The organism is Guptibacillus sedimenti, assembly GCF_028610665.1.
Lineage (GTDB): Bacteria > Bacillota > Bacilli > Bacillales > Guptibacillaceae > Guptibacillus > Guptibacillus sedimenti.
Map to the genome: position 1 here is coordinate 227,659 of NZ_JAQQWV010000001.1, position 230,686 is coordinate 458,344.

The following is a 230,686-nucleotide window of genomic DNA, read 5'->3' on the forward strand; positions in this document are numbered from 1 at the left end:
TGTACTAGCGTGACCTTATTTGTAAATGAAATAAGAGCCTACCAAAAGGTGTCGGCTCTTGCATGACACTTTATTGATGAGGCCCCTGCTTTGCGCGCCATTTATTAAATTCAAGAAATTCCTTGAATTGATCTTTACTAACACCTGATTCCATCGCTTCTTTCACTAACTTCTTCCATTCAGCGTCTAATTCACTTTGATGAATGGGATCATCCCCTTGAAGAAGTACTTCGACTGAAACATCCAGTACATTTGAAATTTTATCTAGAAATTGAATAGAGGGATTTGATTGTATATTTCGTTCAATGGAACTTAAATACGATTTCGCGACGTTGGCGCGTTCTGCTAATTCTGAAAGTGATAATCCTTTGCGTAAACGATACTTTTTAACTTCTTCCCCGATCACGTTCATCCCTCCGATGCTTCGACAAAATTCTTTCTATTATTAATTATACCAGTATGTTTTTGTTCCGTAAATAGAACGAAAGCGGCATAATGCGATGCCGCTTTCGTTAGAGTTACTTTCCATTTTGATGAAGAAATGATTTAATTTCGTTAATATCCATGCCAAGTTCTTTCGCTTCAATGATTAGTGCAACCCATTCTTCATCAAGTTTTTCCTCCGTATGTACGCCCATGTAACTCCTCCTTCAACTCATTCCAGGTAGTTCAGCCATCATAGAAGCTCCAATAACAACTTCCTTAGATCTGTTTACTTTGCGTCTACTTTTTTTCAAAAATAGTTGCCCTTTTCTGGAGGATACGTTGTACGATTAACGAATGCTAACGAAAATAACTACTTTCATCATAGGACATTTAACCTACGAAAGGTGTAGAAAATTGTAAAAAATAACAATTATTTATGACTATTTTTGTAAAAAAGCAGCTTAATTTATCCTCATCTGCAGCCGGTGGTTTCATGGATACATATTTTTCAAAGAGATGGCAAAAATACCACTATTACGGCTACAAGGAGGAGTTATTTTGAAAAAGTGGGTGTTATCATTAGTTACTTGTTTACTTGCATTGAACATAGCAGCATGCTCCAATGCAAATGAAGAAGAAGGTCCTGTTGAAGATCCAGAAATGCAGGAGAATACGCCTGAGGATGAAGAGAATGTGAATGAAGACGATGGAACAATTGATGAAGAAGATGACGACACGATGAATCAGAATGGGAAACAAGAAGGCGATCAAGATGAAGATGGCAATATGGAGGAAGGCGATATGGACGACGCCGAGAAACAGCCGAATGATGAAACGGAAGATCAGCAATAAGAGGCCTATGCAGGTCTCTTTTTATTTTCAAAAAACGGTCTAAAAAAATGTAGCAGCGGGAATAGGCAGAAAAAAGGAGGTTATGAACATGAACAAGGTGGCAGTGATTACAGGTGGAGGTTCTGGCATTGGAGAAGCGACAGCTAAGCGAATGGCGAAAGAAGGGATTCGCGTTTGTTTATTTGATTTAAAAGAAAGTCGGGCAGAACAAGTGAAGGAAGAAATTATTAATGACGGAGGTGAAGCATTCGTACTTGATGTGGACGTTTCCGACGAAGAACGGGTTACATACGGATTAAAGCAAGTTGTGAGCGAATGGGGACGCGTTGATATTCTTTTTAATAATGCCGGGATTAACGGAACGCTCAATCCAATTGAAGAAATGAAGGTAGAGGAGTGGGATCAAACGATTGAAACAAACTTGCGAAGTACGTTTTTAATGGTCAAGCACACGATTCCTTATATGAAAGAAAACGGAGGTAGCATAATTATTACAAGCTCCATTAATGGCAATCGCACTTTTTCAAACTTTGGCATGTCGGCCTACAGTACGTCCAAAGCAGGACAAGTGGCTTTTATGAAAATGGCTGCGCTTGAACTGGCTCAGTATCGCATTCGCGTTAACGCGATTTGTCCTGGTGCGATTGAAACAAACATTGATCAGAATACCGATAAAAAAGAAAGTGTGGAAGACATCGAAATCCCGGTCGAATATCCTGAAGGAAGTCATCCTCTTGAGCAAAAGCCAGGCTCTCCAGAACAAGTAGCGGATGTGGTTTACTTTTTAGCTTCTGAAGCATCCAGTCATGTTACAGGCACAGCGATGTTTGTTGATGGAGCAGAATCGCTGTTATAAACTAAAAACCTGGCCGTGAGTCAGGTTTTCTTATTGACGTTAGAACATCTCGAGACTATCGTGGAAGAGAGGTGATCAAATTGTTTACAAAAGTCCATCATGTGGCCATTATTTGTTCGGATTACGAACGATCAAAGCATTTTTATACGAATACGCTGGGATTATCAATCATCGAAGAAACGTATCGAAAAGAACGAAATTCGTACAAACTCGATTTAGCTGTAGGGGAACATACTCAAATTGAATTGTTTTCTTTTCCGAACTCCCCTGAGAGACCGAGCTACCCTGAAGCGAGAGGTTTAAGACACGTGGCGTTTGAAGTAACGGATCTTGATGAGGCGGTGCAACACCTTAAGGAAAATGGCGTTTCATCACTTGAAAACATAAGAGTAGATGAGCTCACATACAAGCGCTTTACCTTTTTCGCAGATCCAGACGGTCTGCCAATTGAACTATATGAGAAATGAAACAATATTCTAAAAATAGTTGATTCCTTTTAAAACCTGTGACAAAATAAAGAGTGAAAGCGTTTGCTAAATGTTGGAATCGTTGGTTTATTTTTAAAGACAAGCGATTTCCTTGTTTTTATTGTTTTGTGCAAACGGTTTCACATTTTCTTTAAGGGGGAAAAGGATGAAAAGGGGTAATCGAAGAAAACTTTCACTGTCACTGGTCATTATTCTTGTTGTACAACTGCTTGCTGGGGCTATTCCAGGAACAGTGAAGGCAGCTAGTAGTCCTGTTATTGATGGAACGTCAGCAACGTTTATTTTCGAAGGAGATGGGAGCGAGGAATCCGTTCTTGTAGCAGGTGATTTCACCAATTGGCAGGAAGGAGCGCTACCACTCGAGAAGGTAGAGGGTGTCTGGAAGTTAACGGTAGATGATTTATCCGATGGACTTCATCAGTACAAATTTATCGTAGGGGATGAATGGATGAAAGATCCTTTAAATCCAAATGGTAGCGATAACAGTACGTTTACAATTGGTGAGACGACAGATGAACGGATTGTAACCCTTGTTGGGGATTTGCAAGACGAGCTTGGAGCAACGGGAGAATGGGATCCAGCGTCTGAGGAAACAAAGATGGAAGCAAAAGGAGACGGATTTTATGAATTCTCTGGTGAACTTCCAGCTGGAACTTATGAGTATAAAATAGCGATCAACCAATCGTGGGGAGAGAGCTATGGAGATGGTTCGAACAATCTGAAACTAACGCTAGATGAAAAAATGAAAGTGACGTTTTATTATCATGATGAAACGCACGCCATTGCGAACTCAACGACTTATACCCCTGTAAAGATAGATAAACAACCACGACTAGTTGGTTCGATCCAACCTGCGATTGATGCAGGGGCTGAATGGAGTCCTGAACAGTCCACTGCGCTGTTCTCTGATGACGATTATGATAACATTTATTCCTTCTCGACAAGTGTTCCTAAAGGAAACTATGAGTATAAAGTCGTGCTTGGAGATACGTGGGGAGAAGATTACCCTGCAGATAATGCAACGTTAAACGTGATTGAAAAGGCGGACGTTACGTTCTTTTTTAATACAGAAACAAAAGAAGTAAGCACAGATTATACTGCGGAAGGATCAGATGGCGCCATTTCGAAAGCAAGTCTTCTACATAACTCGTGGGAAGAAGCGTTTCGCTCTCCATTTGGTGCTGTGCAAGAAGGAAAGACAGTAACCCTACGTCTAGCAGCAAAGAAAGATGATTTAACAAAAGCCGATCTTTACATTAAGAATCAAAATACAGGTACAAGCAATCTAATTGCAATGGAAAAAGCCGCTACTTCTGACGGAAAAGATTATTGGGAAGCGACAGTAACCCCTGAAGAAAAAGGCCTTTACGGCTATAAATTTATCGTTCGTGATGGTTCGGCTAAAGCGGAATACGGAGAAGATACGAAGCAGGGTGAAGCAGGTAAAGCAGTGGATGCGAATGCAGAGCTCTATCAATTAACGGTCTTTGATCCAGGTTTTAAAACGCCAGACTGGATGAAGGAAGCTGTTGTGTATCAAATTTTCCCTGATCGATTCTACAATGGAAATGAAGGCAATGACGATGCAAAGGAAACGGCGCGTGGTCCTGAGCCAATTGAAGATCAGAATTGGGGAGAGCTACCGGATAATCCAAGGCTTTCAGATAGTGCCAACTACGATGGGGATGGGATTTGGAGCAATGATTTCTTTGGTGGCGACATTAAAGGGATTCAGCAAAAGCTCGATTACATCCAATCACTCGGTGTAAATACGATCTATTTAAATCCAATCGCTAAGGCAGCATCAAACCACAAATATGATGCAACGGATTGGAAAGCGGTTGATCCAATGTTTGGCACACCGGAAGAATTTAAAGCGTTTACAGATGAACTCGAAAAACGTGATATGCATCTTATTATGGACGGCGTGTTTAATCACGTTGGCGATGACTCCATCTATTTTGACCGCTACGGGAAATATGAGGTAGTTGGTGCCTATGAATACTGGTCTCGCATTTATGACCTGATGAATGAAGACGGTATGAGTGAAGAAGAGGCGAAAGTAGAAGCGCGTAAACAGCTCGAGGATGAGGGGCAAACGTTTAATGACGAATACGGTTTCCACAACTGGTTTAATCTTAAAAATGAAAAAGTAACGGATGAAAATGGGAATGAACGTTACGATTACCAGGCATGGTGGGGCTACGATTCCCTTCCTGAAATAAAAAGTGTTGAAGGTGATGCTGTTGAATACGACAGCGAGTTAAATAATGAAAAATTTGCGGACTACATTATGTACGACAAAGATTCTGCATCTAAATCATGGTTAACAAATGGCGCGTCCGGCTGGCGCCTTGATGTGGCGAATGAAGTGGATATGGAATTCTGGCGAGAGTTCCGTGATGAATTAAAGTCTGAAGAAATGGCCGGTGCTGGCGCAACGTTAAAAGAAGGGGAAGAGCCGCTTATTCTCGGTGAAATATGGGATGATGCTTCGAAATACTTCCTTGGCGATCAATATGATTCCGTGATGAATTATCGGTTTGAAGGCGCCATTCTCAATTTCTTGAAAAGCGGAGATGCCGCGAGTGCAGATGAGAAGCTGATGGCGGTACAGGAAGATTATCCTGATGAAGCGTTCCATGCGCTTATGAACTTAATGGGATCTCACGATACGCCGCGTGCCATTTACGTTCTTGGCGGCGGAACGGATACGTATGAGCGAGCAGAATTTGATCCGAATTACGATCATGAGCTTGGCGTGCAGCGTCTAAAGTTAGCTGCTGTCCTGCAAATGGGCTACCCTGGTGCTCCGACGATTTATTATGGCGATGAAGCTGGCGTAACGGGTTCTAAAGATCCTGATGACCGCCGCACGTATCCATGGGGTGATGAGAATACAGAACTGATCGATCACTATCAAGCTGCAGGAGCAATTCGTACTGAAAATACAGATCTACTGGCATATGGAAAGCTCACAACGCTACATGCAGAAGGCGATGTTTATGCATTTGCGCGTACGAATGAAGACAGTGCAGCAATCATTGCAGTGAACCGCGGCACGAAAGCACAAACGATTGATCTAGATGTAAAAGATGTTGTGAAAAATAAAATCTCCTTTACTGATGGACTTGCGAAGGATTACAGCGTATCGGTTAAAGACGGTAAAGTATCTGTCACAATCCCTGCGATGACTGGCCGCATGCTAATTGCGGATCAAGGACAGAATTTTGAACTTCCGAAAGCACCAAGTGATTTAAAAGTCGCTACCGGAGAAGGAAGCGCAACTCTTTCATGGACTGGTGATGCAGCGAAGTACAAGGTGTATCGCTCAACGCTTCAAGGGGCGATGTATGAAGCAGTGGATGTGACAGAAAGCAATGACCTGACCATCGACGGCTTAACAAATGGCCAGGCTTACTATTTTGCCGTAACGGCAGTAGATGAAGATGGAAATGAGTCCGTTAAGGTAGAAACAACAGAACCAACGATTCCACACATTGAGTGGAAAGAAGGAAAGTATGAGATCTCATCTGTTACTGCGACCCCAGACCAGGTGCTCGATCTAGCAAACGCCTTTGCGATTGAAGCGGGTGTGAAAATTGACGGCGCTACTGAAACTGACCTTGCACAAGGCTTAATTGGAAAGCTTCAAGTGAAGCAGGGTGACGGTGATTGGCAGGAGTCGAAGGCAACCTATACGGGACAGGATGGCGCATTTAACAAATTTAAAGCTAATTTCCGTCCGATCGAAAAAGGCACCTATGCTTATCGACTTGCTTTTTCAACCGATCGTGGTGCAACGTGGAAAACAACGAACATCGAAGAAGTGACGTTTACGCAAAATGAAGAGGATACGAAAGCACCGGCGGATGCGGTGAAATTAGAGGAGCCACTAAAAGAGTCCGGTCAAGTGACGTTGAACTGGAAGCTTGATGGCGCTGACGGTGCTTACCTTTTAGCAGTGGAGCGTGATGGCCAAACACTTGAGCTCATCGAAAATGCAGAGACGACGACTTACACCGATTTTGCTGTGCAGAACGGAAAAACGTACACGTATCGGATTGTGGCGTATGATCAAGCTGGAAATCAAACGGCTTCGAATGAAGTGAAGGTTACGCCAGATATTGTCATGGTTGACGTCACGTTTAAAGTGCATGCACCAGACGATACGCCGCTTAGCGCGAAAGTAACGATGCCAGGTGATCAAAATGGCTGGAGTACGAGCGCATGGGAAATGTCTCGTAACGGAGCGGTGTCCCCAGACTGGGAGATCCAAAAGTCTTTCCCAGAAGGGACGATTTTAACGTACAAATATGTAAAAGGAGAATCGTGGGATCAAGAGGGTCTTGCTGACCATACACGTAACGATAAGTCAGACGATGACGTGAGCTACTATGGTTACGGAGCGGAAGGCACAGACCTTAAAGTAACGGTAACGAACCAGGGTAGTAATAAAATGGTCGTACAGGATGAAATTCTCCGCTGGATCGACATGCCGGTTGTCGTGACTTCGCCTGAAAATGGTGCGGTTATGGAAAGTGACACGGTTACGTTTAAAGGAAATGCGATTAAAGAAGGTAACCTGACGATCAATGGTGAAAAAGTGGCAGTAAATGAGGATATGACATTTACGCATGAAGTAACGCTTGAAAATGGCGAGAATGAAATACCGATCACGATTGAACCATCAGAAGAAAATAAAACCGCAATCTTTAACAACGATGGTGGCGCAATTGGAAAGAATACGAAGAAATATACGTGGAAAGTGACTTCGAATGCTGGCGAAGCGGAGGCGAAAGAGCCTGTGCGGTTGTCAGGTTCAGACCGCTATGAAACGGCAGTTGAGATTTCTAAAGAAGGCTGGGAAAAAGCAGACACGATAATCCTGGCAAGGGGAGATGAGTTCGCAGATGCGCTTGCTGGTGTCCCTTATGCTTATCAATTAGATGCGCCTATTCTGCTTACAGGTAAGGACAAGTTGACTAGCAGCACTAAAAAAGAAATTCAGCGTCTTTCTCCAGGGAAAGTGATTATTTTAGGAGGAGAAGGCGTCGTGTCAGATTATGTTGTCTATCAACTTCGAGGAATGGGTATCAAAGTCGATCGAATTGGGGGGCATGACCGATTTGAAACGGCCGCAAATATCTCAGCTCGTATGGGTGATTCAAAAAAAGCGATCGTTGTAAATGGACTCGATTTTCCTGATGCTTTGTCAGCTGGTGCCTACGCTGCAGAAAAGGGCTATCCGATTCTTTTTACAATGAAAGAAAAGCTTCCGAATGAAACGGAAAAAGTACTAAAATCAAAAGAAAGCACGATTGTAGTAGGAGGCACGGGAGTTGTGAGCGAAAAAGTATCGCGTCTTCTTCCAAAACCAACAAGATATTCAGACAAAGATCGCTTTGGTACAGCCGCAAAAGTGGCAACAGAATTAAATCCTTCGAATCACGTTTTCGTAGCGACAGGTATGGATTTCGCTGATGCCTTAGCGGGATCAGTCCTTGCTGCAAAACAAGAAGCAACAGTGCTTCTAGTACAGCCAGACAAATTACCTGAAACTACGAAAGAAGCTGTTGGAACGTTAAAAGCAAACGAATTTACGATTTTAGGTGGTACAGGAGCGGTTAGTGAGAAAGTGGTCAAGGAAATGATGGAGAGGTAAAGAGTAGTAGATTAGGGGTCAGGCTCGAGCCTGACTCCTCCAAAAGACAACACCCCAAAAGTGTCCACCTCAGGTGGACACTTTTTCAATAGCAAAACACCTCAAAAAAGCTGAATAGCTATGGTGGGTATGGGTTTGTGGGTGAAAGAGGAGCGAAGGGGGTCTGGTTCGTACCTGACCCCCTTCGCCCGCTCTATTACCTCTCTCTTCAATTTCCTTCAAAACAATTAAAAATATTTCTGAATAATTTATTAATTAACTATTCCCAAATTCTTGAAAAGTGGTATACTACAAATATCAGCCCCGCTATAGTAGAAATTCCCCATTTTCCTTGCCAAAGGAGTCATTCGAATGCCTCGTAAGAAACGAACCTGGTTTCCTGGTGCAAAGTATCACATTATCTGCCGTGGAAATCGAAAAGCACCGTTGTTTGAAGAACGAATCGATCGTCAAAAGTATTTTCAAATTCTAGAACAAGCTCGTCTCGCCTTTCCATTTCGCTTACACGTATACTGTCTCATGACTAACCATGTGCATCTCTCCATCGAAACCTTCGACCATCCCCCTGGTGAAATCATGAAAGTGATCAACTCCAACTATGCTAGATATTTCAACGACAAATATGAGTACACAGGCCACGTTTTTCAAGGTCGCTACAATGCTGAACTGCTTGATTCAATTGACTATGAAATTGATGTTAGTAAATACATTCACCTTAATCCAGTTAAAGCCCGCATGGTTGCTAAGCCAGCGGACTATATGTGGAGCAGTTATCGTGCTTATGTTTCATATCGAAAGAATCCGCACGCTTACCCTGATTACATACTCTCACTGTTTCAAAAACCTTCACGGGAAGCTTATCAGCGCTACGTCGAAAATGAGGAACCATCGTTTCCACCAGATCTTGTGCAACAATTGCCAGAATGGAAAGGAAAAAAGATTTATCTGCTCTCCAATTTACCCAGTAAATAAAACGCCTTACTCTAAAATTTATCATGAAAGAGAAGTGAATGAATGGAGCGCTGGATCTGGCTAAGTTCGATTCCACATATTGGCCCTGTAACGCAAAAGAAATTACTGGGCGCATTCGGAAATCCAGAACGAGTCTATCATGCCTCTCCATCTGAACTAAAGGAAATTGGAATCTCTCCTCGTGCCCGCGAAGCTATTGCTGCTGCGCGTTCTCTTGAAAAATCGAAGCGGATTCTTGACCTTGTTCAGCAAAAGGAGATCTGGCTTTTACCCCGAGATGACCCGCTATATCCGAGTTATGCAAAAGATGTTGCTGAATCGCCCGTACTACTATATGTCAAAGGTCAGATCAAACCGTGCTTACCTTCTGTTGGTATTGTTGGTTCCCGTTCTTGTTCCAATCACGCTCGACGTGCTGCGGAAGAGTTATCCGCCAGACTCTCAAGCATGAGCATCCCTATTATTAGCGGTCTCGCGAAAGGCATCGATCATGCTGCTCACACTGCCTGCCTCGCAAATAGTGGGCATCCGATTGCTTTTATTGCAACTGGGGTTGATGAGTGTTATCCGAAAGAGCACCGCTCGCTCTACGAAGCAGTCATTAATGAAGGCGTTGTCATTTCGCAGTATCCACCTGGCACAGTACCTGCACCAAAGCAATTTATTCAGCGAAACGCATTAATCAGTGCATGGTCAAGTCATGTGGTGATTTTAGAAGCTAACGTAAAAAGTGGTGCGATGACGACCGCTCACTTTGCTCGAAAGCATGCAAAAAAAGTCTTTGTTTTTATAAGCAATGACGCTCGATTTAGGCAGGGGACAAACTGTCTAATCAATCAAGGTATACGCCCTTATCATAGCTTTGAATCAATTGAAAAAGAGATTCTTCCTATTCTCTGAAACCACCAAACAATGAAAAACCTTCGCAAGCTTACCGTGATTTGATCCCTCAAGGATCTTCAAGAACATCTTTCCCTAACTAGAGCATGATGGATCCAACCCATCAGGGAAGTGATGTAAGAGAGAAGAAGATAAACCTGCCTCTGAACCACCTGATCGAGCCATCGATTAGGTGGTTTTTTTAAATGATCAGAACTAGTACTTTCGACTTGTACGCTAGTTTTTAAGTTAAGAGTAGCTAAACTAGTAAACCTATTGGCATATATTAAATTCACACAGTCTTTACAATGAGTAGCATTCAATAAAGGTGGATTTTTACAATGAGGGGTGTCCCGTCAGCGTGGACAACTGCAGTGAAAATAGAGGTTTTGTCTTTAAGAGGGGTCAGGCTCGAACCTGACCCCTCTTATGTAATGTAAGCGCATTCTAAAGTTAGACAATTTACGCTATTTTTACACATTTAGGTCAAAAGTTATTGTATACTGACAATTGGTGGGACTATCACCAAAATTCGACTACATATCCGGGGGGATGAAATTTGAAACGAAGATCAACCAGTCGTTTTATTAGCTTTGCGCTAATATTTTCAATGGTTCTTAGTTTTTTCGCAACTCCTGTTTCTCAGTATGCGTCAGCAGCTGAAGAGACGTTTCAGGACTTAATTATTTCAGAGTACATTGAAGGCGGGAGCTACAACAAAGCGCTTGAACTTTTCAATGGAACAGGAAATGAACTGGATTTAGCAGATTACACTCTCGAACTTTACTCCAATGGGGAGACTGCTCCAAAGTATTCTTTACCTTTAGAAGGAAAACTTGCTGATGGAGAAGTCTTTGTCCTAGCCCACGATCAATCCATTCAGCCAATTTTAGATCAAGCTGATGTAACAAATCAATCCGTCGTGAATTTTAACGGAAATGATGTTGTTGTCCTCAAAAATACAGATGCAGTCATTGATTCGATAGGTCAAATTGGTTCAGCTGCCGATTTCGCGAAAGATATGACGCTTGTTCGTAATAACGACGTTAAATCTGGCGATACAGATGCGACTGATGCCTACGACGTTACAAGTGGATGGACGCAATACTCAAAAGACACGACAGACTACCTCGGTGCCCACCTTTCTGACGGCACAGCCCCTGACCCTGAGCCAGAACCAGAACCAGAACTCTCAACCATTTCAGATGCTAGAAAAGTAGCAAACGGTACACAAGTAAAAATTCAAGGAACGGCAACTGCGGCATTCGAAGCAGGTGGCCAAACAAACCTATTTATCCAGGATGATACAGCAGGAATTATCGTTCGTGCTGCAGGCATTTCTGCCAATCTAGGTGATGAAGTTACTGTAGAAGGAACAATGTCTGATTACTATGGAATGCAGCAAGTCATGACAAGTGCTTCTGATGTAATCATCACCACAGAAGACAAAGGCATCCCATCCCCTCAGTCCCTTAAATCGACAGACCTTTCCAAAGAAAATGGTGAACAGCACGAAGCTGAATTCACTCAATTTAAAGACGTTACGGTTCAATCAGTCGACAGCAATGGAAACTTCACAGCGAAAGACGCTTCAGGTGAATTCGTCATTAAGCCTAATGACAAATCACTTCTTGAAGTCGGCAAAACGTATGAACTCCTTAAAGGCGTTATCGACTACAACTATAACGAATACAAACTCGTACCTCGTAGCGCCGCTGATGTGATCGAAAAAACTTTCTCGGTAACAGCAAATCCTGCCTCAGGATCTGTTCTTGAAGGCACGATGGTCAAACTGGCGACAGCAGAAGAAGGCGCAACTGTTCATTACACAACAGATGGTAGCGAACCGACAGCGGAAAGCACAGCATATACAACTCCAATTGAACTAACAGAAGATACAACAATCAAAGCCGTTGCAGCAAAAGATGGTCAAACAAGTGAAGTCGCTACGTTCGACTACACAGTTCTAAAATCCGCTGACGGCATTAGCATTCACACTATTCAAGGTGCAGGCCACACTTCTCCTTATGAAGGAAAAGCGGTAACGAAAATTGCTGGGATTGTAACAGCAAAAGACGGCAATAACGCATTCTACATGCAAGAAGAAAACCCGGACAATAACGTCGCTACTTCAGAAGGCATCTACGTTTACAAAAGCGGTGGAGCTGGTGTAAGCGTTGGTGACAAAGTAGAAGTAGACGGTCAGGTAAAAGAGTATCGTGAAGATGGCTATAGCGATGCAAAAGATCTTCTAACGACTCAAATTACAGCTTCAAGCATAACGGTCGCTTCTTCAGGAAACACACTACCAGAAGCAATCGTGATCGGAGAAGACCGCACACCTCCAACTGAAATTGTAGAAGACGATGAAATGAAGACATTTGATCCAAAAACAGATGGACTAGACTTTTACGAAAGTCTTGAAGGGATGCTCATTGAGATTCCAGATGCAACGGTAACTGGTCCAGTGAAATACGATGAGCTACCAGTCTATGTGAACGCAAGTGAAGATCAACTGTTTACTCGTGCAAACGGACTTCTGTTAACAGCAGACGACCCAAATCCTGAGCGTCTTTTAATCGACGTTGATGGTATTGATATTGACGTAACGACTGGCGATCGTCTTGACGGATCGGTTACTGGAAACGTGAGCTATGATTACAGCAACTTCAAAATCCGTCCAACCGGTACATTCCCTTCTGTTATTGAAGGAGACACGGAGCGCGAAGTAACAAAAATGGAAACAGCCGATGGTGATCTAACAATTGCTTCTTACAACATTGAAAACTACTACCCGGGTGTTGGCGAAGAGAAAACAGGCAAAATCGCTGAATCAATCGTAAAGAACATGAAGACACCAGACATCGTTGGCTTAATCGAAGTACAAGATAACAACGGTCCAACAGATGATGGCACGACAAAAGCAAACGAGTCTTACGAAGCGATTATTCAAGCGATTGAAGAAGCAGGCGGACCAACGTACAAGTTTGCGGATATCGCACCAGCGGACAAAACAGATGGCGGACAGCCTGGCGGAAATATTCGCGTCGGCTTCATCTACAACCCTGATCGCGTTACATTCCCTGAGAAAAAATCAGGTGATGCAACTACATCGGTAGGCGTGGATGAAAACGGCCTAACATTGAACCCTGGTCGCATTGATCCAACAAATGAAGCCTTTGACGATTCTCGTAAAGCACTTGCAGCGGAGTTTGAATTTAACGGTGAAAAAGTGGTCGTCATTGCAAATCACTTCAACTCAAAAGGTGGAGACGGTGCCCTATTTGGCGCGGATCATCCTGTTGTTTTAGGAAGTGAAGTACAGCGCATCAAGCAGGCATCGGTCGTAAACAACTTTGTTAATGAAGTTGTCACGAACATGGATGGTGGAAACGTTGTTGTTCTAGGTGACTTGAATGACTTTGAATTTTCAAAGCCACTCGAAACGCTTGAAGGCGATGTTTTAACAAACATGATTAATAAGCTTCCAACAGAGCAACGTTACACGTACAACTATCAAGGTAACGCGCAAGTGCTCGATCATATCCTCGTATCTAACAACCTAGCAAAACGTACGATGATTGATAGCATTAACATTAACTCTGATTTCAGTGAAGCAGATGGACGTGCAAGTGACCACGATCCGGTGCTTGCGAAGATTCAATTCAAAAATAAAGTTGAACGAATCTCCGGTAAAGATCGCTACAAAACAGCTATTGAAGTATCGAAAGCTGGCTGGGAAAAGTCTGATACCGTTGTTCTCGCTCGTGGTGATGACTACCCAGATGCATTAGCAGGTGCTCCACTTGCTTATAAATACGATGCGCCTATTCTATTAAATGCGCAAAATAAGTTGAACGCAGAAGTGTTAGAAGAGTTACAGCGACTTGAGGCGAAAAAGGTGATTATCCTTGGAGGTTCAGGAGCGATCTCGACTTATGTTGAATATCAGCTTGAAGGCTACGGATTTGATGCTAGTCGTATTTCTGGTAAAGATCGTTTTGAAACAGCCGCAAACATTGCTGCTCGTTTAGACGGTAACCCGGCGAAAGCAGTCATTGCTGACGGATATAACTATCCAGATGCTCTATCTGTTGCTTCCTATGCAGCAGTCAAAGGATATCCGATTCTTCTATCTGGAAAAACAAAACTTCCTGCCGCAACGAAAACAGCACTGCGTGAAGTTGATGAGTCCATTGTTGTTGGTGGTACTGGCGTGATCGGAGCGGAAGTGTTCAATCAGCTTCCTGAACCGAAGCGCTATAGCGGTAAAGATCGTTATGAAACGGCCGCTACGATTGCAACTGAATTAGTTGGTGAAACAGATACAGCTTATATTGCAACAGGAAAAGGCTTTGCAGATGCTTTAACAGGTTCTGTTCTTGCAGCGAAAGATGAAGCAGCGATGCTCCTCGTAGAAACGAATAAAGTGCCTGAATCTACGAAACAAGCGATTGAAGAACTGGAAATCAACCAGTTTCGTATTCTTGGTGGGACAGGCCCGGTTAGCGATGACGTATTAAATCAATTCAAAAATTGAAGATGTCGCTCTCTGTTCGTAGCAGAGAGCGGCAAACCTGGTTTGAATAACTAGTAATCTAGTTTTTCGATAAAAAGAGGGATTGAAAGGGAAGGGATGACACAAATGAATTTGAAAAAACCACTTTTCGGCGTTCTATCAACAGCAGCACTAGCAATGGGGATTGCTGCCGCTGCACCGTCAACACCTGCTGAAGCTGCGACAGGCGATTTCGATTTAACAATTATGCATACGAATGATACGCATGCCCACTTGGATAATGCACCAAGACGTCTAACGGCTGTTGAAGAGATTCGCGCTGCACGTGCAAACACGATTCTACTTGATGCCGGTGATGTTTTCTCTGGAACGTTATTCTTTAATAAATACAAAGGTCTTGCAGATGTGCAGTTCATGAACATGATGGACTACGATGCCATGGTTCCAGGAAATCACGAATTTGATGAAGGGCCAAAGACATTCTCAGAATTCGTGAAGCAAACAAAATTCCCGATCGTCAGCTCAAATATCGACTACAGCAAAGACCCGGATCTAAGCCCTCTATACAAAAATGAAATGGCGATGACTGGTGACGACGGCACAATTTATCCTGCGGTAATTCTTGATGTGAATGGTGAAGAAGTGGGAGTATTTGGACTTACGATCGAATCGACAGACGAGCTATCAAGCCCTGGAGACACAATCTCTTTTCTAAACCATCAGGAGCAAGCAGAAAAAATGGTGAAAATGCTCCAAGATAAAGGCGTTAATAAAATCATTGCGCTGACTCATCTTGGAAAATCGGTTGAGGTAGAGCTTGCAAAAACAGTCGAAGGCATTGACGTGGTCGTTGGTGGACATAGCCATACGAAAATCGAAGAAGCGGTCGTTGTTGACACATTTGAAGATCCTACACTCGTTGTACAAGCCAATGAATATAGCAAATTCCTCGGTGATTTGGAAGTAACGTTTAACGCGGAGGGCGTTCTGACTGACTGGGATGATGAGCTTCTTGACTTAAGTGACGATGAAGAGCTTGAACGCATTTACGAATCTGATCCAGAAGCTGAGGCACTTTTAAATGAATTAAAAGCACCTCTTGATGAATTTGCACAGCAAGTTGTTGGCCATTCAGATGTGTATCTAGATGGAAAGCGTAGCTCAGTTAGAACAGGGGAAACGAATCTTGGTAACTTGATCACAGATGGTATGCTTGCGAAAGCACAAGAACTTACCGACGCAACTATCGCAATAACAAACGGTGGCGGAATCCGTGAATCGATTGACAAAGGCCCAATTACGTTAGGTGAAGTACTAACGACAATGCCGTTTGGTAACAACCTTGTAACACTGGAAATGAGTGGTCAAGAAATTATTGATTCATTAGAGCACGGAGTTAGTGGAGTTGAAACAGCTGAAGGTCGATTCCCTCACGTTTCTGGATTAAAGTTTTCATTTGATGAAAAGCTTCCAGTAGGGGAGCGAATTCTTGATGTGAATGTAAAAACAAAAAATGGCTATGAGGATATTAACCCTGAAGCAATGTATACTGTTGCAACCAATGCATTTATGGCAGGCGGTGGCGATGGCTATACAACAATGGGAGAAGTGTCTGATTCCGGTCGAATCAATCAGTTAAACCTCGTCGACTACGAAGTGTTCACTGAATACCTTGATGAAATCGGAACAGTTAAAGCAACAGATGAAGCTCGTATCGTTGAAGCTGACACAACGCGCTTATCAGGAGAAGATCGTTATGAAACAGCTATTCAGGTATCACAATCTGGCTGGGAGCAATCTGACTATGTAGTTTTAGCTCGCGGCGATCAGTTCCCTGACGCATTAGCGGGAGCACCTCTTGCTTATAAAATGGATGCCCCGATTCTTTTAACAGGGCAAAAGTCTCTTAATAAAGAAGTAAGAGCAGAAATTCAGCGTCTTGGTGCGAAGAAAGTCTTTATTCTTGGCGGAACGGGTGCTGTAAGCAACTATGTTGAGTATCAAATTGAAGGACTTGATATTGATACAGAGCGAATCAATGGGAAAGATCGTTTTGAGACAGCAGCAAACATTGCAGCGCGCCTGGGTGGCTCACCTGAGCAGGCCGTTGTTGCAAACGGTATGGACTTTCCAGATGCCCTATCTGTTGCTTCTTATGCAGCGCGTAATGGATTCCCGATTCTATTAACGGAAGATGACAAGTTACCGAAAGTAACAGATCGTGCAATTAGTGGCATTGATCACACAATTGTTGCAGGTGGATCAGGCGTCGTAAGTGAGAAAGTAAAAGACATGCTCCCAGATGCAACACGCTATGCTGGGAAAGATCGTTTTGCAACGGCAGCAACCATTGCAACTGATTTGAACCCTTCTGCAAAAGTATTTGTCGCAACTGGCATGGACTTTGCTGATGCATTAGCAGGATCCGTACTTGCAGCAAAAGAAAATGCTTCGATTCTACTTGTTCAGCCGAACAAGTTACCTGAAGCAACAGAAGGTGCGATTGATGAATTAGATGCAACGAACTTTACTGTAACTGGTGGAACTGGTGCGGTAAGTGACGATGTATTGAAAAAGCTTTCTGAATAAAATGGAATGAAGAGGAGAAGCTGATGATTCGGCTCTCCTCTTTTTACGTTAGGAGAAGGATTTTTAAATCGTAGGGCGTATATTTATGTAAAGTTCTGTTCTTTATTACGATCAGACGTTTAGGAGGGATAGCTTATGGATGGTAGGTTGGTTGCGAAGAAAAAAGCACAGCTTGTATTTCTCGTTTCCCTTGTTCTAATGATCATTTCTCCATCATTTAGTGATGCATCTAGCGTAGGCGCAGAAGCTCAGGTTCAAAAATGGGATTATCTCGCTCTTGGTGACTCCCTTGCTCATGGTCTTCAATACGATGGAAAAGATGGTTTGAGCTATGCAGACTACATAGCGGATCATTTAACAGATTTGGATCGATTAAAGCAATTTAACAAAAGCTATGCGCGTTCAGGATTAACTACTTCAGAGATGTTGGCGATGCTCCAAACAAATGTAGATTTGCAACTAGCTATTGCAAATACAGATTTGATTACGTTAAGTGTCGGTGCAAATGATCTGCTGGAGGTATTGAAAAAGGATCCTAATGGACTAAATGATCCTGCAGTAGCCGGTGCCATTCTTACGAAAGCTGGAAATAATTATGCCCAAATCATGGCAGGTATACGTAAACTTAATCCTGATGCATCTATTTTTCTAATGGGCTATTACAATTCATTCTATGCTTATCCTAAAGAGCAGCAGGATGCGGTAGCATATGTTATGAAAGAACTTAATAAAGGGATTGAAAGTATCGCAACGGCTTCAGGAAGTGGCTTTGTTCCGACGTATGAGGCGATTGCAGAAAACTATCAAGCTTACTTACCGAATCCGCTCGATGTTCATCCTTCTCAGGCGGGATATCAAGCGATTGCTTCAGAATTCTGGAAACAAATGAAACCTACACTTCCGATTGGAATTGAGCGCATTGCTGGGAAGGACCGTTATTTAACGGCTGTGGCTATATCAAAGGCGAGCTTTGAAGCAGCAGATACGGTGGTTTTAGCACGAGGAGATGATTTTCCGGATGCTTTGTCAGGCGCTCCGCTAGCTTATAAAAAGAATGCGCCAATCTTATTAACTGGTGAAACATTGCCCCTGGCTGTGAAAGATGAAATTAATCGACTTGGTGCGCATCATGCGATTGTTTTGGGTGGGACCGGTGCCGTTTCTGATTATGTGGTGAACGAATTGAAGGGGTTAGGATTAAAAACAAAGCGTTTAGGAGGAAAAGATCGTTTTGAAACAGCCGCACATATTGCAGCTTATCTGGATGGAAATCCTCCAAAAGCTGTAGTAGCAAACGGCATGGACTTTCCAGATGCGTTATCAATTGCTTCTTATGCGGCTAAGCAAGGGTACCCCATTTTATTAACTCAGCAAAATACACTTCCAACAATAACCGAGACAGCACTAGTGGAATTCGAATCTAGCATAATAGTTGGAGGAAAAGGTGTCGTATCAGAAAAAGTAGCTGGACAGCTTCCAGCACCGGTACGGTATGGTGGCGCCAATCGTTATGCTACTTCTGCGGAAATTGCTATGAAGCTCACCCCTGCTGATAAAGCAGTCGTAGCAACGGGTGCAAACTTTGCAGATGCCTTAACTGGATCGATTTTAGCTGCAAGATCAGAAAGTACATTTCTACTCGTCCCGCCTATGAAGATGGATGAGTCCATTCAAAAAGCGGCTATTGAGATTGGCATCAGGAATTTCACGATTTTAGGTGGAGAAGGAGCTGTGAATCAAGAAGTGATTACCTCTCTCCAAAAAATCAAATAAAAGACTACGAAAGGAGCTGCCAGAGGTAGCTCCTTTTGTCGTTTAAAGCAGCGGGGGTCAGGTACGTACCTGACCCCTTCTGTCATTCCCTCTAGCACTTTCTTTCCATTTACCCCCATTTCAATCTATGAATTTGTTACAATGCTAAAAGATGGAAAGGGGAGGAACGAATGAAGAAAAGAGTGATTCAAGTAGTTATCGCTTTACTAATTGTAAGTGGATTCGGAACTGGCGGTGCCGCGGCAGAAGAGCCAAGTACGAAAGCAGAGATTAGTAAACTGTTAACAGAAGAAGCGATTAAACAAGACATTCCGCCAGAAATCGCAAAGGCAGTCGCTTTTGAAGAAAGCGCGTGGAACCAGGATCTCATTTCAGAAGATGGTGGGATTGGGGTCATGCAGGTGACAAACGATTCTCGTTTCGACCAAGAGCGGTTGAAAAACGATGTAGCCTACAACATTAGCAGCGGTCTTCAAATTCTTAACGAAAAGTTTGAGGGGAAAAGTGGCAAGCTTCCAACTGTAAATGACAATGAACGAGATGTACTTGAAAGCTGGTATTTCGCTGTATTAGCCTACAATGGTCAGGTACAGGAAAATAGTCCAATTTATTTAAGTAAAGGTTCTACTGAACGAAACTTAGAGGCGTATCAAGAGCAAGTCTATCAAACGATTGAGAATTCAAACTTGTATAGCGAATTTCATCCAATTCCATTTAATTTTGAGCTAGATGATTTTGAATATGGTAGCGGAAATCAACTTTATTTCAAAAAGGACCATTACCAGCTTCCGGAAAAGGAGCTGCATCAAACGTCTCAACTATATCAAGAAAATGAGATTGTCTTATCATCAGCAAGATTACGCGAAGCACCAACGACGAGCTCTCCCGTCATCGAAGAATCGACTGCGAAGCCTCGTCCGCTGACATTACTCAGTTCGAACGTATATGATAACTCAACGAAAGCAGATCCGCTAAACAACCATTATGTTTGGTATAAGGCGGAGACAGACGATGGTGCGATTGGCTATATCTCTTCTATCGAAATGACGCAATTAGGAGAACGCCTTTCTGGAAAAGATCGTTATAAAACGGCCGTTGCCATTTCACAAAAAGGTTGGGATCATGCGGAGACTGTTGTTTTAGCAAGAGGCGGGGAATTCCCTGATGCCCTTGCAGGAACGCCACTTGCTTATCAGCATGACGCTCCAATGCTATTAACAGAGGATAATAAACTCACAGATTCAACGAAAAAAGAGTTAGAGAGATTAGAGCCGAACAAGGTGATCATTTTAGGAAGTTCTGGTGCAATCACAAACAAAGTAAGTGATGAAATCAAAGCTATGGCGATCGAAGTTGAGCGTTTCGGTGGAAAAAATCGCTTTGATACAGCAGCGATTATCGCTGATAATCTTCCAAAGAAGAATGAGACGGCAATTCTAGCATACGGCATGAATTATCCCGATGCCTTATCGATTGCCCCATACGCAGCGAAAAATGGTTATCCGATTTATCTGTCCTTAACGGATAAGCTTCCAAAAGAAACGGCTTCTGAAATCCAAAACTATGACAATGTAATTGTCGTAGGCAGTAACGGTGTGATTAGTGAAAAAGCTCTCACAGAAATAGCGGATTATGACCGATATGCAGGGAAAGATCGCTTTGAAACGAACCAGGAAATTATTAAGAACCTTCCTCTTGGAAACGAACAAGCGTATTTTGCGACTGGAAAAGGTTTTGCTGATGCATTAACAGGAGCCGTGCTTGCGGCAAAGAAGGACGCTCCTCTTTACCTTTCATGGCCAAACCGACTGCCGGAAGGAACAGAAGCTCTGTTAGCAAAAAATTCTTACGATCAGTTTAATTTGCTTGGTGGGAACAGCGTCATTGATATCGAGAAAGAATTAGCTGACTTGAAGTGAATCATCTAGTAAAAATGAGAGATGTCGTATTATACGATGATCTCTCATTTTTTGTAGGTCGAAAGTTCTATCAGGATTCATGTTTGCGTGCTACTATTAAGGGAATATTCACCATATCGAACACGGGGAGATGAATAAATGAAACGCACGCTATTTTACAAGATTGGACTACTAACGATTCTTGTGTTCTTTATGTTGAACGCCACAACGCTGGCTGCGCCGGCTTCTGATCAAGCAAGAACGGAGAAGCAACCAAATGGATTGGAATTTGAATTAAAAGCAGCTGGGGATGAAATCCGTCACTGGTTTGAAACGGAAGATGGCCAGGTGATTTTAAAAGAAGATAACAACTACTGGGTTTACGCAATGTTAAAAGACAATAAATTGATTAGCACTGGAGCAAAAGTAGGGATTGATGCTGTACCGGAAGCGGTCGCTAGTCACAGTGAGATGATGAAGCTCCCTGATACAGAAGATAGCAAAAGGTTTACTGAACGGCCTGAGATCAATCAGGTGACGATTCAATCTACGAATCAGGTAGACAAGCATCCCTTGCTTGTTCTACTCGTAAACTTTAAAGATAAGAAAATAAAGTATTCTGAAGCAAAATGGAGTGACACTTTTTTTAGTCTTACAGGAAAATCTGTGAAAAATTATTATGATGAGGTCTCAAACGGAAGACTCCAATTCGAGCCGGCAGCTGAATCCAGTGGCACATCGAACGGTATCGCTACTGTCTCATTACCGTATAATCATCCGGATCCTGTCGGAAAACAAACAGAGAACGCGTTATATAGTAAGCTCGTCTCGGACGCATTGAAAGCATCTGATGCCACGGTTAATTACAAAACATATGATACGAACAAAGATGGCTACCTTAGCACAAATGAGCTCCATATTGTGACAATCGCAGCTGGTGGCGAAGGAAGCTTTTCAGATCCTTCTCCAAGCGTTTGGGGTCACCGCAGTAGCCTCGTCCTGAATGATGTCCCTACGCTAGATGGCGTGAAGGTTGCCTCTTTAGAAGGTAAGGGAGGGTACATGCAGTTTGGTGAAACACAGGGTGGTCATATGGCGACGATTGGAATTATGGCTCACGAACTAGGACATGATCTTGGATTACCTGATTTATATGATCGAGACAATTCTTCTCTCGGCGTTGGCGTACATAGTTTAATGGGAGAAGGATCATGGGCATATTTGAATGGGGAATACCAGGGACAAACGCCTACTCATTTAGATGCATGGTCAAAAGAAAAACTAGGGTTTAGTATTCCTACCCTTGTTACCTCGTCAGGAACGTATTCGGTTCAGTCGAACAAGGATGGGGCTTACAAAGCCATTCGCGTGAACACGGATAAACCAAGCGAATATTTTTTAATTGAGAATCGGCAGTATATCGGGTATGACCGAGGATTGCTAAACCGTACTGTAACTGGTGGACTCGCAATCTGGCACATTGATGAATCTCAGAAATATAGAGGGAACGATAATGAAAAGCATAAGCTGGTTGATCTTGAAGAAGCCAACCAGGAGGAAAGAGGATTTAGTGAGCTAGATAATGGAGATTGGTATTCAAAATACGATCACTATTTCACAGCGAATCATTATCCGATTTTTAATGCTTCTTCTTTACCAAATAGCAATCTTTATGATGGATCAAGTTCAAATCTATCTGTAGAAGCCCTGGACCGTAGCATGGATAGCATGAAGATCCAAGTTAGTATCGGTACGGATACAACGCCACCAAGCTGGCCTTCTACCAAAAGCCTGCGTACAAGTGAAGTAGAAGCTTCGTCATTAAAGCTTGCATGGTCTTCTGCATCAGATAAAGCTGGAATCGACCATTATAAAATTTATCAGGATAATCAAGTCATCCAAACAATCAGCGATAAGAACAGCATGAAAATAGCAAATCTGGCACCAAATACAACGTATCGATTTTCCGTACAGGCGGTCGATTCAGCAGGCAATGAATCGAAGGATGGACCAACCGTTACTGTGAAAACGAAATTACAAGATATTTTAAGAGTGAAAGGCTCGGATCGATTTGGGACTGCAAGTGCTGTTAGCGAGCATACGTACGATACGGCAACGACCGTGCTCATTGCGCGAGGATTAGATTTCCCTGATGCACTAGCCGGGTCGCCACTTGCCTATCAATTAAAGGCGCCGATTCTTCTAGCGGGTAAATCAAGTCTTCCTGACCAAACAGTGGATGAAATCGAGCGTCTTAACGCATCTAAAGCGATCATTCTAGGTGGAAGTGGGGCTGTTTCGGAGTCCGTTCGTGACCAGCTAAAGAAACTGGGTCTTGATGTTGAACGTATTAGTGGAAAAGACCGATTTGAGACAGCTGCCGAAATTGCAAAACGGATGGATCCTGCTAAAAAAGCCGTTGTGGCATACGGAATGAATTTCCCTGATGCCCTTGCGATTGCACCATATGCGGCTGAACATGGTTATCCAATTCTACTCGCGAATACGACGAAACTACCAGAAGTGACGAAGAGTGCACTTAAGGGAATGGATGAAACGATCGTTGTCGGAGGAACTGGCGTCATTAGCAAAGGCGTTGTTGATCAGCTTCAGAACCCGACTCGATATTCAGGTAAGAATCGTTTTGGTACCGCAGCTGATATTGTGAATCGACTTTATATGGAAACGAATATGACGTATTTCGCGAATGGAATGGGGTTCGCAGATGCGCTCACAGGCTCAGTAGCGGCTGCAAAAAATCACGCGCCACTATACCTTGTTGAGAAAAACCGGATTCCTGATGAGACGAAGCAGCTCATCAAAAATCGCCATTCAGAATCTTACGTACTACTAGGGGGAACCGGAGCGATCAGTTTAGATGTTGAAAACCAACTAATAGAGTAAGGTCATGAAGATGAGGAAAGCCTTTCCCTAAAAAGAGAAAGGCTTTTTTCTTTTGTCATTTCGTTTTTCTAATTTAGTAACAATGTACTAGCATATGCCAAAAGTTGCTTTTTTACATGATTTTTCATTAATAATAAAATTTTAACAGGAAATCTATTCAAACTTAGCGAATTATAGCCGATATTGTTAAAAGATCTCTGTTCATGGGCTTTGATAAAACTAAGGGGGAAATTCATGCAACTTTCTACATGGAAGAAGACGCTTGTAGGTTCGGCATTTTTAACTGGGTTATTTTATGTGCAAACGGAGGATGTGGAAGCGTCTCTCGGTGACCAGGCTTTGCAAAAGGGTATGAACAGCCCCGATGTGAAAGAGTTACAAAATGTTCTTAAGGAAAAAGGTTATTTTACATATCATACGGCTACTGGCTACTTTGGCCCAATTACAGAGCAAGCGGTGAAAGATTTTCAAAAAGCAACTGGTTTAAAAATGACGGGAACGGTCTCAGGTGACACATTGAATGCGCTCAAAAGGAGTGCAACAAAATCAGCCCCGGCGAAATCTTCCTCAACGTTAACGGTAGGGGATCGTGGACAATCCGTTACTTCTATTCAATCGACGTTAAAGAGCAAAGGGTACTATAACTACAACGTTGATGGGATTTTTGGTCCAATTACAGAAAAAGCGGTGAAACAGTTTCAGAGTGCAAACGGATTAAGCGTCTCTGGAGTTGTCGATCAAGCGACTGAAAATGCCCTCAACGCTGCTGAAGCAAAACAAGAGGCGCCTTCCTCTACGGATGGTGTTTTAAAGACGGGTTCTCGTGGTTCAGAAGTAACGTCTGTGCAGCAACAGCTGAAAAACAAAGGTTTTTATAACTACAATGTTGATGGGATTTTTGGTCCGATTACAGAAAAAGCCGTAAAGAAATTTCAGAGTGCAAACGGATTATCACAAACAGGGGTTATAGACAGCCAAACGAAGACTAAGCTCTCAAGCTCATCTGTAGAAGAGAAAAAGGAGGAAGTTTCAGGGCTTAAGGTTGGCGCTCGTGGAAGTTCAGTTACCTCACTTCAGCAGAATTTAAAAGATCGCGGCTACTACAGTTACAACGTTGATGGAATTTTTGGGTCGATTACAGAAAAAGCCGTTAAAGAGTTTCAAAGTATCGTTGGTCTTCCTATCACAGGCGTAGCAAATGATGCGACTATTGATGCATTGAAAGCTCGTGGTGGCACGACACAAACGCCTGTCAGCGACCAGGTAACGAAAGGGGACATTCTGAAACTGGGCGTAAAAGGTGAGGGTGTAAAAGAGCTACAATCAAAGCTAACAGCGCTTGGATACTACAAAGGTTCAAAAGACGGTGATTTTGGACCAGCAACAGAGCAGGCTGTAAAGAACTTCCAATCACGCAACAAGCTTACAGTAGATGGTGTAGTTGGACCTGCAACATGGGAAAAGCTGAAGCAGGGAACGGCTTATTCCGGAAATGAGAGCAATAATAGCGGAAGCCAGTCTCAATCGTTTAATGTGATGAACTTAATTGCAGATGCTTCAGAATTTATTGGCGTGCCGTACACTTGGGGAGGAAATACGCCTCAATCTGGATTTGATTGCAGTGGGTTTCTTGTCTATGTCTTTAAGAATCAAGGCATCTCTTTACCTAGAACGATGGCGCAAATGTGGAATGTAACGGATTCGGTTAGTAGCCCTTCTGTTGGGGATATTGTCTATTTTACAACGTACAAGCCAGGCGCATCGCATGGCGGAATTTATATCGGAAATAACAAATTTATTCATGCAGGATCATCGACTGGCGTGACCATTAGCGATATGACGTCAAGCTACTGGGCACCGAGGTATTTAGGTGCGAAACGCGCGCATTAAGACACCATTTTTATGAGAAGATCACACAAAGAAGTGTCCGTCTTAGACGTGCACTTTTTTGTGCTGAAATGGATTCGTTTTGATAGGGAAAGGGAATAACAAAAGCAGATCTCTATAAAACAATCATTTCCATTTTTCTAAGTAGAAATAGTTACTTTATATTCATTGAAGCAAAATAGTTGACGGTGTATGATTAGCTTAGATGTAAACAATGTCTTTCTGTTAAAGAAAGTGAGCGGTCTTAAAGCAACGACATCAATAAATCTCTTCATTAAAAGAGTCACGAAAAAAAGAGCCCATCGCTTATGGTAGAAGCAAGTTAATGACGTGAAGAATAGGAAGGATTGGATTTGATGAGAAAAACGATTGGAGTGGCCACTTCGTTACTAGTAGCTACGAGTTTACTAGCGAGTCCATCAGCATTAGCCTTAAGCAGCAAGAAGGCTGACGCTGACGAAGTGAACATGATTCAAGAAAGAGAATTAAATGATACGTTTAATAGTGCCAACCAGACCTTAAAGTCAAACGATTTTGTCCAAGGAACGTTCGCAAAAAATGATAAGGACTTTTATAAAGTTGAATTAACTGGTGAAAAAGAAAATGATTTAACAATTTCAATCGGACAAGAAGATGGCAAAGCAACTGATATGGAACTGCATGCCAACGTCTATGATTCTGATGGAAATAAGGTGAAGCCTTATGAAATTGGAGAGGGGACTCACTTTCGATCTAGCTATCTATTAAAAGCTGGCACCTATTATATCGAAGCTTCCGACTTGAACAATGTGAACAATGGAAAGGTTTATGAATTAAATGCCGCAGTTGGTGAAATGGAGAAAGGGATTTACCGAATATCCGGCAGCGATCGTTATGAAACGGCAGCTAAAGTAGCCGTGCAAAATCGAGCGGGTGGTCCAGCGGAGAATGTGGTTCTTGTCTCGGGTGAAAATTTTCCTGATGCACTCTCAGGAGCACCGCTTGCTTATGAGCTAGATGCTGAAATGTTGTTAACTCAAAAGGATAAATTACCAGAAGTCACGAAAGATTCATTGAAATCCTTAAAGGCGAAGAAAGTTACGATCGTTGGAGGAGAAGGCGCGGTTTCAAATAAGGTAGTAAAATTCTTAGAAGACGAGCTTGGTCTGAAAGTGGATCGCATCTCCGGGAAAGACCGCTACGGGACGGCTGCCGCAGTTGCAGAAAAGCTATCTTCTGATCAAGTTGCCGTTGTGAATGGAAAAGGGTTCTCAGACGCGCTTTCAGTTGCCGCGTACGCTGCTCGCAGTCATATGCCGATTCTTTTAACGGAAACAAATGAGATTCCAGATGCTACAAAAAAAGCTCTAGAAAAGTATGACCGCAGTCTGGCTGTTGGTGGCAGTGGCGTGATTAGCGAGGATGTTTTTAATGAGCTTCCGGATTCAGAACGCCTTTCCGGCAAAGATCGTTATGGAACTTCTGCTGCTGTAGCTGAATATTTTGATTGGTCGCCTAGCATCATCCATCTTGCAAAAGGTTCGGGGTATGCGGATGCGTTAACAGGTTCCTTGCGGGCAGCTTACTTACAAACTCCTCTCCTGTTGACCCCGGAAACAGAGCTTTCTCCGGCTACCGTAAAGTTTCTTGATCAACAAGAGACCTATAAGTATATGATCCTTGGCGGAAAAGGCGCTGTCTCTGAGTCCGTAGAGCTTGAGCTTGTTACGAAATATTATTAAACAACCTGAGGCAATTCATAAGCCAAACTAACTGCGAGAAGTCCGTTATCGAGACGGGCTTTTTGTTTTGTTCCTAAACGATTCTATGAAAATGGTCGATAGACGTGGAACTGGTAAGTTAGCCCTAAGGTTTTCATTTCCTCAACTATTGTTAATCTAGTGTAAACTTTCTGTTACAATATGAAGAAACAGATGCAAAGAAGGAAGATATATGACGAAGTGGATGAAGATAGGTTTATGGGCGTTCGTTATGGTGATCGGCTGGACGTTTAAAAACGCCTATTTTGCTCACCAAATGATTGGCGAAGCCAATATTGGATTAATTTTATTAGGAGCGGCGGGGCTGACACTCTTTTTAACAAGTTTGCTTTTATTCTCAACAAAGAAAAGGGCAGCGCTTATTTCGCTTGGATTATATGGGGTACTTTCACTGCTACTCTACGGTGACGTTCTCTATGAACGGTATTATAGTAGTCTTCTATCACTAGAATTAGTAAATCAAGCTGGTCAAACAGCGGATGTTGGAGATTCGATTACCTCGTTAATGCGGTGGAACGATGTCTGGTTTGCTGTTGATGTCGTGCTGCTTGCTATAGTGGGACACTGGATGTACATGAAAAAAGCGCACTTCAAAAAGATCGCTGTGGGCTATTCATTTTTACTAGCTGGAATGGTGGTTCTAACGTGTGTTTCGATTTTTGCAATGGAAGAACAGTACAGTGATCAATACAAAGTTGCCGTGGCTGGAATCCTTCCAGCTCACCTCTATGACAGTACGATTTACTTTAATGAGGAAAAAATTGCACCGGCAATTGGGAAAGACAGCAGTGCGAAAGAATTAGAGAAAATCAATGCTTATTTTGCAGAGAAACAAAAAGCGAATCAAGCTTCGCCGTCATTTGGAATCGCCAAAAACAAAAACCTTGTAATCGTGCAAGGAGAATCGCTCAACGATTTTGTGATTGGGCTTGAAGTGAATGGCGAAGAGATTACGCCGAATTTAAATGAGCTCATTAAGAAAAGCCATTATTTTACTAACATTTACACCCAGATCGGAAAAGGCAATACGTCCGATGCGGAATTTATCGTCAATAATTCACTCTTCCCTGCAGAAAACGAGAGCGGCTATACGGCTTATGAAAACGGCGCTTTTCAATCGTTGCCCATTCTTCTAAAGGAAGAAGCGTATCAGACGAGCGTGGCTCATGGAAACGATCCTGAGTTTTGGAATCGGAAAGCCGCTTATCCAGCGCAGGGGTTTGAGGAATTCTATAGCGCTACTTCGCCTGATATCGATCCTACTGATCAATTAGGAATGGGAATTTCGGATGAAAGCATGTATGAGCAGCTAAGCAACATCTATGAAAAAGACGCTGAAAAGGGACCGTTCTACAACTTCTTTGTTACCCTTTCTCAGCACCGACCGTTTAAACTACCGGAGGAACAGCAGATGCTCCGCTTACCAGATAAATTTAACGGAACGCCTGTTGGTGATTATTTACAAAGCGCCTATTACGCGGATCAAGCGCTCGGAAATTTTATCGAGGATTTGAAACAAAAAGGGATTTGGGAAGAGACGTTGTTCGTTTACTACGGCGATCACTATGGGCTATTGGCTGATTCGGCAGATCAATTAGATGAGCTCGTTGATGTGACATTCGACCGCAAAGAGATGTTTAATGTCCCGCTCATTATTCATACACCTGGCCAGGAAGATGGGATTACGGAAGAGGTTATTGGTGGAATGGTTGATATCGCCCCAACCGTGACCTCACTACTTGGCATTGATCAGCCTCTTTATCAAGTAGGAGACAACCTGTTAACGAAAGAAAAAGGATTTGTTGGGTTTCGACACGGCTTCCCGACCGGTACGTTCTTTGGGGAGGACTTTTCCTTTAGCATGTCACCTACTGGAGAGTTTTCAAAAGGAACTTGTACAAATACCGAGACAGGTGAAAAAGTGGACATCGAGAAATGTCGCGAAGGTTACGAACAAATTAAGAAGCAGATTGACATGTCGGACCAACTTCTTGAAAATGATTTAATTGAAGTGTTGAGAGACGGCAAACAATAATGATGAAAAGCACCCAGCGGGTGCTTTTTTTGTCGAAAGAAACAAATAGCTCTTTTGGAAAAAATTATATATAATCCTCTTAGTGAAATAAGAGGGACGGTGAGGCCAGGATAGATTGGTGTGGATTTAAAGTGTGTTTAATAAAAAAAATGGGGGAACGAGACGATTGAAAAAAGCACTAGGAATTGCAACATCTTTCTTAATGGCTACGAGTTTACTAGCCAGTCCGGCTGTACAAGCAGCATCAAATGATCAGGTTGATTTATCGATTTTGCATAAGCGTTCGCAACACTTAGGGAATCAAAATGAAATCTCTATTCAAGGATACGATGAGTATGGCGGCTTCATGGAAGAGGAACCGAATAATACATTCGGCGAAGCAAATAAAATCAACGTCGATGACTATGTGGTCGGAACGTTTGATAAAGATGACAAAGACTATTATAAACTGGAGATCACTGGTGATGAGAAAGTTGATTTTTATGCCTCGATTTTCTCCGCAAGCGACGAAGAGACTGAGATGAAGCCGCGAGTAACTGTATATGATGCGGCGAAGCAAAAGCTCGTAGCGGATGAAGAGTGGGAGGATGAGTACGGCTCTGGTAACGGCTTTGTACTCGAACCCGGAACTTATTATATGGAAGCAACGGATCTTGCGAATCTCGATAACGGCGAGGAATATATCTTAAACGGCTTTGTTTACGAAGAAGAACCAATGATTGAGCGGATTTCTGGGAAAGACCGCTATTATACAGCAGCGGCGATCGCAGCTCGTCAGCAGTTTGGAGGTTCAGTTGAAAATGTCGTGCTCGCAACGGGTGAAGATTTTCCTGATGCCTTAGCAGCTGCACCATTAGCTTATTATTATAATGCGCCAATCCTCCTAACAGAGAAGAAAAAACTTTCAAAAGTGACAGAAGCTGCGCTTACCTTCCTACAAGTGGAGAATGTAACGATTGTTGGGGGTAAAGGTGCTGTCTCAACGAGTATCGAAAATTACTTAGAAGATGAATTGGATATCGAGGTAGATCGTGTGTCTGGAAAAGACCGCTATGAAACGGCTGCCGCGATCGCGAAAAAGCTACCGCCTTCTGATACAGCGGTTGTCGCTTACGGAAAGAACTTTCCAGACGCTTTATCCATTGCTCCTGTTGCGGCGCAATATATGATGCCAATCCTTCTAACTGATAAAGATCAGATGCCAGATGTGACGAAAAAAGCGCTAAAGAACGTTGATCATACTTTGGCGATCGGTGGGACTGGCGTGATTGGTTCAAAAGTCTATAACGCGCTGCCAGGGAAAGAGCGTATCTCAGGAAAAGATCGTTACGGAACAGGCATCGCCATAGCCGAACATTTTGACCTTGAAGCTCAGGCCGTAACTCTCGCAACGGGTACAGGGTTTGCGGATGCCCTAGCAGGATCCGTTCTTGCCGCTAATTACGGCGAGCCCCTGTTGCTTACACCTAAGAACAAACTTGATCCGAAAGTGAGAACGTATTTGCAGGACAACGAAACGTTCTACTTCACAATCTTTGGCGGAACCGGTGCCGTTGGAGAAGAAGTGGAGCAAGAGATTTGGGAAATGTTTGAGTGAGGTAGTGCGGTAGTGCGGTAGTGCGGTCAAATAGGGGTCAGGCTCGTGCCTGACCCCATTAAAAGACAAAATGACAAAAGTGTCCGTCTATGGCGGACACTTTTGTTTTAGTGTTTTGAATAACATTGTCCAATCGTTTGATCAATGGTCAAAGCACGATCATGTGGAGGTGCTTTATTCAATTGTATTGCTTAAATGTTACAGTAAGAGAGAACAACTGTCTTTTAGAGGGGTCAGACCCCTCTCTGACCCCTACCACAGTAAAGGAGTGAAGAACCCATCATGACTATAGCTGGAAAATCACTTGAACAGTGGAAGGCCGAGCATCCGCTGTTAGATGACATACTTCAATTAAAGGAAGTTTATTGGAGAAATCCACAAAAAGGAAAAATCACGCCAACAACGGATCTTTCGATGGCAGATATTCTGGACGCTGAAGCTCGGATGAAACGTTTTGCGCCATATTTTCACAAAGTGTTTCCAGAAACAAACGGCATCATTGAATCGCCTATTTTAGAAATCAGCAACATGAAAGCGAAGCTGGAGGAAGAAGAGCAGGTCAAAATTCAAGGAGATCTTCTTTTAAAGCGAGATGATATTCTCCCGATTGCCGGAAGCATTAAGGCGCGTGGCGGCATTTATGAAGTGATCAAACATGCTGAGAAACTAGCGCTCGGTCATGCGATTTTAACGAAGGACGACGATTATTCTATTCTAGCTGATAAAAAGTTCGCCGAGTTCTTCTCTGCTTTTTCAATTTCCGTAGGTTCAACAGGGAACCTAGGATTAAGTATTGGTATCATGTCGGCCAAACTCGGCTTTAACGTTACCGTTCATATGTCGAGTGACGCGAAGCAGTGGAAAAAAGACCTTTTACGTAAAAAGGGAGTTCAAGTTGTGGAGCATCAGGCAGACTATGGAGCGGCTGTAGAAGAAGGACGAAAGCAGTGTGAGAAGAAGCTAACGTGTTACTTCATTGATGACGAGAACTCGAAAGACCTTTTTCTCGGATATGCCGTAGCAGCGCTTCGCTTGAAAAAGCAGTTTAAGGAGCGAGGAATAAAAGTGAATGCTGAAAATCCGCTATACGTTTATTTACCATGCGGTGTAGGCGGAGGACCCGGTGGGATTGCGTTTGGCCTTCATCAAGTGTTCGGAGAGCACGTTCACTGTTACTTTGCGGAACCTACGCATTCACCGTCTATGCTGCTGGGCTTAATGACAGGATTGCATGATCAAGTTTCCGTGCAAGACTTTGGGATCGACAATAAGACAGCGGCAGATGGTCTCGCAGTCGGGAGACCATCTGGTTTTGTTGGGCGTGTCATTCAACCATTGCTTGAAGGTGTCTACACGGTGACAGATGAGCGAATGAAGGCAATGCTCAAATGGATCTATGAAACAGAAGCCATTAAGCTTGAGCCTTCTGCCCTTGCAGGAATGAGCGGGCCGCAAGCAGGAGAAGGAAAACGTGCTCGCGGTACGCATCTTGTGTGGGCGACGGGCGGGAGTCTCGTGCCGGATGAGGTGTGGGGTGAAGAGTGAGCAGCGATAGGGAAGGGGGTCAGGCTCGAGCCTGACCCCCTTCAAAGACAAATCGCCCAATAATAGCGATATCGTCCACGTATTGAGGACACTCCACCGATAGATTCACTTCTATTCATTTTGAAACAATTTCACCTCCTATTTCGTAACTATAGATAGATTGGTCATTATTGTAAATTCGGCTTTGCAGAGGGGGCGAGGAGTTGGAAGTGTTTTTGGAGTTTTTAGCGTTAGTGGGTGATTTGTTTTGGTGGGGCGATCCACCAGATGAGCAGCGAATTGAAGCAAATATTACGGCTCTGATGGCGTACAGTTGGTTTGTGGAGCTAGTCGAGAAACCTCAATACAACAAGTTAGTTCAGGAAAATACGTCTGTACGGTATGTGATTGGAAAAATGAAGATGAAAAAGATGAAACGATCACCGATGTATGAAGAGCGGAAAGAAAAAAAACTGAAAAAAGAAATTCAAAAACAGCTCATTGTAACCAAAGGAGGGTGACAAGTCGATTGAACTTTTACATTGCATCAAGTTTCCAAAACAAACAACACGTGCAAACACTAGCTACTGAACTGAAGCGTCATGGCTTCAAGCATACATACGATTGGACGAAAAATGAAAAAGCCGATACGTTTGATGAACTTGCTTCGATTGGAGAAGCAGAATTAGAGGCAGTTAAAAAAGCTGATATTCTTATTGTTCTGCTTCCAGGAGGAAAAGGGACCTATGTTGAACTTGGCATTGCGCTTGGTCGTGATCTCCCAGTTTACCTTTTCAATGAAGAAGGGTTTCACAACGCTAAAGAAGCAAGCTCCTTTTACTACACGAGTGGAGTAACGAGAGTAGAAGGCAACCAACAGAAACTTGTTCAAATCATTTTAGAAAAGCATTGCTTTTCTACTTAGTCTGTCCTTTTATTAGCAGGGCTGAATAAAAACAAGGAGGGGTTATCTTGATGAATAAGAAAATGACCGAAGAAGAAATGGAGCAGGAAATTCACCGGCTACACCATGTATTAGAAGAGCAAAGTGAAACTTTAAAAAAGTTTACGGGAAAAGGAATGTTCGAAAGAGTGAAAACGGATGGAAAAGGAACAGTTATTGTGGAATCGGATGATATACAGCAGAGAAAGATGTGGGGCATCGATGATGATGAGTAAGTAGGAAGCGATGAGGGGTCAGGCTCGAGCCTGACCCCTCATAAAGACAAAACCACCAAAAGTGTCCTTCACCAAAGGACACTTTTTCACATTAATTGTGAAGCATTCCTTCTGCAAAACCCTTACACAGTAAGGGATTGAGCACAGTGAGAGGGATAGGGGGGTCAGACCCGAGCCTGCCCCCCCCTATAAAGACAAGCACACCTTCAAACCGCTTCCGCTCTCATCCTCCGACCACGCAACTCCTGCACGACCTTCCAAATCACAAACGCCACAAGTCCAATCATCACAATACTAAGCGTGTACGTCAGCTGCAACGGTTTATCGTCTTTCACAAAGATGCCAAAGTAACCCCACAAAAACACGATCGGGTAGATTAAATCGTCGTTATAAAGACTAAAGTAGACGGCGAGTCCTGCGCCGATAATGAGCATAATAATGGTCCAAGTTAGCTCATTCATCCCAAAAATCAGCGATACGTTATTTACATCTGCCACAACGAATACATCCACGATCGTGGCGATCGATGTCCAGGCGAGGTAGAACGAGAATGGTACGCTGAAAAAGGAAGAGCGTTCAGCATTTTTAGTAATGATGGAGTAAAGGATGGACAGCGTAACCAAGGAACCGGCGATAAAGATGAGCGCCACTGAATCACTGACAAGTACGGCGGTTCCAGATAAAAGCATGCTGCTGGCAAAAAGGTAGGATATTTTTACGTACAGTGCTTGATCACACTCACTTGCCGTAAATTGGCGAACGAGTGAGATGAGTAGAAGCAAATAAATCAACAACCAGATTGAAAACGTGTAGCCGGAAGGGGCGATGAGCACATCGTTTCCGCCAGACATATCCCCTGAAAAAATAAGGGATGAGGCGATCAAATAGAAGTAAGCAACAATTGTAACGATTTTCATAGTCATAACCGGTTTCCTCCTTCATAGGTCTAGGTATTCGTATGCTACCCTGATTGAAGAAATCCTATGAAAAAAGGGACAGAGAATGGCGATATGCCTTCTCTGTCCCTGATTAACTTATTTTGAATCTGAAATTTTCCCAAGAAAAAATCCGTCTACTTCACTTAATTTCCCTCGCCACACGATCTTTCCCTGTGAAGGCGTTGGTTTGCTATCACCGAGGTAAACCTTTGTATTCTTTAAATGAATAAAATTGGTTTGCGAATCGCCGGTATTTTCTAGAGACTGTCCAGCATCCGCAAGTTTTTCACTTAACTTCTGAGCGACATCATTGCCGTTACCAATGGAATCGCTCAACGTATCAAAATACTCTTTTGCTGAAATCGTAGTTCCGGTGATGAGTGCACCATTTACATTTAACGTAATATCGAGCGCAAAATCATGTTTATTCGATGCGTGTGTAAAAAATTCAAGAATACTGTCTTTATTTGATTCAGAACCCATGTTCACTTCTCCTTTCAGTGCAAGTAATTAAGAAGATGTGTCGTCGTTACTAGAAAGTGTTGTTACTTTCTCTTTTTCACGGTTTTGCTCATCATTTTTATCATTCGCTTTTTTCGAACTGTTCGACTTTCGGGAAGTGCTTCGTTTCTTTTTGTTAGAGGACGATTTCGGTTCTTCCGATTCTTCCTCATCATCTTCTTCCTCGTCCTCGTCTTCACTATTTTCAGCATCTGCTTTCATCTGCTTATTTCCGGGAGATTGAGTTTCGTTTTCTTCCTCATCTTCACTTTCTTCCTCTTCCTCATCCTGGTCGTCTTTCTTATTTTCCGGTTTACGAGACGTTTTCTGTTTCTGCTTTTTTGAAGAAGGCTTGTTTTCTTCGTCGTCTTCCTCGTCTTCATCACTTTCTTGAGCTTTGTTTAACTTCTGATTCTCCGGCGTTTCATCTTCGTCCTCGTCCTCGCCTTCAACATCTTCTCCAAGCGCTCTCGTTAACCGATCAAGCTTTTCTTCGATCTGGCTAAGGCGGTTTTGAAGAGAATCATTTTCTTCTTTCAACGAGTTGTAGTCCTCGTTAGTAGAATCCTGCTGCTGATCAGGTTGAACCTGCTCTTCAGCTTCAATCGTTGGGGCTGCTTCATTGGAAGCGAGAGTCGTTTCATTCGTTTCATCGTTTTCTTCTGATTCTTCCTGCTTGTCCCGTTTAAAAAGGTTAGCGGTTGAAGTTCGAATCGAGCCTGCTGCTTGCTTTGACTTTTCTTTCGTCGCTCGTCCAAAATCTTTTCCTTTGTTTTTAAGCTTTTCTTGATCAATCTTGCCAACTAATTTTTTCCCGTTTTCTGGAGTGGCCAGGTAGCCAACTGTAGCACCAAGAATACTTCCTGTGACGGTTCTTGTAAGTGGTCCATTTAATCCGGACTTTTTCTTATCCGTTCCATTCTGCTGCTGATCTTGCGTTTGATTTTCAACTTTTGTGTTTTGTTCTGTCATGATAAATCCCTCCAATAGTTTATTTTTCATTTAGATTAAGCCTATTTTGGCTTAAGTTGTTTTCAAGTGCTTCCAATCGTTCTTGTAATTGCTTGTTTTCTTGTTCAAGTGCGGCTGTTTTGTTATCGGCGGCTTTCGAGCTAAGGTAGGGGTCATTTTCCCACCAGTCCATGCCAATTTCTTTTGCTTTATCAACGGATGCGACGATTAAGCGAATCTTAATCGTAAGAAGTTCGACATCAGCGATCCCGACCGTAATATCTCCGGCAATCACGACGCCTTTATCTAGCACTTTTTCTAACACATCGACAATCGTATTTGACTGCATCTGATGCTCAATAGCCATCTGAATGCCTCCTTTACCTGAAGCAAATTAAAGCAAGTTGCCAAGTGGGCCAAGATCGATGTTCAAATCTTCCGCATCAAGGCCAAATACATCCTTTAACTCTTCCATTTTTTCTTCTAAATTCATTAATGCAACGCCGAGGTTCTCAACCTGCTCATCGGTTAAGGTGCCGCCTTCAACACGTCTCATCGCATGTCTCTCGACAATCTGCCGTAGAAGTTCCACGACAGTAAGCACAAGCTGGGCGAGCCCTTGCTCGGCGTTATCAGGGTCAACGTTGATGCGACCACTCGTCGGGTTGTGCTGCATGATCCAAAGCCTCCCTATCTCGATCAAATTGTTCTGAATTTATGATTTTTCGTGTACCCTGCTTGTGTTGCACAAGCGTCTCTACAGATGAGATTAGTACGCGTAAGTCGAGGTAGACGAGGTCAACCCCAGCAATGGAAATGATTAAGTCTCCTTTAATCGCCACCCCTTTATCAAGAATGACGTCTAAAATATCGATAAGGGCAATGTCTTTATTTTCAATGGTTTCTCGTTCCGTCATGGCAATTCATCCTCACTGTCTTCACTAAGAAAAGCTAGAAAAATGGTAGGGTGGCCATGGTCCAGACACTTCAAATTTCCATCCGGCTTCTTTAAAATCTCCCTCGTATTGCTCGACGTTGTTTAAAAACGGCTCAACGTTAGGCGAAGGGAGGAGAAAAACGCTATTCCACGCCATTTTTTCCTTACGGCCAGTTACATCCTTACCCCAGGTTTTCTTAATACTTCCGTAGAGAGAAACGCTCTTAAGCTTTTCATGAATGTCTTCACAAAAACGGTTTTTCTCATCTTCGAGTTCTTGATTGATCAGCTCGTCCATTTTCTTTTTCTCGAAAAATTGCCTGCCACGAGGTAAAGCACTAATTTCTTCTCGTTTCGCTTTAATGACCGGATTGCTTTCACTTACTTGTTTCTTGATCTCCTCGTCATTACAATAAATTTTAAGATTCCATTCTTCGTTTCCATCAAGCAGCTCAAACGTTTCCTTCAGCTTCGTTTTGTTTTTATTAACCGTTTCTCGTAAGCTTTCTTCATTTTTATAAAGCGTACAGAATTTTAACGGGACGGTCGTATACTGCTTTGCGAGCTGTTGCACCGTTTCATGATGATGAAATGCTTTTTCTTGTAGCCATTCCATATCATTGTTGATTTTGTCGCTAATCGTTTCTTCTGAATAGGCTGCATGATCCAGGTGACAAACGATTGCTGTCACGTCTTCATTAGGAAGCATAAAGATCTCATGCTCACCATCAAACCCTTTTACAGAAGGGAGGGGATGAGTTGCTTCACTTGTTGGGATAAGACCGTATAAGTAGAGGAGGTCCCCCATATCGTCACCTTCCATCTTTTTTCGTTAATTCTTCCCATTGCTCCATTTCTCTCTGCTTCGCAATTTCATAGCGCAGCAGCAATTCTTCTTCTTTTTCCGTATAAGCATCTTCTGGCAGTTCGCCAAGCTCGTACATCATTTGAAGCTGAATTAACTTCTTTTGAATGGTAGGAAGATCGTATAATTCTTTATCTGCTTCTTCTTTAATTTTCTCACCGACTTTAATGACAAGATCAAAAGGCGCGGTAACCAGTTTGTGTATCATTACGCTTCTTCTACCTTTAAGTGAATGTTGACGAAATTATAGGCGGGCCATGGGCCGGTATAATTAAAATCAACTTTGTCTTTCCACTTCTCATGAGCTTCATTTACCTTCTGATCAAATTCCTGCTCACGATCGCGGTCTATAAGGAATGAGGCATTTAAAAGCATTTTTTCACCAAGCGGGTCATTTACTTTCGCCGACTCTGCCGTTTCTTCTAATGGAACGAAAATCTCCTGTTCAATTTCTTTTTGAAGGGAGACGAAGAACTTTTGTGCCATTCCTCCAAGCTGAATCCGTTCATAATAGCCAGCCGCTTCTGATTTCCCTTTGACAGCTGCTGCCATTTTCTCTACCTCAGGGTTGTCGTTCACAGCAGCTTCAAGCCATTCTTTTTTACCAATCACTTTTAATCCAACTTCGATTTTGCCTTTAATATTCGGAAAAAGGTTCACGAATTGCGGGTAGAGGTTTTCAAGGAGAACCTTTACATCGTCTTTCGATTTAAATACATTTCCGAAGCTAATTGGAATAACCGTATCCTTCTGACTCATCACTTGAGAGACGGCGTTCTGGTGAGATAAAAGGTTGTCTTTCTTAGGATGATAAATTTTCATCGGCACTTCTGCGGCCACCATCGCGGCATCTTTATAGCGAATCGTGAAAATGTCACGCGCTTCGTTTTCAAGCTCAATCGTTCCAAAATCATCATCCTGGTTCGTTTGAATGGCACAAAAAATATAAATGCCCGTTGTTTCTGCTTCACTCATCGTTGACACTCCTTTATTCCTTAACAACTTTCATGTTTTCACAAGCATCTCGTATCACTTTTTCTACGGATTCTTGGTCTTCTTCTAAGCATTCGCTCATCGTGTGAGCTGTTATATCCAGACATAGACGTTGAAAATCAGCGTTTTGTCCATCTATGGGAATATCAGATTCAATCGCGAGGGTGGCAATCATCATGGAAGCGCGCAAACTTGGTCCGTGATTCGAACAATGGCTCCTTAACTCTGAGATCATGGAAGTGACTGCGCGTGCTTCACTCATGACCAGGTTCGCTTTCTCAGATACGATTAGCGCCTCGCGTTCAGGATCTTTGTAATCGACATTGATCGTAATTAGGCGATCTAATAAGGCATCCTGCGTTCGGTAAACACCGGCATATTCGGCAGGATTGCTGGTGAAAATTACCGAGAATGCAGGGTGAACGCGGATAAAAGGTTCCGTTAACTTGGAACCGTATAATGGAAGAATGCCTTCTTCAAGAATCGATAGGAAAAGGTTATTTGTCGTTGGTTGTGAACGCGTAAATTCGTCGTAGACGAGCGTATAGCCATTTTTCACAGCTTCCAACAAGCGCCCATCTCGCCACGTTTCCGTCACGCTTTCATCTTTCTTATAAACCGATCGAACATATTGATCGACGACTTTTTTACTTGTATAACCAGTAAAATCACCAATTAAATCTTTGTTGTTTAACTCATGATTTCCATGGATAAGCATCACCGGACGATTTCGCTTTTTTGCTAAAGCTAGGGCAAGAGATGTTTTTCCAGCACCTGATGGGCCGATATAGTGGACAGGATAGCCGGATTTCAGGTACTGAAGTGAACGTGAGAGCAGTTCCTTTGTTTCGTCATCCTGTATAAGCGCGCGTCGATCCTTTTTCTTGTGATTCGTTAAAACGGTCACGTCACATACCTCCTGCTCGTCGCCTACATTTCTTGTCCGATCGCACTTCGATAGCGGACGTCACGTCTCGTAAACGAGACCACTTCTTTTTCATTATTTAAAAGCACTTCATACGTTCCGAGCATTTCATCTTTCGCGTACTTTTTCATATATTCTTTTTCTTCGATCACTTCAGCAATCACTTTCCAGCCTTCTTGGTCGTTCATTTCGACGGAAGTAATTTTATGGAGGGGAGCTACATGCTGGTTAAAAAAATCGGCTACTTGATTCATAATTTCCTTGATTTCCATAGTGTCCTCCTATCGTAATAGGGGAGGCGGCGAACCGCCTCACAATTGTTTTCAGTTAAATACTAAACTGTGCGTTACGCTCATTCTGTTGATTCGCGAGACCCTCTTCTTGAACGTCATCACGAAGCAGACCAACGGCTTCCGCATAACGGAGCCACGTATCGACACTGGCAATGACGACGCGAGCTTCAATCGTAAGAATCTCAATTCCTACAACCGAGACGCGAGCGAAAGCGTCAATGACAATCCCCTTATCAAGAATACGGTCGATTACCTCAGCTAGACTTGAACTATCGGCACTTTTTTGAATAGCCATCATCATTCTCCTTTCATTCTTAAGATGTGATCCGTTTAATGTCTTTCGACGATTTAATGTTTTCAGAGCTTTTAATTTCAGTGGAGCTTTTAATGTCGAGTGAACTTTTGATATCACTCACGCCTTTAAGACTTCCAACGCCTTTCACTTTTGTCTTCTTCTGATCAGAATCGGACATTTTTTCCTGGAACTCTTCGCCGGCTTCTTTTGCATTTCCAAGCTTTTCGCGAACAGATAAAAGCACATCTTGTACTTTCTCTTTCGCCTCTTCCGCTTTAGAATGAACGTTTTCCGCGTTTTCCTCTTTGGTTTTCTCCAATTTCTCAGAAGCTTCATTGACCTTTGATTGGACGCCGTCCTGCACGTGATCGCGCATATCATCAGCGAATTTTTCCTTTGCCTTGTCCATAACCTTTTCTTTCACCGGCTCAGGCGTATGTTCCGCGACCTTCTTTGCAATTTTCTTGCCGACACTCATCGAATTCCCCCTTAAGGGACGTCTGTTATTTTGAATCTACTAAGCTAGAAAGCATGTTTTCAATGCGATCTAATCGTTCGTTTAACTGCTTGTTTTCTTCTTTAATTTCATCTATTTCTTCATTAGAAGAGGAAGCTGCTACTTCATCGTTCGCTTGTTGCTGTTCTCCGCCACCCTTTTTCGTTGATGAGAGGAGACGCCCTTCATATTTACTCATATAACCAGTCGCCGTTTGCCTCAACGTAATCATGGCTTGTTCTGTTATGAATTCTTGTGCCGATCTTCTTAGTTCCTTACCGGCATTTCTTACTGCTTCGGATTTGCCGAGGCTTTCAACGACTTTTTTGCCTGTTCCAGGATTTGAAAGTAAGCCAACCCCGGCGCCAACAACGCCACCAATGATGGCGTAATTCATGGATGGGCGTTCACCCGTTTCTTGTTTCTGTTTCGCGCCGCTTTCGGGCTGCGATAAGATTTTTCCGCTTGTATGATTCACATCGTTTTCACTCATGTTTTTCCCTCATCTCTATTAGAATGGTTTTACTAAACACTAAACTGAGGTGCACGATCGTTACTTTGCTTCGCCAGACCTTCTTCTTGCACGTCATCTCGAAGTAATCCGACGGCTTCAGCATAACGAAGCCATGTATCCACACTTGCAATTACGACGCGAGCTTCAATTGTTAGAATTTCAATCCCAACAAGAGAGACTCTCGCAAATGCATCAATGACAATTCCTTTGTCGAGAATACGGTCAATTACTTCCGCCAGACTCGAACTATCGGCACTTTTTTGAATACTCATGCTTCCACTCCTTATTCATAAATAGTTGTTATGCGACTTTTGAACCGGATTGTTTTAGTAGAGTTGAACGTTGATTAATTCGGAATATACCTCGGTCTGACGCTCTTGAAACCATCACAATTCCTCAAAAATCTTAAAAGAGACATTTTTTAAACTTCTTTTTGAAATTTTCAACACTTTTGTAATAAAAGTTTCCTTATTTCATAAGGGATTAGACAATATTCAGGGATTTACTAAGACAAATATTACAAATATATAACAGTTAATGGACTTTTTTTGATGATTGAAACCGCTCTCGCAAAAGTAGTACAAAAGGCAGAGTGGTGGGGGTTGAAGGGTAAAATAAAAGAGGCAAATGGTGGTAAAAAGGGGAGGGGGGGTCAGGCGCGAGCCTGACCCCCTCCGCAAACAACAGTCCTCCTACAAAGAACACCCTCAATTCTTCTTGACCCCACCATCCATTTAAACTACACTGTGTAGTGTGAGGTGGACGCGATGAAAATTCAGCAGTTCAAGACAAATGAGACGGGGTTGAATCGTTTCTTTGGTTCGCTTGAAGCGAAGATAATGGACATCCTTTGGGATGGTCCGGAGATGACGATTAAAGATGTGAAGCAAAAGCTTGATCAGGAAAAGAGTACGAACTTTAACACGGTGATGACGGTCATGAATCGTCTTGTTGATAAAGGCGTACTTGCGAAGAGAACGGAGAAGCGAACGTCCATGTTCAAGCCGGTTTTCTCAAAAGAAGAGTTTTTACAAACGCAGTCGAAAGAGCTAACGCAGGATTTGATGGATGAATTCGGTCCGCTAGCGGTTAATCATATGCTTGACGCGCTTGATGAAGCAGATCCTATTCTGATTGAAAAGCTTGAGCAAAAAATCAAGCAGCTAAAGGAGAAGTAAGATGAAAATCAAACAGACAGGGCTTGTTTTCACGCTGTCTCTTTTTCTCGTCGCAGCTGTGATCGTGCAAATGGCGATGTACAGTCTGCATCTTTTCTCAAACTGGAATCTGATGTTTACCGTTCTTGAAGCTTGTCATAACTTGTTTCGCGCAATCGGCATATCATCGATGAATGTTTTTTTAGAAGTGCTGATTCTTTCAACGATCGCACTTGTCGTGATCGTCCTCGTGAAGCAGATCGAACGGTACTTCACTTTTTCAAAACGAGTGTCGCTTCTACAAGACGACTTAGCTACAAAAAAGGTAATTGTTCTCTATAATCTGCACCAAATCACCGTTATCACAAGCGAAGAACCGATCGCACTTACATATGGGCTAAAACCGAAGATCGTACTTTCGACTGCGCTTGTGAACATGTTTACTGAAGAAGAGCTTCGTGCCGTCATTTGTCATGAACAATTTCACCAACAGCATCGTGACCCGTTAAAAAAGTTTCTCATCACGCTTCTTGTTACCGCGCTCTGGTACGTTCCGATCCTCAAATGGGTATCGAAACACTATCAAACGCTGAGGGAGATCGAGGCGGATAAATTCGCGATGTTACAAACAAACAATATGCTCGACCTTAGTAGTGCACTTTTAAAATTGTTGAAAAACGAGCACAGGCAGCGACACGCGTTTGCCGTTTCGTTCGCAGATACGTCTGTGAATGACCGCATTCAGCACATTCTTTCTCCTGAAAAAGAAGTACATGCTACACTGCCTGTGGGAACCATACTTTATTCAGTCTTTATCGTCTTAGGGTTAACCGTCATGTTCACGGTGGCGACACCCTAATTCTTTTTCGAAAATGAACACTACACTACGTAGTGCAAAGCAAAGGAGAAATCATATATGAAATTATCACCAAACGTCGCCCTAGTCGTCCTTCGTCTCGCTCTTGGAGTTATTTTCACCGTCCATGGATTTGATAAGTTTGCAGGAGGAATTGAAAATACCGTTGGATTTTTTGAAAGCATTGGCATAAGTGGTGGATTAGCTTATGTCGTGGCCACAATCGAACTTCTAGGTGGTCTTCTTATGATTGCTGGTCTCGGAACACGCATCGTCGCTGCGCTTTTTATCATTGTGATGCTCGGAGCGATTTTTACGGTGAAAAGCGGAACGGGATTTATTGGAGGTTACGAGTTTGATCTCGCCCTTCTCGGTATGTCACTCGCGCTACTTATAAGCGGTGGTGGAACGATTTCTGTCGACAACAAACTTTTTTCAAAACAAGCCGAAGGGGTTCAAAGATAATGGCAAATTCTAAAAACAAAAAGAAGAACCAGGCGACGAAGTTAAAACAGAAGCCGAAAGCGTGGATGTATGGATTAGCGGCTGCGGCGGCTGTTGTTATCGTCGTTGTCATCATCATGACAACTGGATCAAACTCGGGCGGATCGAGTGAAGAAGCAATGAACCAGCCTTTTCTTGGAGATGAAAATGCCCAGGTGGAAGTGATCGAATTTGGTGATTACAAATGTCCTTACTGCAAAGCATTTGAACAATCGTTTTTCCCGCAAATCGATCAGGAGCTAATTCAAACAGGCGATGTTAAATTTACGTTCATGAACTATCCGTTTATTAATGTGGATTCCAATCGCTCGGCGGAATTTGCTGAAGTCGTGTATCAAGAGCTCGGCAACGACGTTTTCTGGGAGTTCCATAGCTTAATGTATGAAAAGCAAACCGAAGGAACGGAACAGCAGGATATTTATACGGAGGATTACCTCTTCGATACGTTAAAAGAAATCACCGATGAAGAGAAAGCTGAGCAAGTGCTCACTGCATTTCAGGACGGTGCTGGTGAAGAAGCGGTGGAGTACGATCTTAAGCGTGCGAAGGATCTAGACGTCAGCGGGACACCGGCGCTATTCGTAAACGGTGAACCGTTTGAAGGGCAGACGATCGAGGATTTGAAGAAAATGGTGGAGGAAGCGAAGTAAGGATAGGAGTAAGTTGAAGGAAATAGAAGCCGTCAGTGGTTCACTTGTTGTGAGCCACTGACGGCTTTTTTATGATGTGATAGGAAGGTTCATGTGATTGCGCAATTACAAATGGATATGTGTTGTAAATATTGTACAATTGAAAGTGGGGCAGGGGGTCAGGCTCGTGCCTGACCCCCTCAAAAGACAAAAGCGTGAAAAGTGTCCCTCACACAGGGACACTTTTCACATTGTATAAAAGCACTCAGTGCTTCGAAGCCTTATGAGTAGAGGGTTTTAAAGGATTGGTGGAGGTAAGGGGTCAGGCTCGAACCCGACCCCATCAAAGAACCCCATCAAAGAACCCCATCAAAGAACAAACCAAAGTGAGGTGCTTATAGTTGAAACTATTAATGGTTGAAGATGATAAGACGATTGCGACAGGGCTTGACTATTCCTTGCAAAACGAGGGGTATGAGACGATTGTCTGCTATAATGCTGCATCGGTAAGGGACGTGCTGTCGGAGCAACTACATAAAATCGATTTGTGTTTATTTGATTTATCCTTACCAGATGGTAGCGGGTATGATCTTTGTGAGTTTGTTAAGAAACGGAGCGATATACCGGTCATTTTTCTGACAGCATTTGATGATGAAGTGAATGTGGTGATGGGGCTTGATATGGGGGCGGATGATTACATCACAAAGCCGTTTCGCATTCGTGAGCTACTTTCACGAATTAAGTCAGTGTTGCGTCGTTACAATAAGCAGCCTCAGTCGCAGTCTACTAATTTGATTACGATCGAAGATATTAGAATCAATATGCTTGAAGGGAAAGTATATAAGAAAGGTGAGGAAGTGCTCCTCACGGCTCTTGAGTACAGGCTTTTCCTCATTTTCGCTAATCATGTTGGACAGGTTTTAACGAGAAATCAATTATTAGAACGGATATGGGATGTGGCTGGTGATTTCGTTAACGACAATACGCTGACAGTCTACATCAAGCGGCTTCGCGAAAAGCTAGAGGATAACCCACAGAGCCCGAAAATCATTAAAACTGTACGTGGATTAGGTTATAAGGTGGGTGATTAGGTTGCTGCGTAATCGCGAAATTCGGCTTTTTGCTCTCATTCTTTCCGGTATTATTGTGCTCGCCATCGGGCTCGCTGCGTTCACACTCTCTTTTTATGCGGCGCTTTTCACCTTCATCATATCGCTCCTGCTCGTCAGTTGCTTTGTGCTTTTTACAAGGTGGCGCTACCGTGAAATTGAGCAGCTTTCCGGCTATTTAAGGCGGATCAGTAATGGCGATTACACGCTTGATGTCAGAAACAATCATGAGGGCGAGCTCAGTATTTTAAAGAATGACATTTATAAGGTGACAATGATGCTTTCAGAGCAGCATGCCCTTTTACAAGAAGATAAAGTGAAGCTAACCAACGCCATTTCAGACATCTCGCACCAGCTCAAAACGCCGCTCACTTCCATGCTCGTCATGGTGGATTTAGTGAGTGATCCGAAGTTAGATGAGAGGAAGCGGGTTGAGTTCACGACAAACATCCGCGTTCAATTAGAAAGAATTGAATGGCTTGTTTCTTCCTTATTAAAATTATCAAAAATCGATGCTGGGACGATTACGTTTAAAAAAGAAAGCATTTCTCCTGGGGAAGTTATCCAAAAAGCCATTGAACCTATCCTCATTCCAGTCGATATTAAGCAGCAAAATCTCTCGATCACGGGAGATGATACGATTACATTCGTTGGTGATTTCAACTGGACGTCTGAGGCACTTCTTAACATCTTGAAAAATTGCGTTGAGCATACGGGAGAGGGTGGGGCCATTTCACTTTCCTATACCGATAACCCGCTCTATACCGAAATCACAATTGCTGACAACGGAATTGGTATTCCAAAAGAAGATCTACCGTACATCTTTAAGCGCTTTTATAGGGGAAAGAATGCTTGCGATGATAGCGTAGGCATCGGTCTTGCGATGGCGTACAGCATTGTGACGAGCCAGAATGGGGACATTGAAGTTATCAGTGAAAAGGGCGCGGGGACCGAGTTTAGAATCAAGTTTTACAAGCAAGTGGTTTAAAAATGGCAAGGTGACGAAACTGTCACTTTAGAGTCACTTTACCGTCATTTTAGGCAGATAAACTGAAGATACATTAAATTAATGGGGGAATCTGCAATGGAAATTTTAAAAATAGAAAATCTGTCTAAAGTGTACGGCAAAGGCGAAACGGCAGTGAAGGCGCTCGATGATGTTTCCTTTTCGGTGAACAAGGGAGAATTTGTGGTCATTATAGGACCATCTGGTTCTGGAAAATCAACGTTGCTTCATATGCTCGGCGGAGTGGATAGACCGACAAGCGGCAATGTTCTCGTCGATAATACCAATATTTATGAGCTAGATGAAACGCAGCTTGCTATTTTTAGAAGAAGGCAAATTGGACTCATTTATCAATTTTATAATTTAATTCCGATCTTATCTGTGGAAGAAAACATGACCCTTCCGATGCTATTAGATGAACACAAAGTCGACAAGAAACAGCTTGAGAATATTGTTAACACGCTAGGCTTACAAAATCGACTGGGGCATTTGCCAAACCAGTTATCTGGAGGGCAGCAGCAGCGGGTTTCCATTGGAAGAGCGCTTATTAGTAATCCTGCGATAATGCTCGCCGATGAGCCGACTGGAAATCTGGATAGTCAAAACAGTAGCGAAATCATGGAACTTCTGAAAATGTTTAATAAAACATACAACCAAACGCTTATTGTGATTACACATGACGAAAGGATCGCGCTCCAAGCGGATCGCGTCATTTCCATTGAAGATGGAAGGATTGCCAAAGACGAGGTGATTCGTCCATGAACATCGTGAACAAATTGACCGTCAGGCATTTAAAAGAAAACAAGAGGCGGACGCTCGTTACCATCATAGGCGTCATTATTTCTGTCGCGATGGTGACCGCTGTCGCCACGCTTGGCGTCTCGTTCATGGATCTCCTCCAGCGACAATCGATCGCGACAGATGGCGAATGGCATGTTCAATATGAGAACGTAAATACGGATCAAATTGAAGCCATTGAAAAAGACGAAGCGACCAGTACGCTCGTTCTCGCCAACAATGTGGGTTATGCCGAATTAGATGAGCCACAAAATGAAAGCAAGCCTTATCTGTTTATTAAAGAATACAATGAGCAAGGATTTAACAACTTTCCGATCGAAATCAGCGAAGGACGCTTGCCGAAGGATGATCATGAAATTGTGTTGTCTGAAGAAATTTTAGCGAATTCAGGCATGAACCTTGAGATTGGCGATCAAGTTACAGTAGATGTTGGCGAACGCCAGATGGAAGGGATTGCTCATCCCTTTTCTCAAAATGATCCGCTGCAAACGGATGTGGAAGGAGCAAGTGAATCATTAGAAAACACGGAGCCCAGAACGTACACGGTCGTTGGAACAATCACACGTCCGACCTGGGAACCAGCCTGGGCACCTGGTTATACAGCGATTAGTTATGTTGACCAAAGCCTCATGAACAGTACGGATAAAGTCGATGCCGTGGTGGTTTTAAATAAAGTGAAACGGTCCCTTTATAAACATGCAGAAACGCTGGTGAGCGAAAATAATATTGAAAACGTCTCGTTTAACGATGATCTGCTGCGTTACTATGGCGTGACGGACAACGATAATCTATTAAAAACGATGCTACTACTAGCTGGTATTATTATGAGCGTAATCATCATTGGTTCTGTCGCTTTAATTTATAATGCTTTTGCGATTAGTGTATCGGAGCGATCGAGACACTTAGGGATGCTGTCGAGCGTCGGGGCGACGAAACGCCAAAAGCAAACATCGGTCTTTTTTGAAGGAGCGATTATTGGTGTCATCAGTATTCCAATCGGAATTCTTGCTGGTCTCGGTGGCATTGCAGCGACGTTCCTGTTCATTAACTCCTTTATTGAAGGGGCGCTTGGAGGGACGGAAAAGCTCCGCGTGGTGGCGACACCGATGTCTATTCTTATAGCATGCGGGATTTCAGTGATTACGATTTTTATTTCATCCTATATGCCAGCGCGGAAAGCATCGAAGGTCTCTGCCATTGATGCAATTCGACAAACTCAGGATATTAAGCTAACTGGCAAAACGGTGAAAACGTCAAAGTTTATTCGAAAATTATTTGGGATTGAAGCGGAAATTGGCTTGAAGAATTTAAAGCGGAATAAAAGAAGGTACCAAGTGACGGTCTTCTCGCTTGTAATCAGCATTATCCTTTTCTTGTCGGTGTCCTATTTTACATCGAATTTAGAAAAATCTCTTGAGCTATCACAGCAAAACATCAATTTTGATATTCAAGTAAGTGGACAGAGAGTAGGGAAAGAAGATCTCGAGCCGTTTACGAAGCTCAAAAATGTAACAAAATCCACTTTTAAATTAAGGATCTACACCTAACGACATTTGTGGATCCTGATGCTGTCCCAATAGATTTACAAAAAACCTTAACTGAGGATTACGGCCTTTTGAAGGATGGCAAATACCAATATAATGCGGTTTTACATGGATTAGATGAACGTAGTTTTCATGCTTATGCAAAAAAGGTAGGCGTGGAGGAGGAGAAATTAACGGATCAGGCCGGAATCGTCATTGAAAACATCTCCTTTAGAGATCGCGAGTCAGGTCAATTTAAGGAGTCGAAAGCCCTTAACACCGAACCTGGTGAAAAGATTAAACTTTACACGATGAATTATGAAACAGAAGAAGCAACATTAATAAATGAAATTCAAATTGGAGCCTTAGCCGATGAGGTGCCAATGGGAGTGAGTGCGTCTGGCGCAGGTGGAATTGACGTTATCGTTTCAGAGGAAACCATGAATCAGTTGATTGATACCAGTGTTGAAGAAAATGTTCAAACGAATCTCTACATGAATAGTTCGGATCCAATGGCGACGCAGGAAGCGATTGAAGAAGGAGAACGAAACGATCTATACGTTTACAATGTGTTCCAAAATCGACAGCGTGATCAGCAGATGATCCTCTTTATGTCAGTCTTCACGTACGGATTTATTACCTTGATATCGCTTATCTCCATCGCGAATATCTTCAATACGATCTCGACAAGTATTTCGCTTCGAAAGCGAGAATTTGCGATGCTGAAATCGATTGGCATGACACCGAAAGGATTTAATAAAATGATGAACTACGAAAGCATCTTCTATGGCATGAAGGCGATCCTGTACGGATTTCCACTTAGCATTGCGATCATGTATGTGATGTATCTCTCATTTAGAAATACATTTGTCTATGGATTTACTCTTCCATGGATGAGCCTTCTCTTTGTGGTCGTCGCCATCTTCATCATCGTTGGTTCGGCGATGCTTTACTCGATTAAGAAATTAGAGAAGAACAATATTGTCGATACGTTGAAGCAGGAGAATGTGTAGGTGTGGTGGAGGAGGGGGTCAGGCTCGAGCCTGACCCCACTAAAAGACAAAAGCAGCAAAAGTGTCCTCAATGGAGAGACACTTTTGCTGCTTTTTGTGAGGACGAAAATCCCTTTAAAGTGTTGAGGGAGAAGAGTTATCGATAGATATAAATCTGAATGGGGTCAGGCTCGAACCAGACCCCCTCCCCATATACTGTGCCTATCACATGCAAAAAAGGAGTTCAATCATGTACCCATACTATCGCACCCTCGAAGAAGACATTGCGACTGCCATTAACGGAGAATATAGCGCCATTCAGTGTTACAAAAAGTTAGCTCAGCTCGCTCCGAATGAAACCGAGCGAGATCGCATTCTAGAAATTCGAAAAGATGAGAAAAGGCACTTTAAATTGTTCAAGTCCATTTATACCCAACTGACCGGTCAAGAGCCTTCTCCAAAGCTAACCGAAGTATGTCCGACAAACTATTGGGCAGGCCTTGATGCCTCTTTGAACGATGAACAAGACGCAGCAGATTTCTATAGAAGAGTGGCTGATCAAACGAATAATCCGTTCATCAAAGAGGCGTTCACTGGCGCAGCCTTAGATGAGCAAAACCACGCCGTCTGGTTTTTGTATTTCTTAACGAAGAGAAGGTAGTAAGAAAGTCGTGTGGTGCCAGGGAGGAGCCTGACCCCCAAAAAAGACAACAGTTCCCCCCACTCATACAATCATGTATAATAAACCTGTTACGAAATTTCATAGTGATCGATTCAGGTGTCTTTTCAATGAAGACTTAAAAGGGAAGCTGGTGCAATTCCAGCGCGGTCCCGCCACTGTAAATGGTCGCTTGCTGCAGAATCCACTGTTCGCACAACGAATGGGAAGGAGCAGCACGCGAGAACCATGAGCCAGGAGACCTGCCTGAATCAAGCGCGAACAGCCTACGAGGATAGGGATGTGCGAACGGATTCAGGTGTAGCTTTTGGCTGCCGTTACTTCCATTCGACCATCTTCATGCCCTCCGGCGTGGGGATTTTTTTATTTTAGAGACATCATCGTACAGGAGGAGAAACACACATGAAAAAGCTTTATTCACTACTCGTCTTACTTTTTCTCGTGACAGGAATTATCGCTGGTTGCGGCGCAAGCGAGGAAAACGGTGCAACGAATGAAGGAAATGCAACAACAGACCAGGCTGAACAGTCAGAAGATAGCGCTTTCCCAGTAACCATCACCGATGCGCTCGATGAGGAAGTGACGATCGAGAAAGATCCTGAGAAAATCGTCTCTCTCATTCCGAGTAACACGGAAATTCTATTCGACCTTGGCGCTGGTGAAGAAGTTGTCGGCGTTTCAGATTTCGCGAACTATCCGGAAGAAACGACTGACATTGAGAAAATCGGCGGCATGGAATTTAACGTCGAAAAAATCATTTCGCTCAAGCCTGATCTCGTACTTGCCCACGGATCAAGCGCACATAACTCAGAAGCCGGTCTTCAACAGCTTCGCGATGCGGGCATCGCTGTACTTGTGGTAAACGATGCAAAAAGCTTTGAAGAAGTGTACAAATCAATTGAAATGATCGGACAAGCAACAGGTGAAACCGAACAAGCCGAAACAACCATCAGTGACATGAAGCAGCAGCTTGAAGACATTCAAGCAAAAGCGGAAGACATCCCTGAAGATGATGAGAAAGAGGTCTTCGTCGAAGTTGCACCTGCACCTGAAATCTTCTCTCCAGGGAAAAATACGTTCATGGATGACATGCTTTCGATGATTCATGCGAAGAACGTGACGCACGACGAGGAAGGATGGAACCAAATCGATCAGGAAGCGATCATTCAAGCAGACCCTGACGTGATCATCACAACGTACGGTTATTATACAGAGGATCCCATCAAGCAAGTGTTAAGCCGTGACGGCTGGCAGAACGTAACGGCGGTAAAAGAAGAGCAAGTTGTCGACGTGCACTCGGACCTCGTCACGCGCTCAGGCCCTCGTCTCGTTGAAGGAGTAGAGGAACTTGCAAAAGCGGTTTACCCGGATGTTTTTGCTGAATAAACGGTTCATTGCCTATCCGATAGCGACAGGGCTTTTGATTGCCGCTATGCTGCTCGGCATTTCGATCGGCACCGTTTCCGTCCCGGTGCTCACGATTTTAAAATTAATCGGAACCGAAGTGCTGCACCTTCCTTCTTTAGGAAAAACGGATCCGATGTTTACAACGATTGTGATGGATATTCGCCTGCCACGCGTCATCCTGGCAGGTCTTGTGGGGGCGTCTCTTGCAATAGCAGGGGCCGCTTTTCAAGGTTTACTACGTAATCCATTAGCCGATCCGTACGTACTCGGCGTATCATCTGGCGCATCGGTCGGAGCTGTGCTCGTGCTCTTTTTCAACCTTACCATTCCGTTTGTCGGGGTGTTCACCCTTCCTGTTATGAGCATCGCCGCTTCGATCCTCACGATTTTCCTCGTGCTTTTCTTTGCACGACAAATCGAGCGATCGATGCGCGTCGAGACGATTATCTTAACAGGAATCGTCTTTAGCTCTTTTCTTGGCTCACTTCTATCTCTCATGATCGCGCTAACGGGTGAGGAACTAAGACAGATCATCGGCTGGCTCCTCGGAAGTGTGTCCATGCGCGGCTGGGAATATATCGGGATTATCCTGCCATTTTTCATCATTGGCGCAGGCATTCTCCTTTTCAGTACGAAAGAGCTGAACGCTATGTCGTTTGGGGAAGAGCGCGCTCAGCATATCGGCGTAAACGTCGCGAAACGGAAGCTCTGGATTCTGATAGGCGGCTCGATTTTAACAGGCGCGGCTGTCGCTGTGTCAGGAACGATTGGCTTTGTTGGTCTTGTGATTCCGCATTTAACGCGCCTCTTATGGGGACCGGATCACCGCCATTTACTGCCGCTCTCGATTTTACTCGGCGCCGCATTTCTGATCGTCGCGGACTTGATCTCGCGCACGATCATTTCACCAACAGAGCTTCCGATCGGCGTGATTACATCGCTCATCGGTGCGCCGGTGTTTGCCATTATTTTAATTCGAAGACGTAAAGAAAGTAGAGGATAAGCATGCTTAGCGTACAATCTGTTACAGGAGGATACCCCGGTCACGACGTGCTCGCCGACATCTCGTTTGATGTAGAGAGAGGCGAGCTGCTCGGAATCGTTGGTCCGAACGGAAGCGGCAAAACGACGATTTTTAAAATGGTTAGCGGCATTCTGAAAGCAAAGTCAGGCTCCGTTTTGCTAAAAGAAAAGCCGATCGCAAGCTACTCAGCGAAACAGCTGGCGCGCGTGCTCGCGGTCCTGCCACAGCACGCGGAGCAGGCTTTTCCCTATACGGTAAAAGAAACCGTTTCGCTCGGTCGCTACGCCCATCAATCCGGCTGGTTCCAATCGTGGAGCGAACATGACGAAGCGATCGTCCAGCGCACGATGGCGCAAACCGGCATCGCAAGTTTTGAAGATCACTACGTGAATGAGCTCTCTGGCGGTGAGCGCCAGCGCGTCTTTCTCGCTCAGGCGCTTGCGCAAGAACCTGAAATTCTTTTATTAGATGAGCCAACGAATCACTTGGATCTTTCCTATCAAAAAGAGCTACTTGATTTGTTAAAAAGGTGGACGCGGGAACAGGGTCTTACGGTGATTTCGATTTTTCACGATTTGAATTTAGCGGGACTTTACTGCGATCGCCTTCTTCTTCTTGAAAATGGGCAAATCAACCTGCACAACAAGCCAAATGACGTGTTAAACGAGGAGCGCATTCAGACCGTTTACAGAACGAAAATCGAGAAGCATCCGCATCCAACCGTGCCAAAGCCGCAAATGCTGCTGCTGCCGGAAAAGCAGGCGGAGGATTTAAATGATCTTCGCATTACGGAAGAATGGCTTGCCCATCAAAATGACATGATCACCCTGAACGCACCATTCCCGCTCCGAACGATGTCTTCCGGCGTTGTTGGCTCAGGAACAGGTTGGTACCGCACCTTTGTAAACCGTCACGTAGATAAAACGTATAACTGCACCGATCATAAAGGGGAGATGACGAGCTTTCTTGAAGCACACGGCATCGATCCAACGGAAACAGTTGGCATGATGACGGCCGTTCGGCTCGAGGACGTCGCTTATCGCCTCATTGAGGACGATGACGTTTCTGTTTTCGTCGTTGTGACTGCTGGCGTCGGCAATGCCGTTGATGCGTCGAAAAGCCGTGAGCACGTCTACGAACCGCTTCCGGGAACGATCAATACGTGGGTTTTCGTGAATGGCACGCTCACAGACGAAGCGTTCATTCAAAGCATTATGACGGCAACGGAAGCGAAAGTAAAAGTGATGCACGACCAGCAAGTAAAAGACGCGGTGACAGGCACCACGGCAACCGGAACTTCAACCGACAGCATTCTGATCGCCGCCACTCAGCGAGGCGAGCACCAGGCGTATGCCGGAACGATTACAACGCTTGGAAAACTGATCAGCGAAGGCGTTTATGCGTGTACGACTGAGGCGCTTGAGAACTATCGCTTGAGGCTCCCGAAATGATTTTGAACCACCTGCTTGCTATCACCGTAGCATTTTTCCTGGATCGTCTGATTGGCGATCCGCCCAATTGGCCACATCCGGTAAAGGGATTTGGCAAGCTCATAAGCTTCCTTGAAAAACGCTGGAACAACGGCCAGAACCGCAAGCAAAAAGGTGCGTTCATGATGCTAACCGTGCTCTTCGTCGTCATAAGTATCACCGGTCTTACCGTAACAATCGCCTACACGCTTCACCCGCTTGTCGGTATTTTCTATGAAGCGATCCTGATCGCCACAACAATCGCACAAAAAAGCCTGCGAAATGCGGCGTTTGATGTTTACGAACCGCTACAAGACGGTCATATGACAGAAGCGCGCGAAAAGCTCTCCTGGGTCGTCGGTCGTGACACAGCAAACCTCAACGAAAGCGAAGTCGTACGCGGTACAGTTGAAACGGTCGCTGAAAACACGAGCGATGGCATCACAGCGCCATTATTTTGGGCGCTAATTGGCGGAAGTGTCGGTGCGGTTGTCTACCGCGCCATCAATACGTGCGATTCCATGGTCGGCTACCGAAACGATAAGTACGGAGAATTCGGCTACGCTTCAGCAAAGCTTGATGACGTGGTGAACTGGATTCCAGCGCGGCTAACCGGTATTTGTATGATTCTCGTCAAACGGCCGGAGCACTCGACCATCAGCCGCGCCTGGCACGTTCTTTTTCGCGATGCCAAACAGCATCCAAGTCCGAACAGCGGCTGGGGCGAAGCGGCAACCGCTGCGATTCTTGGCGTACAGCTTGGTGGCGTGAACACATACAAAGGCATCGTTTCAAATCGCGCGCGTATGGGAGATCCCATTTTGAAGCTAAGCGCGCTACATATTCCAAAAGCGATCAAAATCATGAATCGCGCAAGCATTCTATTTTTACTTATTCTCTGGATCGGAGGGCTCCTCATTGACGCTACCATCTCATGGCGCTAACACGCATTACTTATACGAAGCACTCCAAATCGACTCGCCCGAGCGTACAATTGATTTCAGTGCGAACCTGAATCCGCTCGGACCGCCACCGTCTCTTAAAGAAACATGGGAAGACGCTTTCGATCTCATCACAACTTATCCTGATCCGCATGCCGCCAGCTTAATGACAAAACTCGCGAACGTCCATGACGTGGAAGAAAATCAGCTGCTTATCGGAAACGGAGGCGCTGAACTAATTACGCTTGTCGGTCGTTATTTAGCGGGGAAGCGCGTTTGCATCGTCCAACCGACTTTCTCTGAATATGAAACGGCTTGCCTTCGTGCGGGATGCGAAGTGACCTACCATACCCTCGAAGAAGGAGAATGGGCGCTAGGCTCACACTTGGTTGAAAAAATGCCGTACGTTGATGCGGTTTTTCTTTGTACCCCAAACAACCCAACCGGCGTCACATATGACCCCGCTTCCATTCTCGCTTTAGTCGAAGCGGCGAAAAGGTACGATTGCGCCATCATCATTGATGAAGCTTTCGCGGACTTTGTAGGGGATGACTCATCGTTCTCATCACTGCTCGCCCCCTTTTCCAACCTGATGATTCTTCGCTCCCTTACGAAAATGTACGCCATTCCAGGACTTCGTCTCGGCTACATGTTGGCTCATCCAGAAGTCATTGAAGCGATCAAAAAGCTTCAGCCGCACTGGAGCGTCAACGCTCTGGCGCTACACGCTGGCGAGCTGAGCCTCCAAGAAACTGATTTTGTAGCCGAAACCCATCAAGTGATCGAACTAGAACGAGAGAAGTGCTTTCATTTTTTCGAGGAAAACCATTTTACATACTCCAATTCGAGCGTTAACTTTTACCTTCTACGAGACCCTGAATTAGAAGATCAATCGGAACTTCTAAGCTTTCTTATGAAGAAAGGCATTGTTCCAAGACACACGGAGAACTTTCCCGGACTCGACGGCAGGTGGCTCCGATTTGCGATCCGCACGCCGAAGGAAAACGAGCGGTTAAGGGAGGTGCTCACCTCATGGCGCAGCTAATTTTTATAACCGGTGGTGTAAGAAGCGGGAAAAGTCGGTTTGCGGAAAAGCGAGCGGCTTCGCTCCGCCCAACAAGCGGCACCCTTCATTACCTTGCCTGTGGACAGCCGAGCGATGACGAAATGCAAAAACGCATCGCACGTCATCAGCATGATCGCGCATCTGCCAATGTTCCATGGGAAACAGTGGAATGCGCAACGGATATTGGAAGCGTCGCGTCATCTTTAAACGAAAATGCCGTGGTGCTCCTTGATTGCGTCACAACCCTTCTTTCCAATGAACTTTTTCAAAAAGAGAACTGGCAAGACGAGCTATTTCAACAACAAACGAAACAAAAAATTCAGCATGACATCGAAAAACTTAATGAACGCTCAGAAGCGCTAATCATCGTTAGCAATGAACTTGGTTATGAGCCGTTAAGCGGTCTCGTCGACGTTTATGCAAGGCAACTTGGCGAGCTTCATCAATGGATTGTCTCAAAAGCAGACGAGGCGTATGTAGTTGAAAACGGCATCCCGCAACGGATGAAAGGGGAAGGCGTATGAACGGGATCATGATTCAAGGAACGGCATCCGATGTTGGCAAAAGCTTGATCGTAACCGCGTTCTGTCGCCTTCTCGCCAATGAAGGATACGCCGTGGCGCCGTTTAAATCACAAAACATGTCCAACAATTCGTACGTCACGATTGAAGGCAAAGAAATCGGCCGAGCGCAGGGAGCTCAGGCGGAAGCCGCACGAACGGAAGCGAGCGTGTGGATGAACCCGATCTTGCTGAAGCCTCGCTCTGATCAGCAGGCCGAAGTGATTCAATTCGGGACGTCTTACCGGACGCTTTCCGGAAAAGACTACCGCCAGTCCTACTATGATATGGGACTTGAAAGCATTGCGTTCGCGCTTGATCAGCTTGCGAAAACATATGACGTTCTCGTCATGGAAGGCGCAGGCAGCCCGGTAGAAGTGAACTTAAAAGATCGCGAGCTTGTGAACATGAAAGTAGCGGAGATGGCGAATGTTCCCGTTCTACTTGTCGCAGACATTGATCGCGGCGGCGTGTTCGCCAGTATTGTTGGCACGCTTGCGCTCCTTGAGAAAGAAGAGCGCAAGCGGGTCAAGGGAATCATCATCAATAAATTTCGCGGAGATCCAGCCCTTTTTGAAGATGGCATCACGTGGCTTGAAGAACGCACGGGCATCCCGATCGTCGGGGTGCTCCCGTATGTGAACCACCGGGTTGAAGGAGAAGATTCGCTTTCGCTGACCGATCGCTTTTTACATAAAAAAGGCACGCTTGAGATCGCGGTCATCCAGCTTCCGTTTCTTTCAAACTACAGCGACATCGAGCCGTTTAACGAAGAAGACGTCACGATTCGCTGGGTGCAGGATCCGCGTGAACTGAGCGCGCCGGATGCGATCATTCTTCCCGGAACGAAAAGCACGATCAGCGATTTACAGTGGATGAAGAAGCACGGGTTTGAAGATGCGTTAAAAAGCTATGCCGCAAGTGGTGGAAATGTTGTAGGCATATGCGGAGGGTATCAAATGCTCACCGAGCAGCTGATTGACGAACATGGTTCAGATACTGGGAAAGCAGGAACGGAGCTAAACGGTCTCGGACTGATTCCCGCAAAAACGACGTTTCATGAAGTGAAAACGACGATTCGAGTGAGCGGGGTAAACACAGAAACCGGCTCGCCAATTGAGGGATACGAAATTCATCTTGGCGAAACGCTTTTCGATCATCCGGCAAAGCCGTTTCTCAAAATTGGGGATCGCCCTGAAGGGTATTTTGGAAAAGATGGTCGCGTGATCGGCACGTATTTGCATCACCTTTTTCATAATGATGAGTGGCGAACGGTGTGGCTGAACGGACTTCGAGCGAAAAAAGGGTTACCAGAGCAGAAACAAATCAATCGCAAGCAGTTAAAAGAAAAAACGTATGACGATCTCGCGAATGAGCTTAAGCCTCATCTGAAATGGGAGCTGATCAAATCGTTCATGTTTCAAGGTGAGCACCGATGAACTTATGGCAGGGAATGCTGATCAACCTTCAGTTTTTTACCGTCATTCCAGTTCGGCGTGAAATCCCGATGGGTCCGAAGCAGCTCACGCGTTCGGTTCAAACGTTTCCGTTACTTGGACTACTTCAGGGGATGCTGGCGTCAGGTCTTCTGTATGCCCTGCTTCAGTGGACGCCGTTTTCAACACTTGCGGCAACGTTTTTTGTCTGGTTGTTTATGATGGTGCTGACAGGTGGCCTTCACCTTGACGGCTGGATGGATGCGAGCGATGCGTTTTTTTCGTATCGCGATCTTGAGAAGCGGCTAGAGATTATGAACGATCCGCGTACAGGGGCGTTTGGCGTTTTATCGGTGGTCGTCCTGCTTGCGGCTAAGTATCTGTTTCTCTATGAAATCGCGCAACTGGCGCAGGACGTTTCGTATTTCCTTATTATCTTGATTCCCTTTTTTAGTAAAACTGTGATGGGTGCATTTCTCGTTTTAATACGGCCGGCAAAAGAGAAGGGGATCGCCGCCTTTTTTCAAAAAGGGATCGAACGGTCATGCTTATGGGTTTATCCGTTTTATTGGCTTTTGATCGCCGGGGCCTCCTTACTCATTTCAGTCGAAGCGTTTTGGATGACGCTACTCTTAAGTGCTGTCACTATCCTAGTGGCTCTCGGAATGAAACGAAATAGCCTAAGATGGTTTAACGGCATCACAGGCGATGTGCTTGGCGCAAGCGTTGAAGGAATGGAGGTGCTTTTATGGATGAGCGTGTGGTTATTACATTATTTCGTCATGGCATAACAGAAGACAATAAGCGCGGTGCTTATATTGGATGGACGAATCCGTCGATTAGTGAAGACGCTGAATTTGCGGACGTGACGGATGATTATGATTTGATTTTTACAAGTGACTTGGACCGATGCACTCAGACGACAAAACGACTTTTTCCGCATCGAAAAGCGATTTCGATGCCGCTATTTCGCGAAATCCTCTTTGGGGAATGGGAAGGGAAAACGTATGCCGACCTTGAACATGATAAGCAATATCGAAGCTGGGTGTCCGATCCGCTCGCGGACGCGCCGCCTGGTGGAGAAAGCTTCGCACAATTTACGGAGCGAATTGATCAGGGATTTAAGGCACTTGTTGAACAAATGAATTTGCAGCTGCATAAAAAGGTGATCCTTACAACGCATGGTGGGGTGATCCGCTACTTGTTAATGAAATATGCGCCTGACGAGCGGTCGTTCTGGGAATGGAAAGTTCCGCACGGTTCGGCAGTTGAGCTTGAATGGAAACGAGAAGATCTAAGGAGGGACGCGCGATGCACTTCGTTACGGGTGGTGCCTATAATGGCAAAACAAAATGGGTGAAGAACTTCTATGGACTAACCGAAGATCATTGCTGGAAATCGGCTTATGATCAAACGAAAATTCCGCTCAATGTGAGTCGGTTTTACGGAGATGTGGTCGTTCTTGAAGGTGTGGAACAGTGGCTCAAGGGGCTAACGGCCGAATCTGGACTGGAAGAATGCCGGGCAATCTGGCAGTCGCTACTCGGAATTTGGCGCACGTGGGAAAGCGAGCGTCATGAACGAACCGTTGTCATTATAGGCACGGATATTACAAAAGGCATTGTTCCGATGGAAAAAGAAGACCGCGACTGGCGCGATTTAACCGGATGGGCGTACCAGGATTTAGCGGCCGTAGCCGACCGCGTTGACGTGATCTGGTACGGACTGAACCAGCAGCTTAAATAATCAAAGGGGGAAAAGGGATGAGAATTTATACGCGGACAGGTGACGAAGGAAAAACGAGTATTATCGGAGGCAGAGTCGACAAAGACGACGTGCGCGTTGACGCTTACGGAACGGTCGATGAAGTGAACGGATTCGTCGGACAAGCGATCGTGGAATTAAGTGAACTTGGAAAAGGTTCGCTGAACGATTTAATCGACGACCTTGAAAAAATTCAGCATGAGCTTTTTGACTGCGGTGGCGACCTTGCGAATGTTTCGCCAAAGCGTGAATTAAAGTTAAAAGAAGAATCGATCACGTACCTGGAAGGGCGAATTGATGAATTCATCGAAGAAGCCCCGGCTCTTGAAAAATTCATCCTCCCAGGCGGCAGCAAACCGTCCGCGACGATTCACATCGCACGGACGATCACACGTCGCGCCGAGCGTCATGTTGTGACATTGATGAAGCAAGCCGAGAACGTGCCAACCGTTCCAATGAAATACTTAAACCGTCTATCCGACTACTTCTTCGCGCTCGCACGCGTGGTCAACTTCCGCTTAAACGTAAAAGACATCGAGTACGCAAGAAGCGCAAAGGTGTTCCGCGGCGGGAAGCGTAAAGGAGAGTAACTCATGTCTGGAAAACGCGCAAGTTTACTTGCGATGTTCATAGCACTCTCCGTCGTTGGCGCTATTCTTAAAATGCCGTCAGCGGTTGGAAGTATCGCGCTCGATGCTTTTCCAGCCCTAATTGCGGCGGTTCTTCTAGGAAAAAGAAGCGGGGCGTTAATCGCAAGCTTCGGGCATCTATTATCTGCGCTGATCGTCGGTTTTCCACTCGGTCCAATGCACGTCTTCATCGCAGCGGAAATGGCCGCACTCGTCTGGCTATTTGGAAAATTGTATGAAGCGAAAAAGTCGAAGTGGGCATCCGCTACGTTTGCGATCGGCAATGGACTTGTCGCGCCTCTTCCGTTCTTATTCCTCTTAGGCATAGGATTTTACGTTGCAATCGTTCCAAGTTTGTTGATTGCCTCTGTCCTGAATCTCGTTCTTGCGCTCATTCTCATTCCTCGCCTCGCACCAGTTTTTGAGAAAAGCGGACTGGCAAGCTTATGAGAGATGGAACAGTTATTGAACTTGGCGCCGAAACCCTCATCATCACAAGCGATAACAGCGGCGCAATTGGCATGAAAGAACAAGATCGTGTAGCGGTTCCATACGACGTTGTCGCATACTATGCCTTTCGCGTCGCGGTAATGGAAAACGTCGCTCTTGGCGGAGTACCGGTTTCCGTGGTGATGCATAACTTTTGTGGCGACCGTGAGTGGGAAGCGCTGGTGAGTGGCGTTGAGCGTGGGAAACGAGAGCTTGGTGTTAACTACGAGATTACGATTACAGGCAGTTCTGAAACGAACATGCCGCTCCTTCAATCGGCGCTTGGCGTTGTGGTGATTGGGAAGCAACATCGCACGTTATCGAAAGTTTGCATAGAATATGCAACGAAATTCGCGGTGATCGGTAAACCGCTTGTTGGAGAAGAAGTGGTGAACGAAGAGGCAGCCATCGCTCCACTAGAACTCTTTCGCTACATCAGTGAGCAGGAAGGCGTTCAGTCGGTGCTTCCAGTAGGGTCGAAAGGAATTCTTTACGAGTTGAATGAGCTTGTAGACGGCGTGAAAGTAGTGGAGAGTATGGTTCAGACTGATTTAGATCTCTATAAATCGTCTGGCCCGTCGACTTGTTTTATAGTGGCTTATGATGGAGCGGTGGAAGAGCGACTGTTGAAGCGAGCGGGGCAGTATTTTAATAGAGTGGAGATGATGTAGGGGTCAGGCTCGTGCCTGACCCCCTCAACATACAAAAACCGCGTATTGTCCGCCCGAGGCGGACAATACGCGGTTTAATTATCTATTGAACTTCATTATCAACTACAACACTTGTTTATTCCGACTATCATTCGCATACAGCTTCTCAAGCTCAGTTAACGTGAGCTCATGCAACTTACTAAGATCTTTCCGATTATCTGGTGAATTTAGTAGCTTACGAATTAGGTAGGTTCGACGATCAATCATGCCTTTACGGAGTTGGACTCCCATGAACACAACCTCCTTCCTTGACTATCCCATTTGACTCTAGCATAACGTGTTTGAGCGTTTTTGTGTGTTAAGAAATTGTGAAGAAATTAACAAAAAATGTGGGAAGAAATGAAAAGAGTTGTGAAGGGGGTCAGGCACGAGCCTGACCCCCTTCACAAACAAAAATGCCGTAAAGTCCGCCTCAGTCGGACTTTACGGCATTAACACTATTATTCTCTACCTCGCATACACATGCTGCCCAATCGTCTTAATCACGTCACGCGAAAAAATCCACTCATCCGAAACGCCGCTCGGATTATAGTAATATGTCGCCCCTTCAGATGGATCCCATCCAAAGTACGCATCCTTCGCTGCTCGGTAAGAAGAAGCATCAGGTGTGAGCCAATACTGACCATCATTTAGTGCAGTAAACGCATTCTGCTGATAAATCACCCCGTATGTACTTCCTGGAAACGCAGAAGACTGAACACGATTAAGAATAACAGACGCAACAGCAACCTTTCCTTCATAAATCTCACCACGTGATTCGCCGTGAACCACGTGTGCGATCATCTCAAGATTACTCAGCATGTTTAGCGTATTCGTTCCCGCTACGCCATCTGCACTAAGTCCGAAGTCTGCCTGGAAATCGCGAACCGCTTGTTCCGTCACTGAACCATAATATCCCGTTGGGGTCGTATGGAAATAATCGAGCTTCTCCAACACCCTTTGCATGTGCTCAACCTCTGATCCTCTCGACCCCGTATCCATCATGGCAGAAGCACTGTCTTCAAAAACGAATAAATAAAAACAGGAAGCAAGGACAAGGGATCCAAGTACGTGTAGAAATTTCATTAGCAAGCTCCTCTCATATAAGTTATCCCCCATTATAATATAGGTAATGGAGGGAAGATATGGAACGGAATACCTTTTCTAAAATAATTGAACTAGACCCGATTGTCTACCTTTATCCAAATATAGGGAGGGGAAGAGGGCTATGTTCTTATTTTTTAAGAGGGGTCAGGCTCGAGCCTGACCCCTCTTAAAGACAAAACCCACACAATATCCACCACACACGGACATCCCCCCATACTCTGAAGTGCTATCCCTACCAATTGACCCATATACTGGTTGAGGGAAATCTGAGTTGCTAAGGGGGCGAAAGAGGTGGAGCATTGCACCAATTGCGGGAGTAAGTTAGAACGAAATCAAGAATTCTGTACAGGTTGTGGTCAGCCGGTACAACAAATGGAGAGGATCACGCCAACAAGAGTGAAAAGAAAAGTTCCGTACACAAAACCGTTGATCGGCATCGCGTTATTCATCCTCATTGGTTTACTTGTAGGCGGCGCATTCTATATGGGTAAACTTGCTACAGAAAAGCCGAAGAGTAACGATTCGGCACTAAAACAAGACAAAAGTTCAGCGAAGGAAGAAAACGCCGAATCAAGCAAAACAAAGGAAGAACCACAAGAAACATCGGAACAAAACAAAGAAATCAATCAAGAAACCAAACCAGAGAAAAATCCCACTGAAACAGAAGTGAAAATCACAGACATCGACAGCGCCATTAAAGAGCTAAACAACCTTTCGATTCATGCAAACGGAAGAGAGATATCCTTGGGGCAATGGGACATCACTAAGAACAATGGAAAATATCTTATTCAAGCAAACGACATCCCATCTGCTAACCTAGAACACATATTTACGCTCTACGACCAACAGAATTTAGCTCCGATCAAAAAGTGGTCAATCGAAGTGCTGCAGGTGGTCTATGAATTAGAAAAACAAATGCAGGTAGAGTGGAACATCAGCGTCGGCAATGATTGCGTCGCTCAGTATCCACTGACGCTTCCACCAGATGTTATTAGCGGGTACTCTGGCTCCTGCGGCTATTCCATTCCTGTGTTAGACGCGTCCAACTGGGGAGAAATGACGTTATTTATTGATGAAAAAATGATGACCCAATACACCGCAGATCCAGTATTTGATTACATCGAGAGCACAACTTCCTATCTCTTACCACACAGTGATGTCATCAAACTCTCTGAAAGTGAACTCACTTCCTTCAATAAAGACGAACTCCGTTTAGCCAGAAATGAAATTTTTGCTCGCCACGGATATGTGTTCAAATCGGATGAACTAGAAAGTTACTTCGCGGAAAAAACCTGGTATTTTCCAGATCCTTACTATGATGGCTCATTAACTAACGTTGAAGCTTACAACGTGAAGCTCATTGAAGATTTGGAGGAACTTTATTAGTGAGAGGCAGAAGAAAAGTTGCGATAATATCTGGCTCGTTCCTTCTCGTTGGCCTCTTCCTATCCATATTTCTTTTCTCCTACAACGCGCAGGAGAGTGAAGTGGGTCAAACGCAATCACAGCCGGCCTTTGAAGGAGATCAAACCCAAAAGACAGCAGCTCCTAAAAAAGAAGCCGAACCCAAAAGAGCACTACCTTCTCCCAGTCTTAAGAAAAACTTCACCATCGTCATTGATCCCGGTCACCAGCAGCTAGCCAATGAGGATCAAGAGCCCATTGCTCCAGGAAGTAAACAAATGAAGGATAAAGTTTCCTCAGGTACGAAGGGAGTCAGCACAGGAAAACCTGAATTTGAACTAACGCTTGAAGCAGCTCTGATCTTAAAAGAATATTTGGAGGAGCACGGATTTAACGTTGTTCTAACAAGAATGGAGAACATGGTAGATATCAGCAACAAAGAAAGAGCAGAAATAGCAAACAAGCATCAAGCAGACTTATTTATCCGATTACACGCCGATGGATCAAATGATCGCAGCGTAAAAGGATTTCATATCCTCACTCCAGCTGAAGGTCATGCCAAGCATAAACAAAGTCTCCAAGCTTCCAAAGTTATCTTCAGCGCTGTTCAACGTAATCAGTCAATCGACACGAACGGCATTTCGTTCCGAAGTGATATCACTGGTTTTAATTGGTCGCAAGTTCCGACAGTGCTGATTGAAATGGGGTTTATGACAAATACGGAAGATGATCAAAATCTCTCAAATCCAGTATATCTTCGCAAACTTACGACTCATGTAGCGGAAGGGGTCGTAACTTATAGCAAATAAAGAGGAGGGGGGTCAGGCGCGAGCCTGACCCCCCTTAAAAACAAAAGCCCCCCTACTGTCCTCCTCACAAGGACAGTAGGGGGGCTTTTTCACTATCTTCGGTGGCCAGAACCGAATCTATCATTTATTAATAAAGCTAAGGAGCGGCCCCAATAATTCACCTAAGCCAAAAAACGCTATTAAATAATCATATTACGTAAAAGCGTACGATTTATGAAAAAACTCTAACCCTATTTACAGAAAATTAACAATCAATTAACAAAACTTCTTTCAAAATAATGGTATAATCGCGAAATAGTTTCATAGAATACGGAGGGTATCAAATGATTGAGCAAAATCATCTCAATGAAATGTGGAAAGAGCTACAAGATTTTGTTAAGCAAGTTGAGAAGGAAAGCAGTGCTCGACAGGAGAGCGCAAAGCCTTATATTGATCAAATCAAGTCCATACTTATGCGAAAATTCTGTCCAGAAGATAAGTAATTCATTTCTCTTTCTATGGATACAAGTAGAGATTCACAAGTTTATTGGAAAATTATTCTTCGAAATAATATTTTTTCTTAATAACGCTTTCAAAATAGCTCGCTGTATGTGTATAATGAAAAATGTGATAATTTTACTATTTTTTTACAGGGGGAATTGGATGAAGGGGACCTGGCTAACACCAGAAGAGATAGCTTGGAGAAAAAATAGAAACAAGACGATTGGATATGCTTTTATTCCTGTTTTTGCGATTATGGTAGGCGTCATCATCAGTCTTGTAGCAAATTAAAAGACCAATCTCATTTTGATTGGTCTTTTAATAATATATTTTATTAACAGTAATTAACTAACAATACTCATCGCAATCTTCGCCCACCCAAATACTGCAATCCAGAGAGGAATACTTAACGAAACAGCCCATACAAAACCTTTAGCAAAGTTGCCTTCTTCCTCGTAGTACATGTCCTCATCTCCCTCATAAGAGTTATCAATCAGTTCAATCAGGTTGACTTCCTTCTATTATAAATGAAAACGCTTACGTAATCTGTCGTTTCTTGAAAAATATTTTCATATTCACTGTTAGAATTTAGCTTAGTCTTACTAATTTACCCGATTAAAGAAATCTTATTCATATGTATAGGTATCGTAGTCTTCTAAAACTAGTTGACCGTCAAACTCACTGGTAAATTAACGAATTTATTACATAATTCAGCTTTAAATCGAAAGAAATGGGGTAAAGAATCAAAAGAACGTAACATGAAAGGAACGGTATAATGAAAAATCACAGTGAGTTATTTCCATGGGATGACCTTAAGCAATTTATTGAGCGAGTGGAAGAAGAGAAGCAGCCAGTAGGGGAAGCAAAGCCTTACATAGATCAAATTAAGGAGATACTAATAAGTCACAAAGCAAATCATTCAGCGGGGATCGAATAAAAAAGAGCCATGCTCTTCAACCGAGCATGGCTTAATCTATTAACTTAATTCAAGATGTTCTTTCAATTTCTGCGTAATACTTTGCTTCTCTTCGTCAGAAACAATGTAATACCAGAGACCATCGATCATTTCACCACTACCTTGAACTTCAAATGTCGTCATATTGTTACGAGCCCCTCGGTAGTTCTTAAAAATATCATTCATTTCTTCAAATGTCATATTCGTTTTCACGTTACTACCAACCGCTTTTAAGAGATCATCAATTTTGTTAAAGCTTCCAACACTTGCGCCCTCATCAATAATCGACTTAATGATTTCACGCTGGCGGTCATTTCGCCCAAGATCGCCTTTAGGGTCTTCATAGCGCATTCTTGAGAAAGCTAGCGCTTCCTCTGCATTTAGATCAATTTCACCTGCTGGAAATGAATATCCTTCATAATCAAACGCAAATGCATTATCAACTGTTACACCATTAAGAGCGGATACGACATCTTCGAAAGCTTCCATATTCACTTTAAAGTAATAGTCAATGGGAACGTCAAGGAAATTCTCAACCGTATCCATCGTCATTTCAATGCCGCCATAGGCATAAGCATGATTCATCTTCTCAATCGTTCCACGTCCAATAATTTCCGTGCGCGTGTCTCGTGGGATATTAAACATATACATCGAGTCATTATGAGGATTTAAGGTGATCATGATCATCGTGTCAGATCGGCCTTGATCCCCGTCCCGTTCGTCCACGCCCATTAATAGGATCGATACAGGGTCTTTTTCATCCATGTCCACTTTTTCTGTACGCTTGTCTGACGTTTCTCTGCTAATTGGTTCGTGCATGTCAGTCGCTGTGTCTTTCACAGAATCATAAAGATAATACGCATATCCTCCACCAGCTAGAAGAACTACACCAGCAATAATACCTAAAATAATTAAGAATTTTTTCATACGCTCATTCCATCTTTCCGTAGAATAATAGACTTGCTTTTCTTCAGTTGAAATCCTAACCCCTATTATATGTCGAACTATTTCGTAAAGTAAATACCTTCCAATGGATGGTTGGAAAAGTTCAATATATTTATGACCTTCTAAAGATCTCACATAAAGTAGACGATATAAACAGAAGAGAAGTTACAAATAAGAGAGTAGAGTATGCTAATCTAGAAGAATAGCAAAAAGCAGGTGAGAGAGAGGAGAAGGAAAGCATGATTGATATCCATTCACACATTCTACCAGGAATAGATGATGGTGCTAAAAACATAGAAGATAGTCTTGCTATGGCGAGACAGGCGTTCAATCAGGGAATAACAAAGGTTGTGGCGACGCCTCATAATAAAAATGGCACGTTCGACAATGGGAGAGAGCTCATTCTTCAAGAGGTAAAAAGATTAAACAAAGAACTTCAATTAGAAGGAATTGATCTTGAAATTCTTCCTGGACAGGAAAATCGCATTTATGGAGAACTAGTTGAGGAGCTGGGAGGTAGCGAATTATTAACCGTTAACGAAAATGGTGTCTATATGTTAATTGAGTTTCCTTCCAGTCACTTACCACGTTACGCGAATAAGCTCATGTTCGACCTTCAAGTAAAAGGGATTGTACCGATCATTGTGCATCCTGAGCGTAATCGAGAAATTATGGAGAATCCTGAACGACTTTATAACCTTGTAAAAGAAGGTGCATTAAGTCAGCTAACAGGAACAAGTGTGACCGGAAAAATGGGCAAGAAGATTCAAAAGTTCTCTTTAGATTTAATTCAACACAATTTATCGCATTTCATCGCATCAGATGCACATAATACAACTTCCAGACCGTTTGATTTGCTAGATGCATTTGAAACAGTAGAAAACGAGTTTGGAATTTCAACAAGGTACATGTTACAGGAAAACGCCGAGGACATGGTTAAAGGAAGAATGGTAGCAAAAGAAGTACCGCAGCAGGTGCGTAAAAAGAAAATATTAGGGTTGTTTTAAATTAATGAAAAAAGAGGTCCTAATTGTATAAAGGATCTCTTTACAATTCCTTAATAGAAAAGTTTTCGTCAAAATTTGTAGATGAAATGATACTGAAAGCCTTTTCTTCTACAAAATTCGACATGAAAACATAGTATATTCGTACCACGACAAATTTCATGTGGGTAATAGTGAAAAAAAAGGCTAAATTTAACTGAATTTCTGTGTTATAGTGAAATCTGTATTGAAATTAGTTACGTATTAAAAATAATTTATAATCGCGTTGGAGGCATTTATGGAAGAAACAATTAGTTTAAAGGAAATTTTCTCGGTTCTTAAAAAACGTCTCACTCTTATTCTATTAATTACACTTCTTGCAACAGCAACAAGCGGAGTTGTCTCATATTTCCTACTTACCCCAATTTACCAAACTTCAACCCAAATTCTTGTCAACCAAAAAGCTGATGCTGAAAATGCTTTCGACTATAACCAGGTGAGAACGAACGTAGAGCTCATTAATACATATAGCGTCATTATTAAGAGTCCGAAAATCCTTGATGAAGTTGGAAAAAATCTTAACCTTGATCTATCAACGAGTGAATTAAATGAAAAAATTGCTGTAAATAACGCGCAAAACTCTCAAGTCGTTTCCATTGATGTGAAAGATGCTGATCCAGCACTTGCTGTAAAGATTGCAAATACAACAGCTGAAGTATTTGAAAAAGAGATTAGTAGCATCATGAACGTCGATAACGTTAGCGTGCTTTCAGAAGCAAACTTTGAAGGAACGCCAATTCCCGTTAATCCAAAACCTATTTTAAACATGGCGATTGCGCTTGTTGTTGGGTTAATGCTTGGTGTCGGTCTTGCTTTCTTACTTGAATACCTTGATAACACGATTAAAGATGAAGATGACATTGAAAAGTTGCTTGGCTTGCCTGTGCTAGGAACTATTGCTGTGATTGAAGATAAAGAAGTAGGTTCAGCGAAGAGCCAAGGCAAAAAATCTGTAAGGGGTGAAACGGTTGAGTCGTAAAAACCGAAAGTCTGTACACGTTGATAAAGAAAGAAGTCTCTTAACACACCAAAATCCGAAATCACCCATTGCTGAGCAATACCGTACGATCCGAACGAATATTCAATTTGCTTCAGTAGAAGAAGAGATTCGCACGATTATGGTAACTTCTTCAGGACCGATGGAAGGCAAATCTACAACAATCGCTAATCTTGGAGTGGTTTTGGCTCAACAGGGAAAAAGTGTCTTAATTGTGGACGCTGACTTACGTAAGCCAACAGTTCATTACACATTTAGAACAATGAATACAAGAGGGATCACCAACATCCTTACCCGTCAGGCTGAGTTGGTAGAAGTTACGCAGGAAACAGAAGTACCGAATCTTAATGTATTGACTAGTGGACCGGTTCCACCGAATCCATCAGAACTTCTTGGTTCTAAAGGGATGGATAACCTTATCGAAGAAGCGCTTCGACATTATGACGTTATACTCTTCGATTGCCCTCCGATTCTTGCGGTGGCCGATTCTCAAATTGTTGCGAATAAAGTGCAGGGGACTGTGCTGGTTGTAAGTAGCGGGACTACTGATAAGGAAGCGGCGGTAAAAGCTAAAGAACGCCTGGAAAATGTGGGAAGTAAGTTACTTGGAGTTGTTTTGAATCGTAAGAAAATAAAAGATGCAGGGTTCTATTATTATTATGCACAATAGACAGACTTCATTTAAAGGAACAGTTGAAACGTAAAAGGAGGAGTACTAGTTGAATCTTTCAAAATATAAAGAAGAACTCTTAGAAAACAAATTCACTTCGTCTTCTTCAGATAACGTAGAAGTGAATGATACGAAAGTTTATTTAATCTTAAAGCGGCTTGTAGATATATTGGGGGCAGCATCTGGAATTCTCTTATTGGCGCCAATTTATATAATTGTGGCTATGCTGATAAAGGTCGAAGATTCACAAGGTCCAGTGCTTTTTAAACAAAAAAGAATTGGAAAAAATGGAAAAGAGTTTAATATGTATAAATTTCGCTCAATGGTATCCAATGCTGAAGAATTGCTTATTGATTTATTAGAGCAGAATGAATCTACAGGTGCGATGTTTAAAATGAAAAAGGATCCAAGAATCACCAAAGTAGGAAGGTTTATTAGAAAGACTAGTATTGATGAGCTTCCACAGCTCTGGAATGTTTTAAAAGGTGAAATGAGTTTAGTGGGTCCTCGACCTCCTTTACCAAGAGAAGTTGCACAATATACGGAGTACGATAGGAATAGATTATTGGTAGTACCAGGTTGTACAGGATTATGGCAAGTAAGTGGTAGAAGTGATATTGGTTTTCAAGAAATGGTTGAATTAGATTTACTATATATAAAAAATAGAAGTTTATATTTTGATATAAAAATCATGTTTAAAACTATTGGTGTCCTTGCAGGATCAAAAGGTGCATTTTAAAATTATTAAGAGATGTTTTATGATCCTAAAATATAATAATTAATATTTATTTGCAATTTACAAAGGAGTTACAATGGGAAATATTCTATTTATACACCCTCACGAGAAGGATAAGGTTACTTTTTTTAGTAGTATTTCAAAATTTTTAAACAAAAAAAATATTAGTACGAACCATTTAGCGTTTAGTAGATTGGAAAAAGAAATTTATAATAAATATGGGATAAAAAATGTCTGTTTTATGCCTGAATTACTAAAACAATACTCTTGCCAATTGAGTAGTAGTGTGAAAAATTTATATGATATTGATAAAGCTTTGAAATACACTATACAATTTAATGAAATTAATGGCTATACATATAAAAAAGATCAGTTATATAGCATAGCTGCTAAATATATGAATTTTTTAATTGATCTAAATAAAACAGAGAATATAGATATGATTATCACATGGAATGAAACATTTATGTTTGATAGTTTAGCTAAACAATTTGCTCAAATTAATGGAATAGAAGTTAGAATGTTTGAAGCAGGTATATTTAGACCATATACAGTTACAATAGATCCACAAGGTATCAACTACGGTAATTCTTTACCTATGGAAAAAGAGTTTTACTCCAAAAAAAAGCGAAATTATGAATTGAGGCCTTTTGATAGTAATGTTGATTTTGAAATAAGTGGAAAGGGATATCATTCAATAGAAATACCAAAACTCAAAAGCTATTATTTAAAAGAAAGATTGAAAGACAAATTACACAATCAGCTTCTTAAAGATGAGCTGGAACTAGAAATTATTAAAGAGGGCTTCTTTGAAAAAGTGAACAAAATCATTAAAAAGAAAGCTGGATTTAATAAAAAAGAGAGAAATGTTCAAGTAGATGGAAGGTACATTTTTGTGCCATTCCAAGTTCATGATGATTCCCAAATTATTCTTAATTCCCCCAATATAAAAGATATGGAAGAGTTAGTCGAAGTAATAAGTGATGCAATAATGAAATTAAATAAATCAAATGATAATGGATATAAAGTTGTGTTTAAAGAGCACCCTGGTGATCAAGGAAGGGTAGACTATTCGAAATTATATAAAAAACATAATCAAAATGACGATATTATTTTTTTGAAGTATGGTGACACTAATAATCTAATAAAAAATTCAGATCTCGTAATTACAGTGAATTCAACAGTTGGTATTGAAGCATTGAAGCATCACAAACCTGTAATTACACTAGGTAACGCTTATTACAACATAGAGGGTATTGCTCATTACTGTAGAAACTTAAGCACTCTTCATCTTGAAATAGAGAAATCAATAAAAGAAGAAGTAGATGTAGATTTGGTAAATAATTTCTTGAATTATTTGAGATACGAATATCAAATAGAAGGAGATTTTAGAAAAGGAATATTTAATAAAAAGCAATTAGAAGATAAATTATTAAGTTCCTCACTAAATTAACGTCTATTAAGGTAGCATTTTAATTATTTAATGATAATAAAAGGATTAAAACCTGTCAAATTAGGTTTTTAAGAATGAGGATTTAACATATGAATGTCACAAGATTTTCGAATATTATTTGGATTGTAATTAGTAATTTAGTTCTCTTATTAGCGAACTTTGGAGTTAGTATTTTACTTGCTAACTATTTGGGAGTAAGAGATTTTGGTATATTCATGCTTGCATATACAGTTTTTAATTATCTAATTGTATTTAATAATTTTGGATTGAAGAAATATGTAGTTGCTAAGTTAAGTTCAAACCAACTAAATTTTAATGAGGTTTATTCAAGCTCAGTTATAATAAGAGTTTGCTTATCATTTGTTGCTGGTATTATATTGTATATTATTTTAGATCTTTTTAATGTGGATACCTCAAAAAAAACATCCATAATGATATTTTTCATAGCTTCGTTTTTTATTGCTTTTGATTTGCAAGCTTTTTACGATTCTTACGAGAAATCAAAAAATGATTCAATGTTCTTAATAATAAGAAATATGTTGTATTTTACTTCTACTTTATTATTAGTGTATATAGATAAAGCTAATATAATAAAGGTTAGTCTTGCATTCTCAATTTCTACTTTTTTATATGTCTTCATGCAATATTTTTACGCCAAGAAATTTATTCCAAAATTAAAAATCATGTTTAATTATAAACATTTAAAATTAATTTTTATTGGCGCTTTCCCTCTTTTTTGGGCGGAGCTTATGATTAATATCTATGATAAGGCGGATATTATAATGCTCTCTATACTAAAGGGGGATCAAGAAGTTGGAATTTATAGTGTTGCCGCAAGATTAGTAGCGGCTATTATTCTATTAGTGGGAGCAGCTTACCGAATAATATTACCTACTTTATCCAGAGAAGAGAATTTAACGCAAAGAAATGAATATATTGAAAATGCTGTAAAATATTTAGGGATTATAACAATTCCTCTTACTGTAGGTGGTATAGTAACTGCCGATCAAATTATAAGTATATTCTTTAGCGATGAATACCATAATTCTATTCTCCCTTTTCAGATACTAATACTTAACGTGTTAATAGTAGGAATAGGTTCAGTATTTGGGACGCTTTTATTGGCTATTGGAGAAATAAAATATTATACACTTGCCATAACTTTTGGAGCGATTATTAATACAATAGGAAATCTAATTTTGATACCAAAATTCAGTTACATTGGAGCAAGTTTTTCTACTGTGATAGCACAGTTAGTAGTAAGTGGAGTAGGATTCTGGGTTTATAAAAGAGTTTGTAATCCTAAGTTTAAATTAAACTTAGGCAAAGTTTTGTTTATTTCGTTGTTAATGGGCGGAGTTGCTATTAGTACAAGCTTAATATCAAACTTATTGGTAGTAGTGTTTGTAAGTATGGTTTTTTATTTACTATTTCTACAAATTTTTAAAGTGATAAATATAAAGGGAATACTAAATACCGCGTTCGGTGGTTCTAAAAATTGAATTCACCTTATGCCTTATGGGTCTAAAATTGTTTCCTCTAATAGAATTAAAGAGCAGCTAATAGCATGCAAGATATTGCGTTTTTTAACAGGCAGTTAGAATAAACTCACATTTATTTATTATTAATTTAATGTTGATTGTTTGTTTTCACATTTTTTAACTAGTAGAAAAGGATTGAAGGTTAATTTTGGTATTTAAATATTTTTATAGGATATACTACCTTTCATTATAATATATCCATTTGCAAGTGTTGATAATAATTTTAATACTATAGTCATTTATATTTATATAATAAATGATTCTATAGATAAAACATATTTAGTTGCGATTTTCAACTTAATATTGGGTTTTGTTATCATGATTTATTATATAAAAGATCCATAATATATAAATTCACCTCATCCATTAATACTAAGATATCAGAATTAATGTGCTTTAGTATAAAAAATGTAATTTCATATAGGCTGCTTATAATATAATATCTAAAATATTGGCACTTAAAATAGAAGGAATGAGGATAAATTATGAAAGTTTATATTAATGGACGGTTTTTAACTCAGTCCGTAACAGGGGTGCAAAGGTATGCCCGTGAAGTTGTTAAGGCTTTTGACAAGTTAATAGGTACTGGTTACATAGATAGTACTAAGTATAGTTTTTATATACTAACCCCTAATAAATCAATTAGTGAATTTCAGCTAAATAACATTAAAATAAAGCAAGTAGGTAGATTTGAAGGGCATCTCTGGGAACAGATAGAACTACCTTTTTATGTGAAAGGTGAAATGCTTCTGAATTTGTGTAATGCCGGTCCTGGATTAAAAAAACAACAAATTACTGTAATTCATGATACTGCTGTTTTTGCCAATAGTAGAAACTTCTCGTTTATATTTAGAAATTGGTATAAAGCTATGTTGAGTGCACAAGCGAAATTTTCAAAAAAAATTGTCACAGTGTCAGAATTTTCCAGGGGTGAAATAAGTAAGTATTTAAAACATGGAAAAGAAAAAATAAAAGTTATTTATGAAGGTAACGAACATATAACTTTTGGAGAAGAAGCAACTAATTACATTGAAAATAAGGGTTTAGATAAGAAACCTTATATTTTAGCAGTTAGTAGCTTGAATCCTAATAAGAATTTTAGTGCAATTGTAAAAGCGATGACATATTTAGAGTCGAATGATTTTAACATAGTAATTGCTGGTGGGACAGACCCTAAAGTATTTAGTCAAGATGGCATTGATCTACCTGATAATGTTATACACTTAGGTTATGTAAGTGATTCTGAATTAAAAGCTTTATATAGAGGTGCATTTTGTTTTGTATATCCTTCATTTTACGAAGGATTTGGTTTACCTCCGTTGGAAGCTATGACCGTAGGTTGTCCAATAATTCTTTCTAACCGTGCTTCGTTACCAGAAGTGGGTGGTAAAGCAGTTTTATATTGCGATCCTGATAAGCCTAAAGATATTGCTGATGAAATTCAAAAATTGTTATCCGATAGAAATTTAAGAAATGACCTTGTAGAAAAAGGGTTGGAACAAGCTTCGAAATTTTCGTGGGAAAATTGTGCTAAAGAATTATTTAATTCAATTAATGATTAATCGATTATGCAAATAAAGGAGTGTTCTCATTGAAAGTATTGCATGTAGGAGAATACGTTAAAGGTGGAGTTGCAACTTATATAAATGAGGTTACCTCCTATCAAAATAAGCATAATGATATTAGCGAAGTCTATTTAATGGTTAGTAAAAACTATTCAGATAAGCAGTATTCATTAAATAGAGAGAATATAATATTTTATGATTACTTGAGAAAACCCGGATATATACTTAAAGCCATTTTTGATGTTCATAAAGCGATTAATCGAATTAAGCCAGACATAGTGCATGTCCACAGTACATTTGCTGGAATATTTGTGAGGATTCCTTTTTTTATGAAGAAAAGCAAACCGAAAATAATATATTGCTCTCATGGTTGGTCTTTTCTAATGGATGTATCAAAAAAAAGTAAAATTGCTTACTCAATTGTTGAACGGGCGTTAGCTAGAAAAACAGATTTGATAGTGAATATATCAAAAAATGAGCAGAATAAGTCACTTCAATACAAGCTTCCCATAAATAAGTCAATTGTTATCTACAACGGTATCTCTGAAAAAGTTAGTAAGAACGCTGTTAGTTTAGAAATATCAATTGATCCTCATAAAATAAATGTTTTGTTTGTTGGTAGGTTTGATAAGCAAAAGGGATTAGATATCTTGATCGATTTCTTTAATAAGTATCCAAATAAAAAAATAAGTCTATACTTAATTGGCGACGGAGTTCTTGATAATCAGCATTTAGATATTCCTGAAAATGTAATCAATATAGGCTGGGTAGATAACTATAAATTAGACTCTTATTATCAAATGTTTGATGCGATTATTATGCCCTCAAGATGGGAAGGCTTCGGTCTAGTTGCCGTGGAAGCAATGAAAAACAAGAAACCGGTAATTGTTAGCAACATTGGGGCATTACCAGAACTTGTGAAAGAAGAAGTTAATGGATATGTATTTGATCTTGATAATTATGAAAGGTTAAACGAAATTTTTAATAGTATGAATAAGGAAGCTCTAACACGTCTTGGTGAAAATGGATATCGGATTTATAAGGATAATTTCACAAGTGAAATAATGAATAATAAAATTGTGAATGAGTATAAAAACCTTCTAGGAATAAGTGTTAAGCAAATCGAAAAGGAAAGAATTATTTAAAGAAATTGGAGTGATGTTTGTGAAGCTTGTTATGCTCTCTGGTGGTTCCGGTAAACGACTTTGGCCGTTGTCTAATGACTCCCGTTCTAAACAGTTTCTAAAAGTGCTTGAAAATAAAGAACTCGAACTAGAATCAATGGTACAAAGAGTATGGGGTCAACTTAAAAAAGTGAATTTAGTTGATTCTACAGTAATCGCAACAAGTAAATCTCAAGTAGAAATGATGAAGAATCATTTAGGAAATGAAGTACCATTAATTATAGAACCAGAACGACGTGATACATTTCCTGCAATAGCTTTAGCAGCTACTTATCTCTACTCAGTAAAGGGAGTAAGTCTTAACGAGGTTGTAAGTGTTTTACCAGTTGATCCTTATGTAGAAGAGGATTTTTTTAATCGGGTAAAGGATTTGGGAGTAGCATTGGAAAATTCATCTGCTGACCTAGCTTTAATGGGTGTAGACCCTACATATCCTTCTTCAAAGTACGGGTACATTGTACCTGGTAGTGTAAAGGAGAATTATATTGAAGTAAGTCATTTTAAAGAGAAACCATCCGAAGATGAGGCTAAGGAGCTTATTTCGGACAAGGCATTGTGGAACTGTGGTGTCTTTGCATTTAAGCTAGAATATATTATTTCTATTTTACAAGATAAGAATCTACCAATTCAATACGATGAACTATTAAAGCAATACGATAGACTCCCCAAGAAAAGTTTTGATTATGAAGTTGTAGAAAACACAAAAAAAATAGCAGCTATTTCTTACAATGGATATTGGAAAGACTTAGGTACATGGAACACGCTAACAGAAGAAATGGGTGCCAACCTTATAGGAAAGGGAACTATTAGTAGTGATTCCGTTAATACTCACCTAGTAAATGAACTAGATATCCCAGTAACAATTTTAGGTGTTTCAAATTTAGTGGTAGCTACAAGTCCAGATGGTATATTGGTCTCTGATAAAGAAGCAAGTCCACGTATTAAATCAGTACTCCAGGGATTCGAACAACGACCAATGTATGAAGAACGGCGTTGGGGATGGTATAAAGTATTGGATTATACGAAATTTGATAATGGCAATGAAGTGCTTACTAAGAAAATTTGCATTAAACCAGGTAAGAATCTCAGTTATCAAAAACACTTTAAAAGAAATGAAATATGGACAATTGTAAAAGGTGAAGGAGAATTTGCTTTAAATGGGAAGGTCAGCAAAATTCAATCTGGCGATATAATTGAGGTCCCCGTTGAAGCTGAACATGGAATTAAAGCAGATACAGAACTAGAATTTATTGAAGTTCAAACTGGATCAGAACTCATTGAGGAAGATATTATTCGTATTTTTATGACGTGGCAAGAAGTTGAGAAAGAATTTTCTGTTATAAATTGATCTGCTTATAAAATTAATGAAAGGTGGGAGACAATGAAAGTAGTTGCAGTTATACCTGCTCGCCATGGGTCAACACGCTTTCCCGGAAAACCAATGGCTTTAATCTCTGAAAAACCTATGATTCAACATGTATATCAAAGAGTTAAAGCCTCTAATAATATTGATAGTGTAATAGTGGCAACTGATCATGACGATATTTATCAAGCTGTCGTTGATTTTGGTGGAGAAGCTATTATAACAAGAAAAGATCATGAATCAGGTTCGGATCGTATGGCTGAAGTGGCCAGTAAAGTAGATGGTGATCTTTTTCTAAATGTCCAGGGAGATGAACCTCTAATAAGAACGGAGCTTATTGATCAAATTGTTAAATTAGCTCTTGATAATGAAGAAAGTGTAGTTACGGCTAAAGTGAAAATAAAGGACATAGAGGATTTAAATAGCCCAAATGTAGTTAAAGTAGTTGCTGACAATCAAGCAAATGCAATGTATTTTTCTAGATCCCCTATTCCATACAATCGTTCTATTGAACCCATTCACTATTTCAAACACCTAGGGATTTATTGTTTTCCCAAAAAGACACTTGAGCAATTTGTAACTCTTCCTAAATCTATATTAGAGAAAACTGAAATGCTCGAACAATTAAGATTACTAGATAATGGTATAAATATTAAAGTGCTTGAAACAAACTACGACGCTGTTGGCGTAGATACACCAGAAGACATTTTAAAGGTAGAAAGAATATTGGAGGCTCAACATGGTTAAAGAGATTAGATTAAATGATCGAATTGCATTTGGCGGTAATAATCCGTTTGTATTAGTTGCAGGTCCTTGCATGATTGAAAGTGAAGATCTTGTTTTTGAAATTGCAGGTAAAATGAAAGAAGTTACTAGCAAACTTGGTATTCCATATGTATTTAAAGCCTCTTTTGATAAAGCAAATCGCTCGTCTATTCATTCTGAACGTGGTCCTGGATTGGAAAAAGGTCTTGAGATCTTATCTAAAGTGAAAAAAGAATTCGATGTACCTGTCACTTCTGATATTCATGATTATACCCAGGCAGAAGCAGCAGGGAAAGTTCTGGACATTATCCAAATTCCCGCTTTTTTATGTAGACAGACTGACTTATTGGTAGCTGCTGCCCGAACTGGGAAAATCATTAACGTAAAAAAAGGCCAATTCCTTGCTCCTTGGGATATGAAGAATGTAGTGGTGAAGCTTAAAGAATCTGGTAATGAAAACATTTTACTAACGGAACGTGGTTCGACATTTGGGTATAATAATCTGGTTGTTGATATGAGATCGCTTATTACTATGCGTGAGCTTGATGTTCCGGTAGTATTTGATGCTACACACAGCGTGCAGATCCCTGGGGGCCAAGGGACAAGCACTGGCGGTAAAAGAGAATTTGTTCCTTATCTCTCACGCGCTGCGGCTGGTGTTGGAATGGATGCCCTATTCACAGAGGTTCATCCTAATCCAGATCAGGCGCTTTCCGATGGTCCTAACACGCTTAAGTTAGATGAAATTGAAGAGATTCTAAAGCCAATTGTTGAAATAGATCGTCTAGTAAAAAGTTTATAAGTGATGGAGGCTAATATGACTACATCTATTGAGAATAAACAGGATTACCTTGGAAGTGTAAAGGAAGTACTTGAGATCGAGGCAAATGCTATTTTATCTTTAAGTGAAAGATTGAATGGCGAAATTAATCAAACGATAGAGATGATTCTCAAATGTAAAAACCGTGTAGTGGTTACTGGAATGGGGAAATCTGGACTTATTGCTCAAAAGATAGTGGCAACATTAGCTAGTACAGGAACTCCTTCATTATTTCTTCACCCAGCAGAAGGACTCCACGGAGACCTGGGTATGGTAACAAAAGACGATGTAGTTATAGCTATATCGAATAGTGGTGAGACTGATGAAATACTAAATATCTTACCATCATTGAAACGCATTGGGCCTAAAATGGTTGCCCTCGTAGGTAAGGAAAAATCGACTCTTGCTGAAAAGTCTGATGTTATTCTCAGTATTGGAAAAGTTGAAGAAGCTTGTCCACTAGGATTAGCCCCTACTACTAGTACAACTGTGACATTAGCCATAGGTGATGCAATTGCAATTGCGTTATTAAAAGCTCGGGATTTTCAACCTGAGCACTTTGCTCTTTTTCATCCTGGTGGGTCATTAGGACGAAAGTTATTACTTACGATTCAGGACGTTATTGATTCAAACACTAATAATCCGGTTGTTTACGGGGATATAGAAGTCAAAGATGTTCTGTTTGAAATGACTAAATCAGGACTAGGAGCAATATCGATTATTGGAACTGACGGTACGCTTGAAGGTATCTTAACTGATGGAGATATTAGAAGAGCACTTATTGAAGGAAATCATATTTTAGAGACCCCAGTGAGTCAATTATATTCTAAAGATCCGGTCACAATAACCAATACAATCCTTGCAGCGGAAGCTTTGAAGATCATGGAAGACAAAAGAGTTAATGTCTTACCAGTTCTAAATGATAAGAATGAACCAATTTCTATGGTTCATATACATGATCTTACTAAGATGGGGTTATAAATGAAGTCTCAAATTAAATTAATCGTATTAGATGTTGATGGGGTTTTAACTGATGGGACCTTGCTAATAGGTTCAGATGGAATTGAATATAAAGGATTTAATACTCAGGATGGAATGGGAATTAGTCTTGCGAGATACACTGGAATTAAAGTAGCTATTATTACAGGTAGGAGTTCTAAAGCTGTGGAAAAACGTGCTTCTGAGTTATCAATTGATTTCCTATATCAGGGCATACACCACAAAGTAGAGTGTTTAGAAGAAATGATATCAGAGTTGAGAATTCAGTTAGAAAATGTGTGTTATGTAGGCGATGACCTTAATGATATTCCAATTTTAAATATTGTTGGTTTACCTTGTGCTCCTTCAAATGCAGTGGGATCTGTTAAAAGGCGTTCTAAGTACATATCTTCTGCTCAGGGTGGTTATGGGGCTGTGAGAGAAATAGTAGATTATATTCTAGAAGAACAATATGACTATGATCAACTAATAGAAGAGTTTGTAGGGAGAAAAAATGAATTAAAACAATAGGCTAGCATGTGCTAGCCTATTGTTTTAAAGTGGGGTGGCAATTTGGAGAAATGTGTTATTTGTGAAAAGCATAATCAGAATTTGAATTCTAATATGAAAATATATGAAGATGATTATTCTAATATTTTTCATGGTCCATTAACTTCTGGTATATTAGGATACCTTTATTTAGAGCCCAAAAGACATGTGGAAAATTATTATGAGTTCAGCGATCAAGAAGTAGTTGAAATAAACTCCCTTGTGAAAAAAGTAACAAAGATATTAACTGAATTACTTGAAGTAGATAGAATTTATACAGTAATCATTAGTGAGGCAGTAAGACATCAACATATTCATCTGATACCTAGAACACATGAAATGGAATTAAAAGGGTTGGATTTAATAGAACAAGCTACTCAACAAAAATCCATCAAACCATTAGATAAATTAAGTGTAGATAAATTAATTGAAGGTCTAGTAAACAAACTTAATACATAAACTAAAGTGAAGTCGGGGGAAAAAATGGACTGGAAAATAGAATATAACAGATGGATAGATAGTAAAACCCTAGATAAATCTTATAGACAATCACTTGAATTCCAAGACAATGAAATAGTTATAGAAGATTCTTTCTACAAAAATTTAGAATTCGGCACAGGCGGCATGCGCGGGGAAATAGGCCCAGGCACAAACCGAATGAACATTTATACCGTGCGTAAAGCCTCTGAAGGGCTAGCAAGATACATAGAAGAAAAAGGGGAAGAAGCAAAGTTACGTGGTGTTGTTATTGCATACGATTCAAGACACCAATCTCCTGAATTTGCTTTAGAAACCGCAAAAACACTTGGATACCATGGGATCCAAACATATTTATTTGATGCACTTCGTCCAACACCACAACTTTCATTTACGGTTAGATATCTACATGCGTATGCTGGAATAGTTATTACAGCGAGCCATAATCCACCAGAATACAATGGCTATAAGATCTATGGTCCTGATGGTGGGCAAATCACCCCTAGTGTTGCAGATGAGATTATTCATCATGTGAATTCAGTGGAAGACGAACTAGCAGTTGAGGTAGCGGATCCTGAGGAGTTGAAAAATACCGGAATCCTAACTATGTTGAGTGAAAAAATGGATAACGCGTACATCAACCAGTTACAATCGATCTCACTCAATCAGGATAAGGATGATCGGAACAACAGTGACCTCAAAATAGTATTCACTCCACTTCATGGGACGAGTAACCTTCCAGTGCGTGCTGGTTTAGAAGCGTTAGGATTTGAAAACGTTTCGGTTGTTAAACAGCAGGAACTGCCTGACCCTGAATTTTCAACGGTTGCTAGTCCTAATCCTGAAGAGCATGCGGCTTTTGAACTTGCTATTCAGTATGGTGAGGAATTGGATGCCGATATTCTTATGGGAACCGATCCAGATGCTGATCGTGTAGGTGTAGCGGTTCGAAATCTTGAGGGGAATTATGAAGTGTTAAGTGGAAACCAGCTTGGTGCTTTAATGGTAGACTATCTCCTCTCTACTAGAAGTAAGAATGGAACTCTTCCGGAAAATGGCGCTATTCTTAAAACAATCGTTACTTCGGAGATCGGGAGAGATATTGCAGAAAGTTACGGATTAACGAGTATGGATACATTAACTGGCTTTAAGTTCATTGGGGAGAAAATCAAAGAGTTTGAAGAAACCGGCGAGCACACGTTTCTTTTTGGATATGAAGAAAGCTATGGCTATCTAATTGGAGACTTTGTGCGAGATAAAGATGCTGTTCAATCATGTCTTTTCGCTGCAGAGATGGCAGCTTATTATAAATCAAAAGGAAAAACGCTTTATGAAGGACTTCTAGATGTCTTTTCGAAATATGGCTATTACCAGGAGGCACTTGAATCCCTTACGCTAAAAGGGAAATCGAGGGCAGAGCAAATTACTACCATTATGGATGAGTTTAGACAGAATTCTCCTGAACGTATTGCTGATCATAAAGTTGTAAGGATTGAAGACTATCAATTGAGCGAAGCGACAAATGTACTTGGAAATACAAAAGAAGAAATAGTGCTACCTAAGTCGAATGTGATTAAATATAAGCTTGAAAATGGCGCATGGTTTTGCCTGCGCCCATCAGGGACTGAACCAAAGATGAAATTTTACTTTGGAGTGAAAGAAGATTCATTAGAAGCAAGTCAACAGTTGCTTAAGCAAGTAAAGAATGAAGTGATGGGCCTAGTTGATCAGATTCTTACTGTTAGAGTTTAAAGAATGTAGCCCTCTTTCAAATGAGGGCTAATAGCAACGATAAGTGTCTGGGGTTAACAGTTATGTATGAAATCAAACAGTCAGTTATTAATGGATACACAATCTATCATCTGATCAACTGTGATACTAACTCAGAGGTGCGAATCGCTCCTGAACGTGGCGGTATGGTGATTGGATACAAATCAGACGGCGAAGAACTTTTATACCTGAATGAAGAAACATTTAGTGATGCGGAAGCCAATGTTCGATGGGGGATTCCAATTCTCTTTCCGATCTGTGGCCAATTAGAAGAAAAGCAGTACCGCTTGAACGGTGTAATATACAAAATGAAGAACCATGGATTTGCACGGAACTTGCCATGGGATGTCATTGAGACAAGTTCAGAAGATGGAGCACAAATAACGTTACAACTTAAAAGTAATCGTGAAACAAAAGAATCCTTTCCATTTGATTTTGAACTGCGTTTTACGTACACATAAAAAAACAATGAATTGACCATCAAGCAAAGCCACAGCAATCATTCTAGTGAAACCATGCCATTTTATTCAGGATTTCATCCGTACTTTAATTCAAAGGATAAGAGTTTAATTTATAAAGCGGATGCAAGGGACTATTATGACTACAATGATGGGGAAGTAAAGGCATTTCATGGTGAGGTAGATCTAACAAATAAGAGTGAAGCAGTAGCTCTGAAACATGTTATTCATCAACATATTGAGTTTGATTTAGCGCAAGTGAATCGCCATATAAGCATGTCGTATGGCAGTGAATTTAAGTATGCGGTGTTCTGGACTGAGAAAAATAAAGAGTTCATGTGCATCGAGACATGGATGGCCAAAATGAATGATATTAATAAAAAAGAAGATCTTCAATTCGTCAATCCTGGTGAAGCAATGACTACATTTGTCACGATTGCATCAAAGACAATTCGTGAAAGTAGATAAGCTGGAGGAATATATGTACGAACGTCAACCAATCTTTTTAAAACCGAACTTTAAAGATCGTATCTGGGGTGGAATGAACCTGCGTGAAAAATTTGACTATGACATACCAACAGAAACGACTGGCGAATGCTGGGGGATATCAGCTCATTCAAATGGACCTTCTGAAATCCTGAATGGTCCGCTTAAAGGAAAAACTTTAGATATCATATGGAAAGAAAATCGAGACCTTTTTCGGAATGAAGGTGGAGAACACTTCCCACTATTAATTAAAATTCTTGATGCAAACAATGACCTTTCCGTACAAGTTCACCCCGATGATTCTTATGCAAAAGAAGTAGAGAATGAAGCATATGGAAAAACAGAATGCTGGTATATCCTTGATTGTGAAGATGATTCTGAGATCATTTTTGGTCATCATGCTCAATCACGAGTGGAGTTCCAGAAATTGATTGAAGAAGGTAAATGGGATAGCTTGTTAAGAAGCATTAAGATTCAGCCTGGTGAATTTTACTATGTTCCAAGTGGCACGATACATGCAATCGGAAAAGGCACGATGATTCTTGAAACGCAACAAAGTTCAGATACAACCTATCGGGTATACGATTATGATCGAACCGATGCTAGTGGAAACAAACGTGACCTTCATATTGCGCAGTCAATCGAAGTATCAACTGTTCCTCACGAAGATCCAGAATTTCATCCGAAACGTGAAGTGAAGGAAGGGCTAGTCCAAACAGAACTAGTGACAGAAAAGTACTTTACCGTTTGGAAATGGGAAGTAAATGGACATGTTCAAAATTCAACGAACGATGAATATCTACTCGTTAGCGTACTAAGTGGTGAGGGTAGCATTGGTGTGAAAGATGATGATGCTCTTTCCATTATGAAAGGCGATCATTTCATCATTCCATCCTCGATGAAAGAGTTTGTCGTGGAAGGTAAATTAGAAATGATGGTTTCAAAGAGTAACGGATAAAGAGAATAAAATATGATATCACCCTAATTTTATAGATATAGGTCTGCAGAACTACGTACATAATAAAAACTTAAATGAAGAAAGGAAGATGATTTATGAAAGTAAGAAAGGCAATTATTCCAGCGGCGGGTCTAGGAACAAGGTTCCTTCCTGCTACAAAAGCACAACCAAAAGAAATGCTTCCCATAGTAGATAAGCCAACGATTCAATACATAGTAGAAGAAGCAGTGCGAGCAGGTATTGAAGATATCATTATCGTCAGCGGTCGTGGAAAGCGTGCGATTGAAGATCATTTTGATAAATCTTATGAGCTAGAAGAAACGCTTACGAAGAAACAAAAGCACAAAATGTATGAAGAAGTGCAAAAGATCTCAAATCTAGCAAACATTCATTACATCCGTCAAAAGGAACCAAAAGGTCTTGGTCATGCCATTGGGTGTGCGAAGAGCTTTATTGGTGATGAACCCTTTGCTGTATTGCTTGGGGATGACATCGTTCGTTCAGAGAAGCCATGTATCGGTCAGTTAATGGAGGTATATAACCGCTACAATAGTTCTGTGGTTGGTGTACAGCAAGTTGAGAGGGAAAACGTTTCGAAATATGGAATCATTGCACCGAAAGAAGGCATGCTGGAGGAAGGCGTTATTCCTGTAGAAACGTTTGTTGAAAAGCCTTCGATTGAAGAAGCGCCATCGAACCATGCAATTCTTGGTCGTTACGTACTAACTCCGGAGATCTTTGAGATTCTTGAAACGTTACCTACAGGTGCAGGTGGCGAAGTGCAACTAACTGATGCGATTAAATTGTTGAATGAATCGCAGGCCGTTATTGCACATGAATTCGAAGGAGATCGTTATGATGTAGGCGATAAGTTCGGCTTTATTAAAGCGACGGTTGATTTTGCTTTGGGGAGAGAGGATCTTCAGAGTGAAGTGATGGAGTATTTGAAGAGTGTTGTAGAAAAGGAATTTTCTCATTCATAATATTGTGTGAAAGCGATAATCTTCATAGACAGGTCCTAAACTCATTCTTCATTAACAGTGATGATGTTTTTTATTGTCTATAGGGTTAACATACTATTGATGATAAAGAATCTCAAACTAAAAGGATTTCCAAATAAAGTATTGCTCTAGTTAGGTGAGTATATTAGAGTGTTATAGTGTAGTTAATAGCCCAATAAGGAGCCAATAATGAGAGATATTACTTTTAATAAAAGACTTCCAAGTTCAATAATAACTAATACTCCCAAGATGTTTAACGTTTATTTATATTTAATATTTTTCTTCATAATTTTTTCAAGTGGAGCAATACTTGATCAAAAATATTTTAACTTTTCACAAATGATCGTATTAGGTCTTTGTATGCCGATATTTTTCTTGAGTAAAAATTTTAATTATAAGCAATTATTTTTCTTGACTTTAGTTATTCCATTTTACCTTGTAATTAATTTTATTAATTACGATGATACTATAATAAATTATCTTCTTTTTATTATTAAATTTATATTTATTTTCTTTTTGGTTAGGTACTGTATAATAAAAAAAATCGATATATTAAAAATATTCAACAACCTAATAATAGGAATATGTATTTATTCCATATTTTCATATGTTTTATTAGATATTATGAAAATTTTACCTTATTTTATGGAAGTGATAAATGAAAAACCATATAAAGTTTTCTTGGGATTTCACTTTCATTGGCAAGAAGTTAATTGGTTTTCATGGAGAGTAGTAAGAAACAACTCAATATTTTGGGAACCTGGTGTTTTTCAAATATATATTAGTTTTTCTTTGTTCTATCAGCTTTTTATAAAAGAAAAGTTTAGAAAATCAGTGTTAATTTTATTAGTTCTTAATATGTTTACAACCTTTTCAACCACAGGTTTTTTAATTGTTTTGACGCTACTCACATTTAAATACTTAAAGCAAAAACCTAAGACAAATATAGGCATGATTTTTAAAATATATATCGTTCCAATTATAATAATTACCGCTATTATTATTGGGTTACAAATTTTCAACCAAAAAGTTAACAATGGTACTGTTTCGTACGATTTAAGAACTAATGATTTAAACATTGGTATGGACTTGTTTTTTCAAAAACCGTTTTTTGGTTGGGGATATTTAAATAATAATGAATTTAAAGCTCTAACGGGTACTAGTAATAATAGTAACGGATTAGTATCCATGATGTTTCACCAGGGAATAATGGGATTGTTATTCTATACCTTACCAATTTTCGTGTTGATATTAAGTTTATATAAGAATAAAGGACTTATGGTAGCATTATCTTTTGGTGTTTTTTATTTTGTATCTGCTGCAACTGAACCGTTAATGTATGCAAATTTCTTTAATGTTTTTATTTCCATGGGATTTATTGCGCTTTTTGAACGAAAACTATTTTATTCCTGGACAAAAAAAGAATATGCTCTAATGGACTACTAAATGATTCTTTTTAGAACACTCAATACCCCAAAAAAATTAATTATTAGTATCGTAGTGATTAATCTGATTGTTATACTAATACTTTTTTTGAAATTGGAAAGGGAAATACCAAAAGAACCTCTAAGAACATTCCCTTCTTTTTCAAAAAGTATAGGGGTTAGTATACATCCTGGTATAACAGAACAAGATATTCAACAAATCAATGATGCGGGAATTAATATCGTGAGAATTGATATTTTTTGGTCAAATGTTGAGAAAACAAAAGGCACATATGATTTTAAAAATAGTGGCTATGATGAATTAAATAATTTATTGAAAAAGTATGGTATAAGACCTTACTACATTTTGGCTTATGAAAATCCATTATATGAAAAACAAAGATCTATAATAACAGATGAAGGTAGAACTGGATTTATCAATTTTGTGGCAGCTACTGTTAATAGGTATAAAGGACAAAATATAATTTGGGAAATTTGGAATGAACCTAATTTAGAAACTTTCTGGAAACCACAACCTAGTATTGCGGAGTATAGTACTCTAGTGAAAGAAGTAAGTCCTATTATTCAACAAAAAGATCCTTCGGGAGTAATAGTTGCCCCTGCTTTGGCAGGAATACACGCAAAATCCCTAGAATGGTTAAAGCAGTTGTTTGAAGAAAATATACTAGAATATATTGATGCAATTTCTGTTCATCCGTATAGAAATAATCTCCCAGAATCTGCATTATATGATTATCAATTATTAAGAAAACTCCTCAATGATTATTCCGGTAAGGATATCCCTATCATTTCTGGTGAATGGGGTTATTCCATGCATGAGAAAGATAATATCTCAATTAATGAAATGGAACAAGCATCATATCTTGCAAGAATTTTTCTTATTAATTCTATGGCTGAAATCCCCATTAGCATCTGGTATGACTGGAAAAATGATGGTGTAGATAAGAATAATAAAGAGCATAATTTTGGATTGGTATGGTATGATTCTACTCCGAAATTATCTTTCTTATCAATTCAAACAATATCTAAAAACTTAAATGGTTTTAAATACATCGAAAGAATACATACATCTAATTCAGAAAATTATATATTAAAATTCAAAAATAGTAATGAGGAAAATATTATTGTTTACTGGACCACTAATAAAAGTAAACAAAATATAAAAATTCCTCTGAAATCGGGAACTGGGGAAGTAATTTCAATGCTAGGGGCCACACGTAAACTGAAATGGGGAAAAGAGGTGGATTTGACTCTCAAGACTAGACCTAATTATTTAATAATAGATTGAAGACTTATATGGAACAATTATGAAAGTTTGCGAAAGTGAAAATGTCTGAAGTACTGAGAAACAGACACTTTAGATGTGGACAGTGATAGAAACGCTGGTTGGATTTATTGGGTTTGGTGTTGTGTTTGTGATTAGTTTTTTGTGTAAGTTCGTGATGAATGAAAAGAGTTATTTCTTTACTAGTAGATTAACAGTTAAACCAGGAGGCTAATCAGAATATGATTAGCCTCCTGGTTTTAATAGATAAGAAACAAATGTAAGCAGTTTATAAGGTATAACTAAAGAAAAAGCATGGGCGACTCCCGTGCTTTTCTTTAGTTAACGTATCATTTTTAAATTATAGCTTTATATTTGCTTTTATCATACCGAAATAAATGGAGGTAGAAATACTTTAATAAAGGAGTTTTCTATGAAAAAAATATTGTTTTTAGCATTATTAGGGACGAAATTAGTTGGATGTGATGAAAATCATTGGAATACAAATGGTATGTCAATAACGGTTTAAAATTCCTTTCAACGGAAACAAATTCTCTAATATTAGCGCATCTTAGCTGGCTGTATGACAGCTTTTACTTTTTCTCTTAATCTGTAAGATCTACCTTTTATATTAAATGTAGTAGAGTGGTGAACGATTTGGTCTAACATGGCCGTAGCCAGCACATAGTCGATATTCCTGAACAAATTGCTGGAACGGAGTTAGTTATTACCGCTGTAGATAAAGCTGGCAATCAGAGTGAAGCCGCAATCGTAATAGTAGAAGATCAAATGGCTCCTGCAAAACCAATTGTCTCTCTTACAATCGAGACGAAAGTAACTGGGAAAGCAGAAGTAGGTTCAACCGTTTATGTAAGTGTAGATGATAAAGAACTAGGTAATGGAAAAGTAACCAACTCTGGAGAATTTTCAATTTCTTATTCCAAACAAAAGCCAGGAGTTGAGCTAAGAGTATATGCTGTTGATGAAGCAGGTAATCAAAGTGAATCAACAACGGTAACAGTAGAAGATCATACTGTTCCATCACCTCCTGTTATCTCGATTGCGACTGAAACAAGCGCCAAAGGTAAGGCTGAATCTGGAGCTCAAATCCAGGTGAAAGCTGGAACGAACGTTATTGGTACAACGAAGACGTCGACTAATGGCGATTTCGAAGTTACCTATGAAAAGCAAAAACCAGGGACAGAAATTAGTGTAACGGTGACAGATAGCTCTGGTAACAAGAGTAAGGCGACAACAGCTGTTGTTGTTCAAAAAACAAACCGAATTTCCGGTAAAGATCGCTACAAAACAGCTGTTGAAATTTCAAAAGCAGCTTTCGAAAATGGGTCGGAAAGAGCTCTTCTCGTTCGAGGAGATGACTTTCCAGATGCTTTAGCTGCCGCTCCATACGCTTATCAATTAGATGCACCTATTCTCTCGACACAGAAAGAAAAATTAACGACTGTCACGAAAGAAGAGCTGAAGCGTCTAGGTGTTAAAAAAGTGGTGATTATCGGTGGTAGTGGTGCCGTTTCAGGAGAGGTTGAAGAAGAGCTTAAAGCAATGAACTTAATCGTTGATCGCATTAGTGGAAAAAACCGGTATGAAACGGCTGCGAAAATTGCAGATAAGATCGATAGTGACCAGGTTATCATTGCTTATGGGGGCAATTTTGCAGATGCTCTTGCTATTGCACCATTTGCTGCACGAAATGGTATTCCAATTGTCTTAACAGGAACAAACAAACTTCCATCAGAAACGAAAGCAACTATAAAGAAACAAACAATTGTTGTAGGTGGAACGGGCGTTGTTTCTAATCAGGTAATGGATCAATTACCCGATCCCATACGTTTATCTGGAAAGAGTCGTTATGATACAAACAAAGCCATAGTAGAGCATTTTGATAATGATGCATCCATTTGTAGAATTGGATTAGAGATACTTTGTTATTAAATTGAAAGCTACAAAGTGGGACAGCCCTTTCTAAATCGGAAAGGGCTGTTTTTAGTTCGATATAGTTTTTAAGATTATAAGAAAATGAAGCATTACGCAAGGTCCTATATCTTTTGAATTTGAATGGAAGAGAAATCCCCAGTGTGAAGAATGCACTGTGAATTGTGATATTGAAGCTTCCCATGACTATATCCCTCAGTATTCGGCTTGTGTGGGTCTCGGTCCGAGGGTGGGAGCATAAGAAATATGAGAAACCTGAACTTAGTGAATTAGGGGAGAAATTGCTTGGGGTTAAATCTTGGGAATTAGAGATTTAGCGTGAAATAGTCAAATCATATAAAAGAAGTGGATTACCGTTCTTTCTATGCGGTGATCTTTTTGCATGTGGTTAGGTGGTAAAGCTTCCAGTCCGTATCTCATAGAAAGCTTATCAAAACAGGAAAAGGATGGGGACTAAATGTATAGATAATAAATTAGAAATGGAAATCAGGTACAAAAGAATCACTAAAAAGGTATATTATGTTTTTATTATCCATATTAAAGATATTTTAGTATATAATAGTAATTGATTTTATATATAATCGTGACTTAAGGGGGATTATTAGTGGGGTTAAGCTGCTATATTCATGAAGATCAGTCATCCATTGGGACTTGTGTAGGCTGTGGTAAATTTATTTGTCAGGAATGTAATACAGAAGTAAAGCGTAAGAATTACTGTAAAGCATGTATTGGTGAAATGATGGTAGAAAACCAAAGTAAGATTGAAAGACTAGAAGAAAGTAAAAATAATTCAAATCCAATGGTCTTTATGAATGCAGGAGGTGGAGGAGGAGCTTCGAGTTCTGCAGTTAGTTCAAGTGGGTCAATTGAACGAGATCAACCAATCTTCTCTAAGAGTCGAATTACAGCGGGCGTTTTAGCTATTCTACTTGGTTCCTTTGGCGCACATAAATTTTATCTTGGTAGATGGGGATGGGGAATTATTTATCTATTGTTCTCATGGACCTACATTCCGACAATTGTTGGCCTTATTGAAGGAGTTATCTATCTCTTCTCGAGTAATGAGTCTTTTGCATCAAAGCATGATCGCAACTTTTTTAGGCGAGCGGCTTGAGGTTGAGAAGCATCATATGCCCCCGATTCTTATACCTTTAATGGTGTACTAAATTTACCTAGTAATAGAGACGGTCATAGTTATCAGCACTAGTACCATTATGTAAGTCCAGATTGACCGATCAAATAGTATATCCCAATCATCAAAGAAGAAATAAATGGGGATGAATGGAGCTGTTCTATAATGGCATTATTTATTTTTGCTATTAGTATGTTAGGAATACTTATTGTAGGTGTTATCACTATTATTGGATTAGTGAAGCGAAATGGAAAAGGAAAAAGAAATGGGCTTATTTTATTGGCGTTAGTTATCGTCTTTATCTTTAGTGTAACGGTGCCCGATGGTGGACAAACAGAAACAACTTCATCAGAGCCAGCAAAAGAAGTAGATGCCGAAGAGGCGAAAGGTAAAGAAGAAGAGGAAGCAAAAAAGGTAGAAGAAGCAGCGAAGAAAGCAGAAGAAAAGCTAGCTTCTGATGAAAAGAAGAAAAACGAAGAAGAAGCTAAAGCTGCTGAAGAGAAAGCTAAACAAGAAGAGGAAGAAAAAGCTAAGAAGGAAGCAGAAGAAGCAGCAAAGAAAGATGCCGAAGAAAAGGCTAAAAAAGAGGCAGAAGAAGAAGCAAAAAAGGAAGCTGAACAAGAGGCTAAGAAAAAAGCTGAGAAGAGACGAGAAAAACCAAGTCCTACATTGGCACAACAGAATGCCATTGGGTCAGCAGAATCATACTTATCCGTTATGGCATTTTCGAAAATCGGCTTGATTAAGCAATTAGAATTCGACGGGTACAGCAATGCCGAAGCTGTTTTTGCGGTGGAACACATTACTGTAGATTGGAACGCCCAAGCAGTAGAAGCAGGGCAAACGTATCTTGATGTCATGTCATTTTCAAGAAGCGCCCTGATAGATCAACTTGTGTTCGACGGATTTACCCAAGAGCAGGCAACTCAAGCGGTGGATAAAATCGGGTTTTAAATCTTAGAATCGCGGCGATCTAAGACTACTGAAAAACTAAAGTGAGATTACCATTTGAGAACTTTCCCTATGAAGAAAGATTTTTTGCCAATCAAAATTGGACTCAATAGTCAGGTTAACACCAAGAGGATCGCAGTAATTGCGACCTCTTTTTTCGTACAAATCAGAGGAATCGAGTCAGTATCACCCATTGATATTGAAACGTGGAGACGGATATCATGATTCATTTTCATGTAAAATAAATCTCTTCAACCTCATCAAAAAATCAGATGAATTACCTAAAAGGTACTTTAGAAAGAAACATGGACTAACCTCACAGTTTTTATATTATTATACAAGATTGGAAGTATGTAACTGTTTCTAGTGGAGTCTTTGAAGGAAGATGGAACAAGGTTGAGGTTTCGATTTAAGTAAAACTCTCCCTTTAAATATAAAAACCTTTTAATGAAACCTAATCTTTTCAATTTTTACACTGTACGTTTATAGGTAAGTCAATGTTCTTTTATTACATCATTGAATAAGGTTTTGTAAGAATAAGTATTACTACTCAAAATAAAAGGTCAAATTTTTAAAATAAAACCAATTTATCTATATTTACCCTAAAAGTCCCATACCTTTCTACCGATATACTATAACGAGGGAATTATTGGTAGATATCTAGTTCGAAAGATTCCTTATGAGCTTCTAATTCTTCACGAGGGAAGGAGGGTGTGATCATTACATTTTGCCATTCATTACAGTATGAGAGGAGAACAGTCTATTGAAGTTTTGTACAGAGTGTGGGAAATCACTTTCAGAAGACAGTCCGTTTTGCACTGAATGTGGCTCGCTTCAAGCTCAAGGACAAAAGCACCAAGCTGAACAAGGCGTTAAGCCGGTTGAAGCACAAAAAGTACCCAAAAAACCACTTTCACGTAAGAAGAAAATAGGTTTTATCGCAACTGGTATTATTGTCGCGTGTTTCATCTGTGCTCATTTCATCATCACCTCAATGATTGATCCTATGAACAAAGTTCAAGCGATGGATCGGGCAATGAGCGAAGGAAATACAGATGCATTTCTTAAAGAGATTCATATCGATCAAACAGCACTTATTAATAAAGAAGGTTATTTCCAATATGTTAAAGAAAATGGGTGGGAAGATCTCCGCTACCAACTAGTTGGAATTGCAGACTCTGAGGATAAATTTGATACCACAGTCAGGGATGCAAATGGAAACCAGGTATTTGTAGTTAAAAAGAAGGCTTTCATACCAGGTCTGTATTATACATACGTAATTGATGCCATTCCGAGTGATTTAATTGTAAGCAGCAATCTTCCAAACACAACGCTAACCATTGATAAGCAATCTGCTGAGGTCAAAGAAGCGGAAGAGGAAATCAGTTTTGGTAGAGCGTATCCAGGAGAGTTCGAAATAACTGGAACGGCTAGTAATGCATTTGGAGAATTCATACATGAGGAAAATATTAAGGTGATGAGTCAGGGTGATGACGTGATTTATCTTCCAATTGAGTTGGAGGGCTCTTACCATACGTTCTATACGAATATTCCTGAATCTACCCTTTTCATCAACGGGAAGAGCACAAAGAAAACACTCTCTGAATTCGATACGCTTGGACCTTTTCCAATTGATCAAGACGTAAAGCTTCATGCGGAGTGGAAAGATGAGAAGGGGAAAACTTACAAAACTGAGTCTGTCAACCAAGATGGAGATACATGGGACGCGCTCGATTTCGACTTCGATGTTGATGATTCGGTCGTGGCTTCAACAACAACCAAGTCTAATGATGAAGACTCAATCGATGAAAGTGAAGCAGTTCAAAGTCACGTCCTCGACTTTCGTGTTGCTTATGAAGAGGCGTTGAACTCTCGGGATTATAGCATCGTTGCCCCTTTTTTACTTAAGCAGAGTGCAGCCGATAAAGAGCTGAAGAAATATATCGGTGATTTACAAGATAAAGGCTACTCCTATGAATTTACTGATAATACAGTAACGAACATAGAGGACTTGGGAGATAACACGTTTACTGTATCGACAAATGAAGTATTTATTTTCACCAATCATTTAAATGAACAAACTCATTACGATCGAGAGAAGACGTACACGATTATTAAACATGTAGATGGATTTAAAATTAAGAAGATTAGTATTAAAGACACCGATCGAAATGATATTTAGAAACAATAAAAACAAAATAAAGGGTTGATAGAATGTATTGCTCAAATTGTGGTGCTAGTAACGAAGAAAACTCGAAGTTTTGTGGGGAATGTGGAGGTCAATTAAGTGGAGGTAATTCGACTGAAGCTGCTCCCCAGCAAGTGACACAACAAATGACAGCAGCAACTGTTGCTGCGGAACCTACGAATAATGAATACCTTGAGAAAGGTAAGTTAATCAGCAAGAACTTCTTTTCATTTGCCATTCAAGCATTTAAAGGACCGATGGCTGCCAGTCATAACGTGACGGATTCAGATAAAGTAAACGGAATGATAACCCATCTTCTGTTCGCGTTTTTACTGCCATTCTTTTCATATGTAACTGCAAAAAACGTAGCTCCGGATGGATTATATGAATTTCCAATTACGATTCCATTTGGATCTTTTGTCATTCAACCATTTCTTTATATCCTTATTTTTATGGCTGTTTTTATTGCGGTAAATACTGGAGTAGCAAAATTAATGCGGGTTAATCTTTCCTTTATGAATGTGATGACTCGATTAGGTGTATTAATGGTCATTCCTACAGCAGCTTTCGTGGTAGCTGTGTTGTTTGCTGCCCTTTCGGCAAATTTCATTAGCTTACTATTCTTTGTTATTGGCACGAGTTTGTTTACTGTCTCAAGTACTTCTCTTGTCTTTTCATTGAAACAGAAGTCAACTGGAGGACTAGATGTTTATTACGGTTTAATTATCACAACTGTTCTTATGGGGATTTTCTATGCAATTGTCATAGCAGTTGTTGTGGAGAAATTTGCTGATCAAATGAGCAATTTGATGTTATGGGGGCTTTAGAATTAAGTGGGGAATGCCTCTCTAATCTTTAAAATACAATAACGTGCTTGTGATGAGTGGCCTACTTAATAAATTTGCTATTAAGTAGGCCACTCTCATGTGAGTGGAAATATGAATTGTAGAAGGGGAAGAAGAATCAATGAAATTTTGTACATCTTGCGGTAAAGAAGCAAAAGACAAGGAGTTCTGTCAGCATTGTGGAGCTAAGTTAGGAAGCAATAACTTAGTTAACAAGCCAGAAGTAAAACAATCTCCTGCAAGCTCTAAAAAAAGAAAAATCTTACTGGGTAGTATTCTGGCATTAATCGTTATCGTTTTTGCTGTATTTAAAGTGGGTGAGTCATATACAGATAAGTTCAATCAACTGTCCAGGTTTGAGGAAAATCTCAATCAAGGAAATGTAAAAGAACTCGTATCTTTGCTTGAATCCTCAGATTCTACACTCGATGTATCGGATAGTAATGTAAAAAGCCTTTTAACCTATTTAAAAGAAAATCCTGATGAGAAAGAAACATTGATGAATCATTTACGTGAAACTGCTTCATCGATCGATATGACGCAACAAGTGAGTGCAGAAGTAGATGATGGAAACAATCAGCTTATTAAAATGGAGAAACAGGGGAAGAAATTCTTTGTGTATGATAATTATGACTTTATCTTACAACCATTCCCACTTTTCATAGATACAAATGAAGAGGAAGTGAGTTACCTTGTTGATGGAAAGAAAGTATCTCACGTTGAAACGAAAGATGGACTCATAAATCTCGGATCCTTCTTGCCAGGTGAGTACAAAGTAGAAGGGAAGCTTTCTTCTGAACTTATTGATCTATCAAAAGAAATCAATGTAAAACATTTTGAAAAGAATAACTACTCTGTTCTTGAATTTGATGTTGAAACAATCTCCATTCGATCAAATGTAGAAAAATTTGATGTATTGATTAATGGAAAAAACACTGACGTTTCTTTTACGGATGGTAAACAGGTTGAAGTTGGTCCAGTAATGGTTGATGAATCTATGACTGCCCAGGTGCAACGAGATGCCCCATTTGGCAAACTAAAAAGTTCAGAAATGGCGATAGACGATACATATCTTGAAGTAGAAGCGGTACTTTCGGATAAACAAAAAGAAAAAGTAGCGCAGAGTTTGAAGCAACATTTAACGAATTATTCAAACGCATTAATCAACCGTGAAATTGATTTTTTAGATGACAAATCAACAGTTGCCTCAGACTATACCTATGCAAGTTTCGAAAACGTAATAGCCTATAATACGAACTATGCTGGATATGTAACAGATGCAAAAGTCGATTGGGATACGTTTTACGTTGATGAAACTGATGGTAAGTGGACACTTGAAGTGGGATTAATCGAAAAGTGGAAAGAAAATGATGCTTATGAAGGGAAGCCTTCTTCGTTAACTGAATCACGATACTCTAATCTATATACGCTCACCTACGATGCAAAAGAGAAATGGAACGTAGTCAATTGGACTTCGTATGAAAATGCTAGTAGTAATGTGAAAGATTTAGGTATAGATCCAAAAAAACAGAAAAAAGCCTTTGAAGCTTCTACTGCTTTTAAAACGAACGCTGAAATTGAAGGTGACCAGTCCAGTCAAAGTACTGACGAATCAGATGTCGAATCCTTTGTTCAAGGTTATGTCTCTGCTTATGTAGATGCAATCAACTACGGAGACTTCTCAATCATATCCGGACAAATTGACCCTTCATCTACCGGATATATGGAGGAAGTATCGAGCTATATTGATCGCCTTAATGAAAAAGGAATGACAGAAGAAATTATAAGTGTGGATGTTCAATCGGTGAATGGAAGTGGAGATGGATATACGGTATCGACTGTAGAGGAATACACCATTTATTACAGTGATGGATCAGAGAAAAATAAAGCCTATCGTTCGACTTATCAAGTAAATGAGACGAGTGATGGGATGAAGATGGGTAAGTTGATTGAGACGAAGGAGATTTAGTGAATCGCTGGGAATCGCTGGGACGGTTCTCATGATTCGCAGCATATCGCATCGCCGGGACGGTTATTAGATAGTGAATATAATAAATAAGCGTCAATGAACAAAAGGTGAGTCCTTCGTGTTAATCATGTCACGGGAAGCAAGAAAAAAAAGAAAAACGTTGATTTATCATGTCATTTTTAGAGGAGCCGATCGTCAAGAAAATTTTCAAGATGATCATGGGTGTTCCGCAGATTCCCAAAGATTCAAAAAACCAGGTAAGCTAAAATTAGCTTACCTGGTTTTTTTGTGTTTCAATGGTTAATTAGTCCAATCCATTTTCTATTAAACAAGTGTTCTAACAGAAATTATTATGCTCCAGCTTTAACTACTTGTTGCCACTCACCGTTTTCATCCTGCCATTTAATGATCATGGTGCCGCCCTGGCCTGTCATATAGAATGTTTGGCTAGGATTTGCAACGATTTCTCCTGAAGTTCCTCCACCTGCAAACTGCCACTCAACATATACTTTGAAATCATTATCATTTTTAACTCTCCAAACTCTATCCCCTTCGTTAATGACAAGGTCTGGATGCTCAGCTTGGAATTCTTCAGACTGACCATTTTGGATGTAAGTAAGATTGAGTTTTTGAACAACTAATTCAGCATCAAATACATCTGGTGTTACTTCTGTGCCAATCTCATTAAGTTCTTCCTCAGTCATTGGCTCTTTATCAGATGTCGCTTCTTCAACCTCTGCAGAAGTTTCTCCTAATTCCTCAACCTTGTTATTTGCTTGCTTCACTTCAGCTTCAAGTCTAGAAATTTCTTCTTTATTGCTATTATTCTCTGCTACAAGATTATCGTAATCTACTTGTAATTGAGCAAGTTCCGACTTAGTAGCTTCAAGCTCAGTGCTAATGCTATCAAGTTCAGCTTGCTTAGCTTCAAGTTCAGCTTGCTTTTCTTCTATTGTTTGGTTTGCTGAATCTAAATCCTCTTTTAATTCGGAGTTATCGGACTCTAACTGCTGAATTTCTGTTTTAAGGTTATCCGTTTGCTTAATCAAATACTGCTTCTCTGCTTCTAAATCTTTAATTTTAGTTTTAGCATCAACTATCTTGCCGTTGGCATCCTTTATTTTCTCGGATGCATCAGCTTTAATAATTCCAATCTTACTAAGTAGACTGTTCTCACCTGCTTCATATTGTACGACTTTATTCTTTAATTCCTCTAATTGTAGTTTCACGTCGTCGATTGTGTTCCCACCCGTAAACATCACTCCGCCAGCTACTACTGATGTTGCTAACATTCCTGCTACAACCTTTGTACTTAAGAACCCCATTCTTTCTCCTCCGCTTTCAAATAAATTTTTGTGGTATTTCCCCCAGGACATATGTAACGATTAGCACATCCACAAGTGTATTCTTTATTAAGAACACCTTGCTAGAACATCATATATTCTTTATTAAGAACGATCAAGAGGGTTAAACTCGCAAAAACGTTCGTTTTAAAGGTATTAAGATATGATATCTCTGTTTTTTACATATTCTCTCATTAATTCTATCTTTTTGAATTTTTTGAGGAAGCGCTGGATAAAACAAAAAATCAAATAAGAACATAGGCATTTTGTAAATAAGAATATGAACAAAACAATCAGCGTATTGTATATCGTTTCTTGTTTTATTTTTATGATCAGGAAAGAAGCTATTTGTATTGAGGATTCAATAAAAGAACGCAAATGAGCTAAGAGAAAATAAATAAACGGGGTGGTCATTTGACAGCCGAAAAGAAGAATAAACACTATGCTACTATTGCATTTGTATTAGCCATTTGTTCTTTTGTATTTGGATTAATTCCAATCATAGGTTGGCTTCTTGTGATTACGGCAACAGTTTTCCTGGTATTAAGCTATTCAAATCATGAGAAAGGACCTAAGAATGTAGTTTCTCTCATACTCGTTAGTCTTACATGGGTAGGTAAAATCCTTTTTGCCAGTATCTTCTTCTTTACCGTATTTACACCTTCTAGTGAAGAAGAAAGTGGAATTGAGGTGGAAACCGTTGGGACAATGGAGTCGTCTGATAGCAATAAGGAGGATGAGAAAGATAAGGTTTACAAAGTAGGCGATGTTGTTCAAATGAATGATAAGGAGCTAACGGTTATAAAGGTTGAGAAATCAAACGGGAATGAATACTCGAATCTTAAATCTGGTGATGAATATGTCATTGTTTCTGTCAAAATTACGAATAACTCGAAAGAAGAAATCTCCTATAATCCTTATGATTTTGAGATGAGTAACTCGAAAGGCCAGATTCTCCAACAATCATTTTCCAGTTTACATGAAGATACTGCATTGCATTCTGGTGATCTTGTGCCAGGCGGAAACGTAGAAGGGACCGTCGTATTCGAACAGCCGAAAGATGATGAGAAACTGCAATTGCGATATACCGTTAACTTTTGGAGAGATCGATTGATTCGTGTTGATTTGCAGTAGGGGAATCGCTGGGGCATCGCTGGGACGGTTCTCATGATGAAAATTATTTAAGTGGTGGAATCAACAGAACCGTCCCAGCGATGCCTAATAATAAAAAGTACCTCTTCCTAAAATAAGGAAAAGGTACTTTTATAACGTTATTCCGCTTTCTCAATAACCATATTCAACGTTTCTTTGATTTCCTTCAGCTCTTCCATTGCCTTTTCTTTTTCATCTGCTTTAACCGCTTCAAGATAAGACTGTGCATGGGCAGAAAGGGTGTTGTAGGCTTCTTCCCCTTCCATGCGCTTGATGTCGCTTGAAATCATATCGATGAAGAGGGCGCCTTCTAGTGCGGTAATCGTGGATTTATCTTCTCCCCATTCTTCTTCGCTTTCTTCATATTCATGAAGAGCTACTTTCGAGAATCCGCGAATAAACGCATGGTTAACAGCTTCTGGATCGATTTCAGCTACATCGTTTTCAAGACTAAAATTCTTCTCGATTAGTGCTGCATCTTCTTCAGCGTGGTTTGTAATGTAATTTGAGATTGATTGATAGAATGCCCAACCTTCAGCTTGTTCCACACGAGCATGCTCAGCATCTTCTTTTGCTTCTTTCGCTGCTTTTGTTGCATATCCTTCAGGTAGAGCGCCAGTGGCAAGGTAGAATGTCTTCATCAATGTCTTATCGACCATTTGGGTAGCGAGTACAAATTGAAGGTTATCATCGTTTTCAACTGCAGCTTCCATGTCACTGAAACCACCGTCGATCTGAGAAACCATGGAAGTATCGTATGCCGCATCGCGTTTTTCGACCGTTCCTTTTAACACTTCATAGTATTCCTTCGCTTCTTCAATCTCTTTGTTCACTTCTTCTGTATTGCCCCAGTTTTCTTTCACTTCGTCAAACTCATGCTTAACCGTTAAATAGAAAACCTTTTGCATTAGCTTATCATAAATTTGTTTCACAACTTCGCCATCTAGGTCACCAGATTTTCCAGCTTCAAGAGCAGATGAGATCTGTTGATCCATTTCACCTTCTCTTTGCTCAACAAGAGGTTTTAAATCGCTATTGTAAAGATCAATGACAGCTTGATAGTCAACGTCTTCACCTTCGGAAGCTTTCTCAAGTTCGGCTTTTCCTTCTTCAAAAGAAGAAACGAAATCAGCATCTTCTTCCTTTTCTTCACCATTACCTTCATCCGCTTTTTCCGTGCTATTCTGTTCTGAATTTTCATCAGAAGCACTTCCGTTAGTAGAGTTATCATTCGATTGGCCACAAGCAGCTAGAACAAGTCCTAGTGCAAGAAATAAATATAAGAGTTTATGCTTTAACACGTTTGGTTTCCCCCTATTTTCTATGTAGTAATCGTTATCATTTCATAATTAGCATATAGAGAATGATTCTCATTGTCAACCGGAAAATGAGAATCGGTGGGGAATTGGCGGCATCGGCGGGACGGTTCTTATCGCATCGCTGGGACGGTTCTTATGATTCAATATAAGACGAAAACTAGAAATAAGAATAATAGAACAATTGAGTCCTGCGTATTTAGGCAGCGACTCGACTTTTTTGGGGGGAAGAGAAGCGAAAAAGTTCTTAATAACTTAAAAAGATAGCCAATGCCCAGTTAAACAAACGTTTGATTAACTGGGCATAAACAGATTTATCATAATATCTCCATAAAGATGAAGGGAATTTTACAAGATGAAAGAATAACAAGATGAAAGAATAAGTTAAGGAAATAGAAATAATCAGGAGGTGAGCACCCTCATTGAACTGAATTTTAAGCACATAATAAATCTTATTTAAGTACTATTACTTCGTTTCCTCCAATCTTTACCTCCGTTTTGCAAAAGCTGAACCTACCACTCATTAACTTATTTTCACTCCAAATTTTGATCTCATTTTCATCTACTAGATTGATATCCATGCCGTATCTTCTGACAATCATCTCATCCTCGCGTTACCTAACTCTATCTCAATCGTTCTCGTTAATTTGAGAAGTATACAAATTCAATATGCTCTGACAATCAATTCAGAGATTCCGCCTCGACAAATCGAATAGGGAGAGTAATCATGCCACGAGAAGCAAGAAAAAGAAGCAAAACCTCGATTTATCATGTCATTTTTAGAGGAGCCAATCGTCAGGAAATTTTTCATGATGATCATGATCGGATTCGATTTCTTAACGCGCTTGAAAAGTACGCCCTGTTGTACGAAATGAAATGCTATGCCTGGTGCCTTATGAACAATCATATTCATCTTCTATTAAAGGAAGGAAACGAAGAAATCTCACTTACGTTAAAACGCCTCGCCATAAGTTTTGTCCAAACTTATCATTTTAAATATCGTACATCTGGACATCTTTTCGAAGATCGGTTTAAAAGTGAAAATGTGGAGACAGTCAAATACCTTCTTACCGTGGTGCGCTACATCCACCAAAATCCACTGAAAGCGCGGATGGTTAGGAGTGTAGATGATTGGCCATGGAGCAGTTGTGCGGAATATTATCGGGGTTATTCCAAAACGAAATGGCTAGATTGTGATTATATCCTGAAATTCTATGGTCATGATCGACGTTTAGCTATTGGCCATTTTAGGAAGTTTAATGAACGAGTCACCGATGATTGTTGTTTAGAAGGTGTAAACGATGAGAAAAGAAGATTGACCGATGATGAAGCGAGAAATCTTATAAAAAGCAGTCTTGGTGTAATGGAAATCGCTCAGATAAAGAGTCTTCCTAAAGAGAGAAGAGATCCCTTGATAAGAGAGTTGAAACGGATCAAAGGCGTATCGCAACGGCAGATGGCAAGAATATTGGGTGTTTCACAGTCGTTGATTTTTAGGGCGTGAATCGGGAGAACCGTCCCGAGGATTCTGCCGACGATTCTTAGTGCTTTAGTTGGTGAAGAGACAACCAGAACCTTCTAAGAAATAGGCCTTTCCTCCACTTTTCGCATAAAACTGCAGGGGATAACTGTCATCTCTAGAATCGGATACTTTATGAACGTTATACCAAATCATAAAGGAGCTGAGAAAGCTTGAAGAAGAAAATTTTCACCTTAACACTTTCTGCCGTTATGGCGAGCACAACACTTGCAGCTGTACCTTCATTCGCACAAGGAAATGGTCCAGATGTGAACGGAAAAGAAACGGTTCAAACAGCGATGTTAACGACTTATGAAGAGATGTCTAACTTTCTAGTGAAAGAGAATCAAAAACAAGAGAGCATGGATTTGGAGGTTATCGGAAAGACGACGAAGAATCGCGATATCTATCTCGTCAAATACATAACGAATCCAGAAAATCCTACGATTCTATTTCTCACACAGCAGCATGGGAATGAAGCCCTCACGACAGAAGGGGCGCTAGATTATATTCGTGACCTTGGTTCAAATAGTCAGGGTAATGAGGAACTGCTTGAGAACGTGAATATTTTGATACTCCCGATGTTCAATGCGGATGGTGCAATGGGAGATGTGAATTTTGAGCTTGAAAATTATTTAGCTAGTGGGCGCAGTTTAACGAGGTATAATGCTGATAGACTTGATCTTAATCGCGATCATGTGAATAAAGTAGCGCCTGAAACAAAAGCTTTACACGAGAACGTCATTTCGAAATACGATATTGATTATATGATTGATTTCCATCACCAGGGTACACAAGAAGAGTATAATGGAAAGCCAACTTCAGGATCACTTTTAACGCCGCAAAGTTCTGAGGTCACTCAAGAAGTAAAAGAACAATCAAAACAATTAGCGACTGTTCTCTACCAGGGACTAGAGTCGAAAGGATGGTCTCATGTATTCAAGTATGATGAGCCAACCCAAAATCCGAACGTGGCTTCGAATGCCATGGCCCTCCAATATGACATTCCAGTCATTTTATTTGAAATGAGAGGGATGGCAGACGGAAACTATGAGCCATACGTTCTTGGTCAGAAATCAAATGGGTACCTCACAAAGCAGGCTTTTCTTGCGATGAGCACAACGGCTCAAGCGATTGCAGATCGTTCCATTGAACAGGCAGATCCAGGGGTTTATGATAATTTGCCGGAGCAGATCTATAATTACTAGTTTTTTGGTATCATAAACGTGATACGGATCATTCGAAAGATAAAAATGATGTTAACAATTTAGATTCAAAGAAAAAACCAGGACGCTTCCTTCTATGGATTAGCGTTCTGGTTCTTTTTGTTATGTACAGTAAGTGGGCCAGCAGAACCTTCCTCATTTGTACCAAAGGGTCATAGACTCTCGTATTCACGCTCTTGAAGCCCAGCAAAGTCTTGGGAGTGCCGATGTGATCAAAGGCTTTTTCAGGCTCAACTTGACGTCTTAAGTCTATGGCTTCAGCTCGTTGATCGAAATATTGCTTTTTATAGTGAAATTCCAGAAGGGGCCGCCTCAAAAAATCTTGAAAGCGAAACCGATGAGCTTCTTTTTTTAGAAGGTGAGCTATCGAATAGCGAAAGTAGAGCGAGAGAAATGATTGCTGATCAGCAGGAGGATCTGCAGCGTTTTTTCAATCGCATCAGCGACATTCAACCATTACAAGTTTTTCCGCGTCATGAAGTTGATCAACAACTTGATGAAGCAAAGGTGAAAAGAGAAAAGACGATCGAGAGCGTTGAGCAATTTGATGAAGAACTAACGAGTGGTTACAAGATGTTGGAAAGCCATGAGCAGATACTAACCGCTTTGTTCGGTGAACTAATGAATGCCTCAACTCAGGGGAATCAGGTTTCATCGATCTACTACGATGCGGCATCTTTTCATTCGAGTGATATTTATTCGGCGTTTGCTGCGAGCAAAGCGGAAGCGACTATCGTAAAGAAAGAGCAAACTTCACAGGAAGTTGAATCCACTGTGGAGGAAAATGAAAATCCATTTATTGAATCGGTTAATAGTTTCAAAGAGATTGGTTCTGACTTTTGGTCTGGTTTTCAAGAACGTAACAATAAGAAAATGGATTCTCTTTATGACTTTGGGAATTACCTCACATCTGGATTGGTCGATGGCGTAAGAGGTGCTGTTAGTGCAATGGACGAGCGATCTGATAAAGCTATGGAATCACCTTATGACTTTGTAAACTACTTGACGAGTGGTGGAGCGGACCTGGTGAATGGTGCGTTGAATCCTAAAGATGATTTTTCGAAAGAGCATTGGCTGAGTAGTTTTGGGCTGGCTGCTATGGTAGCTGGTGCGAAGGTCAGTGCTCCTAAAAGTGGCAAAGCAATGAACAGTATCAAGCATACCGTTCATCCAGACGGTACAAGGAAAGTTATGAAAGAGACATACCAAAAAGTGGTGCAGGGTCCACTGATGAATACGCGAATGGATATGAAAGAGGTTGTACGGAAGGTATTAGAATATAAGCTTCCGTTGCGAACGAAGTATTCTTTTGCGGGATTTGGTGATGTTTCTGATTTTGCAGTGAGGGATATGTTGAATAATGCTAATGAAACGTTGCATTTTAGTAATGGGAAAAGGATTGGAAGTACTATGTTGTGGATACTGAACATGTTGGAACATTAAAAGGAAAAGAAGTTTTACTAAAGAATATAATTGAAAAGGAAATAACTTATACTAAACGTAATCGGGAAGAGTTCAAGCAATTAAGAAATAAATTTAATAGTTCTGTCAGAAAAAAATTTTTACAAGATTTAGTACGAGAAGAAAAGAAAATGAAACAACTATCTGAAGCGGGATTAACAAATTTAGATATTAATAAATTGCAAAATGGACTTGTGCCTGATGGGTACCAAGTTCATCATAAACTACCTTTAGACGATGGAGGAAATAATGATTATAGCAATTTAATACTAATTGAAAACGACCCACATCATAAAGTTCTTACAAATTCACAAAAAAATTTAACAAAAGGTTTGAAAGTAGGAGATTCAATTATTATTAAATGGCCATTGCCAGAAGGTATTGTATACCCAAAAACAAAAAAATAGAGGTGAAGATAAGTTGTTAGACTTGCTGGCTGAAATTGAAAAGATTAAAAATCAAGATGGAAAGTCAATAATGTCATCGGCTAACGATGAAAATATCAAAGAAATAAAAAAATGGATTTCAAGCAATTCAAGTAAAAATCCAATGATAAATGATTATGAGGCTTTTTTGAAAAAAATAAACGGTTTAGAGTTTAATGGTTTGGTTATCTATAATGCCAATCAGTACGACAAAAATAATGGTTTTATTGAAGCGAATGAAATTTGGCAAGAAAATGAATGGGAAGGTAATTATTTGTTCTTTGGTGATTCAAATATTTCGTGGTATTGTTTGGATATAGACAATCATACATTTCTGGAACTCGATAAACCAAGTGGAGATATAGTAGAAGAATATAGTAGTTTTGAAGAAATGATAACCGAAGCATTGAAAAGCGTTTTATAAGGAAGTGCTAGTATGTGGAGATACAAAAGGACAGGTTCGACGTCCCACTGGGAATTTTGGTACTAGTAAATGCTTCCGTAATTGTAGAAAGCTGATGATCAGATTATGTCTGTAGTGTTGTTTTATTAAATATTTGCTGGGACAAGATACCTGTCCCTTTGTCCCCCATAAGGAATAACCCCCGATAAACGAAAAGCTTATTCGTTTATCGGGGGTTATTTCGTGTGATTGAACTGTAATAATGATTCTTAAACAAACGTGTGATTTAGTTGAATTGTTGGTTTATTGGTAGTGTTTTTAATTCCACTTTGCCAATCTAGAATCAAGAGAACCGTCCCCCCGAATCCCCTGACTACCTTTAAAAGATAGTCAGAGAGATAATGTGACATGATTGTTGAAGACAATTTTTGTTCATGCAAAAATACTTATAATAATAAATGTCAGATAAATTAACATTTTCAAAAAGTTAATGAATTTCTGGGTTCTGGAAAAAGAAAGGGGAAGTTGGAATGGATTCGGTGTTTCTGATGAATAGTCTCTGGGTGATGGTTTCAGCGGTACTTGTTATTTTGATGTTAGGTGGCTTCATTTTACTTGAAGCAGGATCAACGCGAATGAAAAATGCTGGCCATATTGCTGGTAAGACGATCTTCACGTTTGGGATTGCCTCATTGGTGTTTTGGGCAGTTGGATATGGGTTAATTTTCGGTGAAGGAAATGCGTTCTTTGGGTTAACGGACTTTTTCTATTCCGGTTATGAAATTGAGGGATTAGGGCTTTCAGCACCTGTTTTCTTCTTATTCCAATTAGCATTCGCGGGAATTTCCTTAACGATTGCGTTTGGCGGCTTTGCTGAACGTGCGAAGTTAACAGCGTATATTCTGTTTGCGGTATTATTTTCAGTTCTCGTCTATCCAGTAATTGCTCACTGGATTTGGGGCGGTGGCTGGTTAGCTGAACACGGGAAGCAGGACTTTGCTGGTTCAACGGTTGTTCACTTAACAGGTGCAATGGGCGCTTTCGCCGCAACGATTCTTTTAAAACCACGAATTGGTAAATATAATAAAGATGGTTCTCCAAACAACATTGCCGGACATAACCAGGTATTCACGGCGCTTGGTGTGCTCGTTTTATGGGTCGGTTGGTTCGGATTTAATGCAGGTAGTACGTTATCCGCTGACGCTGCATTCTTTGGTTTTGTTGCCATGAATACGAACTTAGCAGCAGGTGCTGGAGCCGTTGCCGCTTTAATTGTGGCGTGGGCCGTAACTGGGAAAGCGGATGTGCCAACGATGTTAAACGGTGCATTAGCAGGATTAGTTGCGATTACAGCTTCTTGTGCTTTTGTCGACACGTGGGGAGCAGTAGTCATTGGTTTAGTGGCTGGATTCATCGTATTCTACAGTATGAGATTCTTTGAAAAACGGAAAGTGGACGATCCGATCTTTGCTTTATCTGTTCACGGTGTAGCAGGCGTTTGGGGAACGTTATCAACTGGCTTATTCGCGACACCAGATCTTGCGACAGTTGGGCAACCCGGCCTTTTCTACGGTGGCGGTTTCGGTCAGCTAGGCGTTCAGGCGCTTGGTGTTGGTGCAAGTGGTGCTTATGCGTTTGTGGTTTCGTTTATCCTTCTCGTCATTATTAAGAAAGTGCTTAACGGTTTACGTGTTACCGAAGAAGAAGAAATTATCGGTCTTGATCTTAGTGAGCACGGTAGCTATGGCTATCCAGAATTCTTGGAAACACGTCACGATTCTGGCCAGCAAAGCAGCTCTAAATCAGGGTGAACGATTAATTGAGATAAAGGGGCTGTCCGTATGGAAGATGGTTTCGACAAGTATGAAGAACTACGAAACATGAGAGAGCAACAAATCAAGCACGTTGCGACAGACCATATTGAACTGAATCAATTCCATGATCAGCTGATGACTCAAGTCGTTCATCTTGCAATCGAGAAAGTGAAAAAAGAGTGGGGGCCATCTCCCTCTCCTTTTTCATTTTTTTTAATGGGAAGCGGTGGGCGGTTTGAACAAGCGCTATGGAGCGATCAGGATCACGGGATTGTTTATGAGACGACGAGCGATGAGGCGCAGAACTATTTTCTTACCCTTGGAAAAGAAATTTCAGATGGCCTCCATGCGGTTAAATATGAATATTGTGATGGAAATGTGATGGCTTCCAATCCACTGTGGTGTAAATCAGTTGAAGAGTGGAAAGGCCAGCTTGAAAACTGGATGGAAGATGAAAGTTTTGAAGCGATCCGCCATTTATTAATTTTTATTGATGCGCGAGTGTTAGTAGGGCGTGACTCGTTTATTGAAGAGTTAAAAGAAGTGATTCACCAGAAAATCGAAGAGTCGCCATATTTATTAAAAAGAATGTTAAAAAATACGATGCGCCTGCAAAAAGGAATCGGTGTATTTGGCCAAATTCTTGCAGAAACGCACGGTTCGCATACGGGAGAAATCAACTTGAAACAGACGGCTTTATTTCCTTATGTCAATGCAGTAAGGCTTCTTGCGTTGAAGGAGAAAGTAATGAACACGTCTACGTTATCAAGGCTTGGTGCTTTATCAGACCATACGATTGGTCGCTCAAATCGGAAGCATTATGAAGAAGAATTTAGGCAACTTTTGCAGTTCCGGCTTACGTATGGGGGAAAAGAAAATTATGAAGCCGTTCATTATGTGAAGATAGATGCCTTGCCTAAAGAACAGAAGAAAGAGCTAAAGGATATGATGAAACAAGGCATTGATCTTTACAACGACACCACAAAGTACTTCGAAAAGGGTGTTCCTAAATGAAGATGAATCAAATGGTTCAATATTTAAAGCAGCTTTCCGGCAAGGTGAATACGAGCATGTACGCCTCGATTCAAGACCAATCGAACCCTCACCATATTTCCATGCTAAGGCAGATGCAGAAAGAAATTAAAATGAAAAACACGTTGGAAGTGCCTTTAAATGAATTACGCGTGGTCGTGTTTGATCTTGAAACAACCGGCTTTTATCCGAACAAAGGAGATGCGATTCTATCGATTGGAGCAGTAAAAGTGACTGGTGAAACGATTGAACAGGAAACCTTCTACTCCCTGGTTCAATCTAATACAGCCCCTTCCGAAGAGGTGACAGAACTGACCGGAATTAAAGTGGAAGATTTGGAGGATGCCCCACCCCTTTCAGAAGTGCTGGCTCAATTTTATAAATTTATAAAAGGACACACGTTAGTCGCCCATCACGCCAAGCATGAACAGGCCTTTATGCAACATGCCACCTGGAGTTTGATGCGAGCCAATTTCGACCATCGTATTGTGGATACTTCTTTTCTGATCAGAATTGCTGATCCAGAATTAAAAGGGTTTCAATTAGAGGAGTGCTGTACGAATTGTGGTGTTGAGGTAAAAGATCGCCATCATGCATTGGGAGATGCAAAGATGACAGCTGAGCTTTGGTGTCACTACTTGAAGAAAATCCAGGAGATGGGATTTTCGAATTTGCGTGAGGTTTATGAGCGGTTGGCAAGGATGGGGTAGTGGACCATGGTGAAGTTTTCTTTAATAGTATTGAATAAAATTATTTAAAAAGAAAATAAGATGATCAGTTCTACAAATTAAACAAACGTTTGATTAATGAGTTTATTAGGACCCATCACGAAGCTATTGCTTGAAATAGTAGATAGACTACAAAATTTAAAAAGCCAGATAAGCTTTCGTTAGCTTATCTGGCTTTCGGTTTATATGATATTAATTAATTCAGGGAATCGCCTAGCTAGTTACTTCGCATAAGTCTCCCTAATAATCGGCACAGACAACGCCCCAACCACAAGGAACACACCTGAAAGCAGGATCATAAACGGCATAGAAGAGCCGATCAAAGGGAATAGGACGAAACTTAAGCATGATGCGATAATTTGTGGCAAACAAATACTACCGTTAAACAGCCCAAGGTATGTACCCATGTTTTTGCCTTTCAGCGCGTTCGTTAGGATTGTGAATGGGAAGGTCATCATCGCTGCCCATGCAATTCCGATTAATGTAAAGGAAATAACGAGTGCCCATTGATTGTGAACGAAGAAGACCGATCCAAATCCGATTCCCCCTAGCAATAAGCTAATCGAGTAGTAGAATTTGCGTGAGTTATTTGGAATTCGGGATAAGGCGAGAGACCAGAGTACTGCGCCAATCGACTGAACCGCTGTTAAAATCCCAAACCAGTTTCCCGCATCTTGATAAGCGGCACTAGAAGGATCGCTCGTATTCCAAACGTTTAACGCAATGGCGCCTGTTCCGTACGTCCACAAATATTGAAAGCCCATCCAACAAAAGAGTTGAACGAGGGTAACGGTCCAAAATACTTTTGGCGCGCTTCCAAGTAATTTAAAAATGTTTACTTTTTCTTTCGTTGATTCTTTCGTAATGCCGTGATAAACGGCAAATTCATCTGGTGTATACTCTCTTACTTTCAATACGGTAACGAGACTACAAATGATTAAAACACCTGCACCGGCATAAAAAGAAATGACGACGGATTGTGGGATAACCCCTTTTGGCGCACTATTTGATACACCCAGAAGTGTTAACGCAAAAGGAAAAATACTCGCCAATACAGCACCGCTATTTGATAGAAAGCTTTGGATCGAATACGCAAAACCTTTTTGTTCTTTGTTTACCATATCCCCAACCATCATTTTAAATGGCTGCATCGCCATGTTTGATGAGACATCCATAAACAGAATGGCGATCGCGCCAAACGTCATGGCTGTCACGGCCGTAAATCCGAAACTACCTGAGTTCGGCAAGAGACACATCACAATAACAGCAACAACAGCGCCAACGAGTAGATAAGGAATTCGACGACCAAGCCTCGGCATCCAGGTCCGGTCTGAGAAATAACCAACTAAAGGTTGGACGATTAGTCCAGCGAGTGGTGGTAAGATAAAGAACAATCCGAGATTATGAGGATCGGCTCCAAGCGTTTGGAAAATTCGTCCCATGTTTGCACTTTGCAATGAGAAGGCCATCTGAACACCTAAAAAACCGAAACTAATTAACCAAATTGTTGTGAGAGGCAGAGCGGGTAGTTCTTTTTGATATCGTTTTTCACTGGATGTGACGACTTGTTCTTGTAACATCATTTCCTCCTATGTATGGATAGATTTTGTAGTAAATATGCTATGAAAATGTGAAAATAATGCAATCGCTTGCACATTAATAGAAAAATAAATGCTGCACTCGCAGGTAGTTGCGAACAGCTTTTGATCGACTTGTTTCATAATAGGAATGCTTTACTGGCAATGATTTCGCTCTAAAACTGTGAATTTTCAAGTGAAGTACTAAAGGGATACTTCATTAAACTGATAAAGCGTTTTCCTTGAATAGTATATACCAGGTGACAACGTTTACGCAACCGTTTGCATTAAAATGATTGTGACGGTTACGTTAAGACAGATTTTCTGTCTGTTAGTCATTCACTTGTAACTTTTACCTTTTTTAACCGTATATAAAGTTGTCAATGTACTTGAAAGAAGGTGGATCCTATGAAAAAGGTGCTAAGTGTATGTGTCTTACTTCTAATTTTGTTCATTCCAACGCATGTATGGGCTGTTGAGTTTTCGATTGAATCGACCGATATCGAAGCTCAACTACGCAAGGACGGTCAGGTAGATGTAACAGAAAGCCACACTTATGAATTTGAAGGAGATTTTAACGGCATTACAAGGACACTTATACCGAAAGAGAATACGACTATTCACAACTTCGAAGCTTTTGAAGATGGTGAAAAGCTTAAAGTGAAGAAGGAGGGAAATCTGTACAAAGTTTATCGTGGAGGATCAGATGAAACCGTGACGGTAGACATTACTTACACCGTCAGTCAAGGTGTAGAACGGTTTGAAGATGTTGCCCAGTTCTATTATCCTTTTTTCGATGATAGCAATGAAACAATCTATGAAAATATGCGCATCACGGTTGTTCCGCCTAAACCTACTGATGTGAAGGCAGCATATGGATATGATGAAGCCTATGAGACTGTCGAAACAATTGAAGAGGGGACGGTCGTTTTCAATTTAGGAGAAGTAGAGAGTGAGGAGAACGGAGATATTCGTGTTGCATACGACGCCTCTCTTTTTTCAGAGTCCCCTCTGACAGCCGAAAAGCCGATGCTCGATAACATTATTGCGGAGAAAGAAAAAATGGATGCAGAAGTCGCAGCAAAAATGGAAGCGAGAGAGCAATGGGGTAAAGTAGCCCCTGTGATTGTTGGTGGCTTGCTTCTAATTGCAGTTGGATTGATCGTTCAAGCCATCAGAAAAAAGAGGATGATCGGCATTGAAATTGAACGGCAGCTTAGTGGAAATGGACGCTTTCCAGATACGGAAATGAGCCTGCCTGCGACTCTTTTATTTACAGGCGGAAATCTTAAAGCATCAGCGATTATCGCTTCATTGCTTGAACTCGTTCGAAAAGGTAACATCAAGAAGGTTTCAGATGAAGAATTTGAACTTGTAAGTAGGGAGACAGATTTTAGACATGAAACGAGATTAATGGAATGGTTGTTTGATGATATAGCCGATGACACGACTTTTCATGTTGATGATTTGGACAGCTATGTGAAAGAGAAGCAGAACCACGAAAAATTCCAAGGAAGCTTCTCCGCATGGAAGGAAGCGGTAAGGAGAGAAGTGAAACAAAATAATTTAACAGAAAAAGCAGTGAAGACCCGCTGGATTTCAGGGTTATCGGCACTCCTGTCTTTCACCAGTATCTTTTTATTTGCCTATCATCGTCTTTTTCTCTGGATGTTTGCGGTTGTTCTGCTATTTCTCTTCTTCCTCATCTTTGCCGTAGCGTATCGACCGTTAAATGAAAAGGGAAGAAGAATCATGGAAACTCTGACACCACTTAAGTTGAGCGATGAATGGAAATCGTGGGATGAAGATGAGCAAGTTCCAGCATTTCTCTATCAAATCGGAGCAGGAAAGCGAAAAATGTCCGCTAGCTTTGCTACTTCCTCACAAAGTAATGAATGGATGATTTACCTTCTTCTAGCTGAAACCTTTCAATCAGGTTTCGAGAAAGCCGATCAGACCACTGCCGTATCCGCCGCTGGTACCGGAGGAGGCGGTGGATCAGGTGCAGGTGGTGGTGGAGGAGGATCAGGAGCTTTTTAAAAAGAACGTAAAAAAACCAGGTGCTAATCGGCTCATTGATTAGGTTACCTGGTTTTTCCCATTTAAGTTAAATTGTAAAATGACAATAGCATTCATTAATAAACATCGGTATAAAAATCACCTGCATCCCAATATGCGCCATCATATGAGAAAGCACGCTAAACCAAAATCCATACTTCCAATAAAGGTAGCCGAAAAACATGCCTCCGATTCCGTTTAAGAGAATGGCTCTGGTCGTAACTAGGAAGCTTAACTCTCCAAAGATCAATGCATTTGCTGGTAGGTGACCGACCGCAAAGAGGAGGCTTGTGAGAATGATAGCAAACCAGTAGGATTTGTCGGATGGGTTTTTCCCTTTTCGAAGTTTGCTAATGAGAAAAATGATGAGCGTCATGCCGAACAAACGCATCATCACTTCTTCCACAATCCCACCATAAAAAACGCCTCCGAGTAAGCCTGATAGTGAGAAAGAGGGTGGGTTCGTTTCTAACTCCGGAAGAAATTTTGAGAAAAGGGCGGCATCACCCGCGATAATAATAAACCCTGTCAAAAGTCCAAATAACACTGAAAGACCTGCGCCTCTTTGTGCCCTTGTTTTATCGATGAGCTGAAAGGGTGTCTTTTTTAGAAGGAGTAAGCCGACTAGACTGAGGACGAAAGTGATTACTCCTGCTTGAATTGTGAGGGCTAAGCTAAGCACGTTTTCATCTGGCAGCTCGATCGTACCGCTTAAATCCAATCCCTGTGCCACAAAGTATCCGCCGATAGCACCGAGTAAGGCTAATAAAGCACTTACTAATAGCGTTTTCTTCATGTTACACTCACTCTCCTTCGTTCCACTTTTCGCTAGGTTCAGGCAGAAAGATTTGAACCATATAGATGGTGCGCTGGTCCTTGTTCGTTTTTCTAGCATTGTATTTCTTGTAGACGTCGATGAGATCTTTTCGCATGTGATGGAATTCGTCTTCCGTCAAATAAAGTTCGACCTGGTTGAAACCAAAAGGATCTTTTTCAATCGTGTGATCACTTTTAATGTATGCTTCCGTTTTGTTTAGTAAGTCAAAATAGAGTGTGGTTAGTAGCTGTATTTGCTCGTCTTCAGTCATGGTCTTGAAATCACCTGCGTTGATTCTCGGTCCATCCTTATGAAGCGAATACGTCTTTTCGACTGTACCTCGAATTTGCTTTTCATCAATGACAGCTATGATGTTTTCTTTCTTTAAGATATTCAGAAGGCGATAAAGCGTTGCCTGTGGAATTTGAGGTAGACCGGTTACCATTTCATAGCCGGTTGCTTCGCCTTTTGCGAGATATTAAATAATCTTCATTCGGACTGGGTGCAAAATGATGCGCTTCGTTTAGATGAAGATGATAAATGCAAAAGTAAGGTGGTGAGCCTTTAATAGGATCAGTCACCAGACCTCAAGTGAATTCTTTTCATCCCAAACAAAAATCGTAAAGCAGGTACTTGTCTAATCACAAAATGATAGCAGAGCATAATAACAACAAAGGACACGGTAATTAGAAAAATGAGCTTCGTTGGAATTCCCCACTCAAAATTACGGATAAAGTAGCCAATTGTTAAGATGATTGGTTGATGCAGAATATAAAATGGCAGAGAAGCTTCCCTTCCATAAGTAAGAAAACGGTTTGAATCGGTCAAATACTTGTCTGCTAAATAAAAAATGCACAGAAGTAAGCTCCAGCAATTCAGTGTTTTAACGGCAAAAAATAAGATTGCTAACGCAGAGTGATGTGGATAGTCGATCATAAACCAGGTGATATACACGATCGAAGTGATGAGTGCGATTCCTATATGAAGTTTAATGGTGGCTTGTAGTCCTTGTTTGAATGCTGAATTTGATAGAAAAAAATAACCGTAAAGAAAGAGAACAAAATAAAAGATGAGATCCCAGCCACCTAATTGCTGTGTATGGATAAAACCAGTCGCAAACAGGATAAGAGGGAGCAGAACGAAATGGATCCTTTGAACGTTTCTCTTTCCGATCTTGAACAAGGGGAAGGCGAGAAGGCTAAAAATAAGAAGAACGAGTAAATACCATAAATGCAGACCGAAAAAAGCAAAGTTACCAGTTCCTCCAAAATCCAAATATACACCCTCAAAGAAGTGAGGATAGAAGGAGAAATAGGAATCGTGAAATTGGTTATTTGCCAGACGCTCAAGATAAATTTGAGGAGGCGTTAAGATGAAAACACCAAACAAGAGAGGGATGCCTAGTCGTTTTAAGCGTTCTTTTACGTACTGAGTGAACGTTCGTTTTTTTAATGTATACGTGATGTTAATGCCTGAAACGGCAAAAAAGACGGGCATAATCCAGGCTCCGACAAAAAGGGAAAACACTAGCACTGCTCCTGCTTCCGTCACGTTATTTTTCACGTGCCAAGGAAATGGGTTAACAAACATCGAACAATGATAAAGAAAAACGCCAATTGTTGCGATTACGCGAATCCAATCTAAGTCATATTGTCTATGAAATGTTTTTTGCACCGTTATTTCCCCCTGCTTATCCCCTCTATTACTTGTATAAATCTCTTTTTAAATTCGGCGTCATTAGGTCCATTCCTTTTGGCTTAGAGCATGGGAATGAAATTTAGTTTGGTGTGAGAGAAAAATAGATCATGTCCGTCAAATGTCCTCTCTTTTTTATGGGGAGCTAAAAATACCCCGTGTAAATCGACCTATTTTTCCCATTTTCATTAGTCCAAACGTTTCGTTTTCGCGATACGGTAGAGGGAAGGTGACGAAAAGCGAGAATTGGTGAATGGTAGAGTCTATTAAAACCGAGGAGGAATGAAATGAGTCGAAAGAAGAAGTTAACCGTCTTATGTAGCACGCTTTTACTTTCATCCGTCTTTGCTAGCCCTTCGATGGCAGCACCGAACGACAAACCTGTTCAAGCGCAAAGTCAGGAATACGCAATCTCTGGTTTTATTAGTCATGCGGAGCTCAGCAAAAAGCTTCAGCAAATTGATCGGAGCAGCCAGGGACAGGTGAATGTGGAAGTGGCTGGTTATTCGAATCTAGGCCGTGAAATTTATACAGCAACGGTTGGGTCAGGAGACAAAGTGATCCTCGTCCAAAGTGAGATTCATGGAAACGAAAAGACGGGAACGGCAGCACTATTGAATTTGCTGCAGCAGCTTGGCTCGAATTCGCCAGAAGCTAAGAAAATACGTGAGGAAGTGACCATTGTTGCGATGCCAATGGTGAATCCAGATGCGACAGAATTAAATCGTCGTGGGAACGACATGTCGTGGAGTGAGGTCGTAACTGATTTTCCTCAGCTCGCTAGTGCGTCTCCATCATGGAACTACTACACGTATACGAATCAATATTGGGACTACGCATCAAATCCCGGCTTTGATGTGAATCGTGACTTCAATCCGGATCTTGATTATGTGCCGCAACCTGAAGATTTTCCGAGTAACTCTTCGAATCCTGGCTGGTACATTACACCTGAAGCGCAAACCGTTCGCGATGTGTATAAAGGATTGATGAACGAGTTTGGTAAAGTCGATGTGTTTGTTGACTTGCATCATCAAGGAGAATATTTCGTTGAAGGAACGGATGATAAAGTGACGCTTTCAATATCAGGAGATTTTGTTCCAGATCCAGACAGTGAAGATGGTGCGAAATACCGTGAGTATGCTGATACATACGATGGTGATTTCTCAAAGCAGCTTAATGTTTCCGTATATAATGCCCTGCAGGATCGAGGCGATTCGCCATTTGACAATATTACGCTGTATCCACAAGGTTTGGATTTACCAGGAACTGCACTTGGTTCATTCGCCCTTAATGGAAGCGGCGCTGTGCTGTTTGAAGTGACGGGACAAACGCAAAGCTACGGTCAGAAGGAAAAAGGAAGACTTATTAAGGCTGTTGAAATTGGGCTTTATGGAATTATTGATGGTGTGACGAGCGGGAATGTTTATGACATTAATCCTAATGAATATGATGAGATCCCATTAACAGAACGGTAAGAGTTTTTGACGAAATATAAGCAAAAACAAAAATAGCGAATGTGATTTTTAGGAGGATAATGGTGAAAAAACAAATTCTAACGTTAACAGTAGCAGGAACGATGCTGGTGTCTGGATCCTTTTTAACAGGGAATACCGCGCTAGCCGGAGAGAATGGACCGAATGGGCCAAACTATGGCGGCAATGAAACGATCAAGAATGAGCGCCTGCATTCTTATGAAGAAATGGTGAGCTTTTTAGAAAAAATTGAGCAGCGTTCAGATGCCCTGGAGCTCGAGGTGTACGGTCAGTCCGTTAAAGGAAGAGACCTTTACCTTGCGAAGTTTGGTAACATGGATCCAGATAACCCAACAATTCTATTCCTAACGCAGCAGCATGGGAATGAAACGTTAACAACGGAAGGTGCCCTTGAGGTAATTAAGTATTTATCATCGAACGGAAAAGACGTGCAGAACATCCTGGATAACGTGAATGTGCTGATTGCACCACGACTAAATGTCGACGGGGCAGAAGGTGATGTGAATTTTTCATTAGAAGACTATGTTTCTGGCACGCATACGCGCTATAACGCCAACGAAGTGGATCTGAATCGTGACCATGTTGATCGAGAGCAGCCTGAAACGAAGGCGCTTCATGAAAATGTGTTACAAAAATATTCTCCGGATTACATGATTGACCTGCATCATCAAGGAACTCAAACAACATTAGGTGACACGGGTGAATTGGTATCTGGATCAATTTTGTATCCAACAAATGAGACTGTCGATCCGGAAGTCGTGGAACAGTCGAAGGAACTTGGTGCTGTCGTATATAACGCGGTAGAAGCCAAAGGCTATGGACTGCTGTCCAAGTATCCAGGCGGCAGTGCACCGACGATTAGCCGAAACGGGCTAGCGATGGAATATGGCATTGCAACGCTTCTTTTTGAAATGCGCGGCATGGCCGATCATTATCGTGATGATTATGTGCTCGGACAGAAAAGCAATGGTTACTTGATTCAACAGGCCGTAACGGCGATGAAGGCAAGTCTTGATGCGCTTGCAGACGATTCCATTGATTCAGCAGACACGTCTTTCTGGGATACGCTTCCTGATAGTAATTATGATGGGGAGTAAGGGAGAATCGATACTCCATTAAGGATATTAACTGAAAGCAGCTACTCTATTTAATAGAGTAGCTGCTTTTTTAATTATAAAAAGGGAGTTTTAGAAAAGAAGCTAAATTCGCATTTGCAAATGATCATAAAGGAAAATTTTCTTTTAAGTAAATTATTTATTGTATTTTTAGAGAAATTTCTCTAAAAATCCTTGCCTTTTATTTTCTGAAAGATTAGAATAAACGTAGTTAAACCATTCCGAAAGGTGGCAAGGTTGAGGATGAACCCCGAAATAAATGACATTACGGATTTTAATATGAACTTTTTTAGCTTGAAGGGAAAAGTAGCCATTATTACTGGTGGTAATTCAGGAATTGGTCAGGGGTTGGCGCTTGCGCTTGCGAAGGCTGGGGCAAATATTTTTGCCGTTAGTATGACAGAAGACGATGATCGAACAAGGAAGCTCATTGAAGCGGAAGGCGTTCACTATTATTTAATGGTTGGCAATCTGACAGAAGACGGTTTTTGTAAAGCCATTGTCGATCAATGCCTAAGCGTTTTCGGTCAAATCGATATTCTCGTCAATAATGCTGGGATTAACATAAACGAACCAGACGTTACGAAATTCACAAGATTACATTGGGATAAAATGGTGTCAGTTAACTTGAATGCGCCGTTTGAACTGTCTCATGAAGTAGCTAAGTATATGATCCCACAGCGAAGTGGGAAAATTATCAATACGTGCTCCTTATTTTCATATCTCGGAGGACAGTGGTCGCCAGCTTATGCAGCCACAAAGCATGGACTAGCTGGTTTCACGAAAGCCTATTGTGATGAACTTGCGCAATACAACATTCAGGTTAATGGTATTGCACCAGGGTATTTTGCAACGGACGTAACGAGAAGTACGAGAGAAAATCTTGCAAACAATCAGCGCGTTCTCGATCATATTCCCGCAAATCGCTGGGGGAACATTCAGGATTTGATGGGAGCAGTTGTTTTCTTAGCATCTGACGCGTCTAACTATGTGAACGGGACATTATTGAATGTCGACGGCGGCTATCTCGTACGGTAATTTCTATTAAACTATCATAATAAAAAAGGAGAATCATTTATGAAAAACCTATTAGAAGAGTTGAATTCTTTACTTTCTGAGGATCAAATTGTGACAAATGAAGAGGCGCTTTACGATGCATCGGCGGATCGTTACAAGAAGTACGCGAAAACGAAAAATGTACTCGACGTTCCAGCACCACTTGCCATTGTTTTTCCTTATTCAACGGAAGAAGTGAAAACACTTCTTATGTTCTGTAATGAAAATAACATTAACGTGATTCCGAGAAGTGGAAAGACTGGAACTGAGGGTGGTCTTGAGAATTGGAAAGAAACGACCATCGTCATCGACGGATCTAAGATGAATGAAATTATTAAAATGGATACGTATAATATGCAGGCGACGGTTCAATCTGGCGTTAAGCTTCAAACGCTTGAAGATGAGCTTCGTAAGCTAGGTTATACGACTGGACACTCTCCACAGTCGAAGCCAGTAGCGCAATATGGTGGTCTGGTTTCAACAAGAAGTATCGGGCAGCTTTCCACTTTATATGGTGCAATTGAAGATATGGTCGTTGGTCTTGAGTGTGTTTTCCCAGAAGGACAAGTTTCAAAGATTAAGAACGTTCCGAGACGTTCTGGCGGCCCGGATATTCGCCACATTGCGATTGGGAATGAAGGCGCACTTTGTTATATCACAGAAGTAACGGTGAAAATTTTCAAACACAATCCAGAGAATAATGCGTTCCACGGCTACTTGATTAAAGATGTCGAAACAGGAATTAAAGTGCTACGCGAAGTAATGGTGAACGGTTATCGTCCATCTGTTGCACGCGTTTATTCTGAAGAAGATGCAAGACAGCATTTTGGTCATTTCTACAAAGATAAGTGCGTATTGATTTTCATGGCAGAAGGCCCTAAAGGAATCGTAGAAGCAACAAACGCTGGTATTGAAGAAGCGGTTGAAAAGTTTCAGTCCGGTATTGTTGAAAAGGTTGATTCTTCGTTAATTGAATCGTGGTTTAACAACTTGAACTGGGATGAAAGCCGCATCCAGCGTGAAATTCAGGATATGATTGACGACAATACGCATGATGGCTTTACAACAGAAGTGTCGGCTGATTGGGAAACCGTTCCGAAGCTTTATAACAACGTCATCGAACGGATTAAAAATGAGTTTGATCGTGCAGACGAGCTCACAATGCTTGGTGGCCATTCCTCTCACAGCTACTTAAACGGAACAAATATGTATTTCGTTTACAACTATACGATTAACTGTGCACCAGAAGATGAAATGCGCATTTATCACCACCCGATTCATGAGATTATTATTGAAGAAACGTTGAAGCTTGGCGGCTCTATGTGTCACCACCATGGTATTGGGAAGTACCGTTCTGAATGGACGAAGGAAGAGCACGGCTCTGCTTACTATATGTTAGAAAAACTTAAAGAAGCGTTTGATCCAAAAGGAATCATGAACCACGGAACGATTTTCCCTCAACCTAGCGAAGTGAAAAAATACATTAGAAGCTAAGAGGAGGGAAACCATGCCGAATCGATACATCATGGGGATTGATAATGGATCACAAAGTACAAAAGTGGTGATCTTTGATCTGGAAGGGAATGAAGTCGCCTACGGTTCACAGGCGTTAAGGGAAACCTTAACACCTGAACCAGGCGTCGTGATTCATCCAGACGATGACTTATGGGACAGTGTTTATCACGGTGTGAAAAACTGTTTAGCGAATTTCGACGGTGATCCGAAAGAAATCGAAGCGATTGGGTTATGTACGATCCGTTGCTGCCGCGTTTTACTAAATGAAGATGGTAATCTAGCCCATCCGGCCATTAGTTGGATGGATGCTCGCTTATCAAAACCGTATGAGCACGAAGATGATCGCGTGCAGTATGTGACGACCACGTCAGGTTACTTAGGACTTCGGTTAACGGGAGAATACAACGATACAGCTGGGAACTGTGAAGTATTTTGGCCGGTTGATCGAGAGACGTTGGATTGGTCAAACGATGATGACGTGATTCATGAAAATGGTCTACGTAGAGAGATGTTATTTAACCTTGTAAAGCCTGGTGAAAAGCTTGGTTCGATTCGTAGCGAACTTGCGAAGGAGTTTGGATTAACTGAAGGCATTCCAGTTGTCGCAACGTCAAATGATAAAGCAGTGGAAGTGCTCGGCTCTGGGATTCAAAGCGAGAAATCCATTATGATTTCACTTGGAACTTTTATTTCTTCGATGTTATTGAGAGATAAATATTACGAGGATGCGAAAAGCTTTTTCCCCACGTTTGCATCAATTCCATTCAACTATGTTTATGAATCAAATGGAATTCGACGGGGATTGTGGACGGTTAGTTGGTTTAAGAAATTAATTGGCGAAGAACTTGTAACAGAAGCATCTAAATTAGGTATTTCAGAGGAAGAGTTTTTGAATCGTAAGGCGGAAGAAGTGCCCGTTGGTAGTGATGGCTTGATTACGATTTTGGATTGGTTAGCATCACCAGATAAACCATATCGAAAAGGAATGATGATTGGCTTTGATCAGCGCCATTCACGATACCATATTTATCGCTCGATACTAGAAGCGATTGCCTTCAATATTAAAAACAACATTGATGAAATGTTAGAAGAAATCGATGTGGATCTAAATGAAGTTGTCGTTATTGGCGGCGGTTCGAAGAGCGATGTGATCATGCAAATTATGGCCGATTTGTTTGGTTTGCCGGTGCATCGACGGAAGGGGAGCAGTAGTGCCTGTTTAGGTGCTGCGATTAGTGCTGCTCAGTACTTAGGTGTTTACGATGATTTTTCTGAAGCGATTGAACAAATGGTGAAAACAGAAACAACGTTCACACCGGTCTCTGATCATCATGATTTTTATAACAAAGTGAATGAAACTGTTGTGAAAAATGTTAGAAAGCATACGGATGAAATATTGAAGCTTTCTTATCCGATTTTTAAGTAAGCATTCTTTGGGAATCATGTTATGGTAGACCTATTGATCATGGTGACATGATTAGTGTAAGAGAAAAGCAATCGTTATTTTCGAATAGGAAATGGCGGTTGCTTGTTTTCGCTGCGCGAGTCAAGGAGCAAGGTGAAAGGAATGGAAGAGTGATGATTAAATTAGATACGAACCATCTGACAAAATTAGAAGAACAAGTGCACAGCAAGCTAGCGGATGTTGTCGCCACAAATGATAAGTTGAAAATTATCGATGCCGCCGAGCTCTGTGACGTCTCTCCGTCAAAAGTATCGAAGCTCGTTCGGAAATTAGGCTTTGATAACTTTAAGCAGTATAAGCTCTATTTTAGCGGCCAGCAGATTCATATGGAAAAGAAAACGAAATCAAGTGAAATCGAGCGCTTAATGCAGTTTCTAGAAAACTTTGATCCTGCCCTTGTTGATGATTTTGTTTCGGTTTTCCGAAAGTATAAGAAGATTATTATCTACGGTTTGGGCCCGTCTTTTATTAGTGCGGAGTATTTTGGGTATAAGCTAACCATTTCTTCCGATAAAAATGTAACGGTGGCACAAAGCGAGGACTTTGCGAGTCGCCTGGCGGATGAAGATACGCTCCTAATCGTTCTATCTGTGACAGGGAAATTTTCTTCTTTTGAAAAATTGTTTACTGAAGCGAAGAAGAATGGTGCCACGATCATGCTGGTATTAGAGGAGTATGTGAACACGTTAAATTCGATGGCCGATTATATTTTTTATTTATCGAAGTTTAATCAGGATAGCAGCTTACTTCCGTTTGAAAAAACGAGAACGGTGTTTTTTATTTTTATTGAAGAAGTGATTGCGAGGATTAGTGGGGGAGGATCGCGGTGACCTGTTAATGAATCTTTTTATAATCTCAAAAAATACAATCATTAAGAGGAAGCAGGTCACTTAATCAAACGTTTGTTTAAGTGACCTGCTTCTTTTTCTTATGTAATCGATATGCGCTCTGTTTTAAATCCTATACTTTTTAGTTAGATCAATAATCGCCTGACCAAACTCCTCGGCCTTCTTTAAGGCAATGAATATCATCAAAACCATTCCATTGTGATTAGCTAGTACATAGTACATAATAACCATTTACATAAAAATCGGAAATGAAATGAAAAAAATGAAAATATTGTGTTATGGTAAAAGAAGAAAGCGCTTTAACTAAGCCGTCTCTTTTTTAGTCTTTTGTGCAAACGGTTTCACTACTTACCTAGTAGACGATTTTTTAATCCAGAGGAGGAGATTTTTGTTGAATGCAAGTCGATTAATGAAATTGCTCACTGTCATCTTAATGGTATTAGGAGTATTTGCTACGCCGCAGTACTCGAAAGCAGAGACATCTATATCAGATGAGACAGTCATACCAGAAGACCATATTCGTGTGCATTACCAGCGAGCCGATGATAACTATGAGGGATGGGGACTGCATTTATGGAATGCAGATGACGAAAATCCTGCTATTGACTATAAAGTTGATTGGGGAAATCCTGTCCCATTTGAACAGGAAACGAGCTATGGGATGTACGTTGATGTTCCCGTCAATGAAATTACAAATGGCTTGAATTTTATCGTACATAAAGGTGATCAAAAAGATACGTCTGATGATCGTACTTTTCCCACTTCTGGTGAGAGAGAATTTTGGTTAGTTCAAGGACAGGAAGAAGTTTATCTAGAAGAGCCGGAATTGAGCACTCAAATTTCGAGCGCGACGATTACAGCGAAAAACGAGATTACTGGATTGCTAAATCGAAAGCCTGAGAGCCTAACCGCTGACGATGTGAAAGTGATTGACGGAGATGGAGAGCAGGTTGAAGTTGAAAAACTTGAGAGTGAGGGGCAGAAGTTTGTTCTTACTTTGGGCTCTGAACTCGATTTAACGCAAGCTTATAAAGTCGTTTACAACGAAAAAGAACAGCAGGCTCTAGTTGATTGGCGGCTAGTGGATAATGAGTTTGTTTATGATGGAAATGATCTTGGTGTCACGCTTAATGATAACGGGGAGGCGACTCTTAAATTCTGGTCACCACCTGCAAGTTCTGTTTCTGTGCTTCTTTATGACAAAGACGATCAGTCAAAATTAGTCAAGAAAGATCTCGCGATGACGAAGGGCGAGAAAGGTGTTTGGGAGATTACGCTTAATCAATCAAATACTAATATCAACGATTTAACAGGCTACTATTATCAGTTTGAGATCGATGTTTATGGTGAGACAACGATTGGGCTTGATCCTTATGCGAAATCAATGGCTGCATCAACAGACGATGATGAAGATACCGTTGGAAAAGCGGCCATTGTGAATCCTGCAACAATTGGTCCGAAGCTTGATTTTGCTTCGATTCCAGGATTTGAGAAGCGGGAAGATGCGATTATTTGGGAAGCGCACGTGAGAGATTTTACATCAGATCCTGATCTTGAATCTGAACTTGATGCCCAGTTTGGGACATTTAGCTCTTTTGCTGAAAAGCTAGATTACTTGAAAGAGCTTGGTGTTACGCACGTTCAGCTACTTCCAGTGATGAAGTATTACTTTGGAGATGAGCTCGAAAACGACGAGAGAGAGCTTGACTACTCTTCTGAAGGAAACAACTATAACTGGGGTTATGACCCGCATAGTTATTTTTCTCCATCTGGCATGTATTCCGAGCGTCCAAAGGATCCGGAAGCGCGCATTGCTGAGTTAAAAGCGCTTATTGATGAAATTCATAAGCGTGATATGGGTGTTGTGCTTGATGTTGTTTATAACCACACGGCGCTCGTTAGCATTTTTGAAGATTTGATGCCCGGCTATTATCATTTCATGGATGAAGAAGGCAATCCGAAAACCGGCTATGGCGGCGGGAAGCTTGGCACAACACATGAAATGACGAGAAAAATGATGATCGATTCGATCACGTACTGGGTAGATGAATTTAAAGTGGATGGGTTTCGCTTTGATTTAATGGGCGATCTTGATGCGGAAAGTGTTCAAATCGCTTATGATGAAGCGAAAAAATTGAATCCGAATTTAATTATGCTTGGCGAAGGATGGAGAACGTTCGTTGGGGATGGAAACGATGAAAATGAAGTGATGCCAGCTGATCAGGATTGGATGGACCATACAGATAGCGCAAGCGTCTTTTCAGATGAAATTCGTAACGAATTAAAATCAGGTTTCGGAAGTGAAGGCGAACCCCGTTTCTTAACCGGTGGTGCCCGCGATATCGAAACAATTTTTAATAATATTAAAGGACAGCCGGGGAATTTTGTAGCTGATGATCCTGGTGACGTGGTCCAATATATTGCAGCGCACGACAACTTAACGCTTCATGATGTCATTGCGCAGTCGATTAAGAAAGACCCTGCTGATCATGAGGAAGAAATTCAGGAGCGGATCCGTCTTGGGAATGCGATGATCATGACGAGCCAGGGTGTATCTTTCCTACATGCTGGGCAGGAATACGGCCGAACGAAGCAGTGGAAAGGCGAAGGAAAGCCAGAAGCAAAAGAAACGTATATGGTAGATGAGAACGGTGAGCCGTTCGAGCATCCCTATTTTATTCACGATTCTTATGATTCCACTGACGCGATTAACATGTTTGACTGGAGTGCGGTAACGGAAGAAGGTATTCAGAAGGAAACAATGACTTATACGAGTGGGTTAATCGACCTCAGAAAATCAACAGACGCTTTCCGACTTGGAACAAAAGAGTTAGTTGATGCAAATGTTCAACTAGTCGATGCGCCTGAAATGAAAGATACTGACCTTGCGATTGGTTACAAAAACATTTCAACAGATAAAACCGGCACGTACTACGTGTTTGTGAATGCTGATGATGAGAAAAGAACGTTAACGCTTGAAGAAGATTTAACGAAAGGTCAAGTGCTAGTTGACGATGATGAAGCCGGTGTGAAGAAGGTTTCAGAGCCTACTGGATATGAGTTAACAAAGAATAGCATTCAGCTTGATCCATTAACGACTGTGATTGTAAAAGTCGATAGTGAAAAGGTAGTTGATAAGCGCCTTTCCGGTAAGGATCGTTATGAAACTGCCATTGAGATTTCAAAAGAAGGCTGGGAGCAAGCAGATACAGTGGTCATCACACGCGGTGATGGTTTTGCTGATGCGCTTGCAGGTGCACCGCTCGCCTACAAATATGACGCTCCGATTCTACTGACAGAAACTCATTCTATGGACCGAGATATTCAAAAAGAGATTAAGAGACTTGGCGCCTCAAAAGCGATTGTTCTAGGTGGTAATGGAGCTGTCTCCAATTATGTGACCTATCAGTTGAAAGGGTTAGGACTGAAGGTAGAGCGTATCAGTGGGGATGATCGATTTGAAACGGCTGCAAATATCGCGGCTCGTCTCGATGGAGATCCCAAGAAAGCCATTGTGGCCAATGGACTTAGTTTTCCTGACGCACTTGCCATTGCGCCTTATGCAGCGAAAAATGGCTATCCTATTCTTTTAACAGAAAAAGAAGAGTTACCGAAAGATACAAAGCGCGTGGTAGAAGATTTTGATGAAAGCATCGTCGTTGGCGGTAGTGGAGTCGTGGCTGACGAAGTGATGAACCAACTTCCAGATGCTGAACGAATTGGCGGTGCCGATCGTTTTGAAACATCTGCAAATATAGCTTTATTGAATCAATCAGCGAACGCTGCTTTCATTTCAACTGGAATGGACTTTGCAGACGCCCTATCAGGATCCGTTCTTGCTGCGAAACATGATGGCGTATCGTTGCTAGTAGAGACTGACAAACTTCCCGCTTCTGTTGAGGAAGCTTATGATGAACTTGGTATTGAGCAGCTTTATGTTCTTGGTGGAGAGTCAGTGGTGAGTGAGAAAGTAAAGGATCAGTTATTAGAGGAATAGGTTGATGGACAAGCCCGGGGTGCGCGCCCCGGGCTTTTTGATTGCTTGATTGGTTCGGTTGGTGCCTGTCACCACCCGAAGTGTGTAACTATTTGTCGAAGAGTCATTTGGAATCTAGGCGGATTCATGAACGCCTCCTTCACGAAATAGACTAACAGTATAGCTTGCTGCATATTTGGGAGGAGATTCGATGGCGGTTCATACGGTGGTAAGTGGGGATAATCTTTGGCGTATTTCATTGGCCTATGGTGTGCCGATTTCAATAATACAGAAGGTGAACGGACTTGTGTCTGATCGACTTGTTCTAGGATTAAACCTGTATATCCCGGATCAGGATCTACCTGAACGATTTTATCAGCTTCAACAGGGCGACACGTTTTGGAATCTCTCTCAACAGTATAAGACTTCCGTTCAAGCGATTGTGGCTGCTAACCCGACGTTGAATCCGACGGCTCTTCTGGTCGGCGCGAGAATTAGGATTCCAACTATGCAGAAGTATCAAATGGAAACGCTCGTCTTTTTCGATGCGATCGAAGGTTCTCCTTACGTTGAAACGTTGAACAATCTGAGCGGTTCGATTACTTATTTAGCCGTATTTACGTATTCTTTTACGCCAAAAGGAGAGCTAGTTCCAATCAATGATGACGCCATTTTAAAACAAGCAAAAGCGCTGGACATCAAGCCTCTACTAGTTATCAGTAATTATGACGTTCAAATGTTTAGCGCTGAGCTAGCTGATACAGTGCTTCAAAATAAGGAAAGAAGAACAAGGCTCGTTCAAAATCTCGTGACAACAGTAAAGGAAAAAGGATATGCAGGGGTTAGCGTTGATTTTGAATTTGTGCCACCTGAAAGGCGTAAGGAATTTACGTTATTTTTACAGGAACTAAAGAAGGGGCTTGGCAATCTGACGCTCCAACTTAATGCGCACGCGAAAAGCAGCGATATGCCGACAAATCGTCTGGTTGGCTTTCTTGATTATCGAGCCGTCGGTGAGGTCGCGGACATCGTTTCAGTGATGACGATTGACTACGGCTATGCGATTGGTCCACCGGCGCCGATTGCCCCGGTCTGGTGGGTGGAAGAGATGTTAATGTATGCGACGAGTCAGATAAATCATCGCAAAGTGATGATGGCGTTGAGTCTTTACGGCTATGATTGGTCATTGCCTGCACAGGAGAAGCCAGCTGAAATGATTCCGGTGGAAAATGCGCAAAATCGTGCGATTGACGGGTGGCTTACTATTCAATACAACGAAATAGCCCAAGCGCCAACATACAGCTATAACTTGATGGATCAGGAGCACGTGGTTTGGTTCGAGGACATTCAAAGCATCAAAGAGAAATATAAACAAATGCAAGCCTATGATTTGCTTGGGGCTACTTATTGGCGATTGCGGTTTCCGTTTCCGCAGAACTGGGCGTATGTGGAGAAGAACATGCAGGTTTTGAAAGCTTAAACAAACGTTTGATTAATAACCTATAAGTATGATCATACGCGAAGAATCACAAAAAGCGCTCGTGCTTTCTGTGATTCTTTTTTGTGTTATAGTTTTGAAGCTAAACCAGTTTACGGTTAATTTAGTTTTTTATTACTGAATAGTGAACATTTTGAACCGAATGTGGGGAGTCGGTCGTCTATCATACAGGGAAATCCAGGGGGGAGCTCGTTGGGGGAGAAAATTAGAGAGAATGAGTTTGAAAGAAATGAATTAATCAGGGAGTTGATCGATGATTTTGCAGAGCCGATCAAGCGCCTTGCTTTTACATATGTGAAAAATTGGGCGGTAGCCGATGACATTACGCAGGAAGTATTTATTTCTTGTTTTAAAAACATCGAGCATTTCAGGGGAGACAGCAGTTATAAAACGTGGTTATTTAAAATTGCCGTCAATCGCTGCAAAGATTATTTGAAGAGTAAGTGGTTCAGATCGATGATTCCTTTTCGCGGGGACGAAAAGGTGGGGGTGGGCACTGGACTTGATGAGATTCTCGTTCAAAAAAGCGAAGGAGAAGAGATTTCCGAGAAAGTGCTTTCACTATCAGTGAAATATCGTGAAGTGATCATTTTATTTTATTATGAAGATTTAAGTCTTCACGAAATAGAAGAGCTAACAGGGATTAAAACAGAGACGATCAAAACGAGATTAAGGCGTGCTAAATTGCAACTTCGTGAGCTTTATAAGGAGGTTGAGTAGATGGAGGACAAGCTGAAAAATCTTCGTAAGGATATGAATGAGACGGTTTTGAAAAAGGGTGAGGTGAGTGAAGAGGAGAAGGAGCGGATTTATTATAAAGCGATTCACAGTCGTCCTTCCAAGCGGAAAACAAGACGCTTTGTTCCTGCCCTATCTATACTTACCTGTTTCTTTCTGATTCTTATTCTTGGGTCTACTAGTTTTTCTGATTTCTTTGGCACAGAAAAAAGTATGGACATGGAAAATTCGCATCAATCCAATGAAACTGAAGATGACGATGAAAATGAATCAGAGAAAAAATTAGAGAACGAACAAGCTGAATTTGTTAAAAGAAAATTTCCGGATGGGAATTATCAAAAAATTTATGATTATTTAGTGGAGTGGGAGTTGCCTGAAGAAAATCGCATAGCAGTGGAGGAATCAGAAGTAGGTTCTATTGTCACATTTGAAAATGGATATCGTTTTTCAATGAAAACAGGATATTTTATGGGCATAGATATGGACCAGATAGACCCCGACTCCTACTATCGACCAGTTCCTTCGGAAAATCAATATATGGGCGTCGTTATGGGATATATAGATAGGCAGGTTTATTCAATGGAAAGTGATTCTGTATTGCCGATTACGACTGATGACAAAGTGGTGGAGTTTTCAAGTTTGGACATTGATGAGATCTCCATGCTTAACTTTCAAAGCCAAATGATAATGGAACAAATGGAACGAGCAATGAAATATTCTGATGAACTTCCGGCATTACAAAACGAGATAAACGAGATTTACACGAAAGCAAAGACTCTAGTAATCGAATCGGCTCACCTTGAAGACCCTAGTGTTGAAAAAGCGAACGAACTAGAACAACAATATGTCATCATTAAGCGAAGGATCGTTAACCTTGCTGGAATCATAGATCTAGCACGAGAAGATAAATTGAACAAACAATCATATTAAGGAGTTGTCCCAAACATGCCATCCACTAATACAATACTTATTTCAATCATATCCATTGTCCTTTTAACTCTTGGGCTTGGCTATTGGTTTATCTCAGATATGAATACGAGTTTACTAGAAGAAAAAGACGTAAATGAAGCGGCCGGTGAGGGCTCAGCTGAGGCGGCAGAGGGAATTGATCAGGAACGTTATATTGATGAAGGATCAAATTCAACTGCTAATGAGGATATTCCGAGTGAGCAGCATTTTATGAACACGCTTCACGGGATGACGCATCAAAAAGTTTATGCCGAAGAGAAATGGACGCTCGTTGAAATGACCGATGCGCGTATTGCCGACATGCTTGCCATTCTGGATCAAGTCGAAGGTACGGGAGAGTATGAACATTACGATTTATATGAGCAAGCGTTAATGAAATGGAAAAACGGAAATTTTGAAAACGCGGTTTACGTTCATAACGAGCTCTGGAGCTTGAAAAACGGATCAATTGGAAAAGCGAGTCGGTTATTGTCTGCTGATGAAGAGCAGGCATTTGTTCAGGAGCACTACTAAAGAAAGGGATTGAGCGATCATGATGAAATTAGAAGTTTCCGAAACAGAGAAATCCGTGTTTTTAGATGGGTTGCGGTATAACAAACAAAGCGGTGCCATTCACTTGAAAGTACCAGGAGTGAAGGAACTTCATTATGTGAAAAAAGGTTCGGATCTCTATGAGCCATTGCTTCAAGAAGTTAAGCGAGTTTCTGATACAGACCTTTAAGTTGACGTTAAACAAACGTTTGATTAATCGCTTCGTATGTAGGCAGAGTGCCCGCTATCTCTAAGTTAATAGAGGGAAAGAGTAAACCGCTGTAGTCAGCGGTTTATTTCTTTTGTGAAGCCTTACATCAATTATAAAATATGAGATAATAAAAGGAATGAAAGCCAAATTTTGGAGGGTGTGGGCGCTGTGAGTTATGAAAAATATTATGGTAGAATTCCGCTCCCGTTATTCGTAGTAGATTTAGAGGGCGCTGTGATTTACTGTAACGAAGAAGGGAAAAAGATTGTTCCGAAAGATGATGATAAAGAAAGTTATCGTATTGATCAGATATGGATGATTGATCATTCTGCTCAATATTTTATGGAGGAACTCAACTGTTCTTTAACAGAATATCCGATTGAAATTGTCTTCACTTCGGTTTTGGACAAGGAAGCTCATCTTATTGAAATTTCCTTTTTGGAAGAAAATCTTATGCTTTTCGTTTGTATGAAAACGTTAACCTCGAATCATGAAGAAAATATGAAGCAAGAGTTGAGTGAACTACATTTAAAACATGATTTTTTAATTGCTGAGAACCCGGACGGAATTATTTTTGTTGACCAGGATGGACATATTACCGATATTAATCAATCTCTTCAAATTATGATTGGTTATGAAAGATGCGAAATTATAAATACATATGAAAAGAATGTTTCATTTCAAGAATTAAAAAGAATTAAATATTATACGAGTAAGGCATTACGAGGAAAAGCACAAGTCTATGAAACAAGCATTACTCATAAAAATGGGGATTTAATCTATATCGAAGTTAAAACAATTCCAATTAGAATTCATGAGTCGTACATCGGTGCCTATAACATTTTAAAAGATATTACTGCTTACAAATTGGCACAGCAAGAAGCATTTAAACAAGAAGAGCTTCTTCGTTGTCTCATCAACTCTATGCCGGAATTTGTGGTTTTTCAAAACCATAATGGCCAGGTACTAGAGATGAATCACTATGCGAAGAAACTCTTTAACTTAGAAGGACAGGATGTTGTAGGCAAAACGTTTGCTGAAATTGGGAGTTTGAAGTGGGATTCTATCCCTCTTTTAAAAGAGGCGTTTCCTTCTGAGTTGACAAAGGACAATGCATCTAATATTCAATTCGAACATCAGCTTTTACATATTGGAGAAGAACGAACGTTTGATATTGTCAAAGCAACCGGTCCTTTAGGCGAAAGAGAAAGAGGTTATCTAATTTCGATTGGTCGAGATAGCACACATCGGAAGAAGATAGAAGAAGATTTAATTGAAACGAAAGAGCTTTTGGAGTCGATTTTTTCTAATAGTGCTGACGGAATTTCTGTTATTACCTTAGAAGGAGAAGTGTTAAAAACGAACTTGGCATTTCAACGACTTTATGGGTATTCTGAAGAAGAAATGCCCCGTCATATGTTTGAGCTCTATCCTGATGGAAAACGTGATGAAGCAAGGTCCATATGTGATACAGTGACAAGTGGAAAAGAGATCATTGGTTATGAAGCCGTTCGAAAGCATAAAGATGGCAGGTTATTGGAGGTTAGCGTAACGTACTCTCCGCTTAGAGATCAGGAGGGAAATGTGCTCGCGATCTCAGCGTTTACGCGGTATATCGGTGATCGAAAACGAACGGAAGAGTTGTTGATTCGTTCCGAAAAGCTTTCGGTTATTGGACAACTAGCAGCCGCAGTGGCCCATGAGGTTCGGAATCCATTAACGGCAGTAAAAGGATTTATTCAACTATACAAAGGGAAAATTGATGGGAAGATTCACGAGTTGATGCTGTCTGAGATGAATCGAATCGAAAACATCATTTCAGAGTTCTTATCCCTTGCAAAGCCTCAAGCTGTGACCTATCAGCAGGCAAATGTCACAACGCTTATTTGTGATACGTTATCGATTATGAACTCGCAGGCGCGTATAAACAATGTCTGTATTAAGAAAGACCTTCAAGAAGTACAAGATCTTGTGGAATGTGAAGTGAATCAAATCAAACAGGTCTTAATCAATCTGATTAAAAATGGGATTGAGTCGATGCCAGATGGAGGGGAGTTAACGATTCAAACGAGCCAAGAAGGCGAGACATTTCGGATAGCTATCTCCGATAAGGGTGTAGGCATTTCGAAAGAACGGCTAAAGCACCTGGGTGATCCCTTCTTCTCGAATAAGGAAGCGGGCACTGGATTAGGATTAGTGGTTTGCTATAAAATTGTTCACGAGCACGGCGGACGGATTGAATTCGATAGTGAACTAGGAGTGGGAACAACTGTTAGTGTGTTGTTGCCTTTAAAGCCTTCGCAGGTGCCTGTCACCACCAGGGATTTGTGAGAATTTGTCGATAAAAGAGTTTTCATCAGTGAATAACATCTGATGAAAACTCTCAATTCTAAGTCCAGCGATTAAAGTTAAATAAACGCTGGCTTAACAAGTAAATGAAAATCATTCTTTATAATCCTCCACACTAAGTAAATCCTTCATGTCACTGTTATTAATCTTTTGTAAAGATTCCCCATACACCCTCCACAGCGAGCCACTCATCTTTATAATGGAGGTAGAAATCAAGCCAAACCATAACAGGATGTGAGCTCATGCAGAAAACGAGAAATGGTCTAAATGAAATCTATTTTCTTAGTGCGATTACCTGTTTGATATTAGTAGGTGTGCAGGTGTTTGAGATGTTTGCTTTAAAAGAAGCTTTTTCAGAAATAGCGTCTTTTTCTCATACAAGTGGTCGATTTAGCATCGCAGCTTTTGCGGTGATCGTTGGTGCATTTGTATTTCATAAAGTCGGCAATCAACAGTTTGAAAAGAAATCTTTCAGTCGATCCGTTATTTCGAAAATGATTTTGCTTGTTGCATTGTGGGGTTCATTCTACTCCGTCTTGAAGATGATAGAGGGCGAAAGTCTAGTTACTGGATGGGGAGCACTTCCTTTTAATGTAGTAGTGGATGAAGCTTTCTATACATTGTCTTTTGTCATAGCTGTTCTACAATTTCTGCTTCTTTATCCGTTATTGAAACTCGTTGAATCAAAAACAGGGTGGGCGTTGATGCTAGCCGCTTCTGGCTTAATCACTTATTTCGCACTTAATGGCTATTTTTCAGGAACAACGACGGTTCAAGCCGTTCTAGAACATCCAGCCTTTCTTACAAATTGGATCTTTTTCTTTGTATTTGGTAGCTTTCTAGCTCATTACGGAGTGAAGGTTCAAATGCTAGCGAAGAAGTTGGACTGGGTTGGATTTGCTATCATGCTCGTCTTGGTTGGACTCACAGTTGTTTATCTGAACGGTGGCATGACTGAAGGTGGATGGATGATGGTCGCTATCCCTCTTGTGACGATTTCTTTACTAGTGATCTATCCATTTGTGGAGAGGGTTGTTTTGTTAGATATTTTCCTTGCAGCAATCGGTAAAAGTGCTTTTGGTATCTATCTCGCACTTCCTGTAGTCGTTTTCGCATTTTCTACTGTTATGCCAGAATTCATGTTTGGTAGTGAATATAGTGTTCTTGTATACTCAGTTGTTCTAGGAACAACGCTCTTTATTAGTAGAGTAATCGAAATGTTTCCAATGAAAATGGAATTCAAAAGATACCGATTGAGCAAGTCGTATGGTGCGAATAGTTCAAATGGTGCCTGTCACCACCCGGTATATGTCAATAAATGTCGAGAGAAGGCTCTTTCCTAAGTTTGGGAAAGAGCTTTTTACGTTGCTAGTGAATCTTTACAGCGACGTTAATTTTGTGTAAATAATCTTCAGGAACCTCCATTTACTAGTGGAACGGTTATATAATTTGGTGGAATTCAATTTTCAAATGGATGTGAGTAAATGCAGAAAGCAAATCAATATATTAATGAGATTCATTTCCTGAGAGCCATAGCCTGTATATTTGTATTATTTGTCCATGTTTCAGCTAATTACTATGGCAAGCATGGGAATGAATTTAATGAGATAACGCAGTTCTTTAATCAGATTGGCCGATTTGGAACACCGATTTTTGCTGTAATTAGTGGTTTTCTTTTGTTTTTGCAGGTTCGAAATAAGGGGTTTGATGTGAAGCGATTCTATCATTCTCGCATGGTTAAGATTGGTATGCCATTTCTGATCTGGAGTGTTTTTTACCTTGTTTTTATGAAGGTCGTTTTGGGTGCGGAAATCTACACGGATTGGAAGAGCTTTCTTGTTGATTTTGCGATGGGAGAATCTTATTACCATCTTTATTTCATGTCGATTGTTTTTCAATTCTATCTCATTTTCCCTATTCTCCAACTTGTGAAATCAAAAATCGGCTGGTGGATTCTACTTGTTTCAGCTCTATGTCTTAATATTTACTTTGTAAGTTTCTACTCGCCTGAAACAACAAATCTTTTAACGGAGCTTTTAACGCAGAGAGCTATTTTTACGAAGTGGGTGTTCTTCTTTATTTTTGGTGGATTCCTTGCTTATCATTGGGAGTCTATTCAGCGAATAGGTAAGAAAATAGACTGGTTTGGCTATGTTATTTTTGGTGGATTAGTCGTTATAGCCGTCTATGAGTACAAGTTGAAAGGTTCAATTCCGAATAACAGATGGGCCAACATGGTGAATATCCCGGTGATGACCGTGGCCGTTATTGGCATGTATCAATCCCTTCGAAAAGTAGAGTGGCTTGAAAAGTTCTTTGAAATGCTCGGGAATTTATCCATGGGCATCTATCTGGTTCATCCTTTGGTTATCTTCTTTTATTCGCGAACACTTCCAGATGGAGCGTGGACCACGGCAACTTTTCCAATGATCTTTGGCCTAGTCCTGGTGACCAGTATTTTAGTTATTCGCGGAATTCAACTTCTTCCACTGAATCAATACATTGTGACAGTACCAGCTAGGAAAAGGAAGGCTGCAAACAGGGTACCAGAAGTGGTTTTAGAAGGAAAGTGATTGCTTGAATGAAATGATGTCCTTAAAACCTCAATGTTAAGATGCATTGAGGTTTTTTTTACAGCTTTAATCTCCTAACTTTTCGTTATAGTGAACGTTTGCATATGCTATAAAAGGGAATGGTTCATCGAGGTGATGATATGATCGGAACGTATTCTAAAAAAGGTTTGATAATAGGAGTTAGTTTTCTATTTCTAGCTCTGTTATTTCCAAAAGTAGCGAGTGCGATTGAAATGGAGCGTATTTCAGGAAAGGATCGTATTCAAACGGCAGTCGAAGTGGCTAAAAAAGGGTGGCCTAATGGAAGCGATGTTGTGCTTCTAGCCAGAGCGAATGATTTTCCTGATGCATTGGCTGGCACTCCGCTAGCGTATCAAGAAAATGCGCCAATCCTTTTAACTTCTTCTACATACATATCGAGTAAGACAGCGCAGGAGATTGCTAGATTAGGTGCGCGTAAAGTGATTATTCTTGGTGGGAGAGGGGCGATATCAGATTCAGTGGAACGGCATCTAAACGAAGAGATGGATTTAGCGGTTCAGCGGATATCTGGGCAAGATCGCTACGAAACGGCGGCTAAAATTGCTAAGGAATTAGATGCATATGATACCGCTGTTGTCGCGAGCGGTGAAGATTTTCCAGATGCACTCTCCATTTCGGCTTATGCCGCTCGAGAAGGGTACCCGATTTTATTAACAACAAAAGGAAAACTACCTGCTGCTTCACAGAAATTAATAAACGAAACCAGCAGAAATTATCTTATTGGCGGGGAAGGTGTGATGAGTGGGTCCGTAGAAAAAGCAATCTCTTCTTCTAAGCGAGTTTCAGGAAGTGATCGATTTGAAACGTCACGAGCGGTAGCAGATGAATTTGGACGAGAAGACGCTGATCAGCTTTATGTTGCTACAGGGTTTGACTTTGCAGACGCTCTAGCAGGCTCCGTATTAGCAGCGAAAACAAATGATCCGCTAATGCTGATTGAAAAAAACTATGTTCCTAACGCTACGAAACTATTTATTGATGAAAATGGAGTGAAATCGTTTCGTATCCTTGGCGGCACTGGAGCGATCGATCAGTACGTCGGAACAGAACTTTCATTGCCAATTCAGCTTTTACTAGTTAATAAGCAGAGAGGTATTCCGGCAGATTATGTTCCGAACATAAGAGAGCCTGACGTTCCATTTCCTTTTCGAGAAGACCATGAGAAGCGCAACATGAACGCCATTGCAGTTCCTCACTTAGAAGAGCTTTTCCAGGCGGCAGAAAAAGCGGGCCTTGATTTGTATGCACAGTCCGGCTATCGCTCCTACGCACGTCAAAAAGCAATTCACGACCGCCTCGTTGATCAATATGGTGAAGCTTATGCCAATCGAGTCAGCGCAAAGCCCGGACATAGTGAGCATCAAACGGGTTTAGCGATGGATGTTACAAGTCCTGATGTGAATTATGGATTAGTTGAAGCATTTGCAAACACGGATGAAGGACGCTGGGTTGCTCAACATGCCCATGAGTACGGTTTTATTATTCGCTATCCGGAAGAGAAAGAAAGGGTAACTGGATATAAATATGAACCATGGCACTTACGGTATGTTGGGGAGAATATTGCGCGTTATATGAAGGATAATGAACGTGTGCTGGAGGAGTACTTGAGGTAGAATGGTCGCGAATGGTGCCTGTTGCTGCGTGGTGCCTGTCACCACCCGGAATATGTCAATAAATGTCGAACAGGCTGGCGATGTTCATCGTCAGCCTGTTCTATTTGGGTTTTTCTAGCTCGTGAAGTTAGAAGGATATAGAAGCTCGAGATCGGTCGTCAACGATGCGCTTTGCTTTTCCTTCAGAACGAGGTATGGATTTTGGCGACTTTAAATTCACGTCTACTGATATAAGCGCTTTCATTTTTATGGTTTTTCTAATTCGATTAGTAAGGTCGGTGGCGAGGGGGTGCGTAAAGTCCTCTTTATACGATAATTTTCCATAGAATTCTTCACATACCTCGACGTGCAACGTCACATGATCCAGGTGTCCTTTTTTCTGCAGGTGAATTTGATAATGAGGTACAAGTTCTTCTAGGTCACAAATATATCGTTCAATCTCAGAAGGGAACACGTTGACACCACGAATAATGAGCATGTCATCAATTCGTCCTTTTACTCGACTCATTCTTGTTGTTGTCCTCCCGCAGAGACACCTTTCTCTTGTAATGGACGCGATGTCACCTGTGCGATAGCGAATGGTTGGCAGGGCTTCTTTCGTAAGACTAGTAAAAACAAGCTCTCCATATTGCCCGTCGTCAACTGGTTCGAGCGTATCCGGGTTGATCACTTCAACGAGAAAGTGATCATCTGCAATGTGGAGACCGTCCTGACATTCCACGCATTCCATCGCAATGCCTGGTCCCATTACCTCACTTAGCCCGTAGATATCAGATGCTTTAAGTTGGAATAATTTTTCGATTTGGAACCTCATTTCTTCTGACCAGGGTTCTGCACCGAGTATGGCATATTTTAAAGAAGTAGTGGCAGGGTCAATCCCCTGCATCATCATCGCTTCTCCAATGTTTAGGAGGTAAGAAGGGGTAGAGCATATGATCTTAGGTTTGAAATCTTGGATGAGGGTGATTTGATTGGCGGTGTTTCCACCTGAAATAGGAACCGTCGCACAGCCGAGCTTTTCAGATCCGGCATGAAGTCCTAGCCCACCTGTAAAGAGGCCATAACCATAGGCGTTATGAAGAATATCTCCTTTTTGGCCACCTGCGAGTGCAATAGACCTTGCGACGATATCTGCCCAATTTTCAATGTCATTCTTTGTGTAAGCGACAACGGTGGGTTTTCCACTCGTTCCAGACGAAGCATGGATTCGAATGATGTCTTTCATTGGACAAGCGAGCATGTTGAAAGGATAGTTCTCTCTTAAGTCTTGTTTTTTGGTGAAAGGAAGGCGGCGCAGGTCGTTTAGAGACTTGATATCGTCCGGGGTCATATGTACTTCTTTAAAAGCTTCCTGATAGAAAGGGACGTTGTGATAGGCGTTATTAACGGTGTGTTTTAAGCTCTCTAATTGGTGGGCATGCATTTGCTTCGTATTCCACGTTTCTCGTTCTGAATAAATTGCCATACGGTTACCTCCTTGTATGATACAAATTAAACGACTGAGAGTAATAGTGTCATATTAAAGGTACCTTTTTATGGAAGGGCGGTCAATGGGATTTAGGGGAATTGTGTCTTTGGTCGGGAGTTTGCGAGTTCGCTAGTGCCTGTCACCACCCGATATAAGGAACTATTTGTCGAATGGTTTGTTTATATCCGAACATTTCGATCAGGGTTCATTTCAAAAGAGGGATTTGCAAATTGGTAGCGAACCTTGTAGAGGATACACCATAACAAAATTCATATTAAAGGAGAGGGTTACCGATGTCGTTTATCGAAGTGAACGAAACACCGCTCTATTATGAAGATTATGGTCCAAAGGATGCACCGGTTTTGGTTTTTAGTCATTCGTTGTTTTTTAATTCGGATATGTTTCAACACCAGGTGGAACACTTTTCAAAAGATTACCGAGTGATTTGTTATGATCACCGCGGACAGGGAAATAGCGGTCGGTCTTCTTTAGAAAACCTTGATATGGATACGCTTACAAATGATGCTATTGCATTAATTGAGGGTCTAGGGATTGAGAAATGTCACTTTATCGGAAATTCGATGGGAGGCTTTATTGCGCTTAGAGTTGCGGCTAGAAGGCCGGATCTTCTCCATTCGTGCGTGGTACTTGGAAGCTCTGGGGAAGCAGAGTATAAGAAAGAAGAGTTCCAACCGCTTGTTACACAGCTTCAGAAGAATGGGGCGGAAGAAGTTGTGGATACGCTGATGTACATCATGTTTGGTGATGCTTCACTTGGGTCAATGGAATTCGAAAGAGAGCGTAATTACTGGAGAGACTACATGAAAAAACTTGAGCCGTCGATCGGAGACGCTGCTCATCATGTTATCCACCGAAATAGCGTACTGGAGGAACTTGAAGGCGTAACCGTACCTGTCCTTGCTGTTGCAGGTGAGCAGGATCATGCGTACACAATTAAACTTTCAGAGAACATTGCGAAGGCGGTCGAGAATGGTCGTTGTGAAGTTGTGGGTAGAGCAGGCCATTCGGTAGCGCTAGAGAAGGCTACAGAAGTAAATAAAGTGTTGGAGAAGCACTTTATAAGGTTGAAGGTGCGGCAGAGTAGTTTATAATAACGAAATCGATTTAAAGTATACTTAATGAGACGTTTTTGACCCAATGTACGGTTTCATAGAAGACATGATAGAGCCTCAGACTCATCGAGGCTCTTTTTCGTGTAGCTATAACCTTTTACTGAGTATCAAAACGTTGTAGGAATAATACATGGAATTTTGTAGAAACTAAGTAAGGAGTAAAACCATTTGTTAGGAGGTTATTAGTGATGTGGAAAAAAAGGAACGGCGTGTGGAGTCTACTAACTGCAGCGATTTTATTGCTCACGTTTTCGACTCGCGCAAGAAAAGGTGCTAGAAAAGCTCTGTTAAAAGGGTCAGATGTGGCGATTGGTTTAAAGGATCAATGGAATGGAATGTCTTCTAAGACCAATAAGAACGGTCGTCGTAAGGAGGAGATCGAAGTGCCGGCGTATCCGTCTTATGTAGGGTACGAAGCAAAGCGAGAAGTTAGCAATCGAAAAGGTGGGGAGAAAGTTCGAAAAGTAAACCCTACCCGTTACAATAATGCTAAGAATGTTATGAACGATGAAAGAATGCCGCATCAAATGGCGGAAATTGCAGAGGAGTTTGATCTGAATTAAGCGCTGTTGCGTGGTGAGTGGTGCCTGTCACAGCCCGAACTGTGTAACTAGTTGTCGAATGGAAAACAGAAAAGGAGCCTGCACACCTCGTGTGCAGGCTCCTTTTCAAGTTGAGATTTCTGGTTTCTTATCTTACTAAGCGAGAGAAGTATTCGACCTCCACCGCAACCGCCCGTACCGGTGATCCATCCAGTCCTTCAAGCTTTAACGGCAGCGCAATAATCAGCGGATTCTCGAAATCAATCTTTTCGAAATTACAGAAGTTCTCACCGATGATGCCGTTTACGGACGTGATGGCTTCATGAACTGGAAAGGCTGATCCATCTGGTGGATCGACGTTTAATGCATCGATGAAAAATGTAGTTACGCCTTTTTCAAGCAAGTCGTTGATGATATCAACAGATAGGTAGGGATGCCTGAAGTATAGCTCTGATTCTGCATACTTTGACCAACCGGTGTGAAATAACACGATGGTGCCTGGAATAACTTGTTCGATTTGGTCCTGCACGTCTGACATTGTAATTTCTTCTCCTGGTTCTTTTCCGGTCACATCAATAACGAGTCCTGGAGCCATAAATTTTGTTAAGCTAGATTGATCAATTCGCTCTCCTTCTTTTTGAAAGTGAAAGGGAGCATCCACATGTGTGCCTGTATGTGAACCGATGTTAAGCTGCGTAACCTGGTAGCCGTCTTTATCTAGTTCCGCAGCAGGATGGATATCTGGCTTTGGATCACCAGGATAAATCGGTGTCGCCGATGTAATTGGAATGGATAAATCGATAATTTGTTTGAAATTCAAAAGATAGCCTCCTTAGCTGTAAATATCGGTTCTTCGTTCTTCTAACATCGAGAAGAATGATTGTTTTATTTCGTTTCGCCAGTCGTAATCAATGGTTGCCGTAATCATATCATACTGTTTCTCTGCTGTTGCGACGACCTGTCCATTCGGCGCAAAGATGGAAGACTTGCCGAAAAAGGTGAGATCTTCTGACTTGCCAGTATGGTTAGAAGCTATCAGATATACTGAGTTGTCGAGCGCGCGGGCTCCGCTAAACTGAAGGAAAGGAGCATCATAGGGTTCTTCCCACGCAGATGGGACAAGTAAGATATCGGCCCCATTTAACGTCAGCATTCGAGCTAGCTCTGGGAAAGCGAGGTCCCAGCAGATCATCAATCCGATCGTCCCGAAATCTGTTTTCACAGTAACTGGCTCTGAACCTGCTGTGAAAACACCTCTCTCCAGCGGAGTGAGGTGTATCTTTCTATAATTTGCGGTGTTTTTTCCGTTTGCATCAATGTATTGGATGGAATTATAGACGTTTCCCTCATTGTCAATCTCAACGTAGCCGTATACGATCGAAACAAGGTTTGATACAGCCATCGTTTTAATAGCTTGAAAAATCGGCCCGTCTACTTTTTCTGCAAGGTCTTTGATGCCTTCAGACAAAAAGTATCCTGTCGTACACAATTCCGGAAAAGTAATAACTTTTGTATCAGGCTTCTTCTCGAGGACGCTTTTAACAATAGTTTCCATTTTTGAGAGATTGGTATCGACTGCCCCACTTTGAAAACTTCCCTGGGCAGCGGAAATGGTATATTTCACTTTTTATGCCTCCAATTTCACATCGATTTCTTCGTTTGAAGCCGTTTTTATCCCGAGTTGTTTTGTTGCTGCCATTAAACCAAAGTAACAGCCACCAGACAAAACAAAGGTAAGGATTGTTGCTCCGATAGACAACGGATGAACGTAAGTGAAGTAATAAGCGAAAAGAGCTCCAGCCACATAAGTTACGACAGCCACAATGTTTACACCACGCTGGTATCGATAGAGTCCTTTATGGTCGAATGCTACATCTTCTGCATCATAGTACGCTTTTTTAACAAGAAAATAGTCGACAAGTACGATCGCAAAAACGGGTATAAATAGCGTTGCGATCAAGAGGATAAAGTTAAAAAAGTTCACCATTAACGCTTCTTTTAACAAGGCTCCTAGAGTACAGACAATTCCTAGAGCTAGTACCGGTTTCCAAAATCCTGACTTTGGGAAAACGTTCATAAATGACATCGTTGCGCTGTATAGTGCCATCACATTCGTGGATAGAACAGAAAAAAAGACGACGATTGAAGCGATGAATCCAAATCCGTAAGCGGAAAGAAGAACCGTTGGGTCGTAAGTTTGTTCCATGTTATTTAGAATACTAAACCCGCTGACAACGGCACCGAGTCCCATTGCGATAAGAGAAGCAACGATATAGCCGAGATAGGTGCCAAGCATTCCACTTTTTTCTGATTTGCTATGGCGATTAAAGTCACAGACACTCGACATCCAGGAGAAGGCCGTCGCAACAACGATATCAAAAGCAATAATACCCGATATCGCAGGATTTTCACTGGCCTTCAATTCAATAAGCGAAGAAACGCTGTAAGTCGTAAATAGTTTATAGAACACAAGGGCAGATAGGATGAGCATGGCAACAGAGACCCATTTCTCAATGCTTTCCACACCGCGGTGACCGTAGATTGTAATCGCCACAACAAGAATTTCGGTAAGAATGACAAATAAATTGATGTTGCTGTAGCCGGTTGTGTAACTGATAGCGTAGTTAAGAGAAAGACCAGCCATATAGGCCTGAATCCAACTCCAACCAATCAGTACAATCGTGTTTACGAGTGCGGGAAGAATGGCGCCTTTTTGACCAAAAGCCGCTCTTGTCATGACCATCGTCGGAAGTCCAGTTCGTGTTCCGATGTTACCTGTTAGAGCGAGTGGAATTGCCCCAATTGCTGAGCCAATTAGAATAGCGAGCATGGCTTTTTCAATTGAAATATCCGGCACGAACATCATTCCTGTCATTACGGACGTAATGACGACATTTGCTGCAAGCCAGAGAGCAAAAGTTGAGAAAAAATTCATACTTCGCTTGTCCTTTGGGGTCGGGCTAATCGTGTCATGACCTAAGCGTTCAGTAAGTTGACTCATGTTATATCCCCCTATTTTGGTTTTCAATATTCAGAAAATTACCAGTGCATTGAGACCCTACCAGGGGGAGATCAATGCGTATACCAGCCTGCTTTTTGGAGTTGTTGAGAGGTGTTCACGTGCTTCACTTCAGTAAAACTGGCAAGACCATGTGGTCCAAGTTCACGACCAATACCGCTTTCTTTATATCCTCCCCATGGTGCCTCTACATAAGGAGTGTGATAGGAGTTGATCCAGATTGTGCCTGCTTTCAGCTGCGACGCCACTTGTACTGCTTGAGATACATTTTTTGAAAGAACACCTGCTGCAAGACCGTATTTTGTACCATTCGCAAGTCGAACGGCTTCGTTTTGATCTCGAAATGATTGAACGGTAATAACGGGTCCAAAGATTTCTTCTTGGACAATACGCATCGACTGATGAACGTTTGTGAAAATGACAGGAGATTGATAAAAGCCTTTATCAGGTTGCTTGCCGCCATAGTGAACGGACGCTCCTTCCTCCTTACCAAGATTGATGTAGCTCTTTACTTTCTGGAGATGATTTCTGCTAACAAGAGGACCCATTCCCGTTTCCATCTGTGTGGGGTCACCGATTTTTATTCGAGATGACTCATGAACGAGTTTGTCTATAAAAGCTTCATAGAGAGACTCATGGACAAGAATACGAGACGAAGCCACACACACTTCCCCCTGGTTAAAGAAACCACCGAAGATCGTCCATTCAACTGCAGACTCAAGGTCCGCATCTTCTAAAATAATGAGTGGTGATTTGCCACCAAGTTCAAGAGAGACGCGCTTCAGATCCTTGGCACACTGCTGGTTAATATGCTTTCCGGTTTCTGAACCGCCTGTGAACGAAACTTTATCTACTTCAGGATGCGCGACAAGTGTTTCGCCAACTGGATCGCCTCCACCTGGGACGAGATTGAAAACACCTGGAGGGAATCCACACTGATGAATTAAGTCTGCTAGCTTGATAGCAGTAACTGGTGTCAGTTCAGAGGGTTTGAACACAACGGTGTTACCAGCAGCGAGTGCCGGAGCGATCTTCCACATGCCGAGAAGAAGAGGGAAGTTCCATGGGACGATAAGGGCACACACGCCGATCGGTTCATCAATGATTCTACTAGTCGTTCCATCTTCCATCTCGATCGTGGCCGTTTCTCGCTCAGCAATCAGATTCGCGTAGTAACGTAGACAGGCGACAGAGTCACCAATGTCGAGCGTTGCTTCTCGAATGGGTTTTCCGGTATTCTCTGTTTCAGCAACTGCGAAAGATTTTTCATCACGTTCTAATAGATCTGCAAGCTTTCGAAGAGAGGTAACCCGTTTCTCTGGATGAGTCGCCCAGTCGCTTTGTTCAAATGCTGATCGTGCAGCATCTACTGCGGTAGCCACTTGCTCCTGAGAAGCTTCTTTTATCTTCATAATCGTTTCTGCTGTTGCTGGGTTAATGAGATCACGCTCATATCCTTCACCTTGCTGCCAGGAACCATTAATGTAGAGGTGCTGATTCGTCATGAAATATGACTCCTTTCTTGAACCGTGTCTGTCATTTCAGCAGCATCATTTTCTGTTATAAGTGATACGCCGATCATTACAACGAAGCTGGTCAATATGCCATACATAATCGGATTCGTTGAGTGAAGGCCTTCGATTGCAAGACCGCCGGTAATGACGAGAATGCTACTGATGATTGAGTAAAACGCCGCTTTTGACGTTGCTTTTTTCCAAAAGAAACCGAGTAGAATCGGTACAAAGATCGCTCCAGATAAAATGGCGTATGCGACATCAAGTGCAACAAGAACGTCTTGAATCCATATAGCGAAAATAATCGTGATTGCACCAATAATTGTTGTAGTCAGACGAGAGATGATGAGACTTTGCTTTTCACTTGCTTCTTTAATGAAATAACGCTTCACAATGTCGTTTGAGAGCAATGTTGATGAAGCCAGCAGTGTCCCTGAAGCCGTTGACATGAGGGCAGCGATGACGCCTGCAAGAACAAGACCAAGTACACCGGTTGGTACCGTTTCGATCGCCATACTGGCGAAGGCATTCTGAGAATCTCCTAAATTCGGGAGCACGATAAATGCGCACATACCGATAATGCTAACAGCCAGTCCATATAGGAGGCTATAGACGCCTGCAATAATTGTGCCGAGACGAGCAGTTTTGTTCGATCTGGCTGTAAAGATCCGCTGCCAAATATCCTGTGCAACGATCATACCGAGGCAGAAAAGAAGAAAATATTGAAATACCTGACTACCGCCAATTCCTGTGAATGAAAAGTAACTGTCTGGGAGCTGTTGCGTTAAGGCACTCCATCCCCCTGCTTTCGATAGGCTTAAAGGAAGCATGATGAAAAACACCCCAATTGTCATGATGACAAACTGGACGATATCCGTCATCGTAACCGACCACATCCCGCCAAGTATCGTATAGAATAGGACAATCCCGCCACCAAGTAGCATGGAGCTTGTGAGATTCCAACCTAGCAGGACGTTCATGACGGTTCCAATCCCGATAACTTGCGTAACGGCAACCATTAAGGCATAGACCGAAGCTACTAAAGCGCTCAGAAGGCGTGCTTCATTTCCAAAACGTTTCCCGAGAAACTCACTAATGGTGAGCACTTTAAAACCAGCGATCTTCTTGAGAAAAAAGATCCCGAGTCCCATAATTCCAAGTCCAAGCATAAAGACGAGCCACATGCCGGATACGCCAAATTCATATCCGAGCTTCGTTGTCCCGATCGTAGATGCGCCCCCAAGAATGACGGCTGATAAGCAGCCAAAATACATAAAGAAACCAAGATTACGACCAGCAAGCGCATAGTCTTCGATCGTTTTCGCTTTACGAGAGCCAATGACGCCTATTCCGATGACGATAACGAAATAGGCGATGATGATGATAATATCTAGAAATAACACGAAACTCCTCCTTACAAGTAGTGACTAGGGCTCTATCGATTAAAAATTCAGATAAATTATCGGGTGCCTCTTTTAATCTAAGACTGACTTGCTGTTTCTTCGCTGGTTGTAAGAAGGGCATGTCTTTTCTTTAGCGCAATCAGCGTAATCATTTCATACATAATCGATGATGCTAAAGCGGCTGTAATTTCATTGTGGTCGTATGTTGGAAGTACTTCGACTAAGTCAAACCCGACAAGATTTAGTCCATCAAGTCCCCGCACGTACTCAAGCGCTTCGTAGCTGTTTGGACCAGCGACTTCCGGAGTTCCCGTTCCTGGTGCGAAGGCTGGATCAACAAAGTCAATGTCATAGGAAACAAATACTGGTCGATCTCCAGTTCGCTGATGGATGCGTGAAATGACTTCATTAAATCCAAGTTTACGAACATCTTTCATTGGAATGACTTCAAATCCAAGATCGCGTGCGTCCTCAATGTCACCTGGACCGTACAACGGACCTCTCATGCCGACCTGGACGGAGTGGTCAGTATCAATTAATCCTTCTTCTACTGCGCGTCGAAACGGTGTGCCGTGCATATATTTCTCGCCGTAATAGTTGTCCCACGTATCGCCGTGTGAATCGAAGTGAACGAGGGCTACTGGACCGTATTTTTTGTGGAAAGCTCGCAGGTTTCCTAATGAAATGGAATGGTCACCGCCCATGATGACAGGTGTAACATCCGCATCGAGAAGCGGAGTCAATCCTTCTACCAAGTTGTCGTATGTACGGTGGATGTTTCCTGGAATGACATCAATGTCTCCATAGTCAACGCCAGAGCAATAATCGAAAATGTTAATCTCCATATCTGGATTGTATGGACGAAGTAGCGTCGAGAAGTTACGAATATGCTGTGGTCCTAGGCGTTGACCAGTCCGATTTGATGCAGCCGTATCGAAAGGAACACCAAGGACGGCAAAGTTAACATTTTCTGTGGTTTGAATTTGTTCTAATCTCATAAACGTTCTCACACCGCAAAATCGTGGGGATTTGGAAGAGTCTTTAGGTTGATACATATTGGAACCTCCTGTGAATGTTAGTCTCACAGATAAATATTGCAAGTTCCATGCCAACTTTAAGGGCTGAGGTGCAACACTTTTGACACTTTTCTCATGCGTTAATGCATCGATGCGTTTTCTTTTGATGCAAAAATGCATAATTAATGCGATTTCGCATTGATTTTGTACTTTTTAAGCTTACGTACGACTGTAGATTGATTCATTCCGAGGTAATCCGCCATTTCATAAGTTGTTTTGTATTGCTTGAAAGCACGCTTCAACCATCTGATTTCCACTGCTTCTAAAGCTTCCTTCAGCGTTGTCCCCGTTTCCTCTTCAGCACCGGGTAAAAAGCTTGTCAGTTTCTGGGCCGCATCTTGTTGAATGTAGGAGGGAAGAGCATCTGGATAAATCGTTCTTGCATCAGCTGTAATCACAAGGCGTTCGACGATATTCTGAAGCTCACGCACATTTCCTGGCCACGTATATTCTGACAAACTTTCAATTGTTGCTGCGTGGAAGAACTTATTCGTTCGGTATTTGTCATTTAATTCTTTGAGAAAATGTGCTGCGAGTGTTGCGATATCTTCCTTTCGTTCGCGAAGGGGTGGGATGGTAATTGGGATGACGTTTAATCGATAGAAAAGGTCTTCTCGAAATGTCCCCTTTTTCACCATGTCCTCAAGGTTCTGATTCGTTGATGCAATCAATCTGAAGTCAATCGTTTTTGGCTTCGTTCCTCCAACTCTCGTAATTGTTTTTTCTTGGATCGCTTTTAGAAGCTTGGCTTGAACAGCGAGTGGTAGCTCCCCAACTTCATCAAGAAAAAGCGTGCCCTGATTAGCGAGTTCAATCATGCCTGCTTTTCCTTTCTTACCTGCGCCTGTAAACGATCCTGGCTCGTAGCCAAACATTTCTGATTCAAAAAGAGTTTCTGGTATAGCCCCGCAATTTACTTCAATAAAACTACCATTTCGACGTTCACTACCTTTATGTAACGCACGTGCGAACACGTTTTTTCCAACACCAGATTCACCAAGAAAAACAACGGATGCATCAGAATTCGCCACGCGCTCAACAAGTTGCCAGATTAGCTGGATCGCTCTGCTTTTAATGACAAACTCCTCTGGAACTTTCTCCTTGTCGCGAAGTTCTTGAATCTCAGTTTCATAGACTTCCATCTGAGTACGCAATTCTTCATAGTCTTCTTTTAAATGCTGAAGCTCTGTTAAGTCATGGGAGAAGCTAATAACACGAATAATCGTGCCATTCTCATCATAAACCGGTAGCCCAGTTGCCATGACGACGCGGCCTGTATGCGTTTTTTGCATAATTTGAAGGTCTTTCTTTTCAGCTAGAACACGCCTTGTAATAGACGGTGAAAAGATCCCATCTGCTTCAAGATCTTTTACTGACTTTCCGACCAGAAAAGAAGCCTTTCTTCCATAGACGGCTTCACAGTTTTGGCTAACCCGTAAAACAATACCGGCACCATCGGCGATAACAATGTTATCTTTCGATGCATGTAAGATAGCATTTAATTCATACTCTAAATAATCGAATGAAGACATACTGAATCCCCCTTTAATATTCGCGCAAATCTGACTATTTTCTAAGGTTATCATATCGCAAAATTAACCTCCAAAACCATTTTTCTGAAAAAGTTGGTATGAAGCTTGCATGTATAGAAAGTGAAAATGACAGAGGGAGGCAGTTACATGAAAACAAAACAGTGTAAAAAAAGTATTGAGTTAAAAACGGCGATACCTGGGCCAAAAGCGTCAGAGTTATTGGAGCTAAAAGAAAAGCACGTGCCGAGAGGTCCTTTTAATACAATGATGACTTTTGCAGAAAAAGGAGAAGGCGCTCTACTGACGGATGTCGATGGTAATACATTTATTGACCTTGCCGGAGCGATTGGTAGTATGAACGCCGGGCACTGTCCTCCGAAAGTTGTTGAAGCGCTTAAAGCACAGGTCGATCAATACCTGCATACGTGTTTTCACGTGATGATGTATGAGCCATATATTCAATTAGCGAAGAAACTAAATGAAATCACACCAGGCAATAGTGAAAAGAAAACTTTTTTCTTAAATAGTGGTGCTGAAGCAGTGGAAAACGCTGTAAAGATCGCACGAAAGTATACAGGAAGGAAATCGATTATTTCGTTTGAGCGTGGCTATCATGGGAGAACCTTGCTAGCGATGTCGTTAACAAGCAAGGTGAAACCGTATAAATATGGTTTCGGGCCTTTTGCCCCTGATACGTATAAAATGGCCTATCCGTATTATTACCGGAAGCATGCGAGTATGACGGAGGAAGAGTTGGATCAGGAAGTGCTTAAGCGTTTGGAGGATTTCTTCCTTGGTGAAGTACCGTCAGATGAAGTAGCGGCGATCATTATGGAACCGGTGCAAGGAGAAGGTGGGTTTGTTGTACCATCAAAAGGATTCGTACAAGGCGTGAAAGCGATCTGTGAAAAGTATGGCATTCTTTTTATAGCAGATGAAGTGCAAACCGGTTTTGGACGAACAGGAAAAATGTTTGCGATTGAGCACTTTGACATTGAACCAGATTTAATGGTGATGTCAAAATCGATCGCAGCAGGGTTGCCAATCAGTGCTGTAACAGGACGCGCTGAGGTTATGGAAGCGCCGAATCCTGGAGAAATTGGCGGAACATACGGTGGGAGTCCACTTGGGTGTGTTGCGGCGCTTGAAGTCATTGAGATGATGGAGGAAGAAGGGCTTGTGGAGCGAGCGAATCACATTGGAGATATCTCCGTGTCAAGGTTTAAGGATATGCAGAAAGTGCACCCTGCTATTGGAGAAGTTCGTGGACTTGGTGCTATGTTAGCGATTGAAATTGTGAAAGATCCCGTTACGAAGGAGCCGGATAAAGAATTAACGGGACAAATTTTAAAAGAATGCCATAACCGCGGTGTGATCGTAATGGGAGCGGGTTTATATGGGAACGTCATTCGTCTTTTATCGCCGCTCGTGATTACGGACGATCAGTTAAATGAAGCGCTTGATGTGATTCAAGACGTAATGTCAGAGTTAGCTCCAGTTCATCAATAAAAGGAAATGAGGTATGGATATGCAGACGACGATTCAGAAGAAGAAATTTTATATTGATGGTGAATGGCTAGAAGGGGTGTCTTATAAGGAGTTAATTTCCCCATATTCAGGTGACGTTCTGGCTGAAATTCCGATAGCGAATGAAGCTGATGTCGATAGCGCAATCGAAGCGGCTTACCGTGCGAAGCGGGTGATGAGGAAACTACCTGCACACGAACGAGCTTCGATACTAGAGCGGTTTGTCCAAAAGTTAAGCGAACGAGCGGATGAGACGGCGGAAATCATTGCGCTAGAAGCAGCCAAACCGATAGCGACGGCAAAAGGCGAAGTGACACGGACGATAGCAACGTATAAATTCGCCGCGGAGGAAGCAAAGCGAATACAAGGGGAGACGATTCCGTTTGACGCAGCCGTTGGTGGTGAAGGAAGGGTAGGCTATACGGTGCGTGAGCCGCTTGGGGTGATAGGAGCGATTACGCCGTTTAATTTTCCAATGAATCTTGTTGCACATAAAGTTGGTCCTGCTATTGCAGCGGGCAATACGATTGTGCTAAAACCGGCAAGTCAGACGCCGCTCTCTGCTTATTTTATCGCAGAGCTATTTGAGGAAGCTGGGCTTCCAAAAGGTGCACTGAATGTGATTACGGGAAGTGGAAAGACGGTTGGCGATCGAATCGTAACGGATGAGCGAGTGAACATGGTTACCTTTACTGGAAGTCCAGCAGTTGGCATTGGTATTCGAAATAAGGCGGGTTTGAAAAAAGTAACGCTAGAACTAGGGTCGAATTCGGCTTTAATTGTGGATGAAGGTGTAGACGTAAGTGGAATTGTTGATCGAGCCGTGATGGGCGCGTTCGCTTACCAGGGGCAGGTGTGTATTTCACTTCAAAGGGTGTATGTTCATGAATCGAACTATGACGCTTTTGTGAAGTCATTTGTAGAGAAGACGAAGACGCTAAGGTGTGGAAATCCTTTGGATGATGAGACGGATGTATCGGCGTTGATTTCTGGATCTGATGTTGAGCGCGCGGTTTCGTGGATTGAGGAAGCGAAGAACGGCGGAGCTACGGTAGCTACAGGTGGGGGTTCTGATGGAAATGTGTTAGAGCCAACTGTCATATTAAATGCCGCTTCTGAAATGAAAGTTTCTTGTCAGGAAGTGTTTGCGCCAATTGTCTTGATTAATAAGTTTCATTCAATTGAAGAAGCGTATGATCTAGTGAATGACTCGGCTTATGGGCTACAGGCAGGTATTTATACGGAGAATGTTCATACTGCTCTTGAAGCCGCAGAACGTCTTCATGTCGGGGGTGTACTGATTAATGATATTCCTACTTTCCGGGTAGATAACATGCCGTATGGTGGAGTGAAGGAAAGTGGGACTGGAAGAGAAGGCATCAAGTACGCTGTAGAGGAAATGACGGAGATGAAGCTGGTGGTGTTTAAGAGGTAGGAAGTGGTTGGGCGGGTGGTGCCTGTCACCACCCGGTTTAACGCGAATCATGTCGCTTAAATTCACCGATATTTTTAGCCAATTGATCCTTACAAGGGGATGAATTGGCTTTTGTTCTGCATTATTCGAATTTGATGTTGTTAAGTTTACTAGTAATCATGAAAATTATGGTTGATTTGTATAACCAATATGTTCCTTTTGACAAAAAAACCACGAATTTTCCTCCTCTTTTACATGAATCTACAAAAATAGAAAAAGATAAACCATAAATTTCGAGAAATTTCTGAAAATTAATTGATAAAATAAATAATAGGTGCAACCTGTCATTTACATAAAGTTTATGCAGATAGGTTGCAAATAAAAGAGAAAGGAGTAGGAATAAGGGACTATATCAAGACTTAAAAACTGAAAGGGGAGACGTGTGTGAAAAACTTGAACAAGAAAATATTATCGGTTATTTCAGCAACAGCTTTGTCGGTGTCATTGTTGGTTCCAACAGTTTGGGGGGGAAAAGTAGAAGCAACTTCAACCAAGTGGAATACTGAAAGATATGGAGATGTCGTAGATATTGGAGCGCAATTGAGAGCTCAATCAGAAGATGAAGATTTTATGAACAGAGCGGAAGATACGATCAAAGCACAGGCCTCTGAGATTAGCGAGGATGGAGAAGAAGCAGATGGTGGAGGCGAGTCTGATAGTAACTTTACTTACGATGGGGGAACAAAGGTATTTCTGAATCGTAATTTGGCTTTAAAAGAATTTACATTGCGTAGTGTCGGTGAGAATGTAGAAGTTTGGGTTGCTAAAGATCTTTCTTTTCCTGAAGGAGATTCAAGACCTGCTCATGTTGTAACACAGGAACAGGTAGATACGTTAAGAGATGAGTTTGATGACAATATTTATCCGATTGATACAGAATTTTTCGGCCAAGAGGATAAACTCACTGGGGAAAACTCTCCTCTTCCCGATTGGTTAGGTTTTGATGAAGACTATTATGTGTCTGAAGAAGGAAAGAGCATTATGTTAGTTGATAACATTATAGATGAAAATTATGAGGATCCTTCTTATCCATTTTTCGTAGCTGGATTCTATTGGTCTACATTTGAAACCTATATCGATCGAAACATCATAACCATTGATACAAACAACTGGGAGGAGCGCCTTCAGAGTACGTTTTTAGGGACAGTTGCTCACGAATACCAGCATCTCATTCATGATGATAATGATAGCGATGAAGAAACATGGATTAATGAAGGAATGTCTGATTTTGCAGAGTATCTTTGTGGATACGGACATCCTATGGGGCACGTCAACTATTTCTTAGACCATCCAGAGAACTCACTTGTGAGCTGGGATGAATATTATAGTTCTGAAACAGGTCCGGAAACCCTAGCGGATTATGGACAGGCATATCTTCTTCAGCTCTATCTCAGTGAGCAATTTGGGAAAGAGTTTATTCAGGAACTAGCAAAAGATGAAACGAATGGTATTGAAAGCGTGAATGGTATGTTGGATAAGTATAAGACTGGATTAGATTTCTCTGAGCTATTTAGAAACTTCAGTACGGCTCTTGCCATAGACAGTCCTAAACCAGGTGGAGGCATCTATAATTTTGAAAGCATCGATTTGAAAGTGAACTTTGAGGCTGCTTTAGAAAATGCAAAAGATGGCGTCCCTGCATGGGGTGGAGATTACAAAGTGATTGATCTAGAGGATAAAATCCGATCGATTGAATTTGACGGAATCGACTTCATGCCTACACCTTGGAAAGTTGTTCAGGATCCACTTGGTTCAGATAATCAAGTGTTATGGGGAAACCAAGGGGATGAAGCTGATAACGCTGTAGTCATTGAAGCTGATTTATCAGGTGTTGATCAAGCAACGCTTCAGTTTGATAACTTCATTGATATTGAAGAAAGTTGGGACTTTGGGGTTGTACAAGTGTCAACAGATGGAGGAGAAAGCTGGACGAGTTTAGCGAATGAACATACCCGTTCTGATGTAGTAGAGGAAGGATATCCAACTATTAAAGAAAATCTACCAGGATTTACAGGATACTATGAAGATTGGAAGAAAGAGTCTTTTGATCTATCAGAATACGCTGGTCAAGATGTATTAGTTTCATTCCGTTATCTAACAGATTGGGGATACAATGATAAGGGCTGGTTTATTGATAACATATCCATTCCTGAAATTAGCTTCTCCAATGATGGAAGCTCCCTTAACGGATTGTATTCTGTTCAGGAAGTGACTGAGCAGTATGTAGATTACGCAGTTACATTCATTAATGAAAAAACTGTTGGGAAAAACGGCAAAAACACAAAATATAAAGTCGTGGATGTGGATCCATTTAATGTTACCGAGGAAGACGCATTAGATTTACGTCAATTATTTAAAGACGGTACAAATTATATGGTGATCTGGTATGCTCCTCCAATAGGAGATAAAGGTGTAGCTGACTTCACCTATGAAATCCAAACTAAAGGTGAGACTAAGAAGAAATAGTAGTGATAGTAGTGCCTGTCACCACCCGATTGTTGAAGGAATTTGTCGATTGATAATAATGCATTAGAGTATAAAGAAGGCGACTGCTCAGAAATGAGCGGTTACCTTCTTTATTTCTTATTTTATTTACTGGAAATTTATTCAACCTCCACCGCAATTGCCCTCACTGGTGAGGCATCCAGTCCCTCAAGCTTTAGCGGCAGTGCAATGATTAGTGGATTCTCGAAATCGATCTGATCGAAGTTAGAGAAGCACTCTCCAATAATGCCGTTCTTTGATGTGATCGCTTCGTGTGCTGGAAAAGATGTGGCACCAGGAGCATCAATGCTAAAAGTATCAATGAAGAAGGTTGTGATTCCTTTTTCTAGAAGGTAATTTACAATCTCGACAGACAAATAAGGGAAGTTGAAGTAGGTCTCGGTTCCAATATACTTGGACCACCCCGTATGAAAAAGTGCAATTGTTCCTGGAGCGATGCTTTTGATTGCCTGCGATATTTCTTCTAAAGTGATCACCTCACCTGGATTTTTTCTCGTTACATGGATTACGTGTCCTGGTGCCATCACTTTGGTTAATTTCGACTCATCGACGCACTCGCCTTCCTTTTGAAAGTGGAAGGGAGCGTCAAGGTGCGTGCCAGTATGGGTCCCCATATTAACTTGTGTAACTTGATAGCCATCTTTTTCGTGCATGGCAATTGGATAGATGTTTGGTTTCGGATCACCCGGGTAAACAGGCGTTTGGTTGTTAACCGGAATAGAGAGGTCAATCACTTTTTTAAAATTCATAAGGTGGTTCTCCTTTTTAAACAAACGTTTGATTAAACTCGCTAATGGTGGGATACATCCTCAGTCTATCCAAATTTCAATTAGTCATGAACTTTGTTTGCTCATAACCTAACCTACAATTGAGTCTCCCCTCACATTCCTGTAAAATACCTAATCAGACAAACGACGAAAAGGTGTAAGATATGAAATCAATGATTGTAATCGGATCAGGTATTTTAGGAGCGTCGACAGCTTACCATCTCGCGAAGCAAGGAGCGGATGTGTTGCTTGTCGATCGGAACGACGCGGGTCAGGCGACAGAAGCGGCGGCTGGGATTGTGTGTCCGTGGCTAACGAATCGACGGGGAGGGGCTTTTTATCGACTCGTGGAAGCTGGAGCACGGTATTATCCGCAGTTAATTGAAGAGCTGAAAAAGGACGGAGAGACGGAGACGGGCTATGCGCGCGTTGGTGCGATTAACATTTACTCTAGTGAAACGAAGCTTGAGCGAAAGCTTGCGCTTGCGATGGAGCGGCGGAAGGATACACCAGAGATGGGGGAGGTTTCGCAACTTTCTGCTGCAGAAACGAATGCGCTGTTTCCTCCGCTGTCCGATCATTATGCAGCGGTTCATGTGAGCGGCGCGGCGCGTGTGAATGGAGACGCGTTACGAAATGCGCTCATTCGAGGAGCGGAAAAGCATGGTGCGAAGGTGATTCGTGGCGATGCCTCTTTATTATGGAGTGGTTCAAACGTGAGTGGCGTCGCCGTGAATCATGAAAGTTTTTATGCGAATGAAGTGATTGTGACCGGAGGCGCCTGGGCGCGAGAATTACTTCAGCCATTAGGGATGAAGTTCCTCGTTTCACCTCAAAAAGCGCAAATTGTTCATCTCGATCTACCTGACTCTGATACCGGAAAATGGCCAATTGTGATGCCGCCTTTCGTTCAATATTTCCTTCCATTTGAAAACGGTCGAATTGTCGTTGGTGCAACGCAGGAAGATCAGGCTGGCTTTGATCTGCGCGTGACGATGGGGGGCGTTCACCATATTATTGACCGAGCTCTAAAAGTTGCGCCAGGATTTTCGGATAGTACGTATGTCCAGACGAAGGTTGGGTTTAGGCCATTTACGCCAGGGAATGTCCCGGTTGCTGGAGCAGTTCCTCGCGTGAAAGGACTTTTTGTGGCAAATGGGCTTGGGGCTTCAGGCTTAACGAGTGGGCCGTTTCTTGGAGCTGAACTTGCTCGGTTGGTGCTTGGAGAGCGGAATGAGCTTGATCTTTGGGAGTATGATCCTGGGAGTGCGTTTGGGTAAGTCGATCGAGATAAGATTTTAACTAATGATCGAAAAATGAAAATATTCTAAAGAAAACCTTTTCATTCAAGAAGGCTTCCTATATAATGGGAAAATCTCTGAGGTGTAAAAGGTTTCTTTTTATGGCGTTTTAGGTTCAGAATACGGCGCTTTATTTATTCGACACTACATAAATTGAAAGGAGTTTTATGTCCATGACGACGGATTACTTACATTATCCCTATGCTTCTCAACGGATGACAACGGTAGCGAACAAAGGAATGGTTGCAACATCCCAGCCGTTAGCGGCACAGGCAGGACTAGATCTTTTGAAAAATGGAGGGAATGCGATCGACGCGGCGATCGCCACGGCGGCAGTGCTCACTGTTGTCGAGCCGACTTCAAACGGGATTGGAGGAGATGCGTTTGCTCTTGTTTGGACGAAAGGTGAATTGCACGGCTTGAATGGAAGTGGGCCATCACCGAAGTCGATCTCCATTGATTCAGTCAACGAACGTGGGTATAATGAAATTCCGAAATACGGTTGGATTCCTGTTACAGTGCCTGGTATTCCTGCATCTTGGGCGGCATTGTCGAAACGATTTGGAAAGCTTTCGTTAAAAGAAGCGCTGGCGCCTGCGATTCATTATGCGGAGGAAGGGTTCCCGGTGTCGCCGACTTTAAGTAAGTTTTGGAAAGATGCTTACGCTAAATTTGAAGAAGAGTTAAGGGACGAGGAGTTTCAGCACTGGTTTGAAACGTTTGCGCCGGACGGTCGTGCGCCTGAAGTGGGTGAGGTTTGGAAGTCGAAAGGACACGCGGAAACGTTACGAAAAATAGCTGAAACCGACGCTGCAGCTTTTTATCAAGGAGAAATCGCCGATCAAATTGATGCTTTTTCAAAAAGGTATAATGGGTATTTGACGAAGGAAGATCTTTCGGCATTTAAGCCAGAGTGGGTTGATCCGATTTCGGTTCAGTATCGCGGGTATGACGTATGGGAGATTCCGCCGAATGGACAGGGGCTCATTGCGTTGTCTGCGCTGAATATTTTAAATGGATTTAACTTTGATCATAAGGATTCTGTTGATACCTATCATAAGCAAATTGAAGCGATGAAGCTCGCTTTTGTAGATGGACAGAAGTACATTACCGATGAGCAAGAAATGTCAGTTGCTGTTCGGGATCTCCTCTCGCCTACCTATGGGGAAAGTCGCCGGCAGTTAATTGGTGATGAAGCGCTAGTGCCGTCACCAGGACAACCTCCTAAAGGGGGCACCGTTTATTTAGCGACGGCGGATGACGAAGGAAATATGGTTTCGTTTATTCAGAGTAATTATATGGGCTTTGGTTCAGGACTTGTGGTGCCAGGCACCGGGATTGCGCTACAAAATCGAGGTCATAACTTTTCGATGGATCCTGAGCATGATAATGCGTTAAAAGGTGGTAAGCGAACGTATCATACGATCATTCCTGGTTTTCTTAGTAAAGACGGTAACGCGGTTGGACCATTTGGTGTGATGGGAGGCTTTATGCAGCCGCAGGGACATTTGCAGGTAATTACGAATATGATTGATTTTCATTTAAATCCGCAATCGGCACTTGATGCGCCGAGGTGGCAGTGGGTTGATGGGAAGCGAGTGTGGGTTGAATCGAAGTTCCCTCCTTATCTTGCTGAGGCGCTTAGTCGAAAGGGACATGAGATTGAAGTTCAACTGGAAAAAGGGGCGTTCGGCCGTGGACAAATTATTTGGCGCGATCAGCAGTCAGGCACTTTTTTCGGAGGGACAGAATCAAGAACAGACGGAACGATCGCCGCTTATTAAGAAGTGGCGTAGGGTTTCAAAAGGTGGTGGGTCATGCAACAGTGGCATCTTTTTCTCGCTTTTTTTAGAGTGGGAATGCTTGGATACGGAGGAGGGCCTTCTTCTATCCCGTTAGTACATAAAGAAGTTGTCGAGAAATACAAATGGATGAACGATGATGAATTTGCAGATGTTTTGGCATTGGGGAATTCACTTCCAGGACCAATTGCGACGAAAATGGCTGGGTATATTGGCCATCGGGTGGCAGGAATTACGGGGATGCTGAATGCTGTGCTGGCAACGATTGTGCCGACGATCGCAATTATGATTTTCTTACTAACGTTTCTTTCCACGTTTCGAGAAAAAGCATGGGTACAGGGGATGACGCAGGCGGTCGTTCCTGTGGTTGGGGTTATGCTAGCCGTGTTGACGTATGATTTTTTTAGAAAAGCACAGGGGAATTTAGGTTGGGTTTTGACGATCGTATTGACGGTTGCTTCTTTTGTATTTATTGAAATGGCTGGTGTTCATCCGGGGATTGTTATTGGATGTTTGCTGCTTTACGCTCTGCTTAAACCGACTGGTAAAGATGGAAAGCATAAAGAGGCAGAGGCGAGAAAGGAGCCGTCCTCATGATTTATTGGGATATTTTTGTCGCTTTTTTCATACCTGGTATTGTCGGTTACGGCGGTGGACCTGCTTCCATTCCACTTGTCGAAAATGAAGTGGTCGGTCGGTTCGGCTGGATGAGTGTGAACGAATTTAGTGAAATGTTAGCAATGGCAAATGCGCTACCCGGGCCTATCGCGACGAAAATGGCCGGATACATCGGATTTCAGCAAGGTGGCGTTCTTGGGGCGTTTGTTGGTGTGTTTGCGACAGTGGCGCCTTCGCTCGTGCTGATGATCGTGTTGCTGAGTCTTTTAAATCGATTTAAAAACTCACCGAAAGTGAAGAAAATGACGGCCCTTATTCGCCCGACGATTGCGATCTTGCTTGGCGTGATGGCGTTTCAGTTCTTTGCCAGTTCGTATGAAGGAGCAGGGCTCGTTCAAACAATCTTTCTGATTGTGGTCAGTTTTGTGTTGATGGAGAAGATGAAGGTGCATCCTGCGTTTGTGATTGTTGGGGCGCTGGCGTATGGTGCAGTGTTTTTGGGGTAATGGATGGGCGAGTTGTTGGCGAGTGGTTGTATCGCGGGTGCCTGGCACCGCCCGGAATAGCTCAAATATTGTCGATTAAACAGCTCTTAACTCCTAGGAGGAAAGGGCTGTTTTTATTTTGTTTCTAAAGGATAAGAGCACTCTGTCGCCTCTTTGAAAGGATGTCATACCTAGATCAAAAGGTTTATTTTGTCAGAATATATTGAAAAAATAACCAACTTAATCTAAAATGTCAGATAAATCAATAAATTGTATACAATCTTTGGACACAATAGGTGGTTTAAGATGACAGATAAAAAACGGAATGAAGAGTTAGCTTATGAAAAGGTGAAGCGTGCGATTATGCTGAGAAGGATTTTACCAGGACAACGAGTGACGGAGGAATGGGTGAGTGAAGAGATAAAGATGAGCCGCACTCCTATCCGCGCAGCTTTTAAAAGATTGGGGAATGAAGGGTTATTAGAAATTGTGCCTCATCGAGGTGCGTTTGTTTATAACCCCTCGGATAAGGAGATCGCTGACGTGTTTCACTTGCGCGTTGTGCTTGAGAATTATGCTGCTCGACTAGCGGTTCCAATTGTTACCCAAGAGAACATTCTTGAAATGGAAGAGCTGTTAGCGGAAGAGAAGCAGGCATATAAAGCAAAGGATTTTGAAGAATTTATGAGAGTGAATGCTCTTATTCACTCTTATCCCGCACGATTGTCGGAAAATAAATTCTTACTTCAACAAGTTGAAACGCTTAATCAATGGTCGGATTGCTATCTGATTTTGAAGGATGAATTTTATACCGTTCCGATTGAAGAGGTGAAGTCGATTCCCGAGCATCAACGTATGATGAATGCTTTTCGTAATGGTGATTTAGAAAAAGTGGCGGAGGCCATTGAAGCTCATCTTCTTTCTACATTGAGCGATTTATCTGGGAAACGATCAGTTTTCAACTAATAGTAAGGAGTGATAGATCATGACAAAGAATGTTTCGATTCAAACAAGTTTACCGGGACCTGTTGCTAGTCAATTGTTAGAACGACGAGAGAATATTGTACCTAACGCTGTAAGCTGTGGCATCCCGACTTTTGCTGAGAAAGCTTCTGGGGCAAGAGTGACAGATGTTGACGGGAATACATTCATTGATTTTGCTGGTGCGATCGGGACGATTAACGTTGGACATTGCCATCCACGAGTGAAGGAAGCTTTGCATGATCAAGTCGATAAATACATTCACACTGGGTTTAATGTGATGATGTATGAGCCTTATATAGAATTAGCTGAAAAGTTAGCAGCCTTAGCTCCCGGAAATCATCCGAAGAAAGTGCTACTACAGAATAGCGGTGCTGAAGCAGTTGAAAATGCGGTGAAAATAGCAAGAAAATACACAGGGCGTCAGGCAATTGTGACATTCCAGAATGCATTTCATGGACGAACGTTAATGACGATGTCGATGACAAGTAAAGTGAAGCCGTATAAATATGGATTTGGTCCGTTTGCACCTGAAGTGTACAAGGCACCTTTTCCGTATGCTTATCGGAAGCCTGAGCAAATGAGTGACGGGGAGTATACGGACTTCATGATCCAACAGTTTAACGATTTTCTGCTTAAAGAAGTAGCTCCCGAAACAATTGCAGCCGTTGTAATGGAACCTGTTCAAGGCGAAGGCGGTTTTATTGTGCCGGATAAATCGTTTGTTCAGGCTGTGAAATCAATTTGCGAACAGCATGGCATTCTGTTCGTCGCAGATGAAATTCAAACAGGATTTGCACGAACGGGGCGTTATTTTGCATCCGAGCACTTTGGTGTTGTGCCAGATCTTATAACAGTTTCAAAGTCGTTAGGTGCTGGAACACCGATTAGTGGTGTAATTGGTAGGAGAGAAGTCATGGATGCGGCTGATCAAGGAGAACTTGGTGGAACGTATAGTGGAAGTCCACTTGGTTGCCGTGCGGCACTTGCTGTTCTTGACGTGATTGAAGAGGAAGGGCTTAATCAGCGAGCGCTTCAAATCGGTGAGAAAATAAGAGAGCGATTTACTTATATTGCGAAAGAGTTTTCTTTTATTGGAGACGTTCGTGGATTAGGTGCTATGAATGCGATTGAGATTGTAGGTGAAAGAAAAGTACCAGACAAGGAATTAACGAAAAAGATTTTAGCAGAAGCCCAGCAGAAAGGACTCCTTTTACTTGGTGCCGGCGTCTATGGAAACGTCATTCGATTCTTAATGCCTCTTATTATTACAGATGATGAATTAGAAGAAGGATTGTTTATCATTGAAGAAGCCATGCGGAAAGTTTCAGCGAATTCGTTGCATAAAGGAGTTTTGTAATGGAGGGGGAAAAGAAGAAGCTCAAGAAGGTTCTGTCGAAATTTGATCTTCTGTTCCTTGCACTTGGCGCCATGCTTGGCTGGGGCTGGGTAGTTCTATCTGGAACGTGGTTAACTTCTGCTGGATCTTACGGAGCGGTTCTTGCTTTTGCGATCGGTGGGTTTCTCGTTATCTGTGTTGGACTAAACTATGCTGAACTAGCCTCCGCGATGCCGCGAGTAGGAGGGGAGCATGAGTACGTCCATCGCGCTCTCGGTGAGAATGCGTCATTTATCGCATCTTGGGCTATTACATTAGGGTATGTATCCGTTGCAACATTTGAAGCCGTGGCATTGCCTACGGTTATTGACTATTTATTACCAGACTACCAAGCTGGTTATCTTTGGACAATTGCCGGCTGGGATGTTCATCTAAACTGGGTATTGATCGGTTCTGCCGGAGCTGTCATTATCACGCTCCTTAATTATATCGGGCTTAAACAAGCGGCCGTGTTACAGACCGTTTTCACTCTTGTGATTGTGGCAGCTGGATTGCTATTAATTTTTGGAGCGGGTGTAAATGGAGAACCAGCTCATTTAACACCACATTTCATAGGTGGAATGGGCGGCATCATGACAGTGCTTGTGATGGTTCCATTTTTGTTTGTAGGCTTTGACGTCATTCCACAGGTTGCTGAAGAGGCAAATCTTCCACATGCTCAAATCGGAAAATTTCTTGTTGTTTCTGTTATTGGGGCGATTATCTTCTACATAGCGATCGCTATTGGGGTGTCACTAGGGTTGAGTCAGGAACAATTGGGTTCAACGGAGCTGGCGACAGCTGATGCTATGGGCAATTTATTTGGATCTGCTTTATTCGCTAAGCTATTAATTCTTGGGGGAGTTGCAGGAATTATTACAAGCTGGAATTCATTTGTAATAGGTGGCAGTCGTGTACTTTACGCTATGGCCGAATCTGGTATGCTACCCGCCTGGTTTGGACGACTGCATCCTAAATTTCACACACCTTCGAACGCGATCCTGTTTATTGGGATTCTATCGATGTTAGCTCCACTTCTTGGAAGATCAGCTCTTGTGTGGATCGTTGATGCCGGGGGACTTGGAATTGTGGTAGCTTACTTTTTGGTAGCCTGGTCATTTATTAAGCTTAGAAAAACAGAGCCAGAGATGAAGCGACCGTTCCGAGCGGCTAAATCGCCTGTTTATGGTTATCTTGCACTTATTATGAGCTTTGGATTTATCGCACTCTACTTACCGGGAATGCCTGCCGCATTGATCTGGCCTTATGAATGGATCATGATTGGAGCCTGGTCCTTTATCGGATTGTACTTCTTTATGAGAATGAGAAAAGGTGTCTATAAAGATAGTGGTGTAGGGATGTAGTGCGCGGTCTATGGTTCAGTCTGCGAGTTTCCGCGGGTGCCTGTCACCGCCCGAACTAGCGCACATATTGTCGAAAGTGAAAGGCCCGCGCTCATATGAGCGCGGGCCTTTCACTTGTTTTGTTTATTCGACTGGCATTAACTTCACCGGCCCCAGTGATTCAATCATATCCCCATCAGAGGTAAAGAAAACGAAATCTCCTGTACCAACAATACTGTCGCCTAGTATCGTATTTACTGTTGGTAGTCCGCTTGGATCATAGACGAAGAAGTTTGTGCCTTCACCAATGTTTGTTACCTGGTACCGTCCTTCAGGGATATCACTACCGACGATGTATTGACCTGCGGTAAGTTTAATCGGTTCTTCGTTCTTCTTTACGATCGTATCTTCAAGCTGATCAATTTCCTTTTTCTTCGCTTTGATCGTATCATCGAGTTTGCTCACTTCATCTTTTTTCGCCTTTACGTCGTCTTTCAGTTTGCTCATTTCTTTTTTCGTGCTTTCACGTTCTTTTTTAATCTTATCAATGTCAGCTGAAACACTATCTTTCTCATCAATCAATTTCTTTACTTCCTCAGCTTTCGCTTCCGCTTCTTCCAACTTTTCAGCTTCAGTCTCAAGTTGTTCTTTTACCATACTGATTTCTTCTTGAATGGATAAAAGCTTCTCTCCTTCGTTTTTTGCTTCCTTCTCAGCAGAAGTGATTTCTGCTTTAATTTTCTTCAAATCTTCGGTGTAGTTTTCTTCAAGGTCTGCATTACCTATCAACACGCCGATTAAGACGCTAACAAGAATTGTTGCGATTGCCCCTACAATCCAAAGGGTGAGGACTAGGCCTTTTTTCATCATACATTCCTCCGAACCTGTGTTAGTACGTTACCATCTTATGTATATTGTGAGAATAGGTCGTTTATGTAAAATTCGAGCGGTGACAGGCAATGCCCGATGTTTGTCCTTATTTGTCGAATGGCTCTCAGTTGTAGAGAGTAACTAGGTGCTGCATCAAAAGAATTCCCTGGCTATTAAGAATGTTACTATCCTTTTAAAGCTTGCTTCTTTTTCGCTATAATAAGAGTATGAACTGAGCCAAACGCCAAACAGTTGGCGGCTCAAGAGGAGAGGCTTATATGTCATCAGATAAACTGAACCATAATAAAGGGGAAGCGCTGTACCTTCAAATAAAAGATGTTTTAATTAAACGAATTCAAACGGGTGCCTGGAAACCGAATACGCTTATTCCTACTGAACAGGACTTGATTAAAGAGTTTGATGTGAGTCGAACGACGATCAGGCAGGCGATCTCGATTCTCGTGCAGAATGGCTTATTAGAGAAAAAGCAGGGACGGGGAACGGTCGTCAAACCTCAGAATTTGATCGGGAACCTCGGTAAGCTCAAAGGTTTCGCAGAAGAAGTGCTCGAGCGTGGGCAAAAGCCGCATTCGAAGGTGTTACGAGCGGAATTTCGTGATGACCTTTATCATGAGAACGATATGCTGAAGGTTACGGAAGGGGAACCAATCTTACTTGTCGAGCGGATTCGCTTTGCAGATGAGGTGCCGATTGCCCTTGAGCGCACGTGCTGGCCAAAAGAAATTGGTGAGATTTTGATTAAGTATGATCTCAATCAGGCGATGTATTATGAAGTACTTGAGCAGCATCAATTTTATCTTAAAAAAGCGAATGAACGGATTACGGCGATTAACGCGACGATCAATGAAGCGGATGCGCTTGGCATACGCCCGGGTGAAGCCCTCCTTGAGATGACGCGCCTTAGTCTTGGCATTAATGATCATCCGATCGAGTATACGAAAACGAAGTATCGTAGCGATCAGTATCATTATAATATTGAGCTTGAGCGGTAGAGTGAGGGAGTGCGGGATTAATAAAAAAAGGTTTGCGCTTCAATTGAAGCGCAAACCTTTTTTGTGTGTATATTTTTTTGATTAGTTCATCTGCTTCGCAACATGGTCCTCATCAAACTCTTCAAGATGCATAAGTTTTTGTAGCTTCTTAGAAAGGAGAAGTAAGATGATACCTAGACTTAGAGCAGCTATACCTAAATAGATGAAGATTTCAAGATATCCTGCTGATGTTGTGAGTGAAGCAATATAACCTGCAAGGTAGTTTGCGGCAGCGTTACTTAGGAACCAAACACCCATCAATAAAGAAGCGATTTTCACTGGTGACATTTTACTCACGAGAGAAAGTCCAATTGGAGATAAGGATAGCTCGCCAAGTGTATGGAAGAAGTACGTAACAACCATAAATAGCATGCTTGCTTTCACCGCAATATTTCCTTCATCACTTCCTGTCATCATGACGGCAGGAACCATAACCATAAATCCGACACCAAGTAAGATTAAACCAAATGCCATTTTTGTAGGGATGGCAAAGTCACCGCGTTTTGATTTCGCTAATTTCAACCAGATAGCTGAAACAATCGGTGCTAGCAATAGTACAAACATTGGGTTTAATGACTGGAAGAAGGAAACGGGTACTTCATAACCAAAGACCGTTCTATCTAAGAAATCTCTCGTGTAGAGCGTAAAGGAAGCACCTGCTTGTTCGAATCCAGCCCAGAATGTCACTGTGAACACGGCTAGAATTAAAATGACTGCAGTACGCTGCTTTTCGATTTTAGTAAGCGGCTTTGCTTTCCCTTCTGCTGTTGGAATCACACGGTTTGAAGATGGTGTTCTTCCGATATCACCAAGATATTTTTTAGAAAGAAGATTAAAGGTAACCTGTCCAATAATCATTCCGATTGATGAAGCTAGGAACGCATATTTGAAGCCAAACGTCTCGACGCCACCTGTATTTGAATAGAAAATATTGGCGTATAAAAGACCTGCGATCAATGGTGAAATTAAGCCACCAAGGTTAATTCCCATATAGAAAATCGTAAACGCTGAATCTTTACGCTTATCGTTCTTACTGTATAGCTCTCCAACAAGAGTGGAGATGTTCGGTTTGAAAAATCCGTTACCGACAATTAATAACAATAACCCGAGATAAAGGCCCCATTGTTCTTGGACAGCAAACAGCGTAAAATCACCGATGGCCATTGTAATACCGCCGATTGTGATGGCTGTGCGTAAACCGATGAATTTATCGGTTAAATAACCACCAATTAATGGCGTGAAATAAACAAGACCAGTGTACATACCGTAAAGCAGTAATGCTTTATCTTGCTCCATACCCAGTCCACCGCTAATTAACTCAGCAGTTAAATAAAGAATGAGTATTGAACGCATACCATAAAAGCTATAGCGTTCCCACATTTCTGTGATAAACAAAAGATACAAGCCGGGCGGGTGTTTTAACTTCCCTTTTTTCGTCGGCTTTTCGTCTATGGTGGTATCCATAATCAAACCTCCAATTTTTAATAACTTCCCCATTTTAGCAAATTATTTGTCAATTTAAAGCGTAATAGAAAAAGTACGGCTTTTTAAAATGTTTGTAAATTTGTAAAAATTACAGAGAGGTATCAAACAGATTGTGTCGATTTTTGTTGGTTTTACTCATCATAATCCCTTGCAAAGCAATAGTTTGAGGACAGTTTAGAAGCCGAGAAGGCGTGTAGAAAAATAGACGAAGCATTCTAACGATTAAGATTGGATTAATAAAAATAAGGAGAACGGCCTAGTCGTTTAGTTTCGCTTAGTTTCGCTTAGTTTCGCTTAGTGCCTGTCACCACCCGAAATCACCCGAATAAATGCAGGTTTTGTCGATTGGGCTGTAATGTCTTTAGCTCCTTGTGGACAATTATTTTCATACAGTGATAAAATTAATAAGATGTGGATAAGTATGGTGGGGAAAGGGGAGAATGCGATGAGATTTTTACTGTTAGTGGTTTTGTTCGGCTTTCTTGTGTTTATTTATCCAGCACAGGAGTTAAATCAATATGATTATCATTCGGCTGATAAACCGACAATCTCGGAATTCGCTTATCTTCCAGATGCAAAAATGATTTCCTATCCTTCCTCAGTATCTCTTCAGAAGCAGAAGATGTTTGGCACTTTTGTTCCATTGACGAGTGAGCATGATGTACAGTCGCATCTTATTTATCCTCAGAAAAATTTAATGAAAATCGAGATTTTTCCGGATGCCAGAGGCTTTCTGAATGTCTTTGCTGTCCACTCTAATTACCTCATCACATTCCTAGAAAAACTAAAATAATTAGCAACAGCTATGTCGTTTTCTTGATTACGTTCGTACGATTTTGATTCGTGCTTGGATCAAATTTTACTCATAGTTGAGGTGAAAATAGTGATAGAAAAAACATCATGGTGGAAAAATGCGCTCGAAAGTTTTGGATGGGGTGTTCTTTTACTGCTCCCATTTTGGGGAATGATCCTACTCTCATCGGAACTCTCAGGCAACCATGTGGTGGATCTCATTTTGTCTTATTTTAAATAAGAACAAATTGATGGAAAATAGAGGAGGCACTATTTTGAGTGAAAGTAAGCCGTTAGAAGATTTAATAAATGAAACAAAAATTCATAAAAAAACACCGCTTCAAGAAAAAGCGAAACGAACATTTATGATTACATTAGGTGCCATTATTATGGCTGTTGGGCTTGAAGTTTTTCTTGTACCGAACCAAGTTATTGATGGAGGAATTGTTGGTATTTCCATTATGCTCTCCCATTTAAGCGGCATTGGTCTAGGAATTTTCTTATTCGTTCTAAACCTTCCATTCATTTATATAGGCTACAAACAAATTGGAAAAACCTTTGCTTTTTCAACGCTTTACGGCATTGTAATTTTATCGATTTCGACTGCTTTGTTGCATCCCGTTCCTGCTTTTACAGATGACATCCTTTTAGCCACTTTATTTGGCGGGGTTGTTCTCGGAATTGGGGTCGGGATTGTGATTCGCTTTGGTGGTTCTCTTGATGGAACGGAAATACTTGCGATACTTGCGAGTAAAAAGCTTCCGTTTTCTGTAGGGGAAATCATCATGTTTGCGAACCTCTTTATTCTTGGCAGCGCAGGGTTTGTATTTAGCTTTGATCGTGCGATGTATTCCCTTCTCGCATACTATGTTGCTTATAAAATGATTGATATTACAATCAAAGGCCTCGACGAATCGAAGTCGGTATGGATTATTAGTGACAACCATAAAGAACTTGGGGATGCGATTTTGAGTCGTCTAGGCAGAGGCGTAACGTATTTGCACGGGGAAGGTGCTTTTTCGGGTGATGACAAGAAAGTAATTTTCTGCGTGATCACTCGACTAGAAGAAGCGAAATTGAAAGATATTGTAGCTGACCACGACGATTCCGCGTTTCTTGCGATGGCAGATATCGCAGAAGTTCGAGGCGGGCGTTTCAAGAAAAAAGATATTCATTAATGGAAGAAAAATAGATTAAGAGTCGCGGAATTCCCTCTAGCGGCTCTTTTTTGCGTATTTTGATCGAAATACACAATAGTAGCAATTCTTTTTGATTCATAGATCCTATTACTGGTAAAATAATAGAAATACCTGTTGGAGGGCGGTTGTCGTATGGTGGTTGTCGTTGTAAAACTATGTATATCAGCTTGTCTGGGATTGATGATCGGGATTGAAAGAGAATTAAAACATAAACCCCTCGGTTTAAAGACGTGTATGGTCATCGCGGTTAGCAGCTGTTTATTAACGATTGTTTCGATTGAATCTGCGGAAACTTTTTCTGAAATATCTCCAAACATCCGAACCGATCCAATGCGGCTAGCAGCCCAGGTTGTTTCAGGCATTGGTTTTATTGGAGCTGGCGTTATTTTAAGACGAAATAACGATGCCATTTCTGGACTAACAACAGCGGCCATTATATGGGGCGCGTCTGGGCTTGGGATTGCAGCGGGTGCTGGCTTTTACTTTGAAGCGTTCGTTGGGGCGAGCTTAATCCTATTTAGCGTGAATATCCTGCCGTGGGTCATAAAAAAAATCGGTCCAAGTCAATTAAGGCAACGTGAGATGAGGGCCAAAATTACGCTTCAAAAAGGGACAGACATTACCGCGTTTATGCAAACAATCCAGGCGAAAGATTTTGAAATCAAGCATGTTCGGGTGCGCGATACGAAGGAAAAAGACCATCAAGTGGATCTTCGATTGCTTACCTTCGAAGCGAACCATACAACAAGTATTTATCAGCAGTTAAGAGACCTCGATGGAGCTATGGTTGTTGAGGTAGAGGGGTAGGACATAGTGGTGCCTGTCACCGCCCGGTTTTGCTCATAATTTGTCGAATACCACACATGGTCTTTCGCCTCATTCTAATATTTCCTTCAAGTGAATAGGGTAATAGAGAGATGAGGTCCTTCTCTATTCCAACGGTGGAGATGACGAACGATGGTGATTGTTCTAATTAAATTATGTGTTTCTGCTTTACTTGGATTATTGATTGGGATTGAGCGAGAATTAAAGCATAAGCCCCTTGGATTAAAGACGTGCATTGTGATTGCAGTCAGCAGCTGTTTGTTAACGATTGTCTCAATTGAGTCAGCGGAAACATTCGCTGAGCTTTCTCCGAATATCCGAACTGATCCGATGCGGTTAGCGGCTCAAATTGTTTCTGGGATTGGTTTTATCGGTGCTGGGGTCATCTTAAGACGAAACAATGACGCTATTTCAGGGTTAACGACAGCTGCTATTATTTGGGGAGCCTCTGGATTAGGCATCGCGGCCGGTGCCGGTTTTTACTACGAAGCGTTCGTTGGGGCTGGCCTTATTCTGTTCAGCGTCAACATCCTCCCCTGGATCATTAAGCGCATCGGTCCAAAAGCCCTAAGGCAGCGTGAAATGCGGGCAAAGTTAACGCTGAAAAAAAGCGTAAACGTGAGTCATTTTATGAAAGCCATTGTTGCGAAAGACTTTGAAATTCGTCACGTACGTGTTCGTGATACGAAAGAAAAAAATCCACAGATTGAGCTTAAACTAATGACGTTTGAGAAGAATCATACGACAGACATTTATGAACAGCTTCGAAAAGTGGACGGTGTGAATGAAGTTGAGGTGGAGGGGTAAATAGGACGTTTTGAATACTAGGGAAAAGAGGAGGTGGCTATAAAAATTAGCCACCTCCTCTTTTTCTACGAAAGTATGGTAAATCCATAGCCCTCTGAACGTATTCGTTCAATAAGCTCGGGCAATATTTGAACCGTTTGCTTCAGTTCGTGCAGAAGAATAATCGCTCCATCTTCAAGGTTTAGAATGACATTACTCAATATTTCTTCCGGATGACAAGCGAGTTCCCAATCCATTGAGCTGATGCGCCACATGACCGTCTTTAATCCAAGATCTCTAGCCGCTTTTGTCGTGGCAAGGTCGTAGCGCCCGAATGGCGGTCTGAAATAAGTCAAAGGGGTACCGGTGATTGCCTCGATTTTTCGTTTGCTTCTTTCGAGATCCTCAAATTGTTCGGCATAACTGAGATTGCTTAAATTAAGGTGTTTACACGAATGAGTGCCAATGACATGGCCTTCATCTAGCACTCTTTTCCAGGGCCTAGCTTGATAAAGTAGCCGTGACTGCCAGAAGAACATAGCTGGTACCTTCTCTGTTTTTAGAATATCAAGTAGCTCTGGGAGAACGCGGCTTGGACCGTCATCAAACGTTAAAATCACTTTCTTCTCAGCTGAGTTTTTATGGGTTATCACATCATGATTAGGAGAGTCGTACACGACCCTTGTGTGATCCACTACTCAAGGACTTTTAATCATTCGAGTTATCCCCTTTCTTTAAAAGGTTTAAGCTGAACGCGTACATGTTAAGTATGGCGGTTATTTCTTGTGTAGCAGAGTGATGTTTTTCTACGTACTCCGCAGCTTTTTGGCCGAGTGCGTGGCGTAGAGATTCCTGCTCAACGAGGCGAAGTGCACAAGTAATAAATTGCTCAATGCCTTCATAAACAAGTCCTGTTTTGCTATGCGTAACAAGGCTCAAATTCCCTTTGTTTTTTGACACAAGAACCGGTAGTCCGTAGCTCATCGCTTCAAGTATAGCGGAGGATTGACCTTCACTATGGGAGGTGTTCAGCACGACATCGGCATGACTGTACAACCCTTCCATTTCACTATGAGGAATAGCGCCTTCATAATTCACCCACTCGCTATCGAGTACTAATTTCTTAACGAGTTCTCCCTCCTTCTTTTCAATAACCGGTCCGACAATTGTTAACCTAACCTCGGGGTGAGTTTGGCGCAATTTCTGCAAACTCTTGATCGCGAAAGGAATGTTTTTAACTTCTCGAATGCCTGCTGGAAGGAGAAAATGGAATAAATCAGAAGTCTTTTTAGGTGAGCGTTTACTACTTGAGGAACTCGTTCCTTGTGCAATTACAAACAACTTTCTTTCTAGATCTGGTAAAACCTCTAGGATACGACGCTTCGCTTTTTCGTCAAAAACGTGTACCGCAAGCGCATCTTTCAAGCAAGCGATCACATCATGCTGTCTGTGTGGATTCGTTAGATCATGATTAAGATCCGTTCCTGTGAGCGTAATCGTGTATTTGGTGATCGGAATGCTTAAGGTTTTCATAAACTGATAAAAACGATAAGCGTTAAAGCCATGAATTAAATCAGCTTCTTTGAGAGCGGTGGTCGAATTTGTTTGTTCTGTTATAGAAATGACTTCCGTCTCAACATCAGCCTTGTTTAAACCCCTGGCAATACGCTGGACGGTAATGGTATTACCACGAAGCTGATGATAGAAAGGCGTAGCAAGAATCACTTTCATGTATAGGCTCATCCTTTTGGTAGACGGGCGGGACGTGTGGCGTGGTACAGTAAGTAGTGCCTGTCACCACCCGGTATTTGTCGTATGTTGTCTTATTAGTTTAACAGGATTTATGGTGATGCGCGGGTATTGTGTTTCATCTTGCTTTCATTTAGTTTATTAAAGGTAAGGAGGGTGACAGAAATGAAGGGTTTTTTCGGAAGATTGATGGGGTTAGAGAAGTGCATGATTTGTAAGAAGAAGCCTGTACGTCCACAGTATTATTTAGATGATGAGGGCAATCGGAAGCCGGTTTGTTATAAATGTGTTTCTTATGCTGAGAGAAGGGCTTATCGGAAGGCGTAGCTGTGCTTAAATAAACGTTTGTTTAAACAGGAAATAAACCAAAGCGCCGGTTCATGATCGGCGTTTTTTTAATGTTTTACCAACTGATCAATCACGATAAAATCTTATCACTATGGTTGAAGCTTTCTTCTGGTTATAATAGAACGAGGTTTGTCTTAAAGGAGGAAAAGCATGGAGCAACACGATAAGATGCCAAAAGATGATCCACGCTATCGAATCGCCAATCGTGAAGCGCTCATCGGCGTCGTTCTTGTTATCATTAATTTTATTTTATGGTATGGGTTTGCTTACGGTTTTGGATCAAAACCAGTAGATGACTATCAATATATATGGGGGCTACCAGCGTGGTTTTTCTACAGCTGTGTGCTCGGAACGGGGATTGTGATCGTCCTCGTGATTTTAGCGGTTGTCTTCTTGTTTAAAGAAGTTCCTTTTGATAAGGAGGAGGGCGAATGAACTGGGACGTTGTGATTCCACTTCTTATCTTTCTTGTTATCATTTTTTTGATCGGGTTCTATGCTTCTACCCATTTGAAATCAACATCGAACTTTTTACAGGAGTATTTTCTTGGAAGTCGTGAACTTGGTGGATTTATTCTTGCGATGACGATGGTTTCTACATATGGAAGTGCAAGTAGCTTCATTGGTGGCCCTGGTGTTGCTTATACAATGGGACTTGGCTGGGTCCTCTTATCGATGACTCAGCTCGCCACTGGTTATTTTGTATTATCCGTGCTCGGGAAAAAGTTTGCCATTATGGCTCGGAAAATTCGAGCGGTTACGTTAATTGATTTCCTAAAGGAGCGTTATCAGAGTAAAGGCGTGGTTATTTTATCTGCGCTTAGTATTATCATTTTCTTGTTTTCTGCGATGGCCGCTCAGTGGATTGGTGGTGCGCGGCTCATTGAATCGTTAACTGGCCTACCTTATACGGGAGCGCTGTTTCTTTTTGCCGCCTCGGTTCTTGTCTACGTTATTATCGGTGGATTTAGGGCGGTAGCGATTACGGATACAGTTCAGGGCGTTGTGATGTTCGGTGGAACACTAGTCATTCTTATCGGAACAGTCGTTGCTGGTGGGGGTGTTGAAAACATTATCACGACGCTAGGGGCTGAAAATCCTGATTTGATCTCTCCATTTGGCGCTGATCAATCTTTGACGCCGCTCTACGTCTCATCTTTCTGGATTTTGGTAGGTGTAGGTGTTGTTGGGTTACCACAAGTGGCTGTCCGAGCCATGTCTTATAAAAGTTCAAAAGGGATGCACCGCGCTCTCATTATCGGAACAATCGTCGTAGGTGTGATTATGCTTGGAATGCACCTGACCGGCGTATTTGCACGTGCCGTTTTACCTGGAATTGAAGTTGGCGATACGGTAATGCCGAGAATTGCACTAGAGGTGCTACCATCCTGGCTTGCTGGGATTGTACTAGCAGCTCCGATGGCTGCGATCATGTCGACAGTCGACTCACTGTTACTTCTTGTTAGTTCTGCGATCGTGAAAGACATTTACTTGAATTATGTGAAGCCTGAAGCCAGCGATCAAACGATCAAGCGATTTAGCGTAGGAGTAACCGCAGTATTAGGCGTATTGGTATTTGCGATGGCCGTAAATCCGCCTGAACTTCTTATCTGGTTAAATCTGTTTGCGTTTGGTGGACTTGAGGCGGCCTTTATTTGGCCAGTCGTTATGGGACTCTACTGGAAACGAGGGAATGCGAGTGGAGCAATGGCCTCCATTCTTGTTGGTGTTGGCAGTTATATTGGCTTTCATACGTTTATGCCAAATGCGTTCGGCATGCATTCGGTTGTGTTGCCGGTGTTGCTTTCGCTTCTTGGTTACGTGAGCGTGAGTTTGCTAACGACGAAGAAGCATGCGACGGTGCAGGAGGAAGTGCTCATAAGATTGTGGAGAGCGTGATAACGGTGCCTGTCACCGCCCGCTTTTTGAGAGGATTTGTCGAATGAAAGCTAAGGAATTATCATTCAAGAGCTCTTCATATTTGAAGGGCTCTTTATTGATTTGTTTAAATGATGATTTCTTAAGTAGTCAAAACGATCAAAAAATAAATACGACTGAAAAATGACCGAGAATGCTCATTTTCTCTACACATATATCTTAATTTCGACTGAACTAGAGTAAATTAGTGCAATTTCTTATAGGTTAAAAGTCCAGTTTTTACTACCCTACCTCTTTTTAGACTAGATTCCTTAATTTACTAAACATTGAATTAATGGAATAATTATGCTGAAACCTTAACCTTAAGGAGGAATTTTGTTTGAAGAAGAAAGCGGTTACAGTAGCTCTTGCCACGGGTTTAGTCCTAAGTCCTATGTCTTTCACTGTTGATGCGGCAAAACCGGTACCAAATGAACAAGCTGACCATGCGTTTGACAACAAAGTAATAAAGAAAATCAGTAGTGAAAACATGTATAGCAACATTGCCCTCTTATCAAAGCAACCTCGTGAAGCTGGTACGGAAGGGGAGTACCAAGCCGTTCAGTACATAAAAAGCGAGTTTGAGCGCTATGGGTATGAGACTGAATTGCAGCCGTTTACTATTCAAGAGTGGGATGGTGGATCTTCATCCCTTGCCATTAATGATCAAGTCTTTGCTGGCGATGTTCATACGTTTGAAGGCTCTATCAACGATCGCGTCACAGGATCGCTCGTCTATGTTGGCCTTGGGTCTAAGGATGAAGTGGGTGATGACGTTGCGGGGAAGATTGCATTAATTGAGCGCGGTTCTTATAGTTTTTATGAAAAAATCCAGAACGTCTACGATAAAGGAGCGATTGGCGTTATTATGTTTAATGGCGAAGGACGCTCTGGAAATTCATTTGGCTATGCTTATGAAGGACAAGATATTCCAGCTGTAGGAATTACAAGAGAAGCGGGTCTTCAACTTGTGGAACAGCTAAATAAGGAAGACGTTAAAGCCACTGTAAGTGTAGAAAACGCTGGGACTGTCGATAAAACTTCTTACAACGTCATTGCGAAAAAAGAGCCTCATCCGAATAAAGACACCGGGCAAATTGTGACCGTTGGCGCGCATCACGATTCTGTTCCAAATGGACCAGGGGCTAACGATGATGCTTCAGGAGTAGCTGCTACGCTTGAGCTAGCGAGAATTATGGCCAAAACCCCTACGGATACGGAACTTCGATTTGTCACTTTTGGTGCGGAAGAAAAAGGATTGGTCGGCTCTTATTACTATGCGGACTCTTTAACTGATGAGGAGATCGAAAACTCAGTCGCTCATTTCCAATTGGATATGGTTGGGAGTCGCGATGCAGGAGAACTAATCATGTTCACTCCTGATGGAGAGAAAAATCTCGTCACTGATCTTGGTGCCTCAGCTGGAGCGAGGATTTCAGGCGCAGTTGATTATGGTGAACTCGGTCGAAGCGATCACGTGCCTTTCTTTCTAAAAGGAATTCCAGCGGCTCTCTTTATTCACGCTCCGCTTGAGCCGTGGTACCATTCTCCTGAAGATACAATTGATAAAATTAGCAAAGAGAAGCTTCAAAATGTAGCGGAGATTGTTGGAGCCGCTGTCTATCAAGTGGCACGACCAGATACGCCAGCTCTTGAAAAAGCGCGCGTGGCACCAAATCCAGCAGACTATGATTTTGATGACAGGCCATTGTAAGAGAAAAGAGGCGGGGATTCCCCACCTCTTTTTGCTTTATTTAGGATGTTAGCAGATGAAGTTTTGCGACCAACATAGGTAAATGGTCTATCCAATTAAGGTAGCGGTCTATGATAAGATAATAAGTATCAGTTGCAAAGCAGGGTGGGCGGCGGTACCCCGTTGAAGAAAGGGGGTGCTGCCTATAATGATGAGCACATTTGAGGCGCTTGTTTTAATGATTAGTTTTGCTTCTCTCGTGGTCACAATTATTACGGTTTCTAGTAATAAAAAGAAGTAACCCACCCTGCCCCGGCCAAGGATTAAGGTGAGTTACTTTTTGCCTTTTGAGCCGCCGCTCGTCATGCGGAGCAGCTGTATGGACGCTGGTGCGAAAGCACCAGCGTTCTTTTTTATACCTTATGTTCTCTAGCTTTATTATATGCAATTAGGGTGAGTGTGACAAGAGGGATCGTTCGGGAAGTGGTTTTTCGAGCAGTTCGAGCGGTGCCTGTCACCACCCGGTTTTTGGGTGAATTTGTCGAACGAATGGCAGGTCATTTGCGTCATGCTGCAGATTAAATAGACGAAATATATATAATATTCAATCATTAAATGACATTGTGTACAATGATCAATCAAAACGGCTTTGCTATAGTGAATAAAACGGTGAAAAGGATGAGTGTGAATGGGAATTAACCGCGATCGTTTACAGAGTCATCTTGAAGAATTAGCTAAGATCGGAAAGATTGGGGATACAGGTGTATGTCGTCTAGCGCATTCGAAGGAAGATCGAAAAGCAGTTGAGGTTGTGAAGGGTTGGATGGAAGCGGCTGGTTTGGAAGCTCGTATCGATGGTTTTGGGAATTTAATAGGAAGGATAGATGGTTCCGAGAAGGACAAGCCAATTCTTATGCTCGGATCTCACATTGACTCTCAGCCGTATGGCGGGCGCTTTGACGGAACAGCCGGCGCACTTGGCGCAATTGAGGTTGTACATACGATGAAAGATAACAACATCATACCGAAGCGAACGATTGAGGTGATTTGTTTTTCAGATGAAGAAGGTTCCCGTTTTAACAAAGGTGTCTTCGGTGTGAGAGCACTTGCTGGCCTGCTAGAGGAAGGTGAGCTTGAGCGGAAAGATAAGAATGGGATGACGCGAAAAGAAGCACTAAAAGAATTCGGTGTCGAACCTGATCTCACAGAAAGTCCCGTCTACAAAAATGGAGACATTGAGGCATTCTTAGAGCTTCATATTGAGCAAGGACCAGTCTTAGAATCTAAAAATAAACCTGTTGGAATTGTTTCAGGAATTTCAGGACCAATCTGGCTAACCGTCACGCTTGAAGGATTCGCTGGCCATGCTGGCTCCGTTCCGATGCCATTACGGCAAGATGCCATGGTTGGAGCGAGTGAGATTATTATGAAATTTGATCATCTGATTAAAGAAGAAGGACAAGAAACAACGGTAGGTACCGTTGGAAGTGTGCAGGTATTTCCGAACTCTCGTAACATTATTCCGGAGAAAGTTGAATTTACGATGGATTTACGTGATATCGATCTTGAGCATCGCACCATGCTCGAAAAAAAGCTCTACACGATTATTGAAGAAGCTGCATCCACTTACAAGCTTACGTACACGATTACGGAAGACACCAGGAGTGAACCCCGCTATTGTGCAGATTGGATTAAAGCAATCATGAGCGAAGAAGATAAAAAACTCGGTTATGAATCGCCCGTTTTAATGAGCGGTCCATTTCACGATGCTCTTTTTATGTCGTATATCAGTGACTACGGAATGATTTTCGTTCGATGTGAAAAAGGCATCAGTCATAATCCGCTTGAATTTGCGGAAATGGATGATATTGAGAAGGGGGTTCAGTTGCTTTATCAGACAGCAGTGCGGATTGCGATGGATGAGGAGGGGTGATTCACGAATGTAAACCTTTGATGAGTAGCATTTTTCTCATGATTTCAAGCATCACTCAACCAAAAAGTATGCGATGGCAGGTGAATATCGAAAAATTGAATAACAAAAAGGTGGCATGCTGGTAGTAGATGCCGCCTTTTTGTTATTCGTAACCCTAAAATGAAGAGAGATCGAACTTTTCAAAGTGACTCAGTGCATCTTTAATTTGCTGAGGAATCACCTGCGCTTTACCACTTTTCATATCATAATTCACTTGTATGACTTCAGCTTTCACAAGAAGCTCATCATTTCGCATAATTTCATGACTTAGTTCAAAACTAGATTTCCCAAGCTTCGTAACGCGACAAAACACGTCAAGAACGTCATCTAACTTCGCCGGTTTAATGAACTCAAGGGTGATCTTTCTTAATACTGGATCAAATGAGTGATCGTCAGCAAGCTGTTGTAACCGGTCACCGAGTACATGTCGGAAATACTCGGTCGTAGCAATGTCGATGTAAGTGGAATAATGGGCATTAAAAACTATTTTTTGACCGTCAATCTCAGAATAGCGAACGCGGATGGGATAAGAAAAATGCTCTTTTTGAGACATGATTCACCTCAAGTTCCTTTTTTCTTCATATTAACACAAGATTCAGTATATAAAGGGGGCATTATTACGAAATTTCCCGGGTAATGTCTCTATGTGGAAAAGGGATTTGGACTTTATTCGTGAAAAGTGTAGCATGGGGTAAAATAACAGCTGGGAGTGGAGAAAAGTGTTGAAACCTAAAGTCTATCTGACGCGAAAATTACCAAATGAAATTGTTAATAGTCTACGTAAAAATTGTGAGTTGAGGATGTGGGAGTCAGAGGAAGAACCTGTACCTCATGATGTTCTTGAACAAGAAATCCAAGAGGTGGACGGACTTTTCTGTATGTTAACCGAAGAAATTGATCGCTCGCTTTTAGAAAAGGCATCTAAATTAAAAGTAGTAGCGAACATGGCAGTAGGTTATAACAATATCGACATTAAAGCAGCTAAAGAAAAGGGAGTTGTTGTGACGAATACACCGGGTGTGCTGACGGAAACGACAGCTGACTTAACCTTTGCTTTGCTAATGGCAACAGCTCGAAGAATTCCTGAAGCTTCCACCTATTTGCGCGAAGGAAAATGGGAAGCCTGGACGCCGATGCAGCTAACAGGTCAAGACATACACGGAGCAACGCTCGGAATTATTGGTATGGGAAGAATCGGAGAATCCGTGGCAAAGAGAGCGAAAGGATTCAATATGAACGTTCTCTATCATAACCGTCGTAGAAATCAAGAAGCTGAAAATAAGATGGATCTTCAATTTGCAGAACTCGAGCATCTCTTAAAGGAATCTGATTTTGTCTGTGTCTTAACACCGTTAACCGCTGAGACGGAGAACTTAATTGGAGTGAAAGAACTTAGGATGATGAAAGAAACCGCTATTTTAATCAACACAGCAAGAGGGGGAATTGTTAACGAGGAAGCTCTTTATCATGCGCTTAAGGACGGCGATATTTGGGCTGCTGGTTTAGATGTTTTCGTAGAAGAGCCAGTATCACTCAATCATCCTCTTTTAAGTTTATCAAACGTAGTTACCCTGCCACATATCGGAAGTGCGAGTAGGAAAACAAGGCTTAAGATGGCAGAAGTGGCTATGATGAATCTATTGAAAGTGTTGAACGGAGAAAAGCCCCCTCATCAGGTTGAATGAGGGGCTGAGTGCTGGGCGGCGGGGTGAGTAGATGGTGCCTGTCACCGCCCGGTATTTGTCGAAGAGATTCCATTGACGGGTAAGCAAAGGAAGATTATTCTTGGAGAAAGAGTAGAAAAAAAGCAGAGGAGGAAGAACTTTGACGAAGCTTCTATGGGGCAAGTGGCCAGTCCATGCTCACCCAGCAACATACATGAGATGGTGAGAAAACCGAGGGTCTGGCTCCCGAACCATTTTTATCACATCGTAAGTCGAGGAAACCGAAAAGATCTTCTTTTTAAAGATGAGAGAGATTACCGCACGTTTTTGTATATCCTTCAGCAAGTCTTCGAAACACATCCATTTGAGTTAGCTTCTTATTGTTTAATGAATAATCACTATCATCTTCAACTTCGATCAAAAGAACAGCCGATTTCAAAAATTATGTCTCTTGTGAACAAGCGTTACGCAACCTATTTTAATGGAAGGTATGAGTTGACTGGTCACGTTTTTGAGAAACGTTATTTTGATGAGCCGCTTAACACCCCGGCTAATATGTTAGAAGTTAGTCGCTATATTCACCTCAATCCATTGAAAGCAAACCTCGTATTACAACCAGCAGATTATCCATGGTCCAGTTATCGCTATTATGGTCTGAAAGTTCCTATGAAAAAACCTTATCTTAACGTACATCCACTAATAGAGAGTTACCCAGGTACACTTCAACAAAAGAAAAAACAATACTGTGATTATGTGTCCTGTCCGCACGAGAGGAACTCATCATGGCATCTCCCTTATCCAAATAAAGCAAAATCAAAAAAAGATGCTTCGTCCAGCACCTTTTTCTTAAACAAACGTTTATTTAGTTAAATTCCTCGTTATTTATAGTCCCACAAAACTTTAAACTCTCCTTCTTCTTTAACGACGAACACTTCCTGAACGAGATCAAAATTTCCGAACTGATTTTGAAAATGCTGGGTTACTTTTATCGTATATACTTTTTTCATAATGACGCCGTTTACTCCGGATCGCCAGTTCTTTTTTGTCTTCACTTTGCCAACATCAAAAGTAAATGACGTGGCCCCAATATCCTGCGTGATCAGTTGGGAGCGTAATTGGCTGTATTGTTCATCTGAAAAACGGTTCTTGATTTCAGAGTGAAACAGGGACCAAGATTTCTTGAAATCACCACTTTGTTCATATAAATAAAACTCTTTTACAGTTGCTACAGCTTGTGATTTTGGTTGTTGCCAGATCCAAACACCGATGCTGCCACCGAGAAGCAGCAAGACGATTAAGCTAAAAATAATTTTCCCTGAACCTCCGCTCTTCCTCCTCGTTTTAAAATATGACAACGTCTCGTCCTCCCTGAAGCTTGACTATTAAAGTGTATGACAGGCGTAAGTTGTCCCATTCGAAGACATATTTCACTAAATTTTAATCTTTCCTCACAATGTTTCACGATATAATGGTTTAGGAATTGACTTTTTAGACAGTTGGAGGGAAATAATGAAGCGAAAGTTACTTTGGATGCTCATGCTGATCGTGGTAGCGGCATGTTCTGAATTAAATCGAGATAAAACGACGTCTGAATCACATAAAGAAGCTAGTGCAGAAAACCAAGGAACAGACACCGACGTTCTTACGGAAGAAGACCAATTGTGGCAACTTCTCTATCAGAATCGTTCAGATGAAACGACATTAAAGGAGATGGAGGATCTTTTTCATGAGGGCGTTTCACCGGATACAGTAAATAATGATGGCGTATCACCAATCACTTACGCGGTCATGGAAGGAGACAGCAAGCTCGTCGAGTTCCTGCTTCTGAACGGGGTGAAAGTACATGATCATGAAGAATCGGACCACGATGGGGATGCTGAAGTAAATCATGAGAAAAATGAGAACCTTCTAGAAGTAGCAGTCGAACAAGAAAATAACGAAATTATTGACTTGCTATTAAAAATGGGTGCTCATTTTGAAATCGGAAATGAGGAAATGTTAGTCAAAGCTGTAAAGGAAGAAAACATCGAGCTCATCAAAATTTTATTACACAATGGTTATAATCCTAACCTAGAAATAGAAGTGGAAGGCGAGCATTATACTTTATTAACTTATTCCATCATTCAAGGAAATGAAGAAATAATTACGCTACTTCTTGATTCTGGAGCAAATCCAAACTTTACGGTTGAAAAAAATGAGGAAAGTGCGCTAGCTATTGCAGTTACTGAAGAAAAGTCTACTGAACTAGTTTCCTTGCTATTAGGTAGAGGCGGCGATGCGAATACTCGTTATGAAGGGAAACCATTGCTGTTTGAAGCAATCAAACAAGACAACACTTCTCTTGTTGAAGCATTCCTCGTAGCTGGAGCGCTTCCTTCTTCCATTGAGGAAAGTGAAGAGGCATTTGCGATAGCGGAAGAGAGCGATCACACTGCGGTGGCAGAGCTCCTTCAGCAATATGGATGGTGAATTTAAAAAGGGTCCTTGTTGCCAATGAGCAACGAGGACCCTCTTTTATTGAAAACCTTATTTACCATGTAGTACATCATTCAAAACATCCGGATAGTTCGTAAACATTCCTGTAACGCCCCAGTCCAATAAACGCGTCATTTCTTCTTTGTCATTCACCGTATAAGGGTGGATGAGAAATCCTGCATTTCTCACTTTTTGGACGTAGGTTTCGTCAATTTTTGAAGCAGACATTCCGACACCGACAGCGTATTTAGAGAGCTCTTGTAATTCATTCTCTGAAATCGTAGCAGGCTCTTTATATGAAATGAGCTGAATGAGGGGCAAGTTCGGATTCAGGTTATGCATTTTCATTAAACTCTCTTGACTGAATGATTGGATAAGCACTTTGCTAGATCGTTCATTAACACCTGTTAAATTATATTTGTTTAGAACGCGAAGTAATTCTTCTTCCATGCCAGGATAAACTTCGGGTGATTTTGTTTCAATATAATAGCGAGCGCCTGTCCCAAAAGTTTGAATCACTTCTTCAAGAGTAGGTACTTGAATGCCTTCGTAAGTTGGATCAGCTTTCTCAGGATATTTTTCATTAAACCAGCTACCAGCATCTAACTCTTTTATCTGCTCCAGTGTATAGTCTTTCACAAGGCCTGTCCCGTTTGTGGTTCGATCAACTGACTCATCATGCATCGCGATAAGCGTTCCATCCTTTGTCATTTGAAGGTCTACTTCAATGTAGTCACCTTTCATTTCTTCACCAAGTTCATAAGATGGAATTGTGTGTTCAGGTGCATGTCCTGAAGCCCCTCTATGGGCAACGTTTAGTAGTTTGCTAGTGTTCATACTTGGTGTTTTTTCATTTCCACTCGCTGAGGCAGCCCCTGTCGAAAGTAAACTTCCAACTAAGGCGATACTCATCGTTAAGGCTGCTATTTTCTTTCTCCGCTTCATTATCATCATCCTTTCAAAATTCACTACAACTGAAAGTATATTCGCTTCATGTAAACGCTGATTTACATAAAGCGGATGTAGACGAGAAACGCGCTGTCAAAAATAGGGACTAATGAGGAGGAAAGAACTTAGAAATAAGAGAGAGGCCTCTTGAAAGCTTCGAATAACGCAGTCGTTTAGTAAATTATACCGATAGAGTACGGCAATACGAATCAGGACCTTTCTCATAAGAAAGTTCATCATTTCTAAATATAGAGTGCCTGGCACCACCCGCTATTTGTCAGTTGATGTCGAGAGGAAAATAGTCTTATAGAGTAGAAGAACTATGATAGGATTATGATATAAATACTTACTATTATTTGGAAGGAGCAAAAGGATGAAATTTGATTACCATACGCATCATGAACGGTGCGGGCATGCGGAGGCTACGATTGAAGAGTACATAAAAGCAGCGATTCAAAATGATCTACAGATGATTGGCATATCGGATCATTCGCCGTTTTTTGCGAGTGAAAAAGATCGAGCGTTGCCACGCATTGCAATGGCCAAAAGCGAGTTTGCTTCTTATGTCGAGGAGGTACTCACCTTAAAAGAAAAGTATCGAGGTAAGATTGACGTCTTACTCGGGGTAGAATCCGATTTCTTTCAAGAGCATTATCCGCTATATAAAAGCATTTATGACCAGTATCCATTCGATTACATTATCGGCTCCGTTCATTTTAGTAATGGAAACAACATCTTTGATAAAAGCCGCTGGGAGAATTTAACCGAAGAAGACATTCGTTACGAGAAAGAACATTATTATAAGTTAATTGTGGAATCAGCTGAAAGTGGTGTTTTTGACATTTTGGCTCATATTGATGCGATGAAAGGCTTTTATCCTGATTTCACAAATGTGGAAACGCCTGAGGTAGAGAAAGCGATCAAGCGACTCGGTGAGCTCGAATCAACGATTGAAATTAACACATCTGGTAAGCATAAAGACTGCGGTGGCTGGTATCCTGCGAATGATATGCTTGAAATGGCGTGTCATTACGGTGTAGGTGTAACGTTTGGTTCAGACGCTCATTGGCCAGCGCGAGTGGGAGAAGAGTTTGAAGAAGTTCGCGCAAAGCTCAAGGAGATTGGATTTAAGAACTGGACGGTGTTTCGTGAGCGTAAGAAAGAGTTTGTTGGGTTGTAGGGGGAGGAAGAGTATCTCCCTCTTTTGTCAGAATATTCATTGAAAATTTATCAATTCTAAGTTATTCTATATAGTGAGAATACGAAAAATTGTATATTGAGGTGAGGATATGGAAAGCAAATGGGAGAAATTATACAGCAAGAATGGGCTCGCAGCTAGGAGAATTGCAGCTAAACTACTAGCGATCGAGCCGGGAAGCCGTATTCCTCGCGTAAGTGATTTTGTTACAGAAACATCTCTTGGAAGGGGGACAATTCAGGGAGCGTTACGTCTACTTGAAGAAATAGGAGCCATTGTTCTTGAAGCGAGGGGACACCTTGGTACGTTTCTTGTTAGAACTGATCGACAGTTACTTTGGGATATTGCAGGACTTGGATCTGTTATGGGTGCCATGCCTTTGCCGTATTCGAGAAAATATGAAGGCCTTGCTACTGGTTTAGTTCAAGTGCTTGATAGATTGAAAATTCCTTTTAATCTTGCATTTATGAGAGGATCATCAAATCGAATTGAAGCGTTAAAAGCTGGAAGGTATGATTTTGTGATTGTTTCAAGGCTTGCAGCTGAACTTGCTATTGAGAATGATGGTAGTATCGAGATGGTGAAAAATTTTGGAAATAACTCCTACGTTTCAGGACATGAAATTGTTTTTTCAAACCCCAAAACCAAATCTATTCAAAGCGGTATGCGTGTCGGAATTGACTATTCTTCAGCTGACCAGCATCTTCTTACGGAGTATGAAACAGAAGGTATTGAAGTGCAATTAATTGAAGTGAACTACATGCAGTTGATGGAGATGCTCAAGAACAATGAAATTGATGCGGCAGTTTGGAATAAAGATGAGATCATTCATTCAGAAGAAATGGGAAAAGGATCTTTCCGCTCGATTAAAGCTCAGGAACTAAGTAAGAAAGTAAATGAGGCTACTATGCTCTTACATAAGGAGAGAGTAGAACTCAGAGAGGCCTTACTTGAGCTATCTGTCATTGACGTTCAAGAGTTGCAAATTCAAGTTGAAAAAGGAGAAATTTATCCACATTATTAAATAGGATTTCCTATGAAATTAATATACTAAATACTGTATATTGGAGGATTGATTTTATGACGACGATTAAAGAACGATTAGATATTCTGAAAGCAGGTGATGTGATTAGTTCAGAAGCTTCAACTATCGCCGAGCAAGCCGTTCAAAGATTAAGCAGTCAGACGCAAAAGCCGCTTCCTCAAAATAAAGTAGAAATGCTTGTCACTCATCTTGCATCCGCCTTAACGCGTATCTCTCGTGGAGATTCAATCGATGCGCCCCCGGATGAGCTCATTTTGGAAATAGAGAAATCCGATCTCATAGGAGTAGCAAAAAGGGAGATTAGCTGGATTCAATCCAATTGGGCTGAGGAAATTCCACAATCTGAAATGGCCTTTTTGAAAATACACTATGTATCTATTTTTCAAGAAATCAAATAGGAGGAGATTTAAATGAAAATTGTTGTAGGTGGTCAGGTAGATAAGAAGGAAGTTGAAGCCCTTGTGAAGGAACATGGACCAGATGGCGTGGAAACCTCAGTTAAATCAGATGTAGAAGCCGCAATGGCAGTGAAAACTGGTCAGGCAGATTACTATGTTGGCGCGTGTCACACTGGGGGTGGCGGTGCGCTAGCAATGGCGATTGCTATAATTGGAAAGCCCAGCTGTGAAACGGTTTCCATGCCAGGAAGGAAACCGAATGAAGAGAAAATTATACAGGCTGTTAAGGACGGAAAAAAAGCATTTGGTTTTACTGCAGATCATATGGAAACTGCCGTGCCGATGATCATGAGGGCAATTAAAGCACAATAATTTGGAAGGGGGTTCATTACATGGAAATGGTTCTCGTAATTTTAATAGGGGCTATGGCAGCTGTTCTTGCGAATTTGAATTTGGCTGTCTTTAACGATGGCTTACGACCAATTGTACCTGAAAATACGGAAGGGCGAATGGGGCGTAAAGAACTTGGTTTAACTGCTTTTGCTATGAGTTTTGGACTAGTTGTTGGTTTCGGGATTCCGTTTACCATTACAGCAAGCATTATCCTTATCCATAGCATTTTGCTAGGAACAGATATTATTGGATTGATCACCCCACGAAATAAATGGGGTACGCCTGTTGCAGCAATTGTAGGTGGAGCATATGGAGCAGGTTTATTAGTTGGACTAGAAGGATTTGTCACTTTATTTGAAAAACTGCCATTAAATTTTTTAGATGCAATGGGCCAAGTCGGGTCGCCTGTCGTGGTAACCTTCATGGCATTTCCAGCTCTAGCTGTGGCATTGCAATTCAGTGTTAAAAAAGGTGTTCTGACGTTTATCACTTCAGCCATTATCCGGCAGTTAGCTGTATGGTTAAATGAAAGCGGTGCCATGACTTTTGGTGATACGACGGTTACGTTAAATCAAGAAGGAATGGCTCTCATTACTGGAATGATTTTCTTAATTACATATGCTGTACGTCAAAAACCTGAAGGGGACGGAAGCGGCATTGATCTTGCTTCGGTTTTCAGTGAGAGAGTCGATCGCATTAAAAAGCATGTCGTTTATTTCATGATTATGGGTGGGCTTATTGCTGCGGCTACTAACCTTTTGATTATGGCTGGAGATCCAATATCTTTAAATTTAATTGCAGACGGAAAAATAACAGATGCTGCTATTGCTGCTGGAGCTCGTGCACTTGGATTTATCCCTCTAGTTGCTAGTACGGCGATTGCAACAGGTGTTTATAGTCCAGTTGGATTTACGATCATTTTCGTCGTTGGATTACTTGTTCCAAATGTATGGGTTGCAGCTATTATTGGAACTATTACTGTTTTTCTAGAGGTAATGCTACTAAGCCAGATTGCTCGTTTTCTTGATAAATATCCTGGTGTACGTCAATCAGGAGAAAATATTCGTACCGCAATGAGTCGAATTTTAGAAGTTGCTCTTTTGATTGGTGGTGCAAACGCAGCTAATGCTATTGCTCCTGGCCTCGGGTTCTTTATCATTGCAGGATTTTATTTGTTAAATGAGATTGCGGGCCGACCAATTGTGAGAATGGCTGTAGGACCGATTGGCGCGATCGCAGTTGGGATTTTGGCGAACATTCTTGTCGTTCTTGGACTTATGCAACTACCACAGTAGAAGGAGGAGCTAAGATGATTCAAACGGTTAGAGGGCAAATTGATCCTACAGAGCTCGGGGTGTGTTCAGCTCATGAACACCTTTGTATTGACCTATCACGAATTAAAAAAGATCCCGACACTATTCTTGATGATATAGGTGGAATGGAAGAAGAACTTCGCTACTTTAAAGCTTCAGGTGGGCAGGCGATGGTTGAAGTTACGAACGACGGAATGGGACGTAATGCCACTCTCCTTAGGAAGTTAAGCGAAGCAACCGGTGTGCATCTTATCGCAAGTACAGGGTTTTATAAAGACCCATTCCTCCCAGATCAAGCAACAAAATGGAATCGTGATCAGTTTGCACAACACATGATCGATGAAATAAAGAATGGGATTGATGGAACAGACGTATACCCTGGTGTTATTGGAGAAATTGGGAGCAGTCATTATGAGATCAAGCCTATTGAACAAGAACTCTTAACTGGGGCAGGAATCGCAGCAATGGAAACGGGGCTTCCGCTCACCACACATACAACGCTCGGAACGATGGGAGTCGAGCAAGTTGAACTTTATTCTGCTCTTGGATTGCCAATGAACCAATTGATTGTGGGGCATCAAGACCTTAATCAAGATGATGAACGAGTACTTGCTGTTGTGGAAGCGGGGGCGTTTGTAGGATTTGATACCATTGGCAAAATTAATTATAGACCTGATGAAGAGCGAATTAAAACGATTTGTCTTCTAATTGAAAGAGGATATGGTGAGCAGATTTTATTATCTGCTGATTTAACAAGAAAGTCACATTGGCATAAGCACGGTGGTATTGGATATGACTATGTTCTCAATGAATTTGTTCCTCGCTTAAAAGAAGTTGGTTTGTCTGAAGAGGATATCCGGATGATGTTAATTGACAACCCAGCGCATGCTTTCAGTCGAAAGGGGAGCGCATAACATTGAGATATCAGGAATCTGTCATACCTCAGATGTCGGTTGAAGAAGCAACAAAAAAGCAGTTTGAAATTGTCGATTTTATTACGAAAGAATTTAAGGATAATGAAATGTTCCAGGATGGTGATCGCGGTGTGCATCCGATCTATAAGCGTCCTAGAACAACTGCGAAAGTTGAAAAAGTGATGGCGAATGTATTTGGAGCTAATCAAGCGGTACTTGTGCGAGGATCGGGTACTGGTGCCATTCGCTCTCTCTTAAGTGCTCTCTTAGAACCGGGAGAATCGATGATCATTCACTCGGCACCTATTTATATGACAACGAAAGAAACGATTCGAATGCTTGGATTACGAACTGAAGAAGTTGATTTTAATGATTTCGATGCTCTTAAACAGAATGTTACATTTTCAGAAGCAAAGGTTTTCTATATCCAACACGCAAGACAGCAACCGAGTGACACTTATCATCTTAGAGAAGTGATTAAGTTAGTTAAAACGATCAAACCTGAAATGGTTGTAGTGGTTGATGACAATTATTGTGCCTTGAAAATGCCTTACATTGGGGTCCAAGTCGGTGCGGATTACTCTACTTTTTCCGGATTTAAGCTACTAGGTCCTGAAGGGATTGGAGTGGTGGTAGGAGAGAGTGCAATCGATACCATTCAGCAGCGTAATTATTCTGGAGGTAGCCAGGTTCAAGGGCCAGAAGCGATGGAGTTGCTTAGGGCATTACCTTTTGCCCCGGTCTCGTTAGCGATTCAGAGTCAGCAAGTTGAAATTTTGTGTGAGTTGTTAAACAAAGGTGAAGTGTATGGAGTGAAAGAGGCTTATATTACAAATTCTCAATCAAAGAATGTCATTGTTGAATTAAAGGAGCCGGTTGCTCAAGAAGTAATTGAGCGCAGTAAGACATTTGGAGCAGCAACCTATCCAGTTGGTGCCGAATCACGGTTTGAACTCGTTCCAATGATTTATCGAGTATCTGGTAGTTTCCTTGAGAGTACACCAGAATTATTTGAATACGGTTTACGTATTAACCCAATGAAAGCTGGAGCAGAGACTGTTATCCGTATTCTTCAAGAAGCTTTGCGAGAAGAGTAATGAAACAGTTAACAAAAGATTTATACGCTGTCGTTTAGGAGGCTACTACATTGTTTCTTTCACTAACAAAGAAGAGAAATCCAGAGCTCATAAAAGCGGGAGTACGCCTTCACCAATCTGGGCTTATTCCCCCTAATACGTATGTTCTCGATCTTGACACAATAGCCAAAAATGTTAGGAGCATGGCAAAGGCTGCTAAGGAAAACGATTTTGTTTTGTATTTTATGAGTAAGCAGCTTGGCCGTATTGGTGAACTTGGAAATTGGATTGCAGAACATGGAATCGAAAAAGCTGTTGCCGTTGAATTTGAAGAAGCTTTCCGCTTACATCAGTCAGGTGTCAAAATTGGTAATGTGGGTCACCTCGTTCAACCTGGCAAACATCAGTGGGATGAAATTCTTAGCTTCGAACCAGAGGTTGTTACAGTCTTTTCGATTGAGCGAGCAAGACAGGTGTCAGAGGCAGCTATGAAACTAGGAAAAAAACAGGATGTTATTCTAAGAGTTATTCATTCATCCGATACTATTTACCCTGGGCAATGGGGAGGCTTTCAGTTAGAAGAACTTCAATCAGCTATTCCAGAGCTTAAGAAACTAGATGGCATTGAAGTGATGGGCGTTACTTCTTTTCCTTTGTTGCTAATGGATAAAGAGGAGGAAGAGTTACGATTTACAGAAAATCTGAAAACCATTCTCTCTGCAAAAGAAACACTTGAAGCATCAGGATTCCATATTCGACAGGTCAATGGGCCGAGTGCAACAAGTACAGCAACCATTCCAATGCTTCAAAAAGCCGGTATTACGCATGGGGAACCGGGTCATGCTCTGACAGGTACTACACCACTTCACGCGGTTCGAAAGCTTCCTGAGGATCCTGCTATTATTTATGTCTCTGAAATCTCTCATGTGGACAAGGAATACGTCTATGTGATTGGAGGAGGGTTTTATGAACGAGGAAATATGACCGGTGCCTATGTCGGAAGCTCCCCTGAACATATTTTTGATACTTTTTTGAAAGGAAAGTCTCTTAATTCTCAGTACATTGATTACTATGGAAGACTCGAACAAGGATCGCCCGTATCAATCGGTGATACAGCAATCTATGCTTTTCGGACACAAGTGTTTGTGACTAGGGCGAACGTCGCTCTTGTGCGTGGGTTACATGATGGTGTTCCAGAAATCGTTCATTTCGAAAGGAGAGGATAGGATGGGACGTATGGTAGTGCTCATTCTTGATAGTTTTGGGATTGGCGCAATGGATGATTGTGATGACTATGAACCAGGGGACTGTGTAGCAAATACGTACGAGCATATTCGAAATAAAGTTGCGATTTCCATTCCAACCATGTACTCATTAGGTCTTAATCAGCTAGTCGATGGAACAGGGATACCAAAAGGAGCTTATGGAAAATCAAGACTAGCTCATCACGGTGCAGATACTTACATGGGACATCAGGAGATCGTAGGAAGTCTTCCAAAACGTCCCGCCAAACGTTTGATGAAAGATGTTCATGAGTCTATAGTTACGAGTCTTCTAAGGAAAAATTTCAAAGTAACTTATCCTTTTGAAGATTTGCCAATATTGTTAGTTGACGATGCAATCATTGTTGCAGATAACATTGAATCCACACCTGGGAATATTATTAATGTTACGGCAGACCTTACAAAAGTTTCTTTTGAGTATGCGCTTAAAGTAGGAAGTGTTGTAAGAGAAGTCGTTGATACAAGCCGAGTGATTACATTAGGTAGTCCTCATACTTCGATCGCGCAACTTCTATCAGTAGTGAAAAATGGGGTAGCTGGACAGTGGGGAATTGATAGCCCTAAAGCAGGCGTGTATGGGGAAGACTATCACGTTCGTCACATGGGATATGGTGTGAATGTACAAAAACAATTCCAAACCCTAGCTGAATCTAAAATTCCAGTTTATCGAATTGGAAAAACAGCAGATGTGCTCGAAGGAAAGCACCTAGCCTATTCTATTGTGAATACAACGGAGGTGCTTCAACAACTAAAAGAAGCATTTAGTAAAGAAAAGCATGGGGCTTTTTTAGTGAATGTACAAGAAACGGACCTTGCTGGTCATGCAGAAGATACGAATTGGTACGCATCACTTCTTGAAGAAGTAGATAATTGGCTGGAAGAGTTTATTCCTTTGCTTAACGAGGATGATATTTTAATCGTAACGGCTGATCATGGAAATGACCCTACGATCGGACACTCCAAACATACAAGAGAGTATACTCCTCTTATGATTACTGGCCCTAAAGTGAAAGCGGTATCAATTGGGACAAGAAATACTATGGCAGATATAGGCGCAACCTTGAGTGATTATTTTCATATTGAATCCACTGAAGCAGGTACGAGCTTTCTTAATCAAATTCTTAATAACTAAGGAGGAGCATGTATGAAAAAACGAATTGTTATTATGCTGATCATGGTTCTTCTGTTGAATCTCTCTCTTTTTTCCACAGCGTCAGCTACTTCTAAAGGAGAGAAGCTGAGTCATGGTAATCCGAAGAGTGTAGGGATGGATGCTACTACACTTGAGGAAATTGATGATGTAGTGCAAGAAGCTATCATTGCTGATATAACTCCTGGAGCCGTGGTCCTTGTGGCGAAGAGTGGTAAGGTTGTAAAAGAGTCTGCCTATGGAGATGCCCAAAAATATGACATGGGTATGCTCTTAGAAAATCCAAGGAAAATGAAAAGGAAAACAATGTTTGACCTTGCCTCTTTAACTAAGGTTATGGGGACAACGCAAGGGATTATGAAGCTTGTCAGTGATGGAGAATTATCGGTAAATGATCGTGTAGCCAACTATATTCCCAATTTCGCCTCTAATGGAAAAGATGATATTACAATCGCAGACCTACTAACACACACGTCTGGTTTAACTCCATGGCAGCCGACTTATTTTCATGCTAAGAATTCAAAAGAAGTTCTAAACTATATCAATGCCCTCCCACTCGAATACGAAACCGGAACCGATCGTCGCTATAGTGATTTTAGCTTTATGATGCTCGGTTTTATCATTGAGGAAATAAGCGGAGAGCGACTTAATGATTACCTGCAAGAAAATGTTTATGAGCCATTGAAAATGAAAGATACGATGTTTACTCCTTCAGATCACCTTGATCGTAAAATAGCAGCTACCTCATGGGGAAACCCTTTTGAATATAAAATGGTCGATGATCCAAATTTCGGCTACAACGTTCCAGAGCGGGCTGAGGATTTCGAAAGGTGGAGAAATCATACACTTATTGGAGAAGTTAATGACGGAAATAGTTTTTATGCAAACGGAGGTATTGCTGGACACGCTGGCTTATTCTCCACGGCACGAGATCTTGCCGTGCTTGGACAGGTAATGTTGAATGGTGGGAGTTACGGAAAAGTAAATCTTTATGATAACCAAGTAATTGACTCTTTTACACAGCCACAACGTTATGGACAGGGGTATGGTTGGGAGCTCGATAAAAGCTGGTACATGGGCGATATGCATTCAGAAAAGGCTTTCGGGCATACAGGTTTTACAGGAACACAAGTGATTTTTGATCCTGTTTATGATCTTCAAATTATTGTTTTAACAAATAAGCAAAACAATGGCCCTCTTGAGACTGGTTCTTATCCAAGTACTGGAGGACTTTCAAAGCAAATCGCGAATATCGTATATGATTCAATCCAATAACAAACGAACCCTGACTCCCCTCCAAAATTGGAGCCAATCAGGGTTCTTCCATTTTACCTAAAAGGAGCAATGCTGCATGAGCGAAAAAAGAAAAGTGATTTTAGACTGTGATCCTGGTCACGATGACGCAATATCGATTATCCTCGCAGCTTCAAGTGACCGAATCCAGATTGAAGGCATTACAACGGTAGCTGGAAATGTGGAAGTTGAGAAAACGACGCTGAATGCGCTGAAAGTGTGTGATTTGTTAGGACTGGATGTACCTGTTGCACGAGGGGCCGAGCAACCGCTTGTAAAAGTGCGTGAATTTGCGCCCGATATTCACGGTGACTCGGGACTAGATGGACCACAGTTACCTAAAGTCCCGCAAAAAAAGGCGATTGATCAGCATGCGGTCGATTTTATCATCGAGCGTTTGTTGGCTTCGGATGGTGAGATTACGCTTGTTCCGACAGGTCCGCTCACAAATATCGCATTAGCTCTTCAAAAAGAACCGGCGATCGTTGAAAAAATTCAAGAAATCGTTCTGATGGGCGGAGGCACGTTTGGTAATTGGACGCCTACGGCTGAGTTTAATATTTACGTTGATGCAGAGGCGGCGGAACTGGTCTTTAACAGCGGCGTTCCCGTTACCATGTTTGGTCTTGATGTGACGCACCAGGCAATCACAACTCCAGCTATACTTGAGCAAATCGCTTCAATTGGCAGTCCCATTTCTGAATTTGTTGGAGAACTTCTTGCTTATTTCACCAAAACCTATAAAGATGTTTTTGGTTTTGAAGGAGCCCCGATTCATGATGCGTGCACGATTGCGTATTTAGTCGATGAATCGATTTTTGAATTCGAGACGGTTCGTGTGGATATTGAGACGAAGGGAGAATTTACATACGGCACCACCTGTGTGGATCGTCTTCATGTAACGGGAAGAGAGCCAAACGTGAAGTTTGCGCGTGGTATTGATCAGGAGAAGTTCTGGGGGTTGTTGCTTAGTGCGTTGAGGGAGTGACAGGCACCACCCGGAATTGCTCAAATATTGTCGAATGAAAGGAGGAAGGGGATGCGATTCCCTTCCTTTTGTATTAGCTAGTACAATCTCTTACTCTTGTGCTCTTCAATGGTCATCGTTAGAATAATAGTAAGACAATTCAGTCAGGAAGTGTAAGCGAATACATGAGCGGGATGAAATCAATTTCTCTTCAGACGAAACTATCGTTAATGATATTGGCATTATTACTTACAGTATTGTTTATTCTTGGTTTGATTTTTACGCATTTATATTCGACAAGTGTTGAGGAACAAATGGGGGAGCGGGCTCTAAATGTCGCTCAATCTGTAGCAGTGATGCCGGCAGTAGTCAATGCGATGAAGTCGGAAAATCCTTCTGAAACCATTCAGCCAATTGTCGAGGATCTTCGTTCCAAGACTGGAGCTGAATTTATTGTGGTTGGCGATAAGAAAGGGATCCGTGTAGCTCATCCGATACTTGATCGCATTGGAAAGCATATGGTAGGTGGGGATAGCCAACAGGCACTGCTAAGAGGGGAATCGTATGTTTCAAAAGCAGAAGGATCTCTCGGGTCCTCCCTTAGAGGAAAAACACCTATCTTCGAAAATGGAAATATTATCGGTATCGTTTCGGTTGGTTTTCTCACGGAAGATATTGAACAAAAAGTTGATCAATTTGAGTTAAAGGTTATGAGTTTAATAGGTACGATTTTATTGCTGGGCATAGCAGGTGGTTTTTTTATTGCGAAGAATGTGAAAAGGTCTATTTTTGGTCTCGAACCATCAGAAATTGGAGCTATGTTTCTAGAGCGAAATACGATTCTTCAAACGATCAGAGAAGGCATTATTGCGGTTGATGAGAACGGCGGTATTACCCTTGCTAACCAAGAAGCTCATCGTATGTTAAATCGAAGTGAAGATGAAAGTTTGGAAGGAGAAGATATCGTCACCGTTCTTCCAAATACAAGAATGCCAGAAGTATTACGTTCTGGAAAGGCAGAGTATGATCAAGAAATCACTATTGGTCATAATCATGTGATTGTGAATCGGATTCCAATCATTCAGAACGGTGAAATTACAGGCGCTGTTTCTAGCTTTAGAAGGAAAACAGAAATTGAGGCGTTATCACGAGAACTTTCACAAGTTCAAAGCTATGCGAATGTTCTTCGCTCTCAAACGCATGAATACGCCAATAAGCTGTATACCATTTTAGGGTTAATCCAGTTAGGTGCTTATGATGAAGCAATTGACTTAATACATAAAGAAGCGATTGGGTATCAAGAGGTTGTCCAGCTTTTGGTGAAGGCTGTGCCTAATCCGATTCTATCAGCCTTGCTTTTAGGTAAATATAACCGGGCTCATGAGTTACATATTCAATTTTTAATTGATGAGGAAAGTAGTATGAGTAATTTCCCTGAGTGGCTAGAACAAGAAAAACTCGTTACGATTGTCGGTAATTTACTTGATAATGCGATGGATGCTGCCCTTGAGAAGCGGGGTGGAGAGAAGGTTGTCCATTTGTTTATGACGGATCTAGGAAAAGATTTGATTTTTGAAATAGAAGATTCAGGAAATGGTGTTAAGGAAGAGGAGATAGAACGAATTTTTGAAAGAGGGATCAGTAGTAAAAGGGGAGAAGATCGTGGAATTGGACTTTCACTTGTAAAAAATGCTCTGAATTATTTAGGTGGATATCTCACCATCTCAACAGGTCGTTACGGAGGAGCAGCGTTTACTGTTGTGATTCCTAAGGAGGAAGAAAGAAATGTCTGATATCGAAGTATTGATTGTAGAGGATGATCATCGCATCGCTAGAATCAATCAAAAGTTTACTGAAAATGTACCAGGTTATGTTGTTATAGGCGTTGCTTCAAGCATTTCAGAAGGGAAGGAACTTCTTGAAATAATAGAACCAGACCTTGTCTTACTCGACATCTTTTTTCCTGAAGAAAGCGGACTTAGCTTGCTCTGGCACATTCGTGAAAATTACAAGGAAACGGACGTCATGATGATTACTGCTGCAAAAGAAATTGAGGCGGTTCAGGAAGCACTTCGCGGCGGGGCTATTGATTACATTATTAAACCGGTAATCTTTGATCGTTTCAAACAAACTCTTGAAAAATTTAAAAAGACAAGTGGACAAGTAAATCATCAAAAAGTAGTCAGTCAAGAAGATGTGGATCACTTATTTACAAGGCAGGGGACACGTGCTGAAGTTTCGACTCAAGTTGTTCCAAAAGGAATTGATCCTTTAACCTTATCAAAGCTAACGGAAGTGCTTGTGAAGCATAGGCCTCAAGGCATGACAGCTGAAGAAGTGGGAAGTGAAATGGGCTGCAGTAGAACGACAGCGAGAAGGTATTTGGAATACATGGTTTCGCTTGGAAGGGTGGACGCTGATTTGTCTTATGGAACAGTAGGGCGTCCTGAACGACGCTATCATTCCATCGAAGAATAGAAAAAAAGAACCGCTTCTGAATTCATTTCTCCTAAGAAGATGTGAATTCAGAAGCGGCTTTGTGTTCTAAGATGCTAAATGTTCTTCCTCATCTTCCGCTGCACTTTTACTAAGTTTGCTTTTTATAAAAGGAAGCGTAAGAGATAGGAGTGAGAGAGTAAGGAGTACAATCGTAACTGTACTATCGAAAAACGTCAGATAACTTCCGTTCGAGATCGTTAGGGCCTGTCTAAATGATTGCTCCATCATTCCTCCTAAAATAAAGGCGAGGATGAGCGGTGCTGCTGGAAAGTTTAGAAGTCTCATAATAAATCCAATGACCCCAAATGCTAGTAAAAGATACAGATCAAAGGTGCTGAAGCTAACTCCGTAAACCCCGATCATACAGAAGATAATAACAAGCGAGATTAAGAGCGCTTTTGGAATGTAAAGAATCCGAGCGATAAACGGAATAAGCGGTAGGTTCAATACTAGCAAGAAAAGGTTGCCAAGATACATACTTGCGATAACTCCCCAGAAAACGTCGGGATGATCGGTCAGCATCAATGGACCAGGTTGCACACCGACAACAAGGAGGGCACCAAGCAGAACAGCAGTTGTTCCAGAGCCTGGAATACCAAGTGTTAAAAGAGGAACAAAAGCCCCGCTCGTTGCAGCATTATTAGATGTTTCTGGTGCCGCAAGTCCTTTAATATTTCCTTTTCCGAAAGATGAAGGGTCCTTTGAAATCTTCTTCTCTGTGATATAAGACATGAAAGAAGCGATCGTAGCGCCTGCGCCAGGAAGAACGCCAAGAATAAATCCGAGCACAGAATGACGCGCAATCGGTCCGGAGATTTCTTTTGCTTCTTTTTTCGTGATTTTTAAAGAGCCAACATTGGAGTTTCCATCCATCATTTTTGATTTCCTCGAGAGGATTAATGAGCAAACTTCTGCAAGTGCGAAAAGTCCGAGAGCAATAATCAAAAAGTCGATTCCTTCAAGCAGGTTTGGGTTCCCAAAAGTAAAACGCTGCGTTCCTGTCTGTTGGTCAACGCCGATTGTAGCGATGATTAAACCAATTGTTGCTGAAATTAACGCCTTAACCGTTGAGCCTTCAGACAAGCTCGCGATCGCTGTTAAACCGAGTAACATGAGGGCAAAATATTCAGTCGGTCCGAATGAGACGGCAAAGCTGGCCATAAGAGGTGCAACTAACATAAGAGCCACAACACTTACGGTACCTCCGGCGAAGGATGAAATAGCAGCAATGGCAAGTGCTTTACCAGCTTTACCTTGTTTGGCGAGCGGATAACCGTCAAATGATGTGGCGACAGTTCCTGATATTCCTGGTGCATTTAATAAAATGGACGAGGTTGATCCACCGAATACCGCTCCATAGTAAACCCCTGCCATAAGAATAAGAGCGGAAGCGGGATCCATGCCATAGCTTAGCGGAATCATAATAGCGATTGCTGAAATAGGACCTAGGCCAGGAAGCATTCCAATTAAAGTTCCGGCTAGCACCCCAATGAAAACAAACATGATGTTTTGGAAGGTTAAAACGACTTGAAAGCCGTATAGCATATTTGAGATCGTATCCACGATATTGCCTCCTTTCTAAAAGGGAAGGATCCCCTGTGGTAAATAAATTTGAAGTAAGTAGTTAAATGAAAAATAGAGCACGAGCGTAAATCCGATTGAAACTGCGATCAGCGTTTTCCACTTTGTATAACCAAGTAAACGAGATGTAACGAGCAGGAATAGAATCGTAATAACGACAAATCCTAGGAGCTCAAATAAGAGTATATAGACGAAGATAAGACCTGCAACCGCAAGCAACATCCATACTTCATCTTTTTTAATGTCACTTTTCTTTCGATCTTCAACAGGGTTCTGGACAAATAGTAAAATCGAAAGGGCTATGAGTAAAAATCCCAGTCCTTTCGGAAGAGCGTCAGCATCTACGATGGCGTATGGGAAAGCTGGTAGCTGAAAACTAGAGAAGAGATATAAAATCGATAATACGAATAAAACAATGGCTACTTTCCGTTCAACACTAGCTAGCATAACGAGTCACCTGCCTTTTATAGATACGAAAGGTTAGCAACGGCTAACCTTTCGTTCACCTCTTATTTTGCTAAACCGACTTCCTTTAGAAGTGATTCCATTGTTTTGTATTCTTGATCAAGGAATTCTTTAAATTCGTCACCAGACATAAATTTATCATTCCATCCAAAGTTATCGCGTTGCGTTTTCCATTCATCTGTTTCCATCATGTCTTTGACAGCCTGCTCATAAAATTTTGCTGCTTTAGGGTCCATATCTTTTGGCCCCATAATGCCTCGCCAAACAATGAATTCGTCATCGATTCCTTGTTCTTTAAGCGTTGGAAACTCGGATACTGTTTCACCTTCAAGTGGCTCAGGAGAAGTAATCGCAAGGACTTTCACCTTACCAGCACGTGCCTGTTCCGTTGCTTCAGCGAGTCCAGTTGAATAAACGTCGACTTTATTTCCAAGGAGCATGCTCATTCCACTGCCGTCCTGAGCAGAAACATATTTTAGTTGTTTAATATCTACACCAGCAGCTTTTACCGCTTTTACAAAGGCCATATGATCCATACTTCCAGGAGAAGAGTCCCCGACAACTGAAATCGAAGTTGGATCTTCTTTTAGAGCATCGACAAGGTCATTCATGCTGTCGTATGGTGAATTAGCTGGTACAACAAACGCGGAGTAATCTGCAATTACGCCTGCTATTGGGGTAAAATCATTGTGTCCAAGTTCAGATTGGCCATTTAATGGAACAAACAAAATTGGTGGGGATGTGACGAAAAGCGTATGGTTACCTCCTTTCTTATTTACATAGGACCAACCAACTGCACCTCCGCCTCCAGGTTTATTGGCAACAGCCATCCGTTTATCGATAATCTTTTCTTTCTCCATTACTTTTGAGATTGTTCGTGCTGTTGTATCCCATCCACCGCCTGCTCCTGCTGGCGCAATCATTTCAATTGGCTTATCAGGACTCCATTCACCATTCGATGCAGAGCTTCCTGAACTTTCATTACTTCCGCAAGCACTTAATAGAAGTGCACTCCCCAACAAAAGAGACATGAACAAATTCTTTCTTTGTCTCAACTCTAAAACCCCTTCCCGTTTATGTAATCGCTTTCAAATTAACTAAACTAAATATACCTGATCATTCCATCCGTTTTAAGAAAACGGAAATAAGTTAGTTTTATTTCATTTTGGGCATTTTGATCATAAAGTTTACGAAAAAACCGCAAGTGCCTGTCACCACCCGAATTCTCACAAGTTTTGAAATAAAGCTACAAATTAATCTTGAATTGATTGTTACAATACTTCAAATTCATTCCAATGACCTATGCGGAATGGTCTATAAATGACGCTGTTTTTTGGTAATCCATGACTTAAGTGGTATAGACGACTATAAAGGAAGAGGTTACGATTTGAATAGAATATTCTGAATGTTGGTTCATTTGAAAAGGGAGGAGTCATTCATTTAGCTGTATTCAATTAAAAAGAGGAGGGCACTATGAGAAGAAAAACGCTGTCGCTGCTTCTAACTACGGCACTTGGAACGTCACTTTTAGCCCCTGGATCAGGATTAGCTGCACCCGGTCCGACAATCGAAAAAGAGGGAAAGGTTAACATGCATCAATCGAGAAAAGCTCACCCCGCTTTTTCTTGGGACAACCCGGGACCAACCTCTCCTGTTCTTCACCCTGGCTCATACAAAGGAGCAGGAATGCGTGAAGAACCGCTTCAAGAGATTGACGGTTTACTCCAAAATGCTATTGATGACCAAGTAATGCCTGGCGCTGTTGCTTTTGTTGCAAGAAGAGGACATATCGTGAAGGAAGAAGCATACGGTTATTCGGCTCAATACACAGATGGTGACTTTACTGAAATGGACATTCCGATTCCGATGAGCGAGGATACCATTTTTGATCTTGCTTCTATTAGTAAGCTGTTCACGACGACGGCGGCGATGACGCTTTATGAGGATGGGGCTTTTCAGTTAGATGATCCCGTTGCGAAGTACATTCCTGAATTTGCGGCAAATGGAAAAGAAAACGTTACGATCGAACAGCTCATGACCCACACCTCAGGATTTAAACCGTGGATTCCCCTCTACACAATCGGAGAAGATCGAGAGGATCGCTTAGAGTATGTCTTTCAATACCCACTTCAATCAGCGCCAGGAACAGACTATACATACAGCGACCTGAACATGATTACGCTTGGTGCTTTGATTGAGAGACTCTCAGGTATGCGTCTCGATGAGTATGTAAAGCAGGAAATCACAGAGCCGCTTGGCATGGACGATACGATGTATAACCCGCCTGCTGAATTAAAAGAACGAATCGCCGCAACCGAATACCAGCCGTGGACGAACCGAGGACTCGTTTGGGGCGAGGTACACGATGAGAGCGCCTGGTCACTTGACGGAGTAGCTGGTCATGCCGGTGTATTTTCAACGGCATCGGACCTCGCGACATTTGCGCATATGTATTTGATGGAAGGACGCTACGGCGGAACGCGGATTCTTGAGCCGGCAACTGTCAAACTTTTAACGGAGAACCGGATTCCAGAGTTCCCTGGAGACGATCATGGACTTGGCTGGGAGCTTCAGCAGGGCTGGTTTATGGATGCTTTATCTGAAAGCACTACGCTCGGGCATACCGGGTATACTGGAACGTCGATCGTTGTGAGCCCAACAAATCAAACGATTGCGATTCTGTTAACGAACCGCGTGCATCCTACTCGCGAAACAGTTTCAACGTCACCAACGAGACGAGCATTTGCGAGACAAGTAGCGGATGCGATTCCAGTTGCGATGGATAAAAAGGCAGATCCGTGGTTTGCAGGCTATGGTAATAACGAGTCAAAACATTTAACGGCTGAAGTTGATGTGAAAGAAGAAACCACGCTCGCGTTTGATACATGGTATCAAATGGAGGAAGGCTATGATACAGGAACAGTTGAGGTTTCTGAGGATGGCGAGAAATGGACAGAGGTAGCGTCGCTAACTGGCGCGAGCGAAAGTTGGGAAAGAGAAGAAGTTACGATTCCAGCGAATACGACACAAATTCGCTTTACTTATCATACAGACGGATCAACGAATAAGCGCGGATGGTACGTTGATGATGCCAAACTCGATCAACAGAAAATCTCGTTCACAAGCAATGACTGGGTGAAGCGAGCTTATTAATTTTCAACAAACAGGAGGGGTAAAATGAAAGCACGAAGTAAACGGATCGTTGTCGGGATATTGGCGTTTGTGATGATGTTTTCACAAATGTGGCTGCCAAAGGCTGGTGCAGAAGGTGCGCCACACTTAATTTTAATGGAAAACGTTCCTGAAGTAAGTGCGGCATTTGATGGAGAAACAATGACGCTTCATCCGCTCCACATTTATGAAGACGGTCATTTTATGAAAACAGAGCAGAACCTTACATGGAAGTCATCGAATAAGAATGTTGCGAAAGTGGATGATGATGGTCAAGTAACCCTAACAGGTCAGCGTGGCCGCACATTCATTAGTGTTTCTGATGGCGAAAGCAGCGACCGCATTGCGATTGATTACAAAGTGAATAAATCAGATAAAAAAGCGTCAGCTCCAGCGATTGTTAAGCAAAAAGGAAAGCAATACAACCTGATTGAAAACGCGATTGCGGGCATGACGATGGAAGAAAAAGTGGGTCAAATGCTGATGCCTGATTACCGAAACTGGGATGGTCAAAATGTCACTGAGATGCTTCCAGAAATCGAAGCACAGATCAAACAGTATCACCTCGGCGGTGTGATTTTATTCCGAGAGAATGTCGTAACAACGGAACAAACAACGAAGCTAGTCGCTGATTATCAGGAGGCTTCTGAAAAATACGGCATGCTGATGACAATTGACCAGGAAGGCGGAATCGTTACGCGTCTTCAGTCTGGAACCGACATGCCTGGGAACATGGCGCTTGGCGCAACGCGTTCACCGGAGCTTTCGGAAAAAGTCGGTCATGCGATTGGAGAAGAGCTAGCTTCTCTTGGAATCAATATGAACTTTGCACCTGATATGGATGTGAACAACAATCCAGATAACCCTGTTATTGGCGTTCGTTCATTTGGAGAAGATCCGGAGCTTGTTGCTGATCTCGGGATTGCTTATACAAAAGGACTTCAAGAAACTGGCGTAGCGGCAACGGCAAAGCATTTCCCTGGTCACGGTGATACAGCTGTAGATTCTCACCTCGGCCTGCCTGAAGTTCCTTATGACAAAGATCGCCTTATGGAAGTAGAGCTTTATCCGTTCCAAAAGGCGATGGAAGCTGGGATCGACGCGATCATGACCGCTCACGTGACGTTCCCGAAAATTGATGATACGAAAGTGATCTCGAAAAAAGATGGAACGGAAATTTCGCTTCCTGCCACGCTTTCTCACAAAGTGTTAACCGAATTAATGCGCGATGAGATGGGATATGAAGGCGTCATTACGACAGATGCGATGAACATGGGCGCGATTCAAGATCATTTCGGATCTGTCGATGCAGCGATTCGCGCAGTAAAAGCAGGAACGGATATCGTCTTGATGCCTGTTGGTCTTCAGGAAGTTGCGGAAGGACTATATGCAGCGGTGGAATCTGGTGACATTTCTGAAGAGCGCATTGAAGCGTCTGTTGAACGCATTTTAACGTTAAAAGTGAACAGAGGAATTATCAAGTCTGAGCATCCTATTGATGTAGAAGACCAAATTCAAGAAGCGCTTCAAACAGTTGGATCAGCCGAGCATAAAGCGGTTGAGAAAGAAGCTGCTGACAAGTCGATCACACTTGTGAAAAATGAGGATGTTTTACCGCTTAATGCAAATGATGATGATCACGTTGTCGTGGTTGGGAGAAGTTTTGTGTCTACGCTAGGTGACGCCGTAAAAGCACAGCATGCGAATACGACAGTGATTGAAGCAAATTCCAGCTACACGTTAACGGACGAACAGCGTGAAACAATTGCTTCTGCCGATCAAATTATTGTAGGAACGTACACGTACAGTGTTGGAACACGTTCACCTGAGCATCCGCAAATGCTGATGGTTAACGCCATTATGAATGAAGTAGACGCACCTGTTATAGCCGTTGGCATTCGGAATCCATATGACATTATGGCGTATCCGGATGTTGATAGCTACCTCACACAGTATGGTTTTAGAACAGCGAGTTTTGAAGCAACAGCTGCCACTATTTTTGGTGAAAATGCACCAACAGGAAAGCTACCGATTACGATTCCAGGGGAAACAGGTGGCATCCTTTATAATTTTGGACATGGGTTAACGTACTAACAATGGTGATCGGGGAGAAGCGCTGCTTCTTCCCGATTAAAAAAATGGGGAGGCGTTCGGAATATGAAAAAGTGGATGATTATGCTTGTCACAATGGTGCTTGTCCTTTCATCTTTGTCAGTGGCACTCGCTGATAACAATGGCAAAGGAAATGCGTATGGTCATGATAAAAATAAGAAAAAATTCAAGCTTGGTGTGGAAGTGCTCCTTGAAGATCAGAAAGAGTTGATCGAAGGGAAAAGCGTTGGGCTCATTACAAATCCAACGGGTGTTGATCAAGAGCTTAACAGTATCGTAGATTTATTACACAATGACGCTGATGTTGATTTGAAAGCGCTCTACGGTCCAGAGCATGGCGTTCGTGGAAGTGCGCAGGCCGGAGAATACGTGGAGTATTATATCGATGAAGAAACTGGACTTCCTGTTTATAGTCTCTATGGCGCTACAAAGAAGCCTACTCCTGAAATGCTAGAAGGAATTGACGTGCTCCTCTTTGATATTCAAGACGTTGGAACGCGATTCTACACGTATATTTACACGATGGCTTACGCGATGGAGGCCGCTGCTGAGAATGACATTGAATTTATCGTACTAGATCGACCGAATCCTCTTGGTGGTGAAGCGGTAGAAGGCCCTGTACTTAATGATGAGTACTCTTCTTTCGTTGGAAAATATGAAATTCCACTTCGCCACGGTATGACGGTAGGAGAGCTTGCTCAACTTTTTAATGAAGAATTTGAAATTGGCGCTAATTTGACTGTTGTTGAAATGGATAAGTGGAAGCGGGACATGTACTATGATGACACGCCTCTCGAATGGGTCCTTCCATCGCCAAATATGCCAACGCTTGATACAGCACTCGTCTATCCAGGTGCCGCTTTAATTGAAGGAACGAACGTCTCAGAAGGTCGCGGAACGACAAAGCCATTTGAACTAATCGGTGCACCGTTTATTAATTCAACAGAGCTTGCCAATGAGTTGAACGCCCTTGAGCTTCCAGGCGTAGATTTTAGAGCCGCTTCTTTTACACCTTCTTTTTCGAAGCACGCTGGCAAATTAACACACGGCGTGCAAATTCACGTAACGGATAAGGAAGCATTTGAACCAGTTACAACAGGCCTTAGTCTTGTTAAAACCATTCATGATCTTTACCCAGAAGATTTCGAATTCCGTGCAGAAAATAGCGCTGGCGTTTCGTTCTTTGATCTTCTCGTAGGAAACGGTTGGATTCGAGAAGCGATTGAAAATGGCGAAAGCGTCGAAGAAATGCAGCAGCAGTGGGAAGAAGATCTTGAAAATTTTAAAGAAGTAAGAGAAGGTTACTTGCTTTACTAAGGGTTCAAAGCACTCGTGAAAATGGCGAGTGCTTTTTATATGTAATAAAACTTCACAAAAATACTTACATTATTAAATAAAACTTGTTAAACTAAAGTTATTAGAAAATTCAATATAAAACATCGATGTTGTGAGGGGAGGATCGCTTACGCATTAGGAAGCAGTGAGCTGATTACATAGCGGAAGAAGGATATTGAGACGTGTCATGAAATCATCAGAAGAAATGGGGAAAGCTTGTGAGAAAAGAAGAACGCTTAGCTAGTGAGATTTTACCTCTTCTCGGTGGGCCATCGAATATTCAATCAATAACAAGTTGTATGACGAGACTTCGCGTAACGCCAATTGATTCGTCAAAAGTAGATCTTGAACAATTAAAAGAAATTGACGGCGTGCTCGGTGTTGTCGAGGCTGAAACGGTTCAGGTTATTTTAGGACCAGGCATTGTGACGAAGGTAGCAGAAGAAGTTTCTAAGATGAGTGGCGTCGAAGCTGAGGATTTGGATGATAATGAAGACATTTTTGAAGGACTTGCAGCTCAAACAAAATCAGATTTGAAGCAAAAAAACGCTACGCCTTTCAAATTGTTTTTAAGAAAAATAGCCAGCATCTTTATTCCGCTTATTCCAGCGATCGTAGCCTCAGGGTTAATTGCCGGAATTACGAACATCGTCATTCGATCAGGTGTCGATCCCGAAACGTCAATCGTATCGATTCTTAATTTCATTGGTTGGGGACTGTTTGGGTATCTTGGTATTTTCGTCGGGATTAATGCTGCTAAGGAATTTGGTGGAACCCCTGCACTAGGTGGGATTGCAGGTATTCTGATCATTAACCCGGCCCTTGCGGATATAACGCTCTTTGGTGAACAGCTCGTTCCTGGTCGCGGTGGCTTAGTTGGTGTTATGCTTGCTGCCTTTTTCATGGCCTGGACAGAGCGTCGCGTGCGTCGCTTCGTTCCTTCTTCTCTTGATATTATCGTAACGCCAACGATTTCGGTGTTAATTACAGGGTTTGCGACGTTAATCGTGCTTCAGCCGATCGGCGGATTCGTTTCAGACTTGATTACAAAAGGACTATTAGGATTAATTGACGCTGGAGGTATTTTCTCAGGATTGATTCTTGCAGGAACGTTCCTGCCGCTTGTCGTAACGGGTCTCCATCAGGGACTAACGCCCGTTCATATGGAATTAATTAACACGATTGGTGATGATCCATTGCTTCCGATTCTTGCAATGGGAGGCGCCGGTCAAGTTGGAGCAGCGTTCGCGATTTATTTTAAAACAAAAAATAAGAAGCTTCGAAAAGTCATTAAAGCAGGATTACCAGTTGGGATTTTAGGTATCGGAGAGCCACTAATCTTTGGGGTGACATTGCCACTTGGCCGCCCGTTCGTCACAGCATGTCTCGGTGCAGCGATCGGAGGCGCTTTTGCTGCATTCTTTAAAGTTGCGACCATCGCAATTGGCGTATCCGGCTTGCCGCTCATTTTTCTTGTGAATTCAAATCAAATCCTTTACTACATTATTTCCCTTGTCGTGGCGTACTTCTTTGGCTTTGTCTTCACGTATCTGTTCGGATTTAAAGAAGAGATGACGGTAGCGATTGATAAAGGAGTATCAAAGACGACAGCTGCATAGAGGAGGTACCAAAGTGCTCGGAATGTCTATCTATCTAGGAAGTGATGGTGATATGGAAGGGAAGTTAGAAAAAGCGCAGTCTTTCGGAGTGAAGGTGCTTTTCACTTCCTTACATATACCAGAAGACGATCACACGATCTATCAAACTCGTTTAAAAGAGCTTGGTCGTTTGGCAAATAAATTTAAGATGGAGTTAGTGGCGGACATCTCGCCTCACTCCATCACCTTTTTAGGAATTGAGAACTATGAAGATTTACTAGAGTGGGGATTGAGTGGAATTCGGCCTGATTACGGGTATACTGATGACTTAATCGTTTCACTGTCTCAAAAGATGAAAGTTGGTCTTAATGCAAGCACCGTGACAAGAAAAGAAATCAAGCGGTGGATTGAATTAGGTGCAAACATTCGAAATCTCGAAGCTTGGCATAACTATTACCCACGTCCTGAAACGGGACTTGATGAGGAATTCTTTTCTGAGAGAAATCGATTATTTAAAGAATACGGCATCCAAACGATGGCATTCATTCCTGGAGATGGACAGCTGAGAGGACCTATCTATGCGGGCTTACCAACACTTGAGAAACATCGCCACGTGCCACCGCACATCGCCTGCGCTGACCTTCTTTATCACTACAATGTGGACCACGTGCTGGTTGGGGATATTTCGATTAGCGACGATCAGCTTCGTAAACTATTACTTCTTTCAGAGGGCGTAATTCCACTTGAAGTGGAGAATTCAAATGCACAGTTTGATAGATTCCACGTCGCAGGTCGTCATGAAAATCGACCTGATCCAGCTCGAGATGTGATTCGTTCCGCGGCTTCCAGACGTTTTCATGATCGTCCTGAGCCCATGAGTTCGATGGAACGAAAATGTGGGGCGGTGACGATTGATAACGTGAACTATGGCCGCTATGCCGGTGAAATCCAGCTAACAAAACGCGATCTTCCGTCAGATGATCGAGTGAACGTAATTGGAAATGTAACACCAACTGATTTGCCGCTTTTACAATGGATCGGGGCGTCGCAGCCCTTTGACTTACGTTTGAAAAATGATGCTACAGATGAAAGGAATTAATGAAATGAATTTAACGAACATCCAGACTGAGCGAAGAAACCAAAACACACTCAGGATTGATCAAATGACAACGTATGAAATTCTTCACGTGATAAATCAAGAAGATCATGTGATACCAGGAGCCGTTAAAGCATCGTTGCCTATCATTGAACAACTCGTTGATCAAATTGTCGAGGCTTTTCAGAAGGACGGTCGCTTAATTTACGTTGGGGCAGGAACGAGTGGCAGGCTCGGTGTTCTTGATGCATCAGAATGTCCACCTACGTTCGGCACCCCATCTGAACAGGTGATCGGCGTCATTGCAGGAGGAGATCAGGCGCTTCAATATGCTCTTGAAGGAGCAGAAGACGATGAAGAACAGGCCGTAGAGGATATGAAGAAGCTTAATCTTACTTCAAACGATGTGGTTGTTGGTATCGCCGCAAGTGGAAGAACGCCTTATACAGTAGCAGCCATGGCGTACGCGAAAACAGTAGGTGCTACGGTTGGTGCGGTTACTTGTAGTCGTCACTCGAAAATGGAGGAAGTGGCCCATTACAGTATCGTTGCGGATGTAGGGCCAGAAGTCGTAACAGGATCAACGCGTATGAAAGCGGGAACGGCTCAGAAGCTTGTCCTGAACATGCTGACAACCGCTTCCATGATTAAAATTGGTAAGGTTTACAGCAATTTAATGGTTGATGTTGTGCCGACGAATCGGAAACTCGTGCAGCGCGGAAAGAACATTGTCGCTGAAATCGCAGGGGTATCGATCGAAGAGGCTGAAAAATCGTTAGAAAAATATGGCTCAACTAAAGCGGCTATTCTTTCCTTATTAACAGGATTAACAGGTGAAGCGGTTCACGCTACGTTAGAAAGGTATGATGGTCACTTAAGAAAAGCAATTGAATCTGCTGTTGTGCCGAGCTAGACTGAGAGGATATGCTAAAATGAAATGATTGAAAATTTATAAGATAAAGGTGGGCTAGTTATGAACGGTGGCCTGATCAGTCTTCAGGAATCAATCACTTCATTAAAACCTTCAGAACGAAAAGTGGCGGAATACATTATTCATTACCCGGAAGAAGTGATCAATCTATCAATCCAGAAGCTCTCAAAACGAACAGAAGTAAGCGAAGCGACGATCATACGTCTGGCTCGTACGCTAAATTACAAAGGATTTCAAGAACTGAAGCTTCGGATTGCAGGGGATCTTGCGACAAAGCAAACGAGTAAATCTTATCAAGAAATTTCGATTGATGGTACAGTTGATTCGTTTATTGAAAACGTCTCAAACAACAACATTCAATCGATCAATGATACGATCTCGGTTCTTTCAAAAGAGGAAGTGGAAAAAGCGATCGCTGCCCTTAGTCAGGCGCGCAAAATTGCCCTGTTTGGCATTGGGGCATCTGGCTTAATTGCTCAGGATTTTAAACAAAAGCTTTCTCGCATCAACCGCTGGTGTGAAGCGGGCGTTGATTATGATACACAAGGTACGATTAGCGCGAACCTCGAGGAGCAGGATGTTGTTTTTGGTATCTCCTACTCAGGTCAAACGAACGATATCATTGAATCGCTTAAAATCGCAAAGGATAACGGCGCCACCGTTATAACATTAACCAAGTACGGCACGAACCCGGTATCCGATCTTGCTGATATTAAGCTGTTCACAAGCTCTCTTGAGAAAAGCATTCGTAGCGGTGCGATGAGCTCACGTATTTCTCAGCTTAATGTAATTGATATTTTATACGTAGGCATGACAAGCCGAAACTACGAGGAAAGCGTAGCGGCACTTGAACGCACGCGAAAAGCGGTGGAGGTTGCGAAAAAGCATGGTTGAAATTGACGCCTATCTCCGCGATCTTATTGTCAAAAAGGAGCTTCCTGGCGCTGTTCTTCACGTTCAACAGAAAGGGAGCACCGTTTTCCATCGTGCATACGGTGGATTTATCGATTCGAACCATCAATCCCACACCATGAAAATATCAACACGATTTGACATTGCTTCCTTAACAAAAGTAATGGCCACCCTTCCGTCGATCCTATGGCTTGTTGACAACACATCTGTTGAACTCGATCACACGATTCAAACCTACATCCCAGAATTCGTAAACCAAGAGATTACGATTCGTCAGGCGCTTACCCATACGACAGGACTTCCAGCCGATCTTATGCCACCCGTCCAACGATTTGAGAAGCGTGATGTTTTTAATGAAGTAGTGAATGCTGAACTTGTTTCTAAGCCTGGAAACGTTGTGAGGTATAGTGATCTTGGCATGATTTTACTAGGAGTGGTCATTGAAAAGGTGTCTGGCCGGCCTATTTCCACTTTTACAAAGAAGGTTCTCTATAAACCGTTGGGGTTAACACAGACCAGCTTTCATCCAGAGCAACCGCTGCAAGTCGCTTCAACAGAGTGGACGAAAGACCGCTATCTACAAGGAGAAGTACATGATGAAAAAGCGCTCCATCTTGGCGGCGCGAGCGGAAGTGCTGGTCTCTTTTCTACTGCGAGTGATGTTGGCAATTTTGGATCTTATTTTCTTTATCCAGAAACGCAAACGGTGCTATCACAAACTCTGATGAAAAAAGCACGAAATCACGTTGCTGAAAACCGCGGCATGGGGTTTGAAGTGTGGAGCGGGAAAGGCACTACTTTATCATGCGGAAGGGGGTGGTCAGCAGGAAGCTTCGGCCACACGGGATTTACGGGAACGAGTTTGTGGATTGATCCGCAGAAAGAGCTTATTGTTACGTTTTTAACGAATGTTGTTCAGTATGGAAGGAAGCACAACATGAAACACATTCGTCCTGATCTTCATTCTTTGATTCACGCTCATTTTACTAACTAAACGAGGGGGAAAAGTAATGAATAGAATGAAAGCGTTTACTTTAACGGGTTTTTTAGCATTTATCTTAGTCTTATCCGCATGTAGCTCTGAAAGTGGTGGCAATTCAGGAGATTCTGAAGCTAGTGAAGACAGCGTTACGCTAACGATTGGCAGCTGGCGAACAGAAGATAAAGCAAGCTATCAAAAAATCATCGATAAATTTAATGAAGAAAACCCGGACATTAACGTTGAGTTTAAACCTTCAAAAAACACGGAGTATAACACGATTTTAAACACGGCCCTTCAAAGTGGGGAAGGACCTGATATCATTCACCTTCGTCCTTATACACCTGGGATCGAGCTTGCGGATGCAGGATACTTGGAGCCGCTTGATGATTTAGAAGGCCTAGATCAATATCCAGAAGAAACGCTTGCCGCTTCAAAAGGATCGGATGATAAGCAATATGGTGTACCGCTTAATATGAGCACGACCCAAATGTTTTACAACAAAAAAATGTTTGAAGAAATGGGCCTTGAAGAACCACAAACGTGGGATGAGTTCATGGCGCTAAATGAAAAAATTAAGAAAGAAGGTACGACACCGATCGCCCTTGGTACAAAAGAAGGCTGGCTGTTGTCGTTGTCTCACGGAATCATTGGGCCGGCTCATTATGGTGGCAATGAGTTCGTCGATCAAATTACAGCAGGCGAAACCGATTTTACAAGCGACGAATTTCAAAGCTCGATTGACGCAATGGATGAGCTAAAACAGTTTTTCCCTGATAACTATGAAGGACTTGGGATGGAAGATATTCGCACGATGTTCTTTACAGGTGACGCAGCGATGTTCCCGCTAGGAAGCTGGGAAATTGAAGTGCTACGTGAAATGAATCCTGACCTTGAACTCGGTTTCTTCCCGATTCCGTCTGCTGTTGGAAAAGAGCCGACGATTACAACATGGGTGGATGGCTCATATGCGATCAATGCGAGTTCTGAGCATAAAGATGCCGCAAAGAAATTTCTTCAGTTTATGACAACGGAAGAGTTTGGCACGATGTTCACAGAAGAATTTAAAATGATCAGCGCGATCCCAGGGATTGAGTCTGAGGATGAGCTTGTGAATGCCCTCGGAAAAGCAGCAGAAGAGCAGTCGACACCTTACATGATGCTTGTTCACTTTGCTGGTGGAAATCCGTCCACGAAAGCGACAATTGAAACAGAGCTACAAGGTATGTACCTTGGTGAACGCACGCCAGAGGAAGTAGCGAAGACGGTTCAGGAAAGCGCGCAGTGAGCCACTACAGAAATAAGGGGCGGAGAGTATGAAACCAGCTACGAATTCAAATTCAGTCGTCAAAATGAAGAAGGAGAGGAACTGGAAAAGGTGGACCATCCACCTTTTTCCTATTCCTGCTCTTCTTATCTATGGGCTATTTATTGTTTATCCACTATTTGCTGCATTAACGTACAGCTTTTTTGATTGGAAAGGGATTGTGCGCGGAGAGTTTGTCGGCTTAAAGAATTTCAAGGATCTCTTTACACTTGAGCCGTTTTCAGGACTTTTCTGGAATGCTTTTGGCCACAACATTCTTTATTTCGTGCTACAGATGATTTTCCAAAACGGTCTTGCTTTTATTCTGGCTTATATTATTTATAAAAAAGTAAAAGGGTCGGAATTTCTTAAAATTGCTTACTTCCTGCCACGACTGTTATCCGTAATCGTTGTCGGATTTTTATGGAAGCTGATTTTAAATCCAAACTACGGTGCACTAAATGTCATTCTTGAGAAGCTCGGTTTGGAACAGCTCCAAAAAGCGTGGCTTGGTGATCCAGATACAGCTCTTATTTCAATTATTCTCGTTAACTGCTGGTATGGGATCGGGTTCGGTGTGCTCATTTTTCTTGCTGGTCTTCAGTCGATTCCAAAGGAACTGTTTGAAGCAGGTAAGCTCGATGGCGCAGATGGCCTTTCGATGATCCGAAAAATTGTTCTTCCGTTAATGGTTCCTTCGTTCATGATTATGACGGTCCTTACGTTTATTCAATCGTTCGAGGCATTCGAACTTGTCTATGCGATGCAGGGATCGCAAGGAGAACCTTATCACTCGACGGATACGCTTGCGATTTACTTCTATCGCCTCGCATTCGGCGGCTCCGCAGGTGGATCAACGACGGCAGTTGGACTAGGATCCGCACTGGCGGTTGTGCTCTTTCTCTTTATCTCATTTTTTACCGCACTTTATTTACGCTACATGCAGAAAAAACAAGTGGACATGTAAGGAGGCGAACTGATGAACCATACGATCTGGACGAGACCGTTTTACTATGTATTTGCTTTTCTGATCGCATCGATCAGCATCTATCCGATTTTATTAATGATCCTTTCGTCTTTCAAAACGAGCGCGGAGATTTTCACAAGTCCACTCTCCTTGCCGAAGACGTTCAACCTTGATACGTACCGGAGCTTACTTGAAATGATTCCGTTTACGACGTATTTTATGAACAGCGTTTTTGTGAGTGTTGTATCTGTGTTATTAATTCTGATCACATCTTCACTCGCTGCTTTCTATATTGCACGCTTCACATTCGTCTGGAATAACATTATTTTCTTTTTTTTCCTGATGGGGATGATGCTTCCGATTAAACTTGGCATCGTGCCGTTGTTTATTTTAATGAAAGATTTGAATCTATTAAACTCCTTATGGTCGCTGATTTTTATGTATGTGGCAACGGGGATACCCCTTTCGATTCTTATTTTGACCGGATTCTTCAGAACGATGCCGCGCGAGCTTGAAGAAGCGGCACGAATTGATGGAGCTGGAAATCTGCGTATTTTATGGAATGTTGTTCTTCCCTTAATGCGTCCAGCGCTCGGAACGGTTATGATTATTCAATTTATCCAATCGTGGAATGATTTCTTTTTTCCGCTTATTTTTATTACGGATGATCTGAAAAAGACGATTCCGGTTGGCATGCTTTCACTTTTCGGTGAATACTCTGCAGACTGGGGGGCGCTTTTTGCAGGGCTCACGTTAGCTTCACTGCCGATGATTGTGCTTTTCTTCATCGCATCGAAACAATTTATGGAAGGACTGACTCAGGGTGCCATTAAATAAAAAAGTGTATATGGGGATAGACGGCGGTGGCACGAAGACGGTTGGCCTCATTTGTAATCAGGACGGTGTAATCCTCTTAAAAAGTGTTGCCGGATCAACTAATGTGAAATCACGTAAGGAAGAAGAAGTTCGAGCGGCGATTCATCAGGTAACCATTGAATTAATGTCTGGTGTAAAAGAGGAAGAGCTTTGTAGCGTTTTTGTCTCCACAGCGGGTGGTGACCGAGAAGAAGATCAGCTGCGCTGGAAAAAGTGGATGTTGGAGGTCCTGCCAGGATATAAAGGAGGACTCGAGGTTCGGAACGATGCCTACGGTGCGTTAGCAAGCGGAACCTTTTCCATGGAAGGAACAGTCTTGATCGCTGGAACGGGTTCGATTGCTTATGCTTTAGATCCGGATGGCTCAAGACGAGCGGGTGGTTGGGGTTATTTGTTTGGAGATGAAGGCAGCGGCTATGATATTGGACAGCATGCGCTTCGCACTGTTGCGATGATGCATGATGGAAGATTAATCGTAGATAAAGCCTTTTGTGACGAACTTCTTTCCTTCTTGAAGTTAACCAGTGTTCCCGAGATGATTACGGCGATTTATGAGGATCCATATGCGCGTATGAAAATCGCTTCTGTGGCTGAAGTGGTGATCGCCCTAGCGGAAAAGCGAAATCCGACAGCTTTGGAGCTCGTTCAGCATGCGTATCAAAAGTTGAGCGAGTTAATAGATGCGATTGAGGTGCGGAGCGGTAGGCTCGTCGTTTGTGGAGGATTGATGGAGTCGTCTTTTTTCCAGGATGGGCTTGTTAAGGAAGTAAAAAAAAGCGGTATTAGCAATGTGTTTTTCCCGACTTTATCACCAGCAGTAGGCGCATGTATTTGTGCCTTGATTGTGAATGGGGAACCGATTACCGAAGAGCGAAAATCAAATCTTATGTCGTCTTATCACGTCATGAGCGGATAACGAATAGGAGAGATGCAAATGAGCGATGAAAACAATGCGAAAACGGAAATGAGAAATGCAAAGTCGGAAAATCTTCATCAGTTTTCAACACTTGAGATTATTGAGCTAATGAATGAGGAGGATGCGAGCGTTGCTGGAGTTGTGAAAATCGCTCTTCCTCAGATTGAAAAAGTGATTGATGAGGTTGTTGGTGTGATAAGAAATGGCGGGAAACTCTATTATTTTGGTGCTGGTACTAGCGGACGTCTCGGCGTATTAGATGCTTCGGAGTGCCCGCCGACATTTGGTGTTGCGGCGGATCTTGTGAATGGCGTCATTGCAGGAGGAGACCAGGCGCTTCGTTATCCAATTGAGGGAGCAGAAGATCGTCAGGAACTTGGTGCTGAAGATGTACGAAAGCATGTAAGCGCGCGTGATTTCGTGATTGGCATTGCTTCAAGTGGAAAAACGCCTTACGTGCTTGGGGCGATGGAAGCGGCAAATGAAATAGGTGCGAAGACGGCGGGGATTTCATGCAATACGAACGCTCTGCTTTCGAAAATCGTTACATACGCGATTGAACTACCAGTTGGACCAGAAGTGGTGACGGGATCCACCCGGTTAAAAGCAGGAACGGCTCAGAAGATGGTGTTAAATATGATTACGACTGCTTCCATGGTGAAGCTTGGAAAGGTGTACCGCAATTTAATGGTCAATGTGCAGGCGTCGAATGACAAGCTGCGGAAGCGGACTGTTTCGATTATTCAGGAGTTGACGGGAGTTAGTAAGAGAGAAGCCGCGCGTTATAGTGAACAGGCGGAAGGGGATGCACGGGTAGCGGTGTTGATGATTTTGTTGAAGCTGGATGGGGAGAGAGCGAGGCAGATTCTAGAGGAGAAAGGTGGAGATTTTGTAGCGGTGATGGAGGATAGGGGTCAGGCTCGAGCCTGACCCCTAAGAAGTACAAGTGAGAGAAATGGATAATTAGCTATCTACAAAATCAAACATAGATACTAGCGAACAATAAAAATACCAACGCACTTTTTTGGATTTTCGACAAATCAGCTAAACATTATTTCTACATGTTTGGATAAATATGTAGCGAAAAGGTAGTAACAAAGGGATTTATGAAGAAAGGAGGCTGGGAATAATGAAAGAATTTCTTTTTTCTAGCTTTTTCTCTTCCTTATTCCTGGTTTAAAAGGTAGATTTGTCTGTTGACATGTTCTTTATATAGAACTAAAATAGTAAATAATCACAATTGTTCGAAAAGAGAGCCGAAGAGTTATTTTCTTGGTTAATGGAACTTTGGAATAGGGTGTTCATTATAAAGAATGCACCAAATTGAAAGTAAAATCTATTAAAAAGGTGGGCCTTATGTCTAAATTTCAGTATGAAAATAACAGTACTAATTCACCGGATAAAGAAATAAATTTGAAAGAATATTTCGCTGTACTAAAATCACGTTTTTGGATTGTTATTGTTTTTGCCTTTCTAACTACTGCTGGAGGCTACTTCTACAGTCAATACACTTACGTACCCCTTTTTGAAACTTCTACAAGAATTATCGTTGAGACAGAAGAACAGGATATGAAAACACTGATGGTTATGATCAAAGACCCCATTATTATGGAAAAGGTTAAAAAAGATTTGAATTTACAAAGTTCTGCAGAAGGTATTGCAAACCGAATTACGGTTGAGCAAGTTGATGAATCACGAGTGGTTCGAATCTCAGTTATCGATACAAATCCCAAAGAAGCCGTTGCCATCGCAAATGCGACTGCCAAAACATACAAAAGTGAGGTCGTGAAGCTTCTTGATTTTAAAGAAGTACAGTTGTTATCTGAAGCGAAACTCAATCCGTATCCTATCAACGAATCGCAAAATAAAGTCGTTATGGCTGCTGCCGTATTCGGGTTGATTGCTGGAGTAGGCTTAATCTTTTTGTTAGATTCATTGGACGGAACTGTGAAACGTGAAAGCGATGTTGAAGAGATATTGGGTGTTCCGGTGATTGGAAGTGTATCAAATATGAATAAGAAGAAATTTGTCTCAAAGAAAAGAAAAGCGAGAAGTTACGAGGTAAGGAGTGAATCAGTTGATCTCAAGTAAAAAGGGACGAGCTACCTTAAAGAAACGAAATCTAATCACTCTTTCTCATTCAAACTCTACCATTTCGGACCAATTCCGTACAATTCGAACGAATATGCGCTTTTTAGCGAAAGAAAAAGAGGAACGTGTTTTTCTTATTACTTCTCCCGGTGTTGGAGAAGGTAAATCAACAATGACTGCTAACCTGGCTGTTTCATTAGCACAACAGAAAGAAAAAGTGCTTTTAATTGATGCGAACCTTCGCTCTCCAATCGTTGATCAAATCTTTAAAGTCTCAAACGAAGTTGGACTAACAGATGTGTTAACTTATAAAAAAAGTTTTCAAGATGCCGTTCATCATTCTGAGATAGGAAGATTAGAGATTCTTACAAGTGGTCAGCATGCAAGCAATCCTGCTGAGTTACTTGGGAATGAGATGATGAGAGAATTACTTGTGATGGCTGGAGAAAATTATGACTTTGTGCTTGTTGACTCGCCGTCCGTTTTAACCTCTACAGAAACCAGAATGCTCGCAAATATATGTGATGGTATTATTCTCGTTTTAAATAGAGGGAAAACAGATCTTGAAAATGCTGCAAAAGCAAGAAGAGTATTAGAATTAGCACATGCTAATCTTATGGGAGCGATTGTCAATAAAAAATAATCACATTTTTGTGTTCTTTATTAAGAATAAAAGGTTAAGTTAATAGTTTGGCGATGCCTTCTTGCCAATATCAATGAAGGCACTCGATCATACTGTGGGTTTTCGGACCTTAGACGCTAGTCGTCGATGGTGTGGTGTGAGGATGGGTTAGATGCCCATTTTTAATTTATTTAAGTGTTCTTAATAAAGTTCTAAGTATGAGGTTTTGAAGAACCTCATACTTAGAACTTTATTCTCTAAGGGGGCAATGCTGTTGAAACAAACTGAAGATTATCCTAAATCAATTCCCAAAGCGATCAACTACATTAAACAGAAGTCTTCAGCAGACCAATTGAAAACAATTAGTAGACTCATTGATGCTGCTATTGAAAGAAGAAAAAGTTTATTGAAGTACTAACTTGAGGGGAGGAAAGACATGACCTACCGACAAAGGTTGCCTTTTTTTATTTTAATTGATTCATGTATTGTGTTAACCGCCATTTTTTTTAGTCAATTTCTAGTTGGTGCAACGGTCCACGTTATTACCTTTTCGATTGTTTTAAGTTCAGCCGTAATTTTAATCAGTCATCATTTATTTTCATTTCGCTTTAACCTGTATAAGAAAGTTTGGGAATACGCCAGTATAGGAGAGTTAGTCGTTATTCTCCAAACGGTTACCTTTTCCATTCTTATCGCCGCCATTTTTCAACAATTTATTTTAAAAGATATCTCATTTCGTTTGTTGATGGCGACATGGATTCTTCATTTACTATTAATTGGTGGTTCACGCTTTTGTTGGAGATTGTATCGTGACATGGTGATGAACAAATCGAATAGCAAGCGGAAGACACTCATCGTGGGAGCCGGTTCAGCCGGTACGATGGTAGTCAGGCAGTTGCTTAAATACAATGATTCAGACCTTTCGCCAGTAGGATTTATTGATGACGATATACGAAAACAAAACCTGGATGTTTATGGAATACCTATACTTGGTGGAATTCATTTGATTGAAAAGAAAGTGAAAGAATTAGACATCGAAAACATCATTGTTGCCATCCCATCGTTAAATAAAAAAGAACTGCAGAAAATTTTCAGAGAATGTGCAAAAACAGAAGCTAAAACGCAAATCCTTCCCATGCTTGAGGATCTTATGACTGGAAAAGTTTCCGTTAATCAGTTTAGAGATGTTAAAGTTGAGGATTTATTGGGACGCGAACCAGTGAAGTTAGATATCGATGTGATTTCAAACTCGATCACGAATAAAACGGTTCTCGTTACAGGAGCTGGAGGATCGATCGGATCAGAAATTTGTAGACAAATCTCACTATTTAATCCAAAACAATTGATTCTTCTTGGTCATGGGGAAAACAGCATTTACTCAATTGAAATGGAATTAAAAGAAGTTTTTCGAAATACAGATATCGAATTTATTACAGAAATAGCAGACGTTCAGGATGCCGGAAAAATGGTAAGTATTATGGGACGCTATCAGCCTGATGTGGTCTACCATGCGGCTGCTCACAAACACGTACCATTAATGGAAAGAAATCCTGAAGAAGCAGTGAAAAACAACTTAATAGGAACGTTGAATGCTGCTAATGCAGCTAGTTGGAGCGGGGTTAAAACGTTTGTAATGATCTCATCTGATAAAGCTGTTAATCCGACAAGTGTCATGGGAGCTACAAAGCGTTTATCAGAAATGATTGTTCAAAACCTTGATCGCAAGAGTACTACCAAGTTCGTTGCAGTAAGATTTGGGAATGTTCTAGGAAGTCGTGGAAGTGTCATTCCGTTGTTTAAGAAACAAATTCAAAAAGGTGGTCCTATAACAGTTACTCATCCCGATATGATCCGATTCTTTATGACGATACCAGAAGCATCAAGGCTTGTCATTCAGGCAGGGACACTTGCTGAAGGTGGAGAAATTTTTGTTCTTGATATGGGTGAACCTGTTAAAATTGTCGATCTGGCAAAGAACCTCATTAAGTTATCAGGTCATTCAGTTGATGATATAGGAATTGAATTTAGCGGAATTCGTCCTGGGGAAAAGTTATACGAGGAGTTACTAAATAAAGAAGAAGTACATGCAGAACATGTTTATCCGAATATTTATGTTGGTAAAACGTCGGAGCTATACTTAGAAGAAATCGAAGAACTAATTGAAACTTTTGCAGATATGGATCAAGAAACGTTGCGAAATAGACTGTTGCAACTAGCTAATCATCGTGTTGAGTCCGAACCACTACTTTCAGGTTAATTTCTATGTCTGAATGTTCTTTATTAAGAATGATCATGTATAGGAGGTGGAGAAATGATTACAAAGAAAGTACTGTTTTGCGCAACAGTGGACTATCACTTTAAGGCTTTTCATTTACCTTACTTGAAGTGGTTTAAAGAACAGGGATGGGAGGTTCATGTTGCAGCGAGTGGAGAAATCAAATTGCCACATACGGATCAAAAATTCAACATACCGATACAACGTTCACCTTTTAGAATACAGAACTTCGAGGCATATAACAAACTGAAACAACTGATGGATTACAATAAATATGACATTATCCATTGCCATACACCTTTGGGGGGAGTGCTGGCCAGGTTAGCGGCTCGTAAAGCAAGAGCTACCGGCACGAAAGTCATTTATACTGCTCATGGATTTCACTTTTGTAAAGGATCTCCACTAATAAACTGGTTAATTTATTATCCAATCGAAAAACAGTTAGCAAATGATACGGATTGTTTAATTACAATCAATCAGGAAGACTATCAAATCGCAATGGAGCGTTTCAACGCTAACCAAATTGAACATGTACGAGGAGTTGGAATTGATACGGATTCATTCAGTCCTTTAATAGAAGAAGAAAAGAGTGTTCGAAGACAATCATTTGGGTATCAACCAGATGATTTTTTATTGTTTTATGCAGCGGAATTCAATAAAAATAAAAATCAGAAATACTTGCTAGAAGCCGTAGCTTTAGTGAAAGACGAGCTACCAAAAGTGAAGTTATTACTTGCAGGGGAAGGGGCACTTCTTGAAAGTTGCAAAATGCTGGCTCATCAACTTGGTATCAGTCACATGGTTGATTTTCTTGGGTATCGAAATGATTTGAAGAAACTTGTTCCTATGTGTGATGTAGCGGTAGCTTCTAGTTTACGCGAGGGTTTGCCAGTTAACATAATGGAAGCCATGTCGTGTGAACTGCCTGTCATTGCAGTCAAAAACAGAGGGCATCGAGAGCTTGTTGTTGAAAATGAAACGGGCTGGCTTGTTCAAAATGAACGTCCAGATGAGTTAGCAAAGAAAATTAAAAGGATGGCAATCGACGAGGTTACTAGAAAAGCGATGGGTAAAAGTGGGCGAAAAAGAATGATATCCGAATTCAGTGTAGATCAAATTTTGCTTCATAAGAGTATGATTTACACCTCTTACCTAAAAGAAACGGAGGAGGTTACTTGGGGAGTCCTATAAGAGTTCTTCATGTTGTTGTGAACATGAATAGAGGCGGAGCAGAAACGCTGATTATGAATTTGTATCGCAATATCGATCGTGAAAAGGTGCAATTTGATTTTCTTACTTGTAAAGAAGGGGTTTTTGACTCAGAAATTAAAGCACTGGGCGGGAAAATCCATCGTATTCCTTATGTCAGCGACGTAGGTCATAGGGGATATGTAAGTGAGCTTAATCAGTTTTTTAATCGCCACTCCTATTACCAGATTGTTCATTCGCATCTGGATAAAATGAGTGGGCTAGTACTTAGGGCGGCCAGGAAAGCTAAGATTCCAAATCGGATTGCACATAGTCACAATACGAGTAGTGAAGGAGGGAAAATAGCTAAATTTTATAAATGGTATGTAGGACTACTTATCGATAAAAACGCGAATCATTTATTCGCATGTTCCCGGCTTGCAGCAAGATGGCTTTACGCTAGTAAATCTAGAAGTAGCACGATAATAAAAAATGGAATCGAGTTTGAAAACTTCTCGTTTTCTAAGGAAACTAGGAAAGAAATAAGGAAAGAACTAGATATAAGCAATGAGACATTTGTACTTGGTCATGTCGGTCGCTTTGCGAAACAAAAAAATCATCATTTTCTTATTGAGGTTTTTAGTGATTTTGTGAAAATCAAAAAAGATTCTCTTCTACTATTAGCGGGTGATGGCCCATTACGATCCGAATTAGAAAGAAAGGTGAAAAATTTACAGATAGAAAAAAACGTTAAGTTTATTGGCATTCGTAGTGATATCCATCATGTTTTGCAAGCTTTCGATATATTTGTATTTCCATCTTTTCATGAAGGCTTACCTGTTACATTAATTGAAGCACAAGCTGCTGGCCTGTCGTGTTTCATTTCAGATAATATCACCACTGAAATTGATTTAGGAATGAAGTTGATTCATCAACTTTCGCTTGACGACAAAACTAGTTGGGTAGATCATTTAATGGCTTTTTCGGAGAAGTCGACTTCTCGTTATCAATCGCCACTTGTCTTTACTTTGAAGGGTTATAATATCCTTCAATCAGCCAGACAGCTGGAAGAGAATTACTTAATAATGGGGGGAGAAAAGAATGAAGAAATTAACCATCTTCACCCCAACGTACAATAGAGCTTATTGTCTTATTAATTGTTATGAGAGTTTAATAAGACAAACAAACATGGACTTTGTTTGGTTGATTATTGATGATGGCTCAACTGATGAAACAGAAAAACTGGTCTTTAATTGGATAGAAGATCGCCTAGTTGAAATTATCTACATTAAGCAAGAAAACCAGGGGATGCATGGCGCACATAATACCGCTTATGAATCGATCGAAACAGAATTAAACGTCTGTATTGATTCGGATGATTATATGCCTAATGATGCTGTTGAGAAAATTTTAACCTGCTGGGAGATGTATGGGAGCGATGAAGTTAGTGGAATCATTGGTCTCGATTCTTATACCGATGGAAAGATAATTGGAACAAGACTCCCAAAAGGTTTAAAACGTTCAACGCTTTTTCAATTGTATCGAAAGCATAAAGTTACAGGTGATAAAAAAGTAGTTTATCGAACAGAATTAACACGTGATTTCCCCTATCCTCTTTATAAAGATGAAAAATATGTTGGTTTAGCTTATAAGTATTATAAGCTCGATCAGTACTTCGAGATGATTTTATTAGATGAAGTACTCTGTTGCGTAGAATATCTAGAAGATGGATCTTCGCTTAATATGTTTAGTCAGTATAGAAGAAATCCAAGAGGGTTTGCCTTTTATCGAAGGGAGCTAATGAGCCTTCCATTTGCTGATTACTCATATAAATTCAGACAGGCGATTCATTATGTTTCAAGTAGTATTATGGAAAAGAATCTGAATTACTTACAGAAAGCACCATCCAGAGTGATGACGGTAAGCGCTACACCTTTTGGAATTATGTTGTATTTCTATATTATGTTTAAAACAAGACACGTAAAGACTACGATGTAATCAATTATTGATTCGAAAGGAATATCCTTATGACGATTCTATGGATGACACTTGCCATAGTTTTTCTTTTTGGTTATTTTGCGAGATATGCTTCTGCCACCGTTATTACACATGGATATTCGCATGTTATTCGACCAAGTAAATTGTTTGTACTTGGTTCTATGCTGACTCTAGTTTTTGTTGCCGGTCTAAGGTCTAACATTGGAGATACCTTTAATTACGTTAATATCTATGAAGAAAATACGTTTACCTGGGAGTACGTATTAAGTCAAAAGGATGTCGGTTTCGGAATACTTCAACTGATTTTAAAGGCAATATCAGAAGATCCACAAATTATGATTTTCACAACAGCACTATTCACAAATGCTCTTATTGTCATTATTCTTGCTATCTATTCAAAAAGGATTGAACTCAGTCTATATGTTTATATTACCGGTGGGCTTTTTCTAGTCTCGATGAACGGAATTCGTCAGGCTCTAGCAGGAGCTATTGCTTTTACAGCTACGAAGTATTTAATAGAAGGAAACTTCATTAAATATTCGTTGATCGTAGTGTTAGCGTCTTTTATTCATCAGAGTGCACTCATTTTACTTCCTATTTATTTTGTTGTTCGATTCAAGCCATGGTCGAAGGCAACAATAGCGCTCTTAATTCTTTCCATCTTTATTGTTATGGGGTTTGGAAAGTTCTCCTCTATCCTTTTTTCAGCAATAGAAGATACACAATACGGAGGATACGAAGATTTTAATGAAGGGGGGGCAAGTAAACTAAGAGTTCTTGTCATGGCAGCACCCTTAATCATTGCTTACCTTGGAAGAGATAAGCTTAAGAGATTGTTTCCAAAAAGTGATGTCATCGTGAATATGACTTTACTGAGTGTCGTGTTTATGATTGTTTCAACCCAAAGTTGGATATTTGCTAGATTTACCATTTATTTTGGACTTTACCAACTCATTCTGATTTCCTGGATTGTTGACCTTTTTAAGCAACGTGATCAGAAGGTCATTTATTATGGAATCCTTGTTTGCTATCTTGCTTATTATTATTACGAAAATGTAATCAGCTTAAATATCATTTATAAGAGTAATTTTTTAACTTGGTGATAATAAAAACCATAATGAAGGAGAGAGTTATGTGGGGGCAGCACTAAGTATTACACAGGAAAAGCTTCAAGAAGTCTTATTGCTAGCAAGAGAGAAAGGGAATCTGGACGGAGATTTATCTGCTTCACATTTAGTAGAGGAGATCAAAGACAATCTTTTATCTTCTAGTATGATCAACTTGAAAGAAACAACTTAGGTTAAAGGGATGAAGCGATTAATAGATGTAGCAGTCTCAACAACTTTACTCGTTGTACTATCGCCTATCGTAGGCGTTTTAAGTCTAAAAGTTAAAAAAGATATGGGAACACCAGTCATCTTTAAGCAACAAAGACCGGGACTAGATGAGGAACCATTTCTTTTATGTAAGTTCCGAACGATGGAGAATGTAACCGATGAGAATGGCCATTTACTTTCTGATGAGCATCGCGTGACTAAGGTTGGAAAGTTTCTCAGAAAATACAGCCTTGACGAATTACCTCAGCTTATCAATGTGTTAAAAGGTGAAATGAGTCTTGTAGGACCGCGACCTTTGTTAATGGAATACTTACCCCTCTATTCAGAAGAACAAAAGATTCGCCATCAGGTAAGGCCAGGCATGACAGGATGGGCACAGGTGAACGGAAGAAATGCTATCACGTGGGAAGAGAAGTTTAAACTAGACACTTGGTATGTGCAAAACCAATCCATGCTATTAGATTTAAAAATTTTATTGCTTACGATTATAAAGGTAGTGAAAAAAGAAGGCATTAACCAACAAAAAGAAGTACCTATGAATAAATTCAAAGGATCGAAAGAAGTGATTTGAAATGGACGTTATCGTAATTGGTAACGGTGGTCATAGCAAAGTGATTCAAGACATGATCCGATCTCTTTATTATAAGATCATTGCGGTTCTTGATGGTAAGTACATTGAACATAAAATAGAAAGTGGTGTTACTTATGCTCCTATTGAGTTGATTAATGAATACCTAAAACCTGATGTAAGGGTTGTAATTGCTATTGGAGATAATGCTTCCAGAAAAAAGGTTTTCAATCAATTAGCTCTTCATCCAGAACATTATTTAACTGTAATTCATCCATCTTCTGTGGTAAGTTCAACCGCATGCATTGGAGCTGGAACGGTAATCATGCCAAATGCGGTCATCAACACAAACGCAATAATTGGTGATCAATGCATTATCAACACGGGAGCAATTATTGAACATGAGAATAAAGTTGATAACTACTGCCATGTTTCACCTAACGCAACGTTAACCGGGAACGTGTCAACTGGTGAAGGAGTACATATAGGAGCATCAGTTACCGTCATCCCAGGTATATCAATTGGAAACTGGTCAGTTGTTGGAGCAGGAGGAACAGTGATTGAAGATATTCCAGCCTTTTCAACGGCTGTTGGATCTCCTGCAAAAATCATAAGAAAAGGTGGTGATGTGATTGCACAATAAAATTTATCTTTCTCCGCCACACATGTCAGGAAATGAACAGAAGTACATTCAGGAAGCATTCGATTCCAATTGGATCGCCCCTTTAGGAGCTAATGTCGACGCCTTTGAAAAAGAAATAGCCACTTACGTTGGAGCCAGTGATGCCATCGCAGTTAGTTCAGGAACTGCAGCGATTCACCTGGCTCTTTCTTTATTAGGTGTGAGCAGAGGGGATCAAGTTTTCTGTTCAACATTAACGTTTGTCGCAAGTGCTAATCCAATTCTCTATCTAGGAGCAGAGCCTGTTTTTATTGATTCAGAACCTGATACTTGGAATATGTCTCCACAAGCACTTGAAAGAGCTTTAGGAGATGCAGCAAGGGAACAGAGACTTCCCAAAGCAGTAATTGTCGTTCATTTATATGGTCAAAGTGCCAAAATGGATGAAATTCTCACACTGTGTAATCGATACGAAGTGCCGGTCATTGAAGATTCAGCTGAATCACTTGGGTCCACTTACAAAGGAAAGGCAAGTGGTACTCTAGGTAAATTCGGGATTTATTCCTTTAACGGTAACAAGATCATTACGACATCAGGTGGCGGAATGCTTGTTTCAAATGATCTACAAGCGATTCAACAAGCGCGTTTCCTAGCAACTCAAGCACGTGATCAAGCGCACCATTATCAGCATAGTCAACTTGGTTATAACTACAGAATGAGTAATATACTTGCCGGGGTTGGAAGAGCTCAACTGGAAGTACTAAATGAACGTATTGCTTCTAGACGGAAGGTGTTTGATACGTATCTTCTAGAATTTTCTACCCTTCAGGAAGTTGAGTTCATGCCTGAATTGTTAAATACAATGTCTAATCGTTGGCTGACGGCACTCACGATTAATGACCATTCACTCTCCACTTCAAGTGAGATTTTGGAAGTCATGAGACAGCGAAACATAGAAGCAAGACCAGTGTGGAAGCCACTTCATCTTCAACCATTGTACAATCGTGCGAAATATTATCCTCATAAGGAAAAAGATCATGTAGCGGAGAGGCTATTCAGGTCAGGAATATGTCTTCCATCTGGATCTAATCTGTTAGAAAATGATCAACTGTATATTATCGATTGCTTTAAAAAGGCTCTTCGTATGAAAGAACCAGTTAGGGAAATGGTATGAGTCAGAAATGAAGAGGTATATTTTATGATAGGACAAAACATCCTTAAAATTCGTAAGTCCAAAGGTCTCACATTGTCAGAGCTTGCTGAAAGGTCAAAGGTTTCTAAATCATATCTGAGTAACATTGAAAGAAATCTTAAACAAAACCCATCTATTCAAGTTATGGAAAAGCTAGCTTACGTACTCGATGTAGAGCTGAATATGTTGCTTGAAGATGATGAGAAAAAACATCATTTATCAGATCAAGAATGGATCGATTTTGTAAAGGAGTTACGGAAATCTGGTATTCGGAAAGAGCAGCTACGAGAGTATAAGACGATATTGGAGTTTATTAAGTGGCAGAATGAATACCGTGCACGCGAAAGTAATTAAATTAAAGATAACGTTAGGAGGTAATAAATTGATACCTAAAATTATTCATTACTGTTGGTTTGGGGGTGCAGAAAAACCTTCTAAAATACAGAAGTGCATGAATACTTGGAGTGAACACTTATCAGATTATGAACTAGTTGAGTGGAATGAAGAGAATTTTGATTTAAACACTAACTCTTATGTAAGAGAGGCATATAATTCGAAAAAATATGCTTTTGTAAGCGACTTTGTAAGAGTTCATGCTTTATATCATTATGGAGGAATTTATTTAGATACGGATGTAGAGGTAATGAAATCCTTTGATGATTTATTGAACCATAAATCTTTTTGGGGATTTGAACAAGAGAATTACGTCGCTACAAGTACAATTGGTGCAGAAAAAAACAATAAATTAATTGGATGTTTTTTGAATTATTATACCAAAAGGAACTTTATTAACCAAGATGGTGGGAGGGATGAACTAACAAATGTAGCGATTTTGAATGGAATTCTTGAACAAAATGGTTTAAAAGCAAATGGAGAGTATCAAGAAATAAAAGGAATTGGAGTTATTTACCCACAACATTATTTTTCACCTTTTGATTATATAAACTTGAGAAATTTAAAAAATGAGGAATCCTATACACTACACCATTTTTATAAGAGTTGGCTTCCTTTAAGTGTAAGAATAAGGTCATTCATAAAAGTAGTTTTATCAAAAGCAATTGGTGGTGAAAATATTTATAGACTGAGAGAATTATTTTCTAAATGATGTGGAGGACAAGCAATGAAGATAAGTGTTGTGTACTCAAGTGATAATAATTACGCACAGCATGTTGGAGTATCTATATTATCTGTTTTTGAAAACAACCAAGAATTTGAGAATATCGATGTATATCTTATAGAAAATAATATATCAACAATCAATAAGCATAAGTTACAAACTATATGTGAAAAGTATAATAGGAAAATTCATTTTGTTAGCTTTACGCAGTATGAAGAAAAATTAACACTTAAAATGAAGCATTCAATATCAATAAATGCATATGCAAGATTATTTATTTCAGAAATAATAGATAGTAGTGTGAATAAAGTTCTTTACTTAGATTGTGACTCAATCGTAAATGGCAATCTTACTGAGTTGTGGAGTACAGATATAAGTAATTATCATGCAGCAGGTGTATTAGATACAGTAAGCGAGGAAACTAAGCTTAGAGTGAACGTGAATGCAAAATCCCCATATATAAATTCAGGGATGCTTCTTATTAATTTAGCAAAATGGAGAGGAGAAGCAATTAATAAAAAATTTATAGATTTTATTGAATCTTATAATGGTGACGTCTTTCATCACGATCAAGGGGTTATTAATGGTGTATTAAGTGAAAAAATTTTGATTCTTCACCCAAAATATAATGCTATGACTCCTTTTTTCACATTAAAAAGAAGTCAAATAACTAATTATTATGGAATAGAAGAATTCTATAGTGAGGCTGAACTAATAGAGGCAAGAACTTCTCCAGTATTTATACATTTCACTCCTGCTTTTCTCACTAGACCTTGGGTAAAAGGTAGTAAGCATCCTTTAGCAAGTAATTATAAAAAATACTTGGAGATGACACCATGGAATGGAGTAAGGTTTATAGATGACAATCGAAATATAAATGAGAAATTCGTATCTTTCTTATTTAATAAGTTGCCATTTAAGGTGGCAATTAGCTTATCTAGCATAATATATAAGTGAAAATGGGAGAGATTCTATGAAAAAGAAAGTTTTAATAAGTATGTATTCAATGCATATCGGAGGAGCTGAAAGAAGTTTAATTGGTTTGTTGGAAACTTTTGATTACACAAAATTTGATATTGATTTATTTTTATATAGACATGAAGGAGAGTTTCTATCTTATATTCCTAATCAAATAAAATTGATACCACCGATAAAAGAGTACACTACTTTTGAAAGACCAATCGTTGAGATTGTTAAAGAAGG

At 41.3% G+C, this 230,686-nt stretch carries 208 protein-coding genes, 4 pseudogenes and 2 riboswitches (1 of these 214 cut by a window edge); of the genes and pseudogenes, 166 read left to right on the plus strand and 46 right to left on the minus strand.

The window, feature by feature from the left end:
- Positions 1 to 70: 70 nt before the first annotated feature.
- Together PQ578_RS01205 and PQ578_RS01210 are read right to left on the minus strand one after the other, a co-directional pair.
- Positions 71 to 406, minus strand: a complete 336-nt coding sequence (locus PQ578_RS01205; protein ID WP_159786228.1) for a helix-turn-helix domain-containing protein — start codon at positions 404 to 406, stop codon at positions 71 to 73.
- Positions 407 to 518: 112 nt separating this feature from the next.
- Positions 519 to 638, minus strand: a complete 120-nt coding sequence (locus PQ578_RS01210) for an anti-repressor SinI family protein (protein ID WP_098445355.1) — start codon at positions 636 to 638, stop codon at positions 519 to 521.
- Positions 639 to 660: 22 nt separating this feature from the next.
- A riboswitch (cyclic di-GMP riboswitch) is annotated at positions 661 to 758 on the minus strand.
- 226 nt (positions 759 to 984) lie between these two features.
- Here PQ578_RS01210 and PQ578_RS01215 point away from each other — a divergent pair.
- The 19 genes from PQ578_RS01215 to PQ578_RS01305 all read left to right on the plus strand — a co-directional run bounded on the left by PQ578_RS01215 (position 985) and on the right by PQ578_RS01305 (position 33,803).
- On the plus strand, positions 985 to 1,278 hold the full coding sequence (locus tag PQ578_RS01215) for a hypothetical protein (protein WP_273831817.1): 294 nt from the start codon (positions 985 to 987) through the stop codon (positions 1,276 to 1,278).
- Between the two features lie 88 nt (positions 1,279 to 1,366).
- On the plus strand, positions 1,367 to 2,134 hold the full coding sequence (locus PQ578_RS01220; RefSeq protein ID WP_420541499.1) for an SDR family oxidoreductase: 768 nt from the start codon (positions 1,367 to 1,369) through the stop codon (positions 2,132 to 2,134).
- A 74-nt stretch (positions 2,135 to 2,208) separates the two neighbouring features.
- A complete protein-coding gene (gene gloA2, locus PQ578_RS01225) occupies positions 2,209 to 2,601 on the plus strand; it encodes an SMU1112c/YaeR family gloxylase I-like metalloprotein (protein WP_430622274.1) in 393 nt (130 codons plus the stop codon).
- A 166-nt stretch (positions 2,602 to 2,767) separates the two neighbouring features.
- A complete protein-coding gene (locus PQ578_RS01230) occupies positions 2,768 to 8,287 on the plus strand; it encodes an alpha amylase N-terminal ig-like domain-containing protein (RefSeq protein ID WP_273831820.1) in 5,520 nt (1,839 codons plus the stop codon).
- A 351-nt stretch (positions 8,288 to 8,638) separates the two neighbouring features.
- On the plus strand, positions 8,639 to 9,259 hold the full coding sequence (locus PQ578_RS01235; RefSeq protein ID WP_273831822.1) for a transposase: 621 nt from the start codon (positions 8,639 to 8,641) through the stop codon (positions 9,257 to 9,259).
- Between the two features lie 42 nt (positions 9,260 to 9,301).
- On the plus strand, positions 9,302 to 10,159 hold the full coding sequence (locus tag PQ578_RS01240) for a DNA-processing protein DprA (RefSeq protein ID WP_273831823.1): 858 nt from the start codon (positions 9,302 to 9,304) through the stop codon (positions 10,157 to 10,159).
- Between the two features lie 538 nt (positions 10,160 to 10,697).
- On the plus strand, positions 10,698 to 14,678 hold the full coding sequence (locus tag PQ578_RS01245) for a cell wall-binding repeat-containing protein (protein ID WP_273831824.1): 3,981 nt from the start codon (positions 10,698 to 10,700) through the stop codon (positions 14,676 to 14,678).
- 105 nt (positions 14,679 to 14,783) lie between these two features.
- On the plus strand, positions 14,784 to 17,246 hold the full coding sequence (locus PQ578_RS01250; protein WP_273831825.1) for a cell wall-binding repeat-containing protein: 2,463 nt from the start codon (positions 14,784 to 14,786) through the stop codon (positions 17,244 to 17,246).
- A 135-nt stretch (positions 17,247 to 17,381) separates the two neighbouring features.
- Complete coding sequence (locus PQ578_RS01255; protein ID WP_273831826.1) at positions 17,382 to 19,019, plus strand: cell wall-binding repeat-containing protein; 1,638 nt, start codon at positions 17,382 to 17,384, stop codon at positions 19,017 to 19,019.
- 170 nt (positions 19,020 to 19,189) lie between these two features.
- Complete coding sequence (locus PQ578_RS01260) at positions 19,190 to 20,938, plus strand: cell wall-binding repeat-containing protein (protein ID WP_273831827.1); 1,749 nt, start codon at positions 19,190 to 19,192, stop codon at positions 20,936 to 20,938.
- A gap of 138 nt (positions 20,939 to 21,076) precedes the next feature.
- The gene (locus tag PQ578_RS01265; RefSeq protein ID WP_273831828.1) at positions 21,077 to 23,821 is read left to right on the plus strand and encodes a cell wall-binding repeat-containing protein; all 2,745 of its coding nucleotides are present in this window, start codon (positions 21,077 to 21,079) and stop codon (positions 23,819 to 23,821) included.
- A gap of 234 nt (positions 23,822 to 24,055) precedes the next feature.
- Complete coding sequence (locus tag PQ578_RS01270; protein ID WP_273831829.1) at positions 24,056 to 25,711, plus strand: C40 family peptidase; 1,656 nt, start codon at positions 24,056 to 24,058, stop codon at positions 25,709 to 25,711.
- 353 nt (positions 25,712 to 26,064) lie between these two features.
- Positions 26,065 to 27,429, plus strand: a complete 1,365-nt coding sequence (locus PQ578_RS01275) for a cell wall-binding repeat-containing protein (protein WP_273831830.1) — start codon at positions 26,065 to 26,067, stop codon at positions 27,427 to 27,429.
- A gap of 211 nt (positions 27,430 to 27,640) precedes the next feature.
- Positions 27,641 to 29,503, plus strand: a complete 1,863-nt coding sequence (locus PQ578_RS01280; protein ID WP_273831831.1) for an LTA synthase family protein — start codon at positions 27,641 to 27,643, stop codon at positions 29,501 to 29,503.
- A 166-nt stretch (positions 29,504 to 29,669) separates the two neighbouring features.
- A complete protein-coding gene (locus tag PQ578_RS01285) occupies positions 29,670 to 31,100 on the plus strand; it encodes a cell wall-binding repeat-containing protein (RefSeq protein WP_273831832.1) in 1,431 nt (476 codons plus the stop codon).
- A 279-nt stretch (positions 31,101 to 31,379) separates the two neighbouring features.
- Positions 31,380 to 32,645 (plus strand): D-serine ammonia-lyase, encoded by a 1,266-nt coding sequence (dsdA, locus tag PQ578_RS01290; protein ID WP_420541525.1) that lies wholly within the window; start codon positions 31,380 to 31,382, stop codon positions 32,643 to 32,645.
- A gap of 203 nt (positions 32,646 to 32,848) precedes the next feature.
- Positions 32,849 to 33,145, plus strand: a complete 297-nt coding sequence (locus tag PQ578_RS01295; RefSeq protein WP_273831834.1) for a hypothetical protein — start codon at positions 32,849 to 32,851, stop codon at positions 33,143 to 33,145.
- An 8-nt stretch (positions 33,146 to 33,153) separates the two neighbouring features.
- Positions 33,154 to 33,549, plus strand: coding sequence for a nucleoside 2-deoxyribosyltransferase (locus PQ578_RS01300; protein WP_273831835.1), 396 nt, complete (start codon positions 33,154 to 33,156; stop codon positions 33,547 to 33,549).
- A gap of 50 nt (positions 33,550 to 33,599) precedes the next feature.
- The gene (locus PQ578_RS01305) at positions 33,600 to 33,803 is read left to right on the plus strand and encodes a hypothetical protein (protein WP_273831836.1); all 204 of its coding nucleotides are present in this window, start codon (positions 33,600 to 33,602) and stop codon (positions 33,801 to 33,803) included.
- 206 nt (positions 33,804 to 34,009) lie between these two features.
- On the opposite strand, the gene PQ578_RS01310 is transcribed toward PQ578_RS01305, so the two are convergent.
- The 15 genes from PQ578_RS01310 to gvpJ (PQ578_RS01380) all read right to left on the minus strand — a co-directional run bounded on the left by PQ578_RS01310 (position 34,010) and on the right by gvpJ (PQ578_RS01380) (position 41,783).
- On the minus strand, positions 34,010 to 34,726 hold the full coding sequence (locus PQ578_RS01310; protein ID WP_273831837.1) for a TspO-related membrane protein: 717 nt from the start codon (positions 34,724 to 34,726) through the stop codon (positions 34,010 to 34,012).
- A gap of 111 nt (positions 34,727 to 34,837) precedes the next feature.
- Positions 34,838 to 35,224, minus strand: a complete 387-nt coding sequence (gvpU, locus tag PQ578_RS01315) for a gas vesicle accessory protein GvpU (protein ID WP_273831838.1) — start codon at positions 35,222 to 35,224, stop codon at positions 34,838 to 34,840.
- Positions 35,225 to 35,251: 27 nt separating this feature from the next.
- Positions 35,252 to 36,214 carry a YtxH domain-containing protein gene (gene gvpT / locus PQ578_RS01320; RefSeq protein ID WP_273831839.1) on the minus strand — a complete coding sequence of 321 codons (963 nt, stop codon included), beginning with the start codon at positions 36,212 to 36,214 and terminating at the stop codon, positions 35,252 to 35,254.
- 19 nt (positions 36,215 to 36,233) lie between these two features.
- Positions 36,234 to 36,560 carry a gas vesicle protein gene (locus PQ578_RS01325; RefSeq protein WP_224881616.1) on the minus strand — a complete coding sequence of 109 codons (327 nt, stop codon included), beginning with the start codon at positions 36,558 to 36,560 and terminating at the stop codon, positions 36,234 to 36,236.
- 27 nt (positions 36,561 to 36,587) lie between these two features.
- Positions 36,588 to 36,869, minus strand: a complete 282-nt coding sequence (locus PQ578_RS01330; protein WP_160918162.1) for a gas vesicle protein K — start codon at positions 36,867 to 36,869, stop codon at positions 36,588 to 36,590.
- A complete protein-coding gene (locus PQ578_RS01335; RefSeq protein WP_273831840.1) occupies positions 36,832 to 37,110 on the minus strand; it encodes a gas vesicle protein in 279 nt (92 codons plus the stop codon). The genes PQ578_RS01330 and PQ578_RS01335 overlap by 38 nt, the downstream gene beginning before the upstream one ends.
- Before the next feature lie 24 nt (positions 37,111 to 37,134).
- On the minus strand, positions 37,135 to 37,938 hold the full coding sequence (locus tag PQ578_RS01340) for a GvpL/GvpF family gas vesicle protein (RefSeq protein WP_273831841.1): 804 nt from the start codon (positions 37,936 to 37,938) through the stop codon (positions 37,135 to 37,137).
- Positions 37,939 to 37,942: 4 nt separating this feature from the next.
- Positions 37,943 to 38,203 (minus strand): gas vesicle protein GvpG, encoded by a 261-nt coding sequence (locus PQ578_RS01345; RefSeq protein WP_224881618.1) that lies wholly within the window; start codon positions 38,201 to 38,203, stop codon positions 37,943 to 37,945.
- A complete protein-coding gene (locus PQ578_RS01350) occupies positions 38,203 to 38,970 on the minus strand; it encodes a GvpL/GvpF family gas vesicle protein (protein ID WP_273831844.1) in 768 nt (255 codons plus the stop codon). Before PQ578_RS01350 ends, PQ578_RS01345 begins: the two co-directional genes overlap by 1 nt.
- A 13-nt stretch (positions 38,971 to 38,983) precedes the next feature.
- Positions 38,984 to 39,895, minus strand: a complete 912-nt coding sequence (gene gvpN, locus PQ578_RS01355; protein WP_194218444.1) for a gas vesicle protein GvpN — start codon at positions 39,893 to 39,895, stop codon at positions 38,984 to 38,986.
- Between the two features lie 23 nt (positions 39,896 to 39,918).
- Complete coding sequence (gene gvpO, locus PQ578_RS01360) at positions 39,919 to 40,185, minus strand: gas vesicle protein GvpO (RefSeq protein ID WP_273831845.1); 267 nt, start codon at positions 40,183 to 40,185, stop codon at positions 39,919 to 39,921.
- Positions 40,186 to 40,240: 55 nt separating this feature from the next.
- A complete protein-coding gene (gene gvpJ, locus PQ578_RS01365) occupies positions 40,241 to 40,501 on the minus strand; it encodes a gas vesicle protein GvpJ (protein WP_159786140.1) in 261 nt (86 codons plus the stop codon).
- Between the two features lie 19 nt (positions 40,502 to 40,520).
- The gene (gene gvpQ, locus PQ578_RS01370; RefSeq protein WP_273831846.1) at positions 40,521 to 40,979 is read right to left on the minus strand and encodes a gas vesicle protein GvpQ; all 459 of its coding nucleotides are present in this window, start codon (positions 40,977 to 40,979) and stop codon (positions 40,521 to 40,523) included.
- Between the two features lie 25 nt (positions 40,980 to 41,004).
- The gene (gene gvpT / locus PQ578_RS01375) at positions 41,005 to 41,490 is read right to left on the minus strand and encodes a GvpT/GvpP family gas vesicle accessory protein (protein WP_273831847.1); all 486 of its coding nucleotides are present in this window, start codon (positions 41,488 to 41,490) and stop codon (positions 41,005 to 41,007) included.
- Positions 41,491 to 41,522: 32 nt separating this feature from the next.
- Positions 41,523 to 41,783, minus strand: coding sequence for a gas vesicle protein GvpJ (gene gvpJ / locus PQ578_RS01380; RefSeq protein ID WP_224881626.1), 261 nt, complete (start codon positions 41,781 to 41,783; stop codon positions 41,523 to 41,525).
- Positions 41,784 to 42,278: 495 nt separating this feature from the next.
- On the opposite strand from gvpJ (PQ578_RS01380), the gene PQ578_RS01385 reads away from it, so the two are divergent.
- From PQ578_RS01385 to PQ578_RS01490, 22 genes and pseudogenes are all read left to right on the plus strand, one after another.
- Positions 42,279 to 42,689 (plus strand): BlaI/MecI/CopY family transcriptional regulator, encoded by a 411-nt coding sequence (locus tag PQ578_RS01385; protein ID WP_273831848.1) that lies wholly within the window; start codon positions 42,279 to 42,281, stop codon positions 42,687 to 42,689.
- Between the two features lies 1 nt (position 42,690).
- Positions 42,691 to 43,527: a M56 family metallopeptidase gene (locus tag PQ578_RS01390; RefSeq protein ID WP_273831849.1), complete on the plus strand. Its 837-nt coding sequence runs from the start codon at positions 42,691 to 42,693 to the stop codon at positions 43,525 to 43,527.
- Between the two features lie 57 nt (positions 43,528 to 43,584).
- Complete coding sequence (locus PQ578_RS01395; RefSeq protein ID WP_273831850.1) at positions 43,585 to 43,989, plus strand: DoxX family protein; 405 nt, start codon at positions 43,585 to 43,587, stop codon at positions 43,987 to 43,989.
- Positions 43,989 to 44,678 (plus strand): DsbA family protein, encoded by a 690-nt coding sequence (locus PQ578_RS01400; RefSeq protein WP_273831851.1) that lies wholly within the window; start codon positions 43,989 to 43,991, stop codon positions 44,676 to 44,678. Before PQ578_RS01395 ends, PQ578_RS01400 begins: the two co-directional genes overlap by 1 nt.
- Before the next feature lie 380 nt (positions 44,679 to 45,058).
- Positions 45,059 to 45,748, plus strand: a complete 690-nt coding sequence (locus PQ578_RS01405; protein ID WP_273831852.1) for a response regulator transcription factor — start codon at positions 45,059 to 45,061, stop codon at positions 45,746 to 45,748.
- Between the two features lies 1 nt (position 45,749).
- Entirely contained in the window at positions 45,750 to 46,754 is a 1,005-nt protein-coding gene (locus PQ578_RS01410; RefSeq protein WP_273831853.1) for a sensor histidine kinase, read from the plus strand.
- A 96-nt stretch (positions 46,755 to 46,850) separates the two neighbouring features.
- Entirely contained in the window at positions 46,851 to 47,534 is a 684-nt protein-coding gene (locus tag PQ578_RS01415; RefSeq protein ID WP_273831854.1) for an ABC transporter ATP-binding protein, read from the plus strand.
- A pseudogene (locus tag PQ578_RS01420) lies at positions 47,531 to 50,106 on the plus strand (ABC transporter permease). Before PQ578_RS01415 ends, PQ578_RS01420 begins: the two are co-directional and overlap by 4 nt.
- Positions 50,107 to 50,335: 229 nt before the next feature.
- A complete protein-coding gene (locus PQ578_RS01425; RefSeq protein WP_273831855.1) occupies positions 50,336 to 50,746 on the plus strand; it encodes a ferritin-like domain-containing protein in 411 nt (136 codons plus the stop codon).
- Positions 50,747 to 50,844: 98 nt separating this feature from the next.
- A riboswitch (cobalamin riboswitch) is annotated at positions 50,845 to 51,028 on the plus strand.
- A gap of 138 nt (positions 51,029 to 51,166) precedes the next feature.
- The gene (locus tag PQ578_RS01430) at positions 51,167 to 52,150 is read left to right on the plus strand and encodes an ABC transporter substrate-binding protein (RefSeq protein ID WP_273831857.1); all 984 of its coding nucleotides are present in this window, start codon (positions 51,167 to 51,169) and stop codon (positions 52,148 to 52,150) included.
- Complete coding sequence (locus PQ578_RS01435; RefSeq protein WP_273833216.1) at positions 52,134 to 53,174, plus strand: FecCD family ABC transporter permease; 1,041 nt, start codon at positions 52,134 to 52,136, stop codon at positions 53,172 to 53,174. The genes PQ578_RS01430 and PQ578_RS01435 overlap by 17 nt, the downstream gene beginning before the upstream one ends.
- A 2-nt stretch (positions 53,175 to 53,176) precedes the next feature.
- Positions 53,177 to 54,646: an adenosylcobinamide amidohydrolase gene (locus PQ578_RS01440; protein WP_273831858.1), complete on the plus strand. Its 1,470-nt coding sequence runs from the start codon at positions 53,177 to 53,179 to the stop codon at positions 54,644 to 54,646.
- Complete coding sequence (cbiB, locus tag PQ578_RS01445) at positions 54,643 to 55,608, plus strand: adenosylcobinamide-phosphate synthase CbiB (protein ID WP_273831860.1); 966 nt, start codon at positions 54,643 to 54,645, stop codon at positions 55,606 to 55,608. The genes PQ578_RS01440 and cbiB overlap by 4 nt, the downstream gene beginning before the upstream one ends.
- Complete coding sequence (cobD, locus tag PQ578_RS01450) at positions 55,583 to 56,650, plus strand: threonine-phosphate decarboxylase CobD (RefSeq protein WP_273831861.1); 1,068 nt, start codon at positions 55,583 to 55,585, stop codon at positions 56,648 to 56,650. Before cbiB ends, cobD begins: the two co-directional genes overlap by 26 nt.
- Positions 56,638 to 57,195: a bifunctional adenosylcobinamide kinase/adenosylcobinamide-phosphate guanylyltransferase gene (locus tag PQ578_RS01455; protein WP_273831862.1), complete on the plus strand. Its 558-nt coding sequence runs from the start codon at positions 56,638 to 56,640 to the stop codon at positions 57,193 to 57,195. The genes cobD and PQ578_RS01455 overlap by 13 nt, the downstream gene beginning before the upstream one ends.
- Positions 57,192 to 58,670, plus strand: a complete 1,479-nt coding sequence (locus PQ578_RS01460; protein WP_273831863.1) for a cobyric acid synthase — start codon at positions 57,192 to 57,194, stop codon at positions 58,668 to 58,670. Before PQ578_RS01455 ends, PQ578_RS01460 begins: the two co-directional genes overlap by 4 nt.
- Positions 58,667 to 59,458 (plus strand): adenosylcobinamide-GDP ribazoletransferase, encoded by a 792-nt coding sequence (cobS, locus tag PQ578_RS01465; protein WP_273831864.1) that lies wholly within the window; start codon positions 58,667 to 58,669, stop codon positions 59,456 to 59,458. The genes PQ578_RS01460 and cobS overlap by 4 nt, the downstream gene beginning before the upstream one ends.
- Positions 59,416 to 60,027 (plus strand): histidine phosphatase family protein, encoded by a 612-nt coding sequence (locus PQ578_RS01470; protein WP_273831866.1) that lies wholly within the window; start codon positions 59,416 to 59,418, stop codon positions 60,025 to 60,027. Before cobS ends, PQ578_RS01470 begins: the two co-directional genes overlap by 43 nt.
- The gene (locus PQ578_RS01475) at positions 59,979 to 60,413 is read left to right on the plus strand and encodes a bifunctional adenosylcobinamide kinase/adenosylcobinamide-phosphate guanylyltransferase (protein ID WP_165998514.1); all 435 of its coding nucleotides are present in this window, start codon (positions 59,979 to 59,981) and stop codon (positions 60,411 to 60,413) included. The genes PQ578_RS01470 and PQ578_RS01475 overlap by 49 nt, the downstream gene beginning before the upstream one ends.
- 17 nt (positions 60,414 to 60,430) lie before the next feature.
- A complete protein-coding gene (locus PQ578_RS01480; protein WP_224881670.1) occupies positions 60,431 to 61,021 on the plus strand; it encodes a cob(I)yrinic acid a,c-diamide adenosyltransferase in 591 nt (196 codons plus the stop codon).
- A 3-nt stretch (positions 61,022 to 61,024) separates the two neighbouring features.
- Positions 61,025 to 61,510, plus strand: coding sequence for an ECF transporter S component (locus tag PQ578_RS01485; protein WP_273831867.1), 486 nt, complete (start codon positions 61,025 to 61,027; stop codon positions 61,508 to 61,510).
- Positions 61,507 to 62,220, plus strand: coding sequence for an ATP-binding protein (locus tag PQ578_RS01490; RefSeq protein WP_273831869.1), 714 nt, complete (start codon positions 61,507 to 61,509; stop codon positions 62,218 to 62,220). The genes PQ578_RS01485 and PQ578_RS01490 overlap by 4 nt, the downstream gene beginning before the upstream one ends.
- A gap of 102 nt (positions 62,221 to 62,322) precedes the next feature.
- Here the strand turns inward: PQ578_RS01490 and PQ578_RS01495 are convergent, their stop codons facing one another.
- On the minus strand, positions 62,323 to 62,490 hold the full coding sequence (locus PQ578_RS01495; RefSeq protein ID WP_273831870.1) for a hypothetical protein: 168 nt from the start codon (positions 62,488 to 62,490) through the stop codon (positions 62,323 to 62,325).
- 216 nt (positions 62,491 to 62,706) lie between these two features.
- On the minus strand, positions 62,707 to 63,324 hold the full coding sequence (locus PQ578_RS01500; protein ID WP_273831871.1) for a cell wall hydrolase: 618 nt from the start codon (positions 63,322 to 63,324) through the stop codon (positions 62,707 to 62,709).
- A gap of 312 nt (positions 63,325 to 63,636) precedes the next feature.
- Here PQ578_RS01500 and PQ578_RS01505 point away from each other — a divergent pair, with 312 nt between their 5' ends.
- The 5 genes from PQ578_RS01505 to PQ578_RS01525 all read left to right on the plus strand — a co-directional run bounded on the left by PQ578_RS01505 (position 63,637) and on the right by PQ578_RS01525 (position 66,975).
- Positions 63,637 to 64,731, plus strand: a complete 1,095-nt coding sequence (locus tag PQ578_RS01505; protein WP_273831872.1) for a YARHG domain-containing protein — start codon at positions 63,637 to 63,639, stop codon at positions 64,729 to 64,731.
- A 101-nt stretch (positions 64,732 to 64,832) separates the two neighbouring features.
- A complete protein-coding gene (locus PQ578_RS01510) occupies positions 64,833 to 65,558 on the plus strand; it encodes an N-acetylmuramoyl-L-alanine amidase family protein (RefSeq protein ID WP_273831874.1) in 726 nt (241 codons plus the stop codon).
- A 323-nt stretch (positions 65,559 to 65,881) separates the two neighbouring features.
- Positions 65,882 to 66,040 carry a hypothetical protein gene (locus tag PQ578_RS01515; RefSeq protein ID WP_273831875.1) on the plus strand — a complete coding sequence of 53 codons (159 nt, stop codon included), beginning with the start codon at positions 65,882 to 65,884 and terminating at the stop codon, positions 66,038 to 66,040.
- Between the two features lie 160 nt (positions 66,041 to 66,200).
- Positions 66,201 to 66,329, plus strand: coding sequence for a hypothetical protein (locus tag PQ578_RS01520; RefSeq protein ID WP_255622922.1), 129 nt, complete (start codon positions 66,201 to 66,203; stop codon positions 66,327 to 66,329).
- A 484-nt stretch (positions 66,330 to 66,813) separates the two neighbouring features.
- The gene (locus PQ578_RS01525; RefSeq protein ID WP_165998491.1) at positions 66,814 to 66,975 is read left to right on the plus strand and encodes a hypothetical protein; all 162 of its coding nucleotides are present in this window, start codon (positions 66,814 to 66,816) and stop codon (positions 66,973 to 66,975) included.
- Positions 66,976 to 67,014: 39 nt separating this feature from the next.
- Here the strand turns inward: PQ578_RS01525 and PQ578_RS01530 are convergent, their stop codons facing one another.
- Positions 67,015 to 67,920 (minus strand): LCP family glycopolymer transferase, encoded by a 906-nt coding sequence (locus PQ578_RS01530; RefSeq protein ID WP_273831876.1) that lies wholly within the window; start codon positions 67,918 to 67,920, stop codon positions 67,015 to 67,017.
- A gap of 257 nt (positions 67,921 to 68,177) precedes the next feature.
- Here PQ578_RS01530 and PQ578_RS01535 point away from each other — a divergent pair, with 257 nt between their 5' ends.
- The 20 genes and pseudogenes from PQ578_RS01535 (at position 68,178) to PQ578_RS01630 (ending at position 89,485) form a co-directional block, all read left to right on the plus strand.
- Entirely contained in the window at positions 68,178 to 68,945 is a 768-nt protein-coding gene (locus tag PQ578_RS01535; RefSeq protein WP_273831877.1) for a tyrosine-protein phosphatase, read from the plus strand.
- Positions 68,946 to 69,219: 274 nt separating this feature from the next.
- On the plus strand, positions 69,220 to 69,960 hold the full coding sequence (locus tag PQ578_RS01540) for a YveK family protein (RefSeq protein WP_273831878.1): 741 nt from the start codon (positions 69,220 to 69,222) through the stop codon (positions 69,958 to 69,960).
- The gene (locus tag PQ578_RS01545) at positions 69,941 to 70,648 is read left to right on the plus strand and encodes a CpsD/CapB family tyrosine-protein kinase (RefSeq protein ID WP_273831879.1); all 708 of its coding nucleotides are present in this window, start codon (positions 69,941 to 69,943) and stop codon (positions 70,646 to 70,648) included. The genes PQ578_RS01540 and PQ578_RS01545 overlap by 20 nt, the downstream gene beginning before the upstream one ends.
- Positions 70,649 to 70,769: 121 nt before the next feature.
- Entirely contained in the window at positions 70,770 to 71,387 is a 618-nt protein-coding gene (locus tag PQ578_RS01550) for a sugar transferase (protein WP_273833218.1), read from the plus strand.
- Between the two features lie 73 nt (positions 71,388 to 71,460).
- Positions 71,461 to 72,837, plus strand: a complete 1,377-nt coding sequence (locus PQ578_RS01555; RefSeq protein ID WP_273831880.1) for a capsular polysaccharide export protein, LipB/KpsS family — start codon at positions 71,461 to 71,463, stop codon at positions 72,835 to 72,837.
- 89 nt (positions 72,838 to 72,926) lie between these two features.
- The gene (locus PQ578_RS01560; RefSeq protein WP_273831881.1) at positions 72,927 to 74,339 is read left to right on the plus strand and encodes a flippase; all 1,413 of its coding nucleotides are present in this window, start codon (positions 72,927 to 72,929) and stop codon (positions 74,337 to 74,339) included.
- A gap of 524 nt (positions 74,340 to 74,863) precedes the next feature.
- Positions 74,864 to 75,940, plus strand: coding sequence for a glycosyltransferase family 4 protein (locus tag PQ578_RS01565; protein ID WP_273831882.1), 1,077 nt, complete (start codon positions 74,864 to 74,866; stop codon positions 75,938 to 75,940).
- 20 nt (positions 75,941 to 75,960) lie between these two features.
- A complete protein-coding gene (locus tag PQ578_RS01570) occupies positions 75,961 to 77,088 on the plus strand; it encodes a glycosyltransferase (RefSeq protein WP_337957998.1) in 1,128 nt (375 codons plus the stop codon).
- Positions 77,089 to 77,107: 19 nt separating this feature from the next.
- Complete coding sequence (locus PQ578_RS01575; protein WP_273831884.1) at positions 77,108 to 78,475, plus strand: sugar phosphate nucleotidyltransferase; 1,368 nt, start codon at positions 77,108 to 77,110, stop codon at positions 78,473 to 78,475.
- Between the two features lie 33 nt (positions 78,476 to 78,508).
- On the plus strand, positions 78,509 to 79,237 hold the full coding sequence (gene kdsB, locus PQ578_RS01580; protein ID WP_273831885.1) for a 3-deoxy-manno-octulosonate cytidylyltransferase: 729 nt from the start codon (positions 78,509 to 78,511) through the stop codon (positions 79,235 to 79,237).
- Complete coding sequence (gene kdsA / locus PQ578_RS01585; protein ID WP_273831886.1) at positions 79,230 to 80,057, plus strand: 3-deoxy-8-phosphooctulonate synthase; 828 nt, start codon at positions 79,230 to 79,232, stop codon at positions 80,055 to 80,057. The genes kdsB and kdsA overlap by 8 nt, the downstream gene beginning before the upstream one ends.
- A 15-nt stretch (positions 80,058 to 80,072) precedes the next feature.
- Positions 80,073 to 81,056 carry a KpsF/GutQ family sugar-phosphate isomerase gene (locus tag PQ578_RS01590; protein ID WP_273831887.1) on the plus strand — a complete coding sequence of 328 codons (984 nt, stop codon included), beginning with the start codon at positions 80,073 to 80,075 and terminating at the stop codon, positions 81,054 to 81,056.
- Positions 81,057 to 81,584 (plus strand): KdsC family phosphatase, encoded by a 528-nt coding sequence (locus PQ578_RS01595; RefSeq protein ID WP_273831888.1) that lies wholly within the window; start codon positions 81,057 to 81,059, stop codon positions 81,582 to 81,584. It begins immediately after the preceding gene.
- Between the two features lie 42 nt (positions 81,585 to 81,626).
- Positions 81,627 to 82,061: an HIT family protein gene (locus PQ578_RS01600; RefSeq protein ID WP_273831889.1), complete on the plus strand. Its 435-nt coding sequence runs from the start codon at positions 81,627 to 81,629 to the stop codon at positions 82,059 to 82,061.
- A gap of 24 nt (positions 82,062 to 82,085) precedes the next feature.
- Entirely contained in the window at positions 82,086 to 83,831 is a 1,746-nt protein-coding gene (locus tag PQ578_RS01605) for a phospho-sugar mutase (RefSeq protein ID WP_273831890.1), read from the plus strand.
- A gap of 62 nt (positions 83,832 to 83,893) precedes the next feature.
- Positions 83,894 to 84,775 (plus strand): annotated as a pseudogene (locus PQ578_RS01610) (aldose epimerase family protein).
- A gap of 13 nt (positions 84,776 to 84,788) precedes the next feature.
- The gene (gene manA, locus PQ578_RS01615; RefSeq protein ID WP_273831891.1) at positions 84,789 to 85,751 is read left to right on the plus strand and encodes a mannose-6-phosphate isomerase, class I; all 963 of its coding nucleotides are present in this window, start codon (positions 84,789 to 84,791) and stop codon (positions 85,749 to 85,751) included.
- Between the two features lie 95 nt (positions 85,752 to 85,846).
- Positions 85,847 to 86,734 (plus strand): UTP--glucose-1-phosphate uridylyltransferase GalU, encoded by an 888-nt coding sequence (galU, locus tag PQ578_RS01620; RefSeq protein WP_273831892.1) that lies wholly within the window; start codon positions 85,847 to 85,849, stop codon positions 86,732 to 86,734.
- Between the two features lie 207 nt (positions 86,735 to 86,941).
- Positions 86,942 to 88,198, plus strand: a complete 1,257-nt coding sequence (locus PQ578_RS01625) for an O-antigen ligase family protein (RefSeq protein WP_273831893.1) — start codon at positions 86,942 to 86,944, stop codon at positions 88,196 to 88,198.
- Complete coding sequence (locus PQ578_RS01630; RefSeq protein ID WP_273831894.1) at positions 88,199 to 89,485, plus strand: cellulase family glycosylhydrolase; 1,287 nt, start codon at positions 88,199 to 88,201, stop codon at positions 89,483 to 89,485.
- Positions 89,486 to 90,022: 537 nt separating this feature from the next.
- On the opposite strand, the pseudogene PQ578_RS01635 reads toward PQ578_RS01630, so the two are convergent.
- Positions 90,023 to 90,151: pseudogene (locus tag PQ578_RS01635) on the minus strand (ATP-binding protein); the annotation flags it as partial.
- Between the two features lie 99 nt (positions 90,152 to 90,250).
- Between PQ578_RS01635 and PQ578_RS01640 the strand changes: the two are divergent.
- The 6 genes from PQ578_RS01640 to PQ578_RS01665 all read left to right on the plus strand — a co-directional run bounded on the left by PQ578_RS01640 (position 90,251) and on the right by PQ578_RS01665 (position 98,499).
- A complete protein-coding gene (locus PQ578_RS01640) occupies positions 90,251 to 91,414 on the plus strand; it encodes a cell wall-binding repeat-containing protein (protein ID WP_273831895.1) in 1,164 nt (387 codons plus the stop codon).
- A gap of 604 nt (positions 91,415 to 92,018) precedes the next feature.
- Positions 92,019 to 92,528 (plus strand): TM2 domain-containing protein, encoded by a 510-nt coding sequence (locus PQ578_RS01645; RefSeq protein ID WP_273831896.1) that lies wholly within the window; start codon positions 92,019 to 92,021, stop codon positions 92,526 to 92,528.
- A gap of 183 nt (positions 92,529 to 92,711) precedes the next feature.
- The gene (locus PQ578_RS01650; RefSeq protein WP_273831897.1) at positions 92,712 to 93,500 is read left to right on the plus strand and encodes an Ltp family lipoprotein; all 789 of its coding nucleotides are present in this window, start codon (positions 92,712 to 92,714) and stop codon (positions 93,498 to 93,500) included.
- A gap of 760 nt (positions 93,501 to 94,260) precedes the next feature.
- Positions 94,261 to 95,679 (plus strand): TcaA NTF2-like domain-containing protein, encoded by a 1,419-nt coding sequence (locus PQ578_RS01655; protein WP_273831898.1) that lies wholly within the window; start codon positions 94,261 to 94,263, stop codon positions 95,677 to 95,679.
- A 32-nt stretch (positions 95,680 to 95,711) separates the two neighbouring features.
- Positions 95,712 to 96,512, plus strand: coding sequence for a zinc ribbon domain-containing protein (locus PQ578_RS01660; RefSeq protein WP_273831900.1), 801 nt, complete (start codon positions 95,712 to 95,714; stop codon positions 96,510 to 96,512).
- A gap of 139 nt (positions 96,513 to 96,651) precedes the next feature.
- On the plus strand, positions 96,652 to 98,499 hold the full coding sequence (locus PQ578_RS01665; protein ID WP_273831901.1) for a zinc ribbon domain-containing protein: 1,848 nt from the start codon (positions 96,652 to 96,654) through the stop codon (positions 98,497 to 98,499).
- A 350-nt stretch (positions 98,500 to 98,849) separates the two neighbouring features.
- On the opposite strand, the gene PQ578_RS01670 is transcribed toward PQ578_RS01665, so the two are convergent.
- A complete protein-coding gene (locus PQ578_RS01670) occupies positions 98,850 to 99,824 on the minus strand; it encodes a hypothetical protein (protein ID WP_273831902.1) in 975 nt (324 codons plus the stop codon).
- A gap of 432 nt (positions 99,825 to 100,256) precedes the next feature.
- On the opposite strand from PQ578_RS01670, the gene PQ578_RS01675 reads away from it, so the two are divergent.
- Positions 100,257 to 100,976, plus strand: coding sequence for a DUF4352 domain-containing protein (locus PQ578_RS01675; RefSeq protein WP_273831903.1), 720 nt, complete (start codon positions 100,257 to 100,259; stop codon positions 100,974 to 100,976).
- A 137-nt stretch (positions 100,977 to 101,113) separates the two neighbouring features.
- Here PQ578_RS01675 and PQ578_RS01680 read toward each other — a convergent pair whose 3' ends face one another.
- Positions 101,114 to 102,295 carry a hypothetical protein gene (locus PQ578_RS01680; RefSeq protein ID WP_273831904.1) on the minus strand — a complete coding sequence of 394 codons (1,182 nt, stop codon included), beginning with the start codon at positions 102,293 to 102,295 and terminating at the stop codon, positions 101,114 to 101,116.
- Positions 102,296 to 103,037: 742 nt separating this feature from the next.
- Between PQ578_RS01680 and PQ578_RS01685 the strand changes: the two genes are divergently transcribed.
- The 8 genes and pseudogenes from PQ578_RS01685 to PQ578_RS01720 all read left to right on the plus strand — a co-directional run bounded on the left by PQ578_RS01685 (position 103,038) and on the right by PQ578_RS01720 (position 110,900).
- The gene (locus tag PQ578_RS01685; RefSeq protein ID WP_273831905.1) at positions 103,038 to 103,814 is read left to right on the plus strand and encodes a transposase; all 777 of its coding nucleotides are present in this window, start codon (positions 103,038 to 103,040) and stop codon (positions 103,812 to 103,814) included.
- A 188-nt stretch (positions 103,815 to 104,002) separates the two neighbouring features.
- Entirely contained in the window at positions 104,003 to 105,037 is a 1,035-nt protein-coding gene (locus PQ578_RS01690) for a M14 family zinc carboxypeptidase (RefSeq protein WP_273831906.1), read from the plus strand.
- A 258-nt stretch (positions 105,038 to 105,295) separates the two neighbouring features.
- A pseudogene (locus tag PQ578_RS01695) lies at positions 105,296 to 106,498 on the plus strand (T7SS effector LXG polymorphic toxin); the annotation flags it as partial.
- On the plus strand, positions 106,471 to 106,923 hold the full coding sequence (locus tag PQ578_RS01700) for an HNH endonuclease signature motif containing protein (RefSeq protein WP_273831908.1): 453 nt from the start codon (positions 106,471 to 106,473) through the stop codon (positions 106,921 to 106,923). The pseudogene PQ578_RS01695 and the gene PQ578_RS01700, both read left to right, overlap by 28 nt.
- A gap of 13 nt (positions 106,924 to 106,936) precedes the next feature.
- Positions 106,937 to 107,365 carry a YrhA family protein gene (locus tag PQ578_RS01705; RefSeq protein WP_273831909.1) on the plus strand — a complete coding sequence of 143 codons (429 nt, stop codon included), beginning with the start codon at positions 106,937 to 106,939 and terminating at the stop codon, positions 107,363 to 107,365.
- A gap of 509 nt (positions 107,366 to 107,874) precedes the next feature.
- On the plus strand, positions 107,875 to 109,155 hold the full coding sequence (locus PQ578_RS01710) for an ammonium transporter (protein WP_273831910.1): 1,281 nt from the start codon (positions 107,875 to 107,877) through the stop codon (positions 109,153 to 109,155).
- A gap of 30 nt (positions 109,156 to 109,185) precedes the next feature.
- A complete protein-coding gene (locus PQ578_RS01715; protein ID WP_273831911.1) occupies positions 109,186 to 110,172 on the plus strand; it encodes a DUF294 nucleotidyltransferase-like domain-containing protein in 987 nt (328 codons plus the stop codon).
- Positions 110,169 to 110,900, plus strand: coding sequence for an exonuclease domain-containing protein (locus PQ578_RS01720; RefSeq protein WP_273831913.1), 732 nt, complete (start codon positions 110,169 to 110,171; stop codon positions 110,898 to 110,900). The genes PQ578_RS01715 and PQ578_RS01720 overlap by 4 nt, the downstream gene beginning before the upstream one ends.
- Positions 110,901 to 111,139: 239 nt before the next feature.
- Here PQ578_RS01720 and PQ578_RS01725 read toward each other — a convergent pair whose 3' ends face one another.
- Complete coding sequence (locus PQ578_RS01725) at positions 111,140 to 112,498, minus strand: SLC45 family MFS transporter (protein WP_273831915.1); 1,359 nt, start codon at positions 112,496 to 112,498, stop codon at positions 111,140 to 111,142.
- 405 nt (positions 112,499 to 112,903) lie between these two features.
- Between PQ578_RS01725 and PQ578_RS01730 the strand changes: the two genes are divergently transcribed.
- Complete coding sequence (locus tag PQ578_RS01730; RefSeq protein ID WP_273831916.1) at positions 112,904 to 114,535, plus strand: DUF2207 domain-containing protein; 1,632 nt, start codon at positions 112,904 to 112,906, stop codon at positions 114,533 to 114,535.
- A gap of 67 nt (positions 114,536 to 114,602) precedes the next feature.
- Here the strand turns inward: PQ578_RS01730 and PQ578_RS01735 are convergent, their stop codons facing one another.
- The 3 genes from PQ578_RS01735 to PQ578_RS01745 all read right to left on the minus strand — a co-directional run bounded on the left by PQ578_RS01735 (position 114,603) and on the right by PQ578_RS01745 (position 117,044).
- Positions 114,603 to 115,349: a CPBP family intramembrane glutamic endopeptidase gene (locus PQ578_RS01735; protein ID WP_273831917.1), complete on the minus strand. Its 747-nt coding sequence runs from the start codon at positions 115,347 to 115,349 to the stop codon at positions 114,603 to 114,605.
- A gap of 7 nt (positions 115,350 to 115,356) precedes the next feature.
- A complete protein-coding gene (locus PQ578_RS01740; protein ID WP_273831918.1) occupies positions 115,357 to 115,815 on the minus strand; it encodes a helix-turn-helix domain-containing protein in 459 nt (152 codons plus the stop codon).
- A gap of 128 nt (positions 115,816 to 115,943) precedes the next feature.
- On the minus strand, positions 115,944 to 117,044 hold the full coding sequence (locus PQ578_RS01745) for an acyltransferase family protein (protein WP_273831919.1): 1,101 nt from the start codon (positions 117,042 to 117,044) through the stop codon (positions 115,944 to 115,946).
- A 308-nt stretch (positions 117,045 to 117,352) separates the two neighbouring features.
- Between PQ578_RS01745 and PQ578_RS01750 the strand changes: the two genes are divergently transcribed.
- The 16 genes from PQ578_RS01750 to PQ578_RS01825 all read left to right on the plus strand — a co-directional run bounded on the left by PQ578_RS01750 (position 117,353) and on the right by PQ578_RS01825 (position 139,057).
- The gene (locus PQ578_RS01750) at positions 117,353 to 118,540 is read left to right on the plus strand and encodes a M14 family zinc carboxypeptidase (RefSeq protein ID WP_273831920.1); all 1,188 of its coding nucleotides are present in this window, start codon (positions 117,353 to 117,355) and stop codon (positions 118,538 to 118,540) included.
- A gap of 62 nt (positions 118,541 to 118,602) precedes the next feature.
- Positions 118,603 to 119,655 (plus strand): M14 family metallopeptidase, encoded by a 1,053-nt coding sequence (locus PQ578_RS01755; RefSeq protein ID WP_273831921.1) that lies wholly within the window; start codon positions 118,603 to 118,605, stop codon positions 119,653 to 119,655.
- A 261-nt stretch (positions 119,656 to 119,916) separates the two neighbouring features.
- Positions 119,917 to 120,711, plus strand: coding sequence for an SDR family NAD(P)-dependent oxidoreductase (locus PQ578_RS01760; RefSeq protein ID WP_273831922.1), 795 nt, complete (start codon positions 119,917 to 119,919; stop codon positions 120,709 to 120,711).
- A 39-nt stretch (positions 120,712 to 120,750) separates the two neighbouring features.
- Complete coding sequence (locus PQ578_RS01765) at positions 120,751 to 122,223, plus strand: FAD-binding oxidoreductase (RefSeq protein ID WP_273831923.1); 1,473 nt, start codon at positions 120,751 to 120,753, stop codon at positions 122,221 to 122,223.
- A gap of 13 nt (positions 122,224 to 122,236) precedes the next feature.
- Entirely contained in the window at positions 122,237 to 123,670 is a 1,434-nt protein-coding gene (locus tag PQ578_RS01770) for an FGGY-family carbohydrate kinase (RefSeq protein ID WP_273831924.1), read from the plus strand.
- A gap of 152 nt (positions 123,671 to 123,822) precedes the next feature.
- Positions 123,823 to 124,539, plus strand: a complete 717-nt coding sequence (locus tag PQ578_RS01775) for a MurR/RpiR family transcriptional regulator (RefSeq protein WP_273831925.1) — start codon at positions 123,823 to 123,825, stop codon at positions 124,537 to 124,539.
- A 409-nt stretch (positions 124,540 to 124,948) separates the two neighbouring features.
- Entirely contained in the window at positions 124,949 to 128,554 is a 3,606-nt protein-coding gene (locus PQ578_RS01780) for a pullulanase (RefSeq protein ID WP_273831927.1), read from the plus strand.
- 190 nt (positions 128,555 to 128,744) lie between these two features.
- The gene (locus PQ578_RS01785; protein WP_273831928.1) at positions 128,745 to 130,013 is read left to right on the plus strand and encodes a glycosyl hydrolase family 18 protein; all 1,269 of its coding nucleotides are present in this window, start codon (positions 128,745 to 128,747) and stop codon (positions 130,011 to 130,013) included.
- Positions 130,014 to 130,223: 210 nt separating this feature from the next.
- A complete protein-coding gene (locus PQ578_RS01790) occupies positions 130,224 to 130,751 on the plus strand; it encodes a sigma-70 family RNA polymerase sigma factor (protein ID WP_273831929.1) in 528 nt (175 codons plus the stop codon).
- The gene (locus PQ578_RS01795) at positions 130,752 to 131,699 is read left to right on the plus strand and encodes a hypothetical protein (protein WP_273831930.1); all 948 of its coding nucleotides are present in this window, start codon (positions 130,752 to 130,754) and stop codon (positions 131,697 to 131,699) included.
- A gap of 15 nt (positions 131,700 to 131,714) precedes the next feature.
- The gene (locus tag PQ578_RS01800; RefSeq protein ID WP_273831931.1) at positions 131,715 to 132,251 is read left to right on the plus strand and encodes a DUF6241 domain-containing protein; all 537 of its coding nucleotides are present in this window, start codon (positions 131,715 to 131,717) and stop codon (positions 132,249 to 132,251) included.
- A gap of 19 nt (positions 132,252 to 132,270) precedes the next feature.
- A complete protein-coding gene (locus PQ578_RS01805; protein WP_273831932.1) occupies positions 132,271 to 132,459 on the plus strand; it encodes a hypothetical protein in 189 nt (62 codons plus the stop codon).
- 189 nt (positions 132,460 to 132,648) lie between these two features.
- Positions 132,649 to 134,811 (plus strand): PAS domain-containing sensor histidine kinase, encoded by a 2,163-nt coding sequence (locus tag PQ578_RS01810; protein ID WP_273831933.1) that lies wholly within the window; start codon positions 132,649 to 132,651, stop codon positions 134,809 to 134,811.
- A 260-nt stretch (positions 134,812 to 135,071) separates the two neighbouring features.
- The gene (locus tag PQ578_RS01815) at positions 135,072 to 136,172 is read left to right on the plus strand and encodes an acyltransferase family protein (protein ID WP_273831935.1); all 1,101 of its coding nucleotides are present in this window, start codon (positions 135,072 to 135,074) and stop codon (positions 136,170 to 136,172) included.
- 141 nt (positions 136,173 to 136,313) lie between these two features.
- Positions 136,314 to 137,402 (plus strand): acyltransferase, encoded by a 1,089-nt coding sequence (locus tag PQ578_RS01820; protein ID WP_273831936.1) that lies wholly within the window; start codon positions 136,314 to 136,316, stop codon positions 137,400 to 137,402.
- 140 nt (positions 137,403 to 137,542) lie between these two features.
- On the plus strand, positions 137,543 to 139,057 hold the full coding sequence (locus PQ578_RS01825) for a cell wall-binding repeat-containing protein (protein WP_273831937.1): 1,515 nt from the start codon (positions 137,543 to 137,545) through the stop codon (positions 139,055 to 139,057).
- Between the two features lie 127 nt (positions 139,058 to 139,184).
- Here PQ578_RS01825 and paaK read toward each other — a convergent pair whose 3' ends face one another.
- Positions 139,185 to 140,522: a phenylacetate--CoA ligase PaaK gene (gene paaK / locus PQ578_RS01830; protein WP_273831938.1), complete on the minus strand. Its 1,338-nt coding sequence runs from the start codon at positions 140,520 to 140,522 to the stop codon at positions 139,185 to 139,187.
- A 296-nt stretch (positions 140,523 to 140,818) separates the two neighbouring features.
- On the opposite strand from paaK, the gene PQ578_RS01835 reads away from it, so the two are divergent.
- Positions 140,819 to 141,637 carry an alpha/beta fold hydrolase gene (locus tag PQ578_RS01835; protein ID WP_273831939.1) on the plus strand — a complete coding sequence of 273 codons (819 nt, stop codon included), beginning with the start codon at positions 140,819 to 140,821 and terminating at the stop codon, positions 141,635 to 141,637.
- A gap of 209 nt (positions 141,638 to 141,846) precedes the next feature.
- Positions 141,847 to 142,221 (plus strand): hypothetical protein, encoded by a 375-nt coding sequence (locus PQ578_RS01840; RefSeq protein WP_273831940.1) that lies wholly within the window; start codon positions 141,847 to 141,849, stop codon positions 142,219 to 142,221.
- A gap of 127 nt (positions 142,222 to 142,348) precedes the next feature.
- Here PQ578_RS01840 and PQ578_RS01845 read toward each other — a convergent pair whose 3' ends face one another.
- The 7 genes from PQ578_RS01845 to PQ578_RS01875 form a co-directional block, all read right to left on the minus strand.
- On the minus strand, positions 142,349 to 143,020 hold the full coding sequence (locus tag PQ578_RS01845) for a cyclase family protein (protein WP_273831941.1): 672 nt from the start codon (positions 143,018 to 143,020) through the stop codon (positions 142,349 to 142,351).
- A gap of 12 nt (positions 143,021 to 143,032) precedes the next feature.
- Positions 143,033 to 143,824, minus strand: a complete 792-nt coding sequence (locus tag PQ578_RS01850) for a carbon-nitrogen hydrolase family protein (RefSeq protein WP_273831942.1) — start codon at positions 143,822 to 143,824, stop codon at positions 143,033 to 143,035.
- 3 nt (positions 143,825 to 143,827) lie between these two features.
- The gene (locus tag PQ578_RS01855) at positions 143,828 to 145,201 is read right to left on the minus strand and encodes a purine-cytosine permease family protein (RefSeq protein ID WP_273831943.1); all 1,374 of its coding nucleotides are present in this window, start codon (positions 145,199 to 145,201) and stop codon (positions 143,828 to 143,830) included.
- 71 nt (positions 145,202 to 145,272) lie between these two features.
- Positions 145,273 to 146,724, minus strand: a complete 1,452-nt coding sequence (locus PQ578_RS01860; RefSeq protein WP_273831944.1) for an aldehyde dehydrogenase family protein — start codon at positions 146,722 to 146,724, stop codon at positions 145,273 to 145,275.
- Entirely contained in the window at positions 146,721 to 148,136 is a 1,416-nt protein-coding gene (locus PQ578_RS01865) for a sodium:solute symporter family protein (RefSeq protein ID WP_273831945.1), read from the minus strand. The genes PQ578_RS01860 and PQ578_RS01865 overlap by 4 nt, the downstream gene beginning before the upstream one ends.
- 77 nt (positions 148,137 to 148,213) lie before the next feature.
- Positions 148,214 to 149,191, minus strand: coding sequence for an agmatinase (gene speB / locus PQ578_RS01870; RefSeq protein ID WP_273831946.1), 978 nt, complete (start codon positions 149,189 to 149,191; stop codon positions 148,214 to 148,216).
- 143 nt (positions 149,192 to 149,334) lie between these two features.
- Positions 149,335 to 150,744, minus strand: coding sequence for a sigma-54 interaction domain-containing protein (locus PQ578_RS01875; protein WP_273831947.1), 1,410 nt, complete (start codon positions 150,742 to 150,744; stop codon positions 149,335 to 149,337).
- 147 nt (positions 150,745 to 150,891) lie between these two features.
- On the opposite strand from PQ578_RS01875, the gene gabT (PQ578_RS01880) reads away from it, so the two are divergent.
- From gabT (PQ578_RS01880) to PQ578_RS01890, 3 genes are all read left to right on the plus strand, one after another.
- Positions 150,892 to 152,253: a 4-aminobutyrate--2-oxoglutarate transaminase gene (gabT, locus tag PQ578_RS01880; protein ID WP_273831948.1), complete on the plus strand. Its 1,362-nt coding sequence runs from the start codon at positions 150,892 to 150,894 to the stop codon at positions 152,251 to 152,253.
- A gap of 19 nt (positions 152,254 to 152,272) precedes the next feature.
- Positions 152,273 to 153,706, plus strand: a complete 1,434-nt coding sequence (locus tag PQ578_RS01885; protein ID WP_273831949.1) for an aldehyde dehydrogenase family protein — start codon at positions 152,273 to 152,275, stop codon at positions 153,704 to 153,706.
- 423 nt (positions 153,707 to 154,129) lie between these two features.
- Entirely contained in the window at positions 154,130 to 156,211 is a 2,082-nt protein-coding gene (locus PQ578_RS01890; protein WP_273831950.1) for a M6 family metallopeptidase, read from the plus strand.
- Positions 156,212 to 156,348: 137 nt separating this feature from the next.
- On the opposite strand, the gene PQ578_RS01895 is transcribed toward PQ578_RS01890, so the two are convergent.
- Entirely contained in the window at positions 156,349 to 156,999 is a 651-nt protein-coding gene (locus PQ578_RS01895; RefSeq protein ID WP_273831951.1) for a cyclase family protein, read from the minus strand.
- Positions 157,000 to 157,181: 182 nt separating this feature from the next.
- Here PQ578_RS01895 and PQ578_RS01900 point away from each other — a divergent pair, with 182 nt between their 5' ends.
- From PQ578_RS01900 to PQ578_RS01930, 7 genes are all read left to right on the plus strand, one after another.
- The gene (locus PQ578_RS01900) at positions 157,182 to 158,297 is read left to right on the plus strand and encodes an NAD(P)/FAD-dependent oxidoreductase (RefSeq protein ID WP_273831952.1); all 1,116 of its coding nucleotides are present in this window, start codon (positions 157,182 to 157,184) and stop codon (positions 158,295 to 158,297) included.
- A 194-nt stretch (positions 158,298 to 158,491) separates the two neighbouring features.
- Entirely contained in the window at positions 158,492 to 160,102 is a 1,611-nt protein-coding gene (locus PQ578_RS01905) for a gamma-glutamyltransferase family protein (protein WP_273831953.1), read from the plus strand.
- Between the two features lie 33 nt (positions 160,103 to 160,135).
- Positions 160,136 to 160,717, plus strand: coding sequence for a chromate transporter (locus PQ578_RS01910; RefSeq protein WP_273831954.1), 582 nt, complete (start codon positions 160,136 to 160,138; stop codon positions 160,715 to 160,717).
- Positions 160,714 to 161,244, plus strand: coding sequence for a chromate transporter (locus PQ578_RS01915; RefSeq protein ID WP_224885577.1), 531 nt, complete (start codon positions 160,714 to 160,716; stop codon positions 161,242 to 161,244). Before PQ578_RS01910 ends, PQ578_RS01915 begins: the two co-directional genes overlap by 4 nt.
- Before the next feature lie 285 nt (positions 161,245 to 161,529).
- Positions 161,530 to 162,189 carry a GntR family transcriptional regulator gene (locus PQ578_RS01920; protein ID WP_273831955.1) on the plus strand — a complete coding sequence of 220 codons (660 nt, stop codon included), beginning with the start codon at positions 161,530 to 161,532 and terminating at the stop codon, positions 162,187 to 162,189.
- Between the two features lie 19 nt (positions 162,190 to 162,208).
- Complete coding sequence (gene gabT / locus PQ578_RS01925) at positions 162,209 to 163,564, plus strand: 4-aminobutyrate--2-oxoglutarate transaminase (RefSeq protein WP_273831956.1); 1,356 nt, start codon at positions 162,209 to 162,211, stop codon at positions 163,562 to 163,564.
- Positions 163,564 to 164,946: an APC family permease gene (locus tag PQ578_RS01930; protein ID WP_273831957.1), complete on the plus strand. Its 1,383-nt coding sequence runs from the start codon at positions 163,564 to 163,566 to the stop codon at positions 164,944 to 164,946. The genes gabT (PQ578_RS01925) and PQ578_RS01930 overlap by 1 nt, the downstream gene beginning before the upstream one ends.
- A 123-nt stretch (positions 164,947 to 165,069) precedes the next feature.
- Here PQ578_RS01930 and PQ578_RS01935 read toward each other — a convergent pair whose 3' ends face one another.
- On the minus strand, positions 165,070 to 165,792 hold the full coding sequence (locus PQ578_RS01935) for a coiled-coil domain-containing protein (protein WP_273831958.1): 723 nt from the start codon (positions 165,790 to 165,792) through the stop codon (positions 165,070 to 165,072).
- Between the two features lie 281 nt (positions 165,793 to 166,073).
- On the opposite strand from PQ578_RS01935, the gene PQ578_RS01940 reads away from it, so the two are divergent.
- The gene (locus PQ578_RS01940; RefSeq protein ID WP_273831959.1) at positions 166,074 to 166,808 is read left to right on the plus strand and encodes a GntR family transcriptional regulator; all 735 of its coding nucleotides are present in this window, start codon (positions 166,074 to 166,076) and stop codon (positions 166,806 to 166,808) included.
- Positions 166,809 to 166,889: 81 nt separating this feature from the next.
- On the opposite strand, the gene PQ578_RS01945 is transcribed toward PQ578_RS01940, so the two are convergent.
- The gene (locus tag PQ578_RS01945; RefSeq protein WP_273831960.1) at positions 166,890 to 168,311 is read right to left on the minus strand and encodes a peptide MFS transporter; all 1,422 of its coding nucleotides are present in this window, start codon (positions 168,309 to 168,311) and stop codon (positions 166,890 to 166,892) included.
- A 466-nt stretch (positions 168,312 to 168,777) separates the two neighbouring features.
- Between PQ578_RS01945 and PQ578_RS01950 the strand changes: the two genes are divergently transcribed.
- The 4 genes from PQ578_RS01950 (at position 168,778) to PQ578_RS01965 (ending at position 171,955) form a co-directional block, all read left to right on the plus strand.
- A complete protein-coding gene (locus tag PQ578_RS01950) occupies positions 168,778 to 169,125 on the plus strand; it encodes a hypothetical protein (RefSeq protein ID WP_273831961.1) in 348 nt (115 codons plus the stop codon).
- 364 nt (positions 169,126 to 169,489) lie between these two features.
- Complete coding sequence (locus PQ578_RS01955; protein WP_224885589.1) at positions 169,490 to 170,302, plus strand: YitT family protein; 813 nt, start codon at positions 169,490 to 169,492, stop codon at positions 170,300 to 170,302.
- A 153-nt stretch (positions 170,303 to 170,455) separates the two neighbouring features.
- Positions 170,456 to 171,130: an MgtC/SapB family protein gene (locus tag PQ578_RS01960; protein WP_160918008.1), complete on the plus strand. Its 675-nt coding sequence runs from the start codon at positions 170,456 to 170,458 to the stop codon at positions 171,128 to 171,130.
- 150 nt (positions 171,131 to 171,280) lie between these two features.
- Positions 171,281 to 171,955, plus strand: a complete 675-nt coding sequence (locus PQ578_RS01965; RefSeq protein WP_273831962.1) for an MgtC/SapB family protein — start codon at positions 171,281 to 171,283, stop codon at positions 171,953 to 171,955.
- A gap of 65 nt (positions 171,956 to 172,020) precedes the next feature.
- On the opposite strand, the gene PQ578_RS01970 is transcribed toward PQ578_RS01965, so the two are convergent.
- Positions 172,021 to 172,629, minus strand: a complete 609-nt coding sequence (locus tag PQ578_RS01970; RefSeq protein ID WP_273831963.1) for a polysaccharide deacetylase family protein — start codon at positions 172,627 to 172,629, stop codon at positions 172,021 to 172,023.
- A 13-nt stretch (positions 172,630 to 172,642) separates the two neighbouring features.
- Positions 172,643 to 173,665, minus strand: coding sequence for a glycosyltransferase (locus PQ578_RS01975; protein WP_273831964.1), 1,023 nt, complete (start codon positions 173,663 to 173,665; stop codon positions 172,643 to 172,645).
- A gap of 183 nt (positions 173,666 to 173,848) precedes the next feature.
- On the opposite strand from PQ578_RS01975, the gene PQ578_RS01980 reads away from it, so the two are divergent.
- The 6 genes from PQ578_RS01980 (at position 173,849) to PQ578_RS02005 (ending at position 179,573) form a co-directional block, all read left to right on the plus strand.
- Positions 173,849 to 174,010 carry a hypothetical protein gene (locus PQ578_RS01980; protein ID WP_168212306.1) on the plus strand — a complete coding sequence of 54 codons (162 nt, stop codon included), beginning with the start codon at positions 173,849 to 173,851 and terminating at the stop codon, positions 174,008 to 174,010.
- Between the two features lie 171 nt (positions 174,011 to 174,181).
- On the plus strand, positions 174,182 to 174,466 hold the full coding sequence (locus PQ578_RS01985) for a YhdT family protein (protein ID WP_273831965.1): 285 nt from the start codon (positions 174,182 to 174,184) through the stop codon (positions 174,464 to 174,466).
- Positions 174,463 to 175,929 (plus strand): sodium/pantothenate symporter, encoded by a 1,467-nt coding sequence (gene panF / locus PQ578_RS01990; protein WP_273831966.1) that lies wholly within the window; start codon positions 174,463 to 174,465, stop codon positions 175,927 to 175,929. The genes PQ578_RS01985 and panF overlap by 4 nt, the downstream gene beginning before the upstream one ends.
- A 358-nt stretch (positions 175,930 to 176,287) precedes the next feature.
- Positions 176,288 to 177,661, plus strand: a complete 1,374-nt coding sequence (locus PQ578_RS01995; protein WP_273831967.1) for a M28 family peptidase — start codon at positions 176,288 to 176,290, stop codon at positions 177,659 to 177,661.
- A gap of 187 nt (positions 177,662 to 177,848) precedes the next feature.
- On the plus strand, positions 177,849 to 177,941 hold the full coding sequence (locus tag PQ578_RS02000) for a putative holin-like toxin (RefSeq protein ID WP_224594651.1): 93 nt from the start codon (positions 177,849 to 177,851) through the stop codon (positions 177,939 to 177,941).
- A gap of 387 nt (positions 177,942 to 178,328) precedes the next feature.
- Positions 178,329 to 179,573 carry a M20 family metallo-hydrolase gene (locus PQ578_RS02005; RefSeq protein ID WP_273831968.1) on the plus strand — a complete coding sequence of 415 codons (1,245 nt, stop codon included), beginning with the start codon at positions 178,329 to 178,331 and terminating at the stop codon, positions 179,571 to 179,573.
- 154 nt (positions 179,574 to 179,727) lie between these two features.
- On the opposite strand, the gene PQ578_RS02010 is transcribed toward PQ578_RS02005, so the two are convergent.
- Complete coding sequence (locus PQ578_RS02010; protein WP_273831969.1) at positions 179,728 to 180,165, minus strand: acyl-CoA thioesterase; 438 nt, start codon at positions 180,163 to 180,165, stop codon at positions 179,728 to 179,730.
- Between the two features lie 169 nt (positions 180,166 to 180,334).
- On the opposite strand from PQ578_RS02010, the gene PQ578_RS02015 reads away from it, so the two are divergent.
- Positions 180,335 to 181,297, plus strand: coding sequence for a 2-hydroxyacid dehydrogenase (locus PQ578_RS02015; protein WP_273833222.1), 963 nt, complete (start codon positions 180,335 to 180,337; stop codon positions 181,295 to 181,297).
- A gap of 72 nt (positions 181,298 to 181,369) precedes the next feature.
- The gene (locus PQ578_RS02020; RefSeq protein WP_337957999.1) at positions 181,370 to 182,146 is read left to right on the plus strand and encodes a transposase; all 777 of its coding nucleotides are present in this window, start codon (positions 181,370 to 181,372) and stop codon (positions 182,144 to 182,146) included.
- 8 nt (positions 182,147 to 182,154) lie between these two features.
- Here the strand turns inward: PQ578_RS02020 and PQ578_RS02025 are convergent, their stop codons facing one another.
- Positions 182,155 to 182,631 carry a hypothetical protein gene (locus tag PQ578_RS02025; protein WP_273831970.1) on the minus strand — a complete coding sequence of 159 codons (477 nt, stop codon included), beginning with the start codon at positions 182,629 to 182,631 and terminating at the stop codon, positions 182,155 to 182,157.
- 154 nt (positions 182,632 to 182,785) lie between these two features.
- On the opposite strand from PQ578_RS02025, the gene PQ578_RS02030 reads away from it, so the two are divergent.
- On the plus strand, positions 182,786 to 183,745 hold the full coding sequence (locus PQ578_RS02030) for an ankyrin repeat domain-containing protein (RefSeq protein WP_273831971.1): 960 nt from the start codon (positions 182,786 to 182,788) through the stop codon (positions 183,743 to 183,745).
- A 57-nt stretch (positions 183,746 to 183,802) separates the two neighbouring features.
- Here the strand turns inward: PQ578_RS02030 and PQ578_RS02035 are convergent, their stop codons facing one another.
- A complete protein-coding gene (locus PQ578_RS02035) occupies positions 183,803 to 184,696 on the minus strand; it encodes a glycerophosphodiester phosphodiesterase (protein ID WP_273831972.1) in 894 nt (297 codons plus the stop codon).
- Positions 184,697 to 185,072: 376 nt separating this feature from the next.
- Between PQ578_RS02035 and PQ578_RS02040 the strand changes: the two genes are divergently transcribed.
- From PQ578_RS02040 to PQ578_RS02100, 13 genes are all read left to right on the plus strand, one after another.
- Complete coding sequence (locus PQ578_RS02040) at positions 185,073 to 185,879, plus strand: histidinol-phosphatase (RefSeq protein WP_273831973.1); 807 nt, start codon at positions 185,073 to 185,075, stop codon at positions 185,877 to 185,879.
- 109 nt (positions 185,880 to 185,988) lie between these two features.
- Positions 185,989 to 186,921 carry a GntR family transcriptional regulator YhfZ gene (yhfZ, locus tag PQ578_RS02045; protein WP_273831974.1) on the plus strand — a complete coding sequence of 311 codons (933 nt, stop codon included), beginning with the start codon at positions 185,989 to 185,991 and terminating at the stop codon, positions 186,919 to 186,921.
- 56 nt (positions 186,922 to 186,977) lie between these two features.
- Positions 186,978 to 187,340, plus strand: coding sequence for a PRD domain-containing protein (locus tag PQ578_RS02050; RefSeq protein ID WP_273831975.1), 363 nt, complete (start codon positions 186,978 to 186,980; stop codon positions 187,338 to 187,340).
- Between the two features lie 12 nt (positions 187,341 to 187,352).
- Complete coding sequence (locus PQ578_RS02055) at positions 187,353 to 187,712, plus strand: DUF2620 domain-containing protein (protein ID WP_273831976.1); 360 nt, start codon at positions 187,353 to 187,355, stop codon at positions 187,710 to 187,712.
- Between the two features lie 20 nt (positions 187,713 to 187,732).
- Positions 187,733 to 189,028 (plus strand): YhfT family protein, encoded by a 1,296-nt coding sequence (locus PQ578_RS02060; RefSeq protein ID WP_273831977.1) that lies wholly within the window; start codon positions 187,733 to 187,735, stop codon positions 189,026 to 189,028.
- Between the two features lie 14 nt (positions 189,029 to 189,042).
- Positions 189,043 to 189,960, plus strand: a complete 918-nt coding sequence (locus PQ578_RS02065) for a phosphotriesterase family protein (protein ID WP_273831978.1) — start codon at positions 189,043 to 189,045, stop codon at positions 189,958 to 189,960.
- Between the two features lie 2 nt (positions 189,961 to 189,962).
- Positions 189,963 to 191,057 (plus strand): aminotransferase class V-fold PLP-dependent enzyme, encoded by a 1,095-nt coding sequence (locus PQ578_RS02070; RefSeq protein WP_273831979.1) that lies wholly within the window; start codon positions 189,963 to 189,965, stop codon positions 191,055 to 191,057.
- Positions 191,058 to 191,107: 50 nt separating this feature from the next.
- Positions 191,108 to 192,262 (plus strand): YhfX family PLP-dependent enzyme, encoded by a 1,155-nt coding sequence (locus PQ578_RS02075; RefSeq protein WP_273831980.1) that lies wholly within the window; start codon positions 191,108 to 191,110, stop codon positions 192,260 to 192,262.
- A gap of 1 nt (position 192,263) precedes the next feature.
- Positions 192,264 to 193,451, plus strand: coding sequence for a phosphopentomutase (locus tag PQ578_RS02080; RefSeq protein WP_273831981.1), 1,188 nt, complete (start codon positions 192,264 to 192,266; stop codon positions 193,449 to 193,451).
- 12 nt (positions 193,452 to 193,463) lie between these two features.
- On the plus strand, positions 193,464 to 194,744 hold the full coding sequence (locus PQ578_RS02085) for a serine hydrolase (RefSeq protein ID WP_273831982.1): 1,281 nt from the start codon (positions 193,464 to 193,466) through the stop codon (positions 194,742 to 194,744).
- Positions 194,745 to 194,820: 76 nt separating this feature from the next.
- Positions 194,821 to 195,750, plus strand: a complete 930-nt coding sequence (locus PQ578_RS02090) for a nucleoside hydrolase (RefSeq protein ID WP_273831983.1) — start codon at positions 194,821 to 194,823, stop codon at positions 195,748 to 195,750.
- Positions 195,751 to 195,914: 164 nt separating this feature from the next.
- Entirely contained in the window at positions 195,915 to 197,522 is a 1,608-nt protein-coding gene (locus PQ578_RS02095) for an ATP-binding protein (RefSeq protein WP_273831984.1), read from the plus strand.
- A complete protein-coding gene (locus PQ578_RS02100; protein ID WP_273831985.1) occupies positions 197,515 to 198,207 on the plus strand; it encodes a response regulator in 693 nt (230 codons plus the stop codon). The genes PQ578_RS02095 and PQ578_RS02100 overlap by 8 nt, the downstream gene beginning before the upstream one ends.
- Positions 198,208 to 198,273: 66 nt before the next feature.
- Here the strand turns inward: PQ578_RS02100 and PQ578_RS02105 are convergent, their stop codons facing one another.
- The 3 genes from PQ578_RS02105 to PQ578_RS02115 all read right to left on the minus strand — a co-directional run bounded on the left by PQ578_RS02105 (position 198,274) and on the right by PQ578_RS02115 (position 201,305).
- A complete protein-coding gene (locus PQ578_RS02105; RefSeq protein WP_273833225.1) occupies positions 198,274 to 199,773 on the minus strand; it encodes a tripartite tricarboxylate transporter permease in 1,500 nt (499 codons plus the stop codon).
- Positions 199,774 to 199,806: 33 nt separating this feature from the next.
- Complete coding sequence (locus PQ578_RS02110) at positions 199,807 to 200,256, minus strand: tripartite tricarboxylate transporter TctB family protein (RefSeq protein ID WP_273831986.1); 450 nt, start codon at positions 200,254 to 200,256, stop codon at positions 199,807 to 199,809.
- 62 nt (positions 200,257 to 200,318) lie between these two features.
- Complete coding sequence (locus PQ578_RS02115; protein ID WP_273833227.1) at positions 200,319 to 201,305, minus strand: tripartite tricarboxylate transporter substrate binding protein; 987 nt, start codon at positions 201,303 to 201,305, stop codon at positions 200,319 to 200,321.
- A gap of 442 nt (positions 201,306 to 201,747) precedes the next feature.
- Between PQ578_RS02115 and PQ578_RS02120 the strand changes: the two genes are divergently transcribed.
- The 29 genes from PQ578_RS02120 to PQ578_RS02260 all read left to right on the plus strand — a co-directional run.
- Positions 201,748 to 203,427, plus strand: a complete 1,680-nt coding sequence (locus PQ578_RS02120) for a serine hydrolase domain-containing protein (protein ID WP_273831988.1) — start codon at positions 201,748 to 201,750, stop codon at positions 203,425 to 203,427.
- A 24-nt stretch (positions 203,428 to 203,451) separates the two neighbouring features.
- Positions 203,452 to 205,539 (plus strand): glycoside hydrolase family 3 protein, encoded by a 2,088-nt coding sequence (locus PQ578_RS02125; protein ID WP_273831989.1) that lies wholly within the window; start codon positions 203,452 to 203,454, stop codon positions 205,537 to 205,539.
- A gap of 63 nt (positions 205,540 to 205,602) precedes the next feature.
- On the plus strand, positions 205,603 to 206,874 hold the full coding sequence (locus tag PQ578_RS02130) for an exo-beta-N-acetylmuramidase NamZ family protein (RefSeq protein WP_273831990.1): 1,272 nt from the start codon (positions 205,603 to 205,605) through the stop codon (positions 206,872 to 206,874).
- Between the two features lie 236 nt (positions 206,875 to 207,110).
- Entirely contained in the window at positions 207,111 to 208,511 is a 1,401-nt protein-coding gene (locus PQ578_RS02135) for a PTS transporter subunit EIIC (RefSeq protein WP_273831991.1), read from the plus strand.
- 22 nt (positions 208,512 to 208,533) lie between these two features.
- Positions 208,534 to 209,589 carry a DUF871 domain-containing protein gene (locus PQ578_RS02140; protein ID WP_273833228.1) on the plus strand — a complete coding sequence of 352 codons (1,056 nt, stop codon included), beginning with the start codon at positions 208,534 to 208,536 and terminating at the stop codon, positions 209,587 to 209,589.
- Positions 209,590 to 209,593: 4 nt separating this feature from the next.
- Positions 209,594 to 210,499 carry an N-acetylmuramic acid 6-phosphate etherase gene (gene murQ / locus PQ578_RS02145; RefSeq protein ID WP_273831992.1) on the plus strand — a complete coding sequence of 302 codons (906 nt, stop codon included), beginning with the start codon at positions 209,594 to 209,596 and terminating at the stop codon, positions 210,497 to 210,499.
- Positions 210,500 to 210,559: 60 nt separating this feature from the next.
- Positions 210,560 to 211,411 (plus strand): MurR/RpiR family transcriptional regulator, encoded by an 852-nt coding sequence (locus PQ578_RS02150; RefSeq protein ID WP_098445160.1) that lies wholly within the window; start codon positions 210,560 to 210,562, stop codon positions 211,409 to 211,411.
- The gene (locus PQ578_RS02155) at positions 211,404 to 212,423 is read left to right on the plus strand and encodes a serine hydrolase domain-containing protein (RefSeq protein WP_273831993.1); all 1,020 of its coding nucleotides are present in this window, start codon (positions 211,404 to 211,406) and stop codon (positions 212,421 to 212,423) included. The genes PQ578_RS02150 and PQ578_RS02155 overlap by 8 nt, the downstream gene beginning before the upstream one ends.
- Positions 212,424 to 212,439: 16 nt before the next feature.
- Positions 212,440 to 213,696, plus strand: a complete 1,257-nt coding sequence (locus PQ578_RS02160; RefSeq protein WP_273831994.1) for an ABC transporter substrate-binding protein — start codon at positions 212,440 to 212,442, stop codon at positions 213,694 to 213,696.
- A 28-nt stretch (positions 213,697 to 213,724) separates the two neighbouring features.
- Complete coding sequence (locus PQ578_RS02165; protein ID WP_273831995.1) at positions 213,725 to 214,681, plus strand: carbohydrate ABC transporter permease; 957 nt, start codon at positions 213,725 to 213,727, stop codon at positions 214,679 to 214,681.
- Between the two features lie 12 nt (positions 214,682 to 214,693).
- Entirely contained in the window at positions 214,694 to 215,518 is an 825-nt protein-coding gene (locus PQ578_RS02170; RefSeq protein ID WP_273831996.1) for a carbohydrate ABC transporter permease, read from the plus strand.
- Complete coding sequence (locus PQ578_RS02175; RefSeq protein WP_273831997.1) at positions 215,505 to 216,473, plus strand: N-acetylglucosamine kinase; 969 nt, start codon at positions 215,505 to 215,507, stop codon at positions 216,471 to 216,473. The genes PQ578_RS02170 and PQ578_RS02175 overlap by 14 nt, the downstream gene beginning before the upstream one ends.
- 18 nt (positions 216,474 to 216,491) lie before the next feature.
- Positions 216,492 to 217,403 (plus strand): N-acetylmuramic acid 6-phosphate etherase, encoded by a 912-nt coding sequence (murQ, locus tag PQ578_RS02180; RefSeq protein ID WP_273831998.1) that lies wholly within the window; start codon positions 216,492 to 216,494, stop codon positions 217,401 to 217,403.
- 426 nt (positions 217,404 to 217,829) lie between these two features.
- Complete coding sequence (locus PQ578_RS02185) at positions 217,830 to 218,564, plus strand: YveK family protein (RefSeq protein WP_273831999.1); 735 nt, start codon at positions 217,830 to 217,832, stop codon at positions 218,562 to 218,564.
- A complete protein-coding gene (locus PQ578_RS02190) occupies positions 218,542 to 219,207 on the plus strand; it encodes a CpsD/CapB family tyrosine-protein kinase (protein WP_273832000.1) in 666 nt (221 codons plus the stop codon). The genes PQ578_RS02185 and PQ578_RS02190 overlap by 23 nt, the downstream gene beginning before the upstream one ends.
- A gap of 253 nt (positions 219,208 to 219,460) precedes the next feature.
- A complete protein-coding gene (locus tag PQ578_RS02195; protein WP_273832001.1) occupies positions 219,461 to 219,604 on the plus strand; it encodes a hypothetical protein in 144 nt (47 codons plus the stop codon).
- A gap of 18 nt (positions 219,605 to 219,622) precedes the next feature.
- Positions 219,623 to 221,443: a polysaccharide biosynthesis protein gene (locus PQ578_RS02200; RefSeq protein ID WP_273832002.1), complete on the plus strand. Its 1,821-nt coding sequence runs from the start codon at positions 219,623 to 219,625 to the stop codon at positions 221,441 to 221,443.
- 54 nt (positions 221,444 to 221,497) lie between these two features.
- Entirely contained in the window at positions 221,498 to 222,652 is a 1,155-nt protein-coding gene (locus PQ578_RS02205; protein WP_273832003.1) for a glycosyltransferase family 4 protein, read from the plus strand.
- Positions 222,637 to 223,788, plus strand: coding sequence for a glycosyltransferase family 1 protein (locus PQ578_RS02210; protein ID WP_273832004.1), 1,152 nt, complete (start codon positions 222,637 to 222,639; stop codon positions 223,786 to 223,788). The genes PQ578_RS02205 and PQ578_RS02210 overlap by 16 nt, the downstream gene beginning before the upstream one ends.
- Complete coding sequence (locus PQ578_RS02215; RefSeq protein WP_273832005.1) at positions 223,751 to 224,647, plus strand: glycosyltransferase family 2 protein; 897 nt, start codon at positions 223,751 to 223,753, stop codon at positions 224,645 to 224,647. Before PQ578_RS02210 ends, PQ578_RS02215 begins: the two co-directional genes overlap by 38 nt.
- 29 nt (positions 224,648 to 224,676) lie before the next feature.
- Positions 224,677 to 225,750 (plus strand): EpsG family protein, encoded by a 1,074-nt coding sequence (locus tag PQ578_RS02220; RefSeq protein ID WP_273832006.1) that lies wholly within the window; start codon positions 224,677 to 224,679, stop codon positions 225,748 to 225,750.
- Between the two features lie 31 nt (positions 225,751 to 225,781).
- Positions 225,782 to 225,946 (plus strand): YwzD family small protein, encoded by a 165-nt coding sequence (locus PQ578_RS02225; RefSeq protein WP_273832008.1) that lies wholly within the window; start codon positions 225,782 to 225,784, stop codon positions 225,944 to 225,946.
- A 9-nt stretch (positions 225,947 to 225,955) separates the two neighbouring features.
- Positions 225,956 to 226,555 carry a sugar transferase gene (locus PQ578_RS02230; protein WP_273832009.1) on the plus strand — a complete coding sequence of 200 codons (600 nt, stop codon included), beginning with the start codon at positions 225,956 to 225,958 and terminating at the stop codon, positions 226,553 to 226,555.
- Between the two features lies 1 nt (position 226,556).
- Positions 226,557 to 227,195 (plus strand): acetyltransferase, encoded by a 639-nt coding sequence (locus PQ578_RS02235; RefSeq protein WP_273832010.1) that lies wholly within the window; start codon positions 226,557 to 226,559, stop codon positions 227,193 to 227,195.
- Between the two features lie 22 nt (positions 227,196 to 227,217).
- On the plus strand, positions 227,218 to 228,348 hold the full coding sequence (locus PQ578_RS02240) for an aminotransferase class I/II-fold pyridoxal phosphate-dependent enzyme (protein WP_273833230.1): 1,131 nt from the start codon (positions 227,218 to 227,220) through the stop codon (positions 228,346 to 228,348).
- Positions 228,349 to 228,372: 24 nt separating this feature from the next.
- On the plus strand, positions 228,373 to 228,720 hold the full coding sequence (locus tag PQ578_RS02245; protein ID WP_273832012.1) for a helix-turn-helix domain-containing protein: 348 nt from the start codon (positions 228,373 to 228,375) through the stop codon (positions 228,718 to 228,720).
- 28 nt (positions 228,721 to 228,748) lie between these two features.
- Positions 228,749 to 229,471, plus strand: a complete 723-nt coding sequence (locus tag PQ578_RS02250) for a glycosyltransferase family 32 protein (protein ID WP_420541501.1) — start codon at positions 228,749 to 228,751, stop codon at positions 229,469 to 229,471.
- A gap of 15 nt (positions 229,472 to 229,486) precedes the next feature.
- Complete coding sequence (locus tag PQ578_RS02255; protein WP_273832014.1) at positions 229,487 to 230,440, plus strand: glycosyltransferase family 8 protein; 954 nt, start codon at positions 229,487 to 229,489, stop codon at positions 230,438 to 230,440.
- A gap of 16 nt (positions 230,441 to 230,456) precedes the next feature.
- Positions 230,457 to 230,686: the beginning of a glycosyltransferase gene (locus tag PQ578_RS02260; RefSeq protein ID WP_273832015.1), read on the plus strand. Its footprint extends 967 nt past the window's final position; the window shows 230 of its 1,197 coding nt (coding positions 1–230); it begins with the start codon at positions 230,457 to 230,459; the stop codon falls past the right edge of the window.

Coding starts and splice junctions, on each gene's coding strand:
- PQ578_RS01765 (WP_273831923.1), top strand. CDS start 120,751: ATGAAAAACCTATTAGAAGAGTTGAATTCTTTACTTTCTGAGGATCAA.
- PQ578_RS01685 (WP_273831905.1), top strand. CDS start 103,038: ATGCCACGAGAAGCAAGAAAAAGAAGCAAAACCTCGATTTATCATGTC.
- PQ578_RS01605 (WP_273831890.1), top strand. CDS start 82,086: ATGGACTGGAAAATAGAATATAACAGATGGATAGATAGTAAAACCCTA.
- PQ578_RS01795 (WP_273831930.1), top strand. CDS start 130,752: ATGGAGGACAAGCTGAAAAATCTTCGTAAGGATATGAATGAGACGGTT.
- PQ578_RS01940 (WP_273831959.1), top strand. CDS start 166,074: ATGTCATCAGATAAACTGAACCATAATAAAGGGGAAGCGCTGTACCTT.
- PQ578_RS01750 (WP_273831920.1), top strand. CDS start 117,353: ATGAGTCGAAAGAAGAAGTTAACCGTCTTATGTAGCACGCTTTTACTT.
- PQ578_RS02095 (WP_273831984.1), top strand. CDS start 195,915: ATGAGCGGGATGAAATCAATTTCTCTTCAGACGAAACTATCGTTAATG.
- PQ578_RS02010 (WP_273831969.1), bottom strand. CDS start 180,165: ATGTCTCAAAAAGAGCATTTTTCTTATCCCATCCGCGTTCGCTATTCT.
- PQ578_RS01730 (WP_273831916.1), top strand. CDS start 112,904: ATGAAAAAGGTGCTAAGTGTATGTGTCTTACTTCTAATTTTGTTCATT.
- kdsA (WP_273831886.1), top strand. CDS start 79,230: ATGGTTAAAGAGATTAGATTAAATGATCGAATTGCATTTGGCGGTAAT.
- PQ578_RS01955 (WP_224885589.1), top strand. CDS start 169,490: ATGATTACATTAGGTGCCATTATTATGGCTGTTGGGCTTGAAGTTTTT.
- PQ578_RS02040 (WP_273831973.1), top strand. CDS start 185,073: ATGAAATTTGATTACCATACGCATCATGAACGGTGCGGGCATGCGGAG.
- PQ578_RS01980 (WP_168212306.1), top strand. CDS start 173,849: ATGAAGGGTTTTTTCGGAAGATTGATGGGGTTAGAGAAGTGCATGATT.
- PQ578_RS01775 (WP_273831925.1), top strand. CDS start 123,823: ATGATTAAATTAGATACGAACCATCTGACAAAATTAGAAGAACAAGTG.
- gabT (WP_273831948.1), top strand. CDS start 150,892: ATGAAAACAAAACAGTGTAAAAAAAGTATTGAGTTAAAAACGGCGATA.
- PQ578_RS01220 (WP_420541499.1), top strand. CDS start 1,367: ATGAACAAGGTGGCAGTGATTACAGGTGGAGGTTCTGGCATTGGAGAA.
- PQ578_RS02230 (WP_273832009.1), top strand. CDS start 225,956: ATGAAGCGATTAATAGATGTAGCAGTCTCAACAACTTTACTCGTTGTA.
- PQ578_RS01235 (WP_273831822.1), top strand. CDS start 8,639: ATGCCTCGTAAGAAACGAACCTGGTTTCCTGGTGCAAAGTATCACATT.
- PQ578_RS01665 (WP_273831901.1), top strand. CDS start 96,652: ATGAAATTTTGTACATCTTGCGGTAAAGAAGCAAAAGACAAGGAGTTC.
- PQ578_RS01430 (WP_273831857.1), top strand. CDS start 51,167: ATGAAAAAGCTTTATTCACTACTCGTCTTACTTTTTCTCGTGACAGGA.
- PQ578_RS01785 (WP_273831928.1), top strand. CDS start 128,745: ATGGCGGTTCATACGGTGGTAAGTGGGGATAATCTTTGGCGTATTTCA.
- PQ578_RS01310 (WP_273831837.1), bottom strand. CDS start 34,726: ATGACTATGAAAATCGTTACAATTGTTGCTTACTTCTATTTGATCGCC.
- PQ578_RS02100 (WP_273831985.1), top strand. CDS start 197,515: ATGTCTGATATCGAAGTATTGATTGTAGAGGATGATCATCGCATCGCT.
- PQ578_RS01725 (WP_273831915.1), bottom strand. CDS start 112,498: ATGTTACAAGAACAAGTCGTCACATCCAGTGAAAAACGATATCAAAAA.
- PQ578_RS01280 (WP_273831831.1), top strand. CDS start 27,641: ATGACGAAGTGGATGAAGATAGGTTTATGGGCGTTCGTTATGGTGATC.
- PQ578_RS01470 (WP_273831866.1), top strand. CDS start 59,416: ATGGATGAGCGTGTGGTTATTACATTATTTCGTCATGGCATAACAGAA.
- PQ578_RS02245 (WP_273832012.1), top strand. CDS start 228,373: ATGATAGGACAAAACATCCTTAAAATTCGTAAGTCCAAAGGTCTCACA.
- PQ578_RS01985 (WP_273831965.1), top strand. CDS start 174,182: ATGGAGCAACACGATAAGATGCCAAAAGATGATCCACGCTATCGAATC.
- PQ578_RS02080 (WP_273831981.1), top strand. CDS start 192,264: ATGGGACGTATGGTAGTGCTCATTCTTGATAGTTTTGGGATTGGCGCA.
- PQ578_RS01265 (WP_273831828.1), top strand. CDS start 21,077: ATGAAACGCACGCTATTTTACAAGATTGGACTACTAACGATTCTTGTG.
- gvpQ (WP_273831846.1), bottom strand. CDS start 40,979: ATGAGTGTCGGCAAGAAAATTGCAAAGAAGGTCGCGGAACATACGCCT.
- PQ578_RS02120 (WP_273831988.1), top strand. CDS start 201,748: ATGAGAAGAAAAACGCTGTCGCTGCTTCTAACTACGGCACTTGGAACG.
- panF (WP_273831966.1), top strand. CDS start 174,463: ATGAACTGGGACGTTGTGATTCCACTTCTTATCTTTCTTGTTATCATT.
- PQ578_RS01760 (WP_273831922.1), top strand. CDS start 119,917: ATGAACCCCGAAATAAATGACATTACGGATTTTAATATGAACTTTTTT.
- PQ578_RS01905 (WP_273831953.1), top strand. CDS start 158,492: ATGACGACGGATTACTTACATTATCCCTATGCTTCTCAACGGATGACA.
- PQ578_RS01630 (WP_273831894.1), top strand. CDS start 88,199: ATGATTCTTTTTAGAACACTCAATACCCCAAAAAAATTAATTATTAGT.
- PQ578_RS02240 (WP_273833230.1), top strand. CDS start 227,218: ATGTCAGGAAATGAACAGAAGTACATTCAGGAAGCATTCGATTCCAAT.
- PQ578_RS01475 (WP_165998514.1), top strand. CDS start 59,979: ATGCACTTCGTTACGGGTGGTGCCTATAATGGCAAAACAAAATGGGTG.
- PQ578_RS01815 (WP_273831935.1), top strand. CDS start 135,072: ATGCAGAAAACGAGAAATGGTCTAAATGAAATCTATTTTCTTAGTGCG.
- PQ578_RS02115 (WP_273833227.1), bottom strand. CDS start 201,305: ATGTCTCTTTTGTTGGGGAGTGCACTTCTATTAAGTGCTTGCGGAAGT.
- gvpJ (WP_224881626.1), bottom strand. CDS start 41,783: ATGAGTATTCAAAAAAGTGCCGATAGTTCGAGTCTGGCGGAAGTAATT.
- PQ578_RS01540 (WP_273831878.1), top strand. CDS start 69,220: ATGGAAGAAACAATTAGTTTAAAGGAAATTTTCTCGGTTCTTAAAAAA.
- PQ578_RS01770 (WP_273831924.1), top strand. CDS start 122,237: ATGCCGAATCGATACATCATGGGGATTGATAATGGATCACAAAGTACA.
- PQ578_RS02060 (WP_273831977.1), top strand. CDS start 187,733: ATGGAAATGGTTCTCGTAATTTTAATAGGGGCTATGGCAGCTGTTCTT.
- PQ578_RS01425 (WP_273831855.1), top strand. CDS start 50,336: ATGTACCCATACTATCGCACCCTCGAAGAAGACATTGCGACTGCCATT.
- PQ578_RS01735 (WP_273831917.1), bottom strand. CDS start 115,349: ATGAAGAAAACGCTATTAGTAAGTGCTTTATTAGCCTTACTCGGTGCT.
- PQ578_RS02155 (WP_273831993.1), top strand. CDS start 211,404: ATGGTTGAAATTGACGCCTATCTCCGCGATCTTATTGTCAAAAAGGAG.
- PQ578_RS01710 (WP_273831910.1), top strand. CDS start 107,875: ATGGATTCGGTGTTTCTGATGAATAGTCTCTGGGTGATGGTTTCAGCG.
- kdsB (WP_273831885.1), top strand. CDS start 78,509: ATGAAAGTAGTTGCAGTTATACCTGCTCGCCATGGGTCAACACGCTTT.
- PQ578_RS01260 (WP_273831827.1), top strand. CDS start 19,190: ATGAAGAAAAGAGTGATTCAAGTAGTTATCGCTTTACTAATTGTAAGT.
- PQ578_RS01350 (WP_273831844.1), bottom strand. CDS start 38,970: ATGAGTGAAGCAGAAACAACGGGCATTTATATTTTTTGTGCCATTCAA.
- PQ578_RS02170 (WP_273831996.1), top strand. CDS start 214,694: ATGAACCATACGATCTGGACGAGACCGTTTTACTATGTATTTGCTTTT.
- PQ578_RS01495 (WP_273831870.1), bottom strand. CDS start 62,490: ATGGGAGTCCAACTCCGTAAAGGCATGATTGATCGTCGAACCTACCTA.
- PQ578_RS01435 (WP_273833216.1), top strand. CDS start 52,134: ATGTTTTTGCTGAATAAACGGTTCATTGCCTATCCGATAGCGACAGGG.
- gvpT (WP_273831847.1), bottom strand. CDS start 41,490: ATGAGTGAAAACGATGTGAATCATACAAGCGGAAAAATCTTATCGCAG.
- PQ578_RS02235 (WP_273832010.1), top strand. CDS start 226,557: ATGGACGTTATCGTAATTGGTAACGGTGGTCATAGCAAAGTGATTCAA.
- PQ578_RS01340 (WP_273831841.1), bottom strand. CDS start 37,938: ATGGGGGACCTCCTCTACTTATACGGTCTTATCCCAACAAGTGAAGCA.
- murQ (WP_273831998.1), top strand. CDS start 216,492: ATGAGCGATGAAAACAATGCGAAAACGGAAATGAGAAATGCAAAGTCG.
- PQ578_RS01485 (WP_273831867.1), top strand. CDS start 61,025: ATGTCTGGAAAACGCGCAAGTTTACTTGCGATGTTCATAGCACTCTCC.
- cobS (WP_273831864.1), top strand. CDS start 58,667: ATGAACTTATGGCAGGGAATGCTGATCAACCTTCAGTTTTTTACCGTC.
- PQ578_RS01390 (WP_273831849.1), top strand. CDS start 42,691: ATGAAAATCAAACAGACAGGGCTTGTTTTCACGCTGTCTCTTTTTCTC.
- PQ578_RS01230 (WP_273831820.1), top strand. CDS start 2,768: ATGAAAAGGGGTAATCGAAGAAAACTTTCACTGTCACTGGTCATTATT.
- PQ578_RS02130 (WP_273831990.1), top strand. CDS start 205,603: ATGAAAAAGTGGATGATTATGCTTGTCACAATGGTGCTTGTCCTTTCA.
- PQ578_RS01860 (WP_273831944.1), bottom strand. CDS start 146,724: ATGACGAATCAGCACCTCTACATTAATGGTTCCTGGCAGCAAGGTGAA.
- PQ578_RS01255 (WP_273831826.1), top strand. CDS start 17,382: ATGGATGGTAGGTTGGTTGCGAAGAAAAAAGCACAGCTTGTATTTCTC.
- gvpU (WP_273831838.1), bottom strand. CDS start 35,224: ATGGGTTCTGAATCAAATAAAGACAGTATTCTTGAATTTTTTACACAC.
- PQ578_RS02255 (WP_273832014.1), top strand. CDS start 229,487: ATGAAGATAAGTGTTGTGTACTCAAGTGATAATAATTACGCACAGCAT.
- murQ (WP_273831992.1), top strand. CDS start 209,594: ATGAATTTAACGAACATCCAGACTGAGCGAAGAAACCAAAACACACTC.
- PQ578_RS01855 (WP_273831943.1), bottom strand. CDS start 145,201: ATGAGTCAACTTACTGAACGCTTAGGTCATGACACGATTAGCCCGACC.
- PQ578_RS01500 (WP_273831871.1), bottom strand. CDS start 63,324: ATGAAATTTCTACACGTACTTGGATCCCTTGTCCTTGCTTCCTGTTTT.
- PQ578_RS02125 (WP_273831989.1), top strand. CDS start 203,452: ATGAAAGCACGAAGTAAACGGATCGTTGTCGGGATATTGGCGTTTGTG.
- PQ578_RS02030 (WP_273831971.1), top strand. CDS start 182,786: ATGAAGCGAAAGTTACTTTGGATGCTCATGCTGATCGTGGTAGCGGCA.
- PQ578_RS01555 (WP_273831880.1), top strand. CDS start 71,461: ATGGGAAATATTCTATTTATACACCCTCACGAGAAGGATAAGGTTACT.
- PQ578_RS01800 (WP_273831931.1), top strand. CDS start 131,715: ATGCCATCCACTAATACAATACTTATTTCAATCATATCCATTGTCCTT.
- PQ578_RS01640 (WP_273831895.1), top strand. CDS start 90,251: ATGGCTCCTGCAAAACCAATTGTCTCTCTTACAATCGAGACGAAAGTA.
- cbiB (WP_273831860.1), top strand. CDS start 54,643: ATGATTTTGAACCACCTGCTTGCTATCACCGTAGCATTTTTCCTGGAT.
- PQ578_RS02000 (WP_224594651.1), top strand. CDS start 177,849: ATGATGAGCACATTTGAGGCGCTTGTTTTAATGATTAGTTTTGCTTCT.
- PQ578_RS01240 (WP_273831823.1), top strand. CDS start 9,302: ATGGAGCGCTGGATCTGGCTAAGTTCGATTCCACATATTGGCCCTGTA.
- PQ578_RS01415 (WP_273831854.1), top strand. CDS start 46,851: ATGGAAATTTTAAAAATAGAAAATCTGTCTAAAGTGTACGGCAAAGGC.
- PQ578_RS01460 (WP_273831863.1), top strand. CDS start 57,192: ATGAACGGGATCATGATTCAAGGAACGGCATCCGATGTTGGCAAAAGC.
- speB (WP_273831946.1), bottom strand. CDS start 149,191: ATGTATCAACCTAAAGACTCTTCCAAATCCCCACGATTTTGCGGTGTG.
- PQ578_RS01740 (WP_273831918.1), bottom strand. CDS start 115,815: ATGGTAACCGGTCTACCTCAAATTCCACAGGCAACGCTTTATCGCCTT.
- PQ578_RS01650 (WP_273831897.1), top strand. CDS start 92,712: ATGGCATTATTTATTTTTGCTATTAGTATGTTAGGAATACTTATTGTA.
- PQ578_RS01210 (WP_098445355.1), bottom strand. CDS start 638: ATGGGCGTACATACGGAGGAAAAACTTGATGAAGAATGGGTTGCACTA.
- PQ578_RS01275 (WP_273831830.1), top strand. CDS start 26,065: ATGAGAAAAACGATTGGAGTGGCCACTTCGTTACTAGTAGCTACGAGT.
- PQ578_RS01805 (WP_273831932.1), top strand. CDS start 132,271: ATGATGAAATTAGAAGTTTCCGAAACAGAGAAATCCGTGTTTTTAGAT.
- PQ578_RS01910 (WP_273831954.1), top strand. CDS start 160,136: ATGCAACAGTGGCATCTTTTTCTCGCTTTTTTTAGAGTGGGAATGCTT.
- gabT (WP_273831956.1), top strand. CDS start 162,209: ATGACAAAGAATGTTTCGATTCAAACAAGTTTACCGGGACCTGTTGCT.
- PQ578_RS02065 (WP_273831978.1), top strand. CDS start 189,043: ATGATTCAAACGGTTAGAGGGCAAATTGATCCTACAGAGCTCGGGGTG.
- PQ578_RS01440 (WP_273831858.1), top strand. CDS start 53,177: ATGCTTAGCGTACAATCTGTTACAGGAGGATACCCCGGTCACGACGTG.
- PQ578_RS01895 (WP_273831951.1), bottom strand. CDS start 156,999: ATGAATTTTAAAAAAGTGATTGACCTCTCTATTCCGGTTAACAACCAA.
- gvpJ (WP_159786140.1), bottom strand. CDS start 40,501: ATGGCTATTCAAAAAAGTGCCGATAGTTCAAGTCTAGCTGAGGTAATC.
- PQ578_RS01335 (WP_273831840.1), bottom strand. CDS start 37,110: ATGACGGAACGAGAAACCATTGAAAATAAAGACATTGCCCTTATCGAT.
- PQ578_RS02205 (WP_273832003.1), top strand. CDS start 221,498: ATGATTACAAAGAAAGTACTGTTTTGCGCAACAGTGGACTATCACTTT.
- PQ578_RS01945 (WP_273831960.1), bottom strand. CDS start 168,311: ATGGATACCACCATAGACGAAAAGCCGACGAAAAAAGGGAAGTTAAAA.
- PQ578_RS02085 (WP_273831982.1), top strand. CDS start 193,464: ATGAAAAAACGAATTGTTATTATGCTGATCATGGTTCTTCTGTTGAAT.
- PQ578_RS01625 (WP_273831893.1), top strand. CDS start 86,942: ATGAGAGATATTACTTTTAATAAAAGACTTCCAAGTTCAATAATAACT.
- PQ578_RS02105 (WP_273833225.1), bottom strand. CDS start 199,773: ATGCTATACGGCTTTCAAGTCGTTTTAACCTTCCAAAACATCATGTTT.
- PQ578_RS02150 (WP_098445160.1), top strand. CDS start 210,560: ATGAACGGTGGCCTGATCAGTCTTCAGGAATCAATCACTTCATTAAAA.
- PQ578_RS02050 (WP_273831975.1), top strand. CDS start 186,978: ATGACGACGATTAAAGAACGATTAGATATTCTGAAAGCAGGTGATGTG.
- PQ578_RS01345 (WP_224881618.1), bottom strand. CDS start 38,203: ATGATACACAAACTGGTTACCGCGCCTTTTGATCTTGTCATTAAAGTC.
- PQ578_RS01455 (WP_273831862.1), top strand. CDS start 56,638: ATGGCGCAGCTAATTTTTATAACCGGTGGTGTAAGAAGCGGGAAAAGT.
- PQ578_RS01660 (WP_273831900.1), top strand. CDS start 95,712: ATGTATTGCTCAAATTGTGGTGCTAGTAACGAAGAAAACTCGAAGTTT.
- PQ578_RS02090 (WP_273831983.1), top strand. CDS start 194,821: ATGAGCGAAAAAAGAAAAGTGATTTTAGACTGTGATCCTGGTCACGAT.
- PQ578_RS01305 (WP_273831836.1), top strand. CDS start 33,600: ATGAATAAGAAAATGACCGAAGAAGAAATGGAGCAGGAAATTCACCGG.
- gvpT (WP_273831839.1), bottom strand. CDS start 36,214: ATGACAGAACAAAACACAAAAGTTGAAAATCAAACGCAAGATCAGCAG.
- PQ578_RS02200 (WP_273832002.1), top strand. CDS start 219,623: ATGACCTACCGACAAAGGTTGCCTTTTTTTATTTTAATTGATTCATGT.
- PQ578_RS02220 (WP_273832006.1), top strand. CDS start 224,677: ATGACGATTCTATGGATGACACTTGCCATAGTTTTTCTTTTTGGTTAT.
- PQ578_RS01565 (WP_273831882.1), top strand. CDS start 74,864: ATGAAAGTTTATATTAATGGACGGTTTTTAACTCAGTCCGTAACAGGG.
- PQ578_RS01835 (WP_273831939.1), top strand. CDS start 140,819: ATGTCGTTTATCGAAGTGAACGAAACACCGCTCTATTATGAAGATTAT.
- PQ578_RS01720 (WP_273831913.1), top strand. CDS start 110,169: ATGAAGATGAATCAAATGGTTCAATATTTAAAGCAGCTTTCCGGCAAG.
- PQ578_RS01930 (WP_273831957.1), top strand. CDS start 163,564: ATGGAGGGGGAAAAGAAGAAGCTCAAGAAGGTTCTGTCGAAATTTGAT.
- PQ578_RS01975 (WP_273831964.1), bottom strand. CDS start 173,665: ATGAAAGTGATTCTTGCTACGCCTTTCTATCATCAGCTTCGTGGTAAT.
- PQ578_RS01715 (WP_273831911.1), top strand. CDS start 109,186: ATGGAAGATGGTTTCGACAAGTATGAAGAACTACGAAACATGAGAGAG.
- PQ578_RS01490 (WP_273831869.1), top strand. CDS start 61,507: ATGAGAGATGGAACAGTTATTGAACTTGGCGCCGAAACCCTCATCATC.
- PQ578_RS02185 (WP_273831999.1), top strand. CDS start 217,830: ATGTCTAAATTTCAGTATGAAAATAACAGTACTAATTCACCGGATAAA.
- PQ578_RS01515 (WP_273831875.1), top strand. CDS start 65,882: ATGATTGAGCAAAATCATCTCAATGAAATGTGGAAAGAGCTACAAGAT.
- PQ578_RS01825 (WP_273831937.1), top strand. CDS start 137,543: ATGATCGGAACGTATTCTAAAAAAGGTTTGATAATAGGAGTTAGTTTT.
- PQ578_RS01590 (WP_273831887.1), top strand. CDS start 80,073: ATGACTACATCTATTGAGAATAAACAGGATTACCTTGGAAGTGTAAAG.
- PQ578_RS01270 (WP_273831829.1), top strand. CDS start 24,056: ATGCAACTTTCTACATGGAAGAAGACGCTTGTAGGTTCGGCATTTTTA.
- PQ578_RS01900 (WP_273831952.1), top strand. CDS start 157,182: ATGAAATCAATGATTGTAATCGGATCAGGTATTTTAGGAGCGTCGACA.
- PQ578_RS02110 (WP_273831986.1), bottom strand. CDS start 200,256: ATGCTAGCTAGTGTTGAACGGAAAGTAGCCATTGTTTTATTCGTATTA.
- manA (WP_273831891.1), top strand. CDS start 84,789: ATGTACGAACGTCAACCAATCTTTTTAAAACCGAACTTTAAAGATCGT.
- PQ578_RS01330 (WP_160918162.1), bottom strand. CDS start 36,869: ATGCAGCACAACCCGACGAGTGGTCGCATCAACGTTGACCCTGATAAC.
- PQ578_RS01965 (WP_273831962.1), top strand. CDS start 171,281: ATGGTGATTGTTCTAATTAAATTATGTGTTTCTGCTTTACTTGGATTA.
- PQ578_RS01935 (WP_273831958.1), bottom strand. CDS start 165,792: ATGAAAAAAGGCCTAGTCCTCACCCTTTGGATTGTAGGGGCAATCGCA.
- PQ578_RS01920 (WP_273831955.1), top strand. CDS start 161,530: ATGACAGATAAAAAACGGAATGAAGAGTTAGCTTATGAAAAGGTGAAG.
- PQ578_RS01400 (WP_273831851.1), top strand. CDS start 43,989: ATGGCAAATTCTAAAAACAAAAAGAAGAACCAGGCGACGAAGTTAAAA.
- PQ578_RS01595 (WP_273831888.1), top strand. CDS start 81,057: ATGAAGTCTCAAATTAAATTAATCGTATTAGATGTTGATGGGGTTTTA.
- PQ578_RS01885 (WP_273831949.1), top strand. CDS start 152,273: ATGCAGACGACGATTCAGAAGAAGAAATTTTATATTGATGGTGAATGG.
- PQ578_RS02005 (WP_273831968.1), top strand. CDS start 178,329: ATGGGAATTAACCGCGATCGTTTACAGAGTCATCTTGAAGAATTAGCT.
- PQ578_RS01915 (WP_224885577.1), top strand. CDS start 160,714: ATGATTTATTGGGATATTTTTGTCGCTTTTTTCATACCTGGTATTGTC.
- PQ578_RS01535 (WP_273831877.1), top strand. CDS start 68,178: ATGATTGATATCCATTCACACATTCTACCAGGAATAGATGATGGTGCT.
- PQ578_RS01385 (WP_273831848.1), top strand. CDS start 42,279: ATGAAAATTCAGCAGTTCAAGACAAATGAGACGGGGTTGAATCGTTTC.
- yhfZ (WP_273831974.1), top strand. CDS start 185,989: ATGGAAAGCAAATGGGAGAAATTATACAGCAAGAATGGGCTCGCAGCT.
- PQ578_RS01530 (WP_273831876.1), bottom strand. CDS start 67,920: ATGAAAAAATTCTTAATTATTTTAGGTATTATTGCTGGTGTAGTTCTT.
- PQ578_RS01960 (WP_160918008.1), top strand. CDS start 170,456: ATGGTGGTTGTCGTTGTAAAACTATGTATATCAGCTTGTCTGGGATTG.
- PQ578_RS01670 (WP_273831902.1), bottom strand. CDS start 99,824: ATGGGGTTCTTAAGTACAAAGGTTGTAGCAGGAATGTTAGCAACATCA.
- galU (WP_273831892.1), top strand. CDS start 85,847: ATGAAAGTAAGAAAGGCAATTATTCCAGCGGCGGGTCTAGGAACAAGG.
- PQ578_RS01520 (WP_255622922.1), top strand. CDS start 66,201: ATGAAGGGGACCTGGCTAACACCAGAAGAGATAGCTTGGAGAAAAAAT.
- PQ578_RS01875 (WP_273831947.1), bottom strand. CDS start 150,744: ATGTCTTCATTCGATTATTTAGAGTATGAATTAAATGCTATCTTACAT.
- PQ578_RS02035 (WP_273831972.1), bottom strand. CDS start 184,696: ATGAAGCGGAGAAAGAAAATAGCAGCCTTAACGATGAGTATCGCCTTA.
- PQ578_RS01820 (WP_273831936.1), top strand. CDS start 136,314: ATGCAGAAAGCAAATCAATATATTAATGAGATTCATTTCCTGAGAGCC.
- PQ578_RS02055 (WP_273831976.1), top strand. CDS start 187,353: ATGAAAATTGTTGTAGGTGGTCAGGTAGATAAGAAGGAAGTTGAAGCC.
- PQ578_RS02160 (WP_273831994.1), top strand. CDS start 212,440: ATGAATAGAATGAAAGCGTTTACTTTAACGGGTTTTTTAGCATTTATC.
- PQ578_RS01525 (WP_165998491.1), top strand. CDS start 66,814: ATGAAAAATCACAGTGAGTTATTTCCATGGGATGACCTTAAGCAATTT.
- PQ578_RS01560 (WP_273831881.1), top strand. CDS start 72,927: ATGAATGTCACAAGATTTTCGAATATTATTTGGATTGTAATTAGTAAT.
- PQ578_RS01480 (WP_224881670.1), top strand. CDS start 60,431: ATGAGAATTTATACGCGGACAGGTGACGAAGGAAAAACGAGTATTATC.
- PQ578_RS01250 (WP_273831825.1), top strand. CDS start 14,784: ATGAATTTGAAAAAACCACTTTTCGGCGTTCTATCAACAGCAGCACTA.
- PQ578_RS01395 (WP_273831850.1), top strand. CDS start 43,585: ATGAAATTATCACCAAACGTCGCCCTAGTCGTCCTTCGTCTCGCTCTT.
- PQ578_RS02140 (WP_273833228.1), top strand. CDS start 208,534: ATGTCTATCTATCTAGGAAGTGATGGTGATATGGAAGGGAAGTTAGAA.
- PQ578_RS01840 (WP_273831940.1), top strand. CDS start 141,847: ATGTGGAAAAAAAGGAACGGCGTGTGGAGTCTACTAACTGCAGCGATT.
- paaK (WP_273831938.1), bottom strand. CDS start 140,522: ATGGCAATTTATTCAGAACGAGAAACGTGGAATACGAAGCAAATGCAT.
- PQ578_RS02165 (WP_273831995.1), top strand. CDS start 213,725: ATGAAACCAGCTACGAATTCAAATTCAGTCGTCAAAATGAAGAAGGAG.
- PQ578_RS02215 (WP_273832005.1), top strand. CDS start 223,751: ATGAAGAAATTAACCATCTTCACCCCAACGTACAATAGAGCTTATTGT.
- gvpO (WP_273831845.1), bottom strand. CDS start 40,185: ATGGAAATCAAGGAAATTATGAATCAAGTAGCCGATTTTTTTAACCAG.
- PQ578_RS01950 (WP_273831961.1), top strand. CDS start 168,778: ATGAGATTTTTACTGTTAGTGGTTTTGTTCGGCTTTCTTGTGTTTATT.
- PQ578_RS01325 (WP_224881616.1), bottom strand. CDS start 36,560: ATGGCTATTGAGCATCAGATGCAGTCAAATACGATTGTCGATGTGTTA.